The following is a 230,686-nucleotide window of genomic DNA, read 5'->3' on the forward strand; positions in this document are numbered from 1 at the left end:
CAGGCAGTGGCTGTTTCCATGATATCCTGGAGGTTTGCACTCTTGGCTGCTGCCCCTGCAACCTCATTGAGGATCCATTCGGTATTGAGCTTGTTGTCATTGGTAACCAGCTGCTGTTCCTTGGTCTGCAGTTTTGAAGCTTTAGCACGTTTCTTTTCGCCCTCTTCCTTAAGCTGCGCTTCATTTTCCACAGGTTTGTCAACACTAAGTATATTGGTAACATTATGCTTAATATTGTACAGGCCTGAGAGAGCTGAAGATACCTGTTGTATGCCTTCTCCGGCAACAGCTGTTCCGGTCTGGGCCGCCGTACTTACAAAGGCAAGGACTGCCGATGTTGCTGAAACTCCGACTCCGCCAAGTCCCGCATATCCGAGGATATCCGTAGTCATGTTCTTGCTTACGCCGGGCTTAACCACGCCGCTCTTAAGCATCTTGTTCTTCATCTGAGGACTCAGGCACATCATCATGATCCTCTGGCCAAAGCCGTATCCGGGGATAGCGCCCTCAACCTCAGCTCTTATCCTTCTTCCGATGAATCTGGTAAGTCTGTAGCCTGAGCGGTACAGGTTCTTTCTCATGTACTGATAGTTGTAGCGGAACCTTCCGTACTTGTCGATATCTCCAGCTGAACGATAAGCCTCTGCGTTACCTACAAGAAGCTTTCTCTCGCCCTCTGTTCTCTTAACGAACTTAAGGGCATTGGCAAAGAGTTTCCAGTCAATTCCGGTACTTCTGTCTGCACCTATATAGAACCAGTTGAGAACCTTCTGGCCTATCATAAGGCTTACATAGTCCTTCTTGCCCTTCACATTGGTGGCATCAGAAATCTGCGTGGAGACAAGACTCTTCATGGCATCTCGAAGATCATACTGAGTTGTAGCCAGAATATTCTTGGCTCCCGGAACTGAAAGATGCTCTATATAGTAATCAGCCAGCTGGTCTCTTCCAACCTCATTCACATACTTGTTCTCGTTCATGCCGATGGCGGTAGTGAATCTGTTGTCGGTGGAGATATCCAGTATATCCCTGTGTTTAAGGGCATGTATAAGGAGCATTCTCTCATTGTCGGAAAGACCGGCATAGGCAGATACCAAAGGCATTGCAAGCTCAGGATTCTTCTTGGCTTCTCTGCAAAGGATATCATGGAAGTAATCCATGTAATTGCCCATATCCAGCTTCGGCGCATTTTCATCCTTATTATTTTCGTTCCATTCACGGAAGGTCTCATCCATCTCCTGATACAGAGCGGCAGCCTGCTTGTTGGGTGCATCATCATCCATTGTATGCTCAACAGTCTGTCTGCACAGCTGGATACGAAGATTTTCCTTCTCTATCTCCTCAACCAGATCCATGGCTCTCTCAAGGAGTTTCCAGTCAACCTTGGTCTTACGCTTTAACGCTCCGTCAGCAAAATCCTTTGCATCGATGGCCTTATTTGTAAGATCCACGTCATCCCTTAACTGATAACTGAACAAGGTCTCTGCGGCTCTATCCATAAGGGCGTTGTTTCCGCCGTTTACGGACCTGTTAAGAGATGCGATGAAAGTCTTATCCATACCGTCAGGCTGAAGGAAGGAATCCTTTATGCTCTGACGTCTTTCTCCGTTTACGAAGCTGACTCCCTTAAGCAGGAACGAATCCTTCTTACCGGCTGCGGTGGTGTAGTCAACTGCTGTTCTGTCCTGAAGAACATGGAAAAGCATGTTCATCTGTACGCTGTTGTACTTCTTGAACCTGGCCGCAATATCGGCAACCTTTTTATCCTGCTTGACATCATCATCCGAGAACTTCATGAAGAAGTCTTTAAAGTTATTGGGGCCATAATACTTCTTGCTGTTCAGTGCAGTTTCTACGGCTGTATTCTCAGCAGTCATGCCGGAGTAAGATCTTCCCAGTTCTCCCGTAAGCACTCCGTCAGACAGCTTCTTAAAGTCCTTATCCCTCATCTCATTCTTTTTCATGGTACAGAACTTGGTGTAGGTATAGGCCTTTTCGAACATTGTCTTTGAGACTCTTCTGAAGCCTGTCTTTCTGTCAGTCTTCATGAGTCTTCTCATGACAACATTGTAATCGATCTTAGGTGCAAACTCCTGACTGTAGATATAGGTCGCCAGCTGCTCCTGAAGCTCTATTTCCTTTTCATACTCTTTCTTGCTGTCTTTAAGGGCAACGTTTGAAGAGAGCTGTTCATTCTCCGTAAGTCCGATATCCGGGAATGTGAGGGCAATTGCGAATACCTTCTGTTCTTCAACAGTCATACTGTTGTAAAGCTGTATGAGATCCTTTCTTCCGGAATTCGCAATCTCTTTTTCAATATCAGCCCTTGTAAACTGAGTAGATGAATAGATCTTCTCCTCGGCAGTAATCGACTCATTTGAAACCTGCTGCATGAGCTTTGCGGAGTCGGGAAGGTAATCAAGTGCAATCTTTCTGATATCATCAGCCGAAAGATTGTTTTTGGCCTGGACTTCCTTGCCTATGAGCTTGTCCATCTGATTGGTGATGCTCTTTATAAGCTCATCCTTGCCGGTCTCACCTTTAATAGCTTCATAGATATCCTTCTTGAAGTATTCAAAGAGTCCAACCTGAACCTTGAGTTCCTTAGTGGATTCATTTATCTTCTCAACGCAGGCATCCACCAGCTCAAAATACTTTCTCTTACGGTCACAGATATCCTTGAACCTTCTCTTGGTCATGGTGAAGCGGGCAATGTCCATCTCCTCCATGAACTCGTCATAATCCCTGCGGGCAATCTCTGACTTGGGCCTTGGAATATCGATATTCTCCGCTCTTGTCCTGAGTTCCTCCTTGATCTCCTCGATATCCCCCTCATGGGTTCCGTCAAGAGACAGCAGCATTCTGCTGGCATTCTGAGCAAATGCGAATACAATTGCCTTTTTGAGCAGGTCCTCGTCAGCAAAGGCTTCGTCTTTTCTCAAAGCTGCATCAAGAGAAAGAAGTTTTTGTTTTTCTGCCACAAGAACAGGTTTTAATTTATCTGCCTCGGGCTTTCCGAAGGCAATGGCTCTTTCCACAAGAAGCCCCTTGATGAAATCTTCATCTGCCTGTCCGTAGTCATCTCCCAGTTCTTTATCCACAAAGGCTTTTGCCTTGGAGATTTCCTTGGAGCCAAACTTGGGATTGGCACTATAGGCAACAAGACCTATGGATCCCAGAGCAGCTCTCTTTTCCCTGTAGTCGGAAAGGGCTTCGTCGAACTCCTTCTCCAGCATCTTGCCTTCGTTCTTCTTAACGTCAATCTCCAGCCTTACCATGTCCTTGGTTTCAAGGACATTTCTGTCGGAATAAATATTCTTATTTCTCTCAAGACCCTTGGCTTCCCTGTAGTACTTGATCTTTTCCCCGAGGGTATCCATAAACTTATCGGAGGTAGAAGAAAAGGCGCTGGGCTTTACTATCTGCATAAGAAGGCTGAAATCAGCATAATCAAGATCATCCTGAGTTATCGTCTTGCCCTGCTTGGAATCCTGGTCCATTTTACGCAGAATAGCGGCAGAACCCATCACTCTCTTCTTTTCTTCGATAACAACTCCATTATTGTAGACAGCGGCAGCCTCTTTAAGCAGCTTATCAAGTTCCGGATCATCGGATACGGTCTTGCCCGCCGCACTATCGACATGAATTCTCATCATGGCTTCGTCGAAGTCCACCATGTTCTTCCTGTACTGACCATCCACTCTCTTGACGGCATCAAACATTGCATTCTCGTCATACAAAAGTGCAAAATTGCAGGGGTCAGCAGAGAGAATGAAGGACAGCTTCATAAGGATGGTGCCCTGTGACTCATTGGGATCTATACCCTCCGAAACCATCTTCTTCTGTACTGAAGTAAGTATATCCTTAATGCTCTTTTTCTGGATCTTGGCATTCATGAAGGCATCGTGATAGGTGGAGATATCTTTTCTCCACTGCTCCTCGGTCCAGCTGCCACGATTCTTAAAGTCTGCCCATTTGGACATGATATACTGCTCATTGATAGGACCTGAACCTCTGTAATCATCACTCATGAAAACATCAAGTCCTTTTCCGAAAATGCGATTCTGCTCTTCCACAAAGTCAATAAAATCGCTGTCGGAGTAGGTCATGATCTTTCTCCAGGTCTCAGGATCTTTGAACATAAATTCTCTTACTATCCTGAATTTTCCTTTTAGCTTCTCGGATCCGTAACTGTCGATATAATCTCTTCTGGCCCTATAGAGCTCGCCCTGTTTTTTGCTCTCTTCAAGGTTTTTCTCGGCATTTTTCTCTAACGGGCTATACAGGTCTGTAAGCCGCAGCAGAATTCCATTGCAGTTCGTAACTCCGAATCTGCGCATATTATCAGCCATGCTCTGGGGATCAAGGGAGTCGTCAATGCTGGCGATAATAGGCTTAAGCTTTTCCATTATCTTATCTTTTTCAGCCTCATCCACCTTATAGATCTTAAGGGCCTGTTCAATATTATTTTTGCTGTTGAAAAACTGCTTACTCTTTTTGGCAATATCAGCATAGTACTGATTGTCATCGGAATTAAGGAACACCTTCTCTCCGGCTCCGCCAGCATTAAAATACTCTTTGCCGTAGCCAAACAAAAACATTTCAGCGATACAATCCTTAATACTAATTTTCTCGGTAGAAGGATCTTCCTTTGCAATTTCATCGAAGATCTCTTTTACAGCCTTAAGCATTCCGCATTCTCTGTTGGTCAGGAAATTCTTCGTATCAACATACTTAAGATCGATAAAAGCCTTCTTTGTCGCTTCGGAAATAGCCCACTTGGTCTGTTCGCCCGGTATCTTAACCTCGTCTATCTTAAGCTTTTCAAACACCTTGCCAAGTTTATCTATATTGCTCTTAACTTCCTTAGGGCTCTTGCCATCCAGGAGCCTTATAGTGAACATATTGATGAACTCAGAGAATAGTCTCACCCTGTCCATCTTCTCCCCGGTATCATACTTCTGCTGTTCATCGCCCTTTTTCAGTCTCTGCCAAAGCTTTTGAGCATAGCTTACCTTCCTCATTCTGGTGGTCTGTTTAACAGTCTTTCCCACAATATTGAGGTAGTTGAACTTAACGTTGGTATCTTCTTCGATTGTCTCCGTGGCGAGAATTGCATCAAAGTGCAGCTTGTCGGTCTCTGTAGCCTTCGCGCTCTCTTTCTCGTATTTGGTGCGGTTGTCCTCAAATATCTGATCGTTGATACCGCCTGCAAGGAAATCCTTAAGAAGTTTCTTTTTAACATTAAGGGAATCATCCCCGGCACGTCCGCTGAGTCTCCAGTCTTCAAGCAGGAGCTTTGGTGTCTTTGAATCACTCTTCTGAGGCTTTGACTCGTCTCTTACAACCTTTGAAGGGTCGCTTATAACCGTAAGAAGTGCTTTTAAGTCCGTGAAGAACTGAGTGTAATCGATAAGGCTCAGATTTCCCAGCTGTTCAATACTTCTTACATTATCAAGATATGAATGATTCTTGTGAAGCCCACTGTTCTCATTAATAAGTTCTTCATTGAGTGCTTCGTTGAAGATCTTTCTGTCGTCCTCATTTTTGAGGATGTTCTTAAGAGTCGGATCCTCAAAGATGTGCTTTACAATATCATCATTAACCACAAGAGTCGGCTGTTCAACAACGGCATTATTCTTAAGCCCCTCAACAAACTCATCACGTTCCATGAGGGTATCCTGAAACTCCCTGAGAGCCGTCTTATCTTTTTCCTTACCAAGCTTCTCACGCATGTTGAAGTTGCTTGTAAGGTGCTTGTCTATCTCTCTTACGATAGCGGGCTTAAGCTCATTCAGCTTTGTAGCAGCATCTTTTGAAGAATACTCGCCATTTATGCAAGAGTCCTTAAACTTCTCAAACCACAGCTCTTCAAATTTACTCTCAACCTCATCCCACTGCTTCTTGGTAAGTTTGAGCTTGTCATCCACATACTGGGTGCGATGATTACTTACACTGCCGCGAAGCTCCTCTGATTTCACATAGGCCTTAAGGAAGTCCTTAATATGCTTACTGTAAAGGTCCTTTAAGCTGCTGATGATCTTGTTGGTCTGATTATTGGTTTCTTCCCATTTATCCTTCTGCTTTTTGCTTACCTTATATCCCTTTGGTCTTAAGTAATACAGATTTCTTTTTCCGTCTTTGTTTACCTCTTTGGCCACAAGGCGCTCAATCTGATTTGAAAGCCTCTTTGGAAGACCTGTACGGGCAAACTTTCTCTCCCAGGTCTTCTGCATTGACGCAGCATTTCCATCAAAGACCATCATGTTGTCAACGGTGTATTCCACGATATCCTGGGATATGGAGTTGTATCCGAGAAGATACTCACCGCCGAGCCTCTTTATGATGTTGCACTTAAGTTCTTCCTTTGCACTGTCACAGACACCCATAAGGCTTATTTTTCTGTCAATGACAACAATGTTGTCATGAACGGTTGCCTTGATCTTTTCAAGAGCGTCCTTAAAGGCCTGGTCTGTCACACCATAATTATCGGACTTTCCAAGAAGCCTGCTGACAGTATAGGCAAGGATGCCTCCTGCCTTGCTTTCCTTCTTGTCCTTATCCTCTTTCTGATTAAGTATCTGCTCCTCGGCAAGCTTTATATGTTCTTCCTTGTCTGCAGGCTCGCCAAGAAGAAGTGCCTGCATGGTCTCATTTGCCCAAAGGGAGGACAGATGCATAGCGCTGGTGTAGAATTCAATCTTAAGTTCAGCGTTAATGGCCTTCATGATCTCACGCTGTCTGTTCTTTACGGCCTTGTACTTGGGCTTGTCAAAAAGATCATCAACGATTGAGTTCTTGCGAACCAGATCTCTGAAGAAGAAGCTTTCACCAAGAAGCACTGCAAACTTCTCATTCTTCATCTTCTCTATGAATTCATCCCGCATCTTGGGAAGATAGCAGAATTTTGCACCAACACTGGTCTTAGGCAGCTCATCCGTCAGCTGCTTAAGATTGTGATTCAGGTTATCATTCAGTGATATCAGATATCTCTTCAGTTTGTCTCCGGTAAGCTTCTGGCAGCCGGGATCTGCCTTCATGATCTCAATGACCCTGCCGGCATATTCCTTTTGGCCTATTATCCAGGGAGCCTTCTGGGTGTCTTTTTCCTCAACCTCAACGCTTCCTCTGATATCTTTGGTAATGACCTCTTCCCACTCTCTGTAATAGTCCTCCTGCGTCCTCTCGGGAATTACATCCTTCTTTTCTTCTTTCTTTTCTCCTTCCTTCTTTTCCTCTTCCTTCTTGTCTTCCTTCTTCTCCTGCTCAAGGCCGGTGGGCTGTAATCCCTGAAGGATCTCAACATTATCTTTCAGTATTCTGTCCTGAATATCCTTGGCTGAAATTGTGTTCTCATTGATGGCAAGCCTGTTTTTACGGATTTCGTTGGCATAGGCTGAACTCATGTCTCTGATATTTCTTATCTGAGACATCATTTTCATGTTGAGGATGTCAAAATTCTTCGCGGTTCTTTCAGGATCATCGTAGTAATGCAGTTTAACCATGCCGTCGTGAACATTGTAGCCGGCAAATCTGTTAAGAGCCTCATAATATACTTTTGAAGCTGCAGACAGCAAAAGCACATAAGCCTCTCTCACATTTGACTTGGGATTAAACTTATCAATGTTACCTTTCAGCAAAACATTATTGTCGGTCTGGATAATATAAGAGAGCTCCTCAGGAACAGCTATACCAAGGTCCAGTGCGTATTTTTCCACTTCCTTTGCATTTCTGCTGATCTCCGCATATCTTAACTGGTTCAAAGCCTCCTGATTGGCATTTGGATCATCATCCTTGTTATATGGATTTTCAGAATTTAACAGTACGGTCTTGAAAAGATCAGCCATGTCGCCAAGTTCAGTTGTATGTCCTCCGGACAGATCCTTCACCTTGGTCTGAAGCTGACGCGGCTCACCGTCTATGTTATTCCCCTGGTTTTCCAGCTCATAGTTCGTAAGGATTGTGTCAACCTGCTTAATGGTATCTTCAATCTTCGTTTCAAGGTTTCCAAAAACATTATTGGCCAGTCTGTTATTGATGCTCTCAAGGGCTTCATTTGCGGTATTTGAATTAAGGCTTCTAAGCAGACTATCAACACTTACTGTTTCTACAGCCGGCTTGTTCTCTGAAAGTTCACCCTCATCAACTTTTCCATTTAACTTTTGCTTTCTTTTTTCTTCCTTGTGATAAAGGCCTGCAAGAGTCATGGAAGCTTTGCTGATATCACCTTCCTGCGTGGTCTGGTATTCCATGAATTTCTTAAGGCGCTCGTCATGCTCCTTGGCGAGCTTCTTTGCAGCATCTATCCTGCCCTGCTGTCTCTTTTTCCATTTTGCTCTTGCCCAGGCATTCTTACATCCGTTTAAGCCGCTTGGCCCCTTTTTCATGATATTATTTTCTACTATAAGTCTGACGGCAGGAAGATTTTCAAAGGTTATGATACCCTCCTTGTAGGTATCCATATCCAGAGCATCCTTGAAATACTCAATCTCTTCCGGTTTAAGTCCGATTGATACATCCTGCTTATTAAGAAGTTCATCCTTTTTAAGGACCTTGCCTTGATCAATGATATCGTTGGAGATAACGTTGACATGCTGCTGGCCCTGATTAAGTATATTTTCGGTTTTCTTCTTTTTCTGATTCAGATTTTTATTGAATACTTTTTTATCAAGTGACATCCCGTTACCTCCTGAGCGAATCCAAAAGCTTAAGCTGTTCTATGTATTTTCCCAGATCAAATTCCGCTTCGGCCAATACAAGCTTTGAAGTCTTCGGATTGTCAAAAAAGGTATCCATGACCCTTTCAAGCTTCTCATTGGCAGCCACAAAAGATATATACTGCGGAGGTTCACTGCTTCTTCCGGCATTCTCCACCGCAAAGGCCAAAAACCTTCTGATGATTGAGGGATCGTCTGTAGCGGTATAGAGATTTGAAACCTCAATTTCTTTTCTGTCAATACCCTCAGATGCCAGAAGCAGAGCCTCAAGCTTGCCCTCAGAATCAAGAGCAGCCACACTAAGCTCAAGATCGGCATTTCTCACATCCCTGATGGTAACTGAGTCATCTTCGGAAGCTCTGACTCCATCCAGCACTTCATTGATGCATTCGGAAAGGTTCATCATACTGCCGTTATAATTGGAGGCCTTCCTGGAGGCAAGCCTTTTATAGACCATCTCAAAAGGAAGCATGCACTCTCTGAAGGAACGAAGGCCTATATTAAATCCATAGTCCGAGAAAAGATCCGTGAAAGCATCACCATATTCTCCGCTGTATTCAAAAAGGGTCGTGAGCATGGATTCCGGTTTTGACTGTGGGATATATTCATCCAGGAACAGCTTCAGCATGATCCTGCCGTAGCCGTTACCCTGATATATATCCGGAATCATAAAGAAAGATATTTCGCTCAGCTCACCTTCCTGTATTATCTCCATAAAACCTTTATAGGAGCCCTCATCTTCAAGTGCATACCAGATACTTATCTGTCCGTCACCGGGTTCGGTAGCCGGCAGGTCATTCATCCTGGCTTCATACATGGTTATTTCCCTAAGTTCCACGTCTCTTCCTCCTTGTAAATAGTCTGTTTGCCCGTAAATATCGATGTTTACATACATAATAATTATACGATTTGATAAAAAAAATAGCAGAGAAAACTCTAAGATTTTCTCTGCTATCAAACATTTTTTATCGTTTTTTTATATATTTTATACTTTGTTTACAGGTTCCGGATCAAAGCTGCTCAGAAAGAACCTTCTTAGCCTCTGCAAGGGCATCTGCGATACCTGCAGGGTTCTTGCCGCCGGCCTGAGCCATGTTGGGACGTCCGCCGCCGCCACCGCCGACCTTGGGTGCGATGGCCTTTACAAGGTTGCCCGCGTGAGCGCCCTTTGCCATTGCCTCATCGGTTGCCATGGTGACAAGGTTAACCTTGCCGTCAGCCTCGGAAATAAGAACTACTACGCCCTCTCCGATCTTGGCCTTCATCTGATCACCAAGGTCACGAAGACCGTTCATATCTACGCCCTTCATGGATACTGCAAGAAGCTTAACGCCCTTTACTTCCTCTACCTGGTCTGTAACATCACCTAGAGCTGCCTTAGCCTCTTTGCTCTTTAAGGACTCGTTCTCACTCTTAAGAGCCTTGAGCTCTTCCTGGAGCTTTTTGATCTGAGTGGTCACATCTGCAGGATTGGTCTTAAGGGCCTTTGCTGCATCTTCAAGTCTGGTCTCTACATTCTTGTAATAATTTCTTGCATTGCTGCCGGTAAGGGCTTCGATACGACGAACACCTGCAGCGACACCGCTCTCTGATACGATCTTGAAGATACCTACGTGGCTTGTGTTGGAAACATGAGTACCGCCGCAAAGCTCGATGGAGAAATCACCCATCTTGACTACGCGAACCACATCTCCGTACTTCTCGCCAAACAGTGCCATAGCGCCTGTCTTCTTGGCTTCTTCCATTGTCATTTCTTCTGTAACTACAGGAAGTGCCTCAGCAATCTTCTCATTTACAAGATCTTCAACCTTCTGAAGTTCCTCTTTGGTCATAGCCTGATGATGTGAGAAGTCGAATCTGGTCTTGTCGGGATCCTGATAGGAACCGGCCTGCTCAACATGATCACCAAGTACCTCACGAAGTGCCTTCTGAAGAAGGTGAGTTGCGGAGTGGTTACGGCAGGTCTTTGCTCTGTTCTCAGCATCTACAGTGAGCTTAACCTTGCTGCCAACCTTGAAGGTTCCCTCTTTAACCTGACCTACATGAGCAGTTCTTCCTGCAACATGAATAGTCTCAAGGACTTCAAACCTGGCGCCGCATGCGCACTCAATAACACCGATATCTCCAACCTGGCCTCCCATTGTGCCATAGAAAGGAGTCTTGTCTGTAATGATTGTTCCCTTTGTGCCGGCAGGAAGCTCTGTTACAAGGGCTGACTCATCAGCCATTGCAACAATTTCGCCATCGCACTGGGTCATTGTATATCCGACAAACTCGCTCTGAACTGATTCCTCAAGGGAATCAAAAACACCTGCGCCTGTTGTAAGGTTTGCTGAGAAGTTCTGGTTCTCTCTTGCCTTCTGCTTCTGCTCTTCCATAGCATCGGCAAAGCCCTTCTCATCAACGGTATAGCCCTCTTCCTCTGCAAGCTCAAGTGTAAGCTCTACAGGGAATCCGAAGGTATCATAAAGGAAGAATGCATCTCTTCCGTCAATCTGCTTGCTTCCTGTGCCTGAAGTCTTCTCAAGGATCTTCTTGAATTCCTTCATGCCGTTCTCAAGAGTTGACTCGAAGCGGTCGATCTCTCTGCCAAGCTCGGTAAGAACGAACTCGCGGTTCTTAACAAGGTTAGCATAGCTCTCTGAGTACTCATCAAGGTAGATGGTAGCAACACCAAGGATCTGCGCCTTGTTAAGTCCAAGAGCCCTTGCGTGTCTTACAGCTCTTCTGATAAGTCTTCTGAGGATATAGCCGGCACCTGTGTTGGAAGGAAGAAGCTTAGCCTCATCTCCGATAAGCATTACAGCCGTACGTGAGTGGTCTGCAAGAATTCTCATGGACCTTGTTGTCTTCTCGTCAGCTTCATACTTGATGCCGCTCTCTTTTTCTATATATGCGATAACAGGTGCGTGAAGATCGATCTTGTAAACATCGTCAACACCGTTAAGGAAAGCAAGGATTCTCTCCAGTCCCCATCCTGTATCAACGTTCTTCTGGGAAAGAGGAGTAAGTGATCCGTCGTGATGCTTCTCATACTGCATGAATACATCGTTACCGATCTCTGTGTACTTGCCGCAGTGGCATCCGGGTCCGCAATTGGGACCGCAATCCGGAACGTCCTTCACGTAGAACATCTCACTGTCGGGTCCGCAGGGTCCGTATTCAAGTCCCCACCAGTTGTCCTCAGCGGGAAGATAGAAAATGTTCTCAGGCTTGAATCCTGACTCGATACGGTACTTGGCACCCTCTTCATCTCTGGGTGCATTCTCGTCTCCTGCAAAAACAGTAGCTGCAAGGTGATCCGCATCAAATCCAAAGAGCTGTGTCAGAAGCTCAAAACTCCACTGGCAGCGCTCCTTCTTGAAGTAATCTCCAAGGGACCAGCTTCCCATCATCTCAAAGAAGGTTCCGTGGCTCTTATCACCTACGGAATCAATATCATTGGTACGAACACATCCCTGAACATTGCAAAGTCTTGTTCCCATGGGATGCTTCTTGCCAAGAAGATACGGCATAAGCGGCTGCATACCTGCAACATTGAACATAACGCCTGTGGATCCGTCTGATACAAGGGATACGGCGCCGCAGTCCACATGTCCTCTGTCGATATAGAACTGCTTCCAGGCTTTACGCAGCTCATCAGCTGTAAATTGTTTCATGTTAATCCTCCAAACTTAAAAATCATTAGAAGTCGAATCTTCCCTCAAAGAACTTATCAAGCTCATCGATGGCTACACGCTCCTGCTCCATACTGTCTCTGAATCTTACGGTAACCTTGCCGTCTGTCTCGGAATCAAAGTCGTAGGTTACGCAGAAAGGTGTTCCGATCTCATCCTGACGACGATATCTCTTACCGATGTTTCCTCTGTCATCAAACTCGCAGTTGTACTTCTTTGAAAGCTGGGCATAGATCTTCTCTGCGCCTTCGCTGAGCTTCTTGGAAAGAGGAAGGATACCGATCTTAACGGGAGCAATGGCGGGATGGAAACGAAGCACTGTTCTCATATCGGGCTTCTCCTCTGTGCCAAGGTTCTCCTCGTCATAAGCCTCGCAAAGGAATGCAAGAGTTACACGGTCTGCGCCAAGTGAAGGCTCAACAACGTAAGGGATGTACTTCTCATTGGTCTCATCATCGAAGTAATCCATAGGCTGGCTTGAAGTCTCCTGATGACGTGTAAGGTCGTAATCTGTTCTTGATGCGATACCCCACAGCTCTCCCCAGTCTGTGAAGGGGAAGGCGTACTCGATATCGGTTGTGTGATCGCTGTAGAAGGAAAGCTCCTCGGGATCGTGGTCACGAAGACGAAGGTTCTCCTCCTTGATGCCGAGCTTAAGAAGCCACTCGTAACAGAATTTTCTCCAGTACTCGAACCACTCTGTCTGTGTTCCGGGCTTGCAGAAAAACTCAAGCTCCATCTGCTCGAACTCTCTTGTTCTGAAAGTGAAGTTACCGGGAGTGATCTCGTTACGGAAGCTCTTACCGATCTGGCAGATTCCGAAAGGCACTTTCTTTCTGGATGTACGCTGTACATTCTTGAAGTTTACGAAAATACCCTGAGCTGTCTCGGGACGAAGATATACAGTGTCCTTTGCATCCTCGGTAACGCCCTGGAAGGTCTTGAACATAAGGTTGAACTCTCTGATTCCTGTGAAGTTGTGCTTGCCGCAGGAAGGGCAGGGAACGTTGTGCTCGTTAATGAACTTCTCCATCTCCTCGTGGGACCATCCGTCTACGGAAGTCTCAAGAGTGATATTGTTCTCAGCAGCAAAATCCTCAATGATCTTGTCTGCACGGAATCTCTCGTGGCACTCCTTACAATCCATAAGAGGATCGGAGAATCCGCCAAGATGTCCTGATGCAACCCATGTCTGAGGGTTCATGAGGATCGCACAGTCAACGCCTACGTTGTAGGGGCACTCCTGCACGAACTTCTGCCACCATGCTTTCTTAACGTTATTCTTGAACTCAACGCCCAGGTTTCCGTAATCCCAGGTATTGGCCAGGCCGCCGTAAATCTCGGAACCGGGATAAACGAATCCCCTCGCCTTTGCCAGAGCTACAATCTTGTCCATTGTCTTAGCTGATTTGTCCATAATAAATCCTCTCTAAATCTTATTATCTTTTATTTTGAAAGAAGCAGCTGAATGCTGTCCGCAGTTGCGTCCGAAAGCACCGCTTCCTTTTTTCCCGAAAGTGATACACCCTTGCTCATATATTCAATATTGAAAGGGGCTATGATGTTTGACTTGTCTGTGGTGATGATGATATGCCTGTCGGGGTGGTCCTTTGCAAAAGAGCCGTCGATCTTAACCCCGTCATTGTCTATAAGCTCGGCAGATACCGTAAATCCTGCGCTCTCCGCCTCCTCAATAGTTCCGTAGAACAGGCTCTCGTCGTTAAAGTTGCTGAAATCCGATGCACTGTCATAGTTCATGCTGACCCTGGCAAAAGAGCCGTCTTCAACCGTCTCAACTTTGTCCAGCGCAATCTTAGGCGAGATGTACTCGGAGTTGTATTCCGAAACCTCCTTGGAAGCCATATCGCTGAGTTCTTCCAGAGAGTAGTACTCCTTATCAAAAGCCTCATATATAACATTGCTGATGTGGCCTTCCTTATCTATGGTCACAGAGCTGACTTCCATGCTGCCACTTCCGCACCCTGTCAGGGTCAAAAGAGCCATCACCATGGCCAGAGCCTTCGCCGGTGTTTTATTTGTTATAGATTTTCCCACACTATCACCTCACAAACTACAACATTATATCCACATTTACAAGGCATTGTCAAAGGCAGAGAGCATCTCTGCACTTTTAAGTGGTCTGTCGATGAATCTTTTGCGGTAATCTCTTGTGATCCTGCATATTTCATCCAGAACCTCCCCGCTCACGGAGAAGGTATACAGCTTCTCCAGAGGTGTTTCGGAGATAAAATTCAGGGCATATACGGTGGCATCAAGAAGCTTAACATCTGCAGGGATGCCGGGGTACTCTCCCTCTGCCTGAAGTGCCCTCAGCTCAAAGATGCACCGAACCAGCTTGTTTGGAATAGATTCCTTCAAAAGAGCCTTCAAAGACAGGTACAACAGATTTAAAAGCTCCACGTCCTCAACGTTCTCCCTTGTATAATAGGAAATCAGTTCAAGGAAAAAGGTGCCGTAGCAGGCACCTTCAAGATCCGTCCTGAAGCCCTCAAAGTAATTCTCAATATCAGCCTCAACTATATTGTAGGAATTTTTGCCTGCGAAGAGCTTGAATGTTCCGAAGCAGAAAGGCTCCACGGTTCCCGAGAGCCTGTTTCCCGGCTTTCTTGCGCTTCTGGCAAATGCCGTTATCTTACCCCTCTGGGCCGTGAAAATAGTGGCAACCCAGTCATAATCACTGCTGGGGCTGTGTTTTAGGACAATTCCCCTCACGGTAATAATGTCTTCCATGAAATATGTTAATCCCTGTTCTTTCTTTCTGAATAACCAAAGTTCTTTAGCTGCTGCTTGTCATCACGCCAGTCTCTTCTGACCTTTACAAAGAGCTGAAGATTGACCTGGCATCCGACAAGTTCCTCTATATCCTTCCTGGCTGCAGATCCAATCTTCCCAAGCATTGATCCGCCCTTTCCGATGACGATACCCTTGTGGGAATCTCTCTCGCATATAACGGTGGCCTCAATATCCATGATGCCGTTCGGGTCATAGGCCGCCTGCTCCTGCTGTGCCTCAAGGTCCTCCATGCCAAATACTACAGGGCCGTCAAAATCGTCGCTGTCCTGCATCTGCATCTGTTTTTCCAGTGCGCTCTTTTTGGGCGGATGCTGATGTCTCTTTTTCTTGGGAGCCTTTTCTCTCATCCTCATGGTCTCTACGGTAACCGCGATGCCGTGGGGAACCTCATCCTGCAAAAGACGCAGTGCCTTCTCCCTGATTATCTCGGCAACGATCTGTCTCTCGGGCTGATCCGTAAGGGTATCCTCGTCATAGTAGGGAGGTCCGAAGGGAAGCATCTGCATGATGGCATTCCTGCACTCATCTATGTTGGTGCCCTTGAGGGCGGCAACCTTCACTACCTTGTCGAAGTCCATTTCCTTCCGGTAGGCAGCCTCGAATTTATAAAGGTCCTCTGAAGATACGGTGTCTATCTTGTTTATCACAAGGATCACAGGCTTTTTGCAGCTCTTTAAGGTCTCAATGATGGATTTTTCCATCTCTCCGATGTAGGTGCTGGGCTCCACAAGCCACATCACAACATCCACCTCATCGATGGTGCTCCTTGCCACTTTGGTCATGTACTCTCCCAGTTTGTTCTTAGTATCGTGAAGACCGGGGGTATCAAGAAAGATCATCTGGCACTTCTCGTCGGTATATACCGTCATGATCCTGTTTCTTGTGGTCTGAGGCTTATTGGAGGTGATGGCCACCTTCTGTCCGATGAGATGATTCATCAGAGTGGACTTACCTACATTGGGCCTTCCTATTAGTGTTATAAAACCTGTTCTGAAATTACTTATCTCCATCCTTATTCTCTTCCTGTGCTGAAGCGGGCGCGGGTGAATTCGGTGTCTGAGGGTTTGCGGGCTGCCGGTTTACGGGCTGCATACCCTGAGCCTGCGGATTAGCCTGCTGGGCGAAAGCTGCGGGGCTCATTCCTGCAGGTGCCCCCTGGGCGCCCATCTTCTGCATCTTTTTGATGCGTCTTTTCCTGTTTGCAGAGTCAATGAGTTTGATGATCAAAATGATGATCAGGGCCACAAGAAGAAGCAGCAGAATCTGAGGAATGTGGCTTACAAACCAAACGGCGAAGTCAACAAGACCCTCTTTTACTTCCTCTACGCTCTGCATGAAGCCCTTGCCCATTCTGGTAGCAGCACTCTCCTTCTCAACCGGAGTGAATGTAACAACCTCATCGATGTAGAGATAAACGGTGCTGTAGTCTATCCTGTTGTCGTAGCTTCTAAGCTGGGATTCGATACTCTCAAGCTCATATCTTACGTCTGCAAGCTTGTCCTCAACGGTAATAAGATCCTCTACGGTCTCGGCGCTTTCCAGGATCTGCAGAAGTCTCTTTTCCTCGGTCTTGAGGGCGCTCTTGCGGCTCTCAATGTCAACGTAGCTAAGGGTCACATCCTCTACTTCCACGCTCTTGTTGGTGATGTTGGTGCTTCCCTCGATAAGTCCCACAAATAAGTCAAGCTTGTCCTTGGGGATCCTTGCAGTTAAGCTGGCGCTTCTGGAAATCCTTGAAGAGTAGCCTGAATTGTTGTTGATGTTGCTGGATTCAACGTAGCCGCCAAGTTCCTTGACCTTGGCTTCCACGGAAGAAATAACGGCGGGAAGATCATCGGTCTCGGCACTGATGTTCATGGTGGTGATGAGCTTTCTTGAGGTATCAGCAACGGTACCTGCGGAAGCACTTTGGCCCTCCTGGCTGTAAGCCGCATCCTCCATGGCTGCTTCTTCATAGAGAGCAACCTTTGCATTGTCCATGTAACCTGCTGCGCTTTCGTAGGCTGCCTCGGGAGCTGTTGTATTTGCTGAAGAACCGCACCCTGCCGCAAGGACCATAGCTGTGCAGATTGCTGCAATTACCGTGGTTTTTCCGAATCTCTTTTTCATAATATCCCTCCTGAAAATCATCTGTTGACCAGCTGTTCCACATTGTCGAAAATGTCGCTGCTCTCATCTATCTTCTCAGCAGAACCGATGACACAAATACACTCATCGGACATAAATGCATCCACATATTCAGCCAGTTTTCTGATGGCCTCGTTGTCTGTCGCAAGAAGCTCATCCCTGTTCTTCTGGATGTTCTCCATCTTTGCATTGCAAAGGAATGCAGTAAGTCCGTAGGAGCCCTTGGCTGACGGAGGCTTGGGTGTATCAAGATCCGAAATGGCTCCGATGATGTACTGAAGAATGGTCCTGTCATCGGCCTCAAAGTTCCTGAGGTATTCGGAAGCCTTCTCAAATACGTCAATACTGTTCTTGAGGTTGGGGTCTCTGTAGGTCACAAAGGCCGCATCACCGTTCTTGGCAAAGCTGCTCATACAGCCGTAGGCTCCGCCCAGAACCCTGATGTTCTTCCAGAGGTAGTCATAGGCCATCATAACCTTGAGAACTCTGAGTGCTCCGTTATACTTAAATCCCTTGGAGGCGAAGTTGCCGGCGCGGCATACATACTGCACCTGTCCGGCGGTCTTGAAGGCCTCGTTGCGTTTAGCGGGGGTAAGCTCAAGACGTCCCTTCTTAACCTCATCTGTATAAAGGATGTCTCTGAAGGCTTTGGCCTCTTCCTCAAATCCCTGATATTCCTTGTCGGTTCCCGTGATATCGATAAGAAGATTCTCAGGTCTGAAGATCAGCTTGCAAAGATAGGTGAGCTTCTCCACCAGGTCTTTTGCCCCGTCTTCTGTCTCCAGCTGCTTATTCAGCACCTCAAGATGTCTGAAATTGGCAATTCCGCTGACACTGTCTGAAACCATAGCTGCAGGTGAAACATAGCTCATGGCGCGAAGTGTTGCAGTCTGATGTCCTGCGGCAGCAAGGTCGGACTGGCGTCTTGCGTACTGCTCGCTGAAGATCTCCTTAAGTCTCTTGGGATCGTCAAATTTGGTTGTCTTTATAATCTCTTTTACCAGGTCGAAGGCGTAGTGCAGATTCTCATGGAGAACCTTGACGCTTATCTCGAATCTGGTCTCAAACTTCGATACATCGTTAGAATCAGTGTAAGTGCTGATGGAACCGCTGATTCCGCCGGTCCTTATGTTGATCTCGTTGTAGAGGTCGCCGTAGGCATAGTGCTCGGTGTTCAGCATTCCAAGGACTTTCTTTAAGGATGCCGCATAGGGAAGAAGCTCTGCATCCACATCCTTCATGTCAAACAGGAAGGTTATATATGCAATGCCGCTGGTGAAGATATCATGGAAAAGAATCTTCACACCATCCGCTTCTCTGAGTTCATAGATGAACTTCTCCGACTCCTTCTTCATGTCGGCAAGAGTAAGAAGGGGAATGCACTTTAAAGCCTCGGGGTCATCGGGAGTATCCTGATATTCCTTGAGCTCTTTGGTCTCTTTAACGATGGTCTTTATCTCCTCGGGGGATAAAGAGTTCTTATACTTCTCAAGCTTCTCCTTAAGGGCAGCGTCCTTCTTCTCGGTAAGGCCCTGCTCCGGTTCCAGTACAACCACGGTTCTGTGGGGATTGTCCAGAAGGTACTTCTGAACAAGATCCTCAAAATAGTGGCCCTCGGCCTCCTTCTTGAGCTGTGCGAAGGTATCATTGGCCTCCACATTTATCCAGGGCATGTTGTCATCATAGAGCCAGCTGTCCATAACCTGCAGGCCGTAGAGAAGTCCCTTGGGATATCTGCCAAAGTCGGCCTCTCTGTATTTGAACTCATCAAGAGTAAGCCCGGCCATAAGAGCCTTCTTGTCGATGCCCTTCTCCACCTGCTCTGTAAGGACCTGTCTTATGGTCTCAACGAACTCATCCTTCTGGGATACATCCGCATTCTTGGCAATTATGGAAAAAATAGGCTGCTTGATGCCGTTGTCGTATTCACTGTAAACATCCTGGCCGATGCCTTTTTCAACAAGGACCTTCTTGATAGGGGCGCCGGGCGCTGAACACAGGGCATAATCCAGAATATCAAAGGCTATATAGAGCTTTCTGTCCAGGGTTGTACCTGCTGTGCAGTTGTAGGACAGGTAGGTATTCTGAGAAATCGGATCATCCTCAAGGATGGGATAAGGCTTAACCACCTCTCTTGGCGCCTCAAATGCCTTCTGAGAAGTAATCTCGGAATCCACCTCAAGACGGTCAAAGTTTGAAAGGTACGCTTTATCAATGTAATCAAGCTTCTCGGCCATATCCATATCTCCGTAGAGATAGATATAGCTGTTTGACGGATGATAGTATTTCCTGTGGAAATCAAGGTAGTCCTCATAGGTCAGCTCAGGGATCACATCGGGGTCTCCGCCTGACTCGATTCCATAGGTAGTATCAGGGAAAAGAGAATTCTGAATCTCCCTGCTGAGCATGTCATCCGCTGAGGAAAAAGCTCCCTTCATCTCGTTGTAAACAACACCGTTGATGGTAAGATCGGAGTTCTCATCCTCCATCTCATAGTGCCAGCCTTCCTGACGGAAGATCTTGTCGGTCTTGTAAATATTGGGATAGAATACCGCATCCAGATACACGTGCATAAGGTTCTGGAAGTCCGCATCATTGCAGCTGGCAATGGGGTAAACTGTCTTGTCGGGATAGGTCATGGCATTGAGGAAGGTATTAAGGGAACCCTTTACCAGCTCAACAAAGGGGTCCTTTACAGGGAACTCCCTGGATCCGCACAGAACTGTGTGCTCGATGATATGTGCAACACCTGTGGAGTCCTTGGGCGGAGTCCTGAAGCCGATGGAGAATACCTTGTTCTCATCGTCATTGGACAAAAGAGCTATCCTGGCACCGGTCTTTTTGTGGCGAATAATATAGCTCTCGGAATTAAGGTCCTCTATCCTCCTCTTCTCTACGATCTCATAAGCTTCTAAATCTTCTATTCTCATGTATTGTTTTCCTTTACTGTAAATTTATAAATAACGCGCGAGAAAACCCCTTCCGAAGAGTTCGGTTATGGGATGAATCGCTTTACTCGAACCTTTGTTCGTGATAGAATAAACATATCGGAACCTTGAAAACTGTATATATGAGGTTGCACCACGAATCTAATAAACCAAGAACCTGTGGTGCGTAAAATATACAAGGTGTTTAGTTCCCAAGCGCCACAAGCGCATATATAACACTTAAAGTATGCCGAAGGGATTTCCCGACGGAGTAGCGGCACCGTGAATGTGCCTTACTATACCGTAAGGTATTGTAGAAACCATTTCCGATAACATCGGTGATGGTAGTTCATATATCGAAATCATCACCTTCTGTGAAGGCAATGTCAAAATCATCCTTAGGTGCCGCCGGTGCAGATGCCTTGCCTGAATCAGGCTTTGCATCCCCGGGACGGTTGATGTGGAGCTTACGTCCATCGGCTCCAAAGCCTGTAAATGTCTTGGGCCTTTCCATGTTCATGCGGGGCGTCTCATCGTCATCGTCTGTGGGAAGTACCATTCCCTCAGGAACGAAGCGGGGCTCAGGTGCTGCCTCTTTTTCCGGGGCAGGCTCAGCATATGCCTCTTTTGCAGGAGCCGCGGGTTCTTCTTCGGAAGCCGCGGGTTCTATGGTCTTCTCGGGCTCATCAGGTTCTTCCTCTTCTTCAGGCTGCGCGGGCTCTTCCGGCTCCGGTTCGTCAGCCTTAGCAGGCTCAACAGGCTCGTCGGGCTCGTCCTCAAACTCATACTGTGAGGGCTTTTCGGGGTGGATAACCCTGGGCTCTTCGTCCTCTGCTTCGGGTGTCTCCTGCTCTTTTACCTCTTCGTAATCAGTCTCCAGGGGCTCTGTGATCTCCCGGAAGATGTCAGGCTCAACGTACTCGGCCTCTTCGTAGGAAGGTGTTGCTATCAGCGAGGCAACACAGCCAAGAATAAAGGCATAATACACGGTAACAAAAGCCTGAGTATTCATGCGGGTGGCACCCATGAAAGGAACCGTGGCAAAAATGAAGATCAAAGATAAAAGCCACGGGGAAATGCGTTCAAAGTTTCTGTTGCGCCAGAATCCGAAGATAATGCCGGCCATGGCAACAACAGTTACAAGATAAAGTATCTTGTGATCTGTATAAGTCCAGAACATGCTGAAGGTGTTAAGGTTGTGGAAGTAATAGGCTGCCCAATCCTTGAAGGAAACATCGGCCATCATGAAGCCTCTCTCCTGGACCAGCATTCCCGCAAAGGTAAGTCCTGCGCCTACAAGGAGCATCAGTACTGAGAGGATGCTCTGTCCAAAGGTCCTTCCGTAAATAAAGAAGGTGGCAATGATAAAGGGAAGTATCATGATGATGGTTCCGGCATCCACATAGGCCATAAATCCAACGATTATGCCCACAAACAGGAACCAGATGATCCAGCCATAGGATTTGTAGCCCCCTCTGTAAGCCTTCTTCAGGAAAAGAGCCACAAATAAAAGTTCAATTCCGAACATGGCCATAAACAGATAATCGGTGCTGATCTCCGCTCCGGTAAAAAGGACGGTAAAAATCGGCACAAATGCTACATAAGCGGTGAATACAATGGATGCAGCCCATCCAAGCAGCATCTTTACCGTGAAAAATGCACAGATCATGAATATCGCAAAGCAGGCCATCTGGAAATAGAAAACCACAGGAAGAAGGTTTCCCGTAAAGAACAGGACAAGTCTCAAAATAAAAGAATAAACATTTGATAACAGATCGTACTCGGGAGTGAATTTGTCTCCGCTTATCATGGCGTTCTCATAAAGGCTCACCTTGCCTGTGATACCGCCGGAGTAATGCTCGAAAAGAAACTCTCTGTATACGATACTGCCTATAATGATGACTCCCGCCAAAAGCGCATAGACTACATGTATCCATACGCTGTCCTTGAGGGAAGCCGTATCTATCCTGTCGCAAAGCTTGCCCAGAAGAAAGGTAACAAGCGACATGATCAGTATACTTATGCCTGTAAAGACAAGTGAATAAACAAGCTTGTTCTCATATGGAAAGAGTCCTGAAAAGAAACTCACGCTTGCCACCATACCGATTTCAAATATCAAGAATAATACCCAGATGCCTATTGCAGGTACACTGCGCCTAAGTTTCATTTCAGAACCCCCATTATAATGATTTTTATTTTTTGAAGAAAGATTATTCTTCAGGCTCGTCCCAGTTGTGATATACGTTCTGTACATCGTCATCCTCGTCAAGAAGATCCAGGATTCTCTGGAGATACTTAACGTTCTCGGGATCTGTTACAGCAACGTAGTTCTGAGGGATCATTGTAACCTCAGCCTGAACTGTTGCGATGTTCTCCTTGCCAAGAGCCTCAACTACAGCCTGGAAATTATCGGGAGTTGTGAGGATCTCATAGCTGTCCTCTTCCTCATTGAAATCATCTGCACCGGCATCAAGAACCAGCATCATAAGATCGTCTGAAGACATACTGCACTCTTCCTTGTCGATGATGATCTGTCCCTTGTTGTCGAACATGTATGATACGCAGCCGGGAGTACCAACGTTTCCGTTACCCTTTGAGAATGCTGCCTTAACATTGGAGGCTGTTCTGTTCTGGTTATCTGTAAGTGCCTCAACGATGATGGCTGTTCCTCCGGGGCCGTATCCTTCGTATGTAATGCTCTTATAATCAACGTTGCCTTCTGCGCCGGAAGCCTTCTTGATACCACGCTCAATAGTGTCGTTAGGCATATTGTTGGCTTTAGCTTTGGCAATTACTGTTGCAAGCTTGAAGTTGTTGTTGGGATCGGGACCACCCTCCTTAACAGCAACCGCAATCTCTCTTCCGATGATGGTAAAGATCTTGCCCTTAGCTGCATCATTCTTCTCTTTCTTGTGTTTGATGTTTGCGAACTTTGAATGTCCTGACATAAAAAACTTCCTTTCGTATCACTTAAATCTATTTTGCTATTTCCGATTCGTTTTCCGTATCCTCCACCTTTTCTTCAGGGAGCTTCGTAAGAAGCACATCCTGAACCATGTGGTTCTGTACAGATAGGATCTTGAAATTATAGCCGTCTACATCTACGTCGAACTCGACGCCTTCCTCGGGGATCCTGTCAAGTTTTGATATCAGGTATCCGTTGAGGGTTTCAAATTCACTCTCCTCAAAGGTGATCTTGAATCTCTTCTCAAGAACTTCAAGAGGAGTCTTGCCGTCTGCAATAAACTCACCGGCAGTTCTGGTGGGCTTGACGTAATTCTCATCCTCGTCATACTCATCCATGATGTTACCAACGATCTCCTCAAGGATATCTTCCATGGTAACAAGACCTGCTGTCTGGCCGTACTCATCAATAACAATAACCATCTGGGTCTTGCTGGACTGCATACTGTGGAACAGTGAATCAATGTTCCTGGTTTCGGGAACAAACTTGGGCTGACGGAGCAGTCCTTTGATCTTCCTGATGGGCAGCTGCTCGTCCGTCTCAGCTGAAAGCTTCTTAAGTGCATCCCTTATATGCATGATACCGATTATGTGGTCGATATCATCCAGGTAAACCGGGAATCTGCTGTTATTGGTGTTCATCATGAAGTCTACGGCTTCCTTCAGACTCATGTTGGCATCAATGGCGACCATGGTATTTCTGTTGGTCATGATATCCTGAGCTTCCTTGTCGGAAAACTCGAAGATATTGGTGATCATGTCCGCCTCAGTTTCCTGAAGCACGCCCTGCTCCTGGCCTTCATTTACCATGGACTTGATCTCTTCCTCGGTAACATCGGTGATGTTGTCATCTCCCCTGATTCCGAAGATATACAGAAATCCGTGAGCCAGGCCGCTTACAATGGCAACAAAGGGATACAGGATCGTCCTGAAGAATACAGCCGGGTAAAAACAGCCGTACGCCCACTTCTCGGGATTTCTTGCCGCAAGTCTTCTTGGGATCATGATGCCAAAGCACATAAGAAGCAGTGCCACAACAAGTCCGGTTGCCAGAAGAATGATCTGCCCCGGTACGCTGTCCGGCTCCACCGCAAAGATTGTCGCAAGCCAGCTTCCGAAATCCACGGTGAAAAATCCGCCAAGGATCATGTTTATAATTATCTTCAGAAGCTGCATGGCCTCTGTGTGAGAAGCTTCATCCTCAAGTATCTTAAGGAGTTTCCCACTTATCTTGTCTTTGTTTTCGCTGCTTCTTTTATCAAGCTCATCCTTACTGACATGCTCGAGTCCCATGGCAAAGCCGTGGATCACGATATCAATTATGAGAATGATAAAAAAAGCGAAAATACTGACAGAAGGCAAGCCTTCGTCCATAATAATTCCTCCTGACTTATATACAACAGGTCAAAATACACGCAAAATATCAAATTACACTATAACACATTTTAGGTTGAGGGACTACCTTTTTTCGTGACAAAAAGCTCTTCTAGCTGTAATCAATTTCTGAGGCATCCTATAGGAATGACATATACCCCATCTTCTCTTTTGTAACCATATTCAGTAGCGGTGATTACAATCTTAAGATCCGGAAGCCTCAAAGGAACCTGTTTCTCCTTCTTGTTGTACTCGCTAATAAGCCTCTCAATTTCACATAAATGCTCTGCTCCCATATCTATATCTTTACTACCGAGTTTGAACTCTATAAGAGCATATCTTCCATCTTTCAAATGGAGCACAGCATCTGCTTCCAGACCATATCTGTCATGATAATATGAAACCTCACCGTTCATTCCGGAAGAGTATATTTTAAGATCTCTGATACATAGCGATTCAAAAAGAAATCCCAAGGTCTTAAAATCAGTATTAAAGTACTCCGGAGACAGGCCCAGAGCCGCAACTGCTATAGATGGATCTACCAGATTACGTTTATTGCCGGCTCGAATTGCTTCTTTTGATCTTATTGCAGGACACCATGCAGGCAGTTCATCAATTATAAACAAGTCTTCAAGATCATGAAAATATTCATAAAATGTAGGTTTGGACATTTCCGACGCTGAAGAAGTATCTGCAATAATAGTCTTTGTTTCTGCCAAAGTACATATATTCCTGGAGTATGATCTAAGCAATCGCTCAGCCCAGAGCGGATTTCTCTTAGTGTGGCTGATTTTTGAAATATCTATGTGACATGTCTGATAAAAAAGATCTGAAGCTATGGAAAGTGCTGCGTCCCTGTTCTCTATATCAATGCTTTGAGGCCAACCGCCGCGGCAGATTGCATAAATCAGATCATCAATGCTTAATTTTGATTCTTCCCATTCAACAGGCTTTCCATCAAAAAGATCCATCAGCGAAACACTGCCCGTCGACTCTCCGCTCTCATAAAGACTCATCGGATACATTTTGAGAGTAGAAATTCTTAATGTTCCTGTATGTGCTGTTTCTGCTTTTTGAGAAGAAGATCCTGTCAGGATATACTGACCTTTAAGACCGGTATCATCAATATCCTTTCTTACCGCGCCCCATATCTTAGGAGCATCCTGCCATTCATCAAATAACCGGGGCTTATCTCCGATCAGCAGCTTAGATGGCATATTCTCTGCCACAGATAAATACTTCTCTCTGTTATCTTCATCCTGAAACTCTATATAGCTCCTGGCAAAATGTTTCCCTGTTGTAGTCTTGCCACAACCTTTGGGGCCGACTATCAGTGCTGCTCCGAACGCTTCAAGTTTAAGTTTTAACGCCGAGTCCGTTATTCTCTGGCGATATTTGTTTCCTTTTTCCATCATAGTTTTTCCTTTTTATGCGTTGATATATATGAATATTATAGTCAATCTAACAGATTTGTGCAATTTCATTTAACTGATTTGTGATAAAACAGTTAACACATTTGCCATTCTCTATTTTACATGGGTTGAGGGACTACCTTTTTTCATATAAAATGGTTTAGATGGCTATAAGCCGGGGGGAGTTTATCTATGATCGCATTTATTACCATGATCGTAAATGCCGTAGTTACGGCGTTTCTATATACTGTGAAGGCCTTCTTTTCTGCTTTGCTGTGGTTCTTAAAGCTTCTTTTCAAGGCAGTGAAGATGCTCTTCGTTTTTCTTCCTGTGACAGCCACTGTCTTTTTTGCCCTGCTTGTATTTAATACCTATCTTCTGGTGGCAGGCGCCGTCACTTCAGGTGCTTCTGCTCCGGCTGCTTCCGACGCTCTTATTTATGCGCCGCTGGAGGTTATTTCATCTGCAAACGATGATGCGGGGGCACTTTTGCAGTCCATGTTCACCAAAAATAAAGAAACCCTCCCCTCCATATTCTCATCCCTTTGGAGCTGGTGGGGACTATTTACTGCCCCCTACAGGGGTTCTGCTGCTTTCGTTCTCCTGATTCTTCTTGCGGTGCTGATGTTTGTTCCGGTCCACTGCGTATTTCTGCTGTTGTCTGTATTTTCATCTTTCCTGCCTCTTATTTTCGGAGCCATTTTGGCGGATGCTGTCCTGTATGTTGTAAGAGCGCTCTTTGGCAATCATTTCATTGCTCAGATAAGGGGACGTATGCATCGACTTTTCCCTAAGACCGGTGTGAAATACGAGGAGAAGGAATACGCAAGGAATCTTAAGCAGCGCAACCGGGAATTCCGTGAAGAGGAACGGGAAAAGAGGCGTCATAAGTGGGACGCTTACTACGAGGACGAGGAAGACGAAGAAGACGGCTACTACGAAGATGACCGGGAAGCCTGGGACGATGATTACGATTCTGAGGATGAGGAATACGACGAAGAGTACGAAGACGAAGATGACGACGAGGATGAGGACGAATACGATGCTCCTCCGCACCGGGGCGGCTTCGGAGGCTTCTTCTGGAGGGAGAGCTATCCCCCTCACGGCGGTGACGATGACGAGGATTTTTATGATGAGGAAGAGGAAGACGATGACGAACCCTCACCTGCAACTTCCTTTGACTTCTTTGCGGGCTGCAACAGCCTGGAAAGCGTGAACCGCAAATACAAGTCACTGGTCAAGCTCTACCATCCCGACAATATGGACGGCGACACCGCCGCCCTTCAGGAAATAAACATTCAATATACCGAAGCCAAGAAGCGCTTCAGGTAACTTTTACTGTCACAGAACCGTAGGCAGATATTTCTCATTCTGCTTCTTTATAAGATCATTTATCCACTCTCGGTCCATGATGTCGTCGTAGGCACCTGCCACGACGGACTCATTGGCAAAGCTGTCAAAGCTAATCTGCTTTTCTTCAAGCCGAAGTATCATATCTTCATCAATGGTGTCAGGACACAGAAGGTGATAAACAGTTACGTTCCTGACCTGTCCCATTCTGTAGACCCTGGACAGAGCCTGCCAGGTAAGGGATGGCTTGATCTGGGGCTCACAGAAGATCACCATGCTGGCTGCCTGAATATTAAGGCCCACGCCTCCCGCCTGTACCTGGCAAAGAAGAACGCTTCCCTCTTTTGCATCAGAAAAAGCATCAATGATGCCCTGTCTTTCTTCGGCTGCAACATCTCCGCTGATCACGCCGCTGCATCTTTTCCCAAGGAGCTTATGGACCCTGGCTATGGTCTCCCTGTAGAAGGAGTAAACAACAGCCTTGCGGCCTTCGGCAACCGCTTCGTCGCACAGTTCAAGAAGTCTCCTGCCCTTTGCAGATTCTGTAAGATCCTCCTGCAGGAAGGAAACCCTTCGCATGGTCTGAAAGCTCTTTGTCCCGATGGCGGCAATGTAGGCTGCGGTGTCATCCGCTGTCATGCTGCACCACTCCTCCTTTTCGCTGATGGGAGGAAGCTCGGTGAGGACCTGGCTTCTGGTGCGCCTTAGATACACCGGCGCCAGTTTCTGCTTAAACTCAGGCAAATTGGAAATGTGGGCTACAGACCTGATCTGCGAAGTCATGTCCGGGCGCACGAAATCAAGAAGATTGCACATCTCCTCCACCCTGTTCTCAAGAGGAGTTCCGGTCATCAGAAGGATCCTCTCGGATTCGTTGTCAAGCCGCCTTATGTATCTGGTTCGCTGCGCATCCGGGTTCTTGATGTAGTGAGCTTCGTCTATGATGAGCATATTAAGCTTCATCCTGTTATCGATTCCGTCCACGATCTTTCCCATGGATTCATAATTGGTTATGGCTGCGCCGCCCTGCTGTTTCCACCGGTCAAAAGAATCTTCAATACCCGCTCCATGCAGCGTAAAAGTCCTGATATTACTGAATTTTTCGATTTCTCTGCCCCAGTTAACAAGAACGCTGGCAGGACAGACCACCAGGAAATGGCATATCCCTTCTGCCCTTGCGCTTATGTGAGCCATGGCAGCTATGGCCTGCACAGTCTTTCCAAGCCCCATCTCATCCCCAAGAAGCACGTCCTTCTGATTAAGAATATATTTGGCGCCAAAGACCTGATAAGCCCTGAGATTCCCGGTAAAGCCGGAAAGATCAAGGTCAAGACCGTCTATCTCCTCAGCCAGCATCATGGGAATGCTGTCGTAGACAAAGGGCCTGTTGCCCTTTATGCTCCCAAGGCTTTCAAGGAGCGCATAGAAGTCCGCTCCGTTTTTCTCAAAAGCTCTTATCGCCTCATCGCTGCTGCAGGTCTTCCCCTCTTGATAAAGGTCAAAAAAGCCAAGCACATTCCCGAAAAACTCACTTTCCGTGAAGGTGTATATAAAGTCCGCCATTTCAAGGGTATGCTGTTTTAATTCGCTCCCGGAAAAGAGCCAGTGAACCCCGTTTCTAATAAAGGGATCCCCGGCTATCCTCGTAGCCTGCTCAGAAAGACCCTTTGAAGCAACCCCGGCATCCTTCCTTACCTTTTCGCATTTCATATACCGGAAAAGAGCCGTGATAAGCCCGGTATCCTCTCTTTGAAGCTTTACTGTCTCCCCCTGGGAGAGGCTGTTGGCAAACTCCGTCACGATGCGGCGGATGGCTTCAATCTGCTTATCTCCTATTCCCTCTATGGAACGGATTTCCCCGTCGGAAGCTGCGGCAATGTCGCCAAGGGTATTGTAACCGGCAGAAATAAGGGCAGACACTCTTATGCCTGCCTTTGATTTTTTAAGTTCCTCTACGGAATAGCCATCAAGCTTATCCTTGGCCTGCCTTGCTGCAATTTGCCCGCAAAGCTGCCTTATCTGCTCCCTCTGTAGGTCGCCTTCGGCATACATGTTTTTGCAAGCCGCATCGGCATCGCTTATGGCCCTTATCAGTTTTTTCAGTTCCTTGAAATCAGGTTTTTTCATTTATTTGACAAATACTCTTGGTACTCTGTGATTGATGTCACAGGTAAGCTCATAGTTAAAGCGGCCGCTCATGTCTCCAAGAAGCTCTGCGCTTATTACTTCGCCGCTCTTTTTATCCCTGCCAAGAAGGACAACCTCGTCTCCCTCGGCGATATCAAGAAAGTCCGTTACATCCACCATGAACTGGTCCATGCACACCCTTCCAAGGATCGGCGCTCTGTGCCCGTCAATAAGCACATACCCCTTTCCGGAAAGGCTTCTGGGATATCCGTCTCCATATCCAACAGGGATTGTTGCGATCCTTGTAGGACGCTGTGTAACAAAGGTTCCACCGTAGCTTACCGGGGTTCCTTCGGGAACTTCCTTCACCATTACCACATGGCTTATAAGCTCCATAACAGGCTTAAGATCAATGATATTCCTAGGCACTTCGCTTGACGGCCACATGCCGTAGATAGTCACACCTGCCCTTACCATATCCATTGAGGACTCGGGAACAGCTATGATGCTGGCGCTGTTAGCGCAGTGTTTAACAGGGATCTCATATCCCGTCTCCTCTTTAGCCTTATCAAGGAAATCCTTGAAGACCTGCTCCCTCTCACGGACATTGGTAAGGTCCTCTTCATCAGCCCTTGCAAAGTGTGTAAATATGCCTTCAAGATTGATTCCCTGAAGGGAAAGAACCTTTCTTATAAAATCAACGCCCTTTTCGTCGGGAGTTATTCCTATCCTGCTCATTCCGGTATCAACGGCGATGTGCACCGGAGGCGCCTCTTTGAGTATGCCTTCAGCCATCAGTTCTTTTCCCATATCGGAGAGCTCTTGGGCCATGTCATATCTGAAAACCGTAGGCCTTATCCCATCCGTAAGCATCCTCCTGTAGGAATAGGGGAAGGTGTATCCAAGGATCAGAATGGGCTTTTTGATACCGGCATCGCGAAGTTCAAAGGCTTCTTCAGCTGTAGCTGTGGCATAGCCCGATATATAATCCTTCTCCTCCAGGAAGGCTGCGATTTCCTTAGCTCCATGGCCGTAGGCATCAGTCTTGATAACTGCCATGATCTTCGTGCCTTCAGGGATATTCCCCTTCATGGCCAAAAGATTGTACTCTACTGCGCTAAGATCTATCTTTGCATATACTCTGGAAAACTGTTCCATATCCATCATTTCTCATATCCTTTAATGTAATACTTTACTGATCGCTTCAACTATGTCTGTGGCTGCAACGGCATATTTGCCGAGCTTTTCCGCCGCCGCATCTCCGGCTCTTCCATGGATATAAACTCCGGCGCAGGCCACTTCAAAGCCCGTCATCTCATCGTTCAAAAGAGCTCCCAGCACCCCGGAAAGTACGTCCCCCGAACCTGCTGTTGCCATTCCGTCGTTGCCGCTGACATTGATATAGGATCTCTTCTCATTGCCGTCAGCCACTATGCTGCGGGCATCCTTGCAGATGACTGTGGCATGCATACGCTTTGCCAGCTCTGCGGGATATTGTGTGATATGCTCCTTGCACTCCTTTACACTGCAGTTAAAGAGCCTTGCAAACTCCCCAAGGTGAGGAGTAAGTATCATCTTCTTACCATCTGTGCAATAATTTCCGGCAAGCTCCATAAGTTCGGAATCCTCAGCAATAAGATTAAGGGCATCCGCATCAACCACAAGGCTCTTGTCGTAGTCTCGAAGCATATTGCTTACCAGTTCCCTGCCCTTTCCGAGGGTTCCGATCCCGGGGCCCAAAACCGCCTGGGTTGACCACTTGCAGGCCGCGCCAAGCTTGTCCTCTATCGGCTCAAAGTCCTCGTACACATCAAGAAGTGCCTCGGGAAGAAGCGTCTTTACTGCCTCGGCATTTTCGGAAGCCGTAAATATCCTTACCATCCCCGCGCCTGTTCTTAAAGCTGCGCTTGCCGAAAGTATGCAGGCTCCGCTGATATCCTTTGATCCCGCAACTATCAGGACCTTACCGTTAGTGCCCTTGTTGCCGTCCTTCTTCCTCTCAGGCAAAAGACCTGCCGGCTCGCCGTCATACCAGATAAAACCGGGAGTTCTGTCAAGGAATCCCGCTATGGTTATTCCGACGTCTCTTATTATCACCTCGCCGGAATACTCACATCCCGGATAAAACAGGTGACCAAGCTTTGTAAAGTTGAAGGTAACTGTCTTGTCAGCCTTTACGGCATTACCCATTACCTGTCCGTTATCTGCATTTATTCCCGAAGGAATGTCCACCGAGATAACAAGAAGATCGCTTCCCCGTTCCTTCTTACATTTTTCGATGAAGGAAACCGCCTCAAGGCTGTCACCTGTAAGAGGCCTTGAAAGCCCTATCCCGAACATTGCATCTATTATGATATCAAAGTCACTTGGTCTTTTGTTGTCTCTTATATTGGAAAAAGTGTCACTTGGGACTGCGTAATTTCCGGCAATGCTAAGCTGTTTTAACATGAGATCGCTGCATTTGGTCATATTCCCAATAACGCAGTTTGTCACATTAAAATTCTTCTGCGCAAGGATTCTTCCTGCGCACACGCCGTCACCGCCGTTGTTTCCAACTCCCGCAAGGACCAGGACAGAATACTGTCTGTCTGCTCCCCGGCTTTCCTTCCACTTTATTATCTCATCCGCAATGGCCAGTGATGCCCTCTCCATAAGGACAGCCGTACCGATGCCAAAATACTCGGCAGTGTTTCTGTCACAGATCTTCATTTCCTGACTTGTAACTGCAAATCTCATGGTCACCGTTCCTTTCAAGCCAAAACATAAGGCTGCCAAAGGCAGCCCTACGATAGTTCTTTTGTTTATTCCACGTAATCGTCTTCATCTCCCTCAAGAGGTCTTCTGATGGGATGTCTCCTGTCAGGATCGTACTTAAGGTCGAACAGCTCGATCACTTCCGGACCGAAAATCTGATGCATGTATGAATAGAGATTATAATTCTCCATCTCTCTTTCCTGAAGACGGATAACGTTCTTTTTAAGTTCAACTCTGACCTGCGATACCCACTGGTCAAGAGCCTTTATCTCATCGGTATTGTCGTGGAGCGTCTCATAGCAGGCCTTCATGGTCTCTATCATCAGCTTGTAATCCACATCATATATATCACGGGACAGATCCAGCAGTTCATCCTGGCGTGAAGCAAGCTTGTCATTGCATTCGCCGATGAGTCTTGTTCTCTCTGAGATCTCATGTTCAATCTTGGCGGATCCTGATCTGTTGGCCTGATCTCTTAGCGGAACTATCTCATCAAGCATCTTTTTCTTCAGGCGCTTTATATTTTTGGTCTCGGTTCTGATCTTGGCGTCCCGTTCCACCAGAGAATTAAGCTGATCTGCCAAAGCCTCTATCTCAGGAGTCATCTCCGTTTGTGTAAACAGCTGATGCCACTTATCGTCCAGCGTCAGAATCGGAATGCTCTTTCCTTCCAGCGCGGACATGTAAACTTCATCATTGTTTCTCGCCATCAGATTCTCTCACTATCGTGGTTTTTAGGTTTCTAGCCCTCTTTACGAGGATTAATCGTTGTTTCGTACCTGTTTATATTATACGACAGTTTCATCAAACTGTCAGATAAATGTACATTTTCTACCTGAATATTGTCAGGTACATCCAGGTCAACATGGGCAAAATTCCAGATTGCCTTGATACCGCACTCAGCAAGCTTGTGGGCCATTGGCACCGCCTGATCCTTGGGAATGGTAAGAACAGCTATCTCAATGCCGTTATTCCTGATAAAATCCTCAACCTCATCTATTGGTCTTACTTCCACATCTCTTATCTTCGTACCGTAAAGTGAAGGGTCCTTGTCAAAAGCTCCCTTGAAAACAAAACCTCTTCTGGTGAAGTTGGTATAACCTGCGATAGCCTTTCCAAGATGTCCCGCACCAATGATAACAAGGCTGTGCTCCTTGTCTATGCCCAGGATCTTGCTGATCTCGTCATAGAGATAGCTCACGTTATAGCCGTATCCCTGCTGTCCGAATCCGCCAAAATTATTAAAGTCCTGTCTGATCTGAGAAGCAGTGACGTTCATGATGTCACTGAGCTCCTGAGAGGATATTCTCTCTACACCCCTCTCCTTAAGATCTCCAAGATATCTAAAGTATCTGGGCAGTCTGCTGATGACCGCCTGAGATATTTCTTTTTCTGCCATAATACGCTCCATTTCTCAACATGATTAGGTGTATTTACGCCTAATTATATCTTATCCGTTAAATATATGTCAATTATGGAGTGATTCAATAAAAAGCCCTTAACCACGGGAATTACCGCGGCCAAGGGCCCCATTTATCAACTGCTTACGGTTTGAAGTAACTGATGGCATCTGTCATGCCGTTTGCCAGCTCCTGAAGCTTGCCGGCAGACTCGGTAATAATCTGGAATGTGGCATTGAGTTCCTGCATGGAAGCATTTGTCTCCTCTGTGGAGGCTGCGTTCTCTTCCGATATAGCCGACAGATCCGAAATGATCTCCACCAATTTGTCCTTGGCTGTATTCAGTTTTCCGATGTGCTCTGCAATGCTGTCGGTGCTCTTTGATACGTTATCAACGTTATCAGCCATGCTCTGCATGTTGTCCTTGGTGTCATCAAGCTGCTCGGACTGTTGTTCAAAGTTGGTGTTCAGCTTCTGCATTACCTCAACGGAAGCCTCTGAATCAGCAACCAGTTTCTCAACGATCTTCTTGATCTCATCTGCGCTGTTACTGCTCTGAATAGCCAGCTGTCCGATCTCTGTAGCAACTACCGCAAAGCCCTTACCGGCATCACCGGCTCTTGCAGCCTCGATGGAAGCATTAAGTGAAAGCAGGTTTGTCTGAGATGCGATCTCTGTGATAGCCTGAGAGAACTTCGATATCTCTTTTGCCGACTCGTTTGTAGAGTTGATGGTATCACCGATCTCACGGACAGAGGACTGAACTTCATTGCTCTGGGAAATGAGCTTTTCAAGAGCTTCCATGGCTGCCTCGCAGGAGGTCTTCATCTCATTGGCATATGCGTTAAGTTCCTCAACGTTATCGGATACTTCATCAATATCTCTTCCGATGGCCTGAGTATTTCCTGCAGCGCTTTCAACGCTCTCGGCCTGATTTACGGCACCCTTGGAGATATCGTCAACAGCTTCGCTTACCTGGCTTGATGCATTCGAAGCCTGAGTTGCGGATTCCGAAAGCTCAGCTCCGGATTTCTTGAGCTCATTGGACATATCCATTGTGGTCCTGATGACTTCGCCAAGCTTCTTACTGAGGGTCTGAGCACCGTCTGCAAGAAGTCCGATCTCATCATTTCTCTTAAGGGAGTTTTTGTCGATATTAAGATTCAGCTCACCATCGGAAAGATGTCCCATCTCATCAGCAATGGCTCTCATCTTAACGGAAGTCTTGTTTGCAACAAATATGCCAACCAGTGAAAGGAGTATTGTGAGGATAGCGGAAAGAACACACATTCCGATGATAATACTTCTGATGTAAGCTTTAACCGAATTGCTCTCTCTTCCGGCATAGACCATACCGATAACTGTACCGTCGTCATTGCACAGAGGCTCATAATAGCTGTAATACTTCTCTGTCGCTCCGGCGGGAACAGTATTCAGGTAATACTCCTCTTTACTGTTCACAACATGACTATATACATCATCGGAAGCATCAAAGCCTGTTGCTTTTTGGCCATTGCTGCCCACCATGGTAGTTATCATTCTGGTCTTACCAAAGAACAACGAATAGACAATTCCCGTGTCTTCGCTAAGGTCATCCATCATCTCCTCGTACTCGGCCATGACATTCTGTTCGCCCTTGTAAACCTGTCCGTCAATTAAAGCCCAGTCACCGTCCCACACATAGGTGAGCTCGCTGTTAAGCTGCTCTGCGGCAACATTCAGCTCTTCCTTTACCATATCATTATAGGTCTTGTTGATCTGATAGCCGCTTATGCTGGTCAGTACAATAGCAATGCCGACAATGGCAGCTATTGCGGCGACAATAAGTTTCTGGACCAGTTTACCGTTCCTCACCTTAGGTTCCATTTTGTCTCCTCCTTCACCGGATCTTTTACCTAAAAAAAATTGTGCGCAATCTCATAGATATATTATACAATTTATGTCGGTGTATAGTTCTATATTGTTTATAAAATTTTGATAAAAATATATTGTTTTATGGTAACATGCGTCATTTATTTACAATCCCGCAAAAATAAATTATTATAGGTTAGTTCACATAATAATAAGGAGAAACACAATATGTCATATAAAGATTATATGGTAAGGGCAACAGCTGCCAACGCGCAGATAAGAGCCTTTGCCGCTACAACAAGAGACCTGGCGGAATACGGCAGAAAGGCTCACGGTCTCTCTCCCATAGCAGCCGCTGCCCTTGGAAGACTCATGACCGGAACCGCAATGATGGGAACCATGATGGATAATGACGATGATCTCATCACCGTTAAGCTGGACGGCGACGGCCCCATGAAGGGTGTTCTGGCCACTGCAGACAACAAGGGAAATGTAAAGGGCTACGTAAGTAACCCCTACGTGATCATGGAGCCCAATGCTTCAGGACACCTTAACGTTGGAGGAGCCATCGGAGAAGGCACCCTTACGGTCATAAGAGACATGGGCCTCAAAGAGCCCTACGTTGGACAGGTTCCTCTCTACTCCGGAGAAGTTGCAGAGGACCTTACCTACTACTTCACAAAGTCCGAGCAGACACCTTCTTCCGTAGGCCTTGGAGTTCTGGTTGAACGCGAGAATTTAAGCGTGATTGCAGCGGGAGGATTCATTATCCAGCTTCTTCCCTTTGCAGATGACGCCACCATCAGCCATCTTGAGGAGAATCTTAATAAATTCACTTCCGTTACGGACATCCTTAAGGCAGGTAAGACTCCCGAGGAGCTTCTTAACATCGTGCTTGATGGCTTTGATATTGAGATCACCGACACCATCGACCTTAACTTCTACTGCAACTGTGACAAGGACAGGGTTGAGCGCGCTCTTATGCTGGTAGGTCAGGAGGAGCTTCAGGATATGATCGATGAGGGAAAAGAGGTAGAGCTTAAATGCCACTTCTGCAACAAGTCCTACATGTTCAGTATAGACGAGCTCAAGGCTCTTAAAGAAAAAGCAAAGATCACAAAATCCTCAGAAAAGAAGGACATTTAAATGACCTCTACGATAATGGCGGTAATAGAAAATATCGGAATTATAGCTTTTGCCATCTCAGGAGCGGTTGTGGCAGCAAGGAAGGACATGGACATCTTCGGCATCAACCTTCTTGCCCTTGTTACAGCCACCGGAGGCGGACTTATAAGGGATCTTATAATCAACAGCACTCCTCCCGTGATGTTTGTAAATCCGGCTTATACCATAATCACGCTGATAACAGCCAACATTGCCTTTGTTATCATGTACCTCAAAAAGCCGATGCCCAAGGGTATCTCTCCCATCTACGATCAGCTCCTGTTCTGGCTTGATACCCTTGGTCTTGCAGCCTTTACCGTGGACGGAACTTTTACCGGTATCCATGCAGGCTACGGTGATAACCTGTTCCTTGTGGCATTTCTGGGCATAGTAACAGGGATCGGTGGCGGCATTGTCCGTGACGTCTTTGCCGACAAGATCCCTGCTGTTCTTGTTAAACATGTATATGCCATCGCCTGTATCGCCGGCGCCATCGTGACCGTTGTGCTGTGGAAATACACAGGCAACGAGCTCCTTAGCACAATAGCCGGTTTCTTTATCATTGTGATACTGAGGTTCCTGGCGATGCACTATGAGTGGAACCTTCCCACAGTGCATCTTCATGAGTAAAACTTATTTCTTAATTATTTCTTCAATATCTGCCTTTGTGAGATAGTTCTTTTCCCTGAGTGCACCGGCAAGCTCTTCGATCTTGCTCCTGCCCTCATGGACCTGCTTTTTGCAAAGCTCAAACTGCTCCAGGATTATGTCGTTAGCCATCTGCACATACTCCCGGGGCATTTTTATTGATGAAAGGGCATCGGATCTGAAGCTAAGCATCTGCCCTTTTATCATACCGTAGGTGGTGACAATGCTCATGGCGTAGGATGTGGCATTGGCAAGGTCAGAGGAAGCACCGGTGTCGCAGGCATCCTCGCCGTAGAATTCCATCTCCGCAGCTCTTCCCGCAAGGGCCGTTCTTATCCTGCCAAGGATTTCATCCCTGGACATAGCGCCCTTCTGCTCGTCTATCTCGCGCTGCATATATCCGCCGTAATCAGCCCTTGAAACAATGGTCACAAAGGTGGGCTTCTCGTGATTTAAATATGCCATGTAGGCGTGCCCCGATTCATGGATGGAGGTCTTCTCATAGTATTCCGAGGAGCGCTCTTTTTCGGCGCCGTGATCGTACTCATCAAGAGATTCTATGAAAAGATCGTCATCTACGACGGCACCTGTCATAACTGACTTTCTGTGCATAAGGTCAACGATGGACTCAAGGGTCGCTATGGTCTGACCTACGGTCCTTCCGGCCACGTTTTTTATGGCCTCATCGGAGATCGCAGTATAACCCTTTTTATCTCTTACCGACTCAAGGAACTTCTGCCTGTCAGCCTTCTCGGGAAGTCCCACATAGATCCTGTTGTCAAACCTTCTAAGAAGTGCCGGATCAAGATTCATGGTGTCTCTTTCGGTAACCCCGTAGTTGGTGGCTGCCAGAACAAACACAGGCTCCTTCCTGGCTGAGAATCCATCCATTTCTGTCAAAAGAGTGGTCAGAAGTCCGTGACAATATTCCGATGCCCCGGATCCGGTTCTTGTCTTGCCGATGGTATCTATCTCATCGATGAATATGATGGAGGGCGCGTATTTGCGGGCTCTGGCAAAGAGTTCGCGGACACTGTCCTCTCCTGCGCCAACCGCAGATTCAAAAAGCTCGGTAGCATTGATCTGGAAGTAGGAGCAGTCGGATTCTCCTGCCATGGCCCTTGCAAGCATGGTCTTACCTGTTCCGGGAGGTCCGTAGAGAAGAATTCCCTTGGGTATCCTTCCTCCCTTCTTCATGAACTTCACCGGCTGTTTGAGGTACTCAAGGTAATACTGCAGCTCTTCCTTGGCGGTCTTGGCACCAATAACATCCTCAAGCTTGGTATTTGGACGCTCGTCATCACTGATTGCTCTGTGTCCCGTCATCTCGTCAATGGCCTGCTTCTTGCGGATATCATAGTAGGTTACAACGATCTCATCCTTAACCTTTTCCACCATGGTATCAAAATCAATGATGTAACCGCGGCGGTTCAGTTCGCGGCATTTCTTCTTCATGTAAAGGCCGCGGGCAAGCTTTTCCATACCATTTGAAAGCTTGTCGCCTTTTTTCTCAATCTCCAACGTGCCTTTACATCCAAGGGTAATAAAGCTGTCCTGGTCTGTCGGGGAGATGTTCCCGTTGTAATTTATAAGATAAACGGGCACATTGATATTGCTGTCTAAAATCCTGTAGATAAGATCAACTCCGTCACTGTCGCTGTCTTCAAGGCCCACAGCTTCATGGTCCGACTCGTGCACTCCAAGATAGGGATCTATAAAGAATGCAGCTACTTCTGAGTCTGCGATCTCATCGGAAATATCGGGATTCTCCTTAACTATCTCAAAAACATCGCTCTTTTTGGGCAAAAGTTTTGCTATCTCATCCCGGCACACAAACACGAACTTTTGAGGCTCACTGGGAACAAAGAATTTTCTGAGTGCCTCATCCTTGGGAATATCCACAGACAGTCTTACTTTCTTTGCCTCATCAAACAATTCGCTCATGTTGCCATACTGACGCACTATCTCAAAAAATTCCTTCATAATGAAATCAGGAGCCTTTGAGGAGGCAATCCTGGCATCGATCTTGTCAGTGTAATGGAACAGGAAAAGAAGAGGCAGAATTTCATCGTATTCAAACTTAAGGTCTGACTTCCTCTCCAGGATCTCACAGCTCTTTTTCATGAACCTGTCTGCTATTCCGGCAAGAGCATCCTCTTCTATGTAGTCAAACATCAGGACTGTGCCTGTCATTATCCTGGATAAAAATGGTGCGGAAATAACCGGAACCGTATTGTTCTCGCTATTGGTCTTTGTCTCCTGAGATATGGCACTCATCAGTACCGATTCCGTAACGGATGACAGTCTGATATTGCGGTTTTCGTAGAGTTTTTTCCCGGCATTGGATGTAAAGATGAAAATACACTCCCTGCAGGAAATTTCTCTCTTAAGAAAATCGTCCATGAATTGTCCGGCGCTGAGTATTCCAAGAAGAGCATTCTGAACCTTGCTTCCGGCCTTTTCTATCTCATCAAAGACAAAAATATTCTTTGGATTCTTCTTAATTGCCCTGGCAAGAAGTCCCTCATGAGCCTGTCTGTAGGACTGATCCGTTCCCGTAAACTGGAAGAAGTCCGTCTCTGCAGAGTAGTCTGCCATGTCGAATTTTTCGTACCGGTATTCAGGGAAAAGTTCTCCGATTTTGAAAGCCATGAGAGTTTTACCGACTCCGGGGGGGCCTGCAAAAAAGAACACTCCTCTGGGACCATTTTTTGTTTCCACTCCATCGGTATAAACAAGCTTAAACAGGCCCTCCAGAAGCTTCGCTATGCACCTGTCCTGACCTACTATGGTGTTGGAAAGCTCAGTTTTGAACCCGGCCATCTTAGCGGCGATATCTCCAAGGGTCTCACTGCGAAAATAGGAAGCTGCAAAAGCTTCTATAGACTCTTCCTCCTGTTCTTCAGGATCCTCATCGCAGTCTTCATATAAGTCATCTGTTTCATCAAGACCCTTGAGCAATTCGTGATTAATCACATCGTTCATTTGCTCAATGAGTTTTTCTTCAGTCTTTACCAGATGATTAAGATTGCCCTTGCCTTCAGATGTGATAAAAAGATCCGTATGCAGATAATTGATGGACCTGATGCAGGCCAGTGCGAAGATGTCCCTATCAGATATTTCATAATCCGGTTTGATTGATGTGAACAGAGGCTCCTTACCTTCAGCATTTTCATACTTTTTGAAATACCTGGGAAGGCTGCGCTCTATTGCCGAAGTCCGCAGCCCGAAGAGACGTGTCAGTTCCCGCACCTGATTCAGGCTTTGGTTGGTGGGCTGTTCCTTGCATAATATGACATAGGAATAGATGACCATCAGTGGATTGGATGTTACAGTCCCCTGAATCTGCTGCTTTTCACTGGCAACTTTAAAAGCTTCAGCCAAATAATTATATGGGGTGCTCATGTAGTATATGACCTCCTGTCATGGTTTATCTGATGCTGGCCTGCCTTAAGGCTTATCTGCCGCTTATATCGCTATAGCACTCAGGTCTTCTGTCTCTGAATAATCCCCAGGAGAGCCTGTTTCTTCTGATCTCATCAAAATCATATTCTGCGTAGATTATCTCTTCCTTGTCCCTGGAGGCTTTGGCGATGCAGTCTCCTGTCTCATCCGTCAAAAAGCTTGTTCCGTAGAAGCAAAGGCTTGATGACTGGCCTCCGTTCTCCTCAGAGGGTTCTACGTTTTCTGTTCCTATGCGGTTGGCCGCTGCCACAGGGATTATGTTGGCTGCGGAATGTCCCTGCATGGTCCTCATCCAGTGTCCGCTGCTGTCCACATTAAGAATGGGCTCTGATCCTATGGCTGTGGGGTAAAGGATTATGTCCGCTCCGTTAAGAGCAAGACATCTTGCGGTCTCCGGGAACCACTGGTCCCAGCAGATGCCAACCCCGACTTTGCCGTAAGCCGTATCAAACACCTTAAAACCGGTGTTGCCGGGAACAAAGTAGAATTTCTCCTGATAATAGTGGTCATCGGGAATATGGGTCTTTCTGTAGACTCCAAGGCTTTCTCCGTCAGCATCTATCATAACTACAGAGTTGTAGAGTTCATTGCCATCCTTCTCGTAGATACTGATGGGCATTACCACCTTAAGCTCTGCGCAAAGCTTCTTAAAGTACTCCACAGCAGGATTCTCGGAAATGCTGCTTGCCATCTCGTAGTAGTCGTAACGTCTCTCCTGGCAAAAATACTTTCTCTCAAAAAGCTCCGATAAAAGAATGATCTTTGCACCTTTACCGGCTGCCTGCCTTGTAAGCCTTCCGGCTGTTTCGATATTTCTTCTGACCTGCTCTTCATCTGTTGCTGCTGTCTGTCCGCAGGCGAACTGGATGCAGGCTACTTTGATCTTGCTGCTCATATTTGCGTCCTCTTTAGTGTTAGATTTCAGGTAAGTCTGTGTCCTGCGATTGTGGTCTGATCAGATTTCAGGTACCTGTTGGGTTATGCAGTGGATGTTGCCGCCTCCAAGGAGAATGGCTCTTGCATCGATCCCTATGATCTGTCTGTCGGGGCAGAGATCTTTTAGGATGTCTATTGCCCGCCTGTCGCTGTCTGCGTTGATGCCGCCAAACCGGGGAACCAGGGCTGCGCCGTTAATAAAATAGAAATTTACATAGCTTGCTGCAAGGCGCTCTCCGGCTTCTCTTGTGTCCTCTCCCTCTTCAAATTCGTAGTTATCAAGGTCATTTTGTTCAATCGTAACAGGGTGATCGGGAATCGGGAGCTTATGGATCTTAAACTTTCTTCCCTTTGCGTCGGTTTCTCTTTTGAGATACTCAAGGTCGGCCTTTGACATTTCATACTGGGGGTCATCGGTATTGTCTGTCCATGCAAGGACTACCTCCCCCGGTTTTATAAATGCGCACACGTTGTCCACGTGCTCGTTGGTCTCGTCGTTATAGATACCACGCGGGAGCCAGAGAATCTTTTCTGCTCCCAGGTAGTTTTTAAGCTTCTCTTCTATCTGCGCTTTGGTAAGGTCAGGGTTTCTGCCCGGGCTTAAAAGGCAGCTCTCCGTAACCATGACTGTACCTTCTCCGTCGCAGTGAATGCTTCCGCCTTCCAGAACAAAAGGCGCAGCATCATAGTAATCTGTTTCATACAGCTCGCAGAATTCCTCTGCCACCGCATCGTCCTTGTCCCAGGATGCGTACAGGCCGTCCACTTTTCCGCCCCAGGCATTGAAAGCCCAGTTCACGGCCCTTATGTCACGGCCTGGTTTAGTCAGGAATGTTGGGCCCACGTCCCTTGCCCAGGCATCATCGGAGTCTATGGGGAGAATATAGAGCCTGTCACTTAAGATGAGGTCATCTGTGGATGCTGTTTCAGGTTCAGATTTGCCCGGCTCTGCTGCTTCATTGCGGCTCTCGTAGTCATCGATAAGGCTTGTGAGAAACTCTTCCGCCTCATGGTAATGACCCCAGTCGGTGAGAAGAAACAGATTCTCGCGCTTTAATATCTCCAGGTAGATTTCCCCGAAGGCCTTGAGGGCAGCCGATCTGTCTTTTCCCCAGCTTCCGGGGCGGGTAGGATATATCATTATGGTTCCGTCATGGGGAGAAAATTCAGCCGGCATGGAGTAGCCGTCTGCAATTGGAGTTGTGTCTTTTATCGCTGTCATAGATTTTTTCCTGTGAATGTGTTGTTTTCGTGATTAGGGTTATTCCAATGCGCGGCCATTTATACTATTACATCCATCCGATTACGATCCGGATCATCAAATCACAGTCTGAATTATCAATTCACAATCCGGATCATCAAATCACAGTCTGGATTTAAAATCAGAATAATCGAATTTCTTTAGAACCTCCACGGTTCCGTCCTCGTGGAGAATGTCGATATCGGGAAGTGCCATTCCGTTGAAGGTATTGTTCTTGACCATGCTGTAGATGGCCATGTCCTCGAAGATAAGCCTGTCGCCGACCTTCTTCTCTTCTTCGAAGCTGTAGTCGCCGATCACGTCTCCCGCAAGGCAGGTTCTGGAGGAGAGCCTGTAGGTGTAGTTCATCTCCCCGGGCTGCTCGGAATCCCGAAGCGGCGGCCTGTAGGGCATCTCAAGGACGTCGGGCATATGGCAGGCCGCAGAAGTATCCAGCACAAGTACCGGAATCCTGTCGGTCTCAACCACATCCATAACCGTAGTAACAAGATAGCCCGCGTTAAGAGCGATGGCTTCTCCGGGCTCCAAATATACATCAATGCCGTATCGTGCTCTTATATAGCTAACAAGCCTTATAAGGCCTTCCAAGTCATAATCTTCTCTGGTGATATGGTGTCCGCCACCAAGGTTGATCCACTTAATGCAGGGAAGATCACTCTGCTGATCCCTCTGTCCATAAGGGGCAGTCCCGGCAGTGCCTGTCTCCGGCTGGTCCGCAGCGTTTATGCCAATAGGCTGCTCTCCGGCAGTGCCTGTCTCCGGCTGGCCACCAGTGCTTACGCCAGAAGGCATCCCCGCGGCCTCTGCGCCGGCAGTATCCTCAAAGGAGTCCGCCTCATTTCCTCCTATCATGTTAAAAATATAGGAATCGTAGTCCTCCTCGATAAGAGGCTTCGGGAAGAAGCGGTGAAAATCCTTCTCGACCTTAAGGAAGGTATCCTCCAACGGATCAAAGCCCTGCTCGCACAGGTTGTGGAAATGAAGTCCCTCAACGCCCCTTGGAAGGGTCTTGGGCATGTCTTCGTTTCTGATTCCGAGTCTTGATCCGGGAGCGCAGGGATCATAGATCTCATGCCCGTCGTCGGATCTGAACTCCGGATTGATCCTAAGACCCACAGACAGGCTTCCCGAAGATACGTATCTCTCCCAGACGGGTCTGTGGTGCTCAAGCTGACTAAGTGAATTGAAGACAACGTGGTCGCAGATGGCGCAAACCTCTTCCATCTCGTCATCCTTAAAAGCAGGTTCAAAAACATGATTCTCAGGTTTAGAGAATCCGCACTTATTAAGGCCGTAGCCCGGGAACTTAAACTCCTCATGGGCAAGCCTTGCCTCGTATATTCCGGAAGCTGTGGCCCCCGCCAGGTAATTGGCGATAAGAGGATAAGTCTGGTAAACGGAGTAGGCCTTCTGTGCCAGCAGGATCTTCGCCCCCGACTTATCCTGAACCTCCTTCAGGATCCTTAGATTCTCCTTAAGTTTTCTCTCATCAACGACATATGCCGGTGTGGATATTTCTTTGAATGTCATGTCAGTCCTCGCAAAGAAGTCTTTAGTATAAGTTACTGAACCTCCACAGGGTTCTCGTCAACAACCCAGGGCAGTCCGTACTTGTTAAGCATATCCATGTAAGGATCGGGATCGAACTCGTCTGTAGTGTATACACCGGGCTTCTTCCACTGTCCTGAAACCACAAGTGCTGTTCCGATCATGGCAGGAACACCTGTTGTGTAGCTGATGGCCTGGCTTCCCAGCTCCTTATAGCACTCCTGGTGGTCACATACGTTGTAGATGTAGATCACCTTCTCCTTGCCGTCCTTGGTTCCGCGGATGATACATCCGATGTTGGTCTTTCCGACTGTTCTGGGGCCAAGGCTTGCAGGATCGGGCAAAAGAGCCTTCAAGAACTGGATGGGCACTATATCTTTTCCCTCGAATTTAATGGGAGTTGTTGAAAGCATTCCAACGTCCTCAAGACATCTCATGTGATCGAGATAGCTCTGTCCGAAGGTCATGAAGAAGCGGATCCTCTTGATCTCAGGGAAGTTTCTTCCAAGAGCCTCGATCTCCTCATGATGTAAAAGATACATGTCCTTCATTCCAACTTCGGGGAAGTCGTACTCTCTTTTGATCTCCATGGGCTTTGTCTCTACCCAGTGACCGTCCTCCCAGTAGCTGCCGTTGGCACTTACTTCACGAAGGTTGATCTCGGGATTGAAGTTGGTGGCAAATGCGTATCCGTGGTCACCGCCGTTGCAGTCCAGAATATCAACGGTATGGATCTCATCGAAATAATGCTTCTTGGCATAGGCAACAAAAACACTGGTTACACCGGGATCAAAGCCGGTTCCCAGAAGACCTGTGATGCCGGCCTCCCTGAACCTGTCCATATATGCCCACTGATAGCTGTAATCAAAGTATGCGGTAAAGCCCTTCTCCTTGCAGCGCTTCTCATAAGCTGCGCGCCATACGGGCTCATCGGTATCCTCGGGCTCATAGTTAGCTGTGTCGATGTAGTCCACCTTGCACTCAAGGCAGGCATCCATGATGGTCAGATCCTGATAGGGAAGTGCCACATTAAGGACCGCATCGGGCTGATACTCCTTTATGAGTTTAACAAGATCGTTCACGTCATCGGCATTAACGGTGGCTGTGGTGATCTTTACAGGGCTTCCCTGCTTCTCAAGTTTCTCCTTAAGTGCATCGCACTTACTTACCGTGCGGCTTGCAAGGCACATTTCCGTAAACACCCCGCTGTTCTGTGCGCACTTCTGAATTGCAACCTGGGCTACTCCTCCGCAGCCTATAACAAGTAATCTGCTCATAATCTTCTCCTTTCATGTCAAAACACGGATCGTTCCGCGTCAACGAGACATGTCTTCCTCCTCCTGTAATAGATCTTCAACATACTTGGGGAGCATGAAAGCTCCTTTATGCAAATGAGTGGTGTAATACCACGTCTTTATTCCTCTCTCGTCCCATCTGTCGGGATTGAAATCCTTGAGGGGATGGTACTTCTTGCTGGCAAAGCCAAAGAGCCAGTAACCTGCGGGACAGGTGGGAATATGGGCCTGATATACCCTGTTCACCGGAAATACCCTGTAGGCCTTCCTGTGCATGGCCCTGCAGCTCTCCTCGTCCTCATCGTAGAAGGGACTGCCGTGCTGGTAAACCATGATACCGTCATCGTGGAGGGCCTTGTAGCAACTACCGTAGAACTCCTTGGTGAAAAGACCTGCCTCATGCCCCAGGGGTTCTGTGGCATCGTTTATGATAAGATCATACATGTCCTCGCATTTTCTAAGGTACTTAAGTCCGTCCTGGTAAAAGATATGGACTCTGTCATCCTCAAGACCTACTGCATTGTCCGGGAAGTACTGTTTACATACATCCACAAACATTGAGTCGGGCTCCACAACGTCTATGACCTTGATCTCATCGTAGTGGGTAAGCTCTCTTGCTACGCCGCCGTCTCCGCCACCAAGGACCAGAACCCTCTGAACCTTCGGGTGAACGGCCATGGGCACGTGTACTATCATCTCATCGTAGGTGAACTCATCCTTCTCTGAGAAGATGATGTTTCCGTCGGAGGCAAGGAACTTGCCAAACTCCGGGGAATCGAAAACATCTATTCTTTGAAATTCACTGGTTCCGGAAAAGAGCTGCTTGGACAGGCGAATGCTGATTTTAACATTGCCTGTATGCATATCACTGAACCAATAATCCATTTCTGCCATAAAAAACCTCCTTCATATATCAGGAAAAAGAATTTATTTAAGCACGAAAAGCCTGGAAATATCCTCACTCTCGGGGCCCTGCATGGAACATCCCTTTTCCATTGCCGTCTTTATGTATTCCAGGATCTCTTCCGTGATCATCTCACCGGGTGAAAGGATCGGTATACCCGGAGGATAGCACATAACGGATTCCGCGCTGATCCTTCCGACACATTCCTCTATGGAAACAGACTCTTTTTCCGCATAAAAAGCCTCCTGGGGAGTAGCTTTCACGATCGGTGTGACATATTCTGCAGAGAAGAACTTCTGCTCCGGCTTACTGTAGAGTCTCCTGATATCGGAGAGGGCTCCCGCAAGTCTTTCTATGTCCTGAAGCCTGTCTCCTATGGAGATATAGGCCATAACATTTGAGAGGTCTCCGAATTCCATCTGAATATCGTATTCATCACGAAGAAGATCATAGACCTCGATTCCGGTAAGGCCTATCTTCCTGGTGTTGACCACAAGCTTGGTCTCATCGAAATCAAAGATGCTGGTGCCGTTCTTGAGCTCATTGCCGTAAGCATAGTAACCGCCTATATCATTGATCTCCTCCCTGGCATACTGGGCCATCTTGGTAACCTTCTCGAAGCTGTCCCGGCCGTTTAAGGCAAGGTTTCTTCTTGAAATATCAAGGCTTCCCAGAAGAAGGTAGCTGGCTGAAGTAGTCTGGGTAAGATTCACTATCCTGCTGATATATCCAACGTTAGCATCAGGACCACAAAGAAGGATTGAGCTCTGGGTAAGGCTTCCTCCGGACTTATGCATACTGATGGCTGCCATATCAGCTCCCGCATCCATGGCGTTCAAGGGAAGATTTGGTCCAAAGTACAAATGGGTTCCGTGGGCTTCATCCACAAGAGCCATCATGCCGTTCTTGTGAGCTAAGTCTACAATGCTCTTTAAATCCGAACATATTCCGTAATAGGAAGGATTGTTTATAAGGATCGCCTTGGCATCGGGATTGTCCTTAACTGCCTTCTCAACATCGGCGATCTCCATTCCCAGAGGGATTCCAAGATTCACATCCACCTTGGGATCGATATATACCGGCACGGCGCCGCACAGGATCAGGGCATTTATGGCACTCTTGTGCACATTCCTGGGCATGATGATCTTCTCGCCCTTTTTAACACTTGAAAGAACCATTGCCTGAACCGCACTGGTGGTACCGTTCACCATCATGAACGCATGGGCTGCGCCGAATGCATCCGCCATAAGTTCCTCGGCTTCCTTGATAACGGAAACGGGGTGACACAGATTATCCAGGGGTTTCATGGAATTAACATCGATCCCCACACATCTGTCTCCAAGGAATCTCACCAGTTCCGCATTGCCCCTTCCCCTTTTATGCCCCGGAACATCAAAAGGCACTACCCTCTGCTTTCTGAAACGCTCCAGAGCCTCATATATCGGGGCTTTTTTTTGCTTATCCAAATTCAACTAACTACTCCTCCGGTCAAATAAACGCATAACATACTAAAAGGAGTATCATGCCGTCCCGACATGCTACCCCTTGTTATATCTAATTAAACGCAATAATCATACTATAAATCCAAGCATTATTAAAGAGTTTTATGCAATTTTTTTATCAGTGCGCCAATTGCACTTTTTCTATAGGATATGCGCTAAATTTTGTTATAATTATACCATAATTACGGTCAGTGAAAGGAGGAATTCATGGCATTTGAAAGTAGTATCCCCCGTTCCGAAATGATAGGCTGTGCCCTCTGCTACAATGCGCCTTGTGACAAAGCCTGCCCCTACATGATCCCGTCTGACACTCTGCGCAGTATATGGTTTGACAACTCAGCTGCTGCATCAACGGAGCTTCCCGACAAAAATGTATGTATTACCTGTAATGCCCCCTGCGAGGATGCCTGTGTAAGGCCTCACGCTGTACCAATTAAAGAGATCATGACAAAGCTACACGATGAGGTAAAGCCATGTCATGACCTTCCAAAGCCTGATGACGAAGCACTGCTTCGTTCCGATTTCTGCGGTGTTCCACTGGAAAATCCTTTTCTTCTGGCATCTTCTGTTGTAAGCAGCACCTACGATATGTGTGCCAGAGCTTTTGAGGCCGGGTGGGCCGGTGCCTCTTTCAAGACCATCTGCAATCTGGATATTCACGAAGCTTCACCGAGATTTTCCGCAATCACCGGTGACAGCGGTACAATAATCGGTTTCAAAAACATAGAGCAGCTCTCCGATCACAGCGTAGCTGAAAACATGGAGATCTTCAGAAAGCTCAAAGCCCGGTACCCCACAAAGTTCATACTGGCGTCCATCATGGGCCAGAATGAATCGGAATGGGAGGAACTTGCACGGATGTGCGAGGAAAACGGCGCCGATGCCATTGAGCTTAACTTCTCCTGCCCCAACATGATGGAAGAAGGCTTTGGCTCTGATATAGGTCAGGTTCCGGAGCTTGTGGAGAAATTTACTGCCGCCGCAAGAAAAGGTGCCACAATACCTATACTTGCAAAGCTTACTCCAAACGTTGCCACCATGTCTCCCGCTGCTGAAGCAGCTATCCGGGGAGGCGCTGATGGAATCGCAGCCATAAACACCATTAAAAGCATCATCGGAGTTAATCCCCACACCTACGTCACCGCTCCTGCAGTCCGGGGCAAATCTGCCGTAGGCGGATACAGCGGCAATGCCGTTAAGCCCATCGCCCTTCGCTTTGTAGCAGAGCTCGGTCAGAATCCGGCCCTTAAGGACAAGCATTTAAGCGGTATGGGAGGAATAGAGACCTGGAAGGATGCTTTAGAGTTCCTGCTGCTTGGTGCCGGGAGCGTCCAGGTTGCCACTGCAGTCATGCAGTACGGTTACAGAATAATAGATGACCTTAAAGCGGGGCTAAACTACTATCTTTCCGAAAAAGGCTTCAGAAATGTCCGGGAGGTTGTGGGACTTGGGCTGGACTCACTCAGTCCCACCACAGATGTTCTTGAGAGAGACTCTATAGTATATCCCAAGTTCAATCCCGGTAAATGCATCGGATGCGGCCGCTGCATGATCTCCTGCGAGGATGGCGGTCACCAGGCCATATATCTTGATGAGAACCGCAAAGCCAGAATGGATGCGGCAAACTGCGTCGGATGCCATCTGTGCGTTTTGGTGTGCCCGGAGAAGGCCATCACCAGCAGCGGAAAACGAGTGGCGAAGAGGTAAGACGAGGGATAACGCACGCAGATGCGCGATTTTCTGCATCCGCTTAGACCAAAAAATCGCTGCGCGATTTTTTGGTTATCCGTTGTCGTCAAATGCAACCAATATGATCAAATCGTGCTACCGCACTTATACCCAATAAAAAAACCGTGGGATACCAAGTAAACTTGGTCCCACGATTTTTCTATTGTGTACCGCTTCGCGGCTTTGATCATATTTATGCGCTTGACTCGTTATCGCTTACATCATACCGCCCATTCCTGCGCCGCCTGCGGGCATAGGAGGTACAGGCTCCTTGATGGTAGCTACAGCTGCCTCTGTTGTAAGGAAGCTGGATGCTACTGATGTAGCGTTCTGAAGAGCTGATCTTGTAACCTTGGCAGGATCGATGATTCCGTCCTTAACCATGTCTACGTACTCTTCTGAGTATGCGTTGAAGCCGATTCCGGCCTTGCTCTCTTTAACCTTGTTAACGATAACTGATCCATCAAGACCTGCGTTAGCAGCGATGTGGAACAGAGGTGCCTCAAGTGCCTTAAGAACTACGCTTGCACCTGTCTTCTCGTCTCCCTCAAGGGTAGCAGCAAGCTTTGCAACAGACTTTGCAGCGTGGATATAAGCTGATCCGCCACCGAAGATGATACCTTCCTCAACAGCAGCTCTTGTAGCGTTGAGAGCATCTTCCATTCTGTACTTAGCTTCCTTCATCTCAGTCTCGGTTGCAGCACCTACTCTGATAACAGCTACGCCGCCGGCGAGCTTTGCAAGTCTCTCCTGAAGCTTCTCTCTGTCGAAATCAGATGTTGTGTCCTCGATCTGCTTCTTGATCTGGGAAACTCTTGCCTGGATCTCCTTCTTAGCTCCAAGACCGTCAACGATTGTGGTCTTCTCCTTCTCAACCTTGATGCTCTTAGCTCTTCCAAGGTCATCAAGAGTTGTGTCCTTAAGCTCAAGGCCAAGATCTGAAGAAATAACCTTGCCGCCTGTAAGGATTGCGATATCCTCAAGCATTGCTTTTCTGCGATCGCCATAGCCGGGAGCCTTAACTGCTACTACATTGAAGGTTCCACGGAGCTTGTTAACGATAAGAGTTGTAAGAGCCTCACCGTCAACATCCTCAGCGATGATAAGGAGCTTAGCGCCTGTCTTAACAATCTGCTCAAGAAGAGGAAGAATGTCCTGAATGTTGGAGATCTTCTTGTCTGTGATAAGGATGAAGGGATCCTCTAAAGTAGCCTCCATCTTGTCCATATCTGTAGCCATGTAAGCTGAGATGTAGCCTCTGTCGAACTGCATACCTTCTACAAGGTCAAGCTCAGTCTGCATTGTCTTGGACTCCTCGATGGTGATAACACCGTCGTTGGAAACCTTCTCCATAGCATCAGCGATCATCTGACCAACCTCATCATCTCCTGATGATACGGCAGCTACTCTCATGATCTGCTCTTTGCCTTTAACCTTTGTAGCCATCTTGCTGATAGCTGCTACAGCCTCATCTGTGGCCTTCTTCATACCTTTTCTTAAAACGATGGGGTTAGCGCCTGCTGCCAGGTTCTTAACGCCCTCGTTGATCATAGCCTGTGCAAGAACGGTTGCTGTTGTTGTTCCGTCTCCGGCAACATCGTTGGTCTTTGTAGCAACCTCTTTTACCAGCTGAGCTCCCATGTTCTCATAGGAATCCTCAAGCTCGATCTCCTTTGCAATGGTAACACCGTCATTGGTGATTGTAGGTGCGCCGTAGGACTTGTCCAGAACTACGTTTCTACCCTTAGGTCCAAGTGTTACTCTTACTGTATCTGCAAGCTTATTAACGCCTTCTACCATAGCAGTGCGGGCGTCAGCGCCGTACTTAATTGTCTTTGCCATTTTAATCGCCTCCGTTTAATTATTTGATGATAGCCAGGATGTCGCTCTGCTTAACGATGATATAGGTAACGTCATCAAGCTTAACCTCTGTTCCTGAGTACTTGGAATAGATTACGTTGTCACCCTTCTTAACTTCCATCTTGATCTCTTTGCCATCTACAACTCCGCCGGGGCCTACAGCGATAACCTCAGCCTGCTGTGGTTTCTCCTTCTCTGCACCGGGAAGAACGATTCCTGATTTGGTTGTCTCTTCTGCCTCAAGCTGCTTTAAAACAACTCTGTCTGCAAGTGGTACTAACTTCATTACAAACGCCTCCTTTATCTGATCTAAAAGAACATTCTGATCATTTGTTAGCACTCTTGTTAATTGAGTGCTAATTCCAAATACTTATTATACAAGTTTTAAAATATAATTCAACTGTTTACGCATAGTTTTTTTAGATTCTTTTTATACTTCATAAATTGCAATTGAAAGCGGTCTAAAGCATAATAATCCTAAGAAAGTATAGGTTTTTCCGTGACAGGGACGTTGCGGAGTTTGCGCAGTTTGCAAACATTATTCAAGGAGGTGATGACGTGAGCACAAACTTTTTCAGCAGTTTATCCGGTAAGTTTGACTTAAACGCCAGCATGAGCAGCCTTTACGGCGACTATAACACCATCAAGAGCGGTGCATATGGCTCCCTTATGAAGTCATATGTTAATAAAGTCGGCAACAAGTCAGCTCTCAATGCATACAGAGAGACAGGCTCAACAGCAACGGTTGCTGATACTGCTTCTAACAGTACATCAACCGCATCTTCAACCACTACTAAGAGCAGCTCTTCTGCCAAGAAGTCGAATTTCCTGGACAGCCATTTCAGTTCCATTAAGGATTCAGGCACCTATTACAAGTCTGATCTCTTAAAGAGGAATGCGACTGAAGAAGCTACCGGAACAAACGTAGACACCACAGTATAAAAATATATGGAAAGAGCTTACCGCCTTTTATGGCAGTAAGCTCTTTTTTTGTATAACTCATTTTTCTCTTACATGAATCCTGAAAAGAACCAGTACCGATATCATTGAGATGATAAAGAAGGCTGACAGGGAAAGAATTGCCCCCTTAAGTCCGATCTGCTCTGCCAGAAAACCTGTAAGCGCCGTAAATACCACTCCACCTATACCCGTGGCCGTAGTAATCATGGCTGTGGCTGTAGCCTTCCTGTTTCCGGCAAATCTTATCAGCGTGGAAAGGACGCTGGGATAGATGGCCCCGCAGGCAAATCCCAAAGGAACAATAAGTGCCATTACAGCGCCTGCATTAGTCATGATGGTGATCAGGGCTGTTATCACCGGGATGGCAATTATTGCCGTTATCAATATCTTTTTTGCATGTCGGGCAAACAGTCCCACCAGAACCCTGGAGGGGATCATTACAACCCAGAAGATGGAAATGGCAAGCTTGCCGTTAGAAGAATTAAGAACATCCGTAAACATGGTGTCCACAAAGAACGCAAATCCGTTCTCAAATCCCACATAGATGCACATTACTACGCAAAGAAGCAGCACTCCCAGGATCACGAATTCGCTGCCCACCTCTTCAGCTTCCTCAGGTGTTGCTTTTTCTTCGATCTCATGGTCTCTTAGGACAAATATTCCAATAAAGGCAATAACCGAGCCGATGGTCAGAGCCAGAAATACCGCTCTCCAGCTAAGGCCTCTTCCCAGGCAGAAATCAACAAACAAAGGTGCCACAAAGGCGCCAAGGGCGTACATGGAAGTCATGAATCCGATCTTCTTTTTGCCGCTTGAGGGGTATGCCTCCATAAGAGCTGCTATGGAGATAAACTGCAAAGCACTGGTGGTAAGGCCCAGGAAAAAGATGCCTATGATAAATACCATGGCTACATTGCTGGCAAAAAGTGTAAATGCAAAAACAATCTGTATTCCCAGCAGAATAAGAAGGCACTTAAGCTTCCTGCTTCTATCCGCCCAGCTTCCCAGTGCCAAAGGGGCAAGCATGGTGGCAAAGAGTTCTACCGAAGCAAACAGCCCCATACTGGTTATGGACAGATCATAAATCTGGCCGATACTGTACAGACTGGCCTGGTATCCGCCGGCTTCAAAGCCATTGAAGAATACTATCAGAAACAGATATAACCACAGCATATACTTATCCCTTTCACTTCCATATTTATTGAATATTATAATAACTTTAATTGTTATTTAATATACTGTTCTTTTTCATTTGGTACACTTAGATTGATAAGATATGAGCAGTCGATAACCTTTTTATCAGCAGAAATCGGAGCAATCATATGGATAATTGCGCTATTCGCGACTACGTTATCACCCATATCGATGAAGCCATTGAAAAAGAATGGCTCAAGGTCTACTATCAGCCTGTTGTAAGGTCCATCACGGGACAACTGTGCAGTACCGAGTCTCTGGCAAGATGGATAGACCCTGAGGTGGGTTTCCTTGCTCCGGATAAGTTTATTGGCGCACTGGAAGAAGAAAAGCTTATCCACAAGCTGGACTCATTCATAGTGGACCGGGTCTGCCATGATATCAGTGACAGACTAAGTGGTGATCTTCCCATGGTTCCCGTATCCATAAACATGTCCAGACTGGACTTTGTCATGTGCGACATGCTTAAAGTACTGGAGGATGCCGTTGAGAAATACGATATCCCCAGAGATTTCATTCATGTTGAGATCACTGAAAGCATGATCGTCCAGAACGAGGATCTTATGTCCGACATCATTACCAGATTCCGCTCCAGAGGATATGAGATCTGGATGGATGATTTCGGAAGCGGATACTCCTCTCTTACCCTTCTTAAAGATTATGAATTTGACCTTCTGAAGATGGATATGCGATTCCTCTCCTCAATGACGGAGAAGTCGAAGACTCTGATGCGCTATACGATAGGTATGGCAAAGCGCATCGGTATCAAGACCTTAAGTGAAGGCGTTGAGACCATCGAACAGGTAGAATTCCTAAAATCTATAGGCTGCGGCAAACTCCAGGGCTACTATTACAGCAAGCCTCTTCCTCTTTCGGAAATGTTTGAGGCCATGGAGAATAAAGCGATCGATGCAGAGGAAAGAAAGTGGCGAACTTTTTATGAAGCCGCCAGTATTTCCGTCCATGACACGGACACTCCCCTGATGATATTGGAGTACGGCGAGGATGCCTTCAGACTTCTCTTTATTAACGCCGCCTTCAGACAACAGGCCGGAATTAACACTGATGACATCAGTGTTATTGAAACATCTTTGTTCGGTCCCAATTCACCTGCCCTAAAAAAATACAACAGTTTCATAACCAAAGTCATTACCAGCAAAAGTCAGGAAAGCTTTTACTATACAAACAGAGGGAATTATTATCAGCTGAAGCTGGACTTTATTGATGAAAAAGAAGGCAGAAATCTGGTCAAGGCCACCATCAATAATATCTCTCATGATGAGAATGCTGTCGAAAAGGACAAGCTGGATCTGCGACTGCGAGAACTTAACAACCTGTATGAAACGGTCGTGCTGGTAAACTATAAGGGAAACGTATTGCTTCCTCTTCTCGGCGGATATGTCTATATGAATGAATTACCCGTAGCAGAAATGACTTTGGATGAGATAATCATGTTCTTCTCTGAGAATTATGTGTATCCGGAAGACAGGCTGGATTATCAGGCCTTTATGAACTATGACTATCTTAATGCAAGAAAACAGTTTCCATCCGGACAGTTCATTAAGGACTCCATCAGATTAAAGCAGAAAGACGGCTCCTATGAATGGCGTGAAATATCACTTCTGTCCATTCCCGGAACCGAGGGTAATGAGTACCTCCTTACCCTTAGTAAAGTTTCCGACGACATTGCCAAGGCCCTTAATACTACCAGATATACTCAGCTCGTGACTGCCGAAGAAAACAAAGACTGTCCTCAGAAAATATATGCAAGGATCTGGGATACTCTTGTTAACAACTCCTCCTATAAGCTGTTCTGGAAGGATAAAGACAGGCGCTTTATGGGCGTCAGCAAGTCGTTCCTTGAATTCTATGAGATAGAATCTCCCGATGACATCATAGGGAAAAATGATGAAGAAATGCACTGGCACGTCGATGACGGACCATATCAGGGAGACGAGCTGGATGTCCTGGGTAAAGGCAAGATCGTTTACAATGCCCGTGGACAGTGCATCGTCAACGGCGTTGTTCATAATATTATCTGCAACAAGATGCCCATATATGAAAACGGTAAAATCGTAGGCCTGGTGGGAACCTTTGAGGATGAGGACCAGGAAATCTACAGGGTCCAAAAGCTTCTTAATCCTTCCCGCATAGACAGTGTCACCAGACTCATGAACAGCAAGAGTTTCCTTAATGTCATGGTGGATTATGCCGATCAGTACAATTCAAAGGGCAGAAACTACGGATACATAGCCCTGCACAATGCCAACCATCGCCGCCTGGAGAAGACCTATGGAAGCAAGTTCGCCTCCAAGGTTCTGCGTGAGATCGGTGAGAAGATCATTGATATTGTTGGACAGAGCGGCGTTGCAGCCAGACCAAAAGAAGCTTACTTTGGCGTGATAATCTATGAGGATTCAAAGGAAAAGCTTGAAGAACTGACTTTGAAGCTTAAAAACCATATTGAAGAGGTCAACAGCGTTGACGGCAACAGCGTTACCATCAAAATGACTACCGCTTGTCACCTTCGTTCAGAAGAAGGTTTCACCGATGAATCCATTCATATCCTGTGTGTAAACGAAATTGATGATATGGAATCAAGTAGGAGGCGGTGACTAGCCGCCGTCCTCTCACAGCACCGTACGTACCGTTCGGTATACGGCGCTTTCAATAGTTGACGTGCACAGACTGATAGGCTGTGGCTAAATCATAAAAGCCACTGTTTATCAGTCTTTCATTTGTCATTGCCATATTTACTGCAACAGTATGCGACGTGAACCAGTGACCTCTTCGGCTGTTACCAGCCCGCCATGCTAAGTCCTCGGGCACGCCCATCTTAATCAGATTACGTACCTTTGTCTTTGGTTTCTTCCATTGTTTCCATATACACATACGTATTCTGTGATAGAGCCATCCGTTGATGTCATCGACGTTCCACTTAATGCTAGCAATACCGTAGTAGTTGAGCCATCCTCTAGCATATACCTTGATTTTCTCAAGGCTAAGCTTGATAGACTGCACAGACTTACGGGAAGATAAATCTTTCAGTTTTGACTTGAACTTCTTCCATGACTTTGGATGAACTCTGACAAAAATGCCACTTCCGTTCCTTCCCAATGCAAAGCCAAGGAATTTAAAATTTCGGATTGCAAACACACTAACAGTACGGCTTTTTTCCCGATTCACCGTGAGTTTCATGTTCTCTTCGAGATATCTCGTACTGCTTTCCAAGAGTCTTTCAGACGCCCTTTTGCTTCTAGCTAGGAGCACGATGTCATCTGCATATCTAATGCAAGGAACACCCCTCTTTAGAAACTCTTGGTCGAACTCATTGAGGTAGATATTCGCAAGAAGCGGTGATAGATTACCACCTTGTGGCGAGCCTTCCTCTGTGTCAATGACCACTCCATTTTCCATTACGCCACTCTTTAGATAGCGTTTAATGAGCTGCACCACACGCTCATCCTTTACATTCTTCCGCAGAAGATTTATAAGGATTTCGTGATTTAAGGTATCGAAATACTTGGATAAATCAAGAACCACAGCAAATGTGTAGCCTTGCTCTGCGTACTCTTTGACCTTTCGTATTGCTCCTTTTGCATCTCTGTTTGGACGGTAACCATAGCTTCCATCCGCAAACTGTGGCTCGTAGATCGGCATAAGCTGTTGGGCTATTGCCTGCTGGAGTATACGGTCTATCACTGTTGGTATGCCAAGCTTTCGCACACCACCATCTGGTTTTGGAATCTCAACTCGCCTGACTGGCGACGGAGTGTACTTCCCCCGATATATACGGTCAGTTAGCTCCTGCTGATGTTCCTTAAGATAGGGAAGTGCATCTTCGATGGTCATGCCATCAATCCCTGGCGCTCCCTTGTTTGCCTTCACTCTCTTATACGCTCTGTTTAAGTTGTCTTTATACAGTATCGCTTCCAAGAGTCTCGGCTGTGCACTGTCTCTTTCTTTCCATATCCGATTGAATGACCTACGCGCTTTCGCATACCCTTCATGTTCCGCATTATCTCTTTGCGAACAGCCATTGTTTTCAATGTTTTCTGCCATAAATGGTCATTCCTCCTTTCTCGGTCATACTTAAGACTCCTACTGATTCGGTCCTTCGGTCAGCATGTCCATGTTTCCATGTCCATATCCCTACTATGACCTCTGCTGACTTCTGCATGTTCAGCACCGCCTCGTTTCCTTGTACGGTGGTTACTCCTTTCAGAGCATTTCACGCAGACCTCCCTAGGTACCACACGTTTCTTCCTCTCCATCCATCTGCCTCATTTATCATGCATGATTCCGTGTAGTTATTGGGCTTCGACTTGTGATGCAGCCTTACCCTCATGCATAACCTCATATGAGATTTCTGTACGTCAGACCAGAGATTTGCCCGTGGGTTAGTATGTTCCCCACATCCAGCTTCCTTCAGATTCCACCTCGCGGCGGACACCCTTGCCTTCGGCTATATCCTTCCCACTACCGGGCGGATTCGGGACTTTAACCCGTTAGAAACGTGCGCCGCTAGGCGCACATCAAAAAAAACGAGAGATAGATGATCAAGATCTATCTCTCGTTTTCTTTTATTCTTCTTCCTCGGTCTTTGGAATTTCTTTTCCGTAAAGATCGATATAATTCTCCTTAAGAGCTATGGCCCAGTATTTCTCAGGAATATCCGGCCATCTGGCAACGCCTCTCTCCTGCTCGCAAAGCCTCATTGCCCTAAGAAGTACGGTCTGGTTAAGGTCCACGCCGGTCCTTATGGTGTGCATTGAAACCGCAGCCCAGGCGGGAGCCATGCTGCAAAGCTCCGAGTTCTTGAAGTCCCTGAGGATCTCCTTGCGATTATAATCAAGCTGCAGATACTCCTCCTCCCAGCCCTTGGTGCTTCCGTGAATGATGCAGAACTGGGTCTTGCCGCCGTGATACCAGGGTATACCGATAGAACCGGGATTCACTCCCTTTTTTCCCCGATAGACATAGGTATCCTGCACATGATTATGCCCATGCAAAAGAACTCCCGTCTTAAGGTGGGACAGCACACGCTTGGTGTTTCTCTTTTCCCGGAACAAGAGCTCGCTGGTGTTGGTTGGTGAACCGTGGCAGTACTCAAAGCCGGGAAATCCCTTCTGCTGGAAAATCCCGTAGTTTGGTAAGGAGTCAAAAAACTCCAGGTCCTTACCCGTGAGATTCTCATAGGTATAAAGAAGAGCTCCGCTGGCAGAACCCTTCTTCCATTTTCCCTCACCGGTCTTGTGGTAATTTAGAAGATATTCTTCCCTGTTGCCACGGATGATCAATGTATTAAAGTACTGCTTCAGGACGTAGATCTTCTCCAATGTCTTCTGGGGATAGGGACAGTCCGTCACATAATCCCCGAGAAGCACGAAGTTGGTGATACCACGGCCCATGCAGTAGTCAATGCATGCCTGAAATGCCGTATGATTGCCGTGTATGTCTGAAAAAACCGCGTAATCGGTCATGCTCCCTCCAAAACGCTGGATGTGCTCATCTCCTCAAACTGTCTGGTGAAGAGCTCATAGTAATACCCCCTAAGATTCATAAGATCCTTGTGGGTTCCCCGCTCTATTATTTTACCATCTTTCACCACAAGAATGACATCCGCATCCACAACAGTTGAAAGTCTGTGGGCGATAACAAAGGAAGTCCTTCCCCTGGTAACGGTCTCTATGGCGTCCTGAATGGCCTTCTCGGTTACGGTATCGATGGATGCAGTGGCCTCGTCAAGAACAAGGATCCTGGGATCGGCCAGAATAGCTCTTGCAAAGCAAAGAAGCTGCTTCTCACCTGTGGAGAGCATGTCGCCGTCCTCTCCCACGTCGCTGTCAAGTCCCTTCTCCATGCGCTTTACTATTCCGTCTGCGGAAACCAGCTTAAGCGCTTTCCAGATATCCTCTTCACTGGCCTCGGGCTTACCGTACTTAAGGTTATCCCTTACGGTTCCCGAGAAAAGATGCGGTGTCTGGAGCACGTATCCGATATTGCTGTGGAGCCATAGCTGGGATCTCTCCGCTGCGTCTTTTCCATCTATAAGTACCTTTCCGGCAGTAGGCTTAAAGAATCTGCACACCAGGTTTACCAGAGTGGATTTACCCGCACCGGTCTCACCTACGATAGCCACGTTGGTACCGCGGGGAACCTTGAGATTAAAGTTCTCAAGGACATATTCCTCGCCGTCGGGGTACTTAAAGGTTACGTCCTTAAATTCCACATCCCCCACAAGGGGCTCCCAGTTCTCTTTCTTGGGATTGAAGGCATCTCCGTACTTGGCGATAACGCTCCATGTATCGAAGACGTCTGACTTGGTCTCGATGAGCTTCATGAATCTCTCGACGTTTACCTCCACCGCTATCATCTCGGATATGGTAACGATAACGTTCTGAATGGGCTCCATCATTCCAAGGGCGTAGGACAGGAACACTGAAAGGGTTCCTATATGCATTACTCCCTCAACGGTGATGATTCCACCTCTCCACAGAACCAGCGCCAGTGCCAGTGAAGACATCATGGTTATGGCTGAAGTAAAGAAAGCCGAATAGTGAGTGGCTCTAACCGAGGTCTTGTTCATCTTGGAGGTATCCTCCTCGAAGTCGCTCTGGATCTTATCCTCCACCACCAGGGTCTTGATGGCCTTGGCTCCGGTGATTCCCTCGTTGAAATTACCTGTTATGGTGGAATTTATCTCACGAATCTTTCGGTTAAGGACGATGTATTTTTTCTGGAAATAGGTAACCAGAACCACGGCAATGGGTACCAGTGCAATTATGATAAGGGCCAGTCTTACATTTAAAAGAAGCATCATTATAAGGATGCACACGATGTAAGAACCGTTCCAGATGATGTCCATCATTCTCCATGCCACCATCTCACCGATCTTGCCGGTATCGCTCATAACTCTGGCATGGATGTAACCTACGTTGTTCTGGTTAAAGTACGCCAGTGACAGCTCCTGAATGTGGTTGAAGGCCGCATTCCGAAGGTCCCTGTTCATGCCCATCTCAACCTTTCCGCACATATATGCGCAGATGAAGTTATCAATGACCTGAAGTACAAGGATCCCAATGTACAAAGCTATGAACAGGGTAAGCCCCTTAAGGGTTCCCTTTGCCACAAAGTTATCCAGGGCATACTGGTTGAAAAGAGGAAATATCGAATCCGCCAGTGAACTCAGTATGCCGAGGGTGATCATTATGACAATGGTCACAATATATGATTTTAGGAAGGGATAGAGTCTTGGTATCCCAAAAAATGGTAGTTTTACTTGTTTTTCTTTTTCGTTCATGTTCCCTGCATCTGTATGTCGTAGATCTTTTTATACAGACCGCCTTTATCAAGGAGCTGCTGATGGGTTCCCTGCTCTGCTATGCGGCCCTTCTCAAGAACTATTATGTTGTCAGCATTCATTAGTGTCGTTATTCTGTGTGAGATCAGAACCACTGTGGAATCTCCAACGTTCTCCGACAGTGCCTTTCTGATCTTCTGGTCTGTCTCCGTATCCACGGCTGAAAGCGAATCATCAAATACCATTACAGGCGGCTTGGAGATCAGCATCTGGGCGATGGCAGTCCTCTGCTTCTGACCGCCTGACAAAGTAACGCCCCTCTCACCAACGAAGGTGTCATATCCGTGGGCAAAGTTCTCTATTGTCTCATCCAAAGCCGCGATCCTTGCGGCGTTTTTGACCATATCGATATCGGTCTTCTTCTGGGTAATACCGATGTTTTCAGAAAGGGATCTTGAAAACAGGAAGGGTTCCTGCAGAACGAATCCGATATTCTTACGAAGCCAGGACGCCTTAATGTCGTTGATATCCGTATCTCCAACCTTGATGGTCCCTGCACCCTCGGGAAGCTCATAAAGCCTGTCCATAAGGTACATAAGGGTGGATTTACCGGTACCTGTTCCTCCAAGGATACCAAAGGTCTTTCCGGCCTTGATGGTGAAGGAAACATCCTTAAGCACGTCTGCGCCGCCATTCTCGTAGGCATAGGAGACATGCTCGAAGGTGATGTCGCGGTTCATGGGAGGTTCTGTCGCACCGTCCCTGTCCTTCTCCACTTCGCTGTTCATGATGTACATAAGCCTGTCAACGGAAACTCCGGCCTTACTCATCTCTGAGATAATCCTTCCCAGCATTCTTACAGGCCAGGTTAGCATGGCATTGTAGGAAACGAAGGCAATGTACTCACCTACCGAGATGCTTCCTCCAACGCACAAAACCGCGCCCATGGATGTAACAAGCAGGATCTGAAGTCCTGAAATAAGGTCGTTTGAGGACCAGAAAGCCGCCAGAGTCCTGATAAGTCCGATCCACAGATCTGTGTAGGTCTCGTTCTTGGCTTCGAATCTCTCCTTCTCATAAAGCTCTCTTCCGAAGGCCCTTACAACCCTGACTCCGGTAAGATTTTCCTGGGCAATGGCTGAAAGCTTGCCTTCCTCCGTATCAGCCTTTTCAAATTCATCCCTGATCCTTCCGTGGAAGAAGCAGGAATACAGCACAACTATGGGGATAAAGATTGCGGAGTAAAATGCCAGTTTCGGGCTTATTCCGATCATGAAGTACATAGCTATCACGATTCTTATGATGATCCTGAAAAAAGCTGACATCTGCTCTGCGATGAATCGCTTTATGGTATCCACATCTGATGTACACCGCTGAATGATATCACCGGTGTGGTTGGCTCCATGCCATGTAAAGGGCAGATGCATGATGTGGTCAAACAGTCTGTCCCTCATTCTCTGTATTAATTTTTCTGCGCCCATGGTATTGAGCAGTCTGAAGAGGTATCTGCAAATTGCAGCCAGCACTGCGACACCGGATACTACCAGTGCCACGTAAAAGAGCTGCTCTTTTACGCTGTCTCTTTTGCCCAGCATTCCCATGATCATCCCTATATAAACAGGGACACTGCCCCCATCTGATGAGGCAGTGTCCGAGATATAGTAGTCTACTGTATATTGGATGATCTTAGGTCCGATCATGTCAAGGAAAGTGACCATGATGGAAAAGAGAATGCTAAGAGCAAAAAGTAATTTGCTGCCCTCCAGAAAGTACAGCACCATGGCTGTCTTTGTGTTAAAGGTCTTATTCTTTTTGCTATTATCTCTCATTTTTTACTTTACGATCTCTTTAATTGATTCAGCAAGTCCGGCAATACCCTGAATGTTCGAAGGAACAATGATCTTGGTTGCCTGTCCGTTGGAGGCCTTCTCAAAGGCTTCAAGGCTCTTAAGGGTAAGAACTGACTCGTCAGCTCCTGCATCCTTGAGCATTCTGATACCGTCGGCATTAGCGCTCTGAATGCTCTTGATGGCTTCTGCCTGACCTTCAGCCTCACGGATTCTCTTCTCTCTTTCAGCTTCAGCTCTAAGGATAGTTGCCTGCTTATCAGCTTCAGCCTGGAGGATTTTGGACTGCTTTTCACCTTCTGCTACAGTAATCTGGCTCTGCTTCTCACCTTCCGCGAAAAGAATCTTCTCTCTCTTCTCTCGCTCGGCTTTCATCTGCTTCTCCATTGCGTCTCGGATCTGCTCAGGAGGATTGATGTTCTTGAGCTCTACTCTTGTGATCTTGATTCCCCAGGGATCAGTTGCGATATCCAGGGCATCCTGCATCTGGGCGTTGATCTGGTCACGGGATGTAAGGGTCTCATCCAGTGTCAGTGAACCGATAACGTTACGAAGTGTTGTAGCGGTAAGGTTCTCAATAGCACCGATGGGGTTTCTTACACCGTATGCATATGCCTTGGGATCTGAGATCCTGAAGAATACGATGGAATCGATCTGCATTGTTACGTTATCCTGTGTGATAACGGGCTGAGGTGGGAAGTCGCAATACTGCTCCTTAAGGTCCACCTGTCTTGCTACTCTGTCAATGAAGGGAATCTTGAAGTGAAGTCCCACATCCCAGGTCTCCTTGTAAGCACCCAGCTCCTCGATAACGAATGAATGCGCCTGAGGCACGATTCTGATGTTAGTTGCCAATAATATGATTACTAATACGATAAATACTGCAATAATTGCTCCTGCCATTTTAAATTACCTCCCTCTCAACAATTAATTTGACGCCCTGTACTTCTACAACTCTGACCTCTTCCCCTGCGTGGATGACGATATTATCCACACTTGAAGCCGCAAGCCAGGTAGAACCGTCCATATCTACTTTACCGAATCCGTGAAGATTGTCAATATCGGTCTTTGCGATAAGTTTCTTCCCAACAATGGCGTCAATATTGGTTTTCTTGAGCCTGTTGTTGAAATGAGCCGCTGCTATAGGCCTTACAAGAAGCAGCACCACCACGGAAACCACGATGAATGCCGTAATCTGTACCCAAAGGGGAGTTCCTATTAAAGACAGCAAAAGAGCTATGGCAGCCCCTGCTGCAAACCAGATAGTCACAAGTCCCATGGTAAAGATCTCTATCACAGCCAAGGCCACAGTGACGATCAGCCAGATAATAGATTCAGCCATTTCCATACCCTCCTTAATGTATTGCCTTTTATTATACAGCATCATTAACTTGTGCGGAAGTATCTGATTTTTATATCACAAATTGTTCATTTTCTGATATTTTATATTACTTTTATAAATGGACCAAAAATTTATCTATCTAATCCCGTAGCATTCATTTACAATATACAGTAGAGAATATTTTTGTTTTTTGGTTAATTTTCGCTTTTCGGAGGTGAGATAATGTCAGACCTTAACTATGAAAATTTTAAGACGATGGTCAACATGTACACCATACCCGCTGCCGTCCTTCAGGTTCATAAAAACCCTGACGGCACCTGCGGTGACATTATCATGTATGCCATTAATAAGCTGATAGAATCCAACTATAAGGCTCTTTTCTCCGGAGGCGAAGAACGCAGCGTTGAAGGCCAGCCCTACTACGCTAACATGCCAAGAGAACCCAAATTCGAACTAATCTGCTTCGACGCAGCCTTCAGGAACAGAAGAAGTCATACGTACGTTGACACCACCATGATGTACGGCTACTGGACCGAAAACATCCTCCTTCCCATTGGCCTGGCAGATGACAGAGAGGATAAGAATGTTGGCTACTGCCTGTTCATGTATACACTGAACAAGGAGATGGACGCAGGCAAATATGCCACTGTCTCACCGGACATAGCAAGCTTTGTGATAAAGACCTGCCTAACGCTCCGTAACGAAGAAGATTTTGCCAGCAGTCTTGATACCGTTACCAAAGACATCCGGGAATACACTAACTCTTTTGCCACCTGTATCATGACTGTGACCCCTGATCTGTATAAATTCGATATCTTAAGTGAATGTGTAAGAAATAATGAGCTCTCCATAAGAGAGATCTTCGATCAGGTTCCCTACGAGATTGTAGAGACCTGGGAAGGACTTGTGGGGGAGACCAACGACATAATCATTCAGAATGAAGAGGATATGCTCTTCTACGAGTCCAAGGCTCCGGAGTGGGTTGCGACCCTGAGGGCAAATAAGGTGCGCTCCCTTATCCTGGTTCCCTTCCTCCGTCAGAATGCTGTTATAGGCTACCTTTATATCACAAACTTTAATACCGATAATCTCCCGCGCCTTAAGGAAACCATTGAACTTGTGGCCTTTTTCCTCTCTTCCGAGGTTGCAAACCACATGTTCATGGAAAGACTTGAGTACCTTAGCAATATTGATCTTCTGACCGGTGTCTATAACCGTAACTCCATGAACGTTAACGTTGATGAGCTTTCCACCAAGCTCAAGCTCCATCCAAAGCCCTTCAATGTTGCCTTCTGTGACCTTAACGGACTTAAATCCATCAACGACAATGACGGACATGCCAACGGAGACCAGCTGCTTCGGGATGCTGCAGGAGTTCTCAAGGATATTTTCCAGGATGACAAGATCTTCAGAGCAGGCGGCGATGAATTCACCATCATCTCCTTCAGCTCACGCCTTGATTTCGAGGAAAAGATCCGTATCCTTCGGGAGGAAGCTTCAGACCCCGACTGGCTGTATTTTGCAATCGGATATTATCACGATGCCAAAGACGGAAATCTTCGTCTGGCCATGCGCTATGCGGATGAGGAAATGTATAAGGATAAGGACAAGTATTACGAGAAATATCCCGATAAGAGAAGATAAGAAAAAGAGCTGCCCGAAGGGACAGCTCTTTGTTATATTGCCAGATTCATAAGGAAGTTCCGCTCTCGGGCAGAGCCCTCGCCGGAACGACCATGCTGACTAGACTCGACAAAACCTCGTCAAGTCATCATGGTCAAAACTTCCCAGCCTTTGCAGCCTCTTCGATGGAAACGGCTGTAGAAACAGTCATACCAACCATGGGGTTGTTACCTGCGCCGATAAGACCCATCATCTCAACGTGAGCGGGAACTGATGAAGATCCTGCAAACTGAGCATCAGAGTGCATACGTCCCATGGTATCTGTCATACCGTAGGAAGCAGGGCCTGCTGCCATGTTGTCGGGATGAAGTGTACGTCCTGTGCCGCCGCCTGAAGCAACTGAGAAGTACTTCTTGCCTGCCTCGGTTCTCTCCTTCTTGTAGGTACCTGCAACGGGATGCTGGAATCTTGTAGGATTGGTTGAGTTACCTGTGATGGATACGTCAACGTTCTCCTTCCACATGATAGCAACACCTTCGCAAACATCATTAGCGCCGTAGCAGTTAACCTTTGCACGAGGTGAGTCAGCATCCTTGGAATAGCACTTTCTTGAAACTTCCTTAACAGTGTTTGTGTAAGGATCATACTCTGTCTCTACAAAAGTGAATCCGTTGATACGGGAAATGATCTGAGCGGCATCTTTGCCAAGACCGTTAAGGATAACTCTAAGAGGCTTTGTACGAACCTTGTTAGCCTTCTCAGCGATACCGATAGCACCCTCAGCAGCTGCGAATGACTCGTGGCCAGCAAGGAATGCGAAGCACTCTGTATCCTCTTCAAGAAGCATCTTGCCAAGGTTACCATGGCCAAGACCTACCTTACGAGTATCAGCAACAGATCCGGGAATACAGAAAGCCTGAAGGCCCTCACCGATAGCTGCAGCTGCATCAGCAGCCTTTCTGCAGCCCTTCTTGATAGCGATAGCAGCGCCTACTGTGTAAGCCCACTTAGCGTTCTCGAAGCAGATAGGCTGAATGCCTTCGATAAGGCTGTATACATCAATGCCTGCTGCCATTGTGATATCTTTACATTCTTCAATAGATGAGATCCCATACTGTTTAAGGCAAGCCAGGATCTGGGGCTCTCTTCTTTCATATGATTCAAATAAAGCCATTATTATTTCCTCCTTCTTACCTTATCACTGTTTTCTGGGATCGATGAACTTAACTGCATCAGCAACACGACCATACTGGCCCTTAGCCTTCTCGATAGCTGTGTTAGCATCGTCGCCGGCCTTGATGAAGTCCATCATCTTTCCGAAGTTAACATACTTATATCCAATGATCTCATCGTTCTCATCAAGAGCAAGGTCTGTGATATAACCATCTGTAAGCTCAAGATAACGAGGTCCCTTGTCAAGTGTTCCGTAGGTTGTACCAACCATTGAACGAGATCCCTTACCAAGATCCTCAAGACCTGCACCGATCTGAAGTCCGCCCTCTGAGAATGCGGACTGTGTTCTTCCGTAAGCAATCTGGAGGAACAGCTCTCTCATTGCAGTGTTGATAGCGTCGCACACAAGGTCAGTATTGAGGGCTTCAAGAACTGTAAGTCCGGGAAGGATCTCAGCTGCCATAGCTGCTGAATGTGTCATTCCTGAGCATCCGATAGTCTCTACAAGAGCCTCCTGAATGATTCCATCCTTAACGTTCAGTGAAAGCTTGCAGCCTCCCTGCTGAGGAGCACACCAGCCAATACCGTGTGTATAGCCGGAAATGTCCTTTACTTCTTTGGACTGAACCCATTTTGCCTCTTCAGGAATGGGAGCAGCGCCATGATGTACCCCTTGGTGTACGGGACACATATTTTTTACCTCTGTTGAGTAAATCATGTGAAAATCTCCTTTCGTATTGTAAAGTAAATATTTCATTACTCACGCACAGATTTTAAGCGCTTTTCGCGCCGTGCCAATACCTATTTTTGCATAAAACAATGGACTTTTCAACAAGTCTGACAAAATTTACACAATTTTTACAACGGGTTATCTTCTTCTGTCTATGCCGCTTTCTCTGTAGAACTTTTCCTTCTGGTCATACATATCGGAATCTGCGATACGCTCCAGCTGGTCTATGGAAGCATCGGGGTGATCCTTGACGGATGCGTACCCTACGGAGACCCTTACCGAATCATTAAGGGTTCCGCTCCATCCCGCTATCCGCTCATGAATCTCACCTCGAAGTTTCTCCGGGTCATTGGTATGTACTATGCTCATGAACTCATCACCGCCGGTTCTGTAGACCTTGCCCTTATTGCCGATGGACAGCGCAATACAGTTAGCCGCCCCTTTGATAAGCTCGTCACCGGCAGCATGGCCCTTGGTGTCATTTACTTTCTTAAGCCCGTTTACATCCACAGAGAATATCACAAAGTCTGTGGACATTCCATTGTATCTGTGTTTTTTGAGGTCTTCATCGTAGCATCTTCGGTTAAAGAGTCTTGTCATCTCATCCGTCATTGAAATCCTGATAAGGTTTTCTTCTCTCCTCTTTTCGTCGTCTACGGTTCTTGTGGTATATATGACCTTGGTGGGTATCCCGTCCGGGGTGGCCTCAACAGTGATGTACTGTGCTCTGAACCACCCGTTGACCACATCAATGAAGTCGGCACTGATGAGCTTTCTGTGAGAAAGTCTCGATCTTACCGTTGTGATATTGGTGTAGTTTCTGAACTCCTCCAGCTGATCGGACATTACCCGCCGGCTTATCATCTTATTCATCCGGGTCTGGGTCTGCTTCGTCATATCAATGGGATATACCTGCTGCTCAGGATCTCGAAGAGACATCTCGGTATTGTTTACAAAATCTATAAGATTTACGTTTTCATAAATCTCTGTCATGGATTCCTGTATTTCCATTTTTTCCTTCATGACCATATCATGCTCTCCAATGAGCCTGTACTGCTCAAACAGGGTCTCGAAGCGTCTGAGTCCAAGCTTTACGATTGCGTAACCTGCAGCAGACATGATGATACTTTCAATTACAAATCCGCTCATTCTGTCTGCAAAGCACTCCATTGCAGTTGTATATTTAAGACTCTTCTCAGCATGATACGGCGCTGTTACCCAGGTGGTACCAAGCATTAATACAAAATTTAAAGCGATGCTGAAATAGTACAGAGATTTACTGCAAAAGAGAATGCTAAGAAGCGGAACAAGAAACCATGTAAGGTAGATATTTACATGGGAATAGTTCATGTAAACAATAAGAATATTCAGAGACAAAAGCGCATATACGCAGGTTATCTTTGAACTGGGATTAAGCTTTATGAGTACCCTGTGGATCGCAGCCAGAATAATAACACCGGCTGATATAGCGATGCAGGTTCCATAGGTTATATCAGGGAAAATTCCGCCTTTAACTCCCAAAGCTATGGCCGGTCCCGTAAGGACAAAACTCCAGAGCACTATATTGAGATATCCGTTCACCCTGGCTCTGTTATTCTTAAGGAATTCTTTGTAATCCAAAGATATAGCATTATCCATATATACCCGTCTCCCTTCATGTCAAGAAGCGAAGGCCTGCACTGCTTTTTTTGCATCATTATTCAATAAAATACCAGTCTACATAGATTATACCTCATGTACGATATTAAACACATTAAATAACCATAAAATAAAAGGGACAAACTGCCCCTTTTACATAATTCTTGTCTTATAAAAAATAAATAATTATTCAAAATTGAATACCACCCTGCAGTTCTCATCAAGAGCAAGCTTTGCATCAAAGGTGCTGCCCTTCTTACTGGTGAAGCCTGCGATCTTATCAGTTATCTTATCCGTAAGAAGTTTGGTCACGTCCTCTTTTGACAGGGAAACTCCGGCGACCTTTCCGATGAAGAAGTCGCAGCTGTTATCATCGCCCTTCTTGTTGTCCTCGCACTTGTATCCCCAGTGGTTTTTGATGATGGGTTTACCGCACTTTGGACATTTTACTCCTTCAAGGATTTCCTCTTCGTTCTCAAAGACGAATTTTACACCGGTGACTTTTCCGGCTTCATCCTTAGCCAGAGTAAGTTTGGCATCGAATGGCTTGCCTGCCTTGGACTTAAAGCCGCTGATCGTCGAAGTGATTCCGTCTGTAAGCAGTTCTTTTACCTGGGAATCATTAAGCTTCTTGCCTGCAACCTGCCCTAAGTTGAACTTGCAGCTGTGCTCGGGATCATCCTTGCTGTAGTTCTTGCAGCCATAGCCAAACGGTGTCTTAACAATCTCGCCTCCGCAGACAGGACATACTACCCCCTTAACTGTCTTGGCCTCAACATTTTCAAAGTCAAAAGAGATCTCGGCCTTGCCCTCTTCGTTTTTCTTAAGAACCAGGCATGCGTCGAAGGCTTTTTTGTCCTTGTTCTTAAAGCCCCTTATGGTGCCGGTCTTTCCTTCCTTAAGAAGCTGGACAACATTGGCTTCCGAGAGCTGCTTCTGGGCAACCTTTCCTATAAAGAACCTGCAAGACTGCGGGTCATCCTTATTATTGTTTTCGCAGCAGTACCCAACCGAAATCTTCCTTATCCTGCCGCCGCAGTCAGGGCATACAACGTCCTTCAGGTACTCGGGCTCTATTCCATCAAAATCAAAGACAACTTCTGACTTGCCCTCTTCGTTTTTCTTAAGCACCAGCTTTGCATCAAAGTTCGTTTTGGACTTGGACTTGAAGCCTCGTATAACATCTGTGCTTCCGTTTGTGAGAAGCGCTGTCAGCATATCGTCGCTGAGCTTCTTTCCGGCTATCTCACCTATGTTAAAGTAGCAGCCGTTCTCTTCCTTGCCGCGATTCTCACAGGCTATTCCGAATCCTGTCTTTACTATCCTGCCTCCGCAAACAGGGCATGTAACGCCCTCAAGGTACTCATCGGGGACGTCCGAGAAATTGAAACCTATATTGTACTTGCCGTTCTCATCCTTATTCAGCACCAGCACAGCCTTGAACTTCTTTTTGTTCTTGCTGGTGAATCCCTCGATCACATCAGTCTTTCCTTCTGTGATGAGTTTTTTGACCTCTTCCTCGGAGAGGCTCTTTCCTGCGATCTCGCCTACGGAGAAGCCGCACTTGATGTCCTCTTTGAAGTAATTGCTGCAGCCGTATCCAAAGCTTGTAGTGGTGATCTCTCCGCCGCACTGGGGACACTTAACCCCGATGGGGCGTCTTCCGGCAAGGCCCTTGGCGTCCTTGCCGGCGAACCGGCTTATATTTGAAGCGATGTCGCCGGTATAATCCGAGCCTATCATCTTCTGGGTCTCGCGCCTTATGTAGTCCTCGAGCTTCCTGCGGTATTCGTTAAAATCAACGGTGCCGCTGTAGATTCCCTCAAGGCCTCTCTCCCAGCTTGCCGACATCTCGGGATTAAGAAGAGACGGTATGTGCTTATCCACAACTTCATACACCATTTCTCCAAGGTTTCCGGGAGTCATCACCTGGGTCTTGCTCTGATTAAGGTAATGTATATTAACAAGTTTCTCGATTATCTGAGCTCTTGTAGCCGCAGTTCCGATTCCGTTTTTCCTTATCTGCTGCCTGAGTTCCTCATCTTCAATAAGGTTGCCCGCATTCTCCATGGCAGAAATAAGGGTTCCGGAAGTATATCTCTTGGGAGGTGAAGTCTTTCCTTCTCTGATCTCATATCCGTTAACGCTGATGAGATCTCCCTTCTTCACGGAAGCTACGAATTTCAGGAACTCCTCTTTGGAAATTCCAACATCCTCTTCGTCCTCGCCGCCTTCTTGGCCGGCGCCGCCTTTCTCCTGGGGCATGCCTGCAACCTTCATATAGCCGGGGTCTGTAAGCACCTTGGCGGAGGCAAAGAATTTCTCACCGCTTACATCGATCTGCAGTTTAGCGGTGTCATACCTTGCCGGCGGATAGAAAATGGATAAAAATCTCTTTGCAATCAGAATATAGACATCCTTTGCCAGGGGAGACAGGGAATTCAGCGCACCTGTCACACCTGTAGGGATTATCGCATAGTGGTCTGTAACCTTGGAGTCATCGGTATACATGGTATTCTCAATACCCCTGTACATACCGCTCTTCATGATATTGCCCGCAAACTCGGCAACCTCACTTACCTTTGAGATACCGTTAATGTTCTTCGTTATCTCTTTTGCCACAGCTGTTGTCAGGACTCTTGCATCTGTTCTGGGATAGGTGGTGAGCTTCTTCTCATAGAGCTCCTGAGCGATATCCAGGGTCTGGGCGGGGCTTATCTTAAAGCGCTTGGAGCACACCGCCTGAAGCTCTGCCAGGTTAAAGAGGAGCGGTGCCTTCTTCTGGGTTTTGCCGGACTCTATGCTGTCAATCACAGCCTCTTTTCCCTGGAGCTTGTCGATCAGGGCCTTGGCGTCCTCCTCCTTCTTAAAGCCGTTTTCCTTATATAAAAGAGGCGACTCAAAATAGGAAGATCCCTTTACAGCCTTCCACTCGGCAGATATATTTGCATCGGAAAAAGACCCGACGATCCTATAGAAAGGGGTCTCAATAAAGTTGCGGATCTCGCGCTCGCGCCTTACAACCATGCCAAGAACGCAGGTCATAACACGACCTACGGCAATGGCAGTGTACTTCTTGGTGGCCGCCGCGTCATTTACAAGCTTTCCGTATTTAACTGAAAGTGCTCTGGAAAAATTCATGCCAAGACTGTAATCTTCTATGGCACGCATGATACCCGAATTTCCAAGAAGAGCATAGTCGGACATGGGCTTTGCCTGCTCGATGCCCCTTCTGATCTCCTCATCGGTCTGGGAATCGATCCATACACGAAGTTCCTTCATGCCTTCCCGGACGCCGCCGAAGCTCCTGATATTCTCCTCGATGGTCTGTCCTTCTCTTCCTGAGTCGCCGGCCCAGTAGACAGTATCTATGTCCTCACGGTGAAGGCATTTATTGACAAATTCGTACTGGTCTTTGACGTTGGCGATAACGCCGTACTTGTATTTTTCGGGCAAAAAAGGCAAGTCTTCTAATCTCCACTTGCCATACTTTTCGTCATATGCTTCGGGGTAGAGCATTTCCACCAGGTGACCTACGCACCAGGTTATTACATACTGATCGTTCTCGATGAACACCCTGTTTCCCCCGGGAACGTTCAGCACTTTCGCAAATTCTCTCCCCACCGAAGGTTTCTCGGTGATAATTAGTTTTTTAGCCATTCGTTAATTCATCTATCCCAATGAGCTTAAGCTTGCAACCGGGCTTAAGTGCTGCGTCCAGAAGCCAGTTGTCGAAACCGGCAGTGGAAAAGAGATAGATCACATCTCCCTCAAGTCTTGCTTTTTTCGCGCAGTACTCCAGTTTCTCAAGGTCGGTATGGGTCAGCGTCTTCTGCCAGCTGCATATACCAAGGGCCGTATCTCCCATCTCACTCTGGGCGATGATGTCGATGGTGCCCTCCTTGCCGATCCACTCTCCCTCTTCCTCGATCTCAAAGGGGAAAAGACCTCTCTCTTCAAGCCTTAAGATGTACTCGCGGCACACCTGCCTGAAGTAGGTTCCGGCGTAATTCTGAATTCCTGCAGATATAAATATATCATAAAATTTATCCGCAGGCATCTGTAACAAACTGCTCTCATTGGGGAAGATAAACCTGAAGTAGAAGTCAAGAAGAGGGTCGCAGATCCTGTAAACTCCCTTCATTACGTTCTCTCTTCCGGCATTTCCGAAGGAGTAGGCTTTTTCCGCAAAATCATGATGGATCAGGGTCTTAAGATACACAGAGATCTTGGCCCTTGAAAAGCCAGTCACATGATAGATGTCATTAAGCTTGTTGGCTCCTCTTGCCATCTCTGACAAAAGGGTGTGATAAACCGCGGTCTCCCTAAGACTGTACTCGGTGAGCCTCATGGCCTCCCCGTACAGGAAGGAACCGGGGTCAAGGATATTCTTGATGACATTCTCCCTGAAGGATAAAGAGTCATCGAAGTATCTCCACAGAAGAGTCTGTCCACCAAGAACCGAGTAAGTAAGAACCGCATCCCTGTAGGGCATGTTCTTGAAGTATGCTCTCATCTCAGCAAAGGACAGGGGCTTGATCTTCCTGAAACCTGCAATATGAGCCGAAAGAGCTCCGAGGCTTGAGACCATGCTGTTCTCCACCCAGGAGACATCGTTGCTCATAAGAAGCACCAGTATCTGTCTGTATTTGCCGTTCTTCTCAACGAAATCCGTAAGCTCCTTCATAAAGGTGTCGGAGCTCTTTACGATGTACTCGAAATTCTTGATGACGAAGATGACCGGATTTCTGCCGGTGGCAGCAAAGGCGGTTTCAAAGATATCCGTGAAGGTGGGAGTCTTTGCAAGGACACTTCCCTCCTCCATCAGCTCTCCTGCCCACAACAAAACCTGCTCGGTGGCTGAGCAGCTCCGGGCAGTGTAAAAGACACTTCGTCTGTTCTCTATAAATTTGAAAATAAGAGAGTTCTGTTCAATATTCCTGTGGCCATAGACCACAAGAATATTGGAACGTCCGCTCTCATAGAATCTGTTTAAAAACGCAAGATCTATCTTTCTTTGTTCTTCCATATGGGGATCACATTTTCCTGCAATTATTTTTTGTTGATATATCCGCTGGCCTTAAGAAGCTCTGCGCACTCAACGGCTCCGCCTGCGGCACCTCTTAAGGTGTTGTGGGAAAGACCTACGAACTTCCAGTCGTAGATGGTATCCTCTCTGAGTCTTCCGATGCTTACGCCCATGCCGCCCTCATAGTTGACATCAAGAGCAACCTGAGGTCTGTTGTCCTCCTGCATGTACTGGATGAACTGCTTGGGAGCGCTGGGAAGCTTAAGCTCCTGAGGTACACCTGAGAAGCTCTCAAGCTTTTCGATAAGCTGCTCCTTGGTAGCTTTCTTTCTGAACTTAACGAAAGCAGCTGCGGTATGACCGTAAAGAACAGGGATCCTGATACACTGGCAGGTAATCTTCACATCGTCAGCGGGAACGATAATGCCGTTCTCGATCTTACCCCAGATCCTTAAGGGCTCCTTCTCTGACTTCTCTTCCTCTCCGGAGATGAAGGGGATAACGTTTCCTACCATCTCGGGCCACTCCTCGAAGTTCTTACCTGCGCCGGAGATTGCCTGGTAAGTTGTAGCCACTACCTCGTAGGGCTCGAACTCCTTCCATGCTGTAAGAGCGGGAGTATAGCTCTGGATCGAGCAGTTGGGTTTAACTGCGATGAAGCCGTTTGTTGTGCCAAGTCTCTTTTTCTGGAACTCGATAACATCCATGTGTCCGGGGTTGATCTCGGGAATGATCATGGGAACATCGGGAGTCCATCTGTGGGCACTGTTGTTGGAAACAACAGGAGTCTCTGTCTTTGCGTACTCCTCTTCGATAGCCTTGATCTCGTCCTTGGACATGTTTACGGCTGAAAGAACAAAATCAACGTCCTCTGAAACAGCCTTAACATCTGTAACGTCCTTTACAACGATATCCTTAACGGAAGCAGGGATATCTCCATCCATCTTCCATCTCTTGCCTACTGCCTCCTCATAGGTCTGTCCTGCGCTCCTGGGGCTGGCTGCAATGGTCTTAACCTCAAACCAGGGGTGATCATTGAGAATTGAGATAAATCTCTGACCTACCATTCCGGTTCCGCCAAGTACTGCTACTTTCAACTTCTCGCTCATAATTTTTCTCCTCTTTAATATAATTTGCAAATGGATAGGTTATTATCCACTAATATACTTTGGAAATCATCGTTTTTCCATAGAATAATCTGCGATAAACTTATCATTAAGTGCTATTACTTCTTTCATTCTCACAGGGCTTGGAGCACCGATGGTAAGTCTCTTTTCCACGCAGGTCTTAAGGCTTATGGCATCATAGATGTCCTCATCGAAAAGTTCTGAGAATTCCTTGAGCTCTGCAATCTTAAGATCGTCAATTGCACATCCTCTGTCGATGCAGGCAAGCACCAGTCTTCCGATGACTGAATGGGCATCCCTGAAGGGCATTCCCTTGTTAACAAGATAATCTGCCGCGTCGGTGGCATTGGTAAATCCCATCATGGCACTCTTTTCCATGTTTGCCTTATTGAATCTGATGGTGCGAAGCATGTCAGTGAAAAGGGTGAGGCAATGGTTTACCGTATCCATGGCATCAAATGCCGCCTCTTTGTCCTCCTGCATATCTTTGTTGTAGGCCAGGGGGATTCCTTTCATTGTGGTCAAAAGAGCCATCAGGTCGCCGTATACTCTGCCGGTCTTACCTCTTACAAGTTCCGCGATGTCGGGGTTCTTCTTCTGTGGCATGATGCTGCTGCCGGTTGAATAGGCATCATCTATTTCTATGAATCTGTACTCGTTGGAATTCCAGATGATGATCTCCTCACTGAATCTTGAAAGATGCATCATTACTGTGGAAAGTGCTGACAGGTATTCGATCAGATAATCCCTGTCGGATACGGAATCCATACTGTTTAAGGTAGGTCCGAAAAAATCAAGAAGAGAAGCCGTATATTCCCTGTCAAGGGGATAGGTGGTTCCCGCAAGGGCCCCGGCTCCCAAAGGACAATAGTTCATTCTGTGATAGATGTCCTGCATTCTCAGAGCATCTCTTTTGAACATCTCAAAATAAGCCCCGAGATGATGGGCAAGAGTCACGGGCTGAGCCTTCTGAAGGTGGGTAAAGCCCGGCATATATGTCTCGACATTGTCTCTCATGGTGTCGTTAAGAACCTTGAGCATATTGATAAGAAGCTCAGAAAAAGCAAGAACCTGCTCCCTTGCATAGAGCCTCATGTCCAGAGCCACCTGATCGTTCCTGCTGCGGCCGGTATGCACCTTTTTGCCGGCGTCACCGATCCTGTCGATAAGATTGGCCTCAAGAAAACTGTGGATATCTTCATATTTGGAAGTGATCTCAAGCTTTCCGGCCTTCACATCTTCAAGAATCGAATCCAGTCCCTTAACTATGCTGTCCCTCTCCTCTTCCGATATGATGCCCTGCTTCGCCAGCATCCTTGCATGGGCCTTACTTCCTGTCACATCCTGTTCAAGAAACCTTTGGTCAAAAGAGATTGATGCATTAAAATCCCAGGCAAGCTCGTTGATACTTCCTGTGAATCTACCGCCCCATAACTGTGCCATTAAGCAATTCTCCTTCACTGCAATGTGGTAAAGTCAAAAAAATTATAATCACAACTTAACATAATACAAATTTAAAAACAACATAGTTTTTTCACAAAAAAATACTGCCGATTTGATTCTCGGCAGTACTTTTGCACTAATATTCAGATAACTACGATTTTCTCCTTCTTAGCATCCGTCCTGAAGGTAAGCTTGTCGTAGGTTTTTCTGTCCTCTATGGCCTTGTAGATGACCCCGGATATTATAAGTATCGTATTGGCAAAAATATACTCGGTGACCACAACACATGCTCCGTTTCCCTTGTCTATCTCGGCCTGAAGGGCTGTCTGCTCCGCAAGAAGCTCTTTTATCCTGATCTCCTTACTGGTAACAGCGGCATTGATCTTAACCTTCCACTGCATTAGCTCGCGATTTCCGGCTCCTACCTCCTTGAGTCTTTCTTTTTCCTTATTGAGTACTTCAAGCTGCTCGCTCTCGCGGTTTATAGCCTTCTGGGTGTTGTTGTACTGATTCAGGATGCCGGAGTTGACGCCTATGTTCACTATGGTCTTGGCTCCTGTCTTGTTGCCAAGCTGAGCTGCTTCAACACCGTACAGAGCGTTGATGGTTCCGCCGTAGATAGTTCCCGAACGTCCAAGAGTCTTTATGCTTCCTCTGGAATCTATCTTGCAGTTAAAGAAATAATTGGCGGAAATATTCTCTCCCGAAATAGTGGAGCCCTCAAAATACTTGGCGGTGATATCGCCTCCGGCAGTGACGCTTCCTCTTATTGGCGCTGTAACGCCGCCCTTGATCAGTATTCTTCCGCCGGCGGTAATATCGGAACTCTCCATGTGGCCACCGATAACAATGTCGCCGGTTGCTTCCACAACGCTGCCGGAATGGACATCTCCCACAACGTATATGGATCCGTCGTATTTGATCCTCTTATCGGTTATCTTAACATCCTGAACAACCATCAGTTTCCTGATGTCCACCTTTCCGTCCACCATGCTGATGGCACCGGTTATAGTGGCGACATAAGTAACTCTGTCGTTCATTATCATGAAGCCGTTTCCCTTAAGGATCGGTGTCTCTTTTCCCGGAACTGCCTTTACAAAATTGCCGAAAACATCATAGCCGTCCAGGCCTCTTGTGGCCTTATGATAAAAGGCAATCTTATCCCCCACCTTGACCTGCTGAAGGTTTCCCACATCTGTAAGGTCCGCGGTTCCGTCCTTAAGGATCTTGGGTTCATTCCTTCCCGCGGTGTCAAAAAAGTAATCGTAGAATCCGTTGGTGCCGTTAATGACCTCTTTTCCCGTGGCCACGATATACTTCTCGTTCGGGTCAAAGTCTTTTTCGATGTTTTCCAGGGTATCTTTGCTCACTCCGTAAACGATGCCGCATTTTTTCAGGAACTTCTCGAGTATTGTCTTCGTGTATTTCTTTCCGTCACCCCTTAAGGGGAGTTTCAGCTGCGCCATCATCCTGTTATCGGATATGGTCAGATAATCATCTTTGCGCTCATACAGCTCCTGGGCTATATAATCATCCCCGGTAAGCTTGGCTCCTGCCGCTGTTGCCGCGGTAATGTTCTCGATCTGAACAGCCTTATCCTTGTCGTAATCGCCATTGATGAGTTTTAGCCTTATCCGGCGCATGTCCCTGGCGGTGTACATGAGGGATGAATATTTGGATATATCCAGTCCGTCTTCTATGCCCAGGCGGATCTCACGCATCTGGTCTGCCTGGTAAAGGGGCTTTCGATAAGGGGTTATATCTATCTGGTGCTCTAAGCCGGTGCGCATCTCAAACATCTGCTGCCAGTTGTAAGCCGCGTCTGCATACTGGTGAACGTCTACACCGGATTCAAGGCCCAGCCTGATCTCTCTGATGGCATCACCTTTCATATCACCGGAGATGTAATTATCTATGGGAAGCCCTTTCTTTATGGCTATCCTTACCTCTTCAAGCTGCCCCTCATCAAAGCGTTCCGCTATGTATTTGGAAATATCAACGCCATCCAGGAACGCCTTGTGAAGCTGATTCAGGATTGCTGCGTTGTATCTTTCTATCTGGGCAGGTGTAAAGACAAGTCCATCCTCGGCGCTTTCTCTGATGGCCCTCATCTTAAGAAAGGGAGTAGACACAGATGCATAAGACGAAATATCAATACCCGCCTGAAGGCCCTTCCTGATCTCACGCATCTGAAGGCTGTCAAAAGCCGGATCAAGATAAAAGATAACGGGAACAGGATTATCTATATTAAGGCCCAGTCTGACCTCTCGCATCTGATCGGCAAAGAAATCCTTTCTAGCGTACTGTGATACATCGACACCGGCAGCAATGCCCTGTCTTATCTGCGACAGCTGAAGGACGTCAAAGCCTTTTTTTCTGTACTCTGACATATCTATTCCCTGATACATCTCAAGGCGCATTTCTTCCATGGCGGTCCAGGGCATGGAGGGATCCATGTATCTTTTGACGTCTACCTTGTCGTTGATTCCTTTTCTTATCTCCGCAAGCTGAAGAGCGTTGAATTTCAAAGCCCTAAGCTTCTCCACATCAGCGCCCAATTGTTTTAAAAGTTCAAGTTCTTTTTCAACAGAGTTCTCATTAAAGGACTTCAACCCGGAATAACTATTTCGTGCAAGCTTATCATCGTCAATAATCGCCATAATTACCCCTGTTTTCAAAATTGTACAGTTAATATTATTATAAAGCATAATCACGCATTTTTGTTAATACGCTAACATGTTTTCGTAAGTTTTAATATTTCATCCCTTTGTATAAATTGTACAAAATCGTATTTTTAACATTACATTTTTCCCTCAAAAATGCACTAAAAAATTGACACACAGCCCGCATTCCATTAGACTTGATTTATAAAGATTTAATATTTTAATAGGTAGGAGAATCAACTAGTGAAAGACTTAAAACATCTGATCTACTTCGAGAATCTGCTTCTCGAAGCAAACAATGAGCTGGTTCAGAAAGCCCAGGCAGATGGCAGGATCTGCGTGGCTTATACCTGTGAGAACACCCCCGAGCCATTACTTAACCTTGAGGGTGCTTTTTCTGCGAGACTTCGTGCTCCCAGAACAGGTTCTTTGGACATTTCAACTTATTACATGACCAGCTTCTTATGCGAATACAGCCGTGCTCTCTTAGAGCGTGCCATTGAGGGCGGCTATAACTTTGCCGACTGTATCATCACTCCCGACGGCTGTTCCATGATGAACCGCTGTATCGAAAACATGGAGCTTTTAAAGACCATGGGACAGGGCAAGGATAAGTTCTTCTTTGAGTACATGGAGATTCCCATGAAGGCCGACGACAACGGTCTTAACCTCTATGTCCTTCAGTGCAAAAATCATATCCTTACTCCTCTTCATGAGAAATACGGCATTGATATTTCAGATGCTGCCATCAGAAAGGCAGTTGCCGAGCACAACGAGATCTGCGAGCTGATCCGTGCCATCGGCGACTACAGAAAAGAAGTCAATCCCAGAATAACCGGATATGAATTCAACGTTATCACCCTGGCAACCTACGTTGCTCCCAAGTACCTCATTAAGGATAAGCTCAAGGAGACCTTAGAGGAGCTCAAGACCCGTGAGCCTGATGAGAACAGCAAATTCAGAGCAAGAGTCATGGTTGTTGGTTCCGAGGTTGATGATACTGATTTTATTAAACTGATCGAGGAATCAGGAGCCTATGTTTGTGCAGACAGATTCTGCTACGGCTCTCTTCCCGGAAGAAATCCCATTGTTCTTAACGACGATGAGGACGCCCTTACACAGATCTGCAGAGCCTACATGAACAAGGGTGAGTGCCCCAGATTCATGAATACCGACAAGATGGATCACCGCAGGATCTATGTGGATGAGCTGGCAAAAGAGTATAAGGCTGACGGTATCATCTACGAACAGATGAAGTTCTGTGATCCCTGGGCTTACGAGAAGATGATGGGCTCTCACATTCTCAATGAGAAATACGGCTATCCTGTTCTTGCCGTTGACCGTCCTTACTCCATCGGTAATTCAGGTCAGATGCAGACCAGAGTACAGGCTTTTGTAGAGAGCATCGAGATTAAGAATATTCAGAGAGGTAACGCGAATGGCTAAACAGGTTGGCGCCGATAGACTTGGCGATTTTTATAAAGAGGGCTCCAAGGTTCGTAAACGCCGTGAATGGCGTGGCCTTGCAGACACAATGTATGACTATTCAAGATGGCTTAAGATCATGATGACTCTCGGCAAGTTCGTCATGAAGCCAAGAAATGTAAAGGCCATGTTCCGCTACAGATGGATGGCCAACTACCTTGCCGTTCCCATGATGGTAGACAGACATACTCAGGGACTTAGAGGTGAATACCTTCGAATCTGCCACGAGGAGCAGGATCTTGTAATCGATGACGTTGCAAAGCTCCTTGATTCACTCTTCAGAGGTGACCGCAGAATCGGTAACGACAAGAAATTCTCCGACAAGGTTGTTCTTGTGGATGAAAACGAGATGACAGCTGTAATGATGGGCTTCCCCACTCTTAAGTGTCTCTCCAGAGAAACACCTTCTACCTATGTATCCGTTCTTCTTAACCAGTACGCAGCCTGCCACTACATTGACGTGGCTCAGGAATTCGGTCTTGCAGGAGATGTTTGTCCCATGCCTGAGGCCGAGGCCGGCGTTTCCATCGACGATGATGCTCCCGTTCTTGGTGCCTGCGCTATCCAGTGCAACACCACCTGCGACGGCTCACTTCTTGGAAACGGCGTAATCTCCCAGCGTCTTGAGCACGAGGACGGAATCCCCGTATTCCAGCTGGCTGCTCCTCTTCGTCACAGAGAGGACGATGTTCAGGAATATGCCGCTCAGGAGATTCGAAATGCCATCGCCTTCATTGAGAAACACACAGGCGTTAAGTGGGACTGGGATGCATACTTTGAATGTGCAAAGCGTGTTAACTACGCTACCGAATGCCGTCAGGAATGGCTTGAGATGAACCGCACACCTTATCCTCAGGTATTCGGATCAAATCTGGCTCTTTATACCGAGACCAACTACATGGCTATCTGCGGAAGAGTTGCCGCCTTTGAGAAGGCAGACCGCAAGATCACAAAGCTTGCCCGCCAGGCTTACGCCAAAAAGAAAATGGCTGCCAAAGAATACAGACACAGAGCCATCGTATGGGGCGTTCAGTCTCACTACTACATGGACTTCCTTGTATGGCTCCTTAACTGCTGGGGTATTGTTCCTCTTACAGATATGCTTTCAATGGTATCCACCAAGAAGCTGGTAACTGAGGATACTCCCGAAAACAGAGAACAGGCTATCTACGATATGGCCTGGCTTACCGAGAACATGATCATGAGAAACCGTACTCACGGCGGATATAAGGTACTTCTTGATGAGCTTTGGGAGTTTGTTGAGATGTTCAACGCTGATATGGTTATTCTTTGGGAGCACATGAGCTGCAAGGCTCTTGACGGAATGCACGGTCTCTTCGAGGAGAAAGCCCGGGAAAAGGGTATCAATCTTGTGTGGGTAACCCACGACCTGTTTGATCCCCGTATCATCTCACGTCAGGGAGTTCGTGATCAGATCAATTCCTACATGAGGACAGTATTTAACGAGGAGCCCATTGATCCTTCACTTGAAGTACTTCCCGATGATAAGTCATGGTGAGCAGAGCACTTGCCGAGGTATTTTCGAGGCTAGTGCGAGCCATGGGTGAATACTTAGCGAGGTATTTTCGAGCTTAGTATGAATCCCTTGAGCAGAGCACTTGCCGGGTTATAAATTATATTATAAGGAGTATTCTTCTATGATGACATTTTTACATATTCTCAAAGTCATAGCCATCGTGATCGCAGCGCTCTTCGCTCTCACCTTCACGGTATATATCTTCAATCTTGACATGAAGCTCACAGCGGCCATCGAGCCCTGGCTTCTTAAGCACTACGACAAGATCGACAGAGATCAGCATCTTTGATTGATCAATCAGTCAAGGGGACGTCCAAGCCGGACGTCCCCTTTTTTATTTAACACTTTTTATTAAACAAATTGACATTCTGCAAATATTGCATTTACCGCGGCGGTATATTCACCTTTGGTTTTGGCCTTCCTGATAGCTTTAAGGTGTTTCTCACAGTCCTTGAAGTGAACATGGAGAAATGCCCAGTGCTCCAGCATCTTACAGATGACGTTGCGATCCTCCGGGATGTACTCGGAGTAGCCACGGTAAAGCTCTGAAAGATATGTACGAAGCTCCTCAGGATGCAGACCATCTCCACCACACAGCCTTCTTACAAGAGCGGGGTCATATAAGAGCCCTCTTCCCATCATCACTGCAGAGACTTCATCTCTCACATCTCCAAGGCTTTCCATTATCCTCTCAAGATCCTCGGGAGAATTAACATCGCCGTTGTAACAGATATCAGCCTTACCTCCAAAGTCCCTGTATGCCCTCACAGCGTCTTTAAAGGCCTCTATCCGGGCTTTTCCGGAATAATAGTCCTCACGTACCCTGGCGTGGATTATCAGCTCTTTTACGGGAAAACGGGCGTAGCTTTCCATAAGGTCTTTCGCTTCATCAGGATCATAGAACCCCAGCCTTGTCTTAAGGGAAATGTCCATGTCGTCATCTTTAAGCTCGTTAAAAATACCCTTCAGCATTTCCTCAAGGTAATAACCGTCCGTCAGAAGTCCCGCTCCCTTATGTCTGTTGATGACTGTAGGTGCAGGGCAGCCAAGGTTAAGGTTAAGATCCCTGTAGCCCAGCTGTCTTATCTGTCTTGCTCCCCATACAAAGGTCTCGACATTGCCGGACATTATCTGGACCGAGATCTCTTTGGAATAGTCCTTAAAGCCTTCAATGTGTTCCGGCAGGATATCTTTCTTTTCCCTCTTCTTGAAATGAAGGTTCTTGGGAGTCGTAACAAAAGGCGTGAAGTATTTGTCCACGCCCTCGCCGAATATCTTCTTATGTGTATTTCTAAGTGGATAGAGGGTGATGCCCTCCATTGGTGCGTAGTAGTATCTCATAATCATGGATTATACCATAAGACGACGAGCCGAGCGAATGCTTGCATTCATTCGGCGACCGTAAGTGATAACAGGCGCCCTGCGCCTGTTATTCCACAATTAGTTACAAAATCAGAATTCAAATTCCGAAAGCGGAAGCAATCCAAGATCTGTGTATACGCTGTCTTTTTCACGGGCTTCATTGAATTCATCCTCGGTTACCGGCTCCCACACCTCGTCTCCCCAGGATTTAAACCAGGGATTCTCGGCATTCTCATAGCCGTCATATTTATAAGCCCACTGAAGGACCATCTCTGTGGAATTGCACTCAAGGTTATACACGTTCCATCCATTTTCATCTGCTCCGCCGGAATACTCGTTAGCGATAAAGCTGTCATTGTAAACATAATATCTGTTTCTTGCAGATCCGCCCACAACCTGTGTAGGATGACGGTCTATCATGGTGAAGATGTCAAATACGGCCCCATCTGATCTTCTTCCGATAAAGAGCTCATCTATACCGTCAACGTTCACATCATGGAAAGCGTAGCCTATATCTTCAAGGGTGGCTCCGCTCTCAAGCATTGCGTAGAACTCTCCCGAATATCCGCTCTTTTCAAGAGCAACAGCATCTGCTCCGCTCTTAAGAGCATCCTTAAACTGGGAAAGAGTGTATCCGTAAAGCTCCTCTCCCTTTGTCCCTGCGCCGTACATGAATGTTCCGTCGTTTGTCGCGATCATATTCTCTATGATGCTGTCTGCGGCATCATAGAGCTTCTTAAAGTCCTCAGGCTCCTCCTCATTATAGTCCCACTGGACTTCCGTAGCCTCTCCCTTAACAACGTCATAGTACCTTCCATCCGAAACCAGCTCTCCAACCTTTCTGTAGGGGCCTCCGGCATACTCTGAAGGTATTTCTCTGGCCCATATAATAAAAGCAAGTCCGGGAAATCCCGCTTCCCTCGATGCCTTATGGTAGATGCTTATCATTCCCTCTTCCGTTTCAGCCTCATAGATACCGCTTAGTTCCTCCGGCATCGTGATCTCAAAAAGATCCGTGGTCACTGTTTGTGCCTTCGGTTTTCCCGGCACTGAGCACGCAGTAAGGGCGGCCGCCATTACCATTACTGTCACAAGCAACAATACAATCTTTTTCATTTCCATTCCTCTCCTCTGACACTTTTTTAATCACCATATTCTTTATACGAACAACTTTATAAAATGGCAAAAAAAATAAAAAATCCCGGACAGATTTCTCTGCCCGGGAAAAATTCAAAAATATTAAGTTGACAACGTGTTTGATCAGTTAATTGTCTGATCTCCGCGAGACTGAGCGTACTGAGTGCCAACAACACCGTGAAGCTGTGTCTGAATATATTCCATAACGGCCTCATCCAGAGGAATACCTGTGTCATACTTCTCTGTGGACTGTGTGAAGCAGTAATATGTGTCACCACCATCGGAAATGAAGTTGTTGGTTACCACTGCATATTTGTCTGTCTTTGAGAAAGGCTGACCATTAATACTTTCGATAGTAACTCTGTTGATGGATGCAGGCTTATGATAAGTTGAAGCGGGATATACAGGGCCTGCTGCAAATGACTTACCGGTGTTGATTGTGAACTTTATTCCGGTTGTCTGAGGATATCCACCAACAGGATCGGGTGTGCAGAAGGTCGAAGCCTCCAGAGCCTCAAGAAGCTGCTCACCTGTTACATAAACAACAGTCAATGTGTTGCCGAAAGGAAGAACTGTGTTGACATCTTTCTTTGTGATGTCGCCAACACCGATGGGTGCTCTGAGTCCGCCACCGTTTGTAAGTGCAATAACATGAGAAGGATCAACAGTTACAGAGCCGGGATCCTTTGTGATGCTCCAAAGCATAGCCTCAGATACAAGGTCACCCATGTTGGTCTCCTCAGTTCTGTTTCCGGGAGCCTTATTACCGTTGAGTTCTACTTCACTCTTTCCGATAGCTACATTGTATTCTGCATCTACTCTCTTGATGATATTTGTTGTAATGGCATCTGTTATTACTTCCTTCTGAAGTCCGTCAAGACTAAGAACATAGCTGTCCTCAATCTTCTTTGAAGCATCATCGATAACAAGAACGCCGATGGTCTGAAGCTTTGTTCCGGTAGACTCCATCTGCTCTTTGCTTTCAGCACTCATAACCGTGTGTGAGTGGCCATCAAACAGGAAGTCTATACCCTTTACATGATTATAGAAAATATCACTGCTGTTGCCTTCTCTTGATGCTTCCTTATCCACACCAAGATGCGCAAGGCAAATAACAAGATCTGCACCCTGAGCCTTAAGCTCATCTACCTGCTTCTGGCCACAGTTGTAAAGGTCGCCCTTTGAAAGGAAATTAAGCCCCTGAACATATATAGGATTGGACTTGGTCAGTGTCTCGGGTGTATCAACTCCAAAGAATCCAAGCTTAAGCCCTGACTTGGTTGTATACATGGTGTTGGGATTGAATACATTATTTCCGTTTGAATCAAGAATGTTTGCATTTACAACCTTAAACTTGGCGATTGCAAGATTAGCCTTAAGCTGTGTCTGTCCATAATCAAATTCATGGTTACCGATAGTAACAATGTCATAACCTGCAGCATTCATAGAGGTAACAGCATCTGCTCCCTTTGTCAGGCTGACATAAGAAGTTCCCTGAGCAAAGTCACCTGAATCCACAAGAATAACCTCAGCTCCCCTTCTCTGGAAGTTCTGCTTTACAGAAGCGATGTAGGCATAACGTCCGATTGCCCCATGAACGTCATTGGAATGAAGAATGATTGTCTTGCCTGAAAGATCGGCAGGAACATCGGCAATTGTCTTAACTTCAGCAACAGGGCTGTAAGCATAGGATGTCACAGCTGTTGCTCCGGTTGTAAGAACCAGTGCCAATGCAAGAAGAAATGATAGTGCTCTTTGTAAAACTCTTTGTTTTCTCATAAAACCACTTTCCTCCTAGAAAATATTAAATTGGACCTCAGGATTATATTATATTATCAACGGGGATGGATTTAAACAGATTTCTTAAGAAATTAGTCCCTAATTTTTTAGGATTTTTTTATGTATTTTTTCAACCATAAAATAAGAGGCTGCCTAAAAGGCAGCCCCTCGTCACCACTAGTCAGTGGAATTATTTGTTTCTTGTATCCTTGTAAGCCTTAACTGCAGCTTCAACGCCGGCCTTAAGTCCCTCAAGACCTGCCTTAGCAACGTCTGCGCTCTGCTCAGCGAGCTCTTTTGCAATCTCCTGAGCCTTCTTTGCTGCCTCTTCAAGCTTCTCCTTGGTCTCGTCATCTACGAATGACTTCTTCTCCTCACCGCCGCAGTTGCATTTCTGAGCTGCCTTCTCTGCGATAGCTGCCTGAGCTGCTGCAAGACGAGCTACAGGTACACGGAAAGGTGAGCATGATACATAGTCAAGACCGATCTTGTGGCAGAACTCAACGGATGAAGGATCTCCACCGTGCTCACCACAGATACCTACGTGAAGCTTAGGATTAACGGGCTTGCCAAGCTTAAGTGACATCTCCATAAGCTTACCAACACCTGTCTGGTCAAGCTTAGCGAAAGGATCGTTCTCGAAGATCTTGGTGTCATAGTAAGCATTGAGGAACTTACCTGCATCATCACGAGAGAATCCAAATGTCATCTGTGTAAGGTCGTTAGTACCGAAGCAGAAGAAATCAGCCTCTTTTGCAATCTCATCAGCTGTAAGAGCAGCTCTGGGGATCTCGATCATTGTACCAACTTCGTAATCAAGCTTAGCGCCTGCAGCTGCGATCTCAGCATCAGCTGTCTCAACAACTACCTGCTTAACGTACTTAAGCTCCTTAACTTCGCATACAAGAGGGATCATGATCTCAGGCTTAACATTCCAGTCAGCGTGAGCCTTCTGAACTTCAAGAGCAGCTCTGATAACAGCCTTTGTCTGCATCTTTGCGATCTCAGGATATGTAACAGCAAGACGGCATCCTCTGTGACCCATCATAGGGTTGAACTCATGAAGTGAGTTGATGATAGCCTTGATCTCGTCTACGCTCTTGTTCTTAGCATCAGCAAGCTTCTTGATCTCGTCCTCAGTTGTAGGAACGAACTCGTGAAGAGGGGGATCAAGGAATCTGATTGTAACAGGGCATCCCTCAAGAGCCTCATAGAGCTGCTTGAAGTCATTCTGCTGATAAGGAAGGATCTTCTCAAGAGCAGCTTCTCTCTCTTCTACTGTATCAGAGCAGATCATCTCACGGAAAGCAGCGATTCTGTCTTCCTCGAAGAACATGTGCTCTGTACGGCAAAGACCAATACCCTCTGCACCAAGCTCTCTAGCCTTCTTAGCATCAGCAGGTGTATCAGCGTTTGTACGAACCTTAAGTCTTCTGAACTGATCAGCCCAAGCCATGATACGTCCGAACTCGCCGGCGATCTTAGCATCAACTGTAGCGATCTGTCCATCATAGATGTTACCTGTTGTACCGTCGATTGAGATGAAGTCTCCCTCGTGGAACTCTTTGCCTGCAAGAGTGAACTTCTTGTTCTCCTCGTCCATGTTGATGTCGCCGCAACCTGATACGCAGCACTCACCCATACCACGAGCAACAACGGCAGCGTGTGATGTCATACCACCACGAACTGTCAGGATACCCTGAGCAGCCTTCATACCTGTGATATCCTCAGGTGATGTCTCAAGACGAACAAGAACAACCTTCTCGCCTCTCTCAGCCCAAGCTACAGCGTCATCAGCTGTGAATACAACCTTACCGCAAGCAGCTCCGGGTGATGCGCCAAGACCCTTTCCAAGAGGAGTAGCAGCCTTAAGTGCAGCAGCATCGAACTGAGGGTGAAGAAGTGTATCAAGGTTACGAGGATCGATCATAGCAACAGCCTCTTCAGGTGTCTTGTGTCCCTCGTCAACCAGGTCGCAGGCAATCTTAAGAGCAGCGGGAGCTGTTCTCTTACCGTTACGGCACTGAAGCATGTAGAGCTTCTTGTTCTCTACAGTGAACTCCATATCCTGCATGTCATGGTAGTGATTCTCAAGAGTCTCACAAACCTTAATGAACTCAGCATAAGCCTCAGGGAACTCCTCTTCCATCTGAGCGATAGGCATAGGTGTACGAACACCTGCAACTACGTCCTCGCCCTGTGCGTTGATAAGGAACTCACCCATAAGCTTGTTCTCACCTGTAGCAGGGTCACGTGTGAATGCAACACCTGTACCGGACTCGTTGTTAAGGTTACCGAATACCATGGGCATTACGTTAACCGCTGTTCCCCATGAATAAGGGATGTCGTTGTCACGACGATATACGTTGGCACGAGGGTTATCCCATGAACGGAATACAGCCTCGATAGCAAGCTTAAGCTGCTCTACGGGATCTGAAGGGAAGTCTTTACCAAGCTGGTTCTTGTACTCAGCCTTGAACTGCTCAGCAAGTTCCTTAAGGTCAGCTGCTGTAAGATCTACGTCAAACTTAACACCCTTCTTCTCTTTCATCTGGTCGATAAGCTGCTCAAAGTACTTCTTACCAACCTCCATAACTACATCAGAGAACATCTGGATGAAACGACGATATGAATCATATACGAAACGCTCGAAAGCAGGATCAGGATTGCCCTTGATCATAGCTGCTACTACTTCGTCATTAAGACCAAGGTTAAGGATTGTGTCCATCATACCGGGCATGGAAGCACGAGCACCTGAACGAACGGAAACAAGGAGGGGATTCTGAAGATCACCAAACTTCTTGCCGTTGATCTCTTCCATCTTCTTAACGCCTTCCATAGCCTGAGCCATGATCTCGTCGTTAATCTTACGACCATCCTCATAGTACTGTGTGCAAGCCTCTGTTGTGATTGTGAAGCCCTGCGGTACGGGAAGGCCGATGCTTGTCATCTCAGCAAGGTTAGCACCTTTACCACCGAGAAGGTTACGCATTGTCATGTCGCCTTCGCTAAACATATAAACCCATTTGTTTGCCATGTTTTTACCTTTCTTACCGGATTCTGTTCCGGTAACCTTTCATATAAACATTATTTATAACTACTGTGCTAAATGCGGACCGATCCGCCAGCACAGGAATTACCATACGGTCAAAAGATGCTTCTGCTTCCGCTTTCGGGAATGAAGCTGTCAAAGATAAAGATATCAAAGTCCTTAGCTGCCTCTTTAAGCTGCTCCTGACTTTTCACCGTCCAGGCCGCGCATGTACACTTATACAGCCTTCTGCAAAGCTGCATGGATACACTCTTCGGATATTTGCGATTAAATGCGATGAAATCAGGCTTGGTAAGAAAATTGAAAAGCAGCCCCGTTAAAACAAAATACAGAATACCTTTAAATTCCTCCGGTGAATCCTTGTGGAATTCATCAGAGAGCTGACCTCTCATGATATCCGGGTGATTGCGCTTAAACCACCATACACCCAGTGGATTAAAGGACTCTATACAGTAAACACCCTTGTAATCCTTAAGGAACTTCCAGACTTCGCCGCAGACCCTAAGGTCCTTAAGCTCGATCTTAAGCTCTATTATAAGAGGGACCCTGCCGTCCACCATTTTAAGGAAGTCCTCGAATTTCGGAATCCTCTCATTGGAACCAAGAAGAACCAGCTCCTGAAGCTCGTCATAGGTGTAATCAATGACCTTGCCCTTTACCTCTGCCGCTCTGTCATTCTCATAGCGGGCGACTCTCTTTAAAGTAAAGTCGTGGAAGATCACCGGTATCCCGTCTCTGGTCAGCTGGACGTCACATTCGATGCCATAGCCTCCCTCCACTGCCTTCTTAAAAGCTGCCATGGAGTTCTCCGGAGCATCGGTATTATTATCATGAAGTCCGCGGTGTGCATAAAGAACTTTTGTGAACTTTTCTCTGTCAGGCCTGTGCATCATCCTGGGCATTATCATAATAAGATAAAGAATTGCTACAACTGCCGCAAATATGCATAAAACCTTGAAAAAAAGCATCAAAAACCACTTCCCATTGATAATTTTGTAACTTGTCCGACAAATATTTTACACATCTTTTGTTAACTTCGCAACAAAATATCCGCCAATATATAGGAAAAACCTATGAAATCTTTATTAATTTTATACAATTATTACCAAATTCAGACCTTTGTGGTCCATTTTGTACAATCCACAACCTCTGTTGCCAGGTCCTCATAGAAGTCCGGTTCGTGGCATACCATGATAACGGTTCCCTTGTATTCCTTAAGAGCTCTGTGAAGCTCTGCCTTGGCATCCACATCAAGGTGGTTGGTGGGCTCATCCAGGATGAGAATGTTAGACTCTCTGTTAATAAGCTTACACAGTCTTACCTTGGCCTGCTCTCCACCCGAAAGGACTCTGCATTTACTTTCTATATGCTTGGTGGTCAGTCCGCACTTGGCAAGGGCTGAGCGCACCTCATACTGTGAAAATCCGGGGAACTCGTTCCAGATTTCCTCAAGACAGGTGGTCTCAATATTTGGAGCCATCTCCTGCTCAAAGTATCCTATCTCCACGTTCTCTCCCCTTGTCACCTTACCTGATATAGCGGGGATCAGTCCCAGAATGCTCTTAAGGAGCGTGGTCTTTCCTATTCCGTTGGCACCTGTAAGAACTATAAAGGAGTTTCTCTCAACAAACATGGTAATGGGCTTTGACAGTGGCTCGTCGTACCCTATCACCAGATCCTCTATCTCAAAGAGGAATTTGCTGGGAGTGCGGGCAGTCTTAAAGTCAAACTCGGGCTTTGGCTTCTCCTGGATCTTCTCGATAAGGTCCATATTGTCAAGTTTCTTCTGTCTTGCCATGGCCATGTTCCTGGTTGCAACTCTTGCCTTGTTCCTGGCAACGAAGTCCTTTAAGTCTGCGATCTCCTGCTGCTGTCTGTTGTAGGCAGCCTCCCTCTGTGCCTTCTTGGCCTCGTATACTTCGGTGAAGTGATCGTAGTCACCGACGTATCTGTCAAGGCTGTGGGTCTGACCGTCCATGTGATAAATGATGTTCACCACATTGTTTAGAAATGGAACATCGTGGGAGATCAGTATAAATGCGTTGTCATAGTCCTGAAGATATCTGGTAAGCCACACAATATGCTCTGCATCCAGGTAGTTTGTAGGCTCGTCCAGCAAAAGAATGTCCGGCTTCTCCAAAAGGAGTTTGGCAAGTAGGATCTTGGTCCTCTGCCCTCCCGAGAGCTCTGTTACATCGCGGTCAAAGCCCAGCTCCAAAAATCCAAGAGCTCTTGATACCTCCTCGATCCTGGAATCTATAAGATAGAAGTCATGGTTTGTCAGAAGGTCCTGAATGGTGCCCAGTTCCTCCATGTACTTTTCAAGCTGCTCCTCATCCGCCTCTCCCATGGCATCACAGATCTCATTCATTCTGGCCTCCATCTGATAGAGAGGATCAAAAGCAGAAGCCAGAACGTCCCTTATGGTCATGCCCTGCTTAAGAACCGCATGCTGGTCAAGGTAGCCAACGTTCACGTTCTTGGCCCATTCAATGTTTCCCGCGTCCGGCATGAGCTTGCCGGTAATGATATTCATGAAAGTGGACTTTCCTTCTCCGTTGGCTCCCACCAGTCCAATATGCTCGCCCTTTAATAAGCGAAAAGACACATCATCAAAGATTGCCCTGTCTCCAAAGCCGTGTGTCAGATGTTCTACGTTTAAAATACTCATTACAGATTACCTTTCCGTTTTATTAGTACAAATATAATACCATAACAAAAATAAACAGCGGGGCAAAAAGCCCAATGTCATTAAGTTAGTATGACAATACAAAAATGGCAACAGACTGAGGATGAAGTATTTTACTCTTCATCCTCAGTTTCTTCTTTTTAGGGCATAGCAAATAGACGGATTTTCTCCGCCAAAATAAAATTATGCAGCTTATTGTTTTTATGCTACTCTGTATAGGAAACTATGATATATCTTGCCAGTTAGTTTTCTTTCCCGATGTCTATCTGGCCTTATAGGAACTAGATTTTTTGATATAATGGTTTCCAAATCAGGTGATGATGCCTTTCCTCGATAGAACAATCTACACATATGCACTGCAACCGAAAAATTCGCTTTATATGTATGTTTCCTTTGCTTTTTATCAATGACTACGTGCGAGGTAATCATTTCAGCAAAGTTATACATTATAAGATGTGCGTAGATTTCTTGTTGGATGCACATCACCTTTTTTGAATGAAAATCCAGCATTCCTGTTGTATATTTCAGGTCTCTGAAAGATGTTTCTATTCCCCAGCGAACTGCATATAATTCTTTTAGCTTTTCTGGCGGATATGTATCTGGTTCAAGATTAGTGAGTACCGTTTCATAGCCATTTTCTGAGATCTTAAATCGAACAATCCGGAATCTAAGATTATAACTAAGTGTTGGATCTGCTTTTCTTGATTTTGATGGAAGATAATCAAATGTCGAAGTGGCTGCTATAAATTTATAATGATTCCTGTCCTTGTATAACTCTTTGGTTTCTTTGTTTTGTCGGCGTATCAAATTCATGGATATAGGTACATCGTATTCTGGTTTCTTTGGAAGGTCATAACCCTCTTTCATTCCTGTTTTTCCATCTTTTATACGAATAAGAAAATACCATCCTTTTTCTTGAACGTGAGCCATGTTGTTATAAGATTCATAGCCTCTATCAGCAATTACAATGGCTTTTGGCATATTTGATCTATCTATCATTTCTGCAAAAGCTTTATGTTCGTTGGCTATTCTATCTTTTTGGATAATAGCATCACTATAGATACAATGCTTAAGATCATACAGCGCATTCAAATGTAGTAAGTTGTATGGTTTTTGGCCATTTGAGCCAGGATAAAATGAGTCGGTATCTTCTGGGGCGGTAGCTATTTGAATTCTGGAACCATCAACCGCTAATAAATGAATCTCTTCTTTAAATGTACTGGTTATTTCATGAGAAAACTCGCGGAATACTTTCAGAAAAGCATTAGGACTGATCTTACAACGTTGTTGCGAAAACGCTGAAGCAGTAGGAACATCAGACGATGCATTAAAAAAATCTATCAATTCATTAGTCAGGCTTCCACTTTGCATTCCGATTATGCCTGTGATCAATTTCTCCATAGTAAGTTTCCTTTTGCGTGAAAAATCCTTTTCTGGATTGACGCAATACAATTTAGAGTTTTTCACTACTCTACGAATATTTGACATCAAAAGATTTTTTAGTTGTTTGGGTTTCATGTGCACCTCCTTGAAATCGAGAATTATGCTTACAATTTCAAGGGCCGCTTTCGCTACCTCTAAATAAAATCAGTAGCGAAAGCGGCCGCACTTTTTAGCTTTTATGTCAACATTTTTTCAGAAAAAAAAGACCCCTACATCATTTCTGATGTAGAGATCTTTATAGTGTCACCTTAACTTAATGACATTGGGCAAAAAGCCTCGCTGTCTAAAATAACATAATATCTGCTTAATCATCAACATCAAAGTGCTCGATGATATTTTTCTTAGCCTCCGGCTTGGAGTCACCGTGCTTAACCATCAGCATTGTAAAGAATGCCAGTGTTGAGAACACAAAGGCATAAGGGAACAACGTCCTGTAGGAAACGTGCTCTAAAAGGAATCCCGAAAGAATCGGTGTAAACACCTGTGCCGCCATGGAGAAGGTGTAGTAGGTTCCGGTGTACTTGCCGATGTCGCCGGCTTTGCTCATCTCAACAACCATGGGATAAGAGTTTACGTTGATGGCAGCCCAGCCTATACCGATGATTGCAAAAAAGACATTCATAAGAGGCGTGTAGCTTGTCAGGAAAGAAGCCACAAGATAAACACAGCTCATCATTACAACTCCCGCAAGTATCACCTTCTTACGTCCGATCTTACTGGAAATTGCGCCGATGGGAATGTAGCTTAGTACCGCTGCCACCGTGGCCACCATGAGGATCCCGGCGTAGCTTCCGTCGGTCTTGCCCCACACTTCGCCCACGTATCTGGTAAAGGCTGTGGTCACAGCATTGTATGCCATGAACCAGAAGGAAACTGATGCAAGCAGGAACGCAAGGCTCTTAAATACTTCCGGAGGAAGCTTTGTTCCCTTGCTTCTCCTGATGGCCTCAACCTCTTCGGAGTACTTCTCACCATAGGATGCCAGTCCGCCTTCAGCTTCTATCTGCTTCTTGATGTCCTTCTCTTTGATGGTAAGATTAAGGATCAAAATGGCAATAATAAGAAGAAGCACTATACTCATCATCAGCGGTATATAGTTGGTCTTTGAAGGATCGTCCGCACCTTTTAGAAGTACCATGGTCATCACAAGGGTGAATACGCCGCCCAGGGCTCCCATAAGGTTTATCACAGCATTTCCTGCACTTCTTAAAGGTGCCGGTGTAAGGTCAGGCATCAGCGAAACCGCAGGTGATCTGTATATTCCCATGGAAATAAGAAGAAGCAGAAGAACCGCAACAAAGAATACAAGGCTTCCGCTGGGCCTTGCCACAGTTATAAGGATCACAAAGAAAATTACCGCAAAGGCAGTTCCCACGGTGATGAAGGGCATTCTTTTGCCCATTTTGGTATCCGTCCTGTCGGAGATGGCTCCGAACAGCGGAAGAAGAAACAGCGCCAGCACGTTATCCAGCGCCATAATGACGCCTGTGGCAGTCTCCCCAAGTCCAAAGGAATACTTCAGTATCTTCGGAATCTCGTTGTCATAGAACTGCCAGAAGGCACAGATTGATAAAAATGCCAGGCCGATAAGAATAGTACGCTTATAGTTCAATTTCATGTCCCCAATACCCCTTTTTTCATACTTTCTTACTACTAGCTTATTTAAAAAAAGAGGATGTTGTCAAGCATCCTCTTTCATCTGTTGAAGAATATTTATTACTCCCTGAGACCAGTTTCCTTTTTCCTTGTTGATCTCGTGTTCAACAAACTCCTTGGTCTCATTGTTGATGAGAAGAACCATGTCATCATCAACGTTCAGAGTGTATTTGTATTTGCCTGCGATCATCTTATCGATGTTCTTCTGGGCACTCTCGCTTCTGTTATTCTTTTTCTCAGTACCTGTAACTATTCCGGTGACATTTACATGATATCGCTTCATGTAATTTCTGATGTAATCTATGGAATAGAACTTTGAAGAATACACCCAGATGTCATAGCCGTTATTGGAAAGATAATGGAAAAGAGCCGGTATCCCAAGCCTTATCCTCTCTTTAAAGAAATATCCGAAAGGAAAACCGGGCTTTGCTTCACTTGGCTCGTCATCGCTCTTGCAGAAAACAACTTCATCAAGATCAATGGTAACTCTCTTGTCGTTTGTAGCAGTCTCGATCATCTTTATGATGTCGTCTTCATGAGCCATGTTGACGATCTCAATGGGAACTCTCTTATATCCAAGTCTGTAAAAGGCAGCCCATCTGTGATGGCCGTTGATGATAAGATATCCGTCGGGATGCATTTTCTCAACGATAATAGGCTCAAACCTAACATCCGGATGCTCCCTGAGCTTGGTCTCATACTCAGAGACAATCCTGTAGCTTGGTCCCACTTCCGGCTTTGAAAACTCGTCGTCGGGATTGGGATGAAGCTTCATGATATTTGCAGATGCAAACAAAATCCTGTGCAGTGTTCCGCACTTAACCGGAAAAGCCAGGCCTTTGTACTTCTCAATCTCATTTACAAGATGAACTTCAAATCTCTCCCTCATGATATTCCTCCAAAGTAATCAGATATCTGATCCTACTATAGATTCTATCACAATAACCGCCTTATGCCTCAAGTTCTTTTCCCGTAAGGAGTCTGTAGGCCTCGAGGTACTTGTCGATGGTCTTGTCGATAACCTCCTGGGGAAGGTTGTAATCACAGTCAGGGTTTGCCTTAAGGTAGTTCCTTACAAACTGCTTGTCGAAGGAAGGCTGGTCATGTCCTGCCTCATATCCTTCCACAGGCCAGAAACGTGAGCTGTCGGGAGTGAGCATCTCATCTCCGATAACAACCTCTCCGTTCTCATCAAGACCGAACTCAAACTTGGTATCGGCAATGATGATGCCCTTTGTAAGAGCGTAGTCTGCGCACTTCTTGTAAAGAGCTATCGTATAGTCCCTGATCTTGGTGGCATACTCAAGGCCGTGTCCGGGGAAATCTCTCTCAAGAACTTCCACGCTTCTGTCAAAATCGATGTTCTCATCATGGTCACCGATCTCAGCCTTGGTGCTGGGTGTGTAGATGGGCTCAGGGATCTTGTCGCACTCCTTAAGTCCCTCAGGAAGCTTGATCCCGCATACGGTACCGTTCTCCTTGTAGCTCTTCCAGCCGGATCCTGTGATGTAACCGCGAACGATACACTCGATGGGAAGCATGATGAGCTTTCTGCAGAGCATACTGTTTCCCGTAAACTCAGGCCTTCTGAAATACTCGGGCATGTCAGCGGTATCTGTGCTGATCATGTGGTTCTTTACAACGTCCTTTGTAAAATCAAACCAGAATCTGGACATCTGTGTAAGAACTGTTCCCTTCTTTGAAACCTTGTTCTTAAGGATAACGTCAAAGGCAGATATCCTGTCGGTGGCAACCATGATAAGATTCTCACCGGTGTCGTAGATTTCTCGAACTTTTCCCTCTTTTACGGGTCTGTACTCCTGCATTGCAGCTCCTCCTAGTTTTTAAAAAATATTATGAAACATTACCTGTAACTAATATATGGAAGCAGGAGGACATCAATCGTCCTCTTCCTCCTCGGCAACAGTATTGTATACTGTACGCTTTCTGGCCATTTCATCATTTTCAAGGTACTCGTCATAGGTGGATCTCTTATCCACAAGTGTTCCGTCAGGAAGGATCTCCATGATCCTGTTGGCTGTAGTCTGCACAACCTGGTGGTCACGACAGGCGAAAAGCTCAACTCCGGGGAACTTGATCATTCCGTCGTTGAGAGCGGAAATTGATTCCATATCAAGGTGGTTGGTGGGCTCATCGAAGATAAGGCAGTTAGCTCCGCTGATCATCATCTTGGAAAGCAGGCACCTTACCTTCTCTCCTCCGGAAAGGACCTTAACCTTCTTGATTCCATCCTCACCGGCAAAGAGCATACGTCCAAGGAAGCCTCTTACATAGGTAGCATCCTTGATTGTTGAATAGCCGGTAAGCCACTCGGTAATGTTGTAGTCGTTGTCAAACTCCTTGGTGTTATCCTTGGGGAAGTAAGCCTGGGAAGTGGTAACGCCCCACTTGTAGGTTCCCTCATCAGGCTCCATCTCTCCGATAAGGATCTGGAAAAGAGTTGTCTTTGCAAGCTCATTGCCGCCAACAAAGGCGATCTTGTCATCATGCTGAACAACAAATGAAATATTATCAAGAACCTTCTCTCCGTTTATGGTCTTGGAGATGCCGTCAACAGTAAGTACTTCATTACCGATCTCACGGTCAGGTCTGAAATCAATGTAAGGATATTTTCTGCTGGAGGGCTTGATGGTATCAAGCTCGATCTTCTCCAGGGCTCTCTTTCTTGAAGTAGCCTGCTTGGACTTACTTGCATTGGCAGAGAAGCGGGCGATGAATTCCTTCAGCTCCTTGATCTGCTCTTCCTTCTTCTTGTTGGCTTCCTTCATCTGACGGATCATCAGCTGGGAAGACTCATACCAGAAGTCATAGTTACCGGCATAGAGCTGGATCTTGCCGTAATCAATATCGGCAATGTATGTACATACCTTATTAAGGAAGTATCTGTCGTGGGATACTACAATAACGATATTCTCATAATTGATAAGGAACTCTTCAAGCCATGCAATAGCATCAAGGTCCAGGTGGTTGGTAGGCTCATCGAGAAGCAGTATATCGGGATTTCCGAAAAGTGCTCTCGCAAGGAGAACCTTAACCTTCTGATTACCGTCAAGCTCCTTCATAAGCTTGTAGTGGTTCTCTGTCTCAATACCAAGTCCGTTAAGAAGGCTCTCGGCATCTGACTCAGCTTCCCATCCGTTCATCTCGGCAAACTCAGCTTCAAGTTCGCTGGCTCTTATTCCGTCCTCGTCAGAGAAATCCTCTTTGGCATAGATCGCATCCTTCTCCTTCATTACCTCAAGGAGACGGGGATTTCCACCCATAACGGTATCAAGAACCACGTTCTCATCATATTTGAAGTGATCCTGCTCCAGGAATGAGAGACGCTCGCCGGGAGTGATGGCGATATCACCGTTGGTGGTCTCGATCTGCCCTGAAAGGATCTTAAGGAAGGTTGACTTACCGGCACCGTTTGCTCCGATGATTCCGTAGCAGTTACCCTCCGTGAATTTGATGTTTACATCCTCAAAAAGAGCCTTTTTTCCGACTCTAAGTGTTACATTATTTGCACTGATCATTAAATAAAACCTCTTATATACTTAAACTTCCATTTTGCAACAGTGGTATTATAGGCTAAAGCGCCGGGAAAGTCAAAGAAAACGGCGGGATATTCCCCGCCGTAAAAGTTATTGGTGTCAAATACTTATGTGATTGTATACTTCTGCACAAATTCGTCCATGGGCAAAGGCTTTGAATAATAGTATCCCTGCAGATAATCGCAGCCTGCTTCCTTAAGGAGCTTTACCATGTCTGCAGTCTCAACACCCTCAGCAGTGATTCCGAATTTCATGTGTTTAAAGGTCTGTATCATGTTGGGGATTATCTCATCGGGTTCACTGCAATAGTCCCTTACTATGCTCATATCAAATTTTACATTGATAAAAGAACACTTTTTTAACCTGGTAAGATTGGAATAACCGGTGCCGTAGTCATCAAGTACAAACATGAATCCACGGCTCTGCATCGCCTGCATCTGCCTTCGAAGGAAAACATCGTCGATCATAGCTTCCTCAGTGATTTCCAGATGGATACACTCCGGGTTGATACCGTACTTCTGAATGATCGATTCATACCGCTTTGCCAGATCGGTTTTCATGAACTGCATTGGTGACAGATTGACATTTATCCAGGAAATTCCCAGCTTTGACATGTCATTCTTGCTGATGAATTCGCAGGTCTTTTCAAAAACCTGCTCACCAAGCTGATTTATCCTGCCGTTTCCTTCCGCAATGGGAATGAAAACTCCGGGAGGGATCAGTTCTCCCTTTAAGTCCCTTATCCTGCAAAGAGCCTCTGCACCCACAGCTTTTCCGGTATTTGCATCAACCAGCACCTGAAGGAACACTTCCACCTTATCCTCGTCCACGGCTGCCTCGAGAGCTCTTTTCACCGATACTTCATATTCATTATTCTCAATCTGCTTTCCAGAAATGGCAACAGGGACTTTACTGTCCTGCCTGTCTGCCTTTTCAAAATTACTGATCAGAATGTTAAAGAATCCATCCAGAGAACTGATCTCTCCGACAAGATCAACAGTCAGATAGCAGGTATCAAGATAAAGTTCTATGTCCTCATCCTTCCAGGGCTGCTCGAACCTTGAGTTTATCTTTTCAATGCACTTTTCGAAATTCAGATCCGAAGGCCCCATTATGATGAATCGTCCACGCCTGTAATAGAACACATTGCAGTCCGCAAAGCTTTCGGTAAGATATCTGGAGATCAGGGTGACTCCGGCATCCATCTGCTTGCCGCCGTAGATATCCCTCATCTCGTAGTAATTGTGTATCACCACACCCAAGAGTCTGTGGGCAAGCTTTCCGTTTCTCTCTTCCAGATAATCCTTTAAAGCATTCGTATTAAACACCGCTCCTTTGAGGTCAAGATAAAACTCAGGATTTTCAAAGGTGAGATATGCAGTGATTATTGACATGAGACAGAAGCTGTCCATGAGAAGCAGCATGGGGAAAGCTCTTCTCGTAATTATGCCTGCCAGCATAAGAGCATTGAAAAGAAGCATGCTGTACCAGTAACGCTTTTTGTTGACGTTTTTTCTGTGGGTCAGCATTACGATAAAGGATATAGCCAGATAGAAATAGGTTATGAAGTAGATAATGTCGTACATTGGCCCGGCATGGTAACCGCCCGCTTCAATGGAATAGATAATGCCGGTCCAGGGGCTTATGCATACGAGGATAATGCCTATATCGACGGGCAGTGCCAGAAGAAGTGCCCGCAGCATACCGGAAAAGGGGTCCATCTTAAAGACATTTGCAGTAAATACAAAGGCAAGATAAGCTCTGGCATAGAACAGTATAAAGTAAATGGAATTCAGAAGATAAAGGACAGACACCGCCATGGTTTCATACTCGTTGTCAGCCCAGCTTGAAACTATGTCAAAGAAAATAACCGCACTCTGAATGATCAGTAAGTCGACAAAGATGCGGTTCACTCTGATTGATAGCCTTGGCAGCGAAAAGTAGATGACAAGTATAAGGCTTAATATGAAGGTACTTTGAACGGCAAAACTGTAATCCCACATAGCACATCCTCAAATCTTCATCTGCGTATATGCTAATTGTATAAAAATACCTTACCCAATACAATCGGGTAAGGTATTAAGATTTTATAAAGTATTTATCGCTTTTTTGATAGCTTCCAGAAACTCATCATATTCCTCAAAAGCGGGAAGGTCGGGGAAATCTGCCTTGATCTTGTCCGTGGTACGGAAAAGAAATCCTGCCTTGGAAGCCTGTATCATTGCAAGGTCGTTGTAGCTGTCTCCTGCTGACACAGTCTCATATCCGATGGACTGAAGTGCCTTGACCGTAGTGAGTTTGGAGTCCTTGATCCTCATCTTAAAGCCTGTAATGGTACCGTCCTGCGCCACCTCAAGGCTGTTGCAGAAGATTGTGGGCCATCCCAGCTTTTCCATAAGAGGTGTTGCAAACTGGGTGAAGGTGTCGCTTATGATGATCACCTGTGTCAGGCTCCTTAATTCATCCAGAAACTCTTTTGCCCCGGGAAGGGGATCTATCTTTGCTATTGTCTCCTGAATCTCCTTAAGACCAAGGCCGTGCTCCTTAAGGATTCCAAGTCTCCAGTTCATCAGCTTGTTGTAATCGGGTTCGTCCCTTGTGGTCCTTCTAAGTTCCGGAATTCCACTGGCCTCCGAAAAGGCGATCCATATCTCCGGTACCAGTACTCCCTCAAGATCCAGGCAAACAATATTCATACTTTACTCCTCCATAGCTTTAAGAATGAACTCCGCAAGACCGTCATGGTCATTGTCCAGAGTCGTTATCACGTCAGCGCTACTCTTTACTATATCAGTTCCGTTGATCATTGCAATACCCGTTCCGGCTGCTTCGATCATGGAAATGTCATTCTGCTCGTCTCCTGCTGCATAAGTATTCACGATATCCACCCCAAGGATCTTAGCAAGACGCCTTACCGCATTGCCCTTTCCGGCCTCCGATGGGAATATCTCCATGTAATATGGATTGGAGTACAAAAGAGTGATCGTGTCCCCGACAAGTTCCTGCAAAGCCTCTCTGAACCTCTCCTGCTTGTCATGGTCATGGAGCTCTATGGCGATCATCTTGGAAGGGGGCTCCTTCAGGTATTCAAGCACATTATCCGTAACAATAAGCGGAGTCTTGATGACCCTTCTGTAATAGTCCATGCACTCCCCGTTAAAGGGTGTGACTATGTGGTCTTCATTGTAAGTATGACAGTGAATATCATACTCTTTTGCAAGGTCGATGATCTTTGGGACCATCTCAAGAGGTACTCCCGTCCTGTAGATGTACCTGTCCTCATCCACACTGTATATCTCGGTCCCGTTGGAACCGCATAAAAAACTCCCCTTAAAATCCAGTGCAAGCCCGTTGTACACTGCCTTGGCACTATCGATCTGCCTTCCGGTGTTGATGCAGAAATAATTTCCCGCATCGGTAAATTTCCTTAAGGCATCCATAGTCCTGTCGGTGATCTGCTTACTACTGTTAAGGAGAGTCCCGTCTAAATCAAAAAAGAATATTTTTTTGGCCATCTTATCCTTCTACGATGAGGTATCTGCCATCGCCTATATCAAAGACTTCATTGGCTTCAAGCACATTTCCGTCCTCAGTATCGACACCGGTCTCCTCAAAGTATTCCTCTACCTCCTCAGGTCCGTCTACCACAACTGCCATGCAGTCTTCAAGAAAAGCTTCTGCTTCCTCCATGTTCTCAGCTACAGCCTCAGGGAACAGCTGCTCCTGGTTTTCCAAAAAACATCTCAGAACTGCTTCATCATATTCGTGCATAACAACCTCCATATTATTACAAAAGATCATGATCTCTCATCTCTTTATAGAGTCTGGCAACAGGAAGTCCCATAACATTGTAATAATCGCCGTTGATCCCGCTGATGTATATTGCGAATTGTCCCTGGATCCCATAGGCTCCGGCCTTGTCATCCGGCTCACCGGTACTGACATACGCCGTGATCTCGTCTTCGGTCATGGGTGCTACATGTACATCGGTGCGCTCACTGAAGGTAAAGCTCTTATCCTCACCGCCAATGCGGTAAAAAACGGTAACTCCGGTGAATACGCTGTGGGTCTGTCCCTGCAGCATACGGACCATATCCGCCGCCTGAGCCCTGTCTGCGGGCTTACCTAAAACTCTATGATTATATGATACAACGGTGTCTGAACCGATTACAACAAGTCCGTCCCCGCTATCCGTTAAATTTTTGTAAAATATTTCGGAAGCCTTCTGATAGGAAAGCTCCTCCACAATCTCGGCGGGAAGCTGTTTTACAGTGACTTCCTCCCCCACCGCAGGTATCACCTCATACTCAGGAACCACCTTGGAAAAGAGTTCTCTTCTTCTTGGTGATCCCGAAGCAAGAATATATCTCATAGTTCCTCCACCGGCCCCATAAGAGACCGGATTTCATCATATTTTCGGATTGGTCTCGGGGATGAATACTCTGCTGTCAGCTCCGCGCTTTTTGGAAGCCACCCTTGCTTCGTCTCCGAATACCTTCTGGGAATTGATCTTCTCTGCATCACTTCCCGGTGTCTGCATCTTAACATAGATGCCCTTCTCATTCATCACATGGGCCTTCTCGGTATCCCTAAGTTCTGTCTCAAGAATGTGCCACATCTTCTTTCGAAGCTTATCATCCTCCACAGGGAAAAGAATCTCCACCCTTCGCTCAAGGTTTCTGGGCATCCAGTCGGCACTGGAGCAGTAGAACTCAGGGCTTCCGCCGTTTTCAAAGTAGAACATCCTGCTGTGCTCAAGGAAGTTGCCAACGATTGACCTTACGGTGATGTTCTCGCTTACACCCGGAACGCCGGCTCTTAAGCAGCATATACCACGGACAATAAGATCAACCTTTACTCCTGCTGAGCTTGCTCTGTAAAGGGCTGCTATGACCTCCTTGTGGCAGATGGCATTCATCTTGGCCACGATCCTTGCAGGTTCTCCCGCAAGAGCATGCTGCTCCTCTCTCTTAATAAGGTCAAGGATCCTGTCCTTAAGCCACAGAGGTGCCAGGGAAAGCTTGTTCCAGCCAAGGGGCTCGGAATATCCGGAGAGCATGTTGAACACAGCCGTTGCATCTTCACCAAAGGCAGGAGCACAGGTGAACAGTCCCACATCGGTGTACTGCTTGGCTGTGGAATCATTGTAGTTACCGGTTCCAAGATGAACGTATCTCTTGATGCCGTCCTCTTCTCTTCTTACAACCAGAGTGATCTTGCAGTGGGTCTTAAGTCCCACAAGACCGTATATAACGTGGCAGCCTGCTTTCTCAAGCATCTTGGCCCAAACGATATTGTTCTCCTCATCAAACCTGGCCTTAAGCTCAACCAGAACCGTAACCTGCTTGCCGTTGTCTGCTGCCTTGGCAAGAGCTGCGATAATGGGGGAATTACCGCTTACTCTGTAAAGAGTCTGCTTAATGGCCAGTACATCGGAATCTACAGCAGCCTGCTCAACGAACCTTACCACATTTTCAAAGGTCTGGTAGGGATGATGCATCAGAATATCCCCGCGTCTTATGACCTCAAAGATATTGTCACTGCCCTCAAACTCGGGTACGGGCTGAGGATCGATGTAGCTGTGCTCCTTGAGATGATCAAAGCCATCAAGCTTATACATCTTCATAAGATATGTAAGATCCAGGGGACCTTCGATGTTATAGATCTCGTTGGCTTCAACACCCAGCTCTTTTGCAATGAGCTTAAGGAGCTTCTTGTCTATTCCTGCGGGAACCTCAAGCCTTATGGCCTGGCCCCACTGGCGGCGCTTGATCTGCTTCTCGATCTCCTTAAGAAGATCCTCCGCCTCGTCCTCATCTATGGAAAGGTCGGCATTTCTGCCCACCCTGTAGGCTGCACTGGTTATGATGTCGTAGTTAAGATAGAGCTTTTTGATGTTCCTCTCGATGACCTTTTCAAGGAGCATCACCTTGCGGACATCGCCCTTTCCGGGGATCTCAAGGATCCTTGGAAGAACGTCCGGAACCTGGACCGTTGCGAAATCCACATCATCTTTTCCCTCTTTCTTTTTCAAAAGAGATCCGATATTGAGGGTCTTATTCCTGATAAGCGGGAAAGGCCTTGAAGAGTCTACCGCCATGGGAGTAAGAACAGGGTAGACATACTCGTCGAAGTACCTGTCAACATAATTCTTTTCCTTGTCGGTAAGATCCTCGTCACTGCAGATAAGAAGGCCGTTCTCCTTAAGAAGAGGGATGAGCTTTTCATTGTAGATCCTGTACTGGGTATCCACGAAGTCGTGAACCGTGCCAAGAACGGCTTCAAGCTGCTCCGTGGCTGTCATGCCGGCGATGTCAAGCTTCTTGTAGCCTGCATTTATCATATCTATAAGGGATGCAACCCTTACCATAAAGAACTCATCCAGATTGCTGGCGGAGATACTGAGGAACTTAAGCCTCTCAAACAGAGGGTTGGTCTCATCCTCTGCCTCGGACAGTACTCTCTCATTGAACTGAAGCCAGCTCAGCTCTCTGTTTATATAAAGCTCGGGATTTTCAAAATCCATTGTTTTCTTATCTTTAGCCATATGTCACCTCACCTTATTCTCACAGTAATCTCTTTTGCCTGATCACGGGAGTGATGCCGTAGACCTCTTCAAAGAAGGCCGCTCTGTTGGTAAACAGTCCCTTCTCAAGAGTGATGTCGTCTCTGGTGTCGATGTTGATCACCAGCTGTCTGTCCTTAACCGAGACCTTAACATCCTTGAATTTCTGCTTGTGGGTCCTGTCAAGGGCATTTGCCACCCTTAAGATGGCGGTGAGCTTTGCAACCTTGAGGTACTCCTCGTAGGAAAGTCCTTTGATGTAGGAGCTGCCGCTGGAATAATAATCAAACCCCTCGTGGTTGTACCTTACAACATTGGCCACGATCTCCCTCTCCTTGTGGGAAAGTCCTATGATCTCGGTGGACATGATGATGTTGTAGGAACAGTCGCCAAGATTCACCATACTGATATATTTGCCGCAGTCGTGGAGCATTGTGGCCACCTGCAAAAGAAGTCTGTCCCTCTTTGAGAGGCCGCTTATCTTCTTTGTGTTGTCAAAGATGGCAAGGGCGATATGCTGCAGGGTTTCCCGCCTTGACTTACTGCCCATGTATCTCTTGGAAATGTTCTGGGCACAGGAAATTATATCGTGCTCAAAACTGTGGGGCGACTTTATAAAGTTCTTTTTCTCTGCGTACTCATAGGCTATGCCATCGCACAGGGTAACGCCCGGAGCCCAGAGGTTCTCCGCCTTTGTTATACCAAGGATACAGTTGATGAGAATTCCCGAAACATAAAGAAGCGGAATGTTCTCCTCCGGGATATTGAACCTCTTTGCCACATCCGCATTATTGATGCCGGAGGCCTTATCCATAAATCCGGAGAATTCCTGTCTTGTGGCGATACCAACGTGGTCCGTTCCTGCGGTAATACGCCCAAGAACCGGTGAAACGTAGTCATCTATTATGATAAGATTCTCCACTGTCCTGTCCTTTAAATACATCTTGGCAAAAACAGACAGCTGGGAATTAACAAGCTCTGTTACAAGCTCCAGGTATCTTGCTCTTGTCGCCTGAACCGTCTGCATAATGGTGTGAAGACGAAGTACACCCATTTTAAGGTTCTGGGTAGCGATAAGGGCATCCTTCTCGAAAAGCGAAATCTGTATGCTTCCGCCGCCAATGTCGATGATGGCGGTAGGTCTTTTGATGATCTCCTGGAACATCTCGTGCTTAAGAGCTATTGACTTGTAGTCCAAAAATCTCTGCTCGGAATTGCTAAGGACATCGATATGAAGACCTGTCCTCTGGTGGATCAGCTCCTTAAGGATCACTATATCCCTGGTCTCTCTGATGGCACTGGTGCCGTAGGCCTTGTAGCGCCTTGCCCCGTATCCGTTCATGATGGACTTGAACTCGCCGAGGATCCTTATCATCTCATCCACCCGGCTTCCCGAGATCCTGCCTGTGGCATAGGTCTCGCTGCCAAGGTCGATACGATGCCTTACGTGATCCAGCTCCCTTACTCCGTTTTTGGCTGAGAGTTCAAATATCTTAAGAGCTATCTCATATGAGCCCACATCAATTGCCGCAAATACTTCTCCGGTCATAAGAAAAAACCCCCGTTCCTTCTTAATAATTGCCAAGTATCTTCATCATCCTGGCTTCTTCCCTAAGGCCTCTTAAGGCGTTCTTAACTGCACTGTCCTCAAGATTGCCCTCGAAGTCGATAAAAAACCTGTATTCCCAGTTCCTGTCCTCGATAGGTCTTGACTCTATCTTGGTCATATTAAGGTTGTTGTAGATAAAGTGGGACATCAGATGGTAAAGAGCTCCCGCTTCATGGGCAATCTCCAGGCAAAGTGATATCTTTTTTGCCCCCTTTAAATAGACCTTCCGGTTGGTTACGATAATAAATCTTGTTGAATTGGAATCCGCCTGATTGACCCCGTCCACAATGATATCAAGGCCGTAGATCTGCGCTGCAAGCCTGCTGGCAATGGCTGCCTGGGTCCTGTCTCCGTCCTCTGCCACCTTCCTTGCGGCAAAGGCGTTGTTCTTCATGCTGATCTGCCTTATGTCGCTGTGCTCTGTGAGGAACCTTGATGACTGCATCAGTGACTGGGGATGTGAAAAGACTGTGGTTATATCCTCGAGCTTTGCCCCGGGAAGTCCCATGAGGCAATGCCTTATTTCTATTATCTGCTCTCCCACGATGTAGCTCTCGTACTCCGTAAGAAGATCGTACACCTCGCTGACGATGCCGGCGGTGGAATTCTCTATGGGAAGGATGGCGTAGTCAGCGCTGCCGTCCTCAAGGGCATCGAAGGCATCCTTGAAGGTATCCACATGAAAGCTGCTCACATCCTTGCCGAAATATTTCTTCATGGCCATCTCGGAATAGGCCCCTTCCGCTCCCTGGTAGCAGACTCTGGACTTGTCGATATCAAGACTCTCTATGGGAATAAAGGGAAGGCGAAGGAAGGCTCCCTGCTCCGCAAGCTTCTGATACTGCAGCTTCCTGCTCATGGACATGATGTGGGAAAAGAGCTCCTCTACTCCCACCTTGTTGAACTCGTTGTGAGCAAGGGCTTTTACGGCGTTAAGCTTTTGAATCTCCCGCTCCTTATCAAGAACTTTTTTGCCGGTGGAGATCTTATAATCAGCCACCTGTGACGATATTTCCATTCTCTTCTCGTAGAGCTCAACTATTTCTTTATCGATGGCGTCAAGCTCCCCTCGAAGCTGCGAAAGATCCTTCATTTTATGTCCTCTCGTTCCTTAGATTATAACTAAAAGTTTAGCCCAATTATTGCTTGATAGCAAGCAAAGACACGCATATAATGGTTAATGGAGGAAAAAAGATGAACCGAAGATTTATTCTGATTTTTTCTATTTTTATCCTGCTTCTGGCAGGTGGTCTTACCTATTACGCCATCGCAAGACAGATCCCCATGGATGAGTTAAACCGGGGCAACACTCCCGGCAATCTGCAGAACAGCGGTCTGTTTTTGGAAATGGACGGTAAAGTTTTCTTCTCCAATGCCAATGATTACAATTGTCTCTATTCCATGAACGTAGACGAGACAAATCCCAAGCGTCTCACCACGATGGGTGCCAAATACATAAACGGTGCAGACGGATATCTTTATTTCTACATGGATTCCACCAGCAAATCGGATAAAGTCACAGGCCTTGGCGCCGCATCCAATCAGTACGGTATTTACAGATGCAAGACCAACGGCGAGAAGCTCACAAGCCTTCACAGAGACTTCTGCGGCGAGGTTCAGCTGTGCGGCAAGTACCTCTATTATCAGGTCAAGACCGACGGAGGAAGCCTTTACAAGATCCGCTGCGACAAGAAGGATCTGACCAAGGTCGCGGATGAGATGATATCTCCCGTATGCTACAGCAACGGCATCATCTACTACACCGGTGTTACAAACGATCACGATATTCACACATTGTTTACCTCCAACGACGGAGGCGCCTCGGTTCTTTCAGGTTATTACTTCTTCCCTGAGGAACAGGACGGATATCTTTATTATCTCAACGGTGAAGCCAATTACAGTATATGGCGCACCAACCTGACAACGGGCTCTCAGGAACAGGTCACCACAGACAGAGCGGATTGCTTCTGCGTTGACAGACAGCATATCTACTACGCCTTTTCCGATGCCAATGCCCCCGGACTTAGAAGGTGCAGCCTTGATGGTTCCGACACGATCACTCTCTATAACGGAATAGTCAACAGTATCAACCTGACTTCCCGTTATGTTTACTTTAAAGTATACGGAAACGACAATCAGCTTTATCACATGCCCCTGGATCTATCCGCGGCGGCAGGACCGTTTTACGTAATATCCAAGTAACTTGAGAGAAGAATAAAAGAATGGGAGACGGTATGGAAAAATTAAGGCACATGATGAATCCTCTGGACTTTTCCGTAGAGGAGCTGGAATCACTTTTTGACCTGGCAGGTGAGATTGAAAGGGACATGGAGGGATATTCCCACAAATGCGACGGCAAGATCCTTGCAACCTGCTTCTACGAGCCAAGTACCAGAACAAGGCTCAGTTTCGAAACCGCAATGCTTAGACTTGGCGGTAAATGTATGGGATTTGCGGACGCAAGCAACTCTTCCGCAGCCAAGGGAGAAAGCGTGGCGGATACCATAAGAGTCATCTCCTGCTTCGCTGATATCTGCGCCATGAGGCATCCCAAGGAAGGCGCTCCCATGGTGGCAGCAAGCAAGTCTTCCATTCCCGTTATAAATGCCGGAGACGGCGGCCATCAGCATCCTACCCAGACACTCACAGATCTTTTGACCATAAGATCTTTGTACGGCAAACTCAGTAACTTCACCATCGGTCTTTGCGGCGACCTTAAATTCGGCAGGACCGTCCACTCTCTCATTAACGCCCTTAGCAGATATGAGGGAATCCGTTTCATCTTTATATCTCCCAAGGAACTTCGCGTTCCCGACTACATAACCGAGATGCTTCGTCAAAAGGGCATTCCCTATGAAGAGGTGATCAAGCTCGAAGATATCATGCCTCAGCTGGATTTCCTGTACATGACAAGAGTACAAAAGGAACGTTTCTTCAACGAGGAAGACTACATCAGACTTCGCAATTTCTACATCCTGGACAAGGAGAAAATGGCTCTGGCAAAAGAGAATATGTTTATACTCCACCCGCTTCCAAGAGTCAACGAAATCTCCGTGGAACTGGACGATGACCCGAGAGCCGCATACTTCAAGCAGGTTCAATACGGACTGTACGTGAGAATGGCTCTGATACTGACACTTTTGAATATCAAATAAAGGAAGGCATATTATGTTAAATATCGGAAAAATAGAAGAAGGATTCGTTCTTGATCATATAAAGGCGGGCAAGAGCATGCAGATCTACAGGCACCTTGGCCTTGATAACATGGATTCCACAGTGGCCATCATCAAGAATGCCAAGAGTAAGGCCATGGGCAAAAAAGACATCTTAAAAGTCGAGTGCGACATCAACTCCCTTGACCTTGATGTTCTGGCTTTCATTGATCACAACATCACCGTCAACGTAATAAAGGACGGGGAGATAATTGAAAAGAGATCTCTGGTGCTTCCAAAGGAGATCACCGGCGTCATCAAGTGCCACAACCCCAGATGCATCTCCTCCATCGAACAGGAGCTTCCCCAGATCTTCTATCTGGCAGATGAGGAAAAAGAGATCTACCGCTGCCGCTACTGCGACGAGAAGTATTCTGAGAGCGATATAATGTGACGCCATTTGGCGGCAAGACCGGTCAATTGTCTTGTTGGCGGCGCAAAAGCATAAGCATAAAGTTGAGGCAGGGACTGCGGTCCCTGCCTCTTTTGAGTTTACTTTTTACTTAATATAGCCGTTCTGTCTGTTGTGGATATCGTCGCGGTTCTTCTCCCGGCGCTTCTCTTCTCCACGGAGCATCTCCTGCATAAAAGGATTGTCGTTGGAGCCCGATACGGAAAGCGGGCGGGTCTCGTTATTGATGTAGATATCTTTTGTTGATTTTCCAAACATAGTAACACCTCCCCAGGCATTATATTGTATATATATTATAACATAAATGAGATAGAGAGCGCCATGCTCCCCAGGCTCGCGGTTTTGAGTCATGATCCCCGCTACATGGCTATTAAATACGGATTGCTCCGCTTACGCTCTCGCAATCCTAAACTCCATTCGCAATCCGCGCTGCCGCGCTACTTGCTCACGGAGTACGAAGTGCTATACATCATACTAAAACGGATTGCTCCGCTTACGCTCTCGCAATCCTCAAAACCATTCGCAATTCGCACTACCGTGCTACTTGCTCACGGTTTTGAGTCGTAAAAGTTAAAAAAAGCACAGCTCCCTTGCAAGCAAGAGCTGTGCTTTTTTAACCTTTACTCGTTTTAGTATCCGAACTCCTGAGCCCAGTACCAACTGCCGTCACCGGTCTGACATACTGCGATGCCTACTGTCTTGTAACCGGCATCCATAATGTTGGCTGCGTGGGTAGGTGAATTCATCCAAGCTGTATAAACACTGTCAGCTGACTGATACAGCTTAGCCAGGTTCTCACCGTACTGAACGTTACTGTCTACTGTCCAGAATGCAGATCCGTTAGGTCTTGTGTGTGAGAAGACTGTTACAATCTCATTCGCACGAACCTGTGCTGCGCTGGTAAGAGCATCGCTCCATGTAAGCGTTGCAAGTCCTCTTGCAGCTCTCTGCTGATTCATGAGGTTAAATACAGCAGTGCAGGCGTCAACAGCAGCCTGTGAAGATGCTGCAGTTCCGGCAAGTGCAATGGCCTCATCATCAATCCAGATCTCGCCGGCGCCTTCGTCCAAACCTCTGACAGCAGCCTGATCGTCGATTGCAGAATTAGATGCTGCTCCGCAAGCGATCAAAGTGAAGGTCAGAACCCCCGTAAGTACTACCGCTAAAATTCTTTTTACATTCCTCATAATACACACTCCTAAATACTTTTAAACGACAGTTACAAACTATGTACCCGTTTTCTTATATTCATAGTAACTTATGTATTTTCACTATTCAACACAACAAGGGCAAAAATTTCTAAAAAAAAAATATTAATTTCACGGAAAAATAATTAGCGTTGAAACTTTATTTTAGAATTATCCCGTCTAACCTTGTTTCATCCAAAAAGCAATCATTTAGGTTATAATTAAGTAACGGAGAAAGCCAATGACCAAGCAGGATCTTAAGAAATACGACAAGTTCATATTCCATATAGATGTCAATTCAGCCTTTTTGTCCTGGTCCGCCCTTAAAAAGCTAAAAGAGGAGCCGGGGAGCATTGACCTAAGGACCGTACCTTCCGCTGTTGGCGGCGACGTTCAAAGACGCCACGGCATCATCACCGCCAAGTCCATCCCTGCCAAAAAATACGGTGTCACCACCGGAGAGCCTGTGGTAAAGGCCCTTCAGAAGTGCCCGAACCTCATTCTTGTGCAGGGAGATTTTGCCACCTACAGAGAATACTCTCATCAGTTCATAGAGCTTCTTGAGCGCTACTCTCCTTCTGTTGAGCAGGTTTCCATCGATGAGGCCTACCTTGATGTTTCGGGATGCAAAAAAATCTACGGCTACCTTGAAACACCTGATGAGCCGTTTCCTATCTGTCTTGCCAAAAAGATCAAGGACGAGATAAGAGATACTCTTGGCTTTACTGTAAATGTAGGGATCTCGGACAATAAGCTTCTTGCCAAGATGGCCAGTGACTTTACCAAACCGGACAGGATACACACTCTTTTCCCTGAGGAAGTTCCAAAGAAAATGTGGCCGCTGCCTATCGGCGATCTATATGGGTGCGGCAAATCCACGGCTTCAAGGCTCTGCGATATCGGTATCCGGACCATCGGGGATGCGGCCAATGCCGATCCCGAGATGCTCTGCTCCATCCTGGGCGAGAGGAGCGGTGCCTATATCTATGCGGCCTCCAACGGCATAGGAAGCAAGGAAGTCTCCATAAGCTACGAGGATGCCAAGAGCTATTCCAATGAGACCACCCTTACCTCTGACATAACAGCAGACAGCTACGACAAGGAGATCATTCCTGTGCTTAAGAGCCTTGCTGCCAGCGTTTCCAGAAGGCTTAAAAGAGACGGTGTTTTTGGCCGGACTGTGACCGTATCAGTAAAGACAGGAAATTTCAAAAGACATTCCGCACAGATGCAGCTGGAAAGCTCGATCGACGATGAAGTAAGGATCTGCAAACATGCAAAGGAACTCTCCGACAAACTGCTTCTTGGTGACAGCGGACTCTTTTCCCGGGGAGAGGTGGTAAGGCTTGTGGGAGTCGGGGTTTCAAGGCTTGATGACGGCTCCTATCAGCAGATCAACCTCTTTGACGATGCCCTTATCCCCGGCCCGGAGAAGCCCGGCGCTGCAAAAGCAGGCTCTTTTGACCAGCCTGCTGCAGATACGGAGAAACAGCGAAAACTCGATGAGATGACCGCCAAACTGACCGCAGAATTCGGAAAAGACATTATTAAAAAAGGAAGCTCCCTGTGATCTGTGAGCTTCCTTTACGGTTTACATCTGTATAAATCCAAGTACGTTCAGTATTGCGCTGACAAAGATTATCATAATGAAGATCGGGCAGATAACGCGGATCATGGTGCCGAAAATGCGGCTCCTTCCGAAGGGATGTCCGTCCTGCTCTACTTCCTCCTTGAGTCTTTCAATTCCCATGAACCTTGAGATAAGAATGCAGGTTGCAAGGGCTGCAATAGGCATCATCACTGAGTTTGTAAGGAAGTCAAAGAAATCAAGAAATCCCATTCCGAAAATCGTAACCCCTGCAAGCGGGCCGTTGCCCAGGGAAGAAAGGCTTCCTAAAACGATCATAACAAAGGCCATAAAGAGGGTCGCGTTTCTCCTGCTCCAGCCGAACTCGTCCGCAAAGGTGGACACAGCGCTCTCTGTAAGTGCAATGGCGCTGGTAACTGCCGCAAAAAGAACCAGGGCAAAGAACAATACGCCTATGACCCTGCCAAATCCCATCTGTGCAAATATCTTCGGCATTGTGATGAACATCAGTGAGGGACCTGCCTTGAGCATTCCGGGATCTCCGTCGGAAAAAGCAAATACCGCAGGGATGATCATAAGGCTGGCAAGGATGGCAATCGCGGTGTCAAAGATTTCAACCTGAACCGTGGAGCTGTCGATGCTCACTTCCTTCTTCATATAAGAGCCGAAGGTGATGAGAATTCCCATGGCGATGGACAGGGAATAGAACATCTGCCCCATTGCCGTAACCACCGTCATTATCGAAAAGTCTTTTATATTAGGGATGAAAAGATACGCAACTCCCTTAAGGGCGCCGGGCCTTGTTACCGAGTAAATGCAGATTATGATGGCCAGCACAACCAGCACAGGCATCATCATCTTGGACACTCTCTCGATACCGTTTTCAACTCCCATGAATATTACTCCCAAAGTCAGTGCTGCAAATACAATGAACCACAGCTCTGCTCCGGTTCCGTCGGATATAAAGCTTACAAAAAAGCTGTCGGATGCTATCTCATTTATATCTCCCACCAGGTACTCAAAAAGGTACTTGGTCACCCATCCGCCTATTACCGAATAATAAGGAACGATAAGTATGGGAATTATGGCATTTATCCAGCCTCCTGCAGTCATTAGCTTATTCTTTTTACCAAGTTCGTTAAAGGCGCCCACCGGGCTCTTCTGCGTAGCCCTTCCCACTGCCGTCTCGGCGATGATCATGGTGTAGCCGAAGGTCAACGCAAGAATTATATATACCAAAAGGAAGATCCCGCCGCCGTATTTGGCGCAAAGATACGGGAATCTCCATATATTTCCAAGTCCTACCGATGCTCCGGCAGCTGAAAGCACAAAGCCTATCTTGCCGGAGAAGTTTCCTCTTTTTTTCTGATCCAATTTAATATTCCTCCAAAATCAACATCAGCGGATATTATATCACAATTCAGGCCAAAAAAGAGAACCTTCTCGTCAAAGAAAAGGTTCTCTTTCATTAGGGCTTATATAATATTTATTTAATTGTTTTACTTTGAAACTACCGCAAAGTCGATGATCTCACAGTCATCGTACTCACCGAACAGGGCTGTCATAACAGAATCGTCCTCTACCTGTCCGTTTTCGTCTGCTCCTACATCCCTAATATCTGAGTGATGATAGTAAGTAGCTCCTCCATCGGTGTCATATTCTACAGATGCCTCCTCATCAACAACCAGCCAACCGGGCTCCATTGTGAACTTCTTGATCCAGTGGTTTGATCCTACAAGGAGCATTCCGTCCTTGCTGATGCTAAGGGGATATGCTGTTCCGCCACACTCAACGTATCCAACATACTCAGGTGCGCCGTCTGTGTACTTGTAGATCTCTGCATCAATAGCCTGGTGCTGGCCCTCAACTTCAAAAGCTCCGCTGGCTACCAGAAGAACATCTTCCGAGCCAATAGTTGCATTTGCATAGGCCTGTCCGTCTCCCAGCTTGTCTACGATCTGTGTGAAGGTATCACATCCTGTGATATCCATGGGCTGATGCTCTTCCTCATCATCAGGCATGCCGTATGTGGCCTGCTTGGTCTCATCATACATCTGCTCAGCTATCGCCTGGATGTCGAATCCGTCAAGATCCTTGGCTGAAGTTGAAAGTGAATAGGAAATTCCCACCTCAACGTCATACCAGGTGATAAGATCAACGGTCTCTTCATCTGAAAGGTAGCGGTAACAGTTTCCTTTCATGTTACCATCTGCCCAGTTTGCAAGTGTTACTTCGTCGTTTACAGTCCACTCATAGTAAAGACCTGAAATGTCGCTGTAATTATCTCCTGTAACCTGTGCTCTTGCAGTGTAGCTAAGAGAATCAAGATCAAAAGAAGCCTGGACAAGCTCTCCCGGAACAGGAGCATCAGATTCGGAATCACATTTGCTCCATTTTACGTTTGCTGCTCCCTCGGGCACTTTAAAGAGATTGGGCACTATTGCGCTAGCCTCTTCCTCTGTGATGTCGTGCCAGGGATTTGCCAATCCCACAACTTCCTGGGGCTGTGATTCCGCTTCCTGTGCTGTCTCGGCTGCAGGTTCTGCCTCAGCCTGTGCAGCTGTATCTGCCTGCTGTCCGCAAGCTACCATGGACAAAGCCATGATTCCTGCCATTGTCATAACAATAATCCTTTTCATAATACATTCCTCCTCAAATGGTTTATTTTAACTACCTGTTCTTTTATACGACTTACAAACATTTGTGGCAAATAAATTTTCTATAAATTAGAAAACATCGATATTATGCGGCAAAAGAACCGCCATATCGGGCGGAAGAGGTGCGTCAAAAGACATCTCACGTCCCGTTACCGGATGAATGAATTCAAGGTGATAAGCGTGAAGGGCTGCCCGCATCATGCCGCGGCTGTTTGCTATCTCTTTTCCATAGAAATAGTCCCCAAGAAGCGGGTGGCCCATGTATTGCATGTGAACCCTGATCTGATGGGTCCTGCCTGTGTCCAGCCTAAGCCGCACCAGGGCGTAGTCCTCAAACTGCGAGATAACCTTGTAGTGGGTCACGGCTCTTTTCCCGTCGGGGCGAACTTCCCTTACCATGCGCTGGCCGTCCCGGGAGGCTATTGGTGCGTCAATGGTTCCTTCTTTTTGAGCAAAAGAGCCATCGCAGACAGCCAGATACTCTTTTCTCCTGGACATGCTCTCCTTCTGGTTCGAGAGCACTGCGGCGCTGTGCCGGTTCTTGGCAAAGATGATAAGGCCGGAGGTCTCACGGTCAAGCCTTCCTATGGTCCTTATGACATGGTTTTGTCCGCTCCGTTGGTAGTAGCCGGCAAGAGCGTTGGACAGTGAATCCTTAAAATGGGCATATGAGGGATGAACCACCATGTCCCCGGGCTTATTTATAAGGATGATGTCCTCGTCCTCGTAGACGATGTCGATAGGCGTATCCGAGGGGACTATTTCAGATGAATTGTCCGTGTCCTCGTAGATCCGGACCTTCAGAATATCTCCGGGATACAGGAGGTCTTTTACCAGGGCCTTTCTATAACCTTCGCCAACTCCTGCTGCCATAACGCCATCCTCAAACTGCTTGCAGCGGGTGATCTCCTTGGCGGACATGTTAAGTTTATGCCGCAAAATATCGCGGACAGCCATAGGGCCGTCCGCTTCGGTCAGCATATATTTAATTTCACGAATGTTTGACTGATCGGGCATATATCTCCTCGCAGGATAAATGGTAAATCGCGATATCTGTTACAGGCTGTATGTTGTGGTGTACCTGGAAGCCTGTTTCCAACAGGACACTTTTTCTCAGGGCATCTGTATCTGGCAGGATCTCATGGTCTCAAGAGCTGCCTCGTGCTTCTCTACTGTTACTCCGGCGCAGCAGGAAGGATCAACGCTGATCTTTACTTCCGGCATGAAGGCCTTGAGCATAAGTGCATTGGAGACTACGCAGATGTCGGTGCAAAGGCCAACCATCTCTATCTCGATCTCCTCTGTGTCAGCGATGGCCTTAATATCTTTTGCCAGTTCTGTTGAGCCAAAGGTGGGCTTGTTGTAAACTCTGGCGCCTTCAAGAGCCTCCTGCAGGGACTTGTCAAATTCCCAGCCCTCTGTGCCTTCGATGCAATGCTCGACAGGAAGGTTATGCCCCTCCTGAGTGCTCATGTAATCCGGCTGGTGGGTATCCTTTGTGGCGAAGACATCCTTGATGTCGTAGGATTTGATCTTTTCAAGAACTGCCGGCACAATGGCTACAGCTTCTTTGGTTCCAAGGGCTCCGTCGATGAAGTCCTTCTGCATGTCGATTACTACAAGTATTTTTCTCATAATTTCCTCCCGTGTGGTGTGTATTCTTTTTTTCATTTATAAACTGAACAAGCATCAGCTGCAGCCCCGGCTGTTTTTGAAAGATAGCGGATAACTTCCACTGGGTACTCTCCCACCGCAGTCTCTCCGGTCACCATTACAGAAGAAGCGCCGTCAGCCACAGCATTGTAGATGTCGCTCACCTCAGCTCTGGTAGGGACCTTACTGTGCTCCATTGAGAAAAGCATCTGCGTCACCACCATAAAGGGCTTGTTATGCTCCCTGCAGATCTTCGCAATGCTTTTCTGGGCTCCCGGGAGCTCCCACAGCGGCATTGCATTTCCAAGGTCTCCTCTGGCTATGATGATCTCGTCCGTATAAGGCAGGAAGCTTTTAAGGTTCCGAACTCCTGTCAGATTCTCTATCTTGGCGTAGATCCTAAGATTCTCCCCTGCTGCTTTTCTGACCTCTTTAAGGTCATCAGCGCTCCTGACAAATGGCTGCATGACTCCTGTGATTCCAAGTTTTTTTGCATACTTTAAATTCTCAAGATCGCACTCTGTCAAAGCCGGCATATCATCTATATTCAGGCCTTTTATTGCTACACTCTTGCGCCCTTTAAGTGTACCGCCGAGAAGAACTTTAGCTTCTGCCGCATTCTCTTTTGCCTTAGTCACTACGGCCAGTATCCTGCCGTCATCAAGAAGCACTTCCTGATCAGGAGATAGTTTTCTTAAGATTCTCGGATCTATGCAGATAACATTATCCGGATCAGTTTCTGAGGTAATGCCTGACGCTTTTTCCTGTCTGATATGAAGGATGACGCCTTCTTTAAGCTCAAGCGGTTCCTTTAAGTCTCCTATTCGAAGCTCCGGCCCCTGCATGTCTATAAGTATCTTTGGAGTGATCCCAATGGCTTTTGCAGCTCTCTGAATTCTTCTTATGCTCTCTTCGCAGTCAGCAAGCATGACATGGGACAGATTTATCCTTATCCCCGTCATTCCCTCTTTAAACATGGCTTTAAGCACTTCTTCGTCATCGCAGGAAGGCCCAAGTGTACCGAATATATCTACCATAGGCATTCACCTTTTCTTTATTAGTATCCTTATCTATTATATTGGTTTTTGCTGCAAATTAAAGCCCCCCGTACCACCTGATACGAAGGGCCTTATCGCTATGATTATATTTATATCATATTCTCCTTATTTCACTGCCGCGCCGCTCCCGGCATTGCAGCTGCATCCTTTGGTCTTGGATGAAGCAGAGCACCCGGAGCATCCGCTGCAGCTTCCGCCGCATCCGGCACATCCGCCGCCGGAAAGCTCACGCTTAAACTGCCTTAAAGTGCTGCGCCCGGCAAAAAACAAGGCTACAACCAGTGCGATAATGACTATCGCGTTTCCTATAATAGATGCCATATCGCACCTCCTTTCATTGTGTAAACCATATCAGACAGGCATCAAAACTGCCCTGTCTTATCATTTCAAAGCACATTATGCTGTCATCTTTACAGCCATCTCTTTTCCCTCGCCCTCAGCGGCCTGGTAGCCCTTGCGGAAGATGAGATATAAAAGTCCGCCAAGAAGGATGACTCCTACGATGGTTCCGATTCCAAAGGAAACTTCGCCGACAATAAGTCCACCTATATTATACACGATAAGTGCAAGTACATATGCCCAGCCTGTCATGTATCCGATTGCAGCCCATGTCCACTTTGCGTTGTTCATCTCACGCTTGATGGCACCGATAGCTGCAAAGCAGGGAGCACAAAGAAGGTTGAAGATCATGAATGCAAAAGCTGCAATAGGTGTGTAATCAGCTGCGACTCTGTCCCAGATCTGCTCACCTTCCTCGCCAAGCTCATCTTCTCCGTCCATATCGTCATAATTGTAAAGTACACCGAAGGTTCCTACAACCTCCTCTTTTGCTACAAGACCTGTTACTGTAGCAACTGTAGGTTTCCAGTTACCAAAGCCAAGGGGCTTGAATACGAAGGATACTGCATTTCCAACATTTGCAAGAAGAGAAGCATCCATTGCATTTACGTCTTCAACAGGAACATCCATCCTGTCTGCCAGCTGCTCAACATAAGCCTCTGTCACAACTGATTCATCCTCAAAGAGATTATCAACCATTCCGAAGTGACCGTTAACTGATCCGAAGCTTGAAAGGAACCAGATGATAACTGAGGAAACTACGATAACGCTGCCGGCTCTCTTAATGAAGGACCAGCCTCTCTCCCAGGTTGCACGAAGCACACCTGTGATTGAAGGAACGTGGTAAGCGGGAAGCTCCATAACGAAGGGAGCGGGAATACCTGCAAATGCCTTGAACTTCTTGAGAATGATTCCGGAAAGAATGATTGAACCGATTCCGATGAAGTAAGCTGATGTTGCAATCCAGGGTGATCCGCCGAATACTGCACCTGCGATAAGTCCGATGATAGGAAGCTTAGCTCCGCAGGGCATAAAGGTTGTTGTCATGATGGTCATCTTACGGTCACGCTCGTTCTCAATTGTACGGCTGGCCATAACACCGGGAACTCCGCATCCTGTTGCTACAAGGCAAGGGATGAAGGACTTTCCTGAAAGACCGAACTGTCTGAAGATACGGTCCATAACGAATGCAACACGGGCCATATATCCGATATCCTCAAGGATTGACAGAAGCAGGAAAAGAACCAGCATCTGAGGAACGAATCCGATAACAGCACCAACACCTGCAACAATACCATCCTGAATAAGTCCGTAAAGGACTGAACCCTCTTCTACATGAAGAGCAGTAAGGATTGTGTCAAAGAATCCGGGAACCCACTCACCGAAGATAACGTCGTTTGTAAAATCAGTAGCCATAGTTCCGATGGAAACGCTCCATCCACCCATGGCAATGGCATAGATGAATGCCATAACAAGTACGAATATAGGAAGACCGAGAATTCTGTTGGTAACGATCTTATCAATCTTATCCGAAACAGAAAGCTCTCCCTTAGCACGGCCCTTCTTAACAGCCGTTTTAGTAACAGAAGTAATGTAGCTGTATCTCTCATTGGTGATAATGGACTCTGAATCATCGTCCATTGCCTTCTCACACTCTTTTACCACATCTTCTACAGCCTTAAGCTGATCAGAAGTAAGATGGAGCTCTTTTACCGCCTTCTCATCTCTCTCGAAAGCCTTAACAGCATTCCAGCGAAGGAATTTCTCATCGCAGCTTCCCTTAAGAATACCCTCAATCTTAACAATCGCAGCCTCAACATCGCCGCTGAGCACCTGCTTTTTGGCAGCAACTGTTCCGGCTTTGGCAGCGGTTACTGCTTTCTTGATAAGGGAATCTGTTCCCTCCCCCTTAAGGGCTGACAGCTCAACAACTTCACAGCCAAGGGCATCTGAAAGAGCCTTTATATCAATCTTGTCACCGTTCTTGCGGACAAGATCCATCATGTTAAGAGCTATAACCATTGGAATGTTCAGCTCAAGAAGCTGAGTTGTAAGATACAGGTTACGCTCGATGTTGGTTCCGTCAACGATATTGATGATGGCATCGGGCTTCTCTGTAACAAGATAGGTTCTTGAAACTACCTCTTCAAGAGTATAGGGAGAAAGAGAATAGATACCGGGAAGATCCTGTATCACAACATCTTTGTACTCTGCCCCCTTAAGTTTTCCTTCCTTCTTCTCTACAGTAACACCGGGCCAGTTACCAACATACTGCCTGCTTCCTGTGAGATCATTAAAAAGTGTTGTTTTACCACTGTTGGGATTCCCCGCAAGTGCAATCTTTAATTCCATTACTGCCTCCTTAACCTTTTACGTGTTAGCAAATGCTTACACATTCCTCAAAAATAACTGCATATCCTCTTATATATGCAGCTCAAATCCAGATCTTATTCAACTTCGATAAATTCAGCATCTGCCTTACGTACTGTAAGCTCATAGCCTCTGACGGTAAGCTCGATAGGATCTCCTAAAGGAGCTACCTTTCTGACGTTCACTTCAGTTCCCTTGGTCAGTCCCATGTCCATGATCCTGCGCCTTGTGGGTCCCTCTCCGTGAAGCTTAACAACCTTAGCGGTCGCCCCGATCTCAACATCTCTCAGTGTCTTCATCGCTCTCTTCTCCCTCTTAGATAATTATATAAGTATGCGGTTAGCAAGGCTCTTGTCCAGAGCTATTCTGCTGTCCTTCACATTTACGATCAGGTTTCCGCCATTCTTATTCACTATTGTAACTTCTTCTCCCACAACGAACCCGAGAGTAGCCATGTGCTGTTTGATCTCATCGGTTCCCGTAATCTTCTGTATCTTAACCAGTTTCCCGTTATCGGCCATTGTAAGCGGCATCATCAGTACCTCGCTTTCAAATAGTGTTAGTAATTACTAACCATTTTTATAATGCACAATCGCACAGTTATCGCATTTCTGCGTTACCCTTTGCTAACTTTCACATAAAGATTATTCCTTTTGAAAAGAAATGTCAATAAAGAATCCATATTTTTCATCAACTTCAGCATTATTTAATAATAAAAAGAGTGCCATACACATTTTTTGTGAAATATGCAATAGCACTCATTTTACGCAATTTAGTTTTGTTAGATTAGACTAACTAGCTTGATACAATTTAATCGTTCTCAAGAACAAAACCTGCTCACATATTTATTAACTATCTTTTTCATACACTTTATCCCTTTTTGTCTCTCATCCTCTCGACGGCATCCATAGCCAGGCGGCTTCGCTCGCATTCCGAGGCAGACAGGGAAATCTGCCATGCAAGAGGACTGCCCTTCATATGCTCTGAAGCATAGGACAAACCGTTGGTCCTCTCGTCAAGGAAAGGCCTGTCTATCTGGTTGGGGTCACCAAGGAGAATGATCTTGGTGTCCTTACCGGCTCTGGTAATGATACCCTTCGCCTGTGTGGGAGTCATATTCTGAGCTTCATCAATGATCAGGTAAGTCTTGAGGATGGATCTTCCTCTTATGAAGTTCAGGGCTTCACACTGAACAATTCCCCGCTCAAATACTTCATCGGTCTTCCCCTGCAGCTCTTTCTCATCCTTGTAGCGCTCTTCTTCATTGGAATCAATGAGCTGCTCCAGGTTATCTATAATGGGTCTCATCAAAGGTGAAATCTTCTCCTGCTCATCGCCGGGAAGAAATCCGATGTCATCGTCAAACTGAGAATTAGGTCTGCACACCAGGATTCTTCTGTATTCACCTGTTGGACGGTTGATCATCTTCTCAAGTCCTACAGCCAGTGAATAGAAGGTCTTAGCAGTTCCCGCCATACCCTTTACGATTACCAGCGGAGCAACTTCTGCGGGCTGCATAAGCGCTTCCTGCAAGAAGTACTGACCGGCATTTCTTGGTTTAACACCATAGGGCTGGCTCTTCTCAAATTCCAGTTTCCTGATCATGCCCTTGCATACACGGCCCATCTGGGTCTTGTTGGTGGACTGATCAGCTCTTACAACAACAAACTCATTTTCATACAGTTCAGGTTCGCAGCGGTTACCCTCCTCGTCACAACAGTACACCTGATCAACAGGGATTCCTTTCTTCTTGAAATCCTTAAAGATTTCCTCCGGAGCATATACATCAATTCTGCCGCTGTACTGCTCTCCATCTCCCACAACCTGCTCAGTTGTGAAGTCCTCGGCCTTGATGTTAAGAAGCTGTGCCTTGATCCTCATCAGGATATCCTTGGTAACAAGGATCACCTGCTCCTTCCTGCTCTCCTTAAGCCCCTTGCATACCTTGAGAATACGGTTGTCGGATTTGTACTCAGACATATCCCTGGGAAGCTCAACATCTTTAAAGTTCTTCTCAATCCTGAGAAGTCCTCCCTTATCCAGCTCCACACCCGCAACCAGATCTCCTGCTCCTCTTAGCTGTTCGAGAATCCTGATCGCTTCTCTCACATTGGCTCCACGCTCACCTTCATCCCTCTTGTGAGTGTCAAGCTCCTCTAAGACTACCAGCGGAAGAACGACCTCGTTATCATCAAAGCACTTAAGAGCATGAGGTGCCTGAATCAAAACGTTGGTGTCCAGTACGTAGATCTTCTTCATGCGTAGGTCCCCCTCTATTTGTATGACTTGTAAGAATATTATACCATATATTGTGGTATTGTGTATTTTTTTATTCATTTCCCGAAAGATGCTCAGGCAAAAGAAAAATCGCCTCCCCGAAGGAAGGCGACCAGTATTTATCAGTATTGAAAAAATTTGTATCAGATCTCTGCAGCTCTTTTCAGGGCTTCATCAATGTGTGGCTGGAAGTTCTCGCGGCCCACAAGGTCTACGAAACCGTCCTTTTCCATGGTACTCATGGGCTGTTCGTTGACGTGTGAGAATACAAGCTGCACGCCGTTAGCCTTACATCTCTCATAAAGCTGCTCAAAAGAGTGCATGGCTGTGGCATCAATAGCGGGAACTCCACGCATACGGATTACCAGTGCTCTTGTGAAATCCTTGAAACCGATCTGTGCGATGAGGTCTGCATCTCCGAAGAACATAGGACCACTGATCTCGTACACACGAACATGCTTAGGGATGTCCTTAAGCTCGGGGCCGTCGGGGTCATCATCGGGATCGTAGTACTTCCATCCGCGGATCCCGGATTCGTCGCTCATCCTCTTCATGAACAGGAGGCACGCCAGAACCATGCCGATCTCGATAGCTACAACAAGGTCAAATACTACTGTAAGCACAAAGGTTATAACAAGCACAAACACATCGCTCTTGGGAGCTGTCTTGCACAGATGTACGAAAGTTCTCCACTGGCACATATTGTAAGCTACCATAAACAGGATTGCCGCAATGGTAGGCATGGGAATAAGTGCTGCATAAGGCATGAGGACCACAAGAACCAGAACAAGGCAAAGAGCATGAACCATACCTGCAATAGGGGTTCTTCCGCCGTTCTTGATATTTGCTGCCGTACGGGCTATGGCGCCGGTTGCGGGAATACCTCCAAACAGTGCTGAGCCGATATTACCTGCGCCCTGGGCAATAAGTTCCATATTTGATCTGTGGTGGCTGTTGATCATACTGTCAGCAACAACGCAGGACAAAAGAGATTCGATAGCAGCCAGGATTGCGATGGTAAAGCCATCTCCTGCCACGGAGCGGAGCATGCTGAAATCAAAGGAAGGAATCTTCAGTGAAGGAAGTCCTGCTCTTATCTCATAGAGATCTCCGATGGTGTTTACATGAAGGCCAAGGCCCTTAACCATAAGGATGCCAGCAAGTACTGCCACAAGAGATCCGGGGATCTTCTTGCTTACCTTAGGCCATACAATCTGGATCAAAAGACATATCACTCCAACCAGCACTGCTGATAAATTTACGGTGCCGAAGTTGGCAATAATAGCCTTTACCTTCTCCATTGTCTCAACTGTTACGGTTCCCGCAGGATAAGTAAGACCAAGGAAATCCTTGATCTGTCCAACAAGGATCGTAACTGCGATACCGGCTGTAAATCCGGTTGTTATTGTATAAGGGATGAACTTGATAAGGGTTCCCAGTCTGAAGACACCCATCAGGATCAGAAGGATTCCGGCGAATATGGTCGCAAGAGCCAGTCCCTCCATTCCCTTGGTAGCCACGATTCCGGCTACGATTGTGGCAAAAGCCGCTGTAGGTCCTGCAATCTGTACTCTGCTTCCACCAAGAAAAGAGATGATAAATCCGGCTACAATTGCTGTGTAAAGGCCCTCCTCGGGGCCAACACCGGAAGCCAGTGCAAGAGCGATGGAAAGCGGAAGCGCTATGATGGCTACTATCACACCTGCCACAACGTCAGAAGCAAACTGCTTGCCGCTGTAATTCTTCATGTTGGAAAAAAGCATTGGTTTAAGCTTATCCTGAGATCCCATAAAATCCTCCCAAAAATCACATCTAATAAGTAAAATTCCAAAAAGTAATTATATTCTTCTGTATTTTAGCCGTCAATCAACGAAATGCCAAAAAAAGGGCCGCGCTTGCGCGCGACCCTTGTAATTCTGCATATAGGCAGGTCCGATGTAGACTAACGTCGAAATCAGCCTGTGATTGTGCAGTACATGAAGTACTTGTATCCAAGAGGACTTGAGAAGAATCCGGATACATTGCTGCTGATCATGTAAAGATCTGTGTAGTAGTAGATAGGGCAGATGCAGCCTGTTGACATAAGAAGGTCCTCAGCTCTGTGCATAAGCTCATAGCGAGTCTTTGTGTCTGTGCAGGTCTTGATGTCTGAGATGATAACATCATATGTCTCAGCCCATGTGCCGTTCTCAACCTTTGTGTCATATCCAAGATCTGTGATGTCAAGTGAGTAAGCCTTAACGTTAGCGTTGTCGCCCTTACCGAACTGAACATCGTTGTTACCTGACTGTGTTGTCCACATATCAAGGAATGAAATAGGATCGTTGTAGTCACCAAGCCAACCGTTACGAGCGATTGAGTAGTTACCTGCCTTACGTGTATCAAGGAATGTAGCCCACTCCTGGTTCTCAAGGTTCATTGTGATGCCGATACCTGCGAAAGTAGCCTGAATAGCCTCAGCAATTGCCTTGTGTCCCTCTGATGTGTTGTAGAGGTATGTAAGTGTAGGGAAGTCTGTGAACTGCTGTGTTGCATCATCAAATGTGTAGTACTTCTTAAGTGTCTCGAGAGCTGACTCCCAGTTTGACTCGTAAGCATCCTCAGTTACATCATAGTAACCTGTGAAGCTGTTTCCGCCTGCGTTCTGATAGAACTGTGATCCGTCAGCATCTGTAAGACCCATAGCTACGAATGAAGAAGCAGGAACCTGTCCACCCTGTGCTACGTCGTTAACGATGTAGTTTCTGTCGATAAGAAGTGCAAGTGCGTTACGAACTTCGTTCTCAGCGTTAACCTTGTCTGCACCTGTAAGTGTGTTTGATGCAGGAAGGATCTCTTCATTTACGTTCCAGCATACATAGTATGTTCCAAGCTGACCTGCTGTTACGAACTCATCAGGATATTTCTCCTTAAGAGAAGCGATCTCGTTTGTAGGAACGTCATCGATCATCTGCCAGTCACCGTTCTCGAAGTTAGCGAGCTGGTTGTTAGCATCATCTGAAAGGTAGAAGTTGATCTCGTTCATTGTTACCTTATCAGCATCATAGAAGTTATCGTTCTTTGTGATGGTGATCAGGGAGTTGTGATCCCAGCTTGTCATTGTGTAAGCACCGTTACATACATATGTTGAAGGATCTGTAGCCCATGCTTCGTTAGCAACTACGTCCTCACGAACAGGCATGTATGTAGGGAATGCAAGGAGCTCATCCCAGTAAGCTACTGTATTTGCAAGAGTTACTTCAAGAGTCTTGTCATCAATAGCTTTTACATTAAGTGTGCCGTCTTCATAACCGTCAACAACCTCGAACATGTAGCCATAGTCAGCTGCTGTCTCGGGAGCGATTGCACGGTTCCATGCAAATACGAAGTCACCTGCTGTTACAGGCTGTCCGTCTGACCATGTAAGGCCATCTCTAAGTGTGTAGGTGTAAGTTACTGTACCGTCATCATTGGTAACACCTTCAACAAGCTCCTCTGCGCAGTCAGGCTGAAGCTCAAGGTTGCCGCTGGCATCAAGGCCCCACTTTGCAAGACCTGAGAAGAGGTGGTTGATAAGTGTAGCACCGTCTACTGCAGAGTTAAGAGCGGGATCAAGTGATGCGGGCTCAGATGCAAGACAAACATTGATTGTCTGCTCTCCTACAGGCTCAGCTGCAGGTGCCTCTGCCTGAGTGTCAGCTGCTGTATCAGCAGGTGCTGCCTCAGTAGCCTGAGTATCTGTTGATGCAGGTGCCTCAGTTGTAGCGCTGTTGCCGCAAGCAGCAAGGCTCAGTACCATGCATGATGCAAGTACTAAAGAAACTAACTTCTTTTTCATAATTTTCCTCCTTATTATGAATGTGATTTATAAAAAATACGGTTTTCACCATATTCTTTACCATTTTATCATAGCTGAAGTACTTCTTAAAAAACTGTTTAGTTAAGGACGATCTTAGTCTGGATCTTGGATACGTCTTCAATATGGTGGCAGGCCACGAAGTGGTCCTTGCTAACTTCCGTAAACTCAGGCATTGAAGCTGCGCAAGCCTCATCCGCATAAGGGCATCTTGTACGGAAAGGACATCCGGAAGGTGCATTCAAAGGGCTTGGAATATCGCCGGAAAGAACGATACGCTTATTGGCCCTTGCAATCTTGGGATCCGGAATAGGCACTGCGGAGATCAGTGATTTGCTGTAGGGATGAAGAGGATTGTCGTAAATCTCATTGGCATCCGCCAGCTCAACCATCTTGCCAAGGTACATAACCGCAATTCTGTCACTTATATGTCTCACAACCAGAAGATCGTGGGCAATGAACAGATATGTAAGACCCAGCTTGTCCTGGAGTTCGTCAAACATGTTGATAACCTGCGCCTGGATTGAAACGTCAAGGGCTGATACAGGCTCGTCGCAGACAATAAATTCGGGATTAACCGCAAGAGCTCTTGCAATTCCGATTCTCTGTCTCTGTCCGCCGGAGAACTCATGAGCATATCTTGATGCATGCTCGGAGTTAAGTCCGACGTAGTTCATAAGTTCAAGGATGCGCTCTCTTCTCTCCTCCTTGGAGCTGCACAGATTATGTACATCAAGAGGCTCTCCGATAATGTCTGATACTGTCATCCTGGGGTTCAGTGAGGAATAGGGATCCTGGAAAACCATGGTGGCCTTTTTCCTGAACTCATGGATGTCTTCTTTGGTCTTGATGAGCTTGCCGTCATACCAGATCTCACCTGCCGTGGGCTTATAGAGATTGAGGATCGTACGTCCCACAGTGGTCTTACCACAACCTGACTCTCCTACAAGGCCAAGGGTCTCTCCCTTTTTAATGGTAAAAGAGACATCATCTACCGCCTTAAGCGGCTTGGTCTTAAAGAATCCAACGTTAACGTTGAAATACTCCTTAAGGTGTTTTATCTCAACAAGGTTTTTGTTCTCGCTCATGCTTTTTCACCGCCTTCCATCTGCTTTTTCACATTCATCCAGCAGCCTGCCGCATGATCGTCATTTATCTGCATACGCTCAGCTCTCTCTCTGAGGCAGATCTTCATAGCATTGTCACATCTTGGAGCAAACGGGCATCCCTTGGGCATGTTAAGAAGGTCAATGGGAGTTCCCGAGATGGGCTCCAGTTTCTGACCGTCATTACCCTCTGTAGGGATTGAACGAAGAAGTCCCTTAGTATATTCGTGGCAGGGATTATAGAACACCTCATCGGCAGTTCCCTGCTCACAGATGGAGCCTGCATACATAACAATTACTTCGTCACACATCTGAGCCACAACACCAAGGTCATGAGTGATCATGATAATGGCCATTCCCAGCTCTTCCTGAAGTGATTTCATAAGATCCAGGATCTGGGCCTGAATGGTTACGTCAAGAGCTGTTGTGGGCTCATCCGCAATAAGAATATCCGGTTCACAGGCCAGCGCCATGGCGATCATAACACGCTGTCTCATACCACCTGAGAACTCATGAGGATACTGGTTCATTCTCTTTTCAGGCTCATTCACGTTAACGAGCTTAAGCATCTCGATAGCTCTTTCACGGGCCTGTTCTTTATTTCTGTCTGTATGGAGGAGAATAGCCTCCATAAGCTGATGTCCGATAGTATAAGTAGGATTGAGGGATGTCATGGGGTCCTGGAAAATGATGGAAACCTTATTTCCGCGGACTGTCTTCATGACCTTCTCACCCGCACCCACAAGTTCCTGTCCGTCAAGTTTGATGGAACCCGATACGATGCGGCCGGTGCCTGCCAGTATCTGCATGATCGAGTATGCCGTTACCGACTTGCCGCTTCCCGACTCTCCTACGATTCCCAGAACTTTTCCCCTGTCCAGGTCAAAAGATATACCGTTAACTGCCTTTACCTCACCGGCATCCGTAAAGAATGAGGTATGCAGATCTCTTACTTCCAAAAGATTCATTGATAGTGCCTCCGATTTATAATAGAATTTCGCTTGCGAAATTCTCGCGCCCGGCGCGGTTGCCGCAGGCAACTGTTTCCATTCGCGCGAGTGTGCATTTCTTACTTAAGAAATGAAGTTTCTTAAGTATCAAGCTTAGGATCAAATGCATCCCTGAGTCCGTCACCGAAAAGGTTCAGTGAAAGAACTATCAAAGAGATAACAATTGCCGGAATGATCAGTCTGTATGGATAAGATGAAATTCCGTTGAGCGCATCAGAAGCAAGGGAGCCAAGTGATGGCATGGGGGCATTTACACCAAGTCCAAGGAATGAAAGATAACTCTCGGTGAAGATCGCGCTGGGGATCTGAAGTGCTGTAGAAATAATGATGACCGAGAAGCAGTTGGGAATAAGGTGCTTTAAAATGATCCATTTTCCCTTGGCGCCTGCAGCCTCAGCAGCAAGTACATACTCCTGCTCACGAAGAGACAATATCTGACCTCTTATAAGTCTGGCCATTGATACCCAGTACAAAACTCCGAAAACTATGAACAAACTTATGATATTGGAGCCTATCTTGGCCAGGACCGTCCCGTCCAGGGCTCCTTCCATAACCACCTTCAGCACTGATGATAAAAGAATTACCATAAGCATGTCAGGCAGTGAATAGATGATATCTACTATTCGCATTATCACCAGATCAACAGCGCCTCCGGCATAACCTGCAACGGAACCGATGGTCATACCGATGATAAGTACGATAAGGCTGGCAAAGAAACCTACTGCCAGTGAAATACGTGTTCCGTAAACCACACGGATGAAATAGTCACGACCCTGAGAATCGGTTCCGAAGATGTGAGGAACAACTGATTCTCCTGCTGCTATTCTCTTAAGCTCGGATTTGCCGTACTCAAAGGGGCGAAGATCCTTGAAGCTGTTATCTACGGGCTTACCGGGTGTCATTCCCAGCATGCTGTCGTAGGAATAGGGCCAGAACATAGGAATGAAGATAGCTGCCAGAGCTATGATCACAATGATAAAGAAGCAAACCGTCGCCACCTTGTTCTTAAGAAGTCTCTTTACGGAGTCCTTGAAGAATGTAGATGAAGGACGCATCTGCACCATATATTCTTTTTCTTCGTCGGTTGCAGGAATGAAATCATCCATATTAACCTGTGCGCTTAACTTGCTGATATCCATTTTTTAAACTCTCCCAATCTGTATTTTTTAAAGGAAGTTATTCCAGTGTGATTCTCGGATCAACTACCTTATACATAATGTCACCGATAAGGTTCATGATAACGATCAGTGTTGCAAGAACGATTGTGGTTCCCATAATAAGAGGATAATCACGACCTGTGATACTGTTTACGAATGCTCGTCCTATTCCGGGAACAGCAAAGATCTGCTCAACAACCAGTGAACCGGTAACGATACCTGCAAGCATCGGTCCAAAATATGTGATTACAGGAATAAGTGAATTCTTAAGTGCATGTCCGAAAATGATCTTCACTCCGGAAACACCCTTTGCCTTGGCTGTCCTGATGTAATCCTGTCCAAGGACCTCAAGCATTGAAGATCTTGTAAGCCTTGTGATATAAGCCATAGGATAAAGAGACAGCGTCAGAACCGGAAGAACAAGTCCGTTCTTGGATGCTCCGTTTGCGGGGAACCACTTCAGATTGATGGCAAAGGCAATCAGCAAAAGAGATCCCATAATAAACGAAGGCATTGATACAAAGGCCGTTGTTATGATCATGATAATTCTGTCGATAAGTCTGTTTCTGCGAAGAGCTGCTGCAGAACCAAGAATAACTCCGCTGACAAGAGCTATAAGAGCAGCAATGAGACCAAGTTTAGCCGAGGTCTTCATGCCGTCAAAGATGATCGCATTAACTGTTCTTCCCTTCTGCTTGAGAGAAGGGCCAAAATCAAACTTCGTAACAACATCTCCAAGATATGTCAGATACTGAACGCCAAGGGGCTTGTCCAGTCCGTACTTGGCCTCCATGGCAGCCATAACAGATTCGCTGACGGCCTTCTCACCAATGAAGGGACCGCCGGGAACTGCATGCATTACGAAGAATGTTACAGTAATAACCACCCAGATCGTAACGATTGCCAGAAAAATTCTCTTAACAATGTACATCAAAGTCTTAGTATTCATACGTTTCTCCAACCCGTTTCTAAATAATTCAGGCGCTATGGATTATCATCCCCGCAAAGCGTTGAAACTTCAACGTGCTAAAGCAATAAATTATAAAAAAGAAATGCAATCACATACTTGCCCGTACGTCATTGCACCGAAGATGATCTTCCTATAGCACACGTTTCGTTGAATGAAACGTGCAAGCCTTCGTTTAGTGTACGTTCGATATTACATTATGTCAAGTATATCAGGTTAAAATCGCTCCAATTGATTAATATTCATCAAGATTATCACGACTAAAAGACACTTGTCTTTCCCTCACGTACATTTTACCAAAAATGTGCGCGTGTATACAAGCATAATCTTTGAAAATTATCAGTTTTTTATCAATAAAAATTGATATATTTTAAATATTACGAAAATTTTACAAGAAAACACAAAATATAACATATTCTTTCACAATATGGACACAATTGAGTGATAAACTAAACTCAAGTTAGTGATGAACGTGCATTGAAGATCCGTCACACTCGCGGATCCGCCGTCTTCACTTTCCCCCCTCATAAGAAAATTGCAGGCACTCACGTCCCCCCGTGGGTGCTTTTGCATTAATACTTTCTTAATAATAGATTATATATAATTTAGAGTTCTGACATAGTTTGTCTAAATTTAACGGATAATATAATCTCATCAGAAGAACATAACTTCTGAACCCCCAACAATACTTTTTTTCATACACGGGTTGTCTGGTTCCCCACTAGGCAACCCCTCCTCCCAAAAAAACACCACCTCTTGCGAGGTGGTTTTCTTATGCCTGTTTACCGGTTTTTTCAGCTCTTTTTTTCAAAATCTCAGGTATTATCAGGGATGCCGTAAGGATAACTCCCAGGATTGACACTACATATCCCGCAGTTTGTCCGGGCGAAGCAAAAGCCATGGTCACAATGTGGCTTTCTCCCTCTTCTTCTATCGGGATGTACATAAAACAGTCGTATACGGCAATCGGCTCTGTTTCTTTTCCGTCCACCTTTACTTTCCATCCGGATTCATAGGGTATCGTGGTAAAAATGCCGTTGCACTCCCCTGTTTCTATGAACAGCCTTGAAGAAGACTTCTTGGTGATCACGCTGTTCTTTTCCCTTAGCTCATCAAAAGCGGCATTTAGCGTATCCGTATTCTCTGTGACAAACTTCGCTTCTCCCAGGTAATCGCTCTTCTTTTCTCCTTCGACCCTGACAAGGATGTGATCCCCGGCGCTTCTGTATCCAAGGTTTAAGATTTTGACACAGGAGGCGTTTCCGTAGGTTGTCAGAAACTCCCCGTCCACGTAGACTGAAAGCCCTTCTGCGGCGCCTATAAGGCCATCCAGGTACATATAGAGCTCACCGTCCCGGGCCGGAGTTATCGCATGGTCTATGTAATACTTGTTGTTGTCGCTCTTTATGATGTCGCTGCTTTGGACCTTAGCCGGTTCAAATACCGATGTCTCTTTTCCCAGAATTCTTGAAAGAACCTCCTCCTGAAGACTGAAGGCGTCCATCTTCGGAACATGGATAAGATCCGCATCAGGTTCGTTGTTGTCCGGGTCGATGATCTTTGAAAGGTCAAAGTCTGTTGTCTCTACAGCCACAGAAAGGGGCCTGGGATTCTCATAAGCAGAAACCGCAGCATCATATATCTTCTCATAGTCACTGTGTGCATTTACAGAGTTGTCGTCTATCACATATCTGATTCCGAGAAGCATATCCGCAAGTGCCGTATTGTCGTGGCCGTAAGCGGTGTACAGCCCGTCGTCGTTAAAACCGAGCCTCTGCAGGAAGTAGCGCACATAGATCATCCCGGCCGAGCTGTAGTGGGTCACACCGTTGTAATTGTACTGGAGCGCGTCATTCTGCTGTCTGGGGTCCAGGTTCTCCATTCGGTAAAAAGAGCTGTCTTTTCCCTTTATGTAGTTAACTGCGGCAAGGTTGTTCCTGACCGCCTCGGAGAAAAACGACGCCGTTTCCGCATTGGCGGACTGGAAATGGTAGGTGTATCTGGCATTGAGCACCAGATCCCCCATATTCACCACAAAAAGCCCCGCTAGCATTACCGCGGTGAGCTTTCTTAAGTCTTTTGCTTCAAAACGGATAAGGAGGCACAGCATCAGCGAATATACGCCTGCCAGGGCGAAATTCAGAATTATGGTTTCCTTCGGGGCGTGATCATATCCTTTTCTTGCCACCAGCATCAGCAGGATGCTCATCATAGCAAAAATGCCAATGATCCTGCGGTAATACAGACTGTCCCTTATTCCAACAAGAGCTCTGGCGCTGCAGACAACAACCATGAAAGTCCACAGAAACGCCTGTCTGTAGGGATGACCCGAAGGCTCCATGCCGGCATGCCACACAAGATTCAGGATATCAAAGCAAAAAGAAACCAACAGCACGAAAAACAGAGCAAGCATCCCCAGCCTCTCCCGAAGGGGGATCTTTCTGTCCAGAAAATAAAGCACAAGCAGAAAAATAAGCAGCACGCCGCAGAATATCTGAGGATAGCCGGACCTGGCTTCCAGGGCGTCATAAGCACAGCTTATGGCCTTGGAGAAGAGATCGACAGGATCAAGATTCTTGCCGGTGAGTCTAAGCCCAAGCTGAGCTATGTCTTTGGGGCTGTTCATCAGTTCCAGGGCTGTTGGAAGCAGCAGCATGCCGTCTATCAGAATACCGGCGACTGTAGCTGCAAATACGCGAAACATCTGCAGAAATTTGCGGTCATCATCTCGAACAATTACCCTCACAACCGTCCACATAGCCAGGAACAGAAGCACCTGATAAGTAATGTAATAGTTGAAAAGAAGCATCAATGAGAGGACGATGATATAAGGAGCCTTCCTGTTTTTATCCAGGATATGCTCCAGAGCCCATACCGCAAGAGGAAGCATTATCACAACATCCATCCACATCATGTTCATGCTGTGGGCAAAGAGATATCCCGAAAAAGCCCATGATACCGAGCACAGAAGAATCCCGTCGCCGTTTACAAATCGCTGGAGAAACATTTCCATGACAAAGGCTGCCACCATAAGCTTGAGGCAGATTATCACACTGATACCCACAGGCACTGCAGTCTGAGGGAAGAGATTCAAAAGTACAAGGAAAGGACTGGAAAGATAATAGGCAAAAAAACCTACGATGCCGGAGCCCAGGGTTGTTGAAAAAGAGTATACCCCGTTATTTTCTCCGCTCATGATGGTCCTTAAGTAGGCATAATAGTCAACATACTGCCTTTTCAGATCCCCCATAAGGAAGGTATTATCTCCAAAGGGCGTGATCCTGCAGAAAACAGAAAGTACGACAAATAATGCCATGACAAGAGCCGAGGCGAAAAGAGCCTGAATTATATTAAATTTATGTTCCCCTAAACTTTTTTCCATAGAGATTATTCTAGCACAAATAAATAAATTAGCATAAAAAAACCACCTCGTTAAAGGTGGTTAAAGTCTTGCTGTTAATGATAATCATGCGATCAGAGCTTGATGACCATTCCGTCCTCGGTGCCTGCAATGATATTGCTGTTCTTTCCTGTCATGTCCTTACCTACGAAGTACTGATACTCATGAAGGATCTGGTCTTTCTGCATTCCTGAAATAGCCTGTCTCATATCTCTTGAAGCAAGTCCCATATCTCCGTAGAGATCAAGGGATGAGCTGTCGAACTGTCCGAAAGAAATAGCAACATTCTCAATTGAGGCATTCTCTCTGGCAGGAACCTCGACTGTAAGGTCAAGGGACTGCTTAGAGCTCTTATTCTCTTCCTGATTCTGCTGTGCCTTGGGCTCAGTCTGGGGAGCCGCAGGATTCACATGTAAATTATCTTTAACAGAGGGAATATTATATGCATTATATCCGCCGCCGAAGCCGCCTATTACGTTGTAAGCCATAATATTGTCCTCCTTTCTTAAATACTCATATCACTTCACATATGATATCGGCACACTCTTTCAAATACTTTATATCATCTGGGGCGCCAAAACACAATCTATTGTGTTAAATAAAAATAAAAACACAATAAACCAATCATTAAAAAATGTATCGCAACCCCTCTGTTTTAGCGGATTCCGGCCGCCTCAAGCAGCTGACGGGTATATGAATGCTGAGGATCCCGGTAGATATCACGGGTCTTTCCGTACTCCACCACTCTTCCTTCCTTCATGATCATCACATGATCACTGATCTTGTATACCACACGAAGGTCATGGGAAATAAAGATAATGGAGATACCAAGCTTCTTGTGAAGATTCTCCAAAAGCTCAAGGATCTGGGCCTGGATGGTAACATCCAGAGCAGATACCGGCTCATCGGCAATAAGCACCTTAGGGGATCTCATAAGAGCCATCCCTATACAGATGCGCTGACGCTGTCCTCCGGAAAGCTGAGCGGGATAGCGGTCAAGCATGGACAAAGGCATCTCGATATCTTCCATGATCTGCCTGACTCTTTCGTCCATCTCCTCCTCTGTCCACTTGCGCCGGGAGTCAACCCTTAAGGGTTCCTTCAAAAGCCAGTCTATCTTCTTGGCGGGATTTAATGAGCTGTAAGGATCCTGGAAAACCATCTGGGGCCGGTCATACTTCTGCCAGATATTACCGGTGTAGTCCTTGTTGATGCCCACAATGGTCCTGGCAAGGGTTGATTTGCCGCAGCCGGACTCACCGGCGATGGCCAGAACTTCCCCCTCTTCAAGGTTCATGGATACGTCGAAAAGAGCCTGTATTTTTTTGTCGCCTGAAAAGAGCTTTCTCTTGCGGTTCTTGTAGAACACGTTGAGATTGCTGATCTTAATTACATCTTCACTCATGCCATATCTCCGTCGCCATTAAGGTCTATCTTGGGAATGGCGGCAATAAGTTTCTTGGTATAGGTGTGTCTGGGCCTTGTAAACACATCTGTGGTCTTTCCCGATTCCACAATATTGCCCTTTTGCATTACGATGACCCTCTGGCACAGCTGATTCACCAGACTTAAGTCATGAGAAATAAAAATAATGGAAGTTCCTTTTTCCCTGTTGATCTTTTTCAGAAGGTCCACTATCTGAGCCTGCACTGTAACATCCAGAGCCGTGGTGGGCTCATCTGCAATAAGGATCTTGGGCTCGCCTATCATGGCTGCTGCGATCATGACCCTCTGGCGCATTCCTCCGGAAAGTTCGTGGGGATACATGTTGTAGACATCCGCCGCATTTTCCAGGCCTACGTCCTTTAACATCTTTATGGCCTTCATTTTTCTGATCTTTTTATCTATATCGGGGTGATGGATCCTAAGAGACTCCTCCACCTGCCATCCGATTCTTTTCACGGGATTAAGGCTTGTCATGGGTTCCTGGAAGATAATGGAAATCTCATCTCCCTGATAGGACCTCAAGGTCTTTCTGTCACAGGTAAGAAGGTCGTGCTTGTCAAACATGATCCTTCCGCTCTTGGTAAGAGTCTTTCTGTTCAAAAGACCTGCTATCGCAAGCGCACTCATACTCTTGCCTGAACCTGATTCTCCCACGATTCCGACAATTTCGCCTTTCCCAAGCATCAGGTCAAAGTCATGGACCGCCACCTCAGGGGTCTCATGATCATGAAACTCTATATGAAGATCAGTCACATCCAGTATTATTTCCATCTGCTGATCCCCTCTCCTAAGAATGAAAAGCCAAGTACCATCAGTACAATGACAATACCGGGGCACAGAACATAGCTCGGGTTCGTGAACATGTATTGCTGTGCGTCTGAAAGCATCTTACCAAGGCTGGCATAGGGAGGCTGAGAGCCGACGCCAAGGTAGCTAAGACCCGCTTCTGCCAGAACTGCATTATTAAAGCCTATAAGTATGGCTGAAGCCATAACGCCCTTTATATTGGGCAGAATATGCACAAAGATCATCCTCAGGTCAGAAACACCCTGAAGTCTTGCATTTGCTACATAGTCCATGTTTTTGCACCTGAGCACCTCGCCCCTTACAATCCTGGCAAAGCTTGGCACAAAGGCGATTCCCAAAGATACCAGAAGCTGAACCCATCCGGTGCCGAAAACGCTGACGATTACCAGTGCAAGAAGGATACTTGGGAAGGCAAAAAGGGCATCTATTATCCTCATCACCACTTCATCCATCATCCCTCCGAAATACCCTGTGACGGCTCCGATGACTGTTCCTGCCGTAGCTCCGATAAATACAGTACCCATAGCTATAAGAAGGGTGATCCTGCTTCCGTACATAACGCGGCTTAGAACATCCCTTCCCATGTTGTCGGTGCCCATGGGGTGACTTAAGGATATCCCCTTGAGCTTCTGGGATGCATTCATGGCAGTGGGCTCATAGGGAGTCCAGAATACCCCAACAATGGTCAGCAAAAGAACCAGCCCTGTGATCACAAGGCCGGCCACCAGATATGGGTTATCTTTTATATTTCTTTTGATAACGTATTTTGCCATTTACTCTATTCCAATCCTGGGGTCTACTATCCTGTAGATAACATCCACCAAAAAGTTCACAACAATAACTATCACCGCGATGCCCATGATAATGGCCTCTACCACGGGATAATCTCTGTTGCTTATGCTGGTCAGAAGAATCCTCGATATTCCGGGGATACTGAAAACCTGCTCTATTACGATACTTCCGGCAACCATATCCGCCAGGGCCATGCCAAGGAAAGTGATAACCGGTATCATTGCGTTTTTAAGAACATGCCTGTAAAGCACGCCGTTGGTGTTGTTGCCGCGGCTGTAGGCTGTTCTTGTATAATCCTTGGCAGCCTCATCGATAAGGCTTCCTCTAAGCATCTTTACTGTCATGGAGATCTTGGGAAGCGCCACTGCCAGTGACGGGAAAAAGAGATATCTTACAAATCTTCCCATGTCCTCCGTATATGAAACAAAGCCTCCGGGGGTAAATATCCGCAAAATGAGTCCGAACACAAAGGTTATGAGGATTCCGGAAAAGAAAGGCGGAATCGCCATAACGATCTGGTTGGAGACGTTGATGATCCTGTCCAGAATACCGTTCTCATACTTGGCGGTAACAATTCCCAGAGGAATAGATATCAAAACCGTGATGACAAAAGCCATAAGACCCATTGTCAGTGTAATGGGGATTTTATTCGCAACAAGTCCCGCAACGGGAACGCTGTAGCTGTAGGAAGTCCCGAAATCTCCCTGAACAAAAGCGATAAACCATCTGAAATATCTTACAAGGAACGGATCGTTAAGCCCCATCTGCTCACGGGTCTGGGCAATCAGTTCCGGAGATGCCTCAAGTCCAAGCATCCTCACCGCCGGATCTCCCGGCAAAACGTTAAATGCGAGGAATACGCATAATGAAACCACTACCAAAGTCACGATCATACTAACAAACTTTTTAAGTGTATATTTCATATGCATAAACCTCGCATGATAAGTTGATATAAAGGTGTTTCTATCAGTTTGCAGGCTTTATGCTTGCAATATCCTGAACATAAAGCGGGAAGAACTTATATCCCGTAAACTTCTTGTTGAGAACTACAAACTCAGGAAGGTCCTGAATATATACGCTTGCTGCCTCCTGGGAAAGGATGGTCTCGCACTCTTTGTAGTACTCGGTCTTTGTGGCGTCATCGTTGGATGACTGAGCGTTTGCATAAGCTGCATCATAGGCATCACTCTTGAAGTTCACAAAGTTCTTGCCTGAATCGGATACATATCTTGAAAGCAGAGCTGATGCGGAAAGTGTTGAAGCATCAATACCTACTACAGTTGCCTCAAACTTTCTGTCTGTGTAAACATCACTTACCCATGAGTTCCACTCGATCTCCTGGATCTTGGCGTTAACGCCGATGGCCTTAAGTTCCTCTGCAATAACCTGTGCTGTGTCCACATGCTGGCCATAGTTGGAAGCTACGGTGATGGTGAACTCAAAGCCGTCAGGATATCCTGCCTCGGCCAAAAGAGCTTTCGCTTTGTCAACGTCTGTGTTGTATGTGTCATTGAGCTCAGGCATGAAGTACTTTGTGAAAGCAGGGAACATGGCACTTCCAACCTCTGTGCCTGCTCCGTCTGATACAAAGTCCATGATTTCCTGAGGATTAACAGCATAGCAAAGAGCCTGACGTACTCTTACATCGTCAAAGGGCTTTACATCGTTGTTAAGGTAAAGAGCCTGAACAAGGTTCATTGTTCCCTCGTATACCTCAAACTTGTCTGAAAGCTGTGCTGCCTGTGTGCTGGTAACACGAGCCATCATATCGATTGAGCCGCCTTCAAGGTCCATAACGATGGCATCCATGTTGGACTCGATCTTAAATACAACGTCCTTGATGTAAGCAGGCTGTCCCCAGTAATCATCAAATCTTGTAACGATGAAGTTCTCCTGAGGTGAGCTGGAAACATACTTGTAAGGGCCTGTTCCTATGGGAGTTGTCTCCGGATGCTCGTTGGATGCGGGAATAATAGCAACAGTAAGCTGTGTAAGGAAGTCAGAATCTGCCTCCTTAAGTACTATTTCCACATTCTTGTCGTCAATAATATTTACGCTGTCAATTTTGGAATAAGCTTTGATGAGTGGCTCGCCGCCATCTACGCCCATGTTGCGCTCAAGAGAATATTTAATATCCTCTACTGTAACCGGACTGCCATCATGGAACTTGATTCCATCCCTCAAAGTGAAGGAATAAACTGTACTGTCATCTGAGATAGTGTAATCACTGGCTACAGCGGGGTTAAGATTACCGTTTTCATCTGCCTTAACAAGGCCTTCGAAGATGTTGTAGAATACCTCTCTGGTTCCTGCCCCTGTTGCGTTGTGGGGGTCAAGTCCGTCGATATCCTGAGGTATACCAACGATAAGCTTGGAAAGATTATCCGTCTCCTGTGTAGCGTCTGCGGTCTGTGTCTCGGTCACTGCTTCAGTGCCGGTCTCTGTTGCCTCACTCACATTAGCGGAATCCCCTGCCTTGTCGCTTGAGCATCCGCTCAATGCAATAGTCAGCGTTGTTAACACGACCATCAGAAGCGAAGTTCCTTTCTTTTTCATAAAACTCCTCTTAATCATGTTAAAATCTTCCTCCTATATTAAATTGTTTGACTGCCGAGAAGAATCGGCAAAGTATCATGACACGATTGTGTCACAAGAGAAATATAAGGCTTTGTTAATAGAAAGTCAAGAAATAACCCGGGTCAAAAAAGTCTGACCCGGGTTGAAAAATCGAGGTTATTGATTCTTAAGTAGAGGGGTATTTTTGTCTGTAGTATCGGTAATTGTGCCCTCTGCCTCTTTTTTGAGCACTGTCTTAAGCTCATCCATAAACGTATTTACATCTTTAAATTCTCTGTAAACAGATGCAAATCTTACATATGCAACAGGATCCAGGTTCTTCATCTTGTCCATTACAATCTCGCCGATGGCACGGGAAGGAATCTCCTTCTGTTCCATATTGAAGACTTCTGTCTCTACAGCATCAACTATCTTGGTTATCTGCTCGGCACTGACAGGCCTCTTGTGGCAGGCCCTGAATACACCGGCTTCAATCTTGGCACGGTCATAGGGCTCACGAACATCGCCCTTCTTTATAACGATCAGCGGTATTGTCTCAACCTTCTCATAGGTGGTAAAGCGCTTTCCGCAGGAGTCGCAAACTCTTCTCCTTCTGATGGAAGTATTCTCGTCAGCAGGCCTGGAATCGATTACTCTGGTGTCGTCTTTACCGCAAAAAGGGCATTTCATAGCTTATCCTCCGAATTATATGATGATATGTCCACAACATACTGTATAAACAAAATACCACTCCACAAATAATTGTATCATTGTTTTTCGTATTTTTCTATACAATATTGGATTAAAATCCAACAAAATAGCCCTCTGCGTTTAATGCAGAGGGCCTTGAAAATCAAAATTATTATTTTCTCTGTAAGAAATCAGGGATCTTGAGGGATCTGGGCTCTACGGAAGAAGTAACCGTAGGTCTTGATATTCCGCCAAGAGGCCTTGTAGCTGATGATGTAGCGGGCTGATCAGCTGCAGGAGTTCCAAGTGGCATGATCTTGGGCTCAACTGCCTGTGCAGTGGCTGCTGCGTTAGGTGTAACCACCTGCTGAACAGGAGTAACATTTGCAGTAGTTGCAGTTGCTGTTGCAGCTGCGGGAGCAGATGCAGGTGCTGCTGCAGCGGCAGGCTTGGACTGAGGTGCCGCATTAGCTCTATCATCAATACCTGTAGCAATAACAGTGATAGTACAGGAATCTGTCTTGTTCTCATCATACATAGCGCCGAAGATGATGTTCACATCATTACCGGCCAGCTGACGAACATACTCGGATGCATCTGATGCATCTGTAAGGGTTATATCACCGGAGATGTTAATGATAACATTGGAAGCCCCGTTGATCTTGGTCTCAAGAAGAGGACTCTCAACAGCCATCTTAACAGCGTCTGTAGCCTTGTCATCGCCCTTGCCGCTTCCGATACCGATATGAGCGATGCCTCTGTCCTTCATAACTGTCTGAACATCAGCAAAGTCAAGATTGATAACCGCAGGTACATTGATAAGGTCTGTGATTCCCTGAACTGCCTGCTGAAGTACTTCATCAGCTTTCTTGAGGGCATCGGGCATAGTTGTACGTCTGTCAACTATCTGGAGAAGCTTATCATTCGGGATAACAATAAGCGTATCAACATTAGCCTTGATATTCTGGATTCCAAGCATAGCGTTCTGCATACGAACTCTGGCTTCAAAACTGAAAGGTTTTGTAACAACACCTACAGTAAGGATACCCATCTCTTTGGCCAGTTTGGCAACAATGGGAGCTGCACCGGTTCCGGTTCCGCCACCCATACCACAGGTAACGAAAACCATATCTGCTCCCTTAAGGGCTGCAGATATCTCTTCCGCACTCTCTTCAGCTGCTTTCTGTCCGATCTCAGGCTTGGCACCGGCTCCCAGTCCCTTTGTAAGCTTCTCACCGATCTGTAAGAGCTTGGGCGCTTTGCAGAGCTGAAGTGCCTGTTTATCAGTATTTATACCGATGAATTCAACACCGGTAATATTTTCATCAACCATTCTATTTACAGCATTATTACCTGCACCACCGACCCCGACTACGATGATTTTGCATGCAGATTCAGCATCGTTCTTGATTTCCAGCAAAACTACTCCTCCTTCACATACCTCATAAACTCCTTTACCTATGATACGATTTTTTTGTTTAATTATCAACACGTTTTTTTTATAAAATTTTCATCAGTTTGCTGACAATTCAGTGACTTTTTTCCTCAAACGTGACGTTTTTCGTATCAATGTCAAAGTCCTTCATTTCAAGGATTCCGCTCTTTCCTTCCAGGTTCGGAAGGATGTATCGGAGCTGTATGATTTTTTCGTCAATGTAGTCCTCCGTACCCAGTGAAACCTCTATATCACCGAAGTACAGATACACATTGTAATCACTGTCAAAAAATATCTTGTCTGCGTCAAGCTCGTATTTATCCATCAGCTGAGTGATATCCAGGATCTCTTCAAACACATTCTCGTTGTCTATGGGGAGCTTCTCATGCATGATGATGTAGTCAAAGCTAAGTCCCATTACCTCGGGAACATTGTCCGAAGCCTCCAGCGAGCTCTCAACCACTATTCCTTCCCTGTCAAAGTACATATATCTCCCGAGATAGGACAGATATCCGGCTATGGCTTTCTCATAGACGTTGATCCTGACGGTATCAGGTGAGAGGATGTCCACATCCATCTTCTCGATAAAGGGGATATTATCAATACTCTTATCCCTGTACCTGAAGGACAGATATAGCGAGTTCCGGCTCAGCTTGTCCGACAGCACCATATCAACGATCTCTTTATCCTCATAATGGGTATTGCCGGTAACATAAATATTCTTGATCTCATACTTGTCACTTATGCGGACAAGGACAACAGCCGCAGCGATCAAAATAATGATCAGGGTTCCGAATATGATATACAGGCTCTTATGCAGGAAAACAGATCTTCCAAACCCTCTTAAGGGATGAAAATCCTGCAGCCTCTCTCTTATCCCGGGCCTATACTCCGAGTATTCTCTTTTTCTTAATCTTTTTCTGGTTCTTTTTCTATGCTTTGCCATGTCCGATCATTCCCTGCCGATATTTCTGGCCACATTCAGGGCAATGCCCACTTCCGCCAGCTGGATCACCACCGCCGATCCTCCGTAACTGATGAAAGGAAGGGTGATTCCGGTATTTGGAATTGTGTTGGTTACCACGGCAATATTCAGGATGACCTGAATGGCGATATGTCCCATAACGCCTATTACCAGAAGCGCTCCAAAAAGATCCGGGGAATTATTGGCTATTATGAGAAGTCTCCAGATCAGCAGCAGGAACATGAGCATAACGGCTATTGCACCGAAAAGTCCCAGCTCCTCACAGATGATGGAGAAGATCATATCGTTCTGGGCTTCGGGAATGAATCCCATCTTCTGCATACTTTCTCCCAGGCCTTTTCCGAAAACTCCGCCGGAGCCTATGGCATACAGCGCCTGAAGGGTCTGGAATCCCTTGCCGCTGGCATGGGCCTTGGGGTCAAGCCAGGCAAGAACACGCTCAAAACGATAGTTCATACCGCTGGTCTGCTCGGAATTGGCTATAATGGCAACCAAAGCTGCGGCAAATCCCAGCACAGCCACAGCAAATATAATATATCTCTTATAACCCGGGGTTGATACAAACAACATAAGGATGGCAATTCCCATGATGATAACCGCGGAACTTAAGTTTCTTGTCAGAATATACACCATTCCTGCCAGGATCATGGGGAATCCCAGTGTCATCCCAAAGCCCCTCAGGGTCATAAGATTCTTTCTAACCTTGATGATCATGGTGGCGGTAAAGATAATGGTGGCCACCTTGGCTGCCTCCGCAGGCTGAATGGATACGCCCATGAAGATAAGCCATCTTTTGGCTCCGTTAATGGTCTTTCCGAAGGGAACGATCAAAATAAGGAGTATCGCCGAGATAATATAGATAGGTAGTGCCAGTCTTTCAAGAAACCTGTAGGGGAAATATGACATCAAAATCATTCCCACCAATCCTGCCAGTGTCATAACAAGCTGATGCTTGAAATAATAGGCTGAATCGCCGAAATCAAGGTTTGCCTCATAGGAGCTGGTGGAATAAAGCATTATCAGCCCGAATGCCAGCAAAAACAGAATGATGAATATCAAACTGTAATCGATATAAGATTCCCTCTTAAACAGTTTACTTTTCAAGTTTGTTTACGTACTCCTTAAATCTCTTTCCCCTAATCTCATAATTAGGGAACATATCCCAGCTTGCACATGCCGGAGAAAGAAGCACCGCCTCTCCCTCTTTTGCTGTTTCACTGCAGAATTCCAAAGCTTCTTCAAAGCTGTCTTTGAACACGTAGTCGGTAAAGCCGTGCTTTTTGGCGCACTCTGCTATCTTTTCCCTAGTCTGTCCTATGAGAACAAGAAGCTTTACCTTGCCGCCGAAGTTTTCAATCCATTCATCGTACTCACTGCCCTTGTCATACCCGCCGCCGATAAGGATCGTGGGCTTGCTCATGGCCTTAATACCCTGAATGGCCGCATCGGGGTTCGTGCCCTTGGAATCGTTGTAATAATCAACGCCCTTTTTTGTGGCAACAAACTCAATTCTGTGCTCAACTGCTTTGAAATCACGTATAACACTTATTATTGTTGACAGCGGAACGCCCATAGCCATGGACATTGCAATGGCTGCCATAACATTTTCAACGTTGCAGAGTCCCACCAGGTTCATGTCATGGATATTCATTATAGGCATTGGAGTGCCATGGTTGCCCATGACGATTTCCTCTCCCTCAAGGTAGAATCCGTCCTCAAGCTTCTCCTGAGTCGAGAAATATACCACTCTTGCAGGGCATCTTGAACCGAAATCTCTTGTATAACTGTTGTCATAATTAAGGACACAGGTGTCCTCTTTTGTTTCATTACAGGTGATATTTTCCTTCATGGAAGCATAGCACTCCATGGTGTGATGCCTGTTGAGATGATCCGGAGTGATGTTCAGGATTGCCGATACGTTTGCATGGAAATTTTCAACTGCCTCCAGCTGGAATGAGCTGATCTCTCCGACAGTTACCGTCTCATCAGTCATATCGGGAGCACTCTCGGCAAAAGAGACACCGATATTCCCCACAACATATACCGAAGAAAAGTGGGCTTTCATGATCTCTCCCACCAGAGTTGTAGTGGTTGTCTTGCCGTTGGTACCGGTGATGGCCACCATTCTTCCCTTCGAGAAATTATAGGCCAGCTCTATCTCGCTCCAGATGGGGATATTTCTTTCTTTGATACGCAGAATCGTAGGTGAATCCAAAGGCACAGCAGGACTTGGTACCGTAAGAAATATCTCGTCAAGAACAGCATCGGGAAGTTCTCCCACGATAATGGCTGTGGACTGTCTGTCCTCCTCATGAAGCTTTTTTCTGATATCTTCCTCGGTGACCTTCGTGTTCTCCTCAAGCATAACGGGAATAGCTCCCACTCTGTTAAGAAGCTGTACAGATCCTACTCCTGACAGTCCCGATCCGATAACAAGTACTCTTTTTCCTTTAAGATCTCTCTTCATATCCTTGTACCTTCTTTAAATTATCAGATGATATTTTATGTATTACAGCATAGCCAGATATCCCACCAGCGCCAGAAGCACCGTAACTGTGGTAAATACATTGACAACTCTCGTCTCTGACCAGCCGCCTTTTTCAAAATGATGATGAATGGGAGCCATTCTGAAGATTCTTTTACCATGTGTTATTTTAAAATATGAAACCTGCATGATAACGGAAATGACTTCCAAAGCATAGATAAATCCAACAATAGCGATGAAGATGGGCATCTGCATAACATATGCTATTCCGGTAACAAATCCGCCGATAGCAAGAGATCCTGTATCACCCATCATTACTTTGCCGGGATAAACGTTGTAAACCAGGTATCCCAGAAGCGCTCCCGCCATAGCCGCAGACATAACCTGTGCTCCGCTTGCGCCGTAGTGAATGCCTGCTATTGCAAAGAATGCAGCAACAACAGCTGTTACCGATGCACAAAGTCCGTCTACTCCATCGGTGAAGTTGGTGCCGTTAGCAGTGCCAAGGGCAATAAAGAACAGGATCGGTATATTCCAGAATCCGAAATCAAGCATGATATCCGTAAAGGGTACTCTCATTGCCAGTGATATGTCGGTAAAATTCTCAACATATAATGCAAATATGACCGTTACCACAAACTGGGCCAGGATCTTCTGCCATGCTCTAAGTCCAAGATTGTGTTTTCTTACTACCTTTATATAGTCATCCAAGAATCCGATGATTCCGAATCCAATGGTCAGAAGAAGCACCGGAATGACTTCCTTGTGGGATGCCCCATAGAAAATTCCTATTACCACAAAAGGAATAAGGAAGATAAATCCGCCCATTGTGGGTGTTCCGGTCTTTTTCTGGTGGGACTCAAGCCCCTCTTCTCTCTCGGTCTGTCTTGCCTTGAGCTTTCTAAGCATCTCAATGACCTTGGGGCCAATAATAACAGCTATAAAAAACGAAACCAAAACCGGGATAAGGATCCTAAAAAGATATTCATTCATTGTTTTAAACTCTCCATCTTAACCATATATGCCCTTACGGCTCTGAATTTCCGGTACCTGAGCCGAAATCAGGCAATGTGTCGCCTCCGAATTCATACCCGCTTGCGGGGTCGATCGGATTACCTGTATTCGGGTCAATATAATACCCCGTTGAAGGGTCCACGTCAAATGTCTCCCAGATGGATGAGGTATCTTCTCTTTGTTCATCAGGATCAACCGTGCCGTCGGGATTTTCGCCTTCCTGCGCGGTTTCTCCGCCTTCAGCGCCCTCAGGATTATCAGCTTCACCCTCTGTTTCAACACCTTCTTCGCCTTCGGCAACTTCTGCCTCAGGGACCTCTGGTGTGATCATCTTTTCATGAAGCTCTGCGAGCTCCTGCTGCTCTTTTTCAGAAAGTTCCTCGGTCATTGGAATATTAAGATAAGGAAGAGCCTCTGTAAGAACCGCTCTTACAATCCTTGTAGCAAACTTGGCATCATCCTGATACTGCGTGTTGGGCCTGTCAACCACAACATAGATGGCAATCTGAGGATTTACCGAAGGAGCATATCCCATGAAGGATACAACATACTGCCTGTTACCACGTGGAAGGGTCTGGGCTGTACCGGTCTTGCCGCCGATCATGTAACCTGCCGGGCGGGCTGTCTTACCGGTTCCTTCCTCTCCCGCAACAACTCTGTTGCAGTACTGGATTATCTTATCTGAAGTACTCTGTGATACAGTCTGTCTCAATATCCTCGGCTCCACGTTTCTTATCGTAGATCCGCTGCTGGAGACAATTCTTTTTACGATATGAGGTTCATAGTAATATCCGCCGTTGATCAGTGAGCTGAAACTGGTAATCATCTCGATCATATCAACGTTGAAGCCCTGGCCAAAAGAGTTTGTGGCAAGGTCCGCGGAAGTCATGGCATCGGCAGTGTAGGTAAGGCCTTCGGTCCTGGCTTCTCCCGCAAGGTCGATATTGGTCTTAAGTCCGAATCCGAAGTCCTTCTGGAATTTGGTAAAGGTGCTGACACCTGTAGCCTGTGCAATATGCATCATGGCAACGTTACAGGAAATCTCGATTCCTCTTTCCACGGAAACATATCCGTCACCGTATCTGTTATGGCATCTGATGGTCCATCCGCCGACTTCAAGGCTTCCCTTACAGTCATATACCTCATTTCCGGTAATGGAGCCGCTCTCAAGTCCGGTGGCTACCGTAAAGGGCTTTGCGACAGATCCCGGCTCATAGGTATCGCTGATACAGAAGTTTCTCCACAGAGCATTGTAGTTCTGGTAAAGCTGCTCATCGGAAAAAGTCTCAAGCATCTCTTCCGTAATATATACGCCGGAATCCAGTTCGGACTCGCCTTTAAGCTTCTTGCCGTTCTCGTCAACAGCAGGCATTCCTATAAGTTTTGACGGGTCTCTTGGATTGTTCAGGTCAAAATTAGGATAGCTGGCCATGGCCAGAATCTCGCCGGTGTGTATGTCCATCATGATGCAGCCCACGTTATTGGCCGCATTGCCCCAGCGAAAAGCATTGGCGTAGGTATCGTTAAACTCCTGAAGGTGCTTCTCAACTATATTCTGAAGGTTACCGTCGATGGTGGTAACTATACTGTCTCCGTCCTCTGCGGGAATTGTGGTTCTTTCAAGATTTGAATCCTCATCAAGGTATCCGTACTCTCTTCCGGCGGTTCCCGAAAGGGTATTGTTATAATACTCCTCAAGGCCGTACATACCCGAGTTATCATTGGTAGTAAATCCCACAACATCGCAGGCAAGTGAGCCGTTGGGATATTTCCTGATGTAATTTGACTCGAACCAGACTCCCTGAATATTGGCATCATAGCCATCCATTCCGGGGGTTATCATATCCTGGAAATTCTTGATCTGATCATAGGGAAGCTTCTTGGCCAGCACATAGTACTGGGATGTGGGATGTTCACTTAAATATGTTCTGATCTCACCCTGGTCAAGTCCAAACTCTCTTACAAGAGCTGTGATGGTGGGCTCAAGGAACTTCTCGTCCCTAAGAAGGAGCTTTGCATCCAGAATCACATTGTAGACCTTCTCGCTGTAGGCCAGAATGGTTCCGTTGGAATCCAGTATCTCTCCTCTTCTGAAGGGCAGAGTTGTTGAATCGTACTGCTGCTGGGACAGAATCTGCTTCTCATACTCCTCACCGTTATTTCTGGTGATAAGGATAAGTCTGACCCCTAACCCAACGAAAGCCAGTAGTACCAAAACAAATAGCACCACCAGCTTTTTTCTCATCCATTTTACAAATTTGATGTCACTGCTAACTTTTCGCTGTTTCATTTATACACTTACACTTCCTTGGCTGCAATTTAATGTATCAATATCATTTGCCGCCGGATCCAGGAATGGGAGCAAGCTGCCTTACATAATCGTTGCCGCCCTCATCTGAATAAGTGATTATCTGCCCTTCGGAAGCATAGGTCATACCGTACTCCTGGATGGCAATTCTTTTTATCTCATCCAGATCCACATTTCCATTGGCTCTATTATACGCCTCATCATTGTCCTGTTTCAAATTATTCAGTCTGCTCTCAAGCTCAGCCACGTATTTAACGCTGTTCTTGATCTCCGACTGCAGAGAGATATACCATGCCAGTGTTCCCAGCATGAGAACCAGTGCCAGTGTCAAAAACAGGAGGTAGCCAAGGCTCATGTGATGTCTTCTGCCCCTGCGTTCGGTCTCATGAACATGGACAGGTCTTTCAACACGCTTTTTATTCGGTTTTCTTACAGTCGTGCCGCGAATATATTCACTTGCCATATTCATGCCTCCTTTCATCAGCCAGGGAAAAAAGTGTTCTGCCCGCCCACCAAATACTTATCAGGCCTTAGCTTTTTCAAACACTCTCAGCTTGGCGCTTTGTGATCTCTTGTTCTCCGCAAGTTCCTCGGGGCTTGGCAGGATCGGCTTTCTTGTGATCACCTTGCCCTTTGAAACATTTCCGCACACGCACACCGGGAAATCCGGCGGACAGGTGCAGGGATTTTCATTTCTTTTGAAATTATTCTTGGTTATCCTGTCTTCCAGGGAATGGAAGGTTATAACGCACAGCCTTCCGCCCGGATTAAGGAAATCGATAAATCCGTCCAGGGAATTCTGAAGTACATCAAGCTCCCTGTTCAGTGCTATTCTTATGGCCTGATAGGTTCTCTTGGAGGGATGGCCTCCCTTTTCCCTCATCTTGGCCGGAATCGCAGCCTTTATGATATCGTTGAGCTGCCCCGTGGTCTCTACGGGAGCCTTGGCTCTCTCGATACATATGTGCTTGGCAATGTTCTTGGCGAATTTGTCCTCGCCGTAATCCCTTATAATATGAAACAACTCGGTTTCGGAATAGTCATTTACTATGTCTCTGGCAGTCAGAGTCTGCCTTCTGTCCATTCTCATGTCCAGCGGCACATCTTCCTTGTAGGTGAATCCCCTCTCAGCGTTATCAAGCTGAAATGAAGAAACTCCAAGATCCAGGAGAATACCGTCAACGCCCTTTACTCCAAGCTCTTTCAGCCTTGCCACCGCATTCTCATAGTTGTCACGGATGACAGTGACTCTGTCCTCAAAGGGTAAAAGCCGCTTTGTAGCCGCAGCAATGGCGTCCTCATCCTGATCCGTCCCGTACAGATGGCCTCCTGCCGTCAGTCTTTCCGCAATGTGAAAAGAGTGACCGGCTCCGCCAAGGGTTCCGTCAAGATATATTCCGTCAGGTCTGATATTCAGATTGTCCAGGCACTCATCAAGGAGTACCGAATAGTGTTTGAATTCCATATCACAAGCTAAGTCCGTACTCACTCATCTTGGCAGCAATACCATTGATGTCATCAAAGGTGCTGGCCTTCTCCCACTCAGGCTTGCTCCAGATCTCAGCTCTGTTGCCAACGCCGGCAACCACGGCCTCTTTCTCGATCCTGGCGTATTCCAAAAGAGTGGATGGGATAAGTATTCTGCCCTGTTTGTCAAGTTCCGCATCAGTGGCTCCGGCAAGGAAGAAACGGCTAAGCATTCTGGCTTCGGGCTTATCCATCGGCAGTGACTGGAGCTTCTCCTCGAATTTCTCCCATTCATCCTGGGCAAACACGAAAAGACATCCGTCAAACCCCTTGGTTACCACAAAATTGTCACCAAGAAGATCGCGGAATTTGGTAGGAATTATGAGCCTTCCCTTAGCGTCGAGAGAATGGCTGTATTCGCCTTTAAAAAACGCTCCCACTTTTCTACCACTTTCAACCACTTTTTGCCACTTTTTACCACTTGAGTTAATTATAAAGTAAAAAAACGGCGTTAACAAGGTATAAATGTGATATTTCCATGAAATTAATCTAAAGCGAACTTAATTTTCCACAAAAAAATAGCCTATCTGGTGGTTGTGTGTTTTCTCATCCACTAGATAGGCTAAAAATTCCGCAAAAAATTTTTTTAAATTTTTTTCGAGCAATCCGGTATGTTGATCTTATCGAAGGCAACATTTTATCCCGGAAGGCATCAGATCTGTATTATGATTTGAAAAGTGTGGCAAGAATTCCTCTTCCAAGGCTTGCTCCCAGGTTTCCTCCAAGAGTCTTGCCGAACTTTCCGAACTTACCGCCGACAGTCTTTCCAACTTCGCGGCCAACAGTTCCCACAACTGAGTTTCCGATAGTCTTGGCTGTCTGTTTCTTTTTGCGCTCAGCGGCGGCTTTTTCCTTCTCGGCTGCCTTAGCTGCGGCTGCTTCCTCTTTCTCTTTTGCCTTGCGTTCTGCTTCCTCAGCCTTAAGCTTCTCTGCCGCCTCCGCATCAGCTATGCCCTTTCTGAGCAGGAACTCATAAGCCGACTCAGGATCGTGGGGCTCAAAGTACTTGCCGTAAAGATCGCTGTTATTGATCTCGCGGCTTCTTGTGGAAGCGTCGATACCTCCCATGAATGACTGAGGAGGAAGGATCTTCACTCTCTCGCAAACTGTAGGTGTTCCGGTCTCATCCAGGAATGAGCAGATTGCTTCACCTGTTCCCAGCTCCTGAATAACGTCTGCAGTCTTGAATGCGGGATTCTCTCTGAAGGAGTCGGCGGCTGCCTTTACAGCCTTCATATCTGAAGGTGTGTAGGCATGGAGCGCATGCTGGATCTTGTTGCCCAGCTGTGCAAGAACACCGTCGGGAATATCTCTGGGGTTCTGGGTTACAAAGTAGATACCTACACCCTTGGATCTGATGAGCTTAACAACCTGCTCAATCTTGTCCATAAGGTGTTTTGGGGTATCCTTGAACAAGAGATGAGCTTCGTCAAAGAAGAAAACCATCTTGGGCTTCTCGGGATCTCCCACCTCAGGCAGTGTCTCGAAGAGCTCAGACATCATCCAGAGAAGGAAAGTTGCATACAGGGTTCCGTTATTGATAAGGCTTGTGGAATCCAGGATGTTGATCATTCCGTTGCCGTTTGAATCAGTCTTGAACCAGTCGTGAATATCAAGAGCGGGCTCGAAGAAGAACTTGTCTGCTCCTGCCATCTCAAGAGATACGATGGATCTTACGATGGCCGCAACCGATACAGGGCTTATATTGCCATACTCAGCTGCGTAATCGTTCTTATTCTCGGACATGTGGTTCAAAAGCGCCTTGAGATCCTTGGTATCAACAAGAAGAAGCTCCTGATCATCGGCTATCTTGAAAGCGATTGTGAGGATATCTCTCTGAAGATCGTTAAGTCCCAGAATCCTTGCAAGAAGGAGCGGTCCCATCTCGGAAACCGTGGTACGAAGCGGGATTCCCTGCTCACCGAAAACATCCCAGAAAGTAGCGGGATACTTCTTGTATTCAAATCCTGCCTCTGCAAGGCCAAACTTCTGGATACGCTTCTGCATATCTTCGCTGTCTGCGCCTTCCCTGACCATTCCGGAAAGGTCACCCTTTACGTCTGCAAGGAATACCGGCACTCCCATGTCACTGAAGGACTCGGCAAGAACCTTAAGTGTTATGGTCTTACCTGTTCCGGTGGCACCTGCAATGAGGCCGTGACGATTAGCCATTTTGGGCAAAAGAAATATATTCTCACCCTCAAGATTGTTAGCTACCCATATCTTACCGTCTCTTAACATATGTATCCTCCCAACTGTTATTCTCTTTTCATGGCGCAAAAAAAAGCCCTGCAACAAGTATACCACAGTTACAGGGCGAAGTATTTGATATTTGTTTATTTATCGTCTTTCAATCAGCGCATTTTCCACTGTCTGTCCGGGAACATGTCAGGGTTATTTTTCAAAGTATGCCAAGGCAATGGCTCCGGGGCCTGAGTAGGTACCGATGGTTGCTCCGACTTCCGCATACTGAAGCCTGTCCTCAAAGCCTTCATAAAGATCTTTGGAGTCTTCAACATATTTCCTGAGCATATCATCGGAGAATCCTGAGTACGCCAGGCATACAGGTCTTTCAAAGTCTATTCCACCGGTGTTTTTCACAAATTCCTTGAGCATATTGTGGCTGTTCCTGGAACCTCTGGCCTTGCCAATGATCTTAACAACACCCTCTTCTATGGTAAGAACAGGTTTGATCATGAGCATGTTTCCCGCAAGGGCTGCGGCGGAGGATATTCTCCCTCCCAGTTTAAGATACTCAAGAGTGTCAAAAACAGCAATAACGTGAGCCTTTTTCATCTCTTCCCGGATCTGAGCCGCTATCTCTTTTGCCGAAAGGCCCTGATCACGAAGCTGAACCGCTCTCTCAACGATAATGAACTCAGATATGCAAAACTGCCTGGTGTCAATCACGAAAACCTTATCTTCGTAATCCTGTGCCGCAATGCAGGCGCTCTGATAGGAACCCGAAACCCCTGCTGATAGGGTAAAGCAGATTGCTTCATCCCCATCCTTTGTCGCTTCCTTAAAAGCCTCTCCATAGTCAAAGGGCGAAATCTGGCTGGTCTTGGGTATCTCGTCGGTCTCCACCAGCTTTCCATAGAATTCCTTACAGCTTAAAGTAACTCCGTCAAGAAACTCCTCATCACCGAACCTCACCTTGAGGGGAAGCACTGTAATGCCCCATTTTCCGGCTCTTTCCTGAGAAATATCACTTGCGGAATCTGTTATTATCCTCACTCCCATTTTCATTCCTCCACAGATACTGCATTTGCAAATTTAGTTTCCACAAATGCATTAAAATATGCTGTTTGCAGTTCGTTTTGAAATTTCAGTTTCCAAAACTTAGCAAGTAGCATACCATATTTCGTGATGTATATATATGGGAGATCATCCAAAAATTATGAGAACACCCGACGAATAATTATGGAAATTAACCACGGGGAAAGTCGTCGTGAATAAGCCCCTGGTCGTCATCATCCCAGTAATCGTCGGTGTCATCGGAATGAAGGGCGTTATGGGAGTTATGAGCATCATCAGCATCATTATTAACTGCCATGGCTGTTTCCCATTCTTCTATAGCGAGTTCTTCAGAAAACTTGGGATCTGTCAGGATCTGCCTGAATAGTCCGTGGCAGCCGTCGCTGCAGTCCCGCCAGGTGGCGTCAAAATTTCCGGTGTACCAGGGATCCGCAACGTCTCCCTCTCTGCCTGCAAATTCCAGCATCTTGAAGACTTTTTTGTCCGGATCGACCCTAAAAAGGTTATTGAGGTTCCTGATATTGGCGCTGTCCATGCCTATTATAAAATCAAACTTCTCGTAGTCATTCCTTGAGGTCAGCCGGGCCCTCTTTTCACTTACTCCAAGCTCATTTTCAGGTGTTCCGATACCATGCTCTCTAAGTTTCGCCCTGGCCGGCGGATACACCGGGCTCCCCACGCCGTTCCAGATCTCGTCTGTGTGAGTTGCTGACGACTCTATATGAAAAAAGTCATCAAGCCCCTGTTTGTGAACTATATCCTTCATAATGAATTCCGCCATGGTTGAACGGCATATATTGCCGTGGCAGACGAATAGAATTCTTATCATCCCTGTATTCTCCTAACTTTTGGCTCAACCATGCGGTCTAGAGCACATTGTTATTTTATAGCTATTTGGCATATCTTTGCAAAAATCGGCATATTTTTGCCTGCAAAAGTTGTAAAAAAGTTGTAAATTCATTGCTCCGTACAACTCAGTATTTATCAGGCATTTGCACAGATTCTTCCCATCTCTTCTTTGGCATCGTCTAATAGTAAAAGTATGTTATCCTGAACATTGGCTTTTTATAATTTCAGAAAGATTCTGCAAAACAAACTCTTGCCCCATCTTGTCATATTCTATCCTGTAATACGCGGTTCCGTTCATGCTAGTTTGCAAAGAATGTGTTATTCCAACAGCCTGTCCCTTTTCTGTAGTCAATGTTACTTTTTTATTTAGCTGATGATCCTCTTTTTCTATCAAATAGCCATTCTTCTTGAGCCAAGCAGTTATCACTTTATATGACAGCTTTTTGTATTCTTTTTCATCTATCCCAGAATTCAATTGCTCTGTAAATCTTGTTATCGTTTTTGTCTCTATAAACTGATACTCAGAAAGTGACTCCATAGGGAATTCTTTTTTCTTAATCCCTGAAGTTTTTCCAATCACTCCGCCATTTTCCTTAAGTGCTAAAAGCACATCTTTGATAAAAAACATACATCTGATAACATTAGGATCATTCATAACATCATCATTATCTGCCGGCATATTGTTTATAGGATTTTTTCCATCTGCTATACGATCTACATAAATAAGTGCTTTATCCAATTTTTCTAAATCAAACTGTCCCATTTAGTTATTCTCCATTTTCATTATCATTATCATTTTCATACTCGATATCTATAATGTTCTCTATAAGCCCAACAACAGCATCATTAAGTTGCATCGCATTTTGACTTGTGATGACGGGCTTACCGGTTTCTGCCTCAATATTCTTTCTGGCATCTCCAGCAATCTGTCCGCCTCTTTTTGCTATCGTTTTGTTTTCATCAAGTCCCTGCGGATTATGTACTTTAGTTAGCTCAGTAGTAGTTGCTTCTGCCAACATATTTAATGCAAGCTCAAGAGTACTCATGTTATCTCTTAGGTTTTCTTTTTTGAGTCCCTTAAGATTCTTATACTGCCTTGTTGACATGCCTGACCAGGCTCTGGTAACTTCATCTGTCAAGATAGCAAACTCTTTTCCCTGCTTAACACCATGACCTTTCCACTGATCCGTTAGCTCTTTTCTTGCACGAATTGTCTGAAGTCTTTGATTAATCCAGTCTGCGTCATATCCAAGTCTTGCATATGTTTCCAAAGCGCGATCTATCGTAAGCTCAGGGTCTATCGTCTCCTCTATCCTTTCACGGCCAACCTGTGCAAGCCACATTTTAAATGGTTCAGCCTTCTTAGAAGGAATTGACTGGATAATTCTTAGAAGTTGTTCAGTATTTGCTACGTCCGTAAATCTCTTTTTCCCATCTTGAGCTGTCATTTTCAACTGGTTACAATTTGTAACCAGTTGATTTCCTTCTTCTTTTAGCCTACTTTTTAGCACTTTCCAATAATTTCTAGCCCCGTTCATATCCGATTGCTCTGTCAATGCGCCTACCACATCAACTATTGAAAAATACCACTCTTCTTCGTCCTCTACCCAAGCCGTTCTAATAGGCTGATCTTCGAATAATTGTACCTTATCTTCCATCATCGTTTTTCCCCTTTTCCCCATTACTATTTCCGTCACCTGAGAGCTTTTCCATTTCGATTTTATACGCCATCAATCTCAAAAGATAATCTGGCATTTTCCTATTTCCCAATTCCCAATCCTGCAGTGTACGATACGGAATTTCAAAATACGCACAAAACTCTTTTCTCGACATTCCAGTACTGTTTCTTAATTCTATCAAATAATCTCTGCTATCCATGCAAGCCACCCCGTTCATTCGATGTCTTTATACTCATTGCGTATCATCAGTATTGCATACGCGATGCGTGTTGTCAATAAAAAATGTCGATCAACTATACAGTCAACCGACATTTTTATTATTGTTGTTTACCCGATTACCCTAACGACAAGTTGCAATTCATTGCTCCGTACAACTCAGTATTTATCAGGCATTTGCACAGATTCTTCCCATCTCTTCTTTTGCATCATCGATAGAAAAATGTGTATAAGTATTAAGCGTTACACCTATGTCTGAATGTCCCATAATATATTGCAGTGTCTTCGGATTCATCCCTGACTTAGCCATGTTGCTACAAAATGTATGGCGGCAAACATGAGGCGTAATCTTACCGACGTGTGATTTCCATATCACGTTGTAAAATCATGAGGAAATCAATTTGTTTTTCTTAAACCACTGCGCGCTAAGAGTCAGACTTTTTATCGGATCATTGTCAATCCAGTTTTTATGAGTTTCCAATACAATTGCCTTTACTTTGGCAGCCTCCTGTACACTCTCCAAAATACTGCCAAGGGCCATATTCCCTGTTCCTAGTTCGGCCGCATCTTCCTTGAGAATAGGCGTAATGAACGGTCCTTGTTTTCTGCAGCCTCTGTCATTTATATGCCACATTACCATTCTGTCTGACAGTTTTTTTACCAGGGCAGTAACATCTGCTCCTCCGTCTGCAAGCCAGTAGGTATCAAGTTCGAAGTTAACATACCCGGGGTCGGTGTTCATGGCGATAAAGTCCAATGCAGTTTTTTCTTCTGAGACCTTCTGTAACTCGACATTGTGATTATGATAAAGAAGTTTTACTCCATAGGGCAAAAGAGCTTCTCCCGCCTTATTAAGCCTCTCAGCAAGTTTTTTTACCTCAGAAGCATTCCCGTAATCAAACCTGTACATACCGGTTATAACAACGGTATCTGTTCCAAAGCTCATGGCTTCTTTAGCAACAGCCTCAGGGTTTTCTTCAATGCTGTTCAGATAGCTGTGCAGACTTATAACCTTCAGCCCACTTTCAGCGATCAGCTCCTTCCAGTTAAGTTTCCCTCCACTTCCCGTGGGCATACCGGCAAATTTTGTAAGCAGCCTCACAATAAAAGGCGTTGGCTTGATCATGAAGTCATTTAGTTCAATGCCGTCATAGCCGGCACTCTTGATGCTCTGAAGCGTGCTGAGTGCACTCTCATAACTATTGCATCTGCTTCCGATCATTATCTGTTGCACACCCGTCAGTACTGTGTCTTTCATTATTTCAAATAGCCTCCAAGATGCTTCAAACTGGGCTTTGGTGCCCTGATCTGTGTTTTCCTGTCAACTGCGCAAAGACCAAATGTCAGCGCATAACCTTTCTGCCACTCAAAATTATCGATAAGTGACCAGTGGCAGTATCCGATGACAGGAATTCCATCATTTATACAGCTCTGAACACCCTCAATTGCCTTGTCGATAAACTCAACTCTCTGCTTATCATCTGCTGTTGCTATTCCATTTTCGGTAACCATGATCGGAACATTTGGCATCTCCTCATGCACACGTCTTATTACATGCTCAAGGGCTTCAGGGTATACTTCGTAATCCATCTGTGTCATGGGTGTTCCCTCCGGAACAGGCACTATTCCATCAGGGCCGTAAGTTGTTCTGGTATAGTTCTGAAGTCCGAAGAAATCATCATCCTTGATATAAGGAATGTAATGGCTAAACTCCTCATTCCAGTCGCTGTCTGCGCGCTCCTTGCCACCTTCTATGTACTGGCAGTCGTGCAGGGAAAGCGTAATACCAACCTGAATATCCGGATTAACAGCCTTGATTGCTTCCTTGGCTGCCTGATGCGCCTTTATAACTATCATATCGCCATTTGCATCTGTTGCAGAAACAAATGTATGCGGTTGAGGATCTCCGAATACTTTGGCATTCTCCATTGCTGCCAGCTTCATTTTCTCCATCGGGTCAGAGAGATTAAGTCCAACCTGAACCTGTCCCTCCATGGAGTCACCACTGCTTTTGGCTGCATTTGCCATTTTCGCCATCATCTGCTTCTTAAATCTCTCCATGAGAGCGCCTATCTGAAGTCTCATGTTGGCCTCATTTATGGTGCAGATATACTTTATCTCGCTTCCAAGCTGCTCTGTGACGAACCTTGCATAGTTGGCAAAAAGCTCTACAACCTGCTCATTGTCCCAGCCTCCCAGTTTTATAAGCCACACAGGTGATGTGAAATGCATGAGAGTAATAACCGGCTCAACGCCATTGTCCCTGCAGCATTTGATCATCTTCCTGTAATGCTCAATCTCTTTTTCATCAAATTTGCCCTGCTCAGGCTCAATACGTGCCCATTCAACAGAGAATCTGTAAGTGTTAAGGCCTGCATCCGCAAGCATCTTGATGTCTTCTTCGTATCTGTTATAGTGATCCACAGCATCCAGTGAAGGCTCAACAAACTGTGAATACTCCATATTCTCCATTACCCAGTAATCTGAATTTGTATTGTTTCCTTCAACCTGATGGGCTGCAGTAGAAGCGCCCAGCATAAATCCGTTCTCGAACTTGTTCATTTTCCTATCCTCCATAATTTAAATCTCATAACTTCCGCTTGTCAGAATTCTCTTTTCCTCGCCGGGGAGCTCCAGCTCTGCTTCCATTCCTTCAGGAATTTCAAATCGGTAGGCAAAAGAATCCGTCTCCTCAATATATCTCCATTCAGAAACTATGCGGCCTTTCGGTGAATCATAGTAACCCTTTGCAAACTTAAGTCTCTCATCCGGCAGAGGCTTTATCAGAACTTTGTCAAAATCGTATCTGATTCCCAAGACACCGGACAAAAGCCATCCGGAAACAGCTCCATAGGAGTAGTGATTCAGTGAATCATGGACAGTGCCGTCTTCTCTGACGCCATCCCAGGTCTCCCAGATAGTGGTAGCACCTTTCTCCACCGCATAGAGCCACGAAGGATAGCTTTTTTGCAACAGCAGTCTGTATGCAGTATCCACATAGCCGTAATCTGCAAGCACGCTGCACAGGAAAGGCGTTGAAAGGAAGCCTGTATTAAGATGATAGTCATTTTTCACTACCAGCTCATTTAAGTCTTTAGCAGCTTCCACTGCCTCTTTTACAGGTAAAAGACAAAACGCAAGAGGCCTTACGTACTCGCACTGCCTGTCAGATTTTATATGCCCGTCTTTCAGAACCAGATATCTGTATGCCTCAGTCGCCTTTTCCGAGATCTCTTTGTACTTATCCGCATCGGCGCCATTTCCAAGAAACTCTGATATTTTAGCGAGAATCCCCGATGAATATGCATAGTATGCTGTTGCCACTTCAGGCTGGCCATCCTTGAATGCAGCCATCATGGTCTTCATAACATCTGTTCCGGGCTCGCACCACTCGCCGTAGTCCATTCCGGTGTCGATGATGTATTTTCTGTAAGGGTTCTTTCCAAAGCGGTTCTTGAGCTTGCTCTTTCCTGCTCTTCTTCCGAGGAAATCCACCCACTTCTTCATCATTTCATAGTTGTCTTTAAGTATCTGCTCATCGCCGTATATTCTGTACAGATTCCAGGGCACAAGAACCGCCGCATCGCCCCATCCGACAGAAGCCGAGAACATCTCTGCTATCTTGCCCGGATTTGAGTTCTTGGGGCAGATATACGCCATCTTGCCATCAGGGTGCTGCCCAATCCTTACGTTTGCAAGCCATTTCTCATAAACTCCCCTGCAGTCCATAAGGTACGCACCGGTCCTCACAAAGACCGCCGCATCACCTGTCCAGCCGGCTCTCTCCCTTGTTGGGCAATCAGTGGGAATGTCACAAAAGTTTGACTTCATGGACCATACACTGTTTCTAAAGAGCTTATTTACTTCATCTACGCCACACTCAAAGCCTGCTGTTTCCTTCATGTCCGAATACACAGCAATGCTCTTAATCTGGATGTCTGACAGTAAAATATCGCTTGTTACCTTTGCATATCTGAATCCAAACATCGAAAAATGCGGCTTAAAATCATTCCTGCCCGGCTTGCAGATATAGTTTATTTCCTGTTTTATTCCGCCTGATTTGTTCCTGTCTCCGGGCTGGAAATTACTGATCGTGAAGTTTCCGTTTTCATCCAGGGTTTCACCGTGGACGAGGCAGATCTTCTCACCGCCTTTGGCGTTTTCTACAACAAAAGACGTATAACCTGCAAGGTTCTGTCCGAAATCAAATACGCTCTCTCCGCTCGGAGTAGTGATGAGCCTTCCTTCAAACACTTCATGTTCCGTAACAAACGGCGATGTCTGGGCTATAAGATTCCCTTTGTCAAAAGACATCTCTCTTGCCTTATGCCACTCACCAAAGCCCGAACCGGCATCGCAGGTCTCTCCCAGCTCAAGGTCCGTAAGCTTAATGGGCCCGTTTTCACAGGCATCCCAGCTGCAATCCGTGACAAGTATCGGATTCTCCATGTCTTCATCGCCTATTATCGCGCACAGAAATGAAATATCCTCGCCGTAGAGGTTTCTCACGCCGTCAATTCCGTTGCATCCTCTGTACCATCCATCACCAAGCGTTATAAATATCTCGTTTTCACCGGGCTTTAGCACTTCAGTGATCTCATACTCCTGATACTGAAGCCTTTTATCATACTCATCGCATCCCGGTGTCAGACGTGCATCCGTGATTTCCCGGCCATTTATCATTATTTCATACAAGCCGTGAGCCGTAGCATATATGCAAACTTTCCCCTCTTTATAAGAGAATGTGGTTCTTAAATATCCTGCTCCCTTTCTCTTATCAGGTTCTGTCACGGTTTCAGGAGATATCCACTTTGCTTTTTCAAAAATCTTAGCCGCTTCCATTTAACACCTCTGTTTTAGCGCTTTTTGATATTCATAAGAGCATTTGAAAGTGCCTTAATCTCGTCGGATTCTATATCCATTCCGCCCTGTTGCAGGAGCTTCTTAAGGGGCTGGCGAGCAATCATCTGTTGCATCGCTTCGGATATCTCTACTCCTTCGCCCATCCCACCGGCTGTCTTTGCAGTCATTGCAGCCATCATTCTGTCCAGTATTACTTTTCCTTCAGGCGTTGCCTGAATCTCTGCCATTGTACTTGAAAGGGAAAGGTATCCCTCTTTTTCCTCAGGTTCATCTGCCTTATCAAACCAGTTTCTGACCTTTTTGTCGGGAGCAAAGTATGCAGGATTGGGCTCAGAAACCTTTGCTATCTCCATTTCATCAGATAACTCGCCTGAAACAGCCTTTATTGTATGTACTCCGGTTATGGAAACATTAAACTTAAAGATATGTTCTCCGCTTGCGTTTCCTACTTCTGCGCCGTCAACAAAGAGAGTTACGGACTTTTGGTTTGAATATACCTTAATCTCTGTGTTATCCTCGATGCGGTCGTGATATCTTTTTCCGCAAAGATGAACGAAAGGCTCATCTGACCACCATGCTTTATAGATATAATAAGCGTCCTTTTTCTGCTTTCTGTCAAAGGTGATGACTCCCTTGTGGTTTTTGCCGGGGTCTCCTGCCTCATCTCGTCCTGCTGCAGCAAATTCAAACATATTCCAGAGATATGTTCCCCAGATATATGGACGGGTGCTGAACATTTCAAGCATATGCTCGTGATAAACAGCCTGATAACTCTCTGTATAATCGCCTTTTTCAGGTATTGGAGACTGAAGCGTAATTACTGAATCTGCGCCATACTCCGTAAGTCCTATTGCCACATCGGGATGCTGATTATGGAAATCGTCAAACCACTTGTCATTGTCCTCCATCTCGCCTACATACCAGCCATAGTAGAGGTTGTAGCCGCGAATATCAGGCAGTGTTACAAGAGGCGAGTCTGTCTCAAGAAGGAACAGATTTGCCATGGCAGAATATCTGATAGGATCCATCTCGTGGACAATATCGTTTAATATCCTGTGATTCTCCAAAAGGTCTTCAGTTACGCCTTGCAGAGATATTTCATTTGAAAGTGCCCAGCACATTATTGATGCATGATTGTAATTCTGGCTTATCAGCTCTTTCATCTGGGATATGGTGTTCTCTCTTCCACTGTCCATATGTACGGTAATATATGGAATCTCAGCCCAGACTACTACGCCCTTTTCGTCGCACAGATCATAGAAGTACTGATCGTGCTGATAATGTGCAAGCCTTATGGAATTTGCTCCCATAGAGAGGATAAGTTCAAGGTCTTCTTCATGCATTTCTTTTGTAAGCGCATTACCGACTCCTGCTCTGTCCTGATGTCTTGAGACTCCTCTAAGTGGATAGCTTTCTCCATTGAGGAAAAATCCTTTTTGAGGATCAACATGAAACTGCCTTACTCCAAACCTGTCATAGATTCTGTCACACTCTTTTGTTCCATCCAAAAGAGTTGCTGTTATGTTGTACAAGAACGGATCCTTGAGACCGTTCCATAAATGTGGCTCTTTTATCGTGATCTTACCGCAGGCAACATATCCACAGGATGCATCCTCTGCCGGAACCACCTCAAACTCCTGCTCTGTTACACCATCTATTGATATTCTTACGCGCTCTCCGCCGCTCGTGTATGCCTTTATTTCAATTTCAGCTTCATTTCCGTTTAGTCTTGGTGTGACGTACAGTCCTTTTCCACCATAATAGTCCATGTCAAAGTGCTTTTCATCCACAACCACAAGATAAACATCCCTGTAAATGCCACCATAGAAAGTGAAATCCGCTTTCTGTGGATACACCCTTGTATTTGGCTCGTTGGAAACAGAAACTACAATCTCATTTGAATCTGAAAGTACCTCTGTAATATCTGCCCTGAAACACGAATATCCGCCATCATGGCTCGCAACCTCACGGCCGTTTAAAGCAACTTTTGCAGAAGAATTAACGCCGCGAAATTCCACATACGCCCGCTGTCCCTCTTCCATTACCGGTCTTTCAAATGTCTTTTTATAAAAGCAGGTTCCTCTGTAATACGGCTCGGGACCCGTCTGTCCGTCAATAGCATTCCAGGTATGCGGAAGATTTATACTCTCGCTCTTTCCCTCTTTTTCAAATATCCAGTTATCATTCCAAAGAATTGTTGTTCGCATGTTTCACCTCTCCAGATTTTTACTGACCCATTGCAGCCTTTTTCTTATCGCCGATACTCTTCTGGATCTCTTCCATCTTCTCGTATGTGAGCTCGGAATTTTTCATTGCCAGAAGTGTGCAGATCCATCCCACTATAGGGAATCCGATAAGAAGTATTACGGTCATAACCCTGACGCCGAAGGTAAGCGGATCGCCCTGCTGCGGAGCAGTAGTTGTATATCCTATAAGTCCGATCATGAGTGTTGCGATAGTTGCACCAAAGGATGAAACTATTTTGTCAATGAAGCTGTAAGTAGCGGATACTGTCGCAGGCATGTATTTTCCTGAGCGATCCATCTCATAGTCAACAACATCCATTCTGAACGCGCTTGTTGATACAGAAACAACCATCTTCATTGCGTTATTTCCAAATGTAAAGAGCACGTATGTGATTGCCATGAGAACTGCTCCGGTTGATAAGTTGCCACCGAATACTGTTCCCACAAGAGTTGTAGGTGTAAATAAAAGATATACTGCAAATGCGATATTCAGTCCGATACAGTTCTTGGTCCAGTCGATCATGACCTTTCTGCTACCCTGTTTACCTGCAATCTTCGCACCTATGATCGCAAAAATAATGGATGGAAGCATTGCAAGCGCAGACAGAATCGATGATATAGCCATTGAGCCAAGCATAATTCCGTTAAGCATTGTGGACACTACCGCTGCAGAGCCTATTGTCTGTGCCAGCTTATCGGATGTTGCAGCCATGATGAATCTCTGAAGCTCTTTGTTTTCTTTGATCAGAGCCAGCATATCCTTAAAGTTTGGCTTTTCATCGGTCTCGCCATCCTTTTTGATTCCTTCGAAATTCTCGGGAATGTCGTATGGAGCAATTCCTATGCATGCCAGAATGTAGAAAAAGAGCGAAACAAGTATTACCACTACATTGTAAGTTGCGAAGTATTCTGTTCCCTGAATGTTATTAAATCTTGGGAGAATCACAGCGGATGCCACAACGCTCATGATCATTGGCACCAGATATGAATATGCTGTACTCCAGACACCGATTGTAGGACGCTGTTTTGGATCATTTGTCAGAATGTTCATATTGATCTGACCTGCTATACTTACGAATGTATAACCAATGATATAGATCACATAGCAGAGAACAAAGAATGTTATTCCTGCTGCGCCCGTAAGTGACAGCTTTGCCCCTATATTGCACATCAGCGTCGTAGCGATGGCCATAAGAAGCCATCCAAACATGATCGAAAATCTTACTTTTCCAAATCTGGAATTAAATCTTTCCAGGAAAAAAGCTATTACCGGGTCTGTAATTCCATCCAAAAGCCTTGATCCTGTGATAATAAGTCCTGTAACTGCAACAAGTATTCCAAAGTTGGAATTTCCAATATATGTTGCACCATTCATCAGCAGATAAAATGCCATCTGCCCTGCACCTGTCATCATCGCAAGCGCAATATGCCAGGTTTTAGCTCTTTTATAAGTTACCCCATTTTCTTCTCTTATCAGAGATTTGTCCTTACCCATTATTATTAACCCCTTTCAGTTGCATGATAATCTTTGAAAGCTTTCCTGTTATGGTCATAGTATCATTTAGTTTTGTAATATGTTAGAATTATTTTATCCCGATTAGTATTATTTTGTTGTTTTGAGGAATAAATATGGACCACACTCTTTTTTCAGCTCTTTTAAAAAACCTGCTCTCTGTGGATGTCACGGATGCAACAGACATGGACAGCTCTCTTTACGCCTTTGAAAAGAAATACTGCTTCAGCATAAAGATGCAGCCCATGTTTACAAGCAAGGCGCTTTACTATCTTCTGTCCTCCTCCAAAGAAAGCATGATCTATGAGCTCATAGACCAGCTCGGTATCTGCTTGTCCTTTTTTACGTTTGATAACAGGATTTATATAATCGGACCTTATGTAAAAGAGAAATATTCAGAGCTTAAGACAGAAACCGTACTTGCAAAAAACGATGAATCCTCATCCAAATCATTGGTGTTTAAGCTGTATTACACAGCATTTCCCATTGTGTATACCGAGCAGATCACCAGTGTTGTAAATAAATGCATAATCTCTTTTTTCCCTACGGAAAGTGAGTATTCATACAGAAGACTATCGGGATTTATTCAGGATGTATCTGAAGAAGATGATAAGACAGAACTGTCCGAGAAGAATTACAGTGAAATCTACAGGAGATATGATCAGGAAAAGCAGTTCCTTTCGATGATAAGAAACGGGGATACCAAAAACATCCTGTCCGCATTTGAAAAATTGTCCGGTCCGGAGGCTCTTTCCGATTTTTCCAAAGAGACTCTTAACTACTATGCCTCGGGCTATGGTCTGGCAATACTTAAAGCTCTTTCCAGAAAAGCTGCGGAAGAATCAGGTCTTTCAGTCATTACAATAGATGAGATAACCCAAAAATACACCCAGCTTTCATCAGCTACAAACAATGCAGAGCTTCAGACGCGCTATCAGATCGATATGATCGTTGAGCTGACAAAAGCTGTTCACAACCACAAGCTGTCTCTGGACAAGTATTCTCCCCCCATTCAGAGGGTAATGGAATACATCAATCTTCATCTGGGGGACCATATATCAAACGATGATCTGGCGGCAAATGCCAGTATGTCCATCTCTCACCTGTCTAAGGTGTTCAAAAAAGAAACCGGCGGGACCATGACGGAGTACATCGCACTTATGCGATGCAAAAAAGCTGCCGGACTCCTGAAAAAGACAGAGCTTCCGGTCCAGGAGATCAGCAGCTACGTCGGATATTCTGACAACAATTACTTTGTGAAAGTATTTAAAAAAATATATGATCTGACGCCCTCAGAATATAGAAAAACACGTATAGTAAGCCTATGAAACACTATGCTTCTGATCGCTTCCACCTTGTCTTCCCGAGGCCTTATACTCCCGTCAACATCCTCGGAAATCTCTTCATTGTCAGACTCTATCAGCTCTTAATAGTTATGGGAATAATATTGCAATCATTGAATTTGGCAAAACCTCTAAGTGTCCTCTCCAGTGCAGCGTCCATTGCTTTTGTTCGGCGAATCCCGGGCTCCCACCACAAGCCTTTAACTTGAAGAGTGCCTTCCTTACGATCCGGGACTGCCTCATCCTCGACCATACTGCCCGTCCACTGCAATGGTCTCAGTTTAATATGCACTTCCTGTGGCAAAAGAGCTCCAATCACCATACACTCTGTCAGCTCCCTCTCCACGAAATGCCCTCACTTTTATTCTGAAATCGAAGTCATCCTGAGCAGTGGCAACATAAGTATTATCTGCAATCTCAACGGTTTCGGGTTCTCTGTACTCCTTCTCTGAATAGTACTTATTTTCTACAGAGACCTCATATCCATCAGCCCCTTCAACCTGATCCCATTCGAAATAAACCTCTGCGCTGTCTTCACCGGATCTGAGAACTCCGTCTTTCACCACCGGCACACTAAGAGCGCTAGGTTCAGCCACTTCCTGTTCAACTACCTGGAGCTCACTCACCGCGGTGGATTCAGCTCCGCTGTCTGCCGCTTTATTGTTCCCACAGCCAACAGCAACGATCATCATAAGCACTGACATAGCAACACATAACTTTTTCATACCACGTAAATCTCCTTCGTTTTAATCCCTCTTGGTCCTGCCACATTGTTGTTTCCATTGTCTATTTTAATTCAATTTTTATCAAAAATAGATCTCCTTCAACCGTCAAATGCCATTTCAGCTTTTCCAGTCAGCAGCTTTTTTGCCTTTGTGCACCACTTAAGGTACGCTTCATAAGTGTCAATTCCAAATGTCACTGTAAGATAATAGAAAACATGATCTTCTTCATCCAGTACTTTTTCCAGGTTCTCCTTGAACATATTAAGCACTGCCAGATTTCGTTTGACATCCTCCTCGAAAATCTCGATGTTCCTTATGGTGACACTCCTGTCCACAACCCCGCCAAAATAGAGCTTTAACAAAGTTTCATATCTGAGTTCATTGGAAACCTGATCTTCCTGTAACCATGATCTTAAAGCCTTGGTTCCCCGGGTAGTTATATGGTAAGGTATCCTCTCGCGGCTACCGGTCTTAGAGTTCTTCTTTTTTGAAATGAGGCCCTCTTCCTCCATGGAACTCAGTGCAGGGTAAATATTCCCAAAGCTCCCTTTCCAGAAGAAGCCTATCGCGCCATCAATTCTCTTTTTTATGTCATATCCGGTCAGATCTTCATGGGATAAAAGACCTAAAATCACAAGATCTATTTTCCTGTCCTTTGCCATTTCTCTTTCTCCTAATCACTTCCAAGTAAACTTATATTTGAGGACTGATTTAGGGCATTCATCGACGCATGCGCCGCACTGGATGCATTCTGTGCATTCAGCATTTTTGCCTTCAGCCACAAGTTCTTTGACATCAAGTCCCATAGGACATGCTCTGCTGCACTTTCCGCAAGAAATGCATTTATCCTTGTCCGCTTCAATATGAAGCTGCGGCAGATGGAGAAGCCTTCCGATACTGCTTCCAATTACCATAAACGGTGCCATCCAGCAGATGTAATGACAAGCTGCTCTTCTGCCATGCATCAGTGCCGGTATAAGCAATAAAAATATGACGCCATAGTAGATCACATAATTGTATATGCTAGCAATAGATATTCCATGGTCTGTCATGTAAAAAGGATTTATGCGCACGTCATTTTTGCCCATAATAAATGCAGCAATCACCGCGCATATCCAGATTGTCCATATCACATATTTGATTTTATCACGTTTCCCCTGCTTAGCCGGATTATCATTTATCCGCAGTGCGCATTCCTGAAGACCTCCCGCCGGGCATAGGTATCCACACCAGACTCTGCCGAAGAACATTGAAAATACAAGCATCGCTGCAAACACAATAAAACTGCCGTTTATGACGTGCTCCATAGCAGCATTTATGATGATGTACGGCGAGAAATACCACATTGTAATCGGGAAAAGAAGCAACGATATCAGTAAGGCTGTTTTTCTTATTCTTTGTCGCATGACAGTAATCTCCTTTTGCGTATATCAATATATCAATTTGATATATCTAATTGATATATTATGTCCGTTACTGTATCATGTCAACAAAAAACAGATTTTGATCAAACTATTTCTCCATGATAATGATTCTGTTACCCTTTTTATCTGTCTTGAAAAAAAGAACTCGATAATCTTTAGCCAGATCCCTCCTCGTCGCCTGAAATCTGGCATTAATAAATAATCTAAAACTGGCCATTTCAATATTACCAGACCCCGGAGTATATTCTTTAACATAACAAAGCGTTAAAGGAGCAAATCATGAAAGTAGCAGCAATAAATGATCTGTCAGGATTCGGTAAGTGCTCTCTGGCGGCGGATATGACCGTTCTTGCGGCAATGGAAATTCAGTGCTGTCCTCTGCCAACAGCGGTGCTCAGCGCACAGACGGGATATCCTTCCTTTTACTCCAGGGACCTTACGGGGATCATTCCTGAGTATTTAAGAGAATGGAAAAAACAGTCGGAAATCTTTGACGGAATAATAACCGGCTTCATGATGAGCAGCTCTCAGGCAGCCAGCAGCCTTGAGTTCATACGGACTTTCAAATCCGAGAATACAAAAGTCCTTGTAGATCCTGTCATGGGGGATGATGGCCGCACATACAATAACTTTTCAAAGGAGCTCCTTGAAACCATTCGTGAGATGGTAAAAGAGGCTGACATAATCACTCCGAATCTGACAGAACTTATACTGCTTGCCGGAGAAGACCCTGACAGAATAATGCAGCTTAAGGGCGATGATCTCATGGAGGAAATCCAGAGCATCTCAATTCTTCTAGGCGGTGGGCAGGGCAAAACCATAGCAGTGACCGGTATACCTCTTTCTGAGGACGTCATTGGGAACTTCATTATGGAAAACGGGGAGCACAAAGTTATTACAGCCCAGAGCAACAAAGTCCACTATTCCGGAACAGGGGACCTGTTTGCCGCAGTATTTTTAGGGGAATGTTTAAGAGGCGGCAGTGCATTTGACGCAGCAGACCTGGCCAGCCGTTTCATTCTGGCTTCCGTCAGGGATACTGCCGGGGACACACCTCCAAGAGCCGGTGTGGAGTATGAAAAAAACCTGAAAATTCTTATGGACCGGGCATAACATTTTAATCATTACAGAAAGTGGGGAGAAATCATGATCGGAAAGAAAAGCAAAATCTATACCTTAACCCTCAGCGGAGTCTTCGCGGCACTTATCACTATTTTTACCGCATATATAGGCCATATTCCTGTGGGCGTTAACGGCGGATACATTCACTTCGGCGACGGACTTATCTACCTCGCAGCCACTATCCTTCCGCTGCCCTATGCCATGCTGGCAGGTGCCATCGGCGGAGGACTTGCGGATCTTTTGACCGCTCCTGCCTGGACCCTTGCAACAGTGATCATCAAGGCTCTTATCGTAATCCCTTTTTCAAATAAGACTCTTAGAATAGTCAGCAAAAGAAATATCGCCGCTCCGGTAATTGCATACTTCATTTCGGCAACCGGCTATTATATCGCGGAAGCTCTTTTATTCGGGGCAAAAGCTGCGATCTTTACAAGCTTTACCGGAAGCTTTGTACAGTCCCTGGGCAGCATGATCTTTTTCCTGATGCTTGGTACCACTCTGGACAAACTGGGCTTCAAGGCCAGAATGGAGGCATGAGATGGCAGACATACTCTACACTTACAAAGACTCGGTGTATGCCAATATAACCAATAAATGCAATTGCAGATGCACCTTCTGCATCCGCTTTGTAAAGGATGGTGTGGGCGATGCCGATACTCTCTGGCATCAGACAAATCCTACACTTACGCAGGTTCTCGATGCCATACGGGATTTTGATTTTTCCGGATACAATGAGCTTGTGTTCTGCGGGTATGGTGAACCCACCTGCCAGCTTGACATACTGCTGGAGGCTGCAGCTTACGCCAAACGGGAAAAGGGCCTCAAGATAAGATTAAACACCAACGGTCAGGGATCTGCTGAAAACGGACGGGACATAGTCCCTGAGCTTGCCAAAGTCATAGACAGCGTCTCAGTAAGTCTTAATGCTCCCTCAAAAGAGGAATATGAGGCAGTAACAAAACCTCTTCACCCTGACGGTTTTGAGCACATGCTGGAATTTACCAGAAGATGCAGAGAAGAAATAAAAGATGTCAGATGGTCTATCGTCGATGTTCTTCCTGAAGAAAAAATAGAGAGATGCCGTGCCCTGTCTAAAGAGCATAACATCCCTCTGAAAATTCGAAAGAAAGCGTGAGCCATATCCTCGGCAGATGATGGACTCTTACACTCGTTCAGCTTTCATCATTCGTTTGCATTCATATTTTGAAAACTCAAATCCCGTTCATCAGATCCGTCAGGGTATCTTCAGTATCGACCGGAATCCAATGGCCCTCTAAACATATTTCCGGATTGATCTCTTTGATGGTATCTGCAAGTTTCCGGCAAAGATCCTCCCGCTTAATCCCTGTAAAGAAATCATCGCAGGTGCAATCACCAAGAAACAATGTTTTATCCTGCTCAACAAAGACAAGCGTGGAGTCATCCGTATGTGGTGCCTCTGCCTCGATGACTTTAACCGTGCAGCCGCCAAGGTCAAGGGTAATCTCTCCCGAAAACAACATATCTGCCTTCTTTACGATCACATCCATATCCGGGCTATATTCCCGTCTGACACTTTCGTGAAGGGCAAAAAACTCATTCGGCCCCTTCTTTACTATTTTATCATTCCATTCTGCAAGATAGCTATTTGTTCTTTTATTTGCCAGGCAAAGTCCGTTCACGGCATGCATTCCGAAGGTATGGTCCCAGTGCCAATGCGTAAGGACTGTCAGTGCGGGAAGAGGCAGATTCTCTTTTTCCAAAAGCTCATAAAACTCCCTGACATGAGCGGCAGAATGCCCCGCATCTACTGCAAGGCTCCAGTTGTCCCCCTTCACATAGCCAAGATTCGGGCGATCCCTCTCCTCTTCAAATGGCATATACCATATACGTTCTGTAAGTCGTTTCAATTCCATCTTGTATTTCTCTCCGCTTTACTCTTAATCCAGTACTCTTCCGATGAAATCAAAGACACATTTCTCACGGTCTTTTGGATTCATTTTGAGAAATGCCTCTGAGTGGATAGTGGCAGACAATCCGTACAGAACCTGGCCTGCGAGAATTTCAGGATCAGCTTTATTCCCTACATCCCACTTTTCTATAAGGGCCTGAATGGCTGGTTTCAGGGCCAGAAGAAAACCGCCTGTTTCGGCGGCTTTCTTAACTATTGCTTTCACTAAATGAATTAAATACTGACTCTCTTGTCTCCTGCAGGCTTCTGCCCTCGCGGGAAAGCTTAAACATGGATTCGGCAAAAAACCTGTGTATCACGTCAAGGATGTTTTCCTTTGGCGAGGTTTTGAGAAGATATCCATCAGGTTTGTACTCAAGAACATGGAACACTATATCCTTATTGCTGTTACCGGTAAGGAGTATTATGGGGATTCGTGGATCGGTATGATCCGTACGGATGATCTTCATAAGGTCAAAGCCATCCATTTTGGGCATCTCCAGATCAAGGAGCAACAGGTCCGGAGTTACCGTGGACAGTCCCGAGAGCATCTCACTTCCACTGTTAAAGCACTGCACGTTATAATAGGGGCTCAGCCAGTGATGGATAACCGAGAGATAACCCGGATCATCATCCACAATAAAGATGGTCTTCTTTCTGTGGAAGTCGACTTCCAACTCGTTAAAGAACATCATGTCTTTTACAAAAGTTCCAATATCAACAGGCCTTGGATAGGTCCTCGATACCCTGTGGGCGCCATTTGATGCGATGGCTTTGTTGATGTCGATGAGCTCCCCCGTAAGGCACAGTATCTTGGAATCATCCTGGCATATTTCTCCAAGAAGATTCATTGTTATACCGATATTGGCTGCGTCATTGGTCCCGGGATTGTAGATAACTATGTCAGCTTCGTTTCTGCCGGTAATGATCTTATCGGGCTCATCGGGTATTGTAACAACGTTAAACTTTGCGTCGGTTAGATTCTTTTCGATGCCTTTTTTGACAATTCCTTCACCGCTCTGGATATAGAGAATTGACGGGCGATGGAAGGGATTGTTTTCGTTGGGAACAGCAGTCGGAGTCTTCTCAGGCTCTTTTTCTTTATGGGCGAAAATCTCTTCATCCTCTATGGGAGAAAGAGAATTTTTAAACTCCCTGTAGGCCTTCAGAAATTCGCCGTTTTCTCTTTTTATTAGGCTGTAGTTCTCTTCTCTTGCGGCAGCCTCCAGCATTGCTGCGGTTTTGCCAAGCTTCTTGGCTCCGACGAGTCTTGCCACGCTCTTTAAGGAATGGACTCGCAGTGCATACATGGTCCAGTCCTCGAACTCAAGGAATCTTTCAAGCTCATCTGCTTTCTCATCCACAGATGAGTAAAAGATATACAGAGCGTCCAGATAATCCTCCCGGTCGCCACAGTTTGTGATACCTGCGCTAAGATCCAACTGCGGGATGATCTTAAGCCAGACCGGAAGCTCTTCGATTTCTTTTTTGATATCAAAGTCAGGATTCTCCGTGCTTTCGCTATTTGCGTTCTCAGCATCGGATAAGATTGAAGCATAGGAAGTACCCTGTTCCCGGACAAAAGAATCATCTTCATCCTTAAGGTACACCATGATAGCTTCAAAGAGTTCCCTTGGATCAACGGGTTTTATCAAAACATCCGCAAACCCGGCAGCTTTGTAGAGATTGACGTTGCTGCGGCCCTCCTCTGTGGTGTGACAGATTATGGGAACATCTCTGCCCCGCTCCTTAAACATCTCTTTTAACCTGACAAGAGTATCCACTCCGTCAAGTTCAGGCATGCGGTGGTCCAAAAGCACAAGGTCGTAGTCATTTTCCCTGCACAGCTTTATGCATTCCATGCCGTTCTCAGCCTGATCCGAGGTGATCCCGTGGGTCGCCAGTATGGATGCCAGCACTATTCTGTTTATGCGCATATCATCAACGATAAGCACTCGTGATTTTTTATTTTCCATAATAATGATTATAACATGGATAAAGAAATATTTTTCCTGGTTGGAAAATCTGCCTACTCCTATATGAACCGAGTTTTACCTTTTCCTTGGCATGTTTATCCCTAAAATCATCATAGCGCTCCATCAGTTCATCAATCATACTTTACCCCTTTCCGTGCGAAAATACCTTCACCCCATACAAAATCTTTTATCCAAGTGCATAACCGATCAAAAGACGAAGTACGTTTTCAGCGCCGTCTCTGTGGCTTCTCTCATATCCGTGGGATGCATAAACTCCGGCACCAATGAGGCCATGCTTAAGGTCATTTCCGGAGCGAAGTGTGGCTTCAACATCACTTCCGTAATGCGGGTAAATATCCACTGCATAATCTGCGCCGCTGTCCTTGGCTGCAGTAACAAGAGCTTTAACTATCTCATAGCTGTAAGGGCCGCCGCTGTCCTTGGCACAGATGGAAACCTGCTTTTCGGTGCAGGTAAGGCCATCGCCGACACATCCCATGTCAACGGAAATTGCCTCGGTGCAGCCCTCAGGAACGCTTCCGGATCCGCCGTGTCCCACTTCCTCAAATACGGTTATATGAGCATAAAGTGCTCTCTTTGGAGTCACCTTTTTGTCACTGATATACTTGGCAAGGCCAAGCAGGATTCCTACACTGAGCTTGTCATCCAGGAATCTTGACTTTATGTATCCTGACTTTGTTACCCTGACATTTGGCTCAAAGCATACAATGTCGCCTACAGAAATGCCAAGCTTTTCCGTGTCTTCTTTCTTCTTAACATCCTCATCGAGAACAACTTCGCAGCTTTCCCAGGTTCTCTTTTCCTCATCGTACTTACCGTTTACATGGATAGAGGCATTGTTGAGCTGGAAGGTTCCTTCATAAATTCCGTCAAACTTGGTAACGACCCTAACGTTCTCAGTCTCGGCATTGTTGGGATTCATGCCTCCAAGATTGGTCAGCTGCAGCCTTCCGTTATCCTTAATGGTAGCCACCATTCCGCCGAGGGTGTCAGTGTGGGCTTCGAGAAGAAGTCCGTTCTTCTTGTCCTTGCCTCCGAGGTTTACGATAACGCCGCCCTTGTTGGTTTGGATGGTCTTAAAGCCAAGAGCCTCAAACTCATCCTTGACCCATTTTGCGGCCTCTTCGGTGTAGCCTGTTGGTGAGTCGATATTAAGTAGCTCGGTGGTCTTCTCAACAATAAAATCGGTGTATTTGCTCAGTGATATCTTTTTCATTTTCTGCTCGTCCTTTCCTGTTACTTCTTATATTTTACTCCAGATCTTCAAAGACTTCGTTAGCTCTTTTTATCTGTAAAAAGAAACTGATGTAATACACTACTGCCCCTATGACGTAAGGAATTGTCACGGACACAAACATGTCTTTGTAAGCTGAAGGAGCAGTGTCTGTGAAGTGCCCCATTATCCAAATGCCTAAAAAGATAAATCCTATAAGCGCAAGGTATTGGCCGATCACCACAGGGATGAACGGAAAGCGCTGCAGGTAGTAATGAAGTGACAGAATGAAGGTGGCCAGTACCGATACTCCCAGGCATGTAAAAATGTTCTCTGCATAAAACCTGTCGATGAATCCGGAGCTCTTTTCCAAAATGAGCTTGCCGCACACTATTAGGGTGAAGCTGATACATACGACGGAGATGAAATTGTGCCTATTTATGAGTTTCATTTTTCTTCCTCCCTCGCAGCTTCTCAAGAGCATCGTAGAATTCCGCCCTATAGCCTCTGTTCATCACAAGGCACTCGTCATTCTTAAGATATATAAGTGTCCTCATGTTGAGGTCTCCCTGAAGGCGCTTTATCTTATACATGTTTGCGATGCAGGACTTGCTGATACGCACAAACCCTGCATCCTTATGATCATCTATAATGTTCTGCAATGTTTCTTTTACCTCAAGACAGGTGTCGGCGGTGTAGCCAAAGGTCTTCCTGTCCACGGTCTCAAAGTAGAATATGTCGGAAAGAGGGAACGTGAGCCTCTTCCCATCTGCGGTTCCCTCTATATATTTGAGCGCCGGCCGCAGTCTCTCAAGTACTGCAGCCGTCTCGCTGTCTATGTCATCGTAGTGAAGTTCCAGATAGTTCTCCGAAAGGTTCTCTTCTCTGGTCTTAATAAATTTCATTGTCTCCCCTTATAAAATAAACATGATGCAAAGGAATAAGTAGGAAAGCTTTAAGTTCCTTCTTGTGAGAAGATATGCGCTTCCGAAGACAAATCCTCCGATAGCGGTGTATATTCCGGTAACCAGAGATCCTTTTGTAAGCCAGTGGCCGATTCCCCAAGTCAGTGCCACTACTATTCCTCCATAGGGAATCTTATCATTTTTGAACCACTTTTCAAATGCATACTGGCCAAAAACTATGATAAGAAGTACAAGAAATACCTCTGCAAGGTAATAAATATACTGGAATGTGAAAAGAACTGCTCCATTACTTCTGAATTCTCTGAGCACCTTGCTGCCATCCCAGTCGATCCAGGTTGAGATCAGGCAAAGGACTGTTCCTGTGATAAGAAGTACCCACTGGGTAAAAGACATTTCTTTTGCCCCCTGAAGAAGGCTCTTTTCCCTGAGGTTTTTGATAAGGTCAACTTCCGATTTGCGGGCACAATCTTTGATAATGTACAGACCGCCGAGGACCCATACAACAACGGTCAACACCCAGTGCAAAATAGACTGCCACATGTTATAGCTCATAAAGTCATATCCGTAGATATTGTATTCGATCACGTACGCCAGCAGCAGTTCAAAGCCGATAACGCCAAAAGCCCCTAAAGAACAGCCAAGAAAGTCAAGTCCCTGTGAGAATCTGTTTTTGTCTTTTGTAAGTGTCATTGTTTTCATTTTAAAAAGCTCCTTTTCAGTAGTTGTATGCGTTTGATATGCATACCTTACCGAATAAGGAGCTACGTTACAATATTTCCGGTGTTAAGTTGCAATTTGCCATGTCTAAGTTGCAATTTCGGGGAATGCGTGGTCCATTTTGGTCCCTGGGACGGGGTCATGGGACCATTTTGAATGGCCGGAATTCACAGATTGAACAGGCTCATCTGTTCATACCTGTCCGTCAGTTCATTCATGAATTCAAAGCACTCTTCAGACCGATACATGATGTTATTTGCTTTGCATATACTTTTGAAGGTATGAGTCAGCTCTTTTGCATTGGGACTTGGAAGCTCATAGGCGTTACCATAGGCCTTTATGTATCTGTCCTTCATACCGGGAAAGTGCTTATCCAGCGCTGCATAGTAGTACTCACGGTCGCCTTCACGGAGCGTGAGCCCCATGCCAAAATCAATGATGCCCTTGACTCCCACGCGAACGCATTCGTTCAGTATTGATATGAGGTTCTCTTTGGTATCATTGATGAATGGCAGGATTGGCGTGATCCACACAACAGTAGGTATTCCTCTTCTCTGCATTTCTTCAAGCACTTCAATACGTCTTTTGGTGTTACAGACATTTGGTTCCAATATGCTGCACAGGTCGTCATCGTAGGTCGTAAGGGTCATCTGCACCACGCATTTTGCAGTGCGGTTTATCTCATCAAGAAGATCGATATCCCGAAGGATGCGGTCTGACTTTGTCTGGATTGCGAGGCCAAAGCCATATTGCCTGATGATCTCAAGGCACCTTCTTGTCAGCTTCAGTTCTTCTTCGCAGTGCATATAGGGATCTGACATAGAACCTGTTCCTATCATGCACTTTTTTCTCTTGGACTTTAATGCCTTTTCCAGAAGTTCGGGTGCGTTTTGCTTTACTTCTATATCCTCAAAAGGGTGCTCGAACCGATAGCACTTGCTTCTGCTGTCACAGTAAATACAGCCGTGGGTGCATCCGCGGTAAATATTCATTCCATGGCGCCCATGGTTTTCTGTTAGTATTCCTTTTGCTTCTACAAAGTGCATTGTGCTCCTCCGTGAAATGGTTCCTTGACTTTGTCCCTAGGTCTCATTCACCAACTTCAAAAACTTCTTGTCGTTCATCTGCTCGTTGGTGACATATTCGCCGTTGGAAAAAAAAGCGTAGGTCGTTATAGGTGTGGGGGCGTTTTGCGCCTCTTCCTTGCTGGTTATCTTAATTGCCTTGAACGGGATACTGTGCTCAGCGGCAGTTTGTTCCAGTACCGGGACATACTTCGCGTTGAACGGGCACTGGTTTGTGTAGTAGAGAACATAGCCCTTTTCATCTACATGCGGGTGTTTTGCGCACTCTTTGAACTGTGGTGCCATGCTATCTTCTGCAAATGGCAGGTACCATAATTGTATCCCATTGTCTGCTTCGTCGCACACTGAAAAGCCCTTGTAAGCAAGGAACTTCGGATCAGCCAGGAAAGGCTTTTTCTTTGCTGCAGCAAGAATACATAGACCAAGCTTTCCCTTCTCTTTGCTATCGCAAATGCAAGAATCAAGCAGCTCGGTAGAATATCCATGTCCCTTGAATGAACCGGAAACCCACAGGCAATCAATATAAACATAGCCGGCAGCTTCGATGGGAACCCAGGCATTCTCAGCAGGGATATACTCAATAAAGCACTTGCCCCGCTCTGCGCTTTTCAGGAACACAAGCCCTTCATCAAACCTCTTAGCAAGCCATGCCTTCTTGGATGAAACCTGTACATCTTTATTGTTTGAGATAGCACAACAAATGTGCTCATCTTCCAGATTATCCTTTGTCACCCTGATATACTCCATGCCTTCATCCCTCCTTAGGTTTCATTCTTTATCCTTCTCTTCGTAGGGTTTGTTCCAGGAGCCGATTTCAATGAGATTCCCCTCAGGGTCTGCAATGTAGCATGTTCGCTGGCCCCAGGGTTCAAGCTCCGGCTCAAGAACCGGTGTTGCGCCGCCTGCAACTGCCTTCTTAAACGCCGCATCGACCTCATCAAAAGTATCAACGTAAAGTGCGATCTCGAAGTGCCCGTTGAGCCCCTTGATATACTCATACTTCCTGCTTGTCATCTTCTCGAAGTCCCCTCTTCCATACAGCAGGAAAAGAGTCCCATCCTTCACCAGATACACATTGGAAGTATCCTCTGCCTCTTTTATCTCAAAACCAAGAACGTCCCTGTAAAAACGAACCATCTTCCCCATGTCTTCCACCAAAAGCCCGAATCCATCAAGTCTCATTTTTTCCCAGCCTCCTTATAAACATTATTCATATTCCCGATAATTTCCGCCATTTTCTTTCGTGCCTGCTTCGGCTCAAGAAGCTCCGCCTTGTCTCCAAAGGTCAGGATCCACGTAATAAGATTCTCCATATCCGTGTAGTCCGCCGTAAACAACAGCCTCCCGTCATCCTGCTCTTCAAAGCACTCCGGGCCGAACTCCTCTACCAGTCGCCACTTCACATCTTTTGTAAAAAGAGCCTTCACCTTAATTCCACCCGGAAACAGCTTTTCGGTAGAAAGATCCGGTGCTGGAACGTTTCTGCACGAAAACTCTGAATCCAGCTCGCGCACCTTGTCCATACGGTTCAGCTTAAATAGACGAAAGTCCTTTCTTTTAAGGCACCATCCCCATACGTACCAGCTGGACCACTTGAACACCACATAGTATGGTTCAATCCTGCGAGTGCCATCCCCGGTCTGGCTGTAATACTTAAAGGTCAGTAAATGCCTGTTTTCAATGGCACTTTGAATTGTTTCTATCTTGGGAGCAAGTGTATCCCGGTACCAGGACGAGAGATCGATCAGGATAGAATCCCGGCCGCTCACGAACTCAGATGAACCGGCACTGATCTTTTCCATGAGTTGCCCGTAATACCTGCTTCCGCTGACGCTGTCAAGGCTCCGAAGTCCCGCCAGAATCATCTGCATATCTTTTGACGTAAGCAGCGTTCTGTCCATACGGTATCCTTCCATGATGCTGATTCCGCCGCCGACTCCCTGCATAGTACGGATTGGAATCCCGGCCCTGCAAAGGTCCTCTATGTCTCTGTTTATGGTCCTTTTCGATACCTCAAACCGCTTTGCCAGTTCAGGCGCTGTAGTCTTTTCTTCCCGAAGCAGCACGGACAGTATCCCGATCAGCCTGTCTATCTTCATTCTCTTCCTGCTCTCTAAATATATGATATCAACCAAAACACGTCATCTGTATGTCATGTTTTATTATATCAAAAAACCGACAGGACTTCCCGCCCTGCCGGCTGGTTTCAATCTGATCCCTGACTATTTCTTTCTCACCTGAAGCTCCGCAAAAGACACATAGTGCTTAACCGTGAATTCGTCGGCAGCATTTTCTTCAAGCATCTTCATATGCTCTTTATCCCAGGCCATTAACTGCTGCCCATTCATAGCCGCTCCGACACCTCTGCAGGCGCGCATTCTGCCGTGCCATCCTTCCCTGGTAAAAGACACATCGACTCTGAACTCATCTCTTTTCACCAGGTCAAAAGATGACAAAATCGCATCCGGAACGTAAACCGGATGAACCGTATCACCGTAGGAGGACCAGTTTGGATTGTGCTTTAGGATGATCTCTTCACTCTTTCCGGCTATCGCATCTTCGAATGGGAGCCATCCCATATACAGGATAAGGAGTTTTCCACCTGGTTTAAGCATTCCGGCAAATCTCTCTGCAATAACTTCTGCCTTCAAATACCAGATGCACTGGCATACGGTGATGACATCAAATGTATTGTCCGGATAACTTACCTCTTCTGCCGGGCATGTAAAAAAATCTATCTCCATCCCCTGCTGATTCGCAAGCTCTTTTGCCTGCTCAATCTGGTTCTCCGAGATATCTGTTCCAATCCACTTAGCACCATACCTGTACATGTTGCGTGGAAGGACTCCGGTTCCCGTCCCGATGTCAAGGACCTCCTGGCCGTCTTTGCAAAGTCCCATATCCAGAATGCACTGATAGAATTCCTTTGGATAAATGTCCCGATATTTAGCATAGTCTTTTGACGTATTCCCCCAATCGAAGGACCTGCCGTTATCTATATCAGAAATCTGCATGATTCACCCCTTCTTCAACGCGGCGCTCAGACTGTTTGGAATCCCCCTTGGGCCCCGCACGGCAAAAATCCCATACTCTTTTTTCAGCACATCAAAAGTAAACTGATCTTCTCTGTATCTTTTCACCAGCTCGATCTTCATCAGGGAGTTTATGGTGAGGTTCTTGTCCTCATATTTGTAAGGGATGTCGGTTTCGGTGACCTTGCATTTGTAGAGCACAGCAGACACAGGGGCTCCCACATACATGTAGACCGTATCGCCCTTTATGATTCCTGCGCCTTGCTTCCAGTCTATCTCCGTGGCATCATCGAATGCATGGACGATGTCATAATACTTGGGATTTGCGGGAATTATCCACTCCTTGGGCTGCCTGAAATTTTTCTTTTTCTTAGCGGAAGCCGTTGCCTCGAAGCTGGCGTCTATCATGGAACAAACCGCTTCATAGGGAACCGTTCCGTCAAGAACTATGGTCATCCAGTTCATTTTGTTCATGTGATAGCCGGGATAATACCCTTCCTGTTGCAGAAGGATGTCTCTGAGCATGAGATCATCAATCTTTACATTGACGACTTCAATTTCCTCGGCGCCCGGTGCGCCGATCATGTCAGGCATGATATTTGCTGTCAGCGCAAACCATTTCCTGTTATCGTCATGTCTGTAGATTGCGTAGCCTGGATATCTTTTCCACAGGTATTCGGGCTTTGCACCGTATTTCTTTTGAATGTATTTGATGATTTTCTCTTTCATACATCCATTCTATACTATTTGGCATACTTTGGGTACAAATGAGCCCTGGGGACGGAGTCGAGGGCTCATATCCGGTGTTCCGCCGCCTTTTCCGCAAGTTCTTTATTTAGTTCCCTGCGTTTCTGCCAATCTTCAATCTGCTTCTTTTGTCTTGCTGCTCGCTGTGCTCTACGCCTTGCATTATCATTATTTCCGGAGTTTCTTCTCAATGCACGTTCACTTCTCATTTTTTCCAACACTTCATCAAGTTTTTCCGCAGCGCTCATTAGCTCGGATTCTCTGCCCTTTATGGCAAGGTCAACGTGCTGTATAGTTCCTGCTCCGCCGTCTTCTTTCAGATAAAATCCGGTCTTTCTTACCTTTCCGTCCAGAACTCCATCCGTTCCGTCTATAGTAAATTCAGTATCCTCAGCGCCAAGAAAAATCGCACCTACTCCAGTTTCTTTAAGGCTCTTTAATTCCTCTTTTCCATCATCGGTCTTACTCCAAACCTGCAACTTTTCATAGACCTCATCACTCTCATCAATCCAGCCATTACCATCGCTGTCATATTCAGCAAGATCTTTAAAGCCATCACCACTCTTAACACCAAACAGCTCTGTGCCATCATTTATCTTGCCATCCCCATTTTTATCAAGAGCAAGAAATCCACTTCCTGCCTTTGTCATGGAAATCTCATCCTGCTTTCCGTCAGCATCCAGGTCGAACTTAAATTTCTTATCACTAAGTGACGTTGCCTGCTGCCCGGTATTTATTATCAATGGATCAAAGAGACTATCCATTGGTGATGACATTGCAATAAAGGTATCGCGCTCTTTCTTCCGCGCCATCGCAACATCTACATCCACCTTGATCTCCCTACCATCCTCTGTCGTGATCCTGCCCGATGCCTGATAATCCGCCTTTTCCTTCTCTACATGCTTTTCTACTATTCCTGCAAAAAATCCGCTTGTCCCTGCGCCGCTGCTTTTCAATTCCTTTTGATAGCTGTAATTTGCCTTGGAATAAACATCACTACTCGCTATCTTCATATTCTGTTTACCTCACAATTCCAGCGCTTTACTGTTACATTACAGGTATCGACTATGAAGATATCCGGATAAATAGCTAATGCATCAACGGACATTTTAATGTAGTGAATGGTCATCTTCTGTGCTTTGGAGCATAACTCTAACCTTGAACAGCTTATTCTCTGAACTGATATCCATTGTCCCAAGATATTTATCCGCAATGCTCATCACACTCTTTAACCCAATTCCATGAAGCTCTCCATCGGTTTGCTGTCTCTTCCTGCTCACTATATTGCCATCCACATCTCTTTTCAGCACTCCGTCAAAAGAGTTCTCGGCTCTTATCAGGAAAAAGTTCTCCTTAACCTCTCCGGTAAGTTTTATGTACCTTTCGTTTTCCGGGATTACTGCCACTGCTTCCACTGCATTGTCCAGCAGGTTATTCAATATGATTCCCATGTCTTTAGCGCCAATACCACTTTCATTGGGAAAAGAGAAATCAGCCTGAAATTCACATTTTAGATTGTCCGCCTGGCCTGCTGCCTCATTTATCACTATATCGGTGACTGGGTTTCCTGTAGAAATCCGCATGCTATTCGTGCTTAGTTCTATGTTCATTTCACCAAGAAACTTCGAAGCATCTTCATATCTTTCATTTTCCAAAAAGCTCTTTAGTATCATTAGTTTTCCGGCCATATCGTGCCTGAGCGTCCTGATGCGGTCATGATATTTTTCTGTGTACTCTATCTTCTTCCTGATAAATTCCTGCTGCTTAAGTTCCTCCTGAAGCCGCAGTTCCTCTTCCTTGAGCCGTCTGTACCTCTGCCAGGTAGCAATGGCAGATATCTCGCCTATGAATAGCAGCAGTGCAAGCAGAGGAAGCGTAAATACCATTCCCTTCTTTTCGTCCAATAAAAAGAATACCTCTTTTTCCAAAGGAACCACCATGACATCCGCAATCATATAACAGATAATGTACGAGACCGCCGAATAAACTGACAGATAAATAGCTTCCGTCCAGGACATGTCATATTTCTTTTGACAGAGTTTTCTTACTACAAGGTATTCGCCAAAAAGTGTAAGTGCCATAAAGACAATCTGCGCCACTATAAGTGCAAACATCCAAAGCCACAAACGCTCTATGGCACCTTCCTTTGAATAATCAATTGCTCCTGTGACCTTATCTGTAATTTCATTGAAGATTGCGAAGTTTGCAAGATACCATACGTAAAAGACATTGTTCCACCAAAAGAAAACAAATATCGAGTGAGGCAGCACTTTGGGATTGATCAGCCAAAAGACTATGGCTATGAAGATGAGTCCGATGAGGCTGTACAGTCCTCTTGTGGAGAACGGTATGGCAAAGAGAATTAGTCCGATAATAGTCATGACTGCTGATATCATAATTATCTTTGCTCTGTTTAATATCTCTTTTTCCAAAAAAAGATCCAGACACAATCCAAGAAACGCTCCCCTGATAATAATCATGATTATTCCGTATAACTGCTGAGCTATCCTTATCTGTTCTTCGGTCATAACCCCTCCGCTTTTTAGGATATGTAATCCATATATGCTTTTACAAATTCCTGGTATTTATATTTGGATATGATAAGAAGATCCCCGTTATCTATCTGAACCTCAGACCTCGAGTACCCTTTAATATGCTTCATATTAACCAGATATCCTCTGTGGATTCTGAAAAACTCTTTTCCAAGTTCTTCTTCAAGTCCGGCCATCTGTCTGTAGACTTCATAGCGTTTATCCTTCATATGCACTACTGCTTTTCTACCGGAACTTTCAACATAGAGAATGTCTTTTACCCTCAAAGTCACAGACTCTTTTCCAATCTGCACTGTGATGAAATCCTCTTTGTTGTGATATGAAGTTTCGCATATAAGCTGTGCATCAAGTCGTTTTAGCTCCTCAATTGCACGGTGCAGATCACTCTCAAATATATCTTTTGAAACCGGCTTAATCAGATAATCAAATGCCTTTACCTCAAACGCATCTCCCATTCTGTCAGGGATTCCTGTCACGAAAATTATGAGCGGTCTTGAAGCGCGCACACTCTTGCCGGTCGCTTCTATGCGCATTCCCAGCTCTTTTGCTGTCTCAAAACCATCACTCTCCTCCAGGGCAATATCAAGGAACAGCACATCAAGCCTAAGGCCTTCATCGATATCCTTTAGCAGCTCTTTGCCACCTGAGTATTCCTTAACCTCTGCCCCCGGTGTACTTGTCCTTGTCCATTCGCGTAAAAGACATCTCACCGGCTCTTCATCATCACAAATCGCTATACAGTACTTATTCATATTTCATCCTCTTGTCTGTTTATGCATAAATCATAGCATCAGAACATTTGCGTAGGCTTTATCCATGTCATGAATAGCCATTTTTATGTTACGAATGGGCAATTAAAAAGCGCATCATTCCAATGTTTTCAATCCATTGAAATAATGCGCATCCTTGACTCCGTCCCCGGGGTTCAAATCTGATTATCTATTGCACTTCCCTTGACGTCGTTCGAAAGAAGGCTCAGCTTATTGAGAATATTGGTAATCTCAGAATTGACCGCATTCTGCGTCTCCTCCATGGAAGTACCCTCTGAAATAATGGTCTTTTGTGTGCCTTCGGCATCCATCCGCTCTGCCTCAGCTCGCTCACGCCTTGCGACAGCTCTTTTTACATCGGCGCCGGTCCTCTGGCTCTCTGCAGCATGTTCCTTGATGTTCTCGATCATCTCCTGCTGCATGGCTTCTTTTTCGAGTTTCTTTGCCTCTTCCTTCTTCTCTTCTTTCTTCTTTTCCGCAGCCTCTTTTGCCTCTTCTTCGCGCTCCTTCTGCTCTTCGTCCACATGCTCTATCATTTCCTGAGTCAAAAGAGCTACCGTCTCATCATTCGAGGCCTCCATGATCTCCTCTGCTGCATCCTGCGCTTTGAGCATGTCCTGTGATTTTGCGCGCTCCCTTTTCATATCTGCATATCCCTGAACATTCCCTGCCTGCTGGGCTTTGGCCTGATCGATATCAAGCGCATTCTGCTGATTCTTTGCCACGTAGTAAAGAGCCTGCTGCTGATACTCGGACAGCTTTCCCTTCTCCTCATCGGATAGTCCGTCTTTGGAGTGATTCATTTTTAAGGCAAGCTGCTCCAGGTTCTTATTCTCTTCACTGTCCGGATCAATCCCATATTGTTCCTGTAGCTCTTTTAACCTGGCATCATTGTCCCTGGTTTCAGTGCGCTTTTCATTTATCACGTCCTGCAGACGCTTTATCTCATCCTTGATCCCCTGCATCTGCGCATCAAGCTTCTTCTCTCCGCCAAAAGCATCGGAGACAACCTTAAGAGCCTGCTTTCTGGCAAGCCCTCGGCGCTGAGCTATAAGACTCTCGCCCTTAAGGTTTGCGCCGGAGATCGAATTCATGTTGCCGTTCTTATTCTGCGTATTTGCAGCGCCTGAAATTATCTGTGTATTGTCATTTCCCTGAAATGAGTTCTGCTGTATCCTCATAATTTGTTACCTCCGAAATGAACCCATGACTCCGTCCCTAGGGGTCATTTCTCTATGTCCATTAATGCAATAAGCTCTTTTAAATCTCTATCCAAAGCGTCATTTATATCAGATTCCCTCTGGAATGGGTACTGCACAGCATATACGGGCTTCATAATATTCTGATAAAGAGCTTTAATCTCAGAAGCAGCGTTTTTGCCGGTAATATCAACTGCCCCTATACTGTCGCGGAGCGTCTTTATCAGCTCCCTGTCCGTAGCAATATCGGTGCTGGCATATCTTGTCGTTCCTGATTCTGTAACACTTCCGGGCACCAGAACCTCGACTCCAAAGTATCTTCCTGACTCAGGATCATCGTTCACACGTGTAGTTCTGCCCGATAGCATTTCGTTCTGTCTTTCCACCAGACCGTTGTTGTAGTCCTTCATAGCCCGGCTGATCACCTTGGCCTGATCATCACTAAATCCCGCAGCAGCGCTGTTCTCCACAACCTTCTGCGCAACTTCCATCTTGGCATAGTCCCTATAGCTTAAGTATCCTGCCTTCAGCTGGTTTCCGACACCTGTCACAAGCTTTCTGGCCGCGCCCAACTCTTCTTCGGTAAAAGAAACTCCGCCTATCTTGTACGCACCTTCGGCATTCTTGTTGATCGGAATCTCTGTTCTGTACAGTGAACTTACCGGATGGTTATTCCAGGAATCTCTGACTTTCTCCAGTTCTTCTGTTCCAAGCGCAGAGATAGAAAGTGTAGCTGCCGTGTCACCAAAAGCCACGTCTGATTTATCACTGAGTTTCTCATGGATGGCTTTCTGCAAACCACCATCTCCATTTTCAGGTGAAGACTTTGCCAGCATCTCATCTCGCTGCTGTTTCGCAGCGTAAATTTCCTGACCAATGTCTTTTACCTGCCTGCCAAGCGAAGTAATATTGATTCCAGTCATTACCATAACCTCCGTGTATATGAACGACAAAACTCCTTTTCTGTTATATCGGCATATAACCTTTAGCAGCTTATAGAAATGTCACCAATGGATTCATTTATGTCACAAATCTTCATACTTCTGTTCCTTTCTCTTTTGAACTGTAGTAGTCCTCAAACAGCTTGTTCGTCGCATTCAAAGTTTCCTTACAGATAGCCGGAAGCTCTCTTCCCCAGGTCTTTGTTGCCTGCTTGAAGCCCTTCTCCATAGCCTTCTGCATCTCCTTCATCTTGTCCACGTCGTCCCCGGCAAGAGCTGATGCAAAATCAAAGAGTCTTTGGGAAGTCTGCTTTACGCCATAGTACCCGTCTTCTGATATATCTTTTTGTGCCTGAGCCTTGGTCGCAGCATCAACCTTGAAGTTGCCACCGGCAAGCTGCCTCCAGAAGTCATCGCCCTTGGCTGTTCCATAAGCACCTACTTGACCTTGCAGCGTCTTTTGCACAATGGAGATCAGATTGTTTCTCTGCTGTTCCTCGGCGGCCTTGAGCTGCTGGACTATGGCTGCCCTATCCTCTTTGGACTTCTTATAAATAGCCTTTTCATCATCCTTCTCGCTCTTTGCTGCCTTCGCATTGGCATCCTGCTTTTCATAGATAACTCCGGGCTGTGATGCGGAAGATGCTTTTTCTTTATCCTTATCATCATCCTTGATCCACGCCGGCTCGGTATTGCCACTAATGCCAACTAAATTATTCGTTCCATAATTTGTGTTGATTCCTATGCTCATAAATGTTACCTCCTTGTATTTGTTAACATCTGTTAATCTATCTGCCAAAAAAAATATCTCAAACCTCTACGTCAAACGAGCCACCTGTTTCTGTCGGTGTGTTTGTCGTTCCTGCATCCACAACTGCCATGTCCACACCTCCCAGTGATAGCGTCACTCCGCTGTCATATGCCCCTGCTCCAGCAAAAGAGCTTTTTCCGGCATTCTCCTTCTCCGACTGAAGCCGGTCAAACAGTGCCTTCAGATACTTAAGATCCGCCTTCAATATGTCTCTGGCTTCATCCGATCTGTGCTTGACCTTGAGCTGCTCTAAGTCTTCAGGTGTCATGGATCCGGAAAGCGCCTCAGCCATTTCATCAAGTTCCTCGTCCAGCTCTACCGTCTCTTCCGCCATCTCCATCATCTCATCAGCGCTGAGCTCTAACTTTTCCATAAGGGCTTCAAATTCGGCCTGCTCAAGCTCTTTTATCTCTTCTTCGGATTCCGCTTCATCCGGCGCTTCCTCCGGTTCCATCGGCATCTCCTCTTCAGCCTCTATATTCCTTTCCGCAGTCTCTTCCATCCTGAGATTCTTCTTTTTCTTGTCACAGGCTCTTTGGACCATCTCTGCATGAAGGATTGCCCTCAGTACCTCTTCTTCGTCCACATCGCCGTTCTTCAGCTGCTTTTTCAAAAGACCTATCTTAGCCCTGATACTGTTCGACACCTGCATGGCTTTTGTGGAGGTCTTGGCCTGTAAAACCTGGGAAGAAACCTGCTTAAAGCTGTACAGTGCCGGTTTCTTTTTCTTCCCGGTCTGCTTTGTAGGTCTGCAAATCCCGATGGTTCCGACATGATTGCCGTATGCATCATAGAGTCTTTTTCTGTAATGAGTTGTATTGCCACTTACCGTGACTTCCCATCCATTCACATAACCACCTCCTGTTCCGGGTGTCATAAAAGCGATCCCTCGGCTTAAGTCCCCGGGGTTTCATAATAAATGATCCCTCGACTCCGTCCCTAGGGGCCATCTGCAGCCGCTTACAGCCACATGATCAGCCGGTTCCATATATCGATTTCATTATGATTAGGAATTTTGAGAATTCCTTCGTGTATTTCTTTAACGTCAAGTTCTCCCCAGCCTCCGCCTCCACCGATTCCGGGAATCTTATAGTAACCGCCGACTGAAAAATAGAAGAAACCATCAGCCCTTTCTGCTTCCGGAAATTGATCCAGCAGGGCCTTCGAATCCACATAAATACATTCATCGTCAAAGCCTGTTACTATAGCCTTGTCATAATCTACAAAGACAGAATCGGTGTCATTGGAAAAGCACATGGAGCTCACCTTACCGATGTCATTGACTCTCGCAAAGGAGTTAGCTTTGATCACTCCCGTCGTTGCAACAACAAGCAAAGCCACTACGGCAATCAGGACTTTCACCGCCTTTACACTATATGCCTTGCGGCCTACAATTCTCTCCAGCCTTCTTTTTAATACCTTATAATCGTCGTCCCAGGCAAAAGACATTCCGCCCCGGGGCCCGGGCTTTCTTCCGGATATTGCCATATTCCCGGCGCATCTAAGAAGCGTCTTTCCATAGTCACTTATATCTATTGAGTTCCTCTGTATCGTCACTGCATCGCAGATGTCCTCAAGATCTCTCTTTAAGAACCTTACGCACAAATGCAGAAAGACATTTGGCCAAAGAAGAACCCGGAGTATATCATATGCAAGAAGTATCCATAAATGCCCCAGCCGTATGTGGGTTTCTTCGTGCTTTATAATAACAGCCGCATCGTCTTCCAAAAGGTCTTCCGAAATAACAATTGTCGGTTTAAGACACCCCATACAAAATGATGAAATCCTGCCCGGATACTCTTTCATGGCATAATCAGAGCTGTACTTTCCGGGATCATACAATCGGTTAACCATGCGGGAAAGTCCTCTTCTTTTCACCACAAGCAGTGTTCCGATAATGATCATTCCTGCAAAATACAGCACACTTATCCATCTCGTACTGCATAGTTCATACCATCGGTAAAAAACCTTCACCCCCAGCGGTGTGCTGTAATAGGCATGAAGTTTTCCGCAAAAAATAACGGGAATCAGCATGCACCACAGAACACCCTTTCCAAATACCATTCTGGAAAAAAGGCTGCTCCGCAGGGTCATGATGACTCCCAGCACAAATACAGATATGATCGCACAAAAACCAAGTATGGTCGAATAATAGACGCATACAAACTCCAAAAATCCATATAGCTCATAAAAGAACAGTTGCATTCCCTGCATAATTGCTCCCTTGCTCATCCTTGAGACTCATTTATTTTTCTTTGCTTTCGCTATGATACTTTCAAGTTCTTTGATCTGTGCCTCCGACAGCTGCACTTTGTCCAGTAAGGTAAATGCAGCCGAGAGTTTGTTTCCCTCAAAAAAGCTCTCTGCAAATGCATCTCCCTTAGCCCGTTGGCACTCCTCTCTTCCTCTTGCCGCAGTATAGTGATAAACCCTGGCATCATCAGGATCGACTGTATATGTAAGCATACCCTTTTTGCATAGCCGGTTTATCAGCACTCTTACCATCCTCTGGGACATCTTAGAGGACTTGGGCAGTCTGTCTGTAATCTCTGCTGAAGTCAGGTCATGTCCGCATCTCCATAGAGTCTCCATGATCATCCATTCACTTTCACTTGGAAGCATTTCTTCTTTTGGCATAACATCCCCCTGTACCGTTAGTTTTATAAACATATCAAAACAGACATAAGTACTCTTTCATCAATTATATCGGATAACATTTGTTAATTGTTAATAGCCGTTATTCATTTTTTCAAAAATTATCTCCAACTCCAATTGTCCGTATTCACAGGAGAAACCCTGAGGTAAAGGCCCTGACCGCCAAGCTGTTTCCGGACAAAAAAGGCTCCCCGGCCATAGCCGGAGAGCGCTCTGAATCCTTTTAACTATTCTGTTTTTGCGCTTGAAGACTCTTTTTCCTTTGAAGAGCCTTACATATATCCATTACCCGATTTATGAAGCGGAAAACTCACAAATATACATTACCCGCTTACAGCTCACCAAAAGCCTCGCATATATTTATGAGTATCTCCACATTCTTTTCCATGGAGCGTATAGGTACATACTCAAATCTTCCGTGGGCATTTTCATATCCTGCTGACAGATTGGGACACGGCAAGCCTCTGAATGAGAGAGCTGCTCCATCCGTTCCGCCTCTGAATGGCTCGCAAACAGGCTCTATTCCGGCTTTGGCAATAGCATCTTTCAAAATATCCGTCATATAAGGAACACCTTTAAGAACTTCCTTCATATTGCTGTACTGGTGCTCTATTGTGATCTTCACTCTCTCAGAGCCATATTTATCCGAGAGCCTTTGCGCACATTCCCTCAAAAAGTTCTCCCGTCCTTCAAATTTATCCTTGTCAAAATCTCTGATAATAAGTATTACCTTTGCATGCTCACATTCGGCGCTGCAGGAAATCACATGGAAAAATCCCTGCACTCCGTCAGTATTCTGCGGCCTTTCATCCTCCGGGAGCATTGCCATAAACTCTGCGGCCATATCTACCGCGTTTACCATTATCCCCTTAGCTGTTCCGGTGTGAACACTTCTTCCGATAAACTCCAAAACCGCTTCCGAAGCATAGAAAGTCTCATCTTCATACCATCCAAGATGATCTCCGTCAAGGGTATATGCCACTTTGGCACCAAACCTGTCAAAATCAAGGTCCTGCGCAAGACCTCCCACTTCCTCATCGGGAGTAAATGCCAGACATACGTCGCCGTGTTTTACATCACTGTGGCTGCAAAGATACTCAGCAAGAGTCATTATGGCTGATATGGAAGCCTTATCATCACCTCCAAGGAGAGTTGTTCCATCCGTTAGAATAAGATCCTGACCGACATACGACTTTAAGTTGCTGTAGTCTGCTGCCCTCATCACTATATCCTTATCCTTGTTAAGTACAATGTCTCCGCCATCGTAATTCTCCAGCACCCAGGGCTTAACATTCGTGCCGCTGGCATCCGGGGCTGTATCAATATGTGCGATAAATCCTACCGCTCTGCCTGCACCCTCAGGCATGTTGCCGGGAATTCGGCCATATACCACGCACTTGTCATCATCAAGAAAAACATCGGAAACTCCGATGTTTATCATCTCATCTCTAAGAACTCCGGCAAGGTCCCTCTGCTTATCTGTTGTGGGCCAATGGCCGCTATAGGGCTGCGACTGGGTATCTACCTTGGCGTACCGCAGCATCCTGTCTTTAACCTGGTCATAAAACTTTGTTTTATCCATTACATTTACCATTGCCCGCGGGCAATTCCTTGTTTCCTTCCATAATGTATTCTTCCAGAATCTGCGCCGCATCTCCAATTATCTCAGGACATGGACGCTTCTTATAATATTCGGCTGTTCTGGCCTCAGGAACCGGGACATCATGTCTGACGCTAAGCCCCAGAAGTTCTCTGCATACTATCGATCCGTGTTGCTCCTCAAATCTGTGTGCCAGCTCCTGTATTCTTGCGTAGTGGTCGGCCTTTACCTGCCCTGTCTCGGGGCCGTCATAGCCGTATAACAGGCCCGCCACCATGAACATTCCGCTTACAGAGCCGCACACTTCGCGAAGTCTTCCCATTCCTCCGCCGAAAGAGGATGACAATCTCAAAAGCGTAGCCTCATCAATCGGAAGCATATCCGCAAAAGCCAGTACTATTGACTGAGAGCAATTATATCCTTTCATGAAATTGTCCATCGCCATCTGTCTGCGGGTCATATAAATCCTCCATAGTCATGAACTTCCCACCGACTCTACGTCGGAACGGAATTTTTCTCGCGTTGTCATAATGCATTATCACACTACGACATCTGCCTTAAATAGTCAACAACGCCTCCATAACTATTAGTATACCCATGGCCATTCAGACAACCACGGCCGTTCATACAACCACTGCTATTCAGACAACCACGGCTGTTCATACAGCCTCGGCTATTCAGACAGCCATTGATACCCTGTCCGCAAACCTTATGAGTGCAGACTCAATCCTGCCAATATCCACTTCCCCCGTATATTCATAATCATCAACATGGAACGCCCTGTCATCTATATACACATCGCAGGTGATCTTTCTTGAATTAGATCCATACTGCTCTATGATCTCCGGAAGATTGTCATTAACCGCATCAAAAACAAGACCATACCTTCTGCAAAACTCCACTGCATCAGCTAACGGCTTCCCTGCTCTGCAGGTCCACAATATCACCTTATCTCCTGTCCCCTGCCTGCTAATAAGATAGTCAACAAGTTCCCTGTTAACCGGTCCTACCGATGGCCATTCACCGAAACTCAACGTGCCGTCAAAATCCACTGCGTAAATCATATGTGCCCTCAATTCTGCTTATATAAAGCCTAAATCCTAAAACACTCAACATCAAGCTGCCGCAAACGTTTGTTCTATTTAATTATACGAACATTCGTTCTGAATTTCAACAACTAGATATTGCGTTTATATTTCAGCAAGGCACAAAGAAGTCGGGATTTCATTTTATCGTTTTAACTTCCGATATTATCGACGATGCACTTTTTCTGTGCCATACAAAAACGGCCTGTTTTACATGAAAAAGTGAATAAAAAAACCTGCTCCGCATTGTTCACGAAGCAGGCAAAAGCTCTTTTATCTGATAACCGGTTCTATTCTCTTTGAAAGCACCACCGCCAGTGCCAGCTTAAGAAGATCCGGAATGATGAAGGGGAATACGCACCATCCAAGTACCGTAAGAAGTCCCACCTCACCGCTGTTTTGCATGTATACATGCATGAACCACGCGGTTCCGAAGGCATAGCACACTGTCAGTCCAAGTACCAGCGCCAGAATCTTCATAACTATATTCTTCTTAAAGAACCTGGTGAAAAGAATATATATAAGTCCTGTAAACAAAAATCCGATTATGTATCCTCCGGTATTTCCGAAAAGAACTCCGAAGCCCCCGGTAAATCCTGCAAAAACAGGCACTCCCACTGCCCCAAGCAATATATACACAAGGGTTGCCAGTGTTCCTCTCTCACCGCCCAGAAGAAGCAGGACAAAAAACACTGCGAAAGTCTGAAGCGTAAAGGGAACCGCCGTGGGTATGCTTATCCAGGAACATATTGCGATAAGCGCCGCCCCGATGGCAATATACACCAGGTCCAGCACCTTTGAATTGTCTCTTGTCTTAACTGCGTCTGCACTACTCATGATGTCTTGATCCTCCAACAACTGTTTCATTATTTTGCCGACAATACAAAATTGCCTCTATGAAGGTATCACATCACGCAGCCATTGTCAACCAATGTCACTTCATAGGTTGACAATCATCAAAAAGAGAACTGTCTCATGGCTTCTGTGATAGTCCCCACTCAAATCATCAAAACCCACTTCATGTGACTTTCCGGATCTATACCAAACTGTTGGTTTCATTATTTCTCCTGATTTCAACAGTGTATTTGCTCTCATCTACCTGTTGAAATCGATAAAAACGATATTCCCAACAGGGAGCACCAGCTGAATTCATCTGTTGAAATTGACAAAAACCACATTCCCAACAGGGAGCGTCAGCTGAATTCATCTGTTGAAATCGATAAAAACGGTATTACCAACAGGCCCATCTACCCAAAACACCTGTTGTAATCAATAAAAGTCACAAATCCAACAGGCTCTCCGCAATGAACCTGCTAAAGATCTAACCCTAAAGCTCTAACATCCTGTGTTTGTCAGGCAAAAAACATACCATCCCCAGGTTCCCTATTGCTTTCTATCCAGCACTTTCTCAATCACCCTTGCTATCAGAGCATTCTTGGTTACAGTGGCCTTCCCCCTGGTAAAAAGGCTCGACGCCCTTTCCCTTACCTCTTGGGGGAAGCTGCCTATATCTGAATCAAAGTTAATCCCGATCCCCGCAACAATCCACTGGAGGGTTCCGCTGTCAAACTCACTGCCGGACTCGAGAAGTATGCCGCAGACTTTTTTCCCGTCAACATACAGATCGTTTATTCCGTCAACGTAGGGCTCTATTCCGGTCAGTTCCCGGATGGCGCTTATGACAGCGTCCCCGGTAAAAGAGATAAGCTCTTTGCTGTCAGTACTGAAAAGCGCCTCGGGCTTTAAAACGATGCTCATATACAGGCCGCCTTCAGGGGAAAAGAAGGAGTGGTCCTTCCTGCCTCTGCCTCCTGTCTGGGACGCCGCAACAATCACAGTCCCATGGGGAGCGCCTTGTATCGCCAGCTCTTTGGCCTTATCACTTGTGGAAGTAAGGCTGTCAAAGACAAAGATTTCACCGGCGCTATCAAAGCCCGGTGTAAGACAGGCCTTTATCCCCTCCGCAGAGATTATGTCGCTGTCACCTGAGAGTCTGTAGCCCTTGTTGCTGACCGCCTTTATAAGATACCCCTTTTCCCGGAGCTCCTTTATGGCCTTCCACACGGCATTTCTAGAAACGCCAAGCTCCCCTGCCATATCTTCCCCGGAGGTATAGACATCTTTATTTGATTCAAGTATGAAAAGCACCTTCTCGAATGTACTCATTTGACCTATTTTTTCCTTCCGGTATCCATGAAAATACCTGCTGTATAAACCGATTCCATTTCATTTTACACTCCCAAGGTGCTATGATAAAAGAGAAGGTTTTAAGAATCTACCAGTTGGGGGAAAATTATGTACTATCTTATCAGAAACACCCTTGAAGAATGCAGTGCCGAACAGTGTCACGACGCCGATGCGCCTTTTGTGGCTGTACTTACGCCGCAGCAGTGGCTTGAGGAGAGCGAGAATTTTGACATGGGCATTGATTTCGATATGAACAGCAATGAAGATATCCTCACCACCAAGGCTGAGGTCAACTACGACTCTCTTACCGGAACTTTCTGTATCCCGGTGCAGTCAGCCTGTACCGACGTTCCCGAGAGTTTTTCCTTTGCCCTTGATGAAACCGGTATCGTGTTCATCGACAGAAACAAGAACGCCTTAAACCTAGTTCAGCGGATCCAGCGCAACAAGAAGTGGAGAAAACCCTCTTTAGAGCGATTCCTCTATGACTTTCTGGAGCTTATAATCCATAACGATCTTCAGATCATGCAGCGCTATGAGCGGGAACTTGACGGAATAGAAAAAGAGATAATGGACAACGCCGAAGAAGCTCATATCCAGCGCAACAACGAGATCCGCGGCGACATCAGAGACCTGCGCATTCACTATGAACAGCTTCAGGACCTTGGACAGGAGCTTGAGGAAAATGAGAACGGCTTCTTTGAGGAGGACAATATCAGATATTTCCACATGTTCTCCAGCAGAGTAGACAGGCTCTACGATGCGGCAACTCACCTTCGTGACTACACCATCCAGCTCAACGACCTCTATCAGTCCCAGCTTGATGTTAAGCAGAACCGCATCATGACAGTGCTCACGGTGGTTACCACCATCTTCATGCCTCTGACCCTTATCGTTGGCTGGTACGGAATGAACTTCAAATACATGCCGGAGCTTGAATGGATATTCGGTTACCCGGTGATCATCGGACTCAGCGTTCTTATTGTGGCAGGCAGTCTGATCTTCTTTAAGGTAAAAAAGATACTATGAAAATACTGATTACGGGAACAAGTCGCGGGATAGGTCTTGCCTGCGCAAAAAAATACATAGAGATGGGCCATGAGGTCATCGGCTTTGACGTAAATGAGGCCGGTTTTTCTGCCCCATCCTACACCCACATGACAGTGGACATAACAGGAGAGCTTCCCGACATTGACGGTGTGGAGGTTCTTATTAATAATGCGGGAATTCAGGAAGGCCCCGGCGTCATAGACACCAACCTTACCGCTACCATCTCCGTTACAGAGAAATACGCCTTCCACGAGGGCATACACTCCGTTCTTTTCATGGCATCCTCCAGCGCTTCAAACGGCGCGGAATTCCCCGAATATGCCGCCAGCAAAGGCGGAGTTGTCACTTATATGAAAAACACCGCACTCAGAATTTCCAAGTACGGTGCTACTTCCAACAGTATATCTGCAGGCGGCGTCTACACACCGCTGAATGCTCATATTATGGACGATCCGAATCTCATGGAGCAGTGCCTTGATGAAACTCTTCTCCATCGCTGGGCATCCGCCGATGAAATAGCCGATCTGTCTTACTTCCTTACCAATGTAAACAAGAGTATGACCGGCCAGGATCTTCTTATCGATAACGGAGAACAGTTAAAGTCCAACTTTATCTGGTGACTTATGCTGCTTTCTCCTCTGTCTCTTTTCCGTCAAAATGAGTAAGTTCATAGGGAAGGTGCTTAACGCAGGTTATTACCAGCATGATGGCAACAAGCTTGTCCACATAATCGGTAACGGCCTGTGTTACAAATGCGCCTCCAAGAAGCTTAAGTGCTGTCTGGGAAAGTGCCTGGATAATAACGGTTGTAACTACAGCAGAGGTGATTCCTCCGAAAAGGAAAGTCTCAATGCAGGCTGACAGCGCAGATGCGGGAAGTGTTATGATAAGGCACTTCCAAAGGGCATGTACATAGCTGAGTTTCTTCTTATAGAACAGAAGTCCTGCGATAACGCCCATAAGAACTCCGCTCAGTGAGAAATAGATTGCAAAGATATCTCCGAGGACTCCGTTGATAAGACCGCCAACAAGTGCAGTAAGGCCGCCGGCTACAGGTCCTAACGTAATGGCTGCAAATATGGTTCCGATGCTGTCAAGGAAGATGGGAAGGCTTAAGGCAAGAGCTATCTTACTTCCTACAATGTTGATGGCAACCGCCAGTGCGATCATGGTAATTTTCTTAGTTCTGTTTGACATAATAATTTCTTCTCCAATCTGTTTATAGCTTTCAATTTATTTCTTTTATTATGGTTTCAATAGCTTCCGGCTTAACATCAAGGAGCCTTGTTAAGAACATTTCCCAGAAAGCTCTTTTATCAACCTCTGTGTAAATAACGGCGTTACTCTCTTTTTTGTAGAATCCCATGGAGTCTACCACGGTCTGTCCCATGCTTATTCCGCCTGTCTCCACATCGGTGTAGGCCTCAAAGCCCTTAAGGATATCCGGATCGATAAACTGTGCAACAGCCAGCGGGTCATTTATAACGCAGCCCCTTATGTGCTCCCACTCCCAGTGGAACTTAAAGTAGAAGTCCGTTATCTTCTCCACGAACTCTCCCACCTTGGGATTTATCTTTTTCATGGACAAAAGAATCTGCGGCGTAAGCACAATCTGTCTTGTGACATCAAGTCCCACCATCTCAAGCTTGCGATGGTTTTCATAGAGGGTCTCAAACACCACCCTGGCGCTGTGAGGGTCTTCCCAGTAGTTGTACTCCGCAACCGGCGAGCAGTTGCCGTGGCTTCTGAAGTTGCCTCCCATGGAGACCAGTCTCTCAATGGAAAGGAATGCCTCTTTATCCTCATCAATAAGATCCGCAAGGTTTGTCAGAGGTCCCAATGCCACCACTGACACATCCCCTTCTTTAAGGGTCCGTCTCATAAATGAAACCGCAGACTCCTCAGGGATTTCCTGTCCTTCAACCTTTGGTAAAAAACTCTCTCCAAGGCCGTCCTCCCCGTGGGTATCCAGGGCATTTACATATTCTCTTTCTCTTGGTCTGTCTGCGCCCACATAAACCGGAACATCCAGCCTTCCAAGGAAGCTCAGGATTCTCTTTGCATTGTCAAATCCAAGCTCCACAGGGGAATTGCCGGCAACTACGGTTATTCCCAAAACCTCAACTTCAGGGCTCTTAAGCGCCAGCATTATGGCCAGGGAATCATCGATTCCGGGGTCGCAGTCAATAATGATCTTCTTCATTTTTCTCCTGGGGATCTGCACAGAAAGTTACTATAGAATAAAAAAGGCTCTGCCTTCGCAGAGCCACATAGATAAGCATAGTTATTCCATGTAGTCCTGGTTTTGTTTATCGACAGGAAGGTACAAATGAACTGTCGTTAGTCGCGAATTAGAATTATACATCCGCCTTTCATTATTTGCAAGGAGTAATTTATCCGATCTGTTTGATCCAGCTTCCCTTGAAATAATAGATGATAAAAACGATGGTGCTCACTGACCAGGTCAGAGGATATGCCCAGAAGATCACGTTCACCACAGGAATTATCCTTACGATTATGGTGATATAGGTGATACGAAGAAGGCACCAGCTTGAGAGCATTACTATCATGGGGATAGTGGTCTTGCCTGCTCCTCTGTAGATTCCCGCAAGGCAGTGACTAAGGGCCAGAAGACAGTAAAACAGAGACTCGGTCCTGGCCTGAGTGGTTCCGATAGCGATAACTCCGGGCTCTCTGGAGAACATACTTAAGAATACCGGAGCAAATATAAACACGATAACACCGATTATCTCCGCGCAGCTTACGCTGATGGCACTTCCTATTATGGAACCCTTCCTTACTCTCTCCACTTCTCCCGCTCCAAGGTTCTGGCTGACAAAGGTTGTGAGAGCCATGCACATACAGGTGATAGGCAGAAAGACAAATCCCTCGATCTTGAAATAACTTCCGCAGGCCGCCATTGCCACAGATCCGAAGGCATTGATGTTGGACTGAAGCACAACGTTTCCTATTGCAATGACGCTGTTCTGTATTCCCGTGGGAAATCCAAGGGCAAGTTCCTTCTTAAGAAGTTCGCCGTCCATTTTAAGTTTTCTTATATATATCCTGTGAGGGCCATCCACTCTTGTGAGCTTTACAAAGGCTAGAACCGCGCTGACAAACTGAGCGATTATGGTAGCAAAGGCCGCTCCTCCTATACCAAATCCAAGGAACTTAACAAAGGTTATATCCAGAATGGTATTGAGGACAGTGCTGACCATAAGATAGTACAGAGGACGCTTGGAATCTCCCACAGCCTGGAAGACGCCGCAGCAGGCGCTGTACATTATGTTACCAAGACCTCCCAGGAAATACGTCCTGAAATACAGCACGGAGTTTGGCATAACGTCGGCAGGAGTGCCCATCCATCCAAGGATCACCGGGGTAAAGAAAAATCCCACCACCGACAGTGTTATTCCCATAATGAAGGCAAAGGCGATTCCCGTATGGGCCGCCATTGAAACTCTATTATAATCCTTTGCTCCGTAGCTCTTTCCTATGATAACGCTACTTCCCATGAACAGTCCGTTAATGAATCCCACCATGAGAAAGATCAGGCTTCCCGATGTGCTGACTGCTGCCAGTGCCTCTTTTCCCAGGACATTTCCCACAACTACGGAATCCACAATATTGTAAAGCTGCTGCAGGAGCTGTCCGAAGAACAGTGGAATGGCAAACAGAACCAGATTTTTGGTAATAGAACCTTTAGTCATATGTTAACGCTCTCTTTATCGTTAGTTTATAATTGTCCCGTTTTGTTTATGAACACAATATATTGTTTAGGCTTTTTAGCCATTGTTTATGATTGTAGTGCTTGAAAAAGCTTATAATTATAATATCTTAATCGTTTAAGTAACTATTGACCCAACACCACTTTACAGGGGGAGATGTAAAAATGGATACAGCATATAGTGTTTACAGAGAAATACTTATTTGGGACAACAAAAACAGAAGAGCTGAGATCATCAGACAGCAGAGAAAGACTCTGGCAAGATCAATTGCACTTGTGACTCTTCTGACATCAATTACAGTAGCCGCAATATTCTGGGGAACAAGCATTACGCCCAAAGCCAGCAGCGAATCCCCCAGGATCAAATATTATACCACCTACAGCGTAGGCGCATCCGAGTCATTATACAACATTTCCCGGGACTATGTTAGCAGTGAGTATTCAGGAGTAGATGAATATATGCACGAGGTATGTCTTATCAACCATATCGACGATGCAAGCGACATCAAAGCCGGTGATATGATCGTGCTTCCCTACTACTCTTCAGAATTCAAGGAGTGATATCCTTTCCGTCAAGCACCGCCTCCCTGAGATTGTCCTCAATATCATAGGTCATTTTCAGGGAAAAGAAATCCCGTCTTTCTTCAAGAAGTCTGAAAAAAATCCTGTCTCCTTCCCAGAGATTCAGGTCATAGACGTCTTTTTTCCCAACGAAAACAAGCTCTCCTTCATTACAGAATGCCGGTTCTCCATCGGGACATGGTGCCGTAAACAGGCTCATGAGCTCGTAGTCTCCCTTGTCGGAGATAAAGGTCACAATCCCCCGGTACTCAAAATCCTCAAGAGGGATATCATAGCCTGTCTCCTCAAGGACTTCTCTTTTTACGCATTCTTCGGGGCTCTCGCGGTCTTCAAAATGTCCCCCAACTCCTATCCACTTATCTTTATTTATATCGTTCTTCTTGGACACTCTGTGAAGCATCAGGTACTTATCGTCTCTCTCAAGATAACACAGCGTTGTCAGCTGAAAATCCGTTGTCATGATCGTTCTCCAAAAAAAATCTTTTTCTAATCATATCACAAGACTAAAAAAACAATAAATTTACTAAAATCACCGGTTAGAATTTTCCTTCCCGGTTTTCCTTCGTATATAATTATAGCAAATCAAATTCATATATCTGAAAAGGAGATGATACCGATGGATGAGAAAATCTTAAATAGTGATGAGATCATCAGCGAGTTGGACGAATCAGAGCTTGCGGAAATAACCGGAGGCATAGATACCCTTGACGAGATAAAAGAGGACCTTAAGGGTAAGCTTCCCGCCTTTGATATTCTTCTTAAGAAATGCCCCAGGTGCGGAGGTTATTGTCCCAGTGTTACAGCATTTGCCATCCACTGGAAGACAGCCCACATAGGGGAATAATTCATGGCATGATAACAAAACACATTTGATCATAAGATGTGATAATCAGCGCATTTTAATGACATAGCAGCCCCTGATACCTCTGTACAGAAATGTGCAGTTCTCGGACGAGGATGATGATTTTCAAAACGAAGAAAGCAGCAAATGCCGATTGCTCTGAGCAACGTCGAAATGAGGCATTTGCTGCTTAATGAGTTTTAGAAAATCGCACCGCAGACGAACACAAACATTTCTGTGTAGACGTCTCAGGGGCTGGATGTCAAAAGTTGCTGTATTCTATCAGCGGATAAGCACTCCGCTCTCATCGAACTTATAGGTCCGGAAGAGGATCCTGAGCTTACCTGTAGCCATGGTTCCGTCAGCCTTGAAGTAATAGGTCTTGCCGTTCTCTGTAAGCCACTTAGCTCTTGCCATGTGACCGTCTCTCTCAAAGTAGTAGGTCTTATCGCCCACTGCAACTCTTCCTGTCTGCATGATACCGTCTTCATCAAAGTAGTATGTCAGAAGAAGAGTTCTCATAAAGCCTGTGACCATGGCGCCGTCATAGCCAAAGTATCTGGTTCCCTCATTGAACTTAACGAACTTGCCCCATACAAGGCTTCCGTTCGGCCTGAAGTAATAGGTCTTACCGTCGATCACATTAAGACCCTTTACAAGACTGCCGTCGTTTCTTACAAAATAGGTACTTCCAAAGCGCTTCTTCCAGTTACCGGTCACTCCGGACTTCTCATCATCGCCGTCTTCGATAACGGGTTCCTCAGGCTCCTGGGGAGCTACGTAGTCGCCGGTCTTATAGAGATAGAAGTCATCCCAGGCACCCCAGGCTCCTGCCTGTGCCTTGACGCTTACGCCGATCACAACCTCGGTTCCATCAGCAGTAACAATAATATCCGTAACCTCAGGATTTGCCCAGTTCTGCCATCCTGTTACGCCTGTATCAACTGAATACTCTTCGCCGCCTGTAACCTTTGCGTAGAGCTTAAACTCAGCATTATCTCCGGCGTCTCCGCCCTCAATATATGTTCCAAGCTTATAGATACCTGCAGGCAGAGTCACTGTCTGCTCAGCGGTATAATCAATGTCCGCATCATCCCAGAACTTGAGGCAATAGCTTCCGGTCCTTACGTTGGAGCTGTCGGCCTGCCTTCCCACGCAGCTATTGGCATCGGTGATGGTCCACATGGTCATGTCTGAATCTTCAAATCCGGGATTAATAACGTTGTTTACGGGATTGATGGTGAGCTTGCAGGTAACATCAGCACTCTCGCCCTCTTTGATCTCAACTGTTCCCTTTATCTCATAGCTTCCGATGCCTGCTGCCAATGCCGCATCAAGATCTTCACTGTTCCAGCTTACTGCAAGTTCTTTTTTGCTTCCGTCTGAATAGCTTACAACTGCAGTTTCGGGAAGGACTACTTCCTGTCCAACCTCCACTGTCACATCCTCGGCTTTTACAGAAGTTACCACTACAGGAGCTGTAGCTCCGGTTCTTACGTAGTTGTATATCATGGCAGAATCAAGAGGATGTCCCGTAAAGTCAAACCACGCCTCGTTATCCACAGCAGATCCGCCGTACCAGGTACCTGCATCCTTGTCATAGCTTCCTGCATAAGAGCTTGCCCAGCCGCTTCCGTAGGTCTCCCAGATCTCTTTGTTCTGTGCAAGGATCTCATCCTTATTCTCTGCAGCGCTGTCATATACCTGAACCGGAATCCATGCAGGTTCCCAGTAGAAAACGCCTATACCGTTCTTAGTATTTGCCACGGTATTTATAACTGCTCTTACGGCATTGGCCTGTCCCTGAACAGAGACATCGTAGCTGTAGGTATCGCCGCTCTTGCCTTCGTACTCGGTATTGCCGTGTCCGTCGCCGTCCTCCCAGGTATGGATATAGGAAGTCTCAGCCACCATCACCATCTTGTCATAGGTGTTTGCGATATTTGAAAGAACTGAATTAAGGTTCTCCAAAGTTCCGTGCCAGTAAGGATAGTAGGAAGAAGCAAATACATCATAGTCAACGCCGTATTTATCAAGGTTCGAAGCATAGGTTGCGTAGTTGCTGCTCTTCTCGGGATTGGTGAAGTGAACCGCAACAAGGATTGTCATGTCCTTGTCTGCTGCCACTGCCCTTACTCCGCGGCTTCCGGCTGAGAATATCTTCGCCATGTTTTCCCAGCTCTTTTCACCGGCAACACCGTTGTTGGTCTCGTTGCCGATCTGTACCATTCCAACGTTAACGCCGCTTCCGATAAGGCTCTCAAGGCTATCCTTTGTAAATTCCTCTATAGCCTGTGCCTTCTCATCTGTACTCATTCCGGCCATGGACTTAGGCGCGGTCTGCTTGCCGGGATCTGCCCAGAAGTCTGAGTAGTGGAAATCGATAAGTACCTTCATTCCGGCGTTTGTAGCCCATACGCCGATTTTTCTGGCAACCTCAAGGTCACAGTTTCCGCCGCCGTAGGAGTTGCCGTTTGTATCCGTGGGATCGTTCCAGACACGGATCCTTACATAGTTGACGCCGCAGCTCTTAAGAAAATCAAAGAATCCCTGATCTGAAAGCTCGTTTCCGTCGTAGTCGTAGTACTTAACACCGCTGTTTTTCTCTGCAACATAGGAGCTGACATCAACACCTGTGATAAAGTCAACGTCTGCCGCAGAAACCTTCTCTACATAGATGGGAGCCTCAACAGCTGTATCCTCTTCCTTCTCTGAAAGGGTCAAAAGAGCTATGTCATCAAGATCACCCCAGTATCCGGCGGGAACATTTCCCTCTATAACAAGCGTAAGGTCTGTATCTTCCTCAAGGGTAAACTCGCCGCTCTCAAGACTGTACCAGTCGTTCCAGCCCTTTGTAGCTCCAAGGGGAAGAGAAACCTTCTCATCACCTGAAAGGTCCACAGCCTTAAAGGTAAGGCCCGCTTCATCCGTCTCACCCTCAACCTTAAGGGAGAGCTTGTAGGTTCCTGCCTTTACTGCGCCTACAGTCTGGGAAATCGTAAGTGCTGCTTCGGTGTCAGTCTCGTTCCAGTAGTTAAAAAAGTTTGTGGTATTTCCGGATGCGTACTGATCTGTCTTTACAAGAGTTCCGGCACTGTTGCCGTCTGCTCCGGGCATATCCACTGTCCAGCCGTTTGTATCACCGGTCTCAAAGTCGCCGTTTACGATACTTCCGGAATTTGCCCAGTCATACTCCGTATCGCTTCCTTCGCCGTCTGCTCCTGTATTTGATGAAGATCCGCCTCCCTGGTTCTCCTCATCCTCAGATGAACCTTCGGAAGAAGCTTCCCCCGAACCCTCTTCATCAGATGAATCCTCCCCGGCATTGTCCGAAGCTTTCTTTTCAATCTTAACATTATTGACATATCCCCAGCCGTCCTTGGAAACATCAAGCACAAGACTGACTGTTGCGGCCTCCATATCCTCAGTTGCCGGGAATTCAAAGGTCCCGGTAAGCCAGTTATTGTAACCGGTAAGTTCAGTCTTCTCAGACTTCTCACCGTTTATATCAAGATAAAAAGAGGCTTTCTCACCCATACACTCGGAGGATACCTCATAGGTTCCTTCAGAAAGTGCTATATCCTGTGAGAATGTCAAAACTCCGTCTCCCTCTCCGAACCAGAAGTTCACTCCCGTATCGGAGCCATCCGAAGGTGCGCTCATCCACTGATCGCTTGAATAGGTAAAAGACTTTATGGAAGCGCCTGTAGCATCCCAGTCGTATACAGAAACAGTCCAGCCACTGTCACTTCCCCAGATATCTTCGGAAAAATCTTCGTTTACAAGACAGGTACCGGCATCATTCGGCTCATCGGCCATAACCGTAAGAGATGACATATTTCCCAGCACCAGCGAAGATATCAGCAGGGCGTTGCAGAATCTTTTTAATACATTCCTCTTCATTTCATTTCCTCCCAAATTCCAAATTTCATTGCACTATTTGCGCAACTTTTGCGCAACATGGTCCGTGAGCAAAAACCATGTTAACGCGCAAAAATAATGGACCCATAGACTATCCTAGTCCACAGGTCCATGTTTTTCAATTGAACGGTTGATACAATTTCGTATCGTCCTGTTTGTAAAAAAAGTATAAACACCGCATATTTACTGATGCGCAACAAAGCGCAATTTTTACGGAATTATATGGGCATTTTGACGAATCATCTTCCTTCCCCGTCATAATAGAGTTCTTTATGCCAGAACTTTATCTGGAGCTCATTCTTTGTCACCCTCTGTGACAAATAGTCTCCGCTTATGAGATCTGCAGGCAGATCTTTGATTCTATCAAACAGTTCTTTTGTATCTATGCCGGTAAATATGATATCTTTTCCCAGCTCTTTGATCATGGCGCATCTGTTCCTGAGCATCAGGTCAACCTTTTCATCCGCTACAGCCTGATAATGCCTTCCGATATTTATGACAACACCCTTGAACTTTTCCATGCTTCTGGGACTCATCCCAAGAAAACCGGCTTCATCATTTATCAGGAAAAAGTTGACTCCCATCTGCAGGAACTGATCCTCAACGCTATCCAGAACATCCGGCGCCTGCATTACTATGGTGTCACTAACATCAAATACAAGATTCCTCGGATCGACCTCATATTTCTCCATCAGCTCTTTTACCTTGCTGGCAAAGTCATTCTTAAGCACCTGAACAGAGATAATATGGATTGCCAGTACCCTTATTTCCCCTTCCTCTTTATTTCGCTCAAGGCCTGTCTTTAAGAATTTGATGGCAGCCTCGGTCATCCGGTTTTGAAGTTCCACACTAAAGCCTGATTTTTGAGCCGCAGCATTGAACTCGCTAAAGCGCACATCCCCCAGAACGCTGTCCTTCAGAGTCAAAAGAGCTTCCGCAGAGACAATAAGCCTTGAATCCTTATGGTAAACCGGTCTGTACATCACCAGGAAATTTTCCTCGTTCATGCCACGGACAATGGCCTTGTCCACCTCCACCCTTCGAAGAAGGAAATCCAGGTCTTTTCCTCTGTAAAGAACCTTGTCCGTCTCATCTATATCCGCCTCTGATAAGAGCAGGATGTCATCGGCATTGTCAAATTCCTCGGGACACCTTACGCAGAGGATCTTCACCTTGATATTCATGGAGCCGTTTGATATCTGCCAGGAATCCGCAAACCTGTCCCTGATCTTTTCAAGTACACTGCTTATCTCATCCTGAGTGGCATCGGGACATATCAAAAAGAAATGTCCCCCTGTTGTCCTGTAGGCCTCATATCCCGGTCCCAGGTCCATAAGGAAATCCGCTATCCTTGTCAGGATCAGATCGTAATTTTCATAACCTGTTATCTTTCTGTATGCTTCCGCGTTTACCACGCGAACGCAGATGACATTGAAATCTCTTTTCACCGTAAGGGCAGACTTCAGATCATGCACAAGGGCTGATTTGTTCCTGGCATTGGTCTTATAGTCGTTGCGGCTCTCCTCGCCTTCTATCATGATCATGACTCCGAGAAACCCTATAGCCTCTGTCATGAGCTCACATTTTATATCGGGGAAGATCATCTGGACTATGGTTCCGATAATGGCAAGTCCAAGGAAATAGAACAGGGCCGCCTTCTGAATGACATGCATGCTGTTCCAGTATTTCGCAAGCACATAGAAGCAGGAAAACAGATATATTCCACTTATGATATATACCACAAATATGGCCTTGCCTCTGTAATACCATAAATTCTCATCCCAAACAAAGATAAGGCGGGTAAAGGGATTGGAGAGCACAAGAAGTTCGATACCGACAACGGGAAGAAGTCGCAGAATAAGACTGCGCCTTCCCAGAGTGTGATACACATCGCACACTATCATGATGTAGACCCAAAAAACAGGTATCAAAAGAAAATGCGTGAGGTAATACAGATATTTGCAGATGTAACTTACTAAAAACCTTACTCCATAGGAAAGGTCAGCCCTGGCTATTATTTCGGACCCGATACTGGTAATACAGCCTACGAGAGTAATGATGATAAGGGCATCAAAAAGACGACTGCGAAGCCTTTTCTTTTTGTTGTTTCGTATCACAGTCGTATAGAAAACACATGTTAAACTGACCATAACGGCAGCCACCCTGAAGGATAGGTCACCCGCAGGCCCAATACCTGTCATAACTTACTCCGGTCTTAATCTTTGGTTTTCCTGAAAAAATTATCCAGTGTTGCCAGAAGTTTGTCCTTAGAAATTGATTTCAAAAGATAATCGGCAGGCTTAAGTGAGATAACATCGGTTACGCTCTTTCTGTCATTCTTTCCCGTAAGGAACATAACGGGGGTGGAATTGGAGAAGGATTCGCTCTTAAGCATCTCCATTACCTTAGGTCCGTCCAGTACCGGCATATCATAATCAAGAAGGATAAGATCCGCCTTGTTGGTGGCAAGCCAAGCCACAGCCTGTGTGCCGGAATTTGCCATTCCTACACGGTAGGTGTCCTTAAGCCACTCTCTTACCATCTGAAGATAAGTAAGATCATCGTCCACTATAAGGATACTTTTCCTTCTCTGCTGCTCATATTCATCGTCAGTTACTATCATGATCTTGCTCATAAGATCAGACATATCAAGAGGTCTTGAAATCTCAAAGGCAACATCTTCCTTTGGCACATATCTGTGCACAAACTCAAAGGCCTCCTTATCACCTATGACCATAAGGATCATGTTCTCATACATGCACAGGTCCTTAAGGTAAACCATGGCATCACTGTGCTTGTCTACCTCTGCGTCTGTATAGAACAGAATAAGGGAACTGCCCTTCCATTTTGCATTAAGGGAAGCCACTGAAAAGTCAGCTTCCTCCAGAATGAAATGGGCGTCCTTGATCATGTTTTTTATAGCGTTTACCAGAAACGTTTCCTCGTTTCTTACCAGCAAGATCTTTTTGTTGAACATAGTTTACTCCTGTGCGTTAAGGCCTTCGGTGGCAAGGTTTGAGATCTGATCCCACTGCAGTTTGTATGCCATGTTTCCGATGCTTCGCATTCTCTTTTCATCTTCCTCCGGCAGTCTGTATTTCTTAACAGAATCCAGGACAAAGGTAATGGTATCATAGTCGAGGGTTTTGCTGACTTCTATGATCGTCTGATAGGCGTCCTTCATCTGGGCAGCTGTTATCTCTTCCTTTTCGGATTCGTCCTTGGAATCCACTTCTTCTCCCGCTATCTCCGGCACCATGGACAGGCACTTCTTAACTGCCAGATGAAGCTCAAGAAGATCCTTCTGACTGTCTTCTATTGTCTTTGTGTCATTCTCGTTCCCGGCCTTTTCAAGCATTTCAGCCATCTTCGACAGCTCTTTTGCCCCGATGGTCCTGCTGGTGCTCTTAAGGGAATGAACGTAGCTTGTATAGTCCTTAAGGTTTTGAGATTCAAAGGCCTCTTTTATGTTGCCCTCGATCATGTCGGCGGACTCATAGTAGACCTTGAGAATAGCAAGATAGCTGTCTGCATTTCCGCAGTTCCTAAGGCCTGCCTCTACATCTATGCACTCCTCCAGGGCCTTGAGCCACTCAGGTCTTGCTTCATCGCCGGAAGGATTCTGAGTTTCATTTTTCTCTTCCGGGTCCGGCGCCAAAGTAAGTATCACCTTCTCCTTGGGAAGGAACTTTATCATGGTCTCTTCCAGCTTGTCGCTCTCAACGGGCTTACTTAAATAATCGTCAAAACCTTCTCTGATAAAGTTCTCTCTTGCTCCCGAAATGGCATTGGCTGTAAGGACAATAACGGGAGTCTCTCTGTTGAGACTGTCCGAATCTTTCTTCATAAGTGCCAGGGTCTCGATTCCATCAAGCTCCGGCATTCTGTAGTCCAGGAAAATAATGTCGAACTTTTCTTTTTTCTGCCTCTCCAGACACTCTGCTCCGCTTCTTGCGGATTCCACAATAACCTTAGTCGGCTTAAGGAGCTCTTTTATTACCACATGGTTCATGGGCGTATCGTCCACCACAAGGATCTTCGCATCCGGAGCTGTGAACCGTTCCTTGTAATCCTTGTGTTCTCCGTTGCTGTGAGAAAGCCTTGTACTGAAATCGCCAAGAGGTTCGTCGCTTAAAACCTTCTGAGGAAGGTTCATAATAAAGGACGATCCTTCACCATACTGGCTCTCCACCTGTATGCTGCCGCCCATAAGATCAAGCAGCGAACTGGTTATGGCAAGTCCAAGTCCGCTTCCTTCCACGGTCTTGTTCTTGTCTATATCAACTCTCTTGAACTTGTCAAAGAGCACCTGTCTGTCTTCTTCTTTTATTCCTATACCCGTATCCTTGACGATTATATTAAGGACTATGGAATTGTCGAAATTTCTTTTCCCTGATATTCTCAGGCGCACATATCCTTCGGAGGTGTACTTGACTGCATTATTAAGTACATTGACCATGATCTGGCGAAGACGCATCTCATCTCCGAAAAGAGTCGACGGAAGGTCATCATCTATATCGAAGACAAGATCAAGGTTCTTTTGCTCTGCCTTGATATGTACCATGTTGTAGACGTCGTTAATGACAGAGCCAAGATCATAAGCCGCCTCATGGATCTCCATGCTGCCCGCTTCAATCTTGGAGAAGTCAAGGATATCGTTGATAAGGGACAAAAGAGTTCTTCCCGCCCCTTCAATGTTCCTGGCGTATTCAAGGATATTATCATCCTTACACTCTCTTAGGATCACCTCATTCATGCCAAGAACTGCATTGATAGGGGTTCTGATCTCATGGGACATATTGGCCAGGAATGCACTCTTTGCTTCACTGGCTGCCTTGGCTCTTCTCTCCTCCATCCTGGCAAGTTCCGTTGCACGAAGGATGGCGATAAACTCGTTCTTGGTGATGGGTTCCGAGAAAAATCTGCCCTTGAGATAATCAGCTTTAACGCCCTTGATGTTGTCAAGCTTATCCTGGGAGTCCACCTTATCTATAAGGATTATCTTGCCCATCTGATTCATGATCTTCAGACGGTTTTCCATGATGATCTTGTTCTGGGTGGGCCTTTCTCCTGTCTGGGCAACCAAAGCGGCATCCACCTTGGCGCCTTCGAAGGAAAGGGTGGATACGGATTGCACGTTAAAGAAACCTGATCCGTACTCATCAATAAAGAACCTGATTCCGTCGGCCTCAAGTTTAGTCATTACGTTACCAAGAACATCCTGCTCCGTTGATGCAGCTGACTCTGAAATATCAAATACAACCTGGGACGGTCTTACTCCGTATCTGCTAAGAAGCTCACGTACCCTGGAAATAAAGTCGGATTTAATGAGCTGTACCGAAGAAAGTCCTATCTCAATGAACTCAAGACCCATTTCCTCAGCGATACCGCCTCCCAGAAAATACATTGAGTTCTCCATGGTAAACCAGCCAAGTTCTTCAATGATTCCCGTCTGCTCAGCGATGGGAAGGAACTCCCCGGCACTTAGCTTGCCAAGCTCATTGTCTTCAAACTCAAGCACCGCCTGAGCAGCACATATCGAAAGATCCTCCTTGGTGTAGATGGGTTCAAACATGACTCTGAAGTTGTCACCGCCGATGCCTCTTTTTACAGCCTTTTCAATCTCGGCACGCCTGATAAGGAAATCCAGGTCATTGCGGCGAAGAACATGATCATATTCAGACTCGATGGAGCTGTCCGAAAGGAAAAGAAGGTACTCAAGGGATCCGAACTGATCCGGAGATGAGGCCTGAAGTACCAGTGTTTTAAGCAGTACCTTGTTCTCATCTCTCTCCCATTCAGTCTTGAATCTTCCGAAGATTTTTTCGGAAGTCATATCCGCCGTGGGCTGAGTGATCTCGGGACACACAAGCACAAAGCAGTCCGATCCTACCCTGTATACATCGAACTTGGGATCAAAGGAAGCAAGGTAACTTACTATATCCGTGAGGATAGCCTCGAACTCCTCATATCCCGTGATCTTACGATACACATCAGCATTGGTGATCCTTATACAGATGGTAAAGAACTGTCTGCCATACTTGAAGTAGCTGCCGATATCCTTGATGAAGGCATTCCTGTTGTAGGCCTCGGTGGGCTGATCAAGTCTGTCGTCATCGTTCTCGATGACTATCATCAATCCCATAAGAGCGATGGCTTCGCAGAGAAGTTCAATATTGATACTGGGGACGATCATCTGCAGAAGTGTTCCCGCTATTACCACAACAAAGAAATATATCAGCGTTACCTTCTTTAAATACTTAAGGATATTCCAATACAGGTACAGGGCCACAATGGAAAACAGCACATAGAAGGCAGCCTGAAAATAGGCGATGTAAACGCCGGGCCCCCTGTGATAAACAAGTTCACTGTCGTATCTGTAGACGAAATGTGTTAAGGGATTGGTGAAAACAATGATCTCAAGAAGATAGAAAGGTACCGCAAGAACAAGCCTTGCAGTTCTTGAGAACCTGTAGGACACATTGCAGACCATGACAATGTAAAGAGCAAACATGGGCGCAATGGCAAAGTGGGTCAGATAATAGAAAAAATGCAACCCATTGATAAATGTGCGCTTCAGCTCATAGGCAAGTCCGCTGCTTAAGAGAAACTCACCAGAAATAACCGTAGCTGCATCCAGGATCACAATTACGATAAAAGCAATAAAAAGCTTATTCTGAAACCTCAGCTTCTTTTTCATTACCAGCATGTAGAAAAGACACGTCACGGCAACGATGATAGCTGCAAGGTTAAATGTTACATTGCCTACTCCGGAAACATCGACCATATATAAAACCTCGGAAAACAGAAGCAAATCCCTTATGAGGGGATAAGGTCACGGTACCATCTAAGTGCCTCCAGATATGAATTGTAAATATGGTCCATATCCAGATCATCAAGGACCATCAGCCTGGAAACCTCCGTCCAGTCAGCGTCCTCGTAGCGCTTTATGAAATACATAACTTTGGCAAAATCACCTTTTCCTTCAAGGAGAGCCTCTTTGACGTTCTTTGATACCTGAACCATATTAAGAGCCTCTTCCATGGTCTTATCCAGCATGATATCAAGGGCAGAGAAAAGACCCATGATAAACAGCTCCTGGCTCTGCATTGCCAGGTCAAAGTCCCTGGCGATATTCTCGGCAAACTTTGCCCTTATCATAACAAGCCTTACAATCTCACTCGGCTTATCAGCGCACAGTTCCTTGGTAACAGCCGTGTTGATCCATCTCTTTAATTCCTTCTGGCCAAGCATGGCTGCGGCATGTCTTATGGATGTGATCTCCGAGTTAAGAGCCATCCTGTTAACTATTTCAAGAAGCGAGATAACAAGAGCAGGATCTTTTCCGATAACATCGGCAGCGTCGGTCAGATCGTAATCCGGGGCATTTACCACATTGAGAAGCTCTATGTAGTTCACCTTAAGGGGACTGACATCGGTCTCGGATTTAAGTATGGGCATTCTGAAGAAGCTTCCCTCGTAGAGGTCATAGCCGCCGTCCTTTACCAGCTCGTCGTACTGCTCCTTGGTGTCCACATTAACAGCGCAGAGCTTGATATTCGGATACTGACACTGGAAATAGATCTTGGCCTTGGCAATGTCGATCTTCATGTGGTCAAGAAGTATGTAATCGCAGCGGGAAAGGATCTCCTTATAGGGTTCAAAACTGGTGATGGGAAGTTTTCTCATGGCCAGCTTATAGCCCTGCTCCTTGAGTTCCTTCACTCTCTTTATAAAATTATCTTCTGCGAGTATTGTATTATCCATCAGCAGTACAACCTTAGGGGCGGGAACGGTGCACTGCAGCGATATTTCGGAAAATAATGAAAACTGATTGACGGGAACAAAGACCTCCTTGCCCCCCGACAAAGTGGTTACGCCCATACTGCTCACGACTTCAAGTTCGCTCACGGTTCCGGCGCCGTCAAATCTTGCTCCGCCCATAAGACTGGGATTTAGGAAGAGATTCTCCTTGCGGGCAAAGACAGAATATGCACAGACAGTCATTTTGTCATCAAAAAGAGGTATCAACGTAGCAAGCATATAATTCTCCTTTCAACTACCGTAAAGACATACTCCCACTTATCTCTATTGTACCCTATCAATTTGATTAAACAAATAATATTTTTATTAAATTCCGTCAACAATGAGCCAAGTGCTCGCAGCCGGGTAGCAGAAAAAAGCCGCAACCCCGAAACATACGGGATTACGGCTTTGTAAGCTAATATAAGTATTAATTTTCAGTATGTAGTCTTGTCTATTATGTATCTGGGTCTACCCTTCACTTCCTCATAGATCTTGGAAATGTAGAATCCGATAACTCCAAGTCCCAGCATGATAAAAGAGCCGGTGAAGCACTGCAGGATAATGACAGTGGTAAAGCCTTCCTGAGCTTTGCCTTCAAAGAAGGTAACAAGAGCTTCCACAGTTGCTCCAAGACCTACCACAAATACGATAAGCCCCATAATGGTCACCAGCTGCATGGGAGCCGATGAGAAGGATGCTATATTGGTCAGTGCATATTTGATAAGGGACTTGGTACTCCACTTGGAGACTCCTGCCTCCCTCTCTCTTACGTCATACTCAACCTGTATGGACTTAAATCCGATCCAGGAAGACAGAGCCCTGAAAAAGGCGTTCTTCTCATTCATGTTAAGGAGGACATTCATGGCCTTTCTGTCGATGAGCTTGAAATCCGAAGCCCTTGACATATCAAAGCCTGCCGACTCACTCATGATGCTGTAAAAGCTCTTGGCTGCAAATCTGTGAAGTCCGCTCTCTTTGCCGCGGCTTCTCTTAACTCCCTCTACTATCTCATAGCCCTGCTCCCAGAGCCTGTACATCTCAACAATCTTCTCCGGCGGATGCTGAAGGTCGCAGTCGATAACAACACAGCATTCTCCCTGCGCCTCTGAGATCCCTGCGAAAATAGCTGACTCTTTTCCAAAGTTACGGGAAAAACAAACGCCCTTCACATTGGTATTGGAAGAAGCAGCTTCGGTGATCTTCTCCCAGGTGGAATCCTTGGAACCGTCATTTACAAACAGCAGCTCGTGAGGAATGTCCGCCTCACTAAGGGTCTTATCTATAACAGATACCGTGGTGGGTATCATCTCTTCTTCATTGTATGCGGGAATAACGACGGATAGCACTTCAAATCCGCTCCTTTCGTGCTTGATTAAAGTCTTTGCACATTATATCATAGATTATAAGGTATTTCTATTAACATCAGACAGGGGGAACAGCTATGGCTCAAAACGAAATGTTAGCTATGATACTGGCCGGCGGTCGTGGAAGCAGATTGAAAGACCTTACCACAAAAGTTGCCAAACCGGCAGTATTCTATGGTGGAAAATATCGTATCATAGATTTTCCGCTCAGTAACTGCGCCAACAGCGGTATTGACATTGTCGGCGTTCTGACTCAGTATGAATCCGTTCTTCTCAACAGTTATGTAGCACAGGATGGCCGTTGGGGTCTCGACTCCAAGGACAGCGGTGTATACGTTCTTACTCCTCGTGAGAAAGCTGATGAAGGTCTGGATGTCTATCGTGGCACAGCTGATGCCATTTCACAGAATATTGATTTCATCGACACCTACGATCCCGAGTATCTTCTTATTCTCTCAGGCGACCACATCTACAAGATGAATTACGCCAAGATGCTTGAGTACCACAAGGCCATGAACGCCGATGCCACCATCGCGGTTCGCGGAGTTCCTATGAAGGAAGCCAGCCGTTTCGGTATCATGAACACCGACGGTAAGGGCAGGATCGTTGAGTTCGAGGAGAAACCTGCTAAGCCCAAGAGCAATCTTGCATCCATGGGTATCTATATCTTTACCTGGAAGCCTCTTCGCAAGATGCTTGTTGAGGATATGAAGAATCCCAATTCCAATCACGACTTTGGTAAGGACATCATACCCAAGATGCTCAATGATAAGAAGGGTCTTTTTGCTTATGAATTCAAGGGCTACTGGAAGGACGTTGGAACCATCGACTCCCTCTGGGAAGCAAATATGGATCTTCTTGATCCCAAGAATCCTTTGAGCCTTAACGATTCCTCATGGCTTATCTACACAGAGGATGTATCCACTCTTCCTCAGTACATAGGTAATGATGCCAAGATCAAGTGCGCATACATAACCCAGGGTGTCCGTGTTGAAGGCAGCGTTACCAATTCGGTTCTCTTCACGGGAGCCGTTGTGGAAAAAGGCGCCAAGGTAATCGACAGCGTACTGATGCCGGGAGTTGTGGTTGAAGAAGGTGCAACCGTAACAAGAGCTCTCGTTGCAGAGAATGTCCGCATAGGAGCTAAGGCAAGGATCGGTTCCAAGAACAGTGAGAATATTGAACTTGTTGCTAAAAATGTGAAAGGAGGAACAAAATGATGTCAATTAAAGCTTTTGGTATAGTTTCCTCCCCGGATAACAGCGTACATGTAGAGGGCCTTCAGGACTACCGTCCCATCGGTGCCTTCTCTTTCCTCGGAAGATTCCGTGTTATCGACTTCCCTATTTCCAACATGAGCAACAGCGACATCAACAGGATCCAGGTCTATGTTCAGTCCCGTCCAAGATCAATCGCTGAGCACGTAGGATCCGGAAGACATTACAACATCAACAGTAAGCGCGGTAAGATACAGCTTCTTTTCTCAGAGAACAGCTCTTCCCGCTCAATTTACAACAACGATATTTCCGCATATCTGGAGAACATCGACATCATCCAGCGTATGCACCAGGAGTACGTTATCATCGCTCCCAGCTACATGGTTTACAAACAGGATTACAGACAGCTTCTTGAGACCCACGTAGCTTCCGGCGCCGATATCACTCTCCTCTACCACAAGGTAGACAATGCCCGCGAATACTTCAAGAACTGCCACACCCTGTCCCTGAACAGACAGAAAGGTGTTCAGTCCATCGGCAAGAACATGGGCACAGCCAAGGATAAAAATATCTTCATGGAGACCTACTGCATGAAGAGAGATACCTTCGTTCAGCTTGTTAAGGCAGCCAGCTGGGAGTCCTCAATCTACACCCTCTCCGATATCGTAAACATCAAGTGCAAGGATCTGGATGTAAGAGGCTATCAGCACAGAGGCTATTTTGCAACCCTGACAAGTCTTAACGACTATTTCAATGCTTCTTTGGAGCTTCTCAACTATGATATTGCCAGCGACCTGTTCAGAGCAGAGTGGCCTATCTATACAAGGACAACAGACTCCTGCCCTACAGAGTACTTCGAGAGTTCCAAGGTTACCAACTCCTTTGTAAGTAACGGCTGTCTCATCGAGGGAACCGTTGAGAATTCCATCATCGGCCGTGGCGTTGTTATCAAGAAAGGCGCTGTGATCAGAAACTCCATCGTTCTTGCTTACGCCACCGTTGAAGAGGACATCCGCATCGAGAACGCCATCCTTGATAAGTGGGCGCACATCATCCACGCCAAGGAGATCATCGGCGAACCCGATGCCCCGCAGTATATTAAGAGACAGGATACGCTCTAAATGTACGCTCTAAATGTACGCTCTAAATGAGCCACGCAGGACAATAAGGAAGCAGCTGTGAGAGTGCTTGCACTCTGTCACAGCTGCTTTTTTATTGGACTATGCGGCGAATGCCGCGATAACGAGGAACCGCGAAGCGGTTTCGAGTTTACCCGGGGCTCATTTAGGCTATAGCTTACAATCTGTACTTCTTTACAATCTCATCCAGCTCGCCGGACTGACTGTTGATCCCTGCCGATCCGTCGGAAATCACGTGTACCATTGCCAGTACTTCCTGGATTGATGCATTGGTCTCTTCCGATGCTGCCGCATTCATCTGAGCAGCTTCCTGAAGGTGCTCCATTGCAGAGCTCACCTTCTCGCAACTGTCTGTCATTGACCTGCTCACATCACCAAGGCTCTTGACTTCTTTCTCGATAATAGTAAGGTTATCGGAAATATCCTGGTACTTGGTTCTGGCATCGTCAACGCCCTGTACCTGGCGTTCAACAGCTTCTTTTACAGAATCACTCTGCTGGTTAGCATTGTCCACGTTAGCCTGGAGCTCTTTTAACATCTCAGTGATCTCGTTGGCACTTTGAGCTGAATCCTCCGCAAGCTTTCTGATCTCATCAGCCACAACAGCAAAGCCCTTGCCCATTTCTCCTGCTCTTGCTGCCTCAATGGAAGCATTGAGTGAAAGAAGGTTGGTCTGTGCAGCGATGCTCTGGATCATCTCCGAAGACTGACCAATCTTGGATGTACTCTCATTGATCCTGTTGATACTGTCAAATATTTCTGAGAAGGAACGCTCATTTTCCTTGGTAAGATTATACAGGTCATTCATTACCTGTGTTCCTGCCTTGCTGGCTTCATCGATCTGTGTGCTGGCTTGAGAGAGATTCTCTGATGTGGTCTCATTCTGTTTGATTATATCTCTCAAGGTTTCGATCTCACGCATGGAGTTATTGATGTCTTCAGCCTGCTCTCCTGCGCTCTCGGCAACATTGTTAACTGCTCCTGTGATCTCATTTACATTCTTAACAATGGAGTCTGATTTTTGGCTCATCTCATCGGACATGCCGCCAAGCTTCTGGGTAGAGTCAGATAGATCACCCATGATCTCACGGGTAGATTCCAGAAGAGCATTGTAAGCATCAGCAAGTTCTCCGATCTCATCCTTCTGCTTGATGGAAAGTTTCTTTGCAGTAAGGTCTCTTTGCGACAGAGTTGTAATTGAACTGCTGACTTTAATTATAGGCTTCAGAACCTGATTTAAAACAACGATAGCTATCCATATTGCCAAAACGATGTTTATCAGGGATAGAATGGCATTTACAATAACCATTGAGGTGGTAGCTTTATTGATCTTGGATACACTGTTTTCAACGTCATTCTCCATGGATTCTACCATGGCATCAACCTTCTCTGAAAATGTCTCGGTGGCTCCGTCAACTTCTTCCATCACCACATTGCCTGCATCTATTCCGACATCAATATACTGGTCAGCCATATAGGAGCACAAAGAATAAAGATCGTCATAGGATGCTTTCATATCATCCATCGCGGAAGCATAGTCCGGTCTGATACTCTTCATCTGACTGAACAGAGCGTAGATACTGTCCCTTACCTCTTCGACCTCTGCCAAAACCTCCCTGTCATGGGTGGCGGACATGTCGGTAAACAGCTCACAGGTATTAAGGCCATAATATCTGATATCCTCAGCTATCTCCATAGCTATAACATCCTGCTGCTGAAGTTCCTGTAGGTCATTCTTTATTGTTATGGTCCTTAACTGGGTAAAAGCAAGGGTTACCAGCAGGAAAACAATAATTGTTATTACCGGTCCTAGGGTCTTCAGTCCCAGGCCACTAAAGAAATTTCTTGATGATCCATTGTTTGATTCTTTGTTTGCCATGGCAGCGTCCTTTCACAATATTTCGTACAAAAATTCACTGTGACAACCATAGTATATGACACGCCATGTGAGATGTATATATATGCACCTTTTGTTTAATAGAATATTTATATATGGAAAGGCTGCCGCACTATTTCAGTGCGACAGCCCCTCTTGACCACTTAATAATTATTCAGTTTTCGATAAAATTAGTCTGACGTCTTATTTAAGTTTGAACTTTCCGACGATCTCACCAAGAGTTCCTGCTATCTCTTCCTGCTTGCTGGACATGTCGTTTACGTTGGAAACAACATCTGCAGCTGCCATTACGGAGTCATTAACTCTGCTGGAAAGATCTGCGGTGTCCTGAGTGGATTCTGCGATGTTCTGAATAGCCTTGGATACTTCTTCCATGGATGCTCTGATGTTTTCAACCATCTGAGCTATGTTCTCTGAAGATCCTCCGAAGGAATCAGCGTCATCACCGTACTGCTTGGCAACACTTACAAAATTATCATAGTCGGGAGTAACAGTCTCTTTAATGAATGTGAGAAGTTCTCCTGAAGAATTTGAAAGAGTTCCGAATGCTTCCTGTACTCCGTCAATAGTCTCTCTGATCTGTTCAACAGCCTCTGATGTGCTGCTGGCAAGCTTATTGATCTCGGAAGCAACAACTGCGAATCCCTTACCTGCATCTCCTGCTCTTGCAGCCTCGATACTTGCATTGAGTGAAAGGAGGTTGATCTGGTCTGCGATCTCAGCGATGGTGTCTGCCAGAGTTCCAATCTGATCCACAACCTTAGCCTTCTCATTGGCATCTTCAAGATCGGCTTCTCTCTGCTCAGCAATGCTGATCGCATTGTCATAAGCCTGTTTGCTCTGTCTCTCAATATCTCGTGCTCTGTTCTTGATATCAGTTGCTTCTGAACTTGTCTTTTCAGTTTCTGCAGCCAGCTGATGAACGGAAGCATTTACTTCTTCAACGGATGCGTTAACCTCCTCGGTAGCTGCACCTGATGACATCATAGCATCGTTAACACCGGAAATATTACCCTGAATGCTCGTAAACTGGCTTGAGAGTTCACTGGCCATGCTGGCAAGTCCTGTAGATGTCTCGGATACCTGAACCGACCCGTCGGAAATTTTACTGATAACGTCTCGGTTGTTCTCAAACATGTCATTGAGGGAATCACTCATCTGACCGAGTTCATCACCACTCTTGGTCTTGATCTTATCAACAGTGAAGTCTCCGCTTGCAAGGAGGCCTGCAAACTTCTTAACATTGTTGATGCTCTTGCTGATGCTCATTACATATACCCAGATAATAACAGCACTCAAAAGAAGAGCAATCACGCAGATGATGATAAGCTTTGTTGCTGCTGCCTTAACAGGCTCATCAAGCTCATCCACATCCATCCTTACCGCCATCTTCCAGTTAACTTCAGGGATTGTCTTATAAGTAAGAAGGATTGTCTTTCCAGCTTCCTGGAAAGCTCCCATCTGAGGTTCGGTGGATTCTGTACTCATAAGAATGGCACCGGCCTGTGCAAGAGATGCATTATCATCCTCTGTAACTTTAACGCCGTTCTGAACCTTCTGCTCATCCTGGCAGTATATATATGTTCCGACAGAATCAAACAAAAGAGCTGATCCTGTTCTGCCAACCTTAACGTTTCTTGCAAGGTCTTCTATATTTGTAAGCTCCATATCAACTGTTACACAGCCCACATAGGTGCTTCCGTCATATATGGGAGCTGAGCAGCTGGCCATTACCATACCTGAAGTGGGATCATAATATGGATCTGTGATAACTGCCTGGCCTTCACTCAACGCCTTGGCATTTGTATAGTATTCCTGATTAAAGTAGTCATACTCCGCATTACTGTAGTCCCAGGTCTCAACAATTTCTCCGCCGTCCTTATACCAGTACGGTCCGATATACTTTTCGTTAGGATCAAAAACATTGGGTTCAAACCAGATTCCGGATCCCAAAACAGAAGGGTTATTACTGATGATCTTAGTAATAGTACCTCTGTAGTTATCCATGGTCACAAATCTGTACGATGTGGATATCATCTCAGCAATGTCAACGCAGGAGGTTCTGATGATTTCAAGTTCTCCGTCAACGTTATTCACATTTGCTGTTACGGTCTGCTTCATGGTATCGCCCATAGCATCTTCTATTGAAGCGCTAAGCTGATTGCATGCTACAGCAGTCAGAATGATCATAGCGGCTGCCATAACTGGAAGGATACACAAAAGCATCTTTGCGCGCAGGCTCATTTTCTTCATCCGGTTACCCTCTCATTTCTCTGAATTAGTAATTTTAACTAAATTGCTTATATTTTTTAAGCATCATAATTATTGTACTATATCTGCACACAGCTCTGTTCTAAAAAAAGTATAAATATAAATGAAAAGATAATAAATGCCCGGAGTACCATATTCATGGTTTATCAACTTTTAATAATTGAAAATACGTCTTCCAACAACATGCTATGGTAGAATTAATAATGTGTCGTTAACGTGAATTTTATGACAAAAAAGAGAGGAATACCATATGAACGCTGAACAGTATAAACGAGCCAATAATATCAGTTTCTACGTATGTATAATCATTGTAGCCGCCGGCTTAATGCTTACAGTTTTCAATGCATTCACCGATAACTCCGGTATGACGTTTGCCAAGATCAATATTATTATAGTAGCTGTTATCTCTGCTGTCGTTATGGCCATAGGAAACTTCAAATTTCCCACTATTAAAAAGGGTTGTATTTTCATAATGGGTGGTGCTACACTCTTTTACTTTGTCCTTCTTATTGCAGAGGATAAGATAGTTTATTTTGCCTTCGGACTTCCCATACTTATTTGCAGTGTCATCTATCTTAATGTAAGACTCTGTAAAGCAGGTATCGGAGCCATTATTATTTCCTTCTTTATCTCCTGTATAAAGGCATATATTACCACAGGAACTTTGGATATGCTTCATGTTCCGGCATTCATCACACTTGCCCTTGCATTTATATCATGTATCGGAACTGTCTCGCTTCTTACCACCTTCAATACCGAGAATAATGAAGTAATAAGTGCCAATGCAGAAAAGAGCGTGGCAACAGGAAATGCCATGGCTGATATAGCCAATACCATCACAAACCTGTTTAATGATTCTCAGCAGGATATGGCGGATCTGCAGAACATTATAGAAGCACAACAGTCAGGAATGAGTGATATTGCCAGCAGCATGGAAAGCACGGCACAGGCAATAACAAATCAGGCCCAGAAAGTTCAGCAGATTCAGGAAGAAACAGAAACTACAGAGCATAACAGAAAAGAGATGACAAAAGCCTCTGAAGCTGCTCAGCAAACTGTCCAGGAAGGTGTAAGGGTAATCGGAGATCTTAAGGATAAATCTCAGGACGTTGCAAGGACCAGTCAGATAACCGTAGATGCTACTCAGGCAGTTATCAATAAGGTTGAAGAAGTTCAGAAGATTGTCGGTTCAATTATGTCCATTTCAAAGCAGACAAACCTGCTTGCTCTTAATGCCAGCATTGAGGCTGCAAGAGCCGGTGATGCCGGTAAGGGATTTGCGGTTGTAGCAAATGACGTACGTGAACTTGCGGCTGAAACAAACACCGCTTCCACCGAGATCACAAGCATCATCAACGAACTTACGGAAGATGTTCAGAAGGCCATGGCAAGTATCGATGATACAGTTGCTTCCGTTTCCGAGCAGAACGAGATGATAGAGACCGTTGGCGATAACTTCGACAGTATCAATGAAAACGTATCAGAGATGCTCTCCCGCTTCTCTGTTATCGGCGAAGGCATGAAGTCCATTGCGTCATCCACAACAGAGATTAACGACAGTATTTCCAACCTGTCAGCAACAAGCCAGGAAGTTGCATCTCTTTCAAATGAAGGTGTTCGTTCTGCGGATGAAGCGGTTGACAAGTTCAACGATTTCAAGAATATACTGGGCGATATTTTCCAGCAGGCGAACAAACTTAAAGACATGCAGGTAAAAGAGTCCTAAAATTGTTGAAATTTTTTCTTAATTTCGCACAAAAGTATTAACTTTTAGCTTAATAATGCGATATAATATATGGTAGCAGAGGAAATCTGCTGCCATATATTTTTTGACAATTTAAGAAAGGAGGAAACAAGAGGGTGACAGCAACATGTGATATCAGACCCAAAGTCCTGGACTGCATCAGAACCAGATGCGAAGACGAGTTCTATCCGGACCCGGAAAAAGTTGCCCATATTACCGGCTTACCGTTGGGGGTGGTTTTTGACATGCTCATCGAACTGAAAAACCAGGGACATCTCGGCAAACATTGATTCAAAATGAATGGAGATAATATGGACGAACAACAATATTAAAGGTCCTATGCACGTGAATGCATAGGACCTTTTAATTTAACATTTTATTTGTAATTCACATCAGAGCATCTCAACCGGCTCATGTGAGAAATCTGCCTTTCCATCATTATAAAGGACTCTGACAAAATCAATCGCTCTCTGACCGGACTCTTCGATCGGAACATTCTGGCTATAAATGTACTCTATCTTATCGCCACTGGTAAGTACAAAATTGATCTGAGTTCCGATTATCTTGCCATCACCAACATCCATGGGCTTAACTTCTACCGAACTGACTTCTTTGATAACGCCTTCGTTAAAAAGTACTCTCATTAAATAACCTCCTGTTAAAATTGATTTATTATTAATATTTTATCACTTAATTTGTGTTATTGCGATATTCTTTGGCTAATCGTCCATTATGTGCTATACTAGGCATTGTGTTACGATTTCTGTAATATTTTTAAGGAGATAATTTTTCAATGAATATAATAAAGAGAACTGCCATAGCAATAATGTCGCTGGTGGTTATGACGACAGCTTTTACCGGCTGTTCCATGAATGATAAGAGTGATGCCGAGGAAGCTGCGGGTAACTTTCTTTCCGCTCTTCAAAGCGGCGATGAGAATTCCATAAACGAATACTCCTCAAGCCAGGTGGCTCAGGGAAGCTTTGTGAAACTGTTCAGTACCGAGGCTCTTAAGGAACAGTTCAGAGCCGGATTTGTGCAGACGGAAATGGACGAGGATGCTCTGGAGAAGCTTGATGAATTCTGCGATATGTTTGATTCGCTTATAACCAAATACGAAGTAAATGAAGTTACAATAGACAATAGCGGTGTTGCCAGGGCTGTCTGCACGCTGGAGACCAAATTTCCCACGGATATCATCGGCAGTGACGAGGCATCAGAGCTTATATCTCAGGTCACTGAAATCTACTCCACCTCCCATCAGGATGAGGTTCTTGCCCTGATAAACGAAGAAGGTGAAGAGGCCGCCACCAGGAAGATCTACAACGATATGACCAAGGAAGTGCTTGAAGTCTACGAGAGGCTTATTCAGGAAGCCGGGGCAGAAACCTATGCCATCGCCCTTACCCTTGAGAAGAATGCCGAGACCGGAAGCTGGTATGTAACCAATGTTCAGGACTTTGACAGTTCCGTAAACGGCACTATTGTTCCCGCAACAGATACTGCTACCACAGAGCTCTCCACCGTGGATGCGGATGCAGCTCTTGAGTCGGCTTCTACCGGTGTTTCACAAGAGTAATCATTATTATATTGCAAATTAAATTAAAGACATGTGCCTACATGCATACCACAATAGAAAATCCGGGCTATCAACCGATAGCCCGGATCTTTTTATGTATCTTTATTGTATTCTTACAGGATTACTTTTTGCCGCCGGTAACCTTATTGATAAGAATCTTTCCGGCTCTCTTTGCTGCGAAAGGTCCGATTGCCTTAAACTTATCCTCTGCTTTGTACATAGTACTTGCATCAGGCATATCACGGGTAAGGTGAATAGCATCAAACTCGCACTTGGTTGTGCACAGACCGCAGCCGATACAGCGGTTCTCATCTACGGTTGTAGCACCGCATCCAAGACATCTTGCTGCCTCGGTCTTAACCTGCTCCTCTGTGAAGGTGAGTCTGAGATCTTCAAAGGTATCCTTTGCAACTCCGGCCTTCTTACCGGGAATCTGTCTCTTGGCGTTATCAAAGCCCTCAACATGGATATTGTCCTTGTCAAGCTCTATGAACTCTCTTCTGTCACGGGCAAGGTCAAGTCTGTTTCCTTCATGTACGAAACGGTTGATGGAAACAAAGCCTTCTCTTCCGCCTGCGATAGCATCAATGGCAAATCTTGCACCGGTAAATACGTCTCCACCAACAAAGATATCAGGCTCAGCTGTCTGTCTTGTAAGAGCGTCAGCCTTGGCTGTTCCGTTGCGGTTGATCTCTACCTTTGTTCCCTTAAGCAGGTCGCCCCACTGTACGGACTGTCCGATGGAAAGAAGAAGGTTCTCGCAAGGGATCTCGATGGTGTCATTCTCATCATACTTGGGTGAGAATCTGTGCTCTGAGTCAAATACACTGGTGCATCTCTTGAAGATAACAGCTTTTACATGGCCATTCTCAACAACAACTTCCTTGGGACCCCAGCCGTTCTTAACTTCGATGCCCTCTTCTCTGGCCTCTTCGACCTCATCCTTAGCAGCAGGCATCTCTTTTTCTGACTCAAGACAGAGCATTGTAACCTTGGAAGATCCTGCTCTTACAGCGGTTCTTGCAACGTCGATAGCAACGTTACCGCCACCAACAACAACAGTGTCTCCGTTAAGCTTAATGGAGTGATCCTGGTTGATGTTCCTTAAGAACTCAACACCTGTCTGAACACCTTCAGCGTCCTCACCGGGAACTCCTGCAAGTCTTCCGCCCTGCATACCGATGGCAACGAAGAATGCCTTGTAGCCCTGCTCACGAAGCTGCTGGATAGTGATATCCTTACCAACCTCTACGCCATACTTAAACTCAACACCCATCTGACGGATTACGTCAATCTCGGCTTCGATAATATTCTTCTCAAGACGATAGCTGGGGATACCGTTCATAAGCATACCGCCGGCTCTCTTCTCTTTCTCAAATACAGTTACAGGATAGCCGTCCTGTCTCAGGAAGTAAGCAGCTGAAAGTCCTGCGGGACCACCACCGATAACAGCAACCTTATAATCATCACTCCACATTCCGCCGTCATGCTTCTCGCACAGGGGAATATATCTCTTATCTGCCTTAAGATCCAGAGAAGCAATGAACTTCTTGATCTCATCGATAGCAAGAGGCTGATCGATGGTACCTCTTGTACATGCATCCTCACAACGTCTGTTGCAGACAGCGCCGCAGATCATAGGAAGCGGATTGTCCTGCTTGATCAGCTTAAGAGCATCCTCATATCTGCCCTCTGCAGCCATCTTGATATAACCCTGAACTGAAAGGTGTACAGGGCAGGCTGTCTTACAGGGAGCTGTACCTGTGTCATAGCAGTTGATCTTGGCATCATCACGGTAATTGTAATTCCACTTATCGGGACCCCAGTTATCCTTATCGGGAAGCTTGGTCTTAGGATAAGTAACCTCGCTGCCATCCTTCTTGCAAAGCTTCTGTCCAAGCTTAGCAGCGCCTACAGGACAAACCTCTACGCACTTACCGCAGGCTACACACTTCTCTTTCTCAACATGAGCTCTGTAAGCAGAAGCTGACATATTGGGTGTGTTGAAAAGCTGTGAAGTACGAAGAGCGTTACATACGCCGGGAGCACAGTTACAGATAGCAACGATCTTGCCCTCGCCGTCGATATTGGTGATCTGGTGAACATAACCGTGACGCTCTGCTCTCTCTAAGATCTCATAAACTTCTTCCTTGGTGATATAGTGTCCGATTCCACGGTCATCCATGTACTCAGCCATATCGCCCATTCCGATACAGTAATCACCTCGGATCTGGCCGCTGCCCTCACCACGCATTGCCTGCTGCTTACGGCAGGAGCACTCTGAGATACCGTATTTGTCATACATGTCGATCCAGCGTGAAAGGTGCTCTACGGGAACTGACTGGTTCTCGAGAGAGATAGCCTTCTCAACGGGGATAACATGCATACCGATGCCTGCGCCTCCGGGAGGAACCATCTGTGTAATTCCCGCAAGAGGAAGCTGTGTCATCAGGTTGAAGAATGTAGCCAGCTGAGGGAACTCATCTGTGAGCTTGTCCTGCATCATCATGAACTCGGCTGAACCGGGAACAAAGATGGGAAGCTCATACTGAAGATGCTTGTCCGGTGTCTTGGCTCTGTTCTGCTCAATGATACCAATCCAGCGAAGACGCTCTACCATCTTCTGTGTGTCCTCCATGGACATGTTATTCATCTTAGCCAGTTCTTCTACTGAATAGGGAACACGGGTCTTCTTGAAGTTAAGAAGGAACTTAACCTGCTCCTTGTTGAGAATAAGATCCAGCATCCAGTACTCCGGATCTTTGTTGTTAATCTTGCCTGTAAATTTCTTTACATAGCGGTCTGTGATAAGAGTAGCCAGCTTAAGCACAAGCTTCTCTTTTTCGGGATCGGGAGCCTTATAATTCGGATCCTGCCAATAATCCCTTTCGTTGATCATAGGATCGCCGATTTTCCATTCGGCCATTGTTCTTGCCATAGTAATTATCCCCTTCTAATTTTGTAAACTGATTTTTAAAAAATAGTTTTCTGCCTACTGCAATTCTACCATAACAGCAGGTTTTTTTCCATCAAAAAAGAGCCAATGGAACGCGAAAAAAAGCCGTTTTCCATTGACCCTTCTGACTTTTATTTTTCGTCGTACAGATGACAGCAAACAACGTGTCCGTTGCCCATATCCTTAGGCACGGGAGCAACCTTTTTGCACTTCTCCATACACTGAGAACATCTGGTATGGAACTTGCATCCTGCCGGCGGATTGGCCGGTGAAGGAATATCTCCCTGAAGCAGTATTCTGTCCTTCTTGATCTCAGGATCAGGCATCGGAATAGCTGAAAACAGTGCTTTTGTATAAGGATGAAGAGGATTTGCAAAGATATCCTCTGTATTACCTGTCTCAACCAGATTTCCAAGGTACATAACACCGATGGTATCGGAGATATGCTCAACTACTGAAAGATCGTGAGAAATGAACAGATATGTCAGTCCTCTGTCTTCCTGAAGCTGCTTTAAAAGGTTGATGATCTGGGCCTGGATTGAAACGTCCAGCGCTGATACAGGCTCATCGCAGACTACAAACTCAGGCTTAAGAGCAAGGGCTCTTGCGATACAGATACGCTGTCTCTGTCCGCCGGAGAACTCATGAGGATATCTGTCCTTGTGGTACTCCTGAAGTCCGCACTCCTTCATTACTTTTGAAATGTACTCATCGTACTCGCTCTCAGGCACGATCTTGTGCTCTCTTACAGCCTCACCAATGATCTCGCCGATGGGAAGTCTTGGTGAAAGTGATGAGTAAGGATCCTGGAAGATGATCTGCATCTTGGTACGAAGTTCGCGAAGCTCCTTCTTGTCAAGCTTGCTTACGTCCTTACCGTCGAAGATGATGTCTCCCTCTGTCTTCTCAAGGAGTCTTAAGATGGTACGTCCTGTTGTGGACTTACCGCATCCCGACTCTCCTACAAGGCCCATTGTTGTTCCCTTCTTAATGGTAAAAGAAACATCGTCAACAGCCTTTACATGTCCTGTAACACCTCCGAAGAAACCACCCTTGATGGGGAAGTACTTCTTGAGGTTCTTTACTTCAAGAATGTTCTCTGTGCTCATTCTGCAGCACCTCCTTCCTCACATCTGTAGCAGCTTACCTCGTGGGTAGGTGAAACTTTATAGGTCTTGGGATATGCGCCGCTGCACTTGCCTACGCACATCTCACATCTGTCTTTGAAATAGCAGTAGTTGGGCATGTCGATAGGGTTCGGAACGTTTCCGGGAATGCTGTAAAGCTTGTCAACATGCTTGCCTACAACAGGCTTGGAGTTCATAAGTCCAATGGTGTAAGGATGTCTGGGATCCTTGAAGATCTCAGTTGCAGTTCCTTTTTCTACTACTCTTCCGGCATACATAACAACCACATAATCAGCCATCTCAGCTACAACACCAAGGTCATGGGTGATAAGCATGATGGAGCTGTTGATCTTGTCCTTAAGGTCACGAAGGATATCAAGGATCTGTGCCTGAATTGTAACGTCCAGTGCGGTTGTGGGCTCATCTGCGATGATAAGCTTGGGATCGCAGGCAAGAGCCATAGCGATCATGATACGCTGTCTCATACCGCCTGAAAGCTCATGGGGATACATTCTGTATACACCCTCCTTGTTGGCGATACCAACAAGCTGGAGCATATCAAGAGTACGATTCTTAACATCCTCTGCGCTCATGGAAGGGTTGTGAAGCTTGATAACCTCATCAACCTGATCACCGATACGGAAAACCGGGTTAAGGGAAGTCATGGGCTCCTGGAAGATCATACCCATGGAATTTCCGCGAAGCTTCTGCATATAGGAAGAAGGTGCATTAACAACGTTGATAGCCTTCTCACCT

General features: G+C 45.9%; 182 protein-coding genes (2 of these 182 running past the window's edge). 26 read left to right on the forward strand and 156 right to left on the reverse strand.

What is annotated here, in order from left to right; translation table 11 throughout:
* From T456_RS0114345 to T456_RS0114405, 13 genes are all read right to left on the reverse strand, one after another.
* Positions 1-8,678: the 5' portion of a hypothetical protein gene (locus T456_RS0114345; protein ID WP_024866709.1), read on the reverse strand. Its footprint begins 556 nt before the window's first position; the window shows 8,678 of its 9,234 coding nt (coding positions 1-8,678); the start codon lies at positions 8,676-8,678; its stop codon lies off the left edge, out of view.
* 4 nt (positions 8,679-8,682) lie between these two features.
* Entirely contained in the window at positions 8,683-9,555 is an 873-nt protein-coding gene (locus T456_RS0114350; protein WP_024866710.1) for an N-acetyltransferase, read from the reverse strand.
* A 172-nt stretch (positions 9,556-9,727) separates the two neighbouring features.
* A complete protein-coding gene (alaS, locus tag T456_RS0114355) occupies positions 9,728-12,376 on the reverse strand; it encodes an alanine--tRNA ligase (protein WP_024866711.1) in 2,649 nt (882 codons plus the stop codon).
* A gap of 25 nt (positions 12,377-12,401) precedes the next feature.
* Positions 12,402-13,811, reverse strand: a complete 1,410-nt coding sequence (locus tag T456_RS0114360) for a glycine--tRNA ligase (RefSeq protein WP_024866712.1) — start codon at positions 13,809-13,811, stop codon at positions 12,402-12,404.
* Between the two features lie 29 nt (positions 13,812-13,840).
* Positions 13,841-14,449 (reverse strand): hypothetical protein, encoded by a 609-nt coding sequence (locus T456_RS0114365; RefSeq protein WP_024866713.1) that lies wholly within the window; start codon positions 14,447-14,449, stop codon positions 13,841-13,843.
* Positions 14,450-14,485: 36 nt separating this feature from the next.
* Entirely contained in the window at positions 14,486-15,145 is a 660-nt protein-coding gene (gene recO, locus T456_RS0114370) for a DNA repair protein RecO (RefSeq protein ID WP_024866714.1), read from the reverse strand.
* Positions 15,146-15,153: 8 nt separating this feature from the next.
* A complete protein-coding gene (gene era / locus T456_RS23265) occupies positions 15,154-16,218 on the reverse strand; it encodes a GTPase Era (RefSeq protein WP_024866715.1) in 1,065 nt (354 codons plus the stop codon).
* On the reverse strand, positions 16,205-17,317 hold the full coding sequence (locus T456_RS0114380; RefSeq protein ID WP_024866716.1) for a DUF4349 domain-containing protein: 1,113 nt from the start codon (positions 17,315-17,317) through the stop codon (positions 16,205-16,207). Before T456_RS0114380 ends, era begins: the two co-directional genes overlap by 14 nt.
* A 17-nt stretch (positions 17,318-17,334) precedes the next feature.
* Positions 17,335-20,265, reverse strand: coding sequence for an insulinase family protein (locus tag T456_RS0114385; RefSeq protein ID WP_024866717.1), 2,931 nt, complete (start codon positions 20,263-20,265; stop codon positions 17,335-17,337).
* 346 nt (positions 20,266-20,611) lie between these two features.
* On the reverse strand, positions 20,612-22,429 hold the full coding sequence (locus T456_RS21565; RefSeq protein ID WP_024866718.1) for a hypothetical protein: 1,818 nt from the start codon (positions 22,427-22,429) through the stop codon (positions 20,612-20,614).
* Positions 22,430-22,472: 43 nt separating this feature from the next.
* The gene (locus tag T456_RS0114395) at positions 22,473-23,210 is read right to left on the reverse strand and encodes a YebC/PmpR family DNA-binding transcriptional regulator (RefSeq protein ID WP_024866719.1); all 738 of its coding nucleotides are present in this window, start codon (positions 23,208-23,210) and stop codon (positions 22,473-22,475) included.
* A gap of 28 nt (positions 23,211-23,238) precedes the next feature.
* Positions 23,239-24,600 (reverse strand): hemolysin family protein, encoded by a 1,362-nt coding sequence (locus T456_RS0114400; RefSeq protein WP_024866720.1) that lies wholly within the window; start codon positions 24,598-24,600, stop codon positions 23,239-23,241.
* A 122-nt stretch (positions 24,601-24,722) separates the two neighbouring features.
* A complete protein-coding gene (locus T456_RS0114405) occupies positions 24,723-26,015 on the reverse strand; it encodes an ATP-binding protein (RefSeq protein ID WP_197026904.1) in 1,293 nt (430 codons plus the stop codon).
* 189 nt (positions 26,016-26,204) lie between these two features.
* On the opposite strand from T456_RS0114405, the gene T456_RS22585 reads away from it, so the two are divergent.
* Positions 26,205-27,344 (forward strand): hypothetical protein, encoded by a 1,140-nt coding sequence (locus tag T456_RS22585; protein WP_024866722.1) that lies wholly within the window; start codon positions 26,205-26,207, stop codon positions 27,342-27,344.
* 9 nt (positions 27,345-27,353) lie between these two features.
* On the opposite strand, the gene T456_RS20330 is transcribed toward T456_RS22585, so the two are convergent.
* From T456_RS20330 to T456_RS0114440, 6 genes are all read right to left on the reverse strand, one after another.
* Positions 27,354-29,489: a DEAD/DEAH box helicase gene (locus T456_RS20330; protein WP_035802233.1), complete on the reverse strand. Its 2,136-nt coding sequence runs from the start codon at positions 29,487-29,489 to the stop codon at positions 27,354-27,356.
* A complete protein-coding gene (gene alr / locus T456_RS20335) occupies positions 29,490-30,647 on the reverse strand; it encodes an alanine racemase (RefSeq protein WP_035802403.1) in 1,158 nt (385 codons plus the stop codon). It lies immediately after the preceding gene.
* Between the two features lie 21 nt (positions 30,648-30,668).
* Positions 30,669-32,225: a bifunctional ADP-dependent NAD(P)H-hydrate dehydratase/NAD(P)H-hydrate epimerase gene (locus tag T456_RS0114425; RefSeq protein WP_024866723.1), complete on the reverse strand. Its 1,557-nt coding sequence runs from the start codon at positions 32,223-32,225 to the stop codon at positions 30,669-30,671.
* A 65-nt stretch (positions 32,226-32,290) separates the two neighbouring features.
* Complete coding sequence (locus T456_RS0114430) at positions 32,291-32,953, reverse strand: hypothetical protein (RefSeq protein ID WP_024866724.1); 663 nt, start codon at positions 32,951-32,953, stop codon at positions 32,291-32,293.
* A gap of 32 nt (positions 32,954-32,985) precedes the next feature.
* Positions 32,986-33,642, reverse strand: coding sequence for a redox-sensing transcriptional repressor Rex (locus T456_RS0114435; RefSeq protein ID WP_024866725.1), 657 nt, complete (start codon positions 33,640-33,642; stop codon positions 32,986-32,988).
* Between the two features lie 145 nt (positions 33,643-33,787).
* Entirely contained in the window at positions 33,788-35,509 is a 1,722-nt protein-coding gene (locus T456_RS0114440; RefSeq protein ID WP_024866726.1) for a methyl-accepting chemotaxis protein, read from the reverse strand.
* Positions 35,510-35,722: 213 nt separating this feature from the next.
* Here T456_RS0114440 and hslO point away from each other — a divergent pair, with 213 nt between their 5' ends.
* Positions 35,723-36,640 carry an Hsp33 family molecular chaperone HslO gene (gene hslO / locus T456_RS0114445; RefSeq protein WP_024866727.1) on the forward strand — a complete coding sequence of 306 codons (918 nt, stop codon included), beginning with the start codon at positions 35,723-35,725 and terminating at the stop codon, positions 36,638-36,640.
* Positions 36,641-37,288 (forward strand): trimeric intracellular cation channel family protein, encoded by a 648-nt coding sequence (locus tag T456_RS0114450; protein ID WP_024866728.1) that lies wholly within the window; start codon positions 36,641-36,643, stop codon positions 37,286-37,288. It begins immediately after the preceding gene.
* Between the two features lie 3 nt (positions 37,289-37,291).
* Here T456_RS0114450 and T456_RS21575 read toward each other — a convergent pair whose 3' ends face one another.
* From T456_RS21575 to T456_RS0114485, 7 genes are all read right to left on the reverse strand, one after another.
* Positions 37,292-40,711: an AAA family ATPase gene (locus T456_RS21575; protein WP_024866729.1), complete on the reverse strand. Its 3,420-nt coding sequence runs from the start codon at positions 40,709-40,711 to the stop codon at positions 37,292-37,294.
* A gap of 52 nt (positions 40,712-40,763) precedes the next feature.
* Positions 40,764-41,666: an N-carbamoylputrescine amidase gene (gene aguB, locus T456_RS0114460; protein ID WP_024866730.1), complete on the reverse strand. Its 903-nt coding sequence runs from the start codon at positions 41,664-41,666 to the stop codon at positions 40,764-40,766.
* 60 nt (positions 41,667-41,726) lie between these two features.
* On the reverse strand, positions 41,727-42,929 hold the full coding sequence (gene aguA, locus T456_RS0114465) for an agmatine deiminase (RefSeq protein ID WP_024866731.1): 1,203 nt from the start codon (positions 42,927-42,929) through the stop codon (positions 41,727-41,729).
* Between the two features lie 141 nt (positions 42,930-43,070).
* Positions 43,071-44,498 carry a carboxynorspermidine decarboxylase gene (locus tag T456_RS22865; protein WP_024866732.1) on the reverse strand — a complete coding sequence of 476 codons (1,428 nt, stop codon included), beginning with the start codon at positions 44,496-44,498 and terminating at the stop codon, positions 43,071-43,073.
* A 32-nt stretch (positions 44,499-44,530) separates the two neighbouring features.
* Entirely contained in the window at positions 44,531-45,793 is a 1,263-nt protein-coding gene (locus T456_RS0114475) for a saccharopine dehydrogenase family protein (protein WP_024866733.1), read from the reverse strand.
* A 39-nt stretch (positions 45,794-45,832) separates the two neighbouring features.
* Complete coding sequence (gene speE / locus T456_RS0114480; RefSeq protein ID WP_024866734.1) at positions 45,833-46,696, reverse strand: polyamine aminopropyltransferase; 864 nt, start codon at positions 46,694-46,696, stop codon at positions 45,833-45,835.
* 42 nt (positions 46,697-46,738) lie between these two features.
* Positions 46,739-48,187: an aminotransferase class I/II-fold pyridoxal phosphate-dependent enzyme gene (locus T456_RS0114485; protein WP_024866735.1), complete on the reverse strand. Its 1,449-nt coding sequence runs from the start codon at positions 48,185-48,187 to the stop codon at positions 46,739-46,741.
* 237 nt (positions 48,188-48,424) lie between these two features.
* Here T456_RS0114485 and preA point away from each other — a divergent pair, with 237 nt between their 5' ends.
* Complete coding sequence (gene preA / locus T456_RS0114490; protein WP_024866736.1) at positions 48,425-49,924, forward strand: NAD-dependent dihydropyrimidine dehydrogenase subunit PreA; 1,500 nt, start codon at positions 48,425-48,427, stop codon at positions 49,922-49,924.
* A 237-nt stretch (positions 49,925-50,161) separates the two neighbouring features.
* On the opposite strand, the gene groL is transcribed toward preA, so the two are convergent.
* Both groL and T456_RS0114500 read right to left on the reverse strand, forming a co-directional pair.
* Complete coding sequence (gene groL, locus T456_RS0114495) at positions 50,162-51,787, reverse strand: chaperonin GroEL (RefSeq protein WP_024866737.1); 1,626 nt, start codon at positions 51,785-51,787, stop codon at positions 50,162-50,164.
* Between the two features lie 19 nt (positions 51,788-51,806).
* Positions 51,807-52,091 carry a co-chaperone GroES gene (locus T456_RS0114500; RefSeq protein ID WP_024866738.1) on the reverse strand — a complete coding sequence of 95 codons (285 nt, stop codon included), beginning with the start codon at positions 52,089-52,091 and terminating at the stop codon, positions 51,807-51,809.
* Positions 52,092-52,363: 272 nt separating this feature from the next.
* Between T456_RS0114500 and T456_RS0114505 the strand changes: the two genes are divergently transcribed.
* The gene (locus tag T456_RS0114505; protein ID WP_024866739.1) at positions 52,364-52,747 is read left to right on the forward strand and encodes a hypothetical protein; all 384 of its coding nucleotides are present in this window, start codon (positions 52,364-52,366) and stop codon (positions 52,745-52,747) included.
* Between the two features lie 57 nt (positions 52,748-52,804).
* Here the strand turns inward: T456_RS0114505 and T456_RS0114510 are convergent, their stop codons facing one another.
* The gene (locus T456_RS0114510; protein ID WP_024866740.1) at positions 52,805-53,938 is read right to left on the reverse strand and encodes an MFS transporter; all 1,134 of its coding nucleotides are present in this window, start codon (positions 53,936-53,938) and stop codon (positions 52,805-52,807) included.
* Positions 53,939-54,087: 149 nt separating this feature from the next.
* Here T456_RS0114510 and T456_RS21580 point away from each other — a divergent pair, with 149 nt between their 5' ends.
* Positions 54,088-56,574, forward strand: a complete 2,487-nt coding sequence (locus T456_RS21580) for a bifunctional diguanylate cyclase/phosphodiesterase (protein ID WP_024866741.1) — start codon at positions 54,088-54,090, stop codon at positions 56,572-56,574.
* Between the two features lie 52 nt (positions 56,575-56,626).
* Here the strand turns inward: T456_RS21580 and ltrA are convergent, their stop codons facing one another.
* The 6 genes from ltrA to T456_RS0114550 form a co-directional block, all read right to left on the reverse strand.
* Complete coding sequence (gene ltrA, locus T456_RS0114520; RefSeq protein WP_024866742.1) at positions 56,627-58,021, reverse strand: group II intron reverse transcriptase/maturase; 1,395 nt, start codon at positions 58,019-58,021, stop codon at positions 56,627-56,629.
* A gap of 521 nt (positions 58,022-58,542) precedes the next feature.
* Positions 58,543-59,442: a metallophosphoesterase family protein gene (locus tag T456_RS0114530; RefSeq protein WP_024866743.1), complete on the reverse strand. Its 900-nt coding sequence runs from the start codon at positions 59,440-59,442 to the stop codon at positions 58,543-58,545.
* The gene (locus T456_RS0114535; protein ID WP_024866744.1) at positions 59,439-61,262 is read right to left on the reverse strand and encodes an ABC transporter ATP-binding protein; all 1,824 of its coding nucleotides are present in this window, start codon (positions 61,260-61,262) and stop codon (positions 59,439-59,441) included. Before T456_RS0114535 ends, T456_RS0114530 begins: the two co-directional genes overlap by 4 nt.
* Positions 61,259-63,091, reverse strand: coding sequence for an ABC transporter ATP-binding protein (locus T456_RS0114540; protein ID WP_024866745.1), 1,833 nt, complete (start codon positions 63,089-63,091; stop codon positions 61,259-61,261). The genes T456_RS0114535 and T456_RS0114540 overlap by 4 nt, the downstream gene beginning before the upstream one ends.
* Before the next feature lie 3 nt (positions 63,092-63,094).
* Entirely contained in the window at positions 63,095-64,012 is a 918-nt protein-coding gene (locus T456_RS0114545) for an SPFH domain-containing protein (RefSeq protein ID WP_024866746.1), read from the reverse strand.
* 1 nt (position 64,013) lies between these two features.
* A complete protein-coding gene (locus T456_RS0114550) occupies positions 64,014-64,451 on the reverse strand; it encodes an NfeD family protein (protein WP_024866747.1) in 438 nt (145 codons plus the stop codon).
* A 222-nt stretch (positions 64,452-64,673) separates the two neighbouring features.
* Between T456_RS0114550 and T456_RS0114555 the strand changes: the two genes are divergently transcribed.
* Positions 64,674-66,095: a GGDEF domain-containing protein gene (locus T456_RS0114555; RefSeq protein WP_024866748.1), complete on the forward strand. Its 1,422-nt coding sequence runs from the start codon at positions 64,674-64,676 to the stop codon at positions 66,093-66,095.
* Positions 66,096-66,228: 133 nt separating this feature from the next.
* Here T456_RS0114555 and T456_RS0114560 read toward each other — a convergent pair whose 3' ends face one another.
* The 8 genes from T456_RS0114560 to T456_RS0114595 form a co-directional block, all read right to left on the reverse strand.
* Entirely contained in the window at positions 66,229-67,248 is a 1,020-nt protein-coding gene (locus T456_RS0114560) for a GGGtGRT protein (RefSeq protein ID WP_024866749.1), read from the reverse strand.
* A gap of 24 nt (positions 67,249-67,272) precedes the next feature.
* Positions 67,273-67,965, reverse strand: coding sequence for an iron-sulfur cluster assembly scaffold protein (locus tag T456_RS0114565; RefSeq protein WP_024866750.1), 693 nt, complete (start codon positions 67,963-67,965; stop codon positions 67,273-67,275).
* A 150-nt stretch (positions 67,966-68,115) separates the two neighbouring features.
* On the reverse strand, positions 68,116-69,615 hold the full coding sequence (locus tag T456_RS21585; protein ID WP_024866751.1) for a GGDEF domain-containing protein: 1,500 nt from the start codon (positions 69,613-69,615) through the stop codon (positions 68,116-68,118).
* A gap of 186 nt (positions 69,616-69,801) precedes the next feature.
* Positions 69,802-73,275 (reverse strand): DNA topoisomerase III, encoded by a 3,474-nt coding sequence (locus T456_RS0114575; RefSeq protein ID WP_024866752.1) that lies wholly within the window; start codon positions 73,273-73,275, stop codon positions 69,802-69,804.
* The gene (locus T456_RS21590; RefSeq protein ID WP_024866753.1) at positions 73,268-74,644 is read right to left on the reverse strand and encodes an ATP-binding protein; all 1,377 of its coding nucleotides are present in this window, start codon (positions 74,642-74,644) and stop codon (positions 73,268-73,270) included. Before T456_RS21590 ends, T456_RS0114575 begins: the two co-directional genes overlap by 8 nt.
* Positions 74,645-74,667: 23 nt before the next feature.
* Positions 74,668-75,753, reverse strand: coding sequence for an aspartate-semialdehyde dehydrogenase (asd, locus tag T456_RS0114585; RefSeq protein ID WP_024866754.1), 1,086 nt, complete (start codon positions 75,751-75,753; stop codon positions 74,668-74,670).
* A 66-nt stretch (positions 75,754-75,819) separates the two neighbouring features.
* Positions 75,820-77,214, reverse strand: coding sequence for an argininosuccinate lyase (argH, locus tag T456_RS0114590; protein ID WP_024866755.1), 1,395 nt, complete (start codon positions 77,212-77,214; stop codon positions 75,820-75,822).
* Between the two features lie 143 nt (positions 77,215-77,357).
* The gene (locus T456_RS0114595) at positions 77,358-79,874 is read right to left on the reverse strand and encodes a DUF342 domain-containing protein (protein WP_024866756.1); all 2,517 of its coding nucleotides are present in this window, start codon (positions 79,872-79,874) and stop codon (positions 77,358-77,360) included.
* A gap of 246 nt (positions 79,875-80,120) precedes the next feature.
* On the opposite strand from T456_RS0114595, the gene T456_RS0114600 reads away from it, so the two are divergent.
* The 3 genes from T456_RS0114600 to T456_RS22590 all read left to right on the forward strand — a co-directional run bounded on the left by T456_RS0114600 (position 80,121) and on the right by T456_RS22590 (position 83,188).
* Entirely contained in the window at positions 80,121-81,323 is a 1,203-nt protein-coding gene (locus T456_RS0114600; protein ID WP_024866757.1) for a 2-hydroxyacyl-CoA dehydratase family protein, read from the forward strand.
* Positions 81,316-82,881 carry a 2-hydroxyacyl-CoA dehydratase family protein gene (locus T456_RS0114605; protein ID WP_024866758.1) on the forward strand — a complete coding sequence of 522 codons (1,566 nt, stop codon included), beginning with the start codon at positions 81,316-81,318 and terminating at the stop codon, positions 82,879-82,881. The genes T456_RS0114600 and T456_RS0114605 overlap by 8 nt, the downstream gene beginning before the upstream one ends.
* A gap of 139 nt (positions 82,882-83,020) precedes the next feature.
* Entirely contained in the window at positions 83,021-83,188 is a 168-nt protein-coding gene (locus T456_RS22590; RefSeq protein ID WP_155838114.1) for a hypothetical protein, read from the forward strand.
* Between the two features lie 62 nt (positions 83,189-83,250).
* Here the strand turns inward: T456_RS22590 and T456_RS0114615 are convergent, their stop codons facing one another.
* The 19 genes from T456_RS0114615 to pheA form a co-directional block, all read right to left on the reverse strand.
* Entirely contained in the window at positions 83,251-84,240 is a 990-nt protein-coding gene (locus T456_RS0114615) for a tRNA dihydrouridine synthase (RefSeq protein ID WP_024866759.1), read from the reverse strand.
* A gap of 111 nt (positions 84,241-84,351) precedes the next feature.
* On the reverse strand, positions 84,352-85,377 hold the full coding sequence (locus T456_RS0114620; protein WP_024866760.1) for a hypothetical protein: 1,026 nt from the start codon (positions 85,375-85,377) through the stop codon (positions 84,352-84,354).
* A gap of 144 nt (positions 85,378-85,521) precedes the next feature.
* Positions 85,522-87,177, reverse strand: coding sequence for a bifunctional metallophosphatase/5'-nucleotidase (locus T456_RS0114625; RefSeq protein ID WP_024866761.1), 1,656 nt, complete (start codon positions 87,175-87,177; stop codon positions 85,522-85,524).
* A gap of 190 nt (positions 87,178-87,367) precedes the next feature.
* Positions 87,368-90,214 (reverse strand): pyruvate, phosphate dikinase, encoded by a 2,847-nt coding sequence (gene ppdK / locus T456_RS0114630; RefSeq protein ID WP_024866762.1) that lies wholly within the window; start codon positions 90,212-90,214, stop codon positions 87,368-87,370.
* Between the two features lie 110 nt (positions 90,215-90,324).
* Positions 90,325-91,197, reverse strand: a complete 873-nt coding sequence (locus T456_RS0114635; RefSeq protein WP_024866763.1) for a glycerophosphodiester phosphodiesterase family protein — start codon at positions 91,195-91,197, stop codon at positions 90,325-90,327.
* A gap of 143 nt (positions 91,198-91,340) precedes the next feature.
* A complete protein-coding gene (locus T456_RS0114640; RefSeq protein WP_024866764.1) occupies positions 91,341-92,900 on the reverse strand; it encodes an ABC-F family ATP-binding cassette domain-containing protein in 1,560 nt (519 codons plus the stop codon).
* Between the two features lie 219 nt (positions 92,901-93,119).
* Positions 93,120-94,436 carry an IS4 family transposase gene (locus T456_RS21595; RefSeq protein WP_024866765.1) on the reverse strand — a complete coding sequence of 439 codons (1,317 nt, stop codon included), beginning with the start codon at positions 94,434-94,436 and terminating at the stop codon, positions 93,120-93,122.
* Between the two features lie 229 nt (positions 94,437-94,665).
* Positions 94,666-95,979 (reverse strand): MFS transporter, encoded by a 1,314-nt coding sequence (locus T456_RS0114650; RefSeq protein ID WP_024866766.1) that lies wholly within the window; start codon positions 95,977-95,979, stop codon positions 94,666-94,668.
* Between the two features lie 63 nt (positions 95,980-96,042).
* Complete coding sequence (locus T456_RS0114655; protein ID WP_024866767.1) at positions 96,043-96,906, reverse strand: ParB/RepB/Spo0J family partition protein; 864 nt, start codon at positions 96,904-96,906, stop codon at positions 96,043-96,045.
* Positions 96,907-96,967: 61 nt separating this feature from the next.
* A complete protein-coding gene (locus tag T456_RS0114660; protein WP_024866768.1) occupies positions 96,968-97,843 on the reverse strand; it encodes a phosphoribosylaminoimidazolesuccinocarboxamide synthase in 876 nt (291 codons plus the stop codon).
* A gap of 72 nt (positions 97,844-97,915) precedes the next feature.
* The gene (locus tag T456_RS0114665; protein WP_024866769.1) at positions 97,916-99,556 is read right to left on the reverse strand and encodes an ABC-F family ATP-binding cassette domain-containing protein; all 1,641 of its coding nucleotides are present in this window, start codon (positions 99,554-99,556) and stop codon (positions 97,916-97,918) included.
* Between the two features lie 125 nt (positions 99,557-99,681).
* Entirely contained in the window at positions 99,682-101,577 is a 1,896-nt protein-coding gene (locus tag T456_RS0114670) for an EAL domain-containing protein (protein ID WP_024866770.1), read from the reverse strand.
* A gap of 84 nt (positions 101,578-101,661) precedes the next feature.
* Positions 101,662-102,270, reverse strand: coding sequence for a bifunctional phosphoserine phosphatase/homoserine phosphotransferase ThrH (gene thrH, locus T456_RS0114675; RefSeq protein ID WP_024866771.1), 609 nt, complete (start codon positions 102,268-102,270; stop codon positions 101,662-101,664).
* 3 nt (positions 102,271-102,273) lie between these two features.
* Positions 102,274-103,089: a Cof-type HAD-IIB family hydrolase gene (locus tag T456_RS0114680; RefSeq protein WP_024866772.1), complete on the reverse strand. Its 816-nt coding sequence runs from the start codon at positions 103,087-103,089 to the stop codon at positions 102,274-102,276.
* A 1-nt stretch (position 103,090) separates the two neighbouring features.
* A complete protein-coding gene (locus T456_RS0114685; RefSeq protein ID WP_024866773.1) occupies positions 103,091-103,345 on the reverse strand; it encodes a hypothetical protein in 255 nt (84 codons plus the stop codon).
* A 16-nt stretch (positions 103,346-103,361) separates the two neighbouring features.
* Positions 103,362-103,946, reverse strand: coding sequence for a Maf family protein (locus tag T456_RS0114690; protein ID WP_024866774.1), 585 nt, complete (start codon positions 103,944-103,946; stop codon positions 103,362-103,364).
* 36 nt (positions 103,947-103,982) lie between these two features.
* Entirely contained in the window at positions 103,983-106,121 is a 2,139-nt protein-coding gene (locus tag T456_RS0114695; RefSeq protein ID WP_024866775.1) for an RNA degradosome polyphosphate kinase, read from the reverse strand.
* Positions 106,122-106,140: 19 nt separating this feature from the next.
* Positions 106,141-107,688 carry a Ppx/GppA phosphatase family protein gene (locus T456_RS0114700; protein ID WP_024866776.1) on the reverse strand — a complete coding sequence of 516 codons (1,548 nt, stop codon included), beginning with the start codon at positions 107,686-107,688 and terminating at the stop codon, positions 106,141-106,143.
* 22 nt (positions 107,689-107,710) lie between these two features.
* Positions 107,711-108,841, reverse strand: coding sequence for a prephenate dehydratase (gene pheA, locus T456_RS0114705; RefSeq protein WP_024866777.1), 1,131 nt, complete (start codon positions 108,839-108,841; stop codon positions 107,711-107,713).
* Positions 108,842-108,942: 101 nt separating this feature from the next.
* Between pheA and T456_RS0114710 the strand changes: the two genes are divergently transcribed.
* The 3 genes from T456_RS0114710 to T456_RS0114720 are packed head-to-tail and all read left to right on the forward strand — an operon-like array spanning position 108,943 to position 111,354.
* A complete protein-coding gene (locus tag T456_RS0114710; RefSeq protein ID WP_024866778.1) occupies positions 108,943-109,950 on the forward strand; it encodes a DUF5050 domain-containing protein in 1,008 nt (335 codons plus the stop codon).
* Positions 109,951-109,982: 32 nt separating this feature from the next.
* Positions 109,983-110,903, forward strand: a complete 921-nt coding sequence (gene pyrB, locus T456_RS0114715; RefSeq protein ID WP_024866779.1) for an aspartate carbamoyltransferase — start codon at positions 109,983-109,985, stop codon at positions 110,901-110,903.
* Positions 110,904-110,916: 13 nt separating this feature from the next.
* Positions 110,917-111,354, forward strand: coding sequence for an aspartate carbamoyltransferase regulatory subunit (locus tag T456_RS0114720; protein ID WP_024866780.1), 438 nt, complete (start codon positions 110,917-110,919; stop codon positions 111,352-111,354).
* A 105-nt stretch (positions 111,355-111,459) separates the two neighbouring features.
* Here the strand turns inward: T456_RS0114720 and T456_RS22595 are convergent, their stop codons facing one another.
* Together T456_RS22595 and T456_RS20365 are read right to left on the reverse strand one after the other, a co-directional pair.
* Positions 111,460-111,630 carry a hypothetical protein gene (locus tag T456_RS22595; protein WP_155838115.1) on the reverse strand — a complete coding sequence of 57 codons (171 nt, stop codon included), beginning with the start codon at positions 111,628-111,630 and terminating at the stop codon, positions 111,460-111,462.
* Positions 111,631-112,001: 371 nt separating this feature from the next.
* Positions 112,002-112,559, reverse strand: a complete 558-nt coding sequence (locus T456_RS20365) for a CAP domain-containing protein (protein WP_024866781.1) — start codon at positions 112,557-112,559, stop codon at positions 112,002-112,004.
* Between the two features lie 241 nt (positions 112,560-112,800).
* Between T456_RS20365 and T456_RS0114735 the strand changes: the two genes are divergently transcribed.
* Positions 112,801-114,129, forward strand: a complete 1,329-nt coding sequence (locus tag T456_RS0114735) for a DNA polymerase Y family protein (protein ID WP_024866782.1) — start codon at positions 112,801-112,803, stop codon at positions 114,127-114,129.
* Positions 114,130-114,150: 21 nt separating this feature from the next.
* Here the strand turns inward: T456_RS0114735 and T456_RS0114740 are convergent, their stop codons facing one another.
* From T456_RS0114740 to T456_RS0114960, 45 genes are all read right to left on the reverse strand, one after another.
* A complete protein-coding gene (locus tag T456_RS0114740) occupies positions 114,151-115,527 on the reverse strand; it encodes a sodium-dependent transporter (RefSeq protein ID WP_024866783.1) in 1,377 nt (458 codons plus the stop codon).
* 119 nt (positions 115,528-115,646) lie between these two features.
* Complete coding sequence (locus tag T456_RS0114745; RefSeq protein ID WP_024866784.1) at positions 115,647-116,786, reverse strand: hypothetical protein; 1,140 nt, start codon at positions 116,784-116,786, stop codon at positions 115,647-115,649.
* Positions 116,787-116,873: 87 nt separating this feature from the next.
* The gene (locus tag T456_RS0114750; protein WP_024866785.1) at positions 116,874-117,821 is read right to left on the reverse strand and encodes an RluA family pseudouridine synthase; all 948 of its coding nucleotides are present in this window, start codon (positions 117,819-117,821) and stop codon (positions 116,874-116,876) included.
* Between the two features lie 96 nt (positions 117,822-117,917).
* Positions 117,918-118,439, reverse strand: coding sequence for a cysteine hydrolase family protein (locus T456_RS0114755; RefSeq protein WP_024866786.1), 522 nt, complete (start codon positions 118,437-118,439; stop codon positions 117,918-117,920).
* 32 nt (positions 118,440-118,471) lie between these two features.
* Entirely contained in the window at positions 118,472-119,494 is a 1,023-nt protein-coding gene (pyk, locus tag T456_RS0114760; RefSeq protein WP_330369792.1) for a pyruvate kinase, read from the reverse strand.
* 126 nt (positions 119,495-119,620) lie between these two features.
* Positions 119,621-119,836 (reverse strand): hypothetical protein, encoded by a 216-nt coding sequence (locus tag T456_RS0114765; RefSeq protein WP_024866788.1) that lies wholly within the window; start codon positions 119,834-119,836, stop codon positions 119,621-119,623.
* Between the two features lie 75 nt (positions 119,837-119,911).
* Positions 119,912-122,206: a ferrous iron transport protein B gene (gene feoB / locus T456_RS0114770; RefSeq protein WP_024866789.1), complete on the reverse strand. Its 2,295-nt coding sequence runs from the start codon at positions 122,204-122,206 to the stop codon at positions 119,912-119,914.
* A 95-nt stretch (positions 122,207-122,301) separates the two neighbouring features.
* Positions 122,302-122,523 carry a FeoA family protein gene (locus tag T456_RS0114775; RefSeq protein WP_024866790.1) on the reverse strand — a complete coding sequence of 74 codons (222 nt, stop codon included), beginning with the start codon at positions 122,521-122,523 and terminating at the stop codon, positions 122,302-122,304.
* A 24-nt stretch (positions 122,524-122,547) separates the two neighbouring features.
* On the reverse strand, positions 122,548-122,760 hold the full coding sequence (locus tag T456_RS0114780) for a FeoA family protein (RefSeq protein ID WP_024866791.1): 213 nt from the start codon (positions 122,758-122,760) through the stop codon (positions 122,548-122,550).
* Positions 122,761-123,094: 334 nt separating this feature from the next.
* On the reverse strand, positions 123,095-124,483 hold the full coding sequence (locus T456_RS0114785) for a PhoH family protein (protein WP_024866792.1): 1,389 nt from the start codon (positions 124,481-124,483) through the stop codon (positions 123,095-123,097).
* A 161-nt stretch (positions 124,484-124,644) separates the two neighbouring features.
* Positions 124,645-126,291 carry a SulP family inorganic anion transporter gene (locus T456_RS0114790; RefSeq protein WP_024866793.1) on the reverse strand — a complete coding sequence of 549 codons (1,647 nt, stop codon included), beginning with the start codon at positions 126,289-126,291 and terminating at the stop codon, positions 124,645-124,647.
* A gap of 164 nt (positions 126,292-126,455) precedes the next feature.
* Positions 126,456-128,318 carry a peptide ABC transporter substrate-binding protein gene (locus T456_RS0114795; RefSeq protein ID WP_024866794.1) on the reverse strand — a complete coding sequence of 621 codons (1,863 nt, stop codon included), beginning with the start codon at positions 128,316-128,318 and terminating at the stop codon, positions 126,456-126,458.
* A gap of 98 nt (positions 128,319-128,416) precedes the next feature.
* Positions 128,417-129,424 carry an ABC transporter ATP-binding protein gene (locus tag T456_RS0114800; RefSeq protein ID WP_024866795.1) on the reverse strand — a complete coding sequence of 336 codons (1,008 nt, stop codon included), beginning with the start codon at positions 129,422-129,424 and terminating at the stop codon, positions 128,417-128,419.
* Positions 129,421-130,410, reverse strand: a complete 990-nt coding sequence (locus T456_RS0114805; RefSeq protein ID WP_024866796.1) for an ABC transporter ATP-binding protein — start codon at positions 130,408-130,410, stop codon at positions 129,421-129,423. Before T456_RS0114805 ends, T456_RS0114800 begins: the two co-directional genes overlap by 4 nt.
* A 122-nt stretch (positions 130,411-130,532) precedes the next feature.
* Positions 130,533-131,591 (reverse strand): ABC transporter permease, encoded by a 1,059-nt coding sequence (locus T456_RS0114810; RefSeq protein WP_024866797.1) that lies wholly within the window; start codon positions 131,589-131,591, stop codon positions 130,533-130,535.
* A 37-nt stretch (positions 131,592-131,628) separates the two neighbouring features.
* Positions 131,629-132,558 carry an ABC transporter permease gene (locus tag T456_RS0114815; RefSeq protein ID WP_051465041.1) on the reverse strand — a complete coding sequence of 310 codons (930 nt, stop codon included), beginning with the start codon at positions 132,556-132,558 and terminating at the stop codon, positions 131,629-131,631.
* Positions 132,559-133,348: 790 nt separating this feature from the next.
* Positions 133,349-135,958, reverse strand: coding sequence for a YfhO family protein (locus T456_RS0114820; protein WP_024866799.1), 2,610 nt, complete (start codon positions 135,956-135,958; stop codon positions 133,349-133,351).
* 92 nt (positions 135,959-136,050) lie between these two features.
* Entirely contained in the window at positions 136,051-136,464 is a 414-nt protein-coding gene (locus T456_RS0114825; RefSeq protein ID WP_024866800.1) for a hypothetical protein, read from the reverse strand.
* A 167-nt stretch (positions 136,465-136,631) separates the two neighbouring features.
* The gene (locus T456_RS0114830) at positions 136,632-137,381 is read right to left on the reverse strand and encodes an ABC transporter ATP-binding protein (RefSeq protein WP_024866801.1); all 750 of its coding nucleotides are present in this window, start codon (positions 137,379-137,381) and stop codon (positions 136,632-136,634) included.
* Positions 137,378-138,193 carry an ABC transporter ATP-binding protein gene (locus T456_RS0114835; protein WP_024866802.1) on the reverse strand — a complete coding sequence of 272 codons (816 nt, stop codon included), beginning with the start codon at positions 138,191-138,193 and terminating at the stop codon, positions 137,378-137,380. Before T456_RS0114835 ends, T456_RS0114830 begins: the two co-directional genes overlap by 4 nt.
* On the reverse strand, positions 138,184-139,002 hold the full coding sequence (locus T456_RS0114840; RefSeq protein WP_197026905.1) for an ABC transporter permease: 819 nt from the start codon (positions 139,000-139,002) through the stop codon (positions 138,184-138,186). Before T456_RS0114840 ends, T456_RS0114835 begins: the two co-directional genes overlap by 10 nt.
* Positions 139,003-139,944 carry an ABC transporter permease gene (locus tag T456_RS0114845; RefSeq protein WP_024866804.1) on the reverse strand — a complete coding sequence of 314 codons (942 nt, stop codon included), beginning with the start codon at positions 139,942-139,944 and terminating at the stop codon, positions 139,003-139,005.
* Positions 139,945-139,987: 43 nt separating this feature from the next.
* Entirely contained in the window at positions 139,988-141,577 is a 1,590-nt protein-coding gene (locus T456_RS0114850; protein ID WP_024866805.1) for an ABC transporter substrate-binding protein, read from the reverse strand.
* A 177-nt stretch (positions 141,578-141,754) separates the two neighbouring features.
* Entirely contained in the window at positions 141,755-142,267 is a 513-nt protein-coding gene (nrdR, locus tag T456_RS0114855) for a transcriptional regulator NrdR (RefSeq protein ID WP_024866806.1), read from the reverse strand.
* Positions 142,268-142,439: 172 nt separating this feature from the next.
* Positions 142,440-143,687 carry a cell division protein FtsZ gene (gene ftsZ / locus T456_RS0114860; RefSeq protein WP_024866807.1) on the reverse strand — a complete coding sequence of 416 codons (1,248 nt, stop codon included), beginning with the start codon at positions 143,685-143,687 and terminating at the stop codon, positions 142,440-142,442.
* A gap of 109 nt (positions 143,688-143,796) precedes the next feature.
* A complete protein-coding gene (locus tag T456_RS0114865; protein ID WP_024866808.1) occupies positions 143,797-144,648 on the reverse strand; it encodes a cell division protein FtsQ/DivIB in 852 nt (283 codons plus the stop codon).
* Between the two features lie 6 nt (positions 144,649-144,654).
* Complete coding sequence (locus tag T456_RS0114870) at positions 144,655-145,791, reverse strand: FtsW/RodA/SpoVE family cell cycle protein (RefSeq protein ID WP_024866809.1); 1,137 nt, start codon at positions 145,789-145,791, stop codon at positions 144,655-144,657.
* Positions 145,781-147,154 carry a UDP-N-acetylmuramoyl-L-alanine--D-glutamate ligase gene (murD, locus tag T456_RS0114875; protein ID WP_024866810.1) on the reverse strand — a complete coding sequence of 458 codons (1,374 nt, stop codon included), beginning with the start codon at positions 147,152-147,154 and terminating at the stop codon, positions 145,781-145,783. The genes T456_RS0114870 and murD overlap by 11 nt, the downstream gene beginning before the upstream one ends.
* 42 nt (positions 147,155-147,196) lie before the next feature.
* Positions 147,197-148,165, reverse strand: coding sequence for a phospho-N-acetylmuramoyl-pentapeptide-transferase (gene mraY, locus T456_RS0114880; RefSeq protein WP_024866811.1), 969 nt, complete (start codon positions 148,163-148,165; stop codon positions 147,197-147,199).
* 34 nt (positions 148,166-148,199) lie between these two features.
* Entirely contained in the window at positions 148,200-150,476 is a 2,277-nt protein-coding gene (locus T456_RS0114885) for a penicillin-binding transpeptidase domain-containing protein (protein WP_024866812.1), read from the reverse strand.
* A 43-nt stretch (positions 150,477-150,519) separates the two neighbouring features.
* Positions 150,520-150,957: a hypothetical protein gene (locus T456_RS0114890; RefSeq protein WP_024866813.1), complete on the reverse strand. Its 438-nt coding sequence runs from the start codon at positions 150,955-150,957 to the stop codon at positions 150,520-150,522.
* Positions 150,958-151,017: 60 nt separating this feature from the next.
* Positions 151,018-151,959 carry a 16S rRNA (cytosine(1402)-N(4))-methyltransferase RsmH gene (rsmH, locus tag T456_RS0114895; protein WP_024866814.1) on the reverse strand — a complete coding sequence of 314 codons (942 nt, stop codon included), beginning with the start codon at positions 151,957-151,959 and terminating at the stop codon, positions 151,018-151,020.
* A gap of 1 nt (position 151,960) precedes the next feature.
* Complete coding sequence (gene mraZ / locus T456_RS0114900; protein ID WP_024866815.1) at positions 151,961-152,401, reverse strand: division/cell wall cluster transcriptional repressor MraZ; 441 nt, start codon at positions 152,399-152,401, stop codon at positions 151,961-151,963.
* A 283-nt stretch (positions 152,402-152,684) separates the two neighbouring features.
* The gene (locus T456_RS0114905; protein ID WP_024866816.1) at positions 152,685-154,262 is read right to left on the reverse strand and encodes a helicase HerA-like domain-containing protein; all 1,578 of its coding nucleotides are present in this window, start codon (positions 154,260-154,262) and stop codon (positions 152,685-152,687) included.
* A gap of 153 nt (positions 154,263-154,415) precedes the next feature.
* On the reverse strand, positions 154,416-155,264 hold the full coding sequence (locus T456_RS0114910) for a DegV family protein (RefSeq protein ID WP_024866817.1): 849 nt from the start codon (positions 155,262-155,264) through the stop codon (positions 154,416-154,418).
* Between the two features lie 187 nt (positions 155,265-155,451).
* Positions 155,452-156,108 (reverse strand): low molecular weight protein-tyrosine-phosphatase, encoded by a 657-nt coding sequence (locus tag T456_RS20370; RefSeq protein ID WP_024866818.1) that lies wholly within the window; start codon positions 156,106-156,108, stop codon positions 155,452-155,454.
* Between the two features lie 216 nt (positions 156,109-156,324).
* Complete coding sequence (locus T456_RS0114925; protein WP_024866819.1) at positions 156,325-156,891, reverse strand: hypothetical protein; 567 nt, start codon at positions 156,889-156,891, stop codon at positions 156,325-156,327.
* Between the two features lie 4 nt (positions 156,892-156,895).
* Positions 156,896-157,786 carry a BRO family protein gene (locus T456_RS0114930; protein ID WP_024866820.1) on the reverse strand — a complete coding sequence of 297 codons (891 nt, stop codon included), beginning with the start codon at positions 157,784-157,786 and terminating at the stop codon, positions 156,896-156,898.
* Positions 157,776-158,006, reverse strand: a complete 231-nt coding sequence (locus T456_RS0114935; protein WP_024866821.1) for a helix-turn-helix domain-containing protein — start codon at positions 158,004-158,006, stop codon at positions 157,776-157,778. The genes T456_RS0114930 and T456_RS0114935 overlap by 11 nt, the downstream gene beginning before the upstream one ends.
* A gap of 186 nt (positions 158,007-158,192) precedes the next feature.
* Positions 158,193-158,399: a tyrosine-type recombinase/integrase gene (locus tag T456_RS23475; protein ID WP_278246941.1), complete on the reverse strand. Its 207-nt coding sequence runs from the start codon at positions 158,397-158,399 to the stop codon at positions 158,193-158,195.
* Positions 158,400-158,408: 9 nt separating this feature from the next.
* Positions 158,409-159,281 (reverse strand): sugar phosphate isomerase/epimerase family protein, encoded by an 873-nt coding sequence (locus T456_RS0114940; RefSeq protein WP_024866822.1) that lies wholly within the window; start codon positions 159,279-159,281, stop codon positions 158,409-158,411.
* On the reverse strand, positions 159,281-160,585 hold the full coding sequence (locus T456_RS0114945) for a glycoside hydrolase family 1 protein (protein ID WP_022753550.1): 1,305 nt from the start codon (positions 160,583-160,585) through the stop codon (positions 159,281-159,283). Before T456_RS0114945 ends, T456_RS0114940 begins: the two co-directional genes overlap by 1 nt.
* An 18-nt stretch (positions 160,586-160,603) precedes the next feature.
* Entirely contained in the window at positions 160,604-162,865 is a 2,262-nt protein-coding gene (locus T456_RS0114950) for a family 78 glycoside hydrolase catalytic domain (protein WP_024866823.1), read from the reverse strand.
* Between the two features lie 14 nt (positions 162,866-162,879).
* Entirely contained in the window at positions 162,880-165,093 is a 2,214-nt protein-coding gene (locus tag T456_RS0114955) for a glycoside hydrolase family 2 protein (protein ID WP_024866824.1), read from the reverse strand.
* 19 nt (positions 165,094-165,112) lie between these two features.
* Entirely contained in the window at positions 165,113-166,627 is a 1,515-nt protein-coding gene (locus T456_RS0114960) for an MFS transporter (RefSeq protein WP_024866825.1), read from the reverse strand.
* A gap of 134 nt (positions 166,628-166,761) precedes the next feature.
* Between T456_RS0114960 and T456_RS0114965 the strand changes: the two genes are divergently transcribed.
* Positions 166,762-167,973 carry an AraC family transcriptional regulator gene (locus tag T456_RS0114965; protein WP_024866826.1) on the forward strand — a complete coding sequence of 404 codons (1,212 nt, stop codon included), beginning with the start codon at positions 166,762-166,764 and terminating at the stop codon, positions 167,971-167,973.
* 296 nt (positions 167,974-168,269) lie between these two features.
* On the opposite strand, the gene T456_RS0114975 is transcribed toward T456_RS0114965, so the two are convergent.
* The 3 genes from T456_RS0114975 to T456_RS0114985 form a co-directional block, all read right to left on the reverse strand.
* Positions 168,270-168,713 carry a hypothetical protein gene (locus tag T456_RS0114975; protein WP_024866827.1) on the reverse strand — a complete coding sequence of 148 codons (444 nt, stop codon included), beginning with the start codon at positions 168,711-168,713 and terminating at the stop codon, positions 168,270-168,272.
* 98 nt (positions 168,714-168,811) lie between these two features.
* A complete protein-coding gene (locus tag T456_RS0114980) occupies positions 168,812-169,375 on the reverse strand; it encodes a PadR family transcriptional regulator (protein WP_024866828.1) in 564 nt (187 codons plus the stop codon).
* 15 nt (positions 169,376-169,390) lie between these two features.
* A complete protein-coding gene (locus T456_RS0114985; RefSeq protein ID WP_024866829.1) occupies positions 169,391-170,119 on the reverse strand; it encodes a 4Fe-4S binding protein in 729 nt (242 codons plus the stop codon).
* A 297-nt stretch (positions 170,120-170,416) separates the two neighbouring features.
* On the opposite strand from T456_RS0114985, the gene T456_RS0114990 reads away from it, so the two are divergent.
* The 3 genes from T456_RS0114990 to T456_RS0115000 are packed head-to-tail and all read left to right on the forward strand — an operon-like array spanning position 170,417 to position 172,394.
* Positions 170,417-171,250, forward strand: a complete 834-nt coding sequence (locus tag T456_RS0114990) for a PfkB family carbohydrate kinase (protein WP_035802240.1) — start codon at positions 170,417-170,419, stop codon at positions 171,248-171,250.
* Positions 171,251-171,283: 33 nt separating this feature from the next.
* Positions 171,284-171,796: a TIGR04002 family protein gene (locus T456_RS0114995; RefSeq protein WP_024866831.1), complete on the forward strand. Its 513-nt coding sequence runs from the start codon at positions 171,284-171,286 to the stop codon at positions 171,794-171,796.
* Position 171,797: 1 nt separating this feature from the next.
* The gene (locus T456_RS0115000; RefSeq protein WP_024866832.1) at positions 171,798-172,394 is read left to right on the forward strand and encodes a TatD family nuclease-associated radical SAM protein; all 597 of its coding nucleotides are present in this window, start codon (positions 171,798-171,800) and stop codon (positions 172,392-172,394) included.
* A gap of 76 nt (positions 172,395-172,470) precedes the next feature.
* Here the strand turns inward: T456_RS0115000 and T456_RS0115005 are convergent, their stop codons facing one another.
* From T456_RS0115005 to T456_RS0115140, 28 genes are all read right to left on the reverse strand, one after another.
* Positions 172,471-173,154, reverse strand: coding sequence for an MBL fold metallo-hydrolase (locus T456_RS0115005; RefSeq protein WP_024866833.1), 684 nt, complete (start codon positions 173,152-173,154; stop codon positions 172,471-172,473).
* Positions 173,155-173,178: 24 nt separating this feature from the next.
* Positions 173,179-173,415, reverse strand: a complete 237-nt coding sequence (locus T456_RS0115010; RefSeq protein WP_024866834.1) for a hypothetical protein — start codon at positions 173,413-173,415, stop codon at positions 173,179-173,181.
* Complete coding sequence (locus T456_RS0115015; protein WP_024866835.1) at positions 173,399-175,165, reverse strand: response regulator; 1,767 nt, start codon at positions 175,163-175,165, stop codon at positions 173,399-173,401. Before T456_RS0115015 ends, T456_RS0115010 begins: the two co-directional genes overlap by 17 nt.
* A complete protein-coding gene (locus tag T456_RS22600; protein WP_155838116.1) occupies positions 175,155-175,304 on the reverse strand; it encodes a hypothetical protein in 150 nt (49 codons plus the stop codon). The genes T456_RS0115015 and T456_RS22600 overlap by 11 nt, the downstream gene beginning before the upstream one ends.
* A gap of 48 nt (positions 175,305-175,352) precedes the next feature.
* Positions 175,353-176,402: a M42 family metallopeptidase gene (locus T456_RS0115025; RefSeq protein WP_081749117.1), complete on the reverse strand. Its 1,050-nt coding sequence runs from the start codon at positions 176,400-176,402 to the stop codon at positions 175,353-175,355.
* 34 nt (positions 176,403-176,436) lie between these two features.
* A complete protein-coding gene (locus T456_RS0115030; RefSeq protein WP_024866837.1) occupies positions 176,437-176,850 on the reverse strand; it encodes a DUF6608 family protein in 414 nt (137 codons plus the stop codon).
* Positions 176,834-177,304: a LytTR family DNA-binding domain-containing protein gene (locus tag T456_RS0115035; RefSeq protein WP_024866838.1), complete on the reverse strand. Its 471-nt coding sequence runs from the start codon at positions 177,302-177,304 to the stop codon at positions 176,834-176,836. The genes T456_RS0115030 and T456_RS0115035 overlap by 17 nt, the downstream gene beginning before the upstream one ends.
* Positions 177,305-177,313: 9 nt before the next feature.
* The gene (locus tag T456_RS22870) at positions 177,314-178,024 is read right to left on the reverse strand and encodes a hypothetical protein (protein ID WP_024866839.1); all 711 of its coding nucleotides are present in this window, start codon (positions 178,022-178,024) and stop codon (positions 177,314-177,316) included.
* A gap of 185 nt (positions 178,025-178,209) precedes the next feature.
* Positions 178,210-179,088: an SPL family radical SAM protein gene (locus T456_RS0115045; RefSeq protein WP_024866840.1), complete on the reverse strand. Its 879-nt coding sequence runs from the start codon at positions 179,086-179,088 to the stop codon at positions 178,210-178,212.
* 36 nt (positions 179,089-179,124) lie between these two features.
* Entirely contained in the window at positions 179,125-179,874 is a 750-nt protein-coding gene (locus T456_RS0115050) for a GNAT family N-acetyltransferase (RefSeq protein ID WP_024866841.1), read from the reverse strand.
* A 21-nt stretch (positions 179,875-179,895) separates the two neighbouring features.
* On the reverse strand, positions 179,896-180,309 hold the full coding sequence (locus T456_RS0115055) for a VOC family protein (protein ID WP_024866842.1): 414 nt from the start codon (positions 180,307-180,309) through the stop codon (positions 179,896-179,898).
* Complete coding sequence (locus T456_RS0115060) at positions 180,306-181,226, reverse strand: helix-turn-helix transcriptional regulator (RefSeq protein ID WP_024866843.1); 921 nt, start codon at positions 181,224-181,226, stop codon at positions 180,306-180,308. Before T456_RS0115060 ends, T456_RS0115055 begins: the two co-directional genes overlap by 4 nt.
* Before the next feature lie 123 nt (positions 181,227-181,349).
* Entirely contained in the window at positions 181,350-182,141 is a 792-nt protein-coding gene (locus T456_RS0115065; protein WP_024866844.1) for a class I SAM-dependent methyltransferase, read from the reverse strand.
* 3 nt (positions 182,142-182,144) lie between these two features.
* On the reverse strand, positions 182,145-182,888 hold the full coding sequence (locus tag T456_RS0115070; RefSeq protein ID WP_024866845.1) for an MmcQ/YjbR family DNA-binding protein: 744 nt from the start codon (positions 182,886-182,888) through the stop codon (positions 182,145-182,147).
* 65 nt (positions 182,889-182,953) lie between these two features.
* Positions 182,954-183,919, reverse strand: coding sequence for a hypothetical protein (locus T456_RS20385; RefSeq protein WP_024866846.1), 966 nt, complete (start codon positions 183,917-183,919; stop codon positions 182,954-182,956).
* A gap of 96 nt (positions 183,920-184,015) precedes the next feature.
* Positions 184,016-185,434: an ATP-binding protein gene (locus T456_RS0115080; protein ID WP_024866847.1), complete on the reverse strand. Its 1,419-nt coding sequence runs from the start codon at positions 185,432-185,434 to the stop codon at positions 184,016-184,018.
* Between the two features lie 14 nt (positions 185,435-185,448).
* On the reverse strand, positions 185,449-186,210 hold the full coding sequence (locus T456_RS0115085; RefSeq protein WP_024866848.1) for a LytR/AlgR family response regulator transcription factor: 762 nt from the start codon (positions 186,208-186,210) through the stop codon (positions 185,449-185,451).
* Positions 186,211-186,383: 173 nt separating this feature from the next.
* Complete coding sequence (locus T456_RS0115090) at positions 186,384-187,409, reverse strand: hypothetical protein (protein ID WP_024866849.1); 1,026 nt, start codon at positions 187,407-187,409, stop codon at positions 186,384-186,386.
* A gap of 44 nt (positions 187,410-187,453) precedes the next feature.
* Positions 187,454-188,350, reverse strand: coding sequence for a hypothetical protein (locus T456_RS0115095; protein ID WP_024866850.1), 897 nt, complete (start codon positions 188,348-188,350; stop codon positions 187,454-187,456).
* A 112-nt stretch (positions 188,351-188,462) separates the two neighbouring features.
* Positions 188,463-189,119: a hypothetical protein gene (locus T456_RS0115100; protein ID WP_024866851.1), complete on the reverse strand. Its 657-nt coding sequence runs from the start codon at positions 189,117-189,119 to the stop codon at positions 188,463-188,465.
* Positions 189,120-189,177: 58 nt separating this feature from the next.
* Entirely contained in the window at positions 189,178-190,029 is an 852-nt protein-coding gene (locus T456_RS0115105; protein ID WP_024866852.1) for a hypothetical protein, read from the reverse strand.
* A 110-nt stretch (positions 190,030-190,139) separates the two neighbouring features.
* Positions 190,140-191,393, reverse strand: coding sequence for a M56 family metallopeptidase (locus tag T456_RS0115110; protein WP_197026906.1), 1,254 nt, complete (start codon positions 191,391-191,393; stop codon positions 190,140-190,142).
* Between the two features lie 27 nt (positions 191,394-191,420).
* On the reverse strand, positions 191,421-191,816 hold the full coding sequence (locus T456_RS0115115) for a BlaI/MecI/CopY family transcriptional regulator (protein WP_024866854.1): 396 nt from the start codon (positions 191,814-191,816) through the stop codon (positions 191,421-191,423).
* Between the two features lie 349 nt (positions 191,817-192,165).
* Positions 192,166-193,416, reverse strand: a complete 1,251-nt coding sequence (gene pepT, locus T456_RS0115120; protein WP_035802455.1) for a peptidase T — start codon at positions 193,414-193,416, stop codon at positions 192,166-192,168.
* On the reverse strand, positions 193,409-193,894 hold the full coding sequence (locus tag T456_RS0115125) for a C-GCAxxG-C-C family protein (protein ID WP_024866856.1): 486 nt from the start codon (positions 193,892-193,894) through the stop codon (positions 193,409-193,411). The genes pepT and T456_RS0115125 overlap by 8 nt, the downstream gene beginning before the upstream one ends.
* 217 nt (positions 193,895-194,111) lie before the next feature.
* Entirely contained in the window at positions 194,112-194,498 is a 387-nt protein-coding gene (locus T456_RS20390; protein WP_024866857.1) for a hypothetical protein, read from the reverse strand.
* 294 nt (positions 194,499-194,792) lie between these two features.
* Positions 194,793-195,356, reverse strand: coding sequence for a biotin transporter BioY (locus tag T456_RS0115135; RefSeq protein ID WP_024866858.1), 564 nt, complete (start codon positions 195,354-195,356; stop codon positions 194,793-194,795).
* 546 nt (positions 195,357-195,902) lie between these two features.
* Complete coding sequence (locus T456_RS0115140) at positions 195,903-196,685, reverse strand: biotin--[acetyl-CoA-carboxylase] ligase (protein ID WP_024866859.1); 783 nt, start codon at positions 196,683-196,685, stop codon at positions 195,903-195,905.
* A gap of 129 nt (positions 196,686-196,814) precedes the next feature.
* Here T456_RS0115140 and T456_RS0115145 point away from each other — a divergent pair, with 129 nt between their 5' ends.
* Both T456_RS0115145 and T456_RS0115150 read left to right on the forward strand, forming a co-directional pair.
* Positions 196,815-197,735, forward strand: coding sequence for a magnesium transporter CorA family protein (locus T456_RS0115145; RefSeq protein ID WP_024866860.1), 921 nt, complete (start codon positions 196,815-196,817; stop codon positions 197,733-197,735).
* A complete protein-coding gene (locus tag T456_RS0115150) occupies positions 197,732-198,376 on the forward strand; it encodes an SDR family NAD(P)-dependent oxidoreductase (protein WP_024866861.1) in 645 nt (214 codons plus the stop codon). Before T456_RS0115145 ends, T456_RS0115150 begins: the two co-directional genes overlap by 4 nt.
* Before the next feature lies 1 nt (position 198,377).
* On the opposite strand, the gene T456_RS0115155 is transcribed toward T456_RS0115150, so the two are convergent.
* The 3 genes from T456_RS0115155 to T456_RS0115165 form a co-directional block, all read right to left on the reverse strand.
* Positions 198,378-198,953 (reverse strand): ECF transporter S component, encoded by a 576-nt coding sequence (locus T456_RS0115155; protein WP_051465042.1) that lies wholly within the window; start codon positions 198,951-198,953, stop codon positions 198,378-198,380.
* Between the two features lie 31 nt (positions 198,954-198,984).
* A complete protein-coding gene (locus T456_RS0115160) occupies positions 198,985-199,959 on the reverse strand; it encodes a nucleoside hydrolase (protein ID WP_024866863.1) in 975 nt (324 codons plus the stop codon).
* Between the two features lie 190 nt (positions 199,960-200,149).
* The gene (locus T456_RS0115165) at positions 200,150-201,469 is read right to left on the reverse strand and encodes an MATE family efflux transporter (RefSeq protein WP_024866864.1); all 1,320 of its coding nucleotides are present in this window, start codon (positions 201,467-201,469) and stop codon (positions 200,150-200,152) included.
* Positions 201,470-201,651: 182 nt separating this feature from the next.
* Here T456_RS0115165 and T456_RS21600 point away from each other — a divergent pair, with 182 nt between their 5' ends.
* A complete protein-coding gene (locus T456_RS21600; protein ID WP_024866865.1) occupies positions 201,652-202,047 on the forward strand; it encodes a hypothetical protein in 396 nt (131 codons plus the stop codon).
* Here the strand turns inward: T456_RS21600 and T456_RS0115175 are convergent.
* A complete protein-coding gene (locus T456_RS0115175; RefSeq protein ID WP_024866866.1) occupies positions 202,037-202,528 on the reverse strand; it encodes an NUDIX hydrolase in 492 nt (163 codons plus the stop codon). The two genes, T456_RS21600 and T456_RS0115175, sit on opposite strands and share 11 nt — an antisense overlap.
* A 156-nt stretch (positions 202,529-202,684) precedes the next feature.
* Between T456_RS0115175 and T456_RS0115180 the strand changes: the two genes are divergently transcribed.
* Positions 202,685-202,912 (forward strand): bacteriocin, encoded by a 228-nt coding sequence (locus tag T456_RS0115180; RefSeq protein WP_024866867.1) that lies wholly within the window; start codon positions 202,685-202,687, stop codon positions 202,910-202,912.
* Positions 202,913-203,191: 279 nt separating this feature from the next.
* On the opposite strand, the gene T456_RS23480 is transcribed toward T456_RS0115180, so the two are convergent.
* The 6 genes from T456_RS23480 to T456_RS20415 all read right to left on the reverse strand — a co-directional run bounded on the left by T456_RS23480 (position 203,192) and on the right by T456_RS20415 (position 215,982).
* Positions 203,192-206,812 carry a glycosyl hydrolase 53 family protein gene (locus tag T456_RS23480; RefSeq protein ID WP_024866868.1) on the reverse strand — a complete coding sequence of 1,207 codons (3,621 nt, stop codon included), beginning with the start codon at positions 206,810-206,812 and terminating at the stop codon, positions 203,192-203,194.
* 257 nt (positions 206,813-207,069) lie between these two features.
* Positions 207,070-208,980: an EAL domain-containing protein gene (locus T456_RS0115190; RefSeq protein WP_197026907.1), complete on the reverse strand. Its 1,911-nt coding sequence runs from the start codon at positions 208,978-208,980 to the stop codon at positions 207,070-207,072.
* Between the two features lie 65 nt (positions 208,981-209,045).
* The gene (locus tag T456_RS20405; protein WP_024866870.1) at positions 209,046-209,807 is read right to left on the reverse strand and encodes a response regulator; all 762 of its coding nucleotides are present in this window, start codon (positions 209,805-209,807) and stop codon (positions 209,046-209,048) included.
* 3 nt (positions 209,808-209,810) lie between these two features.
* The gene (locus tag T456_RS21605; protein WP_024866871.1) at positions 209,811-213,617 is read right to left on the reverse strand and encodes an EAL domain-containing protein; all 3,807 of its coding nucleotides are present in this window, start codon (positions 213,615-213,617) and stop codon (positions 209,811-209,813) included.
* A gap of 32 nt (positions 213,618-213,649) precedes the next feature.
* Positions 213,650-214,873 (reverse strand): EAL and HDOD domain-containing protein, encoded by a 1,224-nt coding sequence (locus T456_RS0115205; protein ID WP_024866872.1) that lies wholly within the window; start codon positions 214,871-214,873, stop codon positions 213,650-213,652.
* A 197-nt stretch (positions 214,874-215,070) separates the two neighbouring features.
* Complete coding sequence (locus T456_RS20415) at positions 215,071-215,982, reverse strand: glycosyltransferase family 2 protein (RefSeq protein WP_278246943.1); 912 nt, start codon at positions 215,980-215,982, stop codon at positions 215,071-215,073.
* Between the two features lie 95 nt (positions 215,983-216,077).
* On the opposite strand from T456_RS20415, the gene T456_RS0115215 reads away from it, so the two are divergent.
* Positions 216,078-217,220 (forward strand): glucose-1-phosphate adenylyltransferase, encoded by a 1,143-nt coding sequence (locus T456_RS0115215; protein ID WP_024866873.1) that lies wholly within the window; start codon positions 216,078-216,080, stop codon positions 217,218-217,220.
* Complete coding sequence (glgD, locus tag T456_RS0115220) at positions 217,220-218,338, forward strand: glucose-1-phosphate adenylyltransferase subunit GlgD (protein WP_024866874.1); 1,119 nt, start codon at positions 217,220-217,222, stop codon at positions 218,336-218,338. The genes T456_RS0115215 and glgD overlap by 1 nt, the downstream gene beginning before the upstream one ends.
* 175 nt (positions 218,339-218,513) lie before the next feature.
* Here the strand turns inward: glgD and T456_RS0115225 are convergent, their stop codons facing one another.
* The gene (locus tag T456_RS0115225; protein WP_024866875.1) at positions 218,514-220,235 is read right to left on the reverse strand and encodes a methyl-accepting chemotaxis protein; all 1,722 of its coding nucleotides are present in this window, start codon (positions 220,233-220,235) and stop codon (positions 218,514-218,516) included.
* A 201-nt stretch (positions 220,236-220,436) separates the two neighbouring features.
* Positions 220,437-222,506, reverse strand: coding sequence for a methyl-accepting chemotaxis protein (locus tag T456_RS0115230; RefSeq protein ID WP_024866876.1), 2,070 nt, complete (start codon positions 222,504-222,506; stop codon positions 220,437-220,439).
* A gap of 268 nt (positions 222,507-222,774) precedes the next feature.
* On the opposite strand from T456_RS0115230, the gene T456_RS0115235 reads away from it, so the two are divergent.
* Complete coding sequence (locus T456_RS0115235; protein WP_024866877.1) at positions 222,775-224,250, forward strand: methyl-accepting chemotaxis protein; 1,476 nt, start codon at positions 222,775-222,777, stop codon at positions 224,248-224,250.
* A gap of 410 nt (positions 224,251-224,660) precedes the next feature.
* Here T456_RS0115235 and T456_RS0115245 read toward each other — a convergent pair whose 3' ends face one another.
* Positions 224,661-224,912 carry a hypothetical protein gene (locus T456_RS0115245; protein ID WP_024866878.1) on the reverse strand — a complete coding sequence of 84 codons (252 nt, stop codon included), beginning with the start codon at positions 224,910-224,912 and terminating at the stop codon, positions 224,661-224,663.
* 149 nt (positions 224,913-225,061) lie between these two features.
* Between T456_RS0115245 and T456_RS0115250 the strand changes: the two genes are divergently transcribed.
* On the forward strand, positions 225,062-225,847 hold the full coding sequence (locus T456_RS0115250; protein WP_024866879.1) for a hypothetical protein: 786 nt from the start codon (positions 225,062-225,064) through the stop codon (positions 225,845-225,847).
* 121 nt (positions 225,848-225,968) lie between these two features.
* Here the strand turns inward: T456_RS0115250 and T456_RS0115255 are convergent, their stop codons facing one another.
* The 3 genes from T456_RS0115255 to T456_RS0115265 form a co-directional block, all read right to left on the reverse strand.
* Positions 225,969-228,746 (reverse strand): FAD-dependent oxidoreductase, encoded by a 2,778-nt coding sequence (locus tag T456_RS0115255; RefSeq protein WP_051465057.1) that lies wholly within the window; start codon positions 228,744-228,746, stop codon positions 225,969-225,971.
* A gap of 188 nt (positions 228,747-228,934) precedes the next feature.
* Positions 228,935-229,912: an ABC transporter ATP-binding protein gene (locus T456_RS0115260; RefSeq protein ID WP_024866881.1), complete on the reverse strand. Its 978-nt coding sequence runs from the start codon at positions 229,910-229,912 to the stop codon at positions 228,935-228,937.
* Positions 229,909-230,686, reverse strand: the 3' portion of a protein-coding gene (locus tag T456_RS0115265) for an ABC transporter ATP-binding protein (protein WP_024866882.1). 362 nt of this gene lie beyond the right edge of the window; 778 of the gene's 1,140 nt are visible here — the last part of the coding sequence; the start codon falls outside the window, past its right edge; its stop codon occupies positions 229,909-229,911. Before T456_RS0115265 ends, T456_RS0115260 begins: the two co-directional genes overlap by 4 nt.

Origin of the sequence: Butyrivibrio sp. FCS014, from assembly GCF_000526935.1 — a bacterium.
Lineage (GTDB): Bacteria > Bacillota > Clostridia > Lachnospirales > Lachnospiraceae > Butyrivibrio.

Coding starts and splice junctions, on each gene's coding strand:
- alaS (WP_024866711.1), bottom strand. CDS start 12,376: ATGAAACAATTTACAGCTGATGAGCTGCGTAAAGCCTGGAAGCAGTTC.
- T456_RS0114360 (WP_024866712.1), bottom strand. CDS start 13,811: ATGGACAAATCAGCTAAGACAATGGACAAGATTGTAGCTCTGGCAAAG.
- recO (WP_024866714.1), bottom strand. CDS start 15,145: ATGGAAGACATTATTACCGTGAGGGGAATTGTCCTAAAACACAGCCCC.
- era (WP_024866715.1), bottom strand. CDS start 16,218: ATGGAGATAAGTAATTTCAGAACAGGTTTTATAACACTAATAGGAAGG.
- T456_RS0114380 (WP_024866716.1), bottom strand. CDS start 17,317: ATGAAAAAGAGATTCGGAAAAACCACGGTAATTGCAGCAATCTGCACA.
- T456_RS0114385 (WP_024866717.1), bottom strand. CDS start 20,265: ATGAGAATAGAAGATTTAGAAGCTTATGAGATCGTAGAGAAGAGGAGG.
- T456_RS21565 (WP_024866718.1), bottom strand. CDS start 22,429: ATGAAACTTAGGCGCAGTGTACCTGCAATAGGCATCTGGGTATTATTC.
- T456_RS0114395 (WP_024866719.1), bottom strand. CDS start 23,210: ATGTCAGGACATTCAAAGTTCGCAAACATCAAACACAAGAAAGAGAAG.
- T456_RS0114400 (WP_024866720.1), bottom strand. CDS start 24,600: ATGGACGAAGGCTTGCCTTCTGTCAGTATTTTCGCTTTTTTTATCATT.
- T456_RS0114405 (WP_197026904.1), bottom strand. CDS start 26,015: ATGATGGAAAAAGGAAACAAATATCGCCAGAGAATAACGGACTCGGCG.
- T456_RS22585 (WP_024866722.1), top strand. CDS start 26,205: ATGATCGCATTTATTACCATGATCGTAAATGCCGTAGTTACGGCGTTT.
- T456_RS20330 (WP_035802233.1), bottom strand. CDS start 29,489: ATGAAAAAACCTGATTTCAAGGAACTGAAAAAACTGATAAGGGCCATA.
- alr (WP_035802403.1), bottom strand. CDS start 30,647: ATGGAACAGTTTTCCAGAGTATATGCAAAGATAGATCTTAGCGCAGTA.
- T456_RS0114425 (WP_024866723.1), bottom strand. CDS start 32,225: ATGAGATTTGCAGTTACAAGTCAGGAAATGAAGATCTGTGACAGAAAC.
- T456_RS0114430 (WP_024866724.1), bottom strand. CDS start 32,953: ATGGCGAGAAACAATGATGAAGTTTACATGTCCGCGCTGGAAGGAAAG.
- T456_RS0114435 (WP_024866725.1), bottom strand. CDS start 33,642: ATGGCAGAAAAAGAAATATCTCAGGCGGTCATCAGCAGACTGCCCAGA.
- T456_RS0114440 (WP_024866726.1), bottom strand. CDS start 35,509: ATGGAACCTAAGGTGAGGAACGGTAAACTGGTCCAGAAACTTATTGTC.
- hslO (WP_024866727.1), top strand. CDS start 35,723: ATGTCATATAAAGATTATATGGTAAGGGCAACAGCTGCCAACGCGCAG.
- T456_RS0114450 (WP_024866728.1), top strand. CDS start 36,641: ATGACCTCTACGATAATGGCGGTAATAGAAAATATCGGAATTATAGCT.
- T456_RS21575 (WP_024866729.1), bottom strand. CDS start 40,711: ATGAGCACCCCATATAATTATTTGGCTGAAGCTTTTAAAGTTGCCAGT.
- aguB (WP_024866730.1), bottom strand. CDS start 41,666: ATGAGCAGCAAGATCAAAGTAGCCTGCATCCAGTTCGCCTGCGGACAG.
- aguA (WP_024866731.1), bottom strand. CDS start 42,929: ATGACAGCGATAAAAGACACAACTCCAATTGCAGACGGCTACTCCATG.
- T456_RS22865 (WP_024866732.1), bottom strand. CDS start 44,498: ATGACATTCAAAGAAATATCCACACCGGCATATGTCGTTGATGAGAGA.
- T456_RS0114475 (WP_024866733.1), bottom strand. CDS start 45,793: ATGAGCAGATTACTTGTTATAGGCTGCGGAGGAGTAGCCCAGGTTGCA.
- speE (WP_024866734.1), bottom strand. CDS start 46,696: ATGGATTATTGGTTCAGTGATATGCATACAGGCAATGTTAAAATCAGC.
- preA (WP_024866736.1), top strand. CDS start 48,425: ATGGCATTTGAAAGTAGTATCCCCCGTTCCGAAATGATAGGCTGTGCC.
- groL (WP_024866737.1), bottom strand. CDS start 51,787: ATGGCAAAGACAATTAAGTACGGCGCTGACGCCCGCACTGCTATGGTA.
- T456_RS0114500 (WP_024866738.1), bottom strand. CDS start 52,091: ATGAAGTTAGTACCACTTGCAGACAGAGTTGTTTTAAAGCAGCTTGAG.
- T456_RS0114510 (WP_024866740.1), bottom strand. CDS start 53,938: ATGCTGTGGTTATATCTGTTTCTGATAGTATTCTTCAATGGCTTTGAA.
- T456_RS21580 (WP_024866741.1), top strand. CDS start 54,088: ATGGATAATTGCGCTATTCGCGACTACGTTATCACCCATATCGATGAA.
- ltrA (WP_024866742.1), bottom strand. CDS start 58,021: ATGGCAGAAAACATTGAAAACAATGGCTGTTCGCAAAGAGATAATGCG.
- T456_RS0114530 (WP_024866743.1), bottom strand. CDS start 59,442: ATGACCGATTACGCGGTTTTTTCAGACATACACGGCAATCATACGGCA.
- T456_RS0114535 (WP_024866744.1), bottom strand. CDS start 61,262: ATGAACGAAAAAGAAAAACAAGTAAAACTACCATTTTTTGGGATACCA.
- T456_RS0114540 (WP_024866745.1), bottom strand. CDS start 63,091: ATGAGAGATAATAGCAAAAAGAATAAGACCTTTAACACAAAGACAGCC.
- T456_RS0114545 (WP_024866746.1), bottom strand. CDS start 64,012: ATGGCAGGAGCAATTATTGCAGTATTTATCGTATTAGTAATCATATTA.
- T456_RS0114550 (WP_024866747.1), bottom strand. CDS start 64,451: ATGGCTGAATCTATTATCTGGCTGATCGTCACTGTGGCCTTGGCTGTG.
- T456_RS0114555 (WP_024866748.1), top strand. CDS start 64,674: ATGTCAGACCTTAACTATGAAAATTTTAAGACGATGGTCAACATGTAC.
- T456_RS0114560 (WP_024866749.1), bottom strand. CDS start 67,248: ATGGCTTTATTTGAATCATATGAAAGAAGAGAGCCCCAGATCCTGGCT.
- T456_RS0114565 (WP_024866750.1), bottom strand. CDS start 67,965: ATGATTTACTCAACAGAGGTAAAAAATATGTGTCCCGTACACCAAGGG.
- T456_RS21585 (WP_024866751.1), bottom strand. CDS start 69,615: ATGGATAATGCTATATCTTTGGATTACAAAGAATTCCTTAAGAATAAC.
- T456_RS0114575 (WP_024866752.1), bottom strand. CDS start 73,275: ATGGCTAAAAAACTAATTATCACCGAGAAACCTTCGGTGGGGAGAGAA.
- T456_RS21590 (WP_024866753.1), bottom strand. CDS start 74,644: ATGGAAGAACAAAGAAAGATAGATCTTGCGTTTTTAAACAGATTCTAT.
- asd (WP_024866754.1), bottom strand. CDS start 75,753: ATGAGCGAGAAGTTGAAAGTAGCAGTACTTGGCGGAACCGGAATGGTA.
- argH (WP_024866755.1), bottom strand. CDS start 77,214: ATGGCACAGTTATGGGGCGGTAGATTCACAGGAAGTATCAACGAGCTT.
- T456_RS0114595 (WP_024866756.1), bottom strand. CDS start 79,874: ATGGCGATTATTGACGATGATAAGCTTGCACGAAATAGTTATTCCGGG.
- T456_RS0114605 (WP_024866758.1), top strand. CDS start 81,316: ATGGCTAAACAGGTTGGCGCCGATAGACTTGGCGATTTTTATAAAGAG.
- T456_RS22590 (WP_155838114.1), top strand. CDS start 83,021: ATGATGACATTTTTACATATTCTCAAAGTCATAGCCATCGTGATCGCA.
- T456_RS0114615 (WP_024866759.1), bottom strand. CDS start 84,240: ATGAGATACTACTACGCACCAATGGAGGGCATCACCCTCTATCCACTT.
- T456_RS0114620 (WP_024866760.1), bottom strand. CDS start 85,377: ATGAAAAAGATTGTATTGTTGCTTGTGACAGTAATGGTAATGGCGGCC.
- T456_RS0114625 (WP_024866761.1), bottom strand. CDS start 87,177: ATGAGAAAACAAAGAGTTTTACAAAGAGCACTATCATTTCTTCTTGCA.
- ppdK (WP_024866762.1), bottom strand. CDS start 90,214: ATGGCAAACAAATGGGTTTATATGTTTAGCGAAGGCGACATGACAATG.
- T456_RS0114635 (WP_024866763.1), bottom strand. CDS start 91,197: ATGCTTTTTTTCAAGGTTTTATGCATATTTGCGGCAGTTGTAGCAATT.
- T456_RS0114640 (WP_024866764.1), bottom strand. CDS start 92,900: ATGAGTATTTTAAACGTAGAACATCTGACACACGGCTTTGGAGACAGG.
- T456_RS21595 (WP_024866765.1), bottom strand. CDS start 94,436: ATGAAACCCAAACAACTAAAAAATCTTTTGATGTCAAATATTCGTAGA.
- T456_RS0114650 (WP_024866766.1), bottom strand. CDS start 95,979: ATGAAATTGAACTATAAGCGTACTATTCTTATCGGCCTGGCATTTTTA.
- T456_RS0114655 (WP_024866767.1), bottom strand. CDS start 96,906: ATGAGGGAGAGATTTGAAGTTCATCTTGTAAATGAGATTGAGAAGTAC.
- T456_RS0114660 (WP_024866768.1), bottom strand. CDS start 97,843: ATGCAGGAGTACAGACCCGTAAAAGAGGGAAAAGTTCGAGAAATCTAC.
- T456_RS0114665 (WP_024866769.1), bottom strand. CDS start 99,556: ATGATCAGTGCAAATAATGTAACACTTAGAGTCGGAAAAAAGGCTCTT.
- T456_RS0114670 (WP_024866770.1), bottom strand. CDS start 101,577: ATGTGGGATTACAGTTTTGCCGTTCAAAGTACCTTCATATTAAGCCTT.
- thrH (WP_024866771.1), bottom strand. CDS start 102,270: ATGAATATTGTTTGCCTGGATCTTGAGGGAGTACTGGTACCGGAGATA.
- T456_RS0114680 (WP_024866772.1), bottom strand. CDS start 103,089: ATGGCCAAAAAAATATTCTTTTTTGATTTAGACGGGACTCTCCTTAAC.
- T456_RS0114685 (WP_024866773.1), bottom strand. CDS start 103,345: ATGCACGAATATGATGAAGCAGTTCTGAGATGTTTTTTGGAAAACCAG.
- T456_RS0114690 (WP_024866774.1), bottom strand. CDS start 103,946: ATGAGATATATTCTTGCTTCGGGATCACCAAGAAGAAGAGAACTCTTT.
- T456_RS0114695 (WP_024866775.1), bottom strand. CDS start 106,121: ATGGCTAAAGATAAGAAAACAATGGATTTTGAAAATCCCGAGCTTTAT.
- T456_RS0114700 (WP_024866776.1), bottom strand. CDS start 107,688: ATGACCGGAGAAGTATTTGCGGCAATTGATGTGGGCTCATATGAGATA.
- pheA (WP_024866777.1), bottom strand. CDS start 108,841: ATGAAGGATCTTTCGCAGCTTCGAGGGGAGCTTGACGCCATCGATAAA.
- T456_RS0114710 (WP_024866778.1), top strand. CDS start 108,943: ATGAACCGAAGATTTATTCTGATTTTTTCTATTTTTATCCTGCTTCTG.
- pyrB (WP_024866779.1), top strand. CDS start 109,983: ATGGAAAAATTAAGGCACATGATGAATCCTCTGGACTTTTCCGTAGAG.
- T456_RS0114720 (WP_024866780.1), top strand. CDS start 110,917: ATGTTAAATATCGGAAAAATAGAAGAAGGATTCGTTCTTGATCATATA.
- T456_RS22595 (WP_155838115.1), bottom strand. CDS start 111,630: ATGTTTGGAAAATCAACAAAAGATATCTACATCAATAACGAGACCCGC.
- T456_RS20365 (WP_024866781.1), bottom strand. CDS start 112,559: ATGAGGAATGTAAAAAGAATTTTAGCGGTAGTACTTACGGGGGTTCTG.
- T456_RS0114735 (WP_024866782.1), top strand. CDS start 112,801: ATGACCAAGCAGGATCTTAAGAAATACGACAAGTTCATATTCCATATA.
- T456_RS0114745 (WP_024866784.1), bottom strand. CDS start 116,786: ATGAAAAGGATTATTGTTATGACAATGGCAGGAATCATGGCTTTGTCC.
- T456_RS0114750 (WP_024866785.1), bottom strand. CDS start 117,821: ATGCCCGATCAGTCAAACATTCGTGAAATTAAATATATGCTGACCGAA.
- T456_RS0114755 (WP_024866786.1), bottom strand. CDS start 118,439: ATGAGAAAAATACTTGTAGTAATCGACATGCAGAAGGACTTCATCGAC.
- pyk (WP_330369792.1), bottom strand. CDS start 119,494: ATGGTAGATATATTCGGTACACTTGGGCCTTCCTGCGATGACGAAGAA.
- T456_RS0114765 (WP_024866788.1), bottom strand. CDS start 119,836: ATGGCATCTATTATAGGAAACGCGATAGTCATTATCGCACTGGTTGTA.
- feoB (WP_024866789.1), bottom strand. CDS start 122,206: ATGGAATTAAAGATTGCACTTGCGGGGAATCCCAACAGTGGTAAAACA.
- T456_RS0114775 (WP_024866790.1), bottom strand. CDS start 122,523: ATGAAGACACTGAGAGATGTTGAGATCGGGGCGACCGCTAAGGTTGTT.
- T456_RS0114780 (WP_024866791.1), bottom strand. CDS start 122,760: ATGATGCCGCTTACAATGGCCGATAACGGGAAACTGGTTAAGATACAG.
- T456_RS0114785 (WP_024866792.1), bottom strand. CDS start 124,483: ATGAAGAAGATCTACGTACTGGACACCAACGTTTTGATTCAGGCACCT.
- T456_RS0114790 (WP_024866793.1), bottom strand. CDS start 126,291: ATGGGATCTCAGGATAAGCTTAAACCAATGCTTTTTTCCAACATGAAG.
- T456_RS0114795 (WP_024866794.1), bottom strand. CDS start 128,318: ATGAAAAAGAAGTTAGTTTCTTTAGTACTTGCATCATGCATGGTACTG.
- T456_RS0114800 (WP_024866795.1), bottom strand. CDS start 129,424: ATGAGCGAGAACAAAAACCTTGTTGAGATAAAACACCTTAAGGAGTAT.
- T456_RS0114805 (WP_024866796.1), bottom strand. CDS start 130,410: ATGAATCTTTTGGAAGTAAGAGATCTGCATACCTCATTCTTTACGGAT.
- T456_RS0114810 (WP_024866797.1), bottom strand. CDS start 131,591: ATGGATATCAGCAAGTTAAGCGCACAGGTTAATATGGATGATTTCATT.
- T456_RS0114815 (WP_051465041.1), bottom strand. CDS start 132,558: ATGAATACTAAGACTTTGATGTACATTGTTAAGAGAATTTTTCTGGCA.
- T456_RS0114820 (WP_024866799.1), bottom strand. CDS start 135,958: ATGGAAAAAAGTTTAGGGGAACATAAATTTAATATAATTCAGGCTCTT.
- T456_RS0114825 (WP_024866800.1), bottom strand. CDS start 136,464: ATGGCTTACAACGTAATAGGCGGCTTCGGCGGCGGATATAATGCATAT.
- T456_RS0114830 (WP_024866801.1), bottom strand. CDS start 137,381: ATGAGTGAAGATGTAATTAAGATCAGCAATCTCAACGTGTTCTACAAG.
- T456_RS0114835 (WP_024866802.1), bottom strand. CDS start 138,193: ATGGAAATAATACTGGATGTGACTGATCTTCATATAGAGTTTCATGAT.
- T456_RS0114840 (WP_197026905.1), bottom strand. CDS start 139,002: ATGGCAAAATACGTTATCAAAAGAAATATAAAAGATAACCCATATCTG.
- T456_RS0114845 (WP_024866804.1), bottom strand. CDS start 139,944: ATGAAATATACACTTAAAAAGTTTGTTAGTATGATCGTGACTTTGGTA.
- T456_RS0114850 (WP_024866805.1), bottom strand. CDS start 141,577: ATGAAAAAGAAAGGAACTTCGCTTCTGATGGTCGTGTTAACAACGCTG.
- nrdR (WP_024866806.1), bottom strand. CDS start 142,267: ATGAAATGCCCTTTTTGCGGTAAAGACGACACCAGAGTAATCGATTCC.
- T456_RS0114865 (WP_024866808.1), bottom strand. CDS start 144,648: ATGGCAAAGCATAGAAAAAGAACCAGAAAAAGATTAAGAAAAAGAGAA.
- murD (WP_024866810.1), bottom strand. CDS start 147,154: ATGAAGAGAGATCTTAAAGGAAAAAGAGTACTTGTTATCGGATCGGGA.
- mraY (WP_024866811.1), bottom strand. CDS start 148,165: ATGAATGAATATCTTTTTAGGATCCTTATCCCGGTTTTGGTTTCGTTT.
- T456_RS0114885 (WP_024866812.1), bottom strand. CDS start 150,476: ATGAAACAGCGAAAAGTTAGCAGTGACATCAAATTTGTAAAATGGATG.
- T456_RS0114890 (WP_024866813.1), bottom strand. CDS start 150,957: ATGGCAAGTGAATATATTCGCGGCACGACTGTAAGAAAACCGAATAAA.
- rsmH (WP_024866814.1), bottom strand. CDS start 151,959: ATGGAATTCAAACACTATTCGGTACTCCTTGATGAGTGCCTGGACAAT.
- T456_RS0114905 (WP_024866816.1), bottom strand. CDS start 154,262: ATGTTAAGAGACGGTAAGATATGGGTAGCTAACAATCTTGAGGGTGAG.
- T456_RS0114910 (WP_024866817.1), bottom strand. CDS start 155,264: ATGGGAGTGAGGATAATAACAGATTCCGCAAGTGATATTTCTCAGGAA.
- T456_RS20370 (WP_024866818.1), bottom strand. CDS start 156,108: ATGATAAGAATTCTATTCGTCTGCCACGGCAATATATGCCGTTCAACC.
- T456_RS0114925 (WP_024866819.1), bottom strand. CDS start 156,891: ATGGGACAGTTTGATTTAGAAAAATTGGATAAAGCACTTATTTATGTA.
- T456_RS0114930 (WP_024866820.1), bottom strand. CDS start 157,786: ATGGAAGATAAGGTACAATTATTCGAAGATCAGCCTATTAGAACGGCT.
- T456_RS0114935 (WP_024866821.1), bottom strand. CDS start 158,006: ATGGATAGCAGAGATTATTTGATAGAATTAAGAAACAGTACTGGAATG.
- T456_RS0114940 (WP_024866822.1), bottom strand. CDS start 159,281: ATGAAAGACACAGTACTGACGGGTGTGCAACAGATAATGATCGGAAGC.
- T456_RS0114945 (WP_022753550.1), bottom strand. CDS start 160,585: ATGAACAAGTTCGAGAACGGATTTATGCTGGGCGCTTCTACTGCAGCC.
- T456_RS0114950 (WP_024866823.1), bottom strand. CDS start 162,865: ATGGAAGCGGCTAAGATTTTTGAAAAAGCAAAGTGGATATCTCCTGAA.
- T456_RS0114955 (WP_024866824.1), bottom strand. CDS start 165,093: ATGCGAACAACAATTCTTTGGAATGATAACTGGATATTTGAAAAAGAG.
- T456_RS0114960 (WP_024866825.1), bottom strand. CDS start 166,627: ATGGGTAAGGACAAATCTCTGATAAGAGAAGAAAATGGGGTAACTTAT.
- T456_RS0114965 (WP_024866826.1), top strand. CDS start 166,762: ATGGACCACACTCTTTTTTCAGCTCTTTTAAAAAACCTGCTCTCTGTG.
- T456_RS0114975 (WP_024866827.1), bottom strand. CDS start 168,713: ATGAAAAAGTTATGTGTTGCTATGTCAGTGCTTATGATGATCGTTGCT.
- T456_RS0114980 (WP_024866828.1), bottom strand. CDS start 169,375: ATGGCAAAGGACAGGAAAATAGATCTTGTGATTTTAGGTCTTTTATCC.
- T456_RS0114985 (WP_024866829.1), bottom strand. CDS start 170,119: ATGCGACAAAGAATAAGAAAAACAGCCTTACTGATATCGTTGCTTCTT.
- T456_RS0114990 (WP_035802240.1), top strand. CDS start 170,417: ATGAAAGTAGCAGCAATAAATGATCTGTCAGGATTCGGTAAGTGCTCT.
- T456_RS0114995 (WP_024866831.1), top strand. CDS start 171,284: ATGATCGGAAAGAAAAGCAAAATCTATACCTTAACCCTCAGCGGAGTC.
- T456_RS0115000 (WP_024866832.1), top strand. CDS start 171,798: ATGGCAGACATACTCTACACTTACAAAGACTCGGTGTATGCCAATATA.
- T456_RS0115005 (WP_024866833.1), bottom strand. CDS start 173,154: ATGGAATTGAAACGACTTACAGAACGTATATGGTATATGCCATTTGAA.
- T456_RS0115015 (WP_024866835.1), bottom strand. CDS start 175,165: ATGGAAAATAAAAAATCACGAGTGCTTATCGTTGATGATATGCGCATA.
- T456_RS22600 (WP_155838116.1), bottom strand. CDS start 175,304: ATGATTGATGAACTGATGGAGCGCTATGATGATTTTAGGGATAAACAT.
- T456_RS0115025 (WP_081749117.1), bottom strand. CDS start 176,402: ATGAAAAAGATATCACTGAGCAAATACACCGATTTTATTGTTGAGAAG.
- T456_RS0115030 (WP_024866837.1), bottom strand. CDS start 176,850: ATGAAACTCATAAATAGGCACAATTTCATCTCCGTCGTATGTATCAGC.
- T456_RS0115035 (WP_024866838.1), bottom strand. CDS start 177,304: ATGAAATTTATTAAGACCAGAGAAGAGAACCTTTCGGAGAACTATCTG.
- T456_RS22870 (WP_024866839.1), bottom strand. CDS start 178,024: ATGAAAACAATGACACTTACAAAAGACAAAAACAGATTCTCACAGGGA.
- T456_RS0115045 (WP_024866840.1), bottom strand. CDS start 179,088: ATGCACTTTGTAGAAGCAAAAGGAATACTAACAGAAAACCATGGGCGC.
- T456_RS0115050 (WP_024866841.1), bottom strand. CDS start 179,874: ATGGAGTATATCAGGGTGACAAAGGATAATCTGGAAGATGAGCACATT.
- T456_RS0115055 (WP_024866842.1), bottom strand. CDS start 180,309: ATGAGACTTGATGGATTCGGGCTTTTGGTGGAAGACATGGGGAAGATG.
- T456_RS0115060 (WP_024866843.1), bottom strand. CDS start 181,226: ATGAAGATAGACAGGCTGATCGGGATACTGTCCGTGCTGCTTCGGGAA.
- T456_RS0115065 (WP_024866844.1), bottom strand. CDS start 182,141: ATGCAGATTTCTGATATAGATAACGGCAGGTCCTTCGATTGGGGGAAT.
- T456_RS0115070 (WP_024866845.1), bottom strand. CDS start 182,888: ATGAAAGAGAAAATCATCAAATACATTCAAAAGAAATACGGTGCAAAG.
- T456_RS20385 (WP_024866846.1), bottom strand. CDS start 183,919: ATGAAGATAGCGAGTAGTGATGTTTATTCCAAGGCAAATTACAGCTAT.
- T456_RS0115080 (WP_024866847.1), bottom strand. CDS start 185,434: ATGACCGAAGAACAGATAAGGATAGCTCAGCAGTTATACGGAATAATC.
- T456_RS0115085 (WP_024866848.1), bottom strand. CDS start 186,210: ATGAATAAGTACTGTATAGCGATTTGTGATGATGAAGAGCCGGTGAGA.
- T456_RS0115090 (WP_024866849.1), bottom strand. CDS start 187,409: ATGAGGATACAGCAGAACTCATTTCAGGGAAATGACAATACACAGATA.
- T456_RS0115095 (WP_024866850.1), bottom strand. CDS start 188,350: ATGACTGGAATCAATATTACTTCGCTTGGCAGGCAGGTAAAAGACATT.
- T456_RS0115100 (WP_024866851.1), bottom strand. CDS start 189,119: ATGAGCATAGGAATCAACACAAATTATGGAACGAATAATTTAGTTGGC.
- T456_RS0115110 (WP_197026906.1), bottom strand. CDS start 191,393: ATGCAGGGAATGCAACTGTTCTTTTATGAGCTATATGGATTTTTGGAG.
- T456_RS0115115 (WP_024866854.1), bottom strand. CDS start 191,816: ATGCCAAAAGAAGAAATGCTTCCAAGTGAAAGTGAATGGATGATCATG.
- pepT (WP_035802455.1), bottom strand. CDS start 193,416: ATGGATAAAACAAAGTTTTATGACCAGGTTAAAGACAGGATGCTGCGG.
- T456_RS0115125 (WP_024866856.1), bottom strand. CDS start 193,894: ATGACCCGCAGACAGATGGCGATGGACAATTTCATGAAAGGATATAAT.
- T456_RS20390 (WP_024866857.1), bottom strand. CDS start 194,498: ATGATTTACGCAGTGGATTTTGACGGCACGTTGAGTTTCGGTGAATGG.
- T456_RS0115135 (WP_024866858.1), bottom strand. CDS start 195,356: ATGAGTAGTGCAGACGCAGTTAAGACAAGAGACAATTCAAAGGTGCTG.
- T456_RS0115140 (WP_024866859.1), bottom strand. CDS start 196,685: ATGAGTACATTCGAGAAGGTGCTTTTCATACTTGAATCAAATAAAGAT.
- T456_RS0115145 (WP_024866860.1), top strand. CDS start 196,815: ATGTACTATCTTATCAGAAACACCCTTGAAGAATGCAGTGCCGAACAG.
- T456_RS0115150 (WP_024866861.1), top strand. CDS start 197,732: ATGAAAATACTGATTACGGGAACAAGTCGCGGGATAGGTCTTGCCTGC.
- T456_RS0115155 (WP_051465042.1), bottom strand. CDS start 198,953: ATGTCAAACAGAACTAAGAAAATTACCATGATCGCACTGGCGGTTGCC.
- T456_RS0115160 (WP_024866863.1), bottom strand. CDS start 199,959: ATGAAGAAGATCATTATTGACTGCGACCCCGGAATCGATGATTCCCTG.
- T456_RS0115165 (WP_024866864.1), bottom strand. CDS start 201,469: ATGACTAAAGGTTCTATTACCAAAAATCTGGTTCTGTTTGCCATTCCA.
- T456_RS21600 (WP_024866865.1), top strand. CDS start 201,652: ATGGATACAGCATATAGTGTTTACAGAGAAATACTTATTTGGGACAAC.
- T456_RS0115175 (WP_024866866.1), bottom strand. CDS start 202,528: ATGACAACGGATTTTCAGCTGACAACGCTGTGTTATCTTGAGAGAGAC.
- T456_RS0115180 (WP_024866867.1), top strand. CDS start 202,685: ATGGATGAGAAAATCTTAAATAGTGATGAGATCATCAGCGAGTTGGAC.
- T456_RS23480 (WP_024866868.1), bottom strand. CDS start 206,812: ATGAAGAGGAATGTATTAAAAAGATTCTGCAACGCCCTGCTGATATCT.
- T456_RS0115190 (WP_197026907.1), bottom strand. CDS start 208,980: ATGGTCAGTTTAACATGTGTTTTCTATACGACTGTGATACGAAACAAC.
- T456_RS20405 (WP_024866870.1), bottom strand. CDS start 209,807: ATGTTCAACAAAAAGATCTTGCTGGTAAGAAACGAGGAAACGTTTCTG.
- T456_RS21605 (WP_024866871.1), bottom strand. CDS start 213,617: ATGGTCGATGTTTCCGGAGTAGGCAATGTAACATTTAACCTTGCAGCT.
- T456_RS0115205 (WP_024866872.1), bottom strand. CDS start 214,873: ATGCTTGCTACGTTGATACCTCTTTTTGATGACAAAATGACTGTCTGT.
- T456_RS0115215 (WP_024866873.1), top strand. CDS start 216,078: ATGGCTCAAAACGAAATGTTAGCTATGATACTGGCCGGCGGTCGTGGA.
- glgD (WP_024866874.1), top strand. CDS start 217,220: ATGTCAATTAAAGCTTTTGGTATAGTTTCCTCCCCGGATAACAGCGTA.
- T456_RS0115225 (WP_024866875.1), bottom strand. CDS start 220,235: ATGGCAAACAAAGAATCAAACAATGGATCATCAAGAAATTTCTTTAGT.
- T456_RS0115230 (WP_024866876.1), bottom strand. CDS start 222,506: ATGAAGAAAATGAGCCTGCGCGCAAAGATGCTTTTGTGTATCCTTCCA.
- T456_RS0115235 (WP_024866877.1), top strand. CDS start 222,775: ATGAACGCTGAACAGTATAAACGAGCCAATAATATCAGTTTCTACGTA.
- T456_RS0115245 (WP_024866878.1), bottom strand. CDS start 224,912: ATGAGAGTACTTTTTAACGAAGGCGTTATCAAAGAAGTCAGTTCGGTA.
- T456_RS0115250 (WP_024866879.1), top strand. CDS start 225,062: ATGAATATAATAAAGAGAACTGCCATAGCAATAATGTCGCTGGTGGTT.
- T456_RS0115255 (WP_051465057.1), bottom strand. CDS start 228,746: ATGATCAACGAAAGGGATTATTGGCAGGATCCGAATTATAAGGCTCCC.
- T456_RS0115260 (WP_024866881.1), bottom strand. CDS start 229,912: ATGAGCACAGAGAACATTCTTGAAGTAAAGAACCTCAAGAAGTACTTC.